General features: G+C 65.9%; 162 protein-coding genes, 1 tRNA gene and 2 riboswitches. Of the genes, 45 read left to right on the plus strand and 118 right to left on the minus strand.

The window, feature by feature from the left end:
- The 3 genes from NX780_RS15690 to NX780_RS15700 form a co-directional block, all read right to left on the minus strand.
- Positions 1 to 394: MerR family DNA-binding transcriptional regulator (locus tag NX780_RS15690; protein WP_258828812.1), on the minus strand; the 394-nt coding region annotated here is incomplete at its 3' end.
- Positions 395 to 672: 278 nt separating this feature from the next.
- Positions 673 to 1995 (minus strand): VWA domain-containing protein, encoded by a 1323-nt coding sequence (locus tag NX780_RS15695; RefSeq protein ID WP_258828813.1) that lies wholly within the window; start codon positions 1993 to 1995, stop codon positions 673 to 675.
- Positions 1996 to 2082: 87 nt separating this feature from the next.
- Positions 2083 to 2664 (minus strand): hypothetical protein, encoded by a 582-nt coding sequence (locus tag NX780_RS15700; RefSeq protein ID WP_258828814.1) that lies wholly within the window; start codon positions 2662 to 2664, stop codon positions 2083 to 2085.
- A gap of 749 nt (positions 2665 to 3413) precedes the next feature.
- Here NX780_RS15700 and NX780_RS15705 point away from each other — a divergent pair.
- From NX780_RS15705 to NX780_RS15715, 3 genes are all read left to right on the plus strand, one after another.
- Positions 3414 to 3953, plus strand: coding sequence for a twin-arginine translocation signal domain-containing protein (locus tag NX780_RS15705; RefSeq protein ID WP_258828815.1), 540 nt, complete (start codon positions 3414 to 3416; stop codon positions 3951 to 3953).
- Between the two features lie 71 nt (positions 3954 to 4024).
- Positions 4025 to 4168, plus strand: coding sequence for a hypothetical protein (locus NX780_RS15710; protein ID WP_258828816.1), 144 nt, complete (start codon positions 4025 to 4027; stop codon positions 4166 to 4168).
- Positions 4169 to 4223: 55 nt separating this feature from the next.
- Entirely contained in the window at positions 4224 to 4361 is a 138-nt protein-coding gene (locus NX780_RS15715; protein ID WP_258828817.1) for a hypothetical protein, read from the plus strand.
- Positions 4362 to 4385: 24 nt separating this feature from the next.
- On the opposite strand, the gene NX780_RS15720 is transcribed toward NX780_RS15715, so the two are convergent.
- The 3 genes from NX780_RS15720 to NX780_RS15730 form a co-directional block, all read right to left on the minus strand.
- Positions 4386 to 4730, minus strand: a complete 345-nt coding sequence (locus NX780_RS15720) for a hypothetical protein (RefSeq protein WP_258828818.1) — start codon at positions 4728 to 4730, stop codon at positions 4386 to 4388.
- Positions 4731 to 4737: 7 nt separating this feature from the next.
- Positions 4738 to 6075, minus strand: coding sequence for a hypothetical protein (locus NX780_RS15725; RefSeq protein ID WP_258828819.1), 1338 nt, complete (start codon positions 6073 to 6075; stop codon positions 4738 to 4740).
- A 125-nt stretch (positions 6076 to 6200) separates the two neighbouring features.
- Positions 6201 to 7115, minus strand: a complete 915-nt coding sequence (locus NX780_RS15730; protein WP_258828820.1) for an ADP-ribosylglycohydrolase family protein — start codon at positions 7113 to 7115, stop codon at positions 6201 to 6203.
- A gap of 300 nt (positions 7116 to 7415) precedes the next feature.
- Here NX780_RS15730 and NX780_RS15735 point away from each other — a divergent pair, with 300 nt between their 5' ends.
- A complete protein-coding gene (locus NX780_RS15735) occupies positions 7416 to 7658 on the plus strand; it encodes a hypothetical protein (RefSeq protein ID WP_258828821.1) in 243 nt (80 codons plus the stop codon).
- A 457-nt stretch (positions 7659 to 8115) separates the two neighbouring features.
- Here NX780_RS15735 and guaA read toward each other — a convergent pair whose 3' ends face one another.
- Positions 8116 to 9726, minus strand: coding sequence for a glutamine-hydrolyzing GMP synthase (gene guaA, locus NX780_RS15740; protein ID WP_258828822.1), 1611 nt, complete (start codon positions 9724 to 9726; stop codon positions 8116 to 8118).
- Positions 9727 to 9802: 76 nt separating this feature from the next.
- The gene (gene guaB / locus NX780_RS15745; protein WP_258828823.1) at positions 9803 to 11263 is read right to left on the minus strand and encodes an IMP dehydrogenase; all 1461 of its coding nucleotides are present in this window, start codon (positions 11261 to 11263) and stop codon (positions 9803 to 9805) included.
- Between the two features lie 148 nt (positions 11264 to 11411).
- Here guaB and NX780_RS15750 point away from each other — a divergent pair, with 148 nt between their 5' ends.
- The gene (locus NX780_RS15750) at positions 11412 to 11909 is read left to right on the plus strand and encodes a DUF4124 domain-containing protein (RefSeq protein ID WP_258828824.1); all 498 of its coding nucleotides are present in this window, start codon (positions 11412 to 11414) and stop codon (positions 11907 to 11909) included.
- 7 nt (positions 11910 to 11916) lie between these two features.
- Here NX780_RS15750 and NX780_RS15755 read toward each other — a convergent pair whose 3' ends face one another.
- From NX780_RS15755 to NX780_RS15765, 3 genes are all read right to left on the minus strand, one after another.
- Entirely contained in the window at positions 11917 to 13098 is a 1182-nt protein-coding gene (locus tag NX780_RS15755; RefSeq protein WP_258828825.1) for a GGDEF domain-containing protein, read from the minus strand.
- Between the two features lie 216 nt (positions 13099 to 13314).
- Positions 13315 to 13608, minus strand: a complete 294-nt coding sequence (locus NX780_RS15760) for an RnfH family protein (RefSeq protein WP_258828826.1) — start codon at positions 13606 to 13608, stop codon at positions 13315 to 13317.
- Positions 13601 to 14032: a type II toxin-antitoxin system RatA family toxin gene (locus tag NX780_RS15765; protein ID WP_258828827.1), complete on the minus strand. Its 432-nt coding sequence runs from the start codon at positions 14030 to 14032 to the stop codon at positions 13601 to 13603. Before NX780_RS15765 ends, NX780_RS15760 begins: the two co-directional genes overlap by 8 nt.
- 108 nt (positions 14033 to 14140) lie before the next feature.
- On the opposite strand from NX780_RS15765, the gene smpB reads away from it, so the two are divergent.
- A complete protein-coding gene (gene smpB, locus NX780_RS15770) occupies positions 14141 to 14590 on the plus strand; it encodes an SsrA-binding protein SmpB (RefSeq protein ID WP_258828828.1) in 450 nt (149 codons plus the stop codon).
- Here the strand turns inward: smpB and NX780_RS15775 are convergent.
- The 4 genes from NX780_RS15775 to lepB form a co-directional block, all read right to left on the minus strand.
- Positions 14587 to 15492 (minus strand): ABC transporter ATP-binding protein, encoded by a 906-nt coding sequence (locus tag NX780_RS15775; protein WP_258828829.1) that lies wholly within the window; start codon positions 15490 to 15492, stop codon positions 14587 to 14589. The two genes, smpB and NX780_RS15775, sit on opposite strands and share 4 nt — an antisense overlap.
- A 7-nt stretch (positions 15493 to 15499) precedes the next feature.
- Positions 15500 to 16690 carry a DUF6136 family protein gene (locus NX780_RS15780; RefSeq protein ID WP_258828830.1) on the minus strand — a complete coding sequence of 397 codons (1191 nt, stop codon included), beginning with the start codon at positions 16688 to 16690 and terminating at the stop codon, positions 15500 to 15502.
- Positions 16691 to 16717: 27 nt separating this feature from the next.
- A complete protein-coding gene (locus NX780_RS15785; protein WP_258828831.1) occupies positions 16718 to 17899 on the minus strand; it encodes a multidrug effflux MFS transporter in 1182 nt (393 codons plus the stop codon).
- Positions 17900 to 18008: 109 nt separating this feature from the next.
- Positions 18009 to 18674: a signal peptidase I gene (gene lepB / locus NX780_RS15790; RefSeq protein WP_258828832.1), complete on the minus strand. Its 666-nt coding sequence runs from the start codon at positions 18672 to 18674 to the stop codon at positions 18009 to 18011.
- A gap of 143 nt (positions 18675 to 18817) precedes the next feature.
- On the opposite strand from lepB, the gene ppk1 reads away from it, so the two are divergent.
- Together ppk1 and NX780_RS15800 are read left to right on the plus strand one after the other, a co-directional pair.
- Positions 18818 to 20974 carry a polyphosphate kinase 1 gene (gene ppk1, locus NX780_RS15795; protein ID WP_258828833.1) on the plus strand — a complete coding sequence of 719 codons (2157 nt, stop codon included), beginning with the start codon at positions 18818 to 18820 and terminating at the stop codon, positions 20972 to 20974.
- Complete coding sequence (locus tag NX780_RS15800) at positions 20940 to 21431, plus strand: SixA phosphatase family protein (RefSeq protein ID WP_258828834.1); 492 nt, start codon at positions 20940 to 20942, stop codon at positions 21429 to 21431. Before ppk1 ends, NX780_RS15800 begins: the two co-directional genes overlap by 35 nt.
- Position 21432: 1 nt before the next feature.
- On the opposite strand, the gene NX780_RS15805 is transcribed toward NX780_RS15800, so the two are convergent.
- The 3 genes from NX780_RS15805 to NX780_RS15815 all read right to left on the minus strand — a co-directional run bounded on the left by NX780_RS15805 (position 21433) and on the right by NX780_RS15815 (position 24317).
- Entirely contained in the window at positions 21433 to 22887 is a 1455-nt protein-coding gene (locus tag NX780_RS15805; RefSeq protein WP_258828835.1) for a Ppx/GppA phosphatase family protein, read from the minus strand.
- Positions 22888 to 22962: 75 nt separating this feature from the next.
- Positions 22963 to 23145, minus strand: a complete 183-nt coding sequence (locus tag NX780_RS15810; protein ID WP_258828836.1) for a hypothetical protein — start codon at positions 23143 to 23145, stop codon at positions 22963 to 22965.
- A complete protein-coding gene (locus NX780_RS15815) occupies positions 23142 to 24317 on the minus strand; it encodes a PepSY-associated TM helix domain-containing protein (protein WP_258828837.1) in 1176 nt (391 codons plus the stop codon). The genes NX780_RS15810 and NX780_RS15815 overlap by 4 nt, the downstream gene beginning before the upstream one ends.
- Before the next feature lie 109 nt (positions 24318 to 24426).
- On the opposite strand from NX780_RS15815, the gene NX780_RS15820 reads away from it, so the two are divergent.
- A complete protein-coding gene (locus NX780_RS15820) occupies positions 24427 to 26565 on the plus strand; it encodes a TonB-dependent receptor (protein ID WP_258828838.1) in 2139 nt (712 codons plus the stop codon).
- Between the two features lie 28 nt (positions 26566 to 26593).
- Here NX780_RS15820 and NX780_RS15825 read toward each other — a convergent pair whose 3' ends face one another.
- From NX780_RS15825 to ppsA, 4 genes are all read right to left on the minus strand, one after another.
- Complete coding sequence (locus NX780_RS15825) at positions 26594 to 27418, minus strand: SDR family oxidoreductase (RefSeq protein ID WP_258828839.1); 825 nt, start codon at positions 27416 to 27418, stop codon at positions 26594 to 26596.
- Entirely contained in the window at positions 27415 to 28335 is a 921-nt protein-coding gene (locus NX780_RS15830) for an SPFH domain-containing protein (RefSeq protein ID WP_258828840.1), read from the minus strand. The genes NX780_RS15825 and NX780_RS15830 overlap by 4 nt, the downstream gene beginning before the upstream one ends.
- A 39-nt stretch (positions 28336 to 28374) precedes the next feature.
- On the minus strand, positions 28375 to 28797 hold the full coding sequence (locus tag NX780_RS15835) for an NfeD family protein (protein WP_258828841.1): 423 nt from the start codon (positions 28795 to 28797) through the stop codon (positions 28375 to 28377).
- Between the two features lie 260 nt (positions 28798 to 29057).
- Positions 29058 to 31505: a phosphoenolpyruvate synthase gene (ppsA, locus tag NX780_RS15840; protein WP_258828842.1), complete on the minus strand. Its 2448-nt coding sequence runs from the start codon at positions 31503 to 31505 to the stop codon at positions 29058 to 29060.
- 181 nt (positions 31506 to 31686) lie between these two features.
- Here ppsA and ppsR point away from each other — a divergent pair, with 181 nt between their 5' ends.
- Positions 31687 to 32535 carry a posphoenolpyruvate synthetase regulatory kinase/phosphorylase PpsR gene (gene ppsR / locus NX780_RS15845; protein ID WP_258828843.1) on the plus strand — a complete coding sequence of 283 codons (849 nt, stop codon included), beginning with the start codon at positions 31687 to 31689 and terminating at the stop codon, positions 32533 to 32535.
- Between the two features lie 460 nt (positions 32536 to 32995).
- On the opposite strand, the gene NX780_RS15850 is transcribed toward ppsR, so the two are convergent.
- From NX780_RS15850 to rpsB, 17 genes are all read right to left on the minus strand, one after another.
- The gene (locus NX780_RS15850; RefSeq protein WP_258828844.1) at positions 32996 to 34192 is read right to left on the minus strand and encodes an EAL domain-containing response regulator; all 1197 of its coding nucleotides are present in this window, start codon (positions 34190 to 34192) and stop codon (positions 32996 to 32998) included.
- Between the two features lie 61 nt (positions 34193 to 34253).
- Positions 34254 to 35048, minus strand: coding sequence for a TrmH family RNA methyltransferase (locus NX780_RS15855; RefSeq protein ID WP_258828845.1), 795 nt, complete (start codon positions 35046 to 35048; stop codon positions 34254 to 34256).
- Between the two features lie 11 nt (positions 35049 to 35059).
- Positions 35060 to 35704, minus strand: a complete 645-nt coding sequence (rnhB, locus tag NX780_RS15860) for a ribonuclease HII (RefSeq protein ID WP_258828846.1) — start codon at positions 35702 to 35704, stop codon at positions 35060 to 35062.
- 6 nt (positions 35705 to 35710) lie between these two features.
- Complete coding sequence (gene lpxB / locus NX780_RS15865) at positions 35711 to 36841, minus strand: lipid-A-disaccharide synthase (RefSeq protein WP_258828961.1); 1131 nt, start codon at positions 36839 to 36841, stop codon at positions 35711 to 35713.
- Between the two features lie 40 nt (positions 36842 to 36881).
- Complete coding sequence (lpxA, locus tag NX780_RS15870; protein ID WP_258828847.1) at positions 36882 to 37670, minus strand: acyl-ACP--UDP-N-acetylglucosamine O-acyltransferase; 789 nt, start codon at positions 37668 to 37670, stop codon at positions 36882 to 36884.
- Positions 37670 to 38167 (minus strand): 3-hydroxyacyl-ACP dehydratase FabZ, encoded by a 498-nt coding sequence (gene fabZ / locus NX780_RS15875; RefSeq protein ID WP_258828848.1) that lies wholly within the window; start codon positions 38165 to 38167, stop codon positions 37670 to 37672. Before fabZ ends, lpxA begins: the two co-directional genes overlap by 1 nt.
- On the minus strand, positions 38164 to 39237 hold the full coding sequence (gene lpxD, locus NX780_RS15880; RefSeq protein ID WP_258828849.1) for a UDP-3-O-(3-hydroxymyristoyl)glucosamine N-acyltransferase: 1074 nt from the start codon (positions 39235 to 39237) through the stop codon (positions 38164 to 38166). Before lpxD ends, fabZ begins: the two co-directional genes overlap by 4 nt.
- Positions 39238 to 39296: 59 nt before the next feature.
- A complete protein-coding gene (locus tag NX780_RS15885) occupies positions 39297 to 39827 on the minus strand; it encodes an OmpH/Skp family outer membrane protein (RefSeq protein WP_258828850.1) in 531 nt (176 codons plus the stop codon).
- A gap of 34 nt (positions 39828 to 39861) precedes the next feature.
- The gene (gene bamA / locus NX780_RS15890) at positions 39862 to 42195 is read right to left on the minus strand and encodes an outer membrane protein assembly factor BamA (protein WP_370663618.1); all 2334 of its coding nucleotides are present in this window, start codon (positions 42193 to 42195) and stop codon (positions 39862 to 39864) included.
- Positions 42196 to 42282: 87 nt separating this feature from the next.
- Positions 42283 to 43620: an RIP metalloprotease RseP gene (gene rseP / locus NX780_RS15895; protein WP_258828852.1), complete on the minus strand. Its 1338-nt coding sequence runs from the start codon at positions 43618 to 43620 to the stop codon at positions 42283 to 42285.
- Positions 43621 to 43624: 4 nt separating this feature from the next.
- Entirely contained in the window at positions 43625 to 44800 is a 1176-nt protein-coding gene (ispC, locus tag NX780_RS15900; RefSeq protein ID WP_258828853.1) for a 1-deoxy-D-xylulose-5-phosphate reductoisomerase, read from the minus strand.
- Between the two features lie 22 nt (positions 44801 to 44822).
- Positions 44823 to 45653, minus strand: coding sequence for a phosphatidate cytidylyltransferase (locus NX780_RS15905; RefSeq protein WP_258828854.1), 831 nt, complete (start codon positions 45651 to 45653; stop codon positions 44823 to 44825).
- Between the two features lie 19 nt (positions 45654 to 45672).
- Complete coding sequence (gene uppS / locus NX780_RS15910; RefSeq protein WP_258828855.1) at positions 45673 to 46422, minus strand: polyprenyl diphosphate synthase; 750 nt, start codon at positions 46420 to 46422, stop codon at positions 45673 to 45675.
- Positions 46423 to 46563: 141 nt separating this feature from the next.
- On the minus strand, positions 46564 to 47124 hold the full coding sequence (gene frr, locus NX780_RS15915; RefSeq protein WP_258828856.1) for a ribosome recycling factor: 561 nt from the start codon (positions 47122 to 47124) through the stop codon (positions 46564 to 46566).
- A 52-nt stretch (positions 47125 to 47176) separates the two neighbouring features.
- Positions 47177 to 47893 carry a UMP kinase gene (gene pyrH, locus NX780_RS15920; protein ID WP_258828857.1) on the minus strand — a complete coding sequence of 239 codons (717 nt, stop codon included), beginning with the start codon at positions 47891 to 47893 and terminating at the stop codon, positions 47177 to 47179.
- Between the two features lie 160 nt (positions 47894 to 48053).
- Positions 48054 to 48962 (minus strand): translation elongation factor Ts, encoded by a 909-nt coding sequence (gene tsf / locus NX780_RS15925; RefSeq protein ID WP_258828858.1) that lies wholly within the window; start codon positions 48960 to 48962, stop codon positions 48054 to 48056.
- 154 nt (positions 48963 to 49116) lie between these two features.
- Positions 49117 to 49866, minus strand: coding sequence for a 30S ribosomal protein S2 (gene rpsB, locus NX780_RS15930; protein WP_258828859.1), 750 nt, complete (start codon positions 49864 to 49866; stop codon positions 49117 to 49119).
- A 343-nt stretch (positions 49867 to 50209) separates the two neighbouring features.
- Between rpsB and map the strand changes: the two genes are divergently transcribed.
- From map to NX780_RS15945, 3 genes are read left to right on the plus strand one after another with little or no spacing between them, the layout of a single operon-like run.
- Positions 50210 to 51046, plus strand: a complete 837-nt coding sequence (gene map / locus NX780_RS15935) for a type I methionyl aminopeptidase (protein ID WP_258828860.1) — start codon at positions 50210 to 50212, stop codon at positions 51044 to 51046.
- A gap of 10 nt (positions 51047 to 51056) precedes the next feature.
- Positions 51057 to 53639, plus strand: a complete 2583-nt coding sequence (locus NX780_RS15940) for a [protein-PII] uridylyltransferase (protein ID WP_258828861.1) — start codon at positions 51057 to 51059, stop codon at positions 53637 to 53639.
- Between the two features lie 20 nt (positions 53640 to 53659).
- Positions 53660 to 54406 (plus strand): pseudouridine synthase, encoded by a 747-nt coding sequence (locus NX780_RS15945; RefSeq protein ID WP_258828862.1) that lies wholly within the window; start codon positions 53660 to 53662, stop codon positions 54404 to 54406.
- A gap of 21 nt (positions 54407 to 54427) precedes the next feature.
- Here NX780_RS15945 and NX780_RS15950 read toward each other — a convergent pair whose 3' ends face one another.
- Positions 54428 to 54775: a GFA family protein gene (locus NX780_RS15950; protein WP_258828863.1), complete on the minus strand. Its 348-nt coding sequence runs from the start codon at positions 54773 to 54775 to the stop codon at positions 54428 to 54430.
- A 38-nt stretch (positions 54776 to 54813) separates the two neighbouring features.
- A complete protein-coding gene (locus tag NX780_RS15955) occupies positions 54814 to 55428 on the minus strand; it encodes a pyridoxamine 5'-phosphate oxidase family protein (protein WP_258828864.1) in 615 nt (204 codons plus the stop codon).
- 138 nt (positions 55429 to 55566) lie between these two features.
- Between NX780_RS15955 and NX780_RS15960 the strand changes: the two genes are divergently transcribed.
- Complete coding sequence (locus NX780_RS15960; RefSeq protein ID WP_258828865.1) at positions 55567 to 56124, plus strand: DUF488 domain-containing protein; 558 nt, start codon at positions 55567 to 55569, stop codon at positions 56122 to 56124.
- 242 nt (positions 56125 to 56366) lie between these two features.
- On the opposite strand, the gene NX780_RS15965 is transcribed toward NX780_RS15960, so the two are convergent.
- The 4 genes from NX780_RS15965 to NX780_RS15980 are packed head-to-tail and all read right to left on the minus strand — an operon-like array spanning position 56367 to position 59360.
- Entirely contained in the window at positions 56367 to 57095 is a 729-nt protein-coding gene (locus NX780_RS15965; protein WP_258828866.1) for an amino acid ABC transporter ATP-binding protein, read from the minus strand.
- A gap of 16 nt (positions 57096 to 57111) precedes the next feature.
- Positions 57112 to 57804, minus strand: a complete 693-nt coding sequence (locus NX780_RS15970; protein WP_258828867.1) for an amino acid ABC transporter permease — start codon at positions 57802 to 57804, stop codon at positions 57112 to 57114.
- A 10-nt stretch (positions 57805 to 57814) separates the two neighbouring features.
- Entirely contained in the window at positions 57815 to 58510 is a 696-nt protein-coding gene (locus NX780_RS15975; RefSeq protein ID WP_258828868.1) for an amino acid ABC transporter permease, read from the minus strand.
- Positions 58511 to 58529: 19 nt separating this feature from the next.
- Positions 58530 to 59360, minus strand: a complete 831-nt coding sequence (locus NX780_RS15980; protein ID WP_258828869.1) for an ABC transporter substrate-binding protein — start codon at positions 59358 to 59360, stop codon at positions 58530 to 58532.
- 184 nt (positions 59361 to 59544) lie between these two features.
- On the opposite strand from NX780_RS15980, the gene xth reads away from it, so the two are divergent.
- Together xth and NX780_RS15990 are read left to right on the plus strand one after the other, a co-directional pair.
- Positions 59545 to 60342, plus strand: a complete 798-nt coding sequence (xth, locus tag NX780_RS15985; protein WP_258828870.1) for an exodeoxyribonuclease III — start codon at positions 59545 to 59547, stop codon at positions 60340 to 60342.
- 51 nt (positions 60343 to 60393) lie between these two features.
- On the plus strand, positions 60394 to 61017 hold the full coding sequence (locus NX780_RS15990; protein ID WP_258828871.1) for a LysE family translocator: 624 nt from the start codon (positions 60394 to 60396) through the stop codon (positions 61015 to 61017).
- 101 nt (positions 61018 to 61118) lie between these two features.
- Here NX780_RS15990 and NX780_RS15995 read toward each other — a convergent pair whose 3' ends face one another.
- From NX780_RS15995 to NX780_RS16005, 3 genes are all read right to left on the minus strand, one after another.
- On the minus strand, positions 61119 to 63509 hold the full coding sequence (locus tag NX780_RS15995) for a TIM-barrel domain-containing protein (protein ID WP_258828872.1): 2391 nt from the start codon (positions 63507 to 63509) through the stop codon (positions 61119 to 61121).
- Between the two features lie 93 nt (positions 63510 to 63602).
- Entirely contained in the window at positions 63603 to 65030 is a 1428-nt protein-coding gene (locus tag NX780_RS16000) for a hydroxysqualene dehydroxylase (RefSeq protein WP_258828873.1), read from the minus strand.
- A gap of 97 nt (positions 65031 to 65127) precedes the next feature.
- On the minus strand, positions 65128 to 66105 hold the full coding sequence (locus NX780_RS16005; protein ID WP_258828874.1) for an amidohydrolase family protein: 978 nt from the start codon (positions 66103 to 66105) through the stop codon (positions 65128 to 65130).
- 160 nt (positions 66106 to 66265) lie between these two features.
- On the opposite strand from NX780_RS16005, the gene NX780_RS16010 reads away from it, so the two are divergent.
- On the plus strand, positions 66266 to 67780 hold the full coding sequence (locus NX780_RS16010) for a peptide MFS transporter (RefSeq protein WP_258828875.1): 1515 nt from the start codon (positions 66266 to 66268) through the stop codon (positions 67778 to 67780).
- A gap of 71 nt (positions 67781 to 67851) precedes the next feature.
- A complete protein-coding gene (locus tag NX780_RS16015; RefSeq protein ID WP_258828876.1) occupies positions 67852 to 69045 on the plus strand; it encodes a pyridoxal phosphate-dependent aminotransferase in 1194 nt (397 codons plus the stop codon).
- 4 nt (positions 69046 to 69049) lie between these two features.
- Here NX780_RS16015 and NX780_RS16020 read toward each other — a convergent pair whose 3' ends face one another.
- The 3 genes from NX780_RS16020 to NX780_RS16030 are packed head-to-tail and all read right to left on the minus strand — an operon-like array spanning position 69050 to position 72305.
- Positions 69050 to 70429: a hybrid sensor histidine kinase/response regulator gene (locus tag NX780_RS16020; RefSeq protein ID WP_258828877.1), complete on the minus strand. Its 1380-nt coding sequence runs from the start codon at positions 70427 to 70429 to the stop codon at positions 69050 to 69052.
- Between the two features lie 7 nt (positions 70430 to 70436).
- A complete protein-coding gene (locus tag NX780_RS16025; RefSeq protein WP_258828878.1) occupies positions 70437 to 71906 on the minus strand; it encodes an ATPase domain-containing protein in 1470 nt (489 codons plus the stop codon).
- Positions 71907 to 72305, minus strand: coding sequence for a hypothetical protein (locus tag NX780_RS16030; protein ID WP_258828879.1), 399 nt, complete (start codon positions 72303 to 72305; stop codon positions 71907 to 71909). It abuts the gene before it with no gap.
- A 240-nt stretch (positions 72306 to 72545) separates the two neighbouring features.
- Between NX780_RS16030 and NX780_RS16035 the strand changes: the two genes are divergently transcribed.
- A complete protein-coding gene (locus tag NX780_RS16035; RefSeq protein ID WP_258828880.1) occupies positions 72546 to 74294 on the plus strand; it encodes a DUF885 domain-containing protein in 1749 nt (582 codons plus the stop codon).
- 88 nt (positions 74295 to 74382) lie between these two features.
- Here the strand turns inward: NX780_RS16035 and NX780_RS16040 are convergent, their stop codons facing one another.
- The 7 genes from NX780_RS16040 to NX780_RS16070 form a co-directional block, all read right to left on the minus strand.
- Complete coding sequence (locus tag NX780_RS16040; protein WP_258828881.1) at positions 74383 to 74868, minus strand: hypothetical protein; 486 nt, start codon at positions 74866 to 74868, stop codon at positions 74383 to 74385.
- Positions 74868 to 75404: a peptide deformylase gene (gene def, locus NX780_RS16045; protein ID WP_258828882.1), complete on the minus strand. Its 537-nt coding sequence runs from the start codon at positions 75402 to 75404 to the stop codon at positions 74868 to 74870. Before def ends, NX780_RS16040 begins: the two co-directional genes overlap by 1 nt.
- Complete coding sequence (galU, locus tag NX780_RS16050; protein ID WP_258828883.1) at positions 75401 to 76294, minus strand: UTP--glucose-1-phosphate uridylyltransferase GalU; 894 nt, start codon at positions 76292 to 76294, stop codon at positions 75401 to 75403. The genes def and galU overlap by 4 nt, the downstream gene beginning before the upstream one ends.
- A gap of 17 nt (positions 76295 to 76311) precedes the next feature.
- On the minus strand, positions 76312 to 78651 hold the full coding sequence (ligA, locus tag NX780_RS16055; protein WP_258828884.1) for an NAD-dependent DNA ligase LigA: 2340 nt from the start codon (positions 78649 to 78651) through the stop codon (positions 76312 to 76314).
- Positions 78652 to 78660: 9 nt separating this feature from the next.
- Positions 78661 to 79854 carry a cell division protein ZipA C-terminal FtsZ-binding domain-containing protein gene (locus tag NX780_RS16060; RefSeq protein WP_258828885.1) on the minus strand — a complete coding sequence of 398 codons (1194 nt, stop codon included), beginning with the start codon at positions 79852 to 79854 and terminating at the stop codon, positions 78661 to 78663.
- Complete coding sequence (gene smc / locus NX780_RS16065) at positions 79851 to 83375, minus strand: chromosome segregation protein SMC (protein WP_258828886.1); 3525 nt, start codon at positions 83373 to 83375, stop codon at positions 79851 to 79853. Before smc ends, NX780_RS16060 begins: the two co-directional genes overlap by 4 nt.
- Before the next feature lie 93 nt (positions 83376 to 83468).
- On the minus strand, positions 83469 to 85754 hold the full coding sequence (locus NX780_RS16070; protein ID WP_258828887.1) for a DUF1631 family protein: 2286 nt from the start codon (positions 85752 to 85754) through the stop codon (positions 83469 to 83471).
- A gap of 259 nt (positions 85755 to 86013) precedes the next feature.
- On the opposite strand from NX780_RS16070, the gene NX780_RS16075 reads away from it, so the two are divergent.
- Entirely contained in the window at positions 86014 to 86211 is a 198-nt protein-coding gene (locus NX780_RS16075; RefSeq protein ID WP_258828888.1) for a hypothetical protein, read from the plus strand.
- A gap of 66 nt (positions 86212 to 86277) precedes the next feature.
- Here the strand turns inward: NX780_RS16075 and NX780_RS16080 are convergent, their stop codons facing one another.
- On the minus strand, positions 86278 to 86838 hold the full coding sequence (locus NX780_RS16080) for an ATP-dependent Clp protease proteolytic subunit (protein ID WP_258828889.1): 561 nt from the start codon (positions 86836 to 86838) through the stop codon (positions 86278 to 86280).
- Positions 86839 to 87017: 179 nt separating this feature from the next.
- A riboswitch (glycine riboswitch) is annotated at positions 87018 to 87103 on the plus strand.
- A gap of 19 nt (positions 87104 to 87122) precedes the next feature.
- Positions 87123 to 87221, plus strand: a riboswitch (glycine riboswitch).
- 50 nt (positions 87222 to 87271) lie between these two features.
- On the opposite strand from NX780_RS16080, the gene gcvT reads away from it, so the two are divergent.
- From gcvT to gcvP, 3 genes are all read left to right on the plus strand, one after another.
- Positions 87272 to 88390: a glycine cleavage system aminomethyltransferase GcvT gene (gcvT, locus tag NX780_RS16085; RefSeq protein ID WP_258828890.1), complete on the plus strand. Its 1119-nt coding sequence runs from the start codon at positions 87272 to 87274 to the stop codon at positions 88388 to 88390.
- A gap of 58 nt (positions 88391 to 88448) precedes the next feature.
- Complete coding sequence (gcvH, locus tag NX780_RS16090; RefSeq protein ID WP_258828891.1) at positions 88449 to 88829, plus strand: glycine cleavage system protein GcvH; 381 nt, start codon at positions 88449 to 88451, stop codon at positions 88827 to 88829.
- 106 nt (positions 88830 to 88935) lie between these two features.
- Positions 88936 to 91827 carry an aminomethyl-transferring glycine dehydrogenase gene (gcvP, locus tag NX780_RS16095; RefSeq protein WP_258828892.1) on the plus strand — a complete coding sequence of 964 codons (2892 nt, stop codon included), beginning with the start codon at positions 88936 to 88938 and terminating at the stop codon, positions 91825 to 91827.
- Between the two features lie 9 nt (positions 91828 to 91836).
- Here the strand turns inward: gcvP and NX780_RS16100 are convergent, their stop codons facing one another.
- Positions 91837 to 93504 (minus strand): methyl-accepting chemotaxis protein, encoded by a 1668-nt coding sequence (locus NX780_RS16100; RefSeq protein WP_258828893.1) that lies wholly within the window; start codon positions 93502 to 93504, stop codon positions 91837 to 91839.
- Between the two features lie 229 nt (positions 93505 to 93733).
- Between NX780_RS16100 and NX780_RS16105 the strand changes: the two genes are divergently transcribed.
- On the plus strand, positions 93734 to 94399 hold the full coding sequence (locus NX780_RS16105; protein WP_258828894.1) for an outer membrane beta-barrel protein: 666 nt from the start codon (positions 93734 to 93736) through the stop codon (positions 94397 to 94399).
- Positions 94400 to 94466: 67 nt separating this feature from the next.
- Positions 94467 to 95399: a DUF3108 domain-containing protein gene (locus tag NX780_RS16110; RefSeq protein ID WP_258828895.1), complete on the plus strand. Its 933-nt coding sequence runs from the start codon at positions 94467 to 94469 to the stop codon at positions 95397 to 95399.
- Between the two features lie 24 nt (positions 95400 to 95423).
- Here NX780_RS16110 and NX780_RS16115 read toward each other — a convergent pair whose 3' ends face one another.
- The 9 genes from NX780_RS16115 to NX780_RS16155 all read right to left on the minus strand — a co-directional run bounded on the left by NX780_RS16115 (position 95424) and on the right by NX780_RS16155 (position 107257).
- Positions 95424 to 97088 carry a peptide chain release factor 3 gene (locus tag NX780_RS16115; RefSeq protein ID WP_258828896.1) on the minus strand — a complete coding sequence of 555 codons (1665 nt, stop codon included), beginning with the start codon at positions 97086 to 97088 and terminating at the stop codon, positions 95424 to 95426.
- Between the two features lie 120 nt (positions 97089 to 97208).
- Positions 97209 to 101807 carry a pilus assembly protein gene (locus tag NX780_RS16120; protein ID WP_258828897.1) on the minus strand — a complete coding sequence of 1533 codons (4599 nt, stop codon included), beginning with the start codon at positions 101805 to 101807 and terminating at the stop codon, positions 97209 to 97211.
- A 36-nt stretch (positions 101808 to 101843) separates the two neighbouring features.
- A complete protein-coding gene (locus tag NX780_RS16125; protein ID WP_258828898.1) occupies positions 101844 to 102443 on the minus strand; it encodes a hypothetical protein in 600 nt (199 codons plus the stop codon).
- Complete coding sequence (locus tag NX780_RS16130) at positions 102440 to 103621, minus strand: PilW family protein (protein WP_258828899.1); 1182 nt, start codon at positions 103619 to 103621, stop codon at positions 102440 to 102442. Before NX780_RS16130 ends, NX780_RS16125 begins: the two co-directional genes overlap by 4 nt.
- Positions 103618 to 104067, minus strand: coding sequence for a type IV pilus modification PilV family protein (locus NX780_RS16135; protein WP_258828900.1), 450 nt, complete (start codon positions 104065 to 104067; stop codon positions 103618 to 103620). Before NX780_RS16135 ends, NX780_RS16130 begins: the two co-directional genes overlap by 4 nt.
- Positions 104064 to 104708 carry a pilus assembly FimT family protein gene (locus tag NX780_RS16140; RefSeq protein ID WP_258828901.1) on the minus strand — a complete coding sequence of 215 codons (645 nt, stop codon included), beginning with the start codon at positions 104706 to 104708 and terminating at the stop codon, positions 104064 to 104066. The genes NX780_RS16135 and NX780_RS16140 overlap by 4 nt, the downstream gene beginning before the upstream one ends.
- Positions 104696 to 105124 (minus strand): type IV pilin protein, encoded by a 429-nt coding sequence (locus tag NX780_RS16145; protein ID WP_258828902.1) that lies wholly within the window; start codon positions 105122 to 105124, stop codon positions 104696 to 104698. The genes NX780_RS16140 and NX780_RS16145 overlap by 13 nt, the downstream gene beginning before the upstream one ends.
- A 107-nt stretch (positions 105125 to 105231) precedes the next feature.
- Positions 105232 to 106572: a sensor histidine kinase gene (locus NX780_RS16150; protein ID WP_258828903.1), complete on the minus strand. Its 1341-nt coding sequence runs from the start codon at positions 106570 to 106572 to the stop codon at positions 105232 to 105234.
- Between the two features lies 1 nt (position 106573).
- A complete protein-coding gene (locus tag NX780_RS16155) occupies positions 106574 to 107257 on the minus strand; it encodes a response regulator transcription factor (protein WP_258828904.1) in 684 nt (227 codons plus the stop codon).
- Between the two features lie 257 nt (positions 107258 to 107514).
- Between NX780_RS16155 and NX780_RS16160 the strand changes: the two genes are divergently transcribed.
- Complete coding sequence (locus tag NX780_RS16160; protein WP_258828905.1) at positions 107515 to 108315, plus strand: Crp/Fnr family transcriptional regulator; 801 nt, start codon at positions 107515 to 107517, stop codon at positions 108313 to 108315.
- On the opposite strand, the gene NX780_RS16165 is transcribed toward NX780_RS16160, so the two are convergent.
- From NX780_RS16165 to rpmI, 8 genes are all read right to left on the minus strand, one after another.
- Positions 108296 to 109840 (minus strand): sensor histidine kinase, encoded by a 1545-nt coding sequence (locus tag NX780_RS16165; RefSeq protein WP_258828906.1) that lies wholly within the window; start codon positions 109838 to 109840, stop codon positions 108296 to 108298. The two genes, NX780_RS16160 and NX780_RS16165, sit on opposite strands and share 20 nt — an antisense overlap.
- 287 nt (positions 109841 to 110127) lie before the next feature.
- Positions 110128 to 110760 (minus strand): response regulator, encoded by a 633-nt coding sequence (locus NX780_RS16170; protein WP_027865355.1) that lies wholly within the window; start codon positions 110758 to 110760, stop codon positions 110128 to 110130.
- Positions 110761 to 111013: 253 nt separating this feature from the next.
- A complete protein-coding gene (locus NX780_RS16175) occupies positions 111014 to 111430 on the minus strand; it encodes a MerR family transcriptional regulator (RefSeq protein WP_258828907.1) in 417 nt (138 codons plus the stop codon).
- Between the two features lie 7 nt (positions 111431 to 111437).
- Positions 111438 to 111797, minus strand: coding sequence for an integration host factor subunit alpha (locus tag NX780_RS16180; RefSeq protein WP_258828962.1), 360 nt, complete (start codon positions 111795 to 111797; stop codon positions 111438 to 111440).
- 122 nt (positions 111798 to 111919) lie between these two features.
- Positions 111920 to 114346, minus strand: a complete 2427-nt coding sequence (gene pheT / locus NX780_RS16185) for a phenylalanine--tRNA ligase subunit beta (RefSeq protein WP_258828908.1) — start codon at positions 114344 to 114346, stop codon at positions 111920 to 111922.
- Between the two features lie 29 nt (positions 114347 to 114375).
- Positions 114376 to 115392, minus strand: coding sequence for a phenylalanine--tRNA ligase subunit alpha (gene pheS, locus NX780_RS16190; RefSeq protein WP_258828909.1), 1017 nt, complete (start codon positions 115390 to 115392; stop codon positions 114376 to 114378).
- Between the two features lie 135 nt (positions 115393 to 115527).
- Positions 115528 to 115887 carry a 50S ribosomal protein L20 gene (gene rplT, locus NX780_RS16195; protein ID WP_027865360.1) on the minus strand — a complete coding sequence of 120 codons (360 nt, stop codon included), beginning with the start codon at positions 115885 to 115887 and terminating at the stop codon, positions 115528 to 115530.
- Between the two features lie 30 nt (positions 115888 to 115917).
- On the minus strand, positions 115918 to 116115 hold the full coding sequence (gene rpmI / locus NX780_RS16200) for a 50S ribosomal protein L35 (protein ID WP_026354218.1): 198 nt from the start codon (positions 116113 to 116115) through the stop codon (positions 115918 to 115920).
- A 293-nt stretch (positions 116116 to 116408) separates the two neighbouring features.
- Here rpmI and NX780_RS16205 point away from each other — a divergent pair, with 293 nt between their 5' ends.
- Positions 116409 to 117410 (plus strand): DUF2971 domain-containing protein, encoded by a 1002-nt coding sequence (locus NX780_RS16205; protein WP_258828910.1) that lies wholly within the window; start codon positions 116409 to 116411, stop codon positions 117408 to 117410.
- A 90-nt stretch (positions 117411 to 117500) separates the two neighbouring features.
- Here NX780_RS16205 and infC read toward each other — a convergent pair whose 3' ends face one another.
- The 3 genes from infC to NX780_RS16220 all read right to left on the minus strand — a co-directional run bounded on the left by infC (position 117501) and on the right by NX780_RS16220 (position 120297).
- Positions 117501 to 118022, minus strand: coding sequence for a translation initiation factor IF-3 (gene infC / locus NX780_RS16210; RefSeq protein ID WP_258828963.1), 522 nt, complete (start codon positions 118020 to 118022; stop codon positions 117501 to 117503).
- Between the two features lie 54 nt (positions 118023 to 118076).
- Complete coding sequence (gene thrS, locus NX780_RS16215) at positions 118077 to 119987, minus strand: threonine--tRNA ligase (RefSeq protein WP_258828911.1); 1911 nt, start codon at positions 119985 to 119987, stop codon at positions 118077 to 118079.
- Positions 119988 to 120220: 233 nt separating this feature from the next.
- A tRNA-Val gene (locus NX780_RS16220) sits at positions 120221 to 120297 on the minus strand.
- 110 nt (positions 120298 to 120407) lie between these two features.
- Between NX780_RS16220 and NX780_RS16225 the strand changes: the two genes are divergently transcribed.
- From NX780_RS16225 to NX780_RS16235, 3 genes are all read left to right on the plus strand, one after another.
- Positions 120408 to 121337: a cation diffusion facilitator family transporter gene (locus tag NX780_RS16225; RefSeq protein ID WP_258828912.1), complete on the plus strand. Its 930-nt coding sequence runs from the start codon at positions 120408 to 120410 to the stop codon at positions 121335 to 121337.
- Between the two features lie 70 nt (positions 121338 to 121407).
- Entirely contained in the window at positions 121408 to 122367 is a 960-nt protein-coding gene (locus tag NX780_RS16230) for an NAD(P)/FAD-dependent oxidoreductase (RefSeq protein ID WP_258828913.1), read from the plus strand.
- Between the two features lie 80 nt (positions 122368 to 122447).
- Positions 122448 to 123755, plus strand: a complete 1308-nt coding sequence (locus tag NX780_RS16235) for a family 1 glycosylhydrolase (protein ID WP_258828914.1) — start codon at positions 122448 to 122450, stop codon at positions 123753 to 123755.
- A 9-nt stretch (positions 123756 to 123764) separates the two neighbouring features.
- Here the strand turns inward: NX780_RS16235 and aac(3) are convergent, their stop codons facing one another.
- The 7 genes from aac(3) to NX780_RS16270 form a co-directional block, all read right to left on the minus strand.
- The gene (aac(3), locus tag NX780_RS16240; RefSeq protein WP_258828915.1) at positions 123765 to 124577 is read right to left on the minus strand and encodes an aminoglycoside 3-N-acetyltransferase; all 813 of its coding nucleotides are present in this window, start codon (positions 124575 to 124577) and stop codon (positions 123765 to 123767) included.
- 16 nt (positions 124578 to 124593) lie between these two features.
- Positions 124594 to 125226: a hypothetical protein gene (locus NX780_RS16245; RefSeq protein WP_258828916.1), complete on the minus strand. Its 633-nt coding sequence runs from the start codon at positions 125224 to 125226 to the stop codon at positions 124594 to 124596.
- On the minus strand, positions 125223 to 126155 hold the full coding sequence (locus NX780_RS16250; protein ID WP_258828917.1) for an MlaD family protein: 933 nt from the start codon (positions 126153 to 126155) through the stop codon (positions 125223 to 125225). The genes NX780_RS16245 and NX780_RS16250 overlap by 4 nt, the downstream gene beginning before the upstream one ends.
- Before the next feature lie 15 nt (positions 126156 to 126170).
- Entirely contained in the window at positions 126171 to 126977 is an 807-nt protein-coding gene (locus NX780_RS16255; RefSeq protein ID WP_258828918.1) for an MlaE family ABC transporter permease, read from the minus strand.
- A 69-nt stretch (positions 126978 to 127046) separates the two neighbouring features.
- Positions 127047 to 129287: a RelA/SpoT family protein gene (locus NX780_RS16260; protein WP_258828919.1), complete on the minus strand. Its 2241-nt coding sequence runs from the start codon at positions 129285 to 129287 to the stop codon at positions 127047 to 127049.
- A gap of 13 nt (positions 129288 to 129300) precedes the next feature.
- Positions 129301 to 129651, minus strand: coding sequence for a RidA family protein (locus tag NX780_RS16265; protein ID WP_258828920.1), 351 nt, complete (start codon positions 129649 to 129651; stop codon positions 129301 to 129303).
- Between the two features lie 34 nt (positions 129652 to 129685).
- Positions 129686 to 130567, minus strand: coding sequence for an alpha/beta fold hydrolase (locus tag NX780_RS16270; protein WP_258828921.1), 882 nt, complete (start codon positions 130565 to 130567; stop codon positions 129686 to 129688).
- A 124-nt stretch (positions 130568 to 130691) separates the two neighbouring features.
- On the opposite strand from NX780_RS16270, the gene NX780_RS16275 reads away from it, so the two are divergent.
- From NX780_RS16275 to NX780_RS16310, 8 genes are all read left to right on the plus strand, one after another.
- Entirely contained in the window at positions 130692 to 131486 is a 795-nt protein-coding gene (locus NX780_RS16275) for a 3-hydroxybutyrate dehydrogenase (protein WP_258828922.1), read from the plus strand.
- A 7-nt stretch (positions 131487 to 131493) separates the two neighbouring features.
- Positions 131494 to 131874, plus strand: a complete 381-nt coding sequence (locus tag NX780_RS16280) for a hypothetical protein (RefSeq protein ID WP_258828923.1) — start codon at positions 131494 to 131496, stop codon at positions 131872 to 131874.
- 57 nt (positions 131875 to 131931) lie between these two features.
- Positions 131932 to 133218 (plus strand): metal-dependent hydrolase family protein, encoded by a 1287-nt coding sequence (locus tag NX780_RS16285; RefSeq protein ID WP_258828924.1) that lies wholly within the window; start codon positions 131932 to 131934, stop codon positions 133216 to 133218.
- A gap of 141 nt (positions 133219 to 133359) precedes the next feature.
- Positions 133360 to 134661: a dicarboxylate/amino acid:cation symporter gene (locus tag NX780_RS16290; protein ID WP_258828925.1), complete on the plus strand. Its 1302-nt coding sequence runs from the start codon at positions 133360 to 133362 to the stop codon at positions 134659 to 134661.
- 138 nt (positions 134662 to 134799) lie between these two features.
- A complete protein-coding gene (locus NX780_RS16295; RefSeq protein ID WP_258828926.1) occupies positions 134800 to 135801 on the plus strand; it encodes a S41 family peptidase in 1002 nt (333 codons plus the stop codon).
- 159 nt (positions 135802 to 135960) lie between these two features.
- A complete protein-coding gene (locus NX780_RS16300) occupies positions 135961 to 136356 on the plus strand; it encodes a BlaI/MecI/CopY family transcriptional regulator (RefSeq protein ID WP_258828927.1) in 396 nt (131 codons plus the stop codon).
- Positions 136353 to 137615 carry a M56 family metallopeptidase gene (locus tag NX780_RS16305; RefSeq protein ID WP_258828928.1) on the plus strand — a complete coding sequence of 421 codons (1263 nt, stop codon included), beginning with the start codon at positions 136353 to 136355 and terminating at the stop codon, positions 137613 to 137615. The genes NX780_RS16300 and NX780_RS16305 overlap by 4 nt, the downstream gene beginning before the upstream one ends.
- 78 nt (positions 137616 to 137693) lie before the next feature.
- Entirely contained in the window at positions 137694 to 138734 is a 1041-nt protein-coding gene (locus tag NX780_RS16310; protein WP_258828929.1) for a S41 family peptidase, read from the plus strand.
- A 73-nt stretch (positions 138735 to 138807) separates the two neighbouring features.
- Here NX780_RS16310 and NX780_RS16315 read toward each other — a convergent pair whose 3' ends face one another.
- Together NX780_RS16315 and NX780_RS16320 are read right to left on the minus strand one after the other, a co-directional pair.
- The gene (locus NX780_RS16315) at positions 138808 to 139458 is read right to left on the minus strand and encodes a 3-oxoacid CoA-transferase subunit B (protein WP_258828930.1); all 651 of its coding nucleotides are present in this window, start codon (positions 139456 to 139458) and stop codon (positions 138808 to 138810) included.
- Between the two features lie 21 nt (positions 139459 to 139479).
- Positions 139480 to 140178 (minus strand): CoA transferase subunit A, encoded by a 699-nt coding sequence (locus tag NX780_RS16320; RefSeq protein ID WP_027865383.1) that lies wholly within the window; start codon positions 140176 to 140178, stop codon positions 139480 to 139482.
- Between the two features lie 113 nt (positions 140179 to 140291).
- Here NX780_RS16320 and NX780_RS16325 point away from each other — a divergent pair, with 113 nt between their 5' ends.
- Positions 140292 to 140876: a LuxR C-terminal-related transcriptional regulator gene (locus NX780_RS16325; protein ID WP_370663619.1), complete on the plus strand. Its 585-nt coding sequence runs from the start codon at positions 140292 to 140294 to the stop codon at positions 140874 to 140876.
- A 5-nt stretch (positions 140877 to 140881) separates the two neighbouring features.
- On the opposite strand, the gene NX780_RS16330 is transcribed toward NX780_RS16325, so the two are convergent.
- The 22 genes from NX780_RS16330 to NX780_RS16435 form a co-directional block, all read right to left on the minus strand.
- Positions 140882 to 141493: a 4'-phosphopantetheinyl transferase family protein gene (locus tag NX780_RS16330; protein WP_258828965.1), complete on the minus strand. Its 612-nt coding sequence runs from the start codon at positions 141491 to 141493 to the stop codon at positions 140882 to 140884.
- Positions 141494 to 141506: 13 nt separating this feature from the next.
- Complete coding sequence (locus tag NX780_RS16335; RefSeq protein WP_258828931.1) at positions 141507 to 141950, minus strand: excinuclease ATPase subunit; 444 nt, start codon at positions 141948 to 141950, stop codon at positions 141507 to 141509.
- A 19-nt stretch (positions 141951 to 141969) separates the two neighbouring features.
- On the minus strand, positions 141970 to 143193 hold the full coding sequence (locus NX780_RS16340) for a beta-ketoacyl-ACP synthase (RefSeq protein ID WP_258828932.1): 1224 nt from the start codon (positions 143191 to 143193) through the stop codon (positions 141970 to 141972).
- Entirely contained in the window at positions 143190 to 143924 is a 735-nt protein-coding gene (gene fabG, locus NX780_RS16345; RefSeq protein ID WP_258828933.1) for a 3-oxoacyl-ACP reductase FabG, read from the minus strand. Before fabG ends, NX780_RS16340 begins: the two co-directional genes overlap by 4 nt.
- Positions 143921 to 144376: a hotdog family protein gene (locus tag NX780_RS16350; protein WP_258828934.1), complete on the minus strand. Its 456-nt coding sequence runs from the start codon at positions 144374 to 144376 to the stop codon at positions 143921 to 143923. The genes fabG and NX780_RS16350 overlap by 4 nt, the downstream gene beginning before the upstream one ends.
- Complete coding sequence (locus tag NX780_RS16355) at positions 144373 to 145554, minus strand: beta-ketoacyl-ACP synthase (RefSeq protein WP_258828935.1); 1182 nt, start codon at positions 145552 to 145554, stop codon at positions 144373 to 144375. The genes NX780_RS16350 and NX780_RS16355 overlap by 4 nt, the downstream gene beginning before the upstream one ends.
- 7 nt (positions 145555 to 145561) lie before the next feature.
- On the minus strand, positions 145562 to 146113 hold the full coding sequence (locus tag NX780_RS16360; RefSeq protein ID WP_258828936.1) for a DUF3261 domain-containing protein: 552 nt from the start codon (positions 146111 to 146113) through the stop codon (positions 145562 to 145564).
- Positions 146091 to 148457: an MMPL family transporter gene (locus NX780_RS16365; RefSeq protein ID WP_258828937.1), complete on the minus strand. Its 2367-nt coding sequence runs from the start codon at positions 148455 to 148457 to the stop codon at positions 146091 to 146093. Before NX780_RS16365 ends, NX780_RS16360 begins: the two co-directional genes overlap by 23 nt.
- Positions 148454 to 149056, minus strand: a complete 603-nt coding sequence (locus NX780_RS16370; protein WP_258828938.1) for an outer membrane lipoprotein carrier protein LolA — start codon at positions 149054 to 149056, stop codon at positions 148454 to 148456. Before NX780_RS16370 ends, NX780_RS16365 begins: the two co-directional genes overlap by 4 nt.
- On the minus strand, positions 149053 to 149487 hold the full coding sequence (locus tag NX780_RS16375) for an acyl-CoA thioesterase (protein ID WP_258828939.1): 435 nt from the start codon (positions 149485 to 149487) through the stop codon (positions 149053 to 149055). The genes NX780_RS16370 and NX780_RS16375 overlap by 4 nt, the downstream gene beginning before the upstream one ends.
- Positions 149480 to 151039 (minus strand): HAL/PAL/TAL family ammonia-lyase, encoded by a 1560-nt coding sequence (locus tag NX780_RS16380; protein WP_258828940.1) that lies wholly within the window; start codon positions 151037 to 151039, stop codon positions 149480 to 149482. Before NX780_RS16380 ends, NX780_RS16375 begins: the two co-directional genes overlap by 8 nt.
- Positions 151026 to 151967 (minus strand): lysophospholipid acyltransferase family protein, encoded by a 942-nt coding sequence (locus tag NX780_RS16385; protein WP_258828941.1) that lies wholly within the window; start codon positions 151965 to 151967, stop codon positions 151026 to 151028. Before NX780_RS16385 ends, NX780_RS16380 begins: the two co-directional genes overlap by 14 nt.
- A complete protein-coding gene (locus NX780_RS16390; protein WP_258828966.1) occupies positions 151964 to 152701 on the minus strand; it encodes a glycosyltransferase family 2 protein in 738 nt (245 codons plus the stop codon). The genes NX780_RS16385 and NX780_RS16390 overlap by 4 nt, the downstream gene beginning before the upstream one ends.
- Positions 152702 to 152707: 6 nt before the next feature.
- Positions 152708 to 153787, minus strand: a complete 1080-nt coding sequence (locus NX780_RS16395) for a class I SAM-dependent methyltransferase (protein ID WP_258828942.1) — start codon at positions 153785 to 153787, stop codon at positions 152708 to 152710.
- On the minus strand, positions 153784 to 155469 hold the full coding sequence (locus NX780_RS16400) for an ApeI family dehydratase (protein ID WP_258828943.1): 1686 nt from the start codon (positions 155467 to 155469) through the stop codon (positions 153784 to 153786). The genes NX780_RS16395 and NX780_RS16400 overlap by 4 nt, the downstream gene beginning before the upstream one ends.
- Positions 155462 to 156007, minus strand: coding sequence for a COG4648 family protein (locus NX780_RS16405; RefSeq protein ID WP_258828944.1), 546 nt, complete (start codon positions 156005 to 156007; stop codon positions 155462 to 155464). Before NX780_RS16405 ends, NX780_RS16400 begins: the two co-directional genes overlap by 8 nt.
- A gap of 7 nt (positions 156008 to 156014) precedes the next feature.
- On the minus strand, positions 156015 to 156275 hold the full coding sequence (locus NX780_RS16410; RefSeq protein ID WP_258828945.1) for an acyl carrier protein: 261 nt from the start codon (positions 156273 to 156275) through the stop codon (positions 156015 to 156017).
- A gap of 31 nt (positions 156276 to 156306) precedes the next feature.
- Positions 156307 to 156561 (minus strand): phosphopantetheine-binding protein, encoded by a 255-nt coding sequence (locus NX780_RS16415; RefSeq protein ID WP_258828946.1) that lies wholly within the window; start codon positions 156559 to 156561, stop codon positions 156307 to 156309.
- Positions 156554 to 157327 (minus strand): lysophospholipid acyltransferase family protein, encoded by a 774-nt coding sequence (locus NX780_RS16420; protein ID WP_258828947.1) that lies wholly within the window; start codon positions 157325 to 157327, stop codon positions 156554 to 156556. Before NX780_RS16420 ends, NX780_RS16415 begins: the two co-directional genes overlap by 8 nt.
- Entirely contained in the window at positions 157317 to 158051 is a 735-nt protein-coding gene (locus NX780_RS16425) for a beta-ketoacyl synthase chain length factor (RefSeq protein ID WP_258828948.1), read from the minus strand. The genes NX780_RS16420 and NX780_RS16425 overlap by 11 nt, the downstream gene beginning before the upstream one ends.
- Before the next feature lie 279 nt (positions 158052 to 158330).
- Positions 158331 to 158726, minus strand: coding sequence for an acyl-CoA thioesterase (locus NX780_RS16430; RefSeq protein ID WP_258828967.1), 396 nt, complete (start codon positions 158724 to 158726; stop codon positions 158331 to 158333).
- Between the two features lie 32 nt (positions 158727 to 158758).
- Positions 158759 to 159535, minus strand: coding sequence for an SDR family oxidoreductase (locus NX780_RS16435; protein ID WP_258828949.1), 777 nt, complete (start codon positions 159533 to 159535; stop codon positions 158759 to 158761).
- Between the two features lie 154 nt (positions 159536 to 159689).
- On the opposite strand from NX780_RS16435, the gene NX780_RS16440 reads away from it, so the two are divergent.
- The 4 genes from NX780_RS16440 (at position 159690) to NX780_RS16455 (ending at position 163265) form a co-directional block, all read left to right on the plus strand.
- On the plus strand, positions 159690 to 161366 hold the full coding sequence (locus NX780_RS16440; RefSeq protein WP_258828950.1) for an electron transfer flavoprotein-ubiquinone oxidoreductase: 1677 nt from the start codon (positions 159690 to 159692) through the stop codon (positions 161364 to 161366).
- Positions 161367 to 161374: 8 nt separating this feature from the next.
- On the plus strand, positions 161375 to 162337 hold the full coding sequence (locus NX780_RS16445) for an alpha/beta hydrolase (RefSeq protein ID WP_258828951.1): 963 nt from the start codon (positions 161375 to 161377) through the stop codon (positions 162335 to 162337).
- A 185-nt stretch (positions 162338 to 162522) separates the two neighbouring features.
- Entirely contained in the window at positions 162523 to 162876 is a 354-nt protein-coding gene (locus tag NX780_RS16450; RefSeq protein ID WP_258828952.1) for a hypothetical protein, read from the plus strand.
- A 179-nt stretch (positions 162877 to 163055) separates the two neighbouring features.
- Complete coding sequence (locus tag NX780_RS16455) at positions 163056 to 163265, plus strand: hypothetical protein (protein WP_258828953.1); 210 nt, start codon at positions 163056 to 163058, stop codon at positions 163263 to 163265.
- Positions 163266 to 163325: 60 nt separating this feature from the next.
- On the opposite strand, the gene NX780_RS16460 is transcribed toward NX780_RS16455, so the two are convergent.
- The 3 genes from NX780_RS16460 to NX780_RS16470 all read right to left on the minus strand — a co-directional run bounded on the left by NX780_RS16460 (position 163326) and on the right by NX780_RS16470 (position 165322).
- On the minus strand, positions 163326 to 163949 hold the full coding sequence (locus tag NX780_RS16460) for an amino acid ABC transporter permease (protein ID WP_258828968.1): 624 nt from the start codon (positions 163947 to 163949) through the stop codon (positions 163326 to 163328).
- 70 nt (positions 163950 to 164019) lie between these two features.
- Entirely contained in the window at positions 164020 to 164829 is an 810-nt protein-coding gene (locus tag NX780_RS16465; RefSeq protein ID WP_258828954.1) for a transporter substrate-binding domain-containing protein, read from the minus strand.
- A 79-nt stretch (positions 164830 to 164908) separates the two neighbouring features.
- Entirely contained in the window at positions 164909 to 165322 is a 414-nt protein-coding gene (locus NX780_RS16470) for a hypothetical protein (RefSeq protein ID WP_258828955.1), read from the minus strand.
- Positions 165323 to 165581: 259 nt separating this feature from the next.
- Here NX780_RS16470 and NX780_RS16475 point away from each other — a divergent pair, with 259 nt between their 5' ends.
- Positions 165582 to 167375 carry a glycoside hydrolase family 16 protein gene (locus NX780_RS16475; protein WP_258828956.1) on the plus strand — a complete coding sequence of 598 codons (1794 nt, stop codon included), beginning with the start codon at positions 165582 to 165584 and terminating at the stop codon, positions 167373 to 167375.
- A gap of 111 nt (positions 167376 to 167486) precedes the next feature.
- On the opposite strand, the gene NX780_RS16480 is transcribed toward NX780_RS16475, so the two are convergent.
- The 4 genes from NX780_RS16480 to NX780_RS16495 all read right to left on the minus strand — a co-directional run bounded on the left by NX780_RS16480 (position 167487) and on the right by NX780_RS16495 (position 169618).
- A complete protein-coding gene (locus tag NX780_RS16480; RefSeq protein ID WP_258828957.1) occupies positions 167487 to 167948 on the minus strand; it encodes a metallophosphoesterase family protein in 462 nt (153 codons plus the stop codon).
- A gap of 14 nt (positions 167949 to 167962) precedes the next feature.
- A complete protein-coding gene (locus tag NX780_RS16485; RefSeq protein ID WP_258828958.1) occupies positions 167963 to 168253 on the minus strand; it encodes a DUF378 domain-containing protein in 291 nt (96 codons plus the stop codon).
- Positions 168254 to 168365: 112 nt separating this feature from the next.
- The gene (locus tag NX780_RS16490) at positions 168366 to 168989 is read right to left on the minus strand and encodes a YcbK family protein (RefSeq protein WP_258828959.1); all 624 of its coding nucleotides are present in this window, start codon (positions 168987 to 168989) and stop codon (positions 168366 to 168368) included.
- A gap of 98 nt (positions 168990 to 169087) precedes the next feature.
- The gene (locus NX780_RS16495) at positions 169088 to 169618 is read right to left on the minus strand and encodes a GNAT family N-acetyltransferase (RefSeq protein ID WP_307732893.1); all 531 of its coding nucleotides are present in this window, start codon (positions 169616 to 169618) and stop codon (positions 169088 to 169090) included.
- 211 nt (positions 169619 to 169829) lie between these two features.
- Here NX780_RS16495 and NX780_RS16500 point away from each other — a divergent pair, with 211 nt between their 5' ends.
- Positions 169830 to 170855, plus strand: coding sequence for a sulfate ABC transporter substrate-binding protein (locus tag NX780_RS16500; protein ID WP_370663620.1), 1026 nt, complete (start codon positions 169830 to 169832; stop codon positions 170853 to 170855).
- The last annotated feature ends 34 nt before the right edge of the window (positions 170856 to 170889 follow it).

Below are 170889 nucleotides of genomic sequence, written 5' to 3' on the forward strand. Positions count from 1 at the left end.
GTGTCGCCACTTCGTCACGCCCGATCGCATCCATCAAGGCCACAAAGCGCTTGCGCCCGAAATTGAGGCCACCCCCAACTTCTTCGATAAATTCCACCCCAGCCAAGCCGCGCGCGGCCGTGAACTGCTCGAGCGTGCGGCGCTGGTTGGCCAGGTCGGGGCGCTGGGCGGCGCTCGACACCCGGCAGTAGGCCACGATACGCCGCGGCGCGCCCGGCGATGGCAGGTGCAGGAACGCGCGCAACTGGCTCTCGGTATAACGCCGGCGGTTGCTGGCGGTGCGCGCCGCCGGGACTAGCCGTCCCTCGCGCTCCCAGCGCTGCAGCGTCTTGACCGTGATTCCCAGCAGCCTGGCAGCGTGTCCGATTCCTAGAGTGCTTTCCATGGTCATCATTCGACACTTCTGCGCACATTAAGTTCTACTAGAGTCTAGCTCCGTCCCGACCTTGGCTGCATCGCGCGCCTCGCCGGGGCTCGGTGCTGGAAGCCTTGGTGGTTTTATGTTGTCTTTGCTGAAGTCCGTAGCGTTCCGAATTCAAGTTGTTGTGAAGTCTCTCGTTGGTTAGTTACATTTCTCGACGTTGTGGGAGTGGATCTGCTCGGCGCGTCATGAGGACATTTTCGGGAGCCTGTAGAAAAATATGAGAAAGCGCAGGCCGTGGAGACGCTTGCCTAGCGCAGTAGCCCGTTCTGGCGCGCCTGCCTTACCCAGCCCGGATACTCCGTCATCAACAGGTCATACAAGGCCGAATCCGTATGCTCGTCCGGACTGGACACCGAAAAGAAGTCCGCATTGTCGATCAGCCGTCCACCCAGGTCGTCGAGCTTTTCCAGGAAGGGAAAGTCGGAGTCGGCAAAGTCGGCCAGGCGCCTGGCCTTGGACTTCTTCCCTTTTCCGATGCCCATGAATTGCCAGAATATCGGTTCCCGGCTCGACCAGCGCAGCTGTCGCTCGGTCATGGGCTGGTCGGAGGTGGTGCCGTCGGTCACGAACATCACGTAGACCGGCAGTGGCGCGGCGTGCGGCGACGTGCGCTCGCCGCCGCCGGCATCCGGGAAATAGTGCCGGCGGACGGCCGCCATGGCCGCGCCGTAGCGGGTGTCGCCCTCGAGCGGATGGCGGTCGATGGCCTTCGCGATGTAGCCGGTCCAGTTCGACAGACCCATCGGCTCGGGCTGGTGCACGTTGCGCCCGAACAGGAAGACGTCGATGTCGCCGTCGTTGTCGAAGCGGCAGCCAAGCGCCAGGATGCGTTCGGCGAAACGCTGCACCAGGCCTTTGCGGTACAGCGCGCTCATCGAGCCGGAGATGTCGAGCACGAGGCAGACCCTGGCGCGGTGCGCATCCAGGCCGACCTTTGCAAGCGAGACGCCCGCCGACTTCACCAGGCTGACCAGCTGCGGCGCCTTCGCCTCGACGCGTTTCTCGAGGCTGATGCTCGAGGGTGGAGGCGCCGGCTGCGCCGGCGCGGCGTCCTGCGCGACGTCGGCGCCGAAATGCCGCACCAGGGCGGGCAAGCCGCCGTTGAAGCCCTGCCCCACCGCCATGAAGCGCCAGCCGCCTTCCCTGCGGTACAGTTCGCCGAGCATGAGCGCCTGTTCCTGGGAGAAGTCCGCGCCCGTGAACGCGAAGCGCGCGAACTCGCCGCCCGCGCCATGCAGCCCCACGTGGCCCTGCGTCAATTGCGACATGACGCCGCCACCATCGATACTGGCAGTGATGACGAGGCGCTCGACCTTCGCCGGCAGCATGGCGAGACGGAAGGAGAATCCATCGACCTCGTTCCCCTCACCCTTCAGCGTAACGCCGCCGCACGGCGTGGCCGGCTGGTTGAAGAAAATCATGTAGCGATCATCGACAAGCTTGCCGGCTGCATCGATGGCGAAGCAGGCGAAGTCGAGTTGCAGCCCCTGCCCTTTCAGCCTGACCTGCAGCTCGCCCTCCACCATATCGGGGGCGAATGCCAGACGCGCCCCTTTCGACAGTTCCTGCATACGCTTCCTCTCCTGTTTCCCGTGCGGTCGTCCCGCAATCTTCGCCCCGCTGGCCGAAGAAATCCGCCGCGGCCTCCCTGCCTCGCTTCAGGCTGCGCTGCCGAATTCAAGCTTCGCGGCCAATACGCGCCCAAGCGCCGTTTCAGGGTCCAGTCCGGCCATCATCTGGTTGATGATCTCCTGCTTGTCCTCCGGCGTGAGCTTGTCGCAAGCCGCCCGATGGGAACAGAAATAGGCGTACCAGGCCACGTCCGCCGGCCGTTCCTTGCGCGGCTTGAAGCGGGCCGGCACCTTGGCGCGCATCGCTTCCACGTATGCCGCCAGTTGCCCATCGACGCTGCCCCAGTCGAAGCCGGCAACGGCGCGCTTCTCGGCTTCCCAGTCACCCTGGTAAGCAGGGCCTGGCCGCAAGGTCTCCCTGTTCACCGCGAGGCAGGCCAGATTGGGCAAGCCATGCGTGGCGCAAAAGCTCTCCACGAACTGGAGCTTGGCGCCGATGCCCACCGGCACCGCACGGCCGAGTACCTCGTCCTTCGGATGCAGGGAGCGCGCCAGCGTCAGCAGGTCGCCGTAGGTGATCGGCATGCCGCGTAGCGATATGGCCTGGCGCGCGAGGGCTTCGAACAGGCGCGCGCCTGTCTCGATGTCGTTGAAGGTGAATGGAATCATTGCGGCTACAGCGTTGGAAGCGACGTTCATGATTAAGCGTGCCTGTCAGTGACGTGCTTGTCAACCTGTCAAATAGCTCCCGGGGCCTGCGTCCGAGCGTCTTGCCGGTAGTCCGGCCTTTCCCTGGACGCCTTGGTAATGTCTGGTTAGTGTATGTGTAGTCGCTAACGTCGAGGTATCGTATTGTGCGGAAAGCGGCTGTGGGTTAGTTACATTTTTAAGAAACGCGGCGAGCTATTCCTAGTTTCGACTCGCGTTCATGGCTGGCCCTGCAGAAAAAGCCGTTGAACGTTCATCTCGAACGATCAACGGCTCACCTGATCTTTTTAGAAATCAGGAGTGTGCTCTACTCACTCCCACTCGATGATCAATGGCTGAGATAAGTGGTTGAATACGCTTAGCTTTCTGCGCCCAACCCCATCAGTACCACGACAGAAACCATGAACTGATGAGCGTTATGCTATGTTCGGGCACGGCTGAGAGTCAAGTACGTTCTACCTCGGCGGCTGCATCTAGAGCCTTCTCCAGGCTCATTCATTAGCCTTGCTAATAGACCCATTCAGGATTGAGTACCTATTCAACGAGACGCGTGCGCGCGAGAATTCAGCGCAACAGTACATCGACTTCAAACAGGCCCAACGCTGGAGCCTTGCCGCTTCTGGATGACCCCAGGGAGGAAGAATTTGCTGCCAGCCGATTGCCCAATGGCGTGATCGGCTCCATTACTCAAGCATATGCAACGGAGCACCATGAACGAACATACCGACAAACCCTTCACTCGCCACGACGCGAGCGATACCGATATCGAACGCCGCCAGTTGCTGAAAATGACGGGGACCGGCGCCGCCGCGATGGGCCTTGCCATGGCTGTGCCAGGCCAGGCCTCGGCGCAGACGCGTGTCAAACTCGGCGACAAATGGGACAAGACCTTCCCCAGGAGCGACAAGCTCATCACAGGAAAGTCAGCTTCCGGAACCGTTATGGCATCACCCTGGCAGCGGACCTATACGTGCCCAAGAACGCCAGCGGCAAGCTGGCGGCGATCGTGGTCAGCGGCCTTCGGCGCAGTCAAGGAACAATCCTCGGGCCTCTACGCGCAGACCATGGCCGAGCACGGTTTGATCACCCTGCCCTTCGACCCCTCATACACCGGCGAAAGCGGCGCGAACCGCGCCACGTGGCTTCGCCCGACATCAACACTGAAGACTACAGCGCGGCTGTTGACTTCCTCGGCCTGCTGCCGAACGTCAACCGCAAGCGCATCGGCGCCATCGGTATTTGCGGCTTGAGCGGCATGGCCCTGACCGCCGCCACGAGCGATTCACGCATCAGGGCGGTTGCGACGGCGTCCATGTATGACATGTCGCTCAGTATGAGCCGCAGCCACCAGGACAGTTATACGCTCGAGCAGCGTCACAAGGTCATCGACTACCTCAGCCAGCAACGCTGGGCCGACGCGGAAAGCGGCAAGTCGGGCCGCGTGGCCACGCTGTCGCTGGCCTGAGATCGGGGCCGGCCTGAACATCCCGACCGTACGCCAGTTCGCCCAGCGGGTCGTATTGCGGCATGGCGGCTCGCTCATCCGGATCAATCCGCGCGAGGCTGACTCCGGCAGCGTGCACGGCATCGGCATTTCCGCCGGCGCACTGGAAACGCTCACCGCGCTCGATGCCCTGCTCGGGCAGGGACAGGCCTGAGCGCATCTCCACGGGTTTCGGCGATCAAGCAGGATGGGCGGCGCCGCACATCATGCAGATTTGCTCGGACAGCTCCTGAGCCTCATCGATTGCGCGATACATCGCAGGAGAGCCATGCCGGATGTAAAAGCGCAGCCTGCCGAATTTTTCCTTCACCTGGAAAGCGTCCGGCCACTGCTCGCTGTCGGGCAGACGCGCTTCCTCATGGGCGATTTGCTCAAGAGCTGCCGACAGATCCCGGATGAGCTCAAACCAGCCATCTCCGCATTCGAAACCACTGGACATGAGAGACTCGGTCAGGCGCTTGTCCCTTCCGCGATACAGGCGCGGAAAGGATCGGAAGAGCACTTGGGTGTTTTCAGGCGACATTGACCTGCTACTGTCCCTTGCCTGCCTTGCACAACATCTTTGTTTCATGTTCACACACGCCGGCCCAGACGAGAATATTTGCAATCGGACTAATCCTGCGGAATACAGCGTCCCCCTGTTTCCTGCCATAGATTTTTTCAGCGATTCGCCCTTCCACTGAATCGAATGGCAAAAGCGCATCGCCAAGTGTTCCTCCCATCGCATTGCCTCGCCTCGCGTTTCCAACATTCTCATCGAGTAGTCGCTCGACTTCATCGAAAACACGCCAGGGCAGCAAGCTATTGGGGCCCAGGCAATCGACGATCACTCCCTCTTCCGACCACTCGGCGTTGAACTGGCCTCCGTTCTGCTTTGGAATCGCCGCCCGAGATCGCTCACGCAATCTGGCGGAAATCTTGGCGGCAAAGCTGCAATTGTCGACAGGATCCGCTTCGAGTTCAAGGACGTCAAGCGCCGCCGCTTCGCCATATCGATCACGATGCTCGCGCACAGAATAGCCGATCATGAACAAGGCAGCTTCCAGCGCACGCAATGGATGTGCCGTTCGCATGAACTGGCTCGACGCGTTCGCTTCCAGAATCATCCTGAGCAAGCAGTTCAGCCGGAGATTCTGCTGGAACCTGTCAACGCCAGCGCCGAACATCGGGAACGTCCGTTTTTTTTCAACGTTCGGATTGCGCCGCGGCTCATACCCCCATGCAAACCGAAGGCGCTCCGGTACTTCTGCGAGCGCCATTTCCTCGGCCCAGCGACGTACCAGCCACCCCAGCGCCGCGCCAACCCGGCCGTCGTATATCGCCCAATCCGTACTGAGCAGGGAGTAGATCTTGGTGGTCCCAGAGTCGACTTCCAAGGCATGACGTTTGCCGTCAATCACGACAAAATTTGTCTGCGGCCCCTCGTTCAACATTGCCTCGACAGCCTTGAGATACCTGGGCAAGCCATCACCCAAGGACCGGATGAGCGAGGCCACTGGCCGATTCTGCACTCCCCCCCAACGCAGGATGTCTTCACATACCTGGAGGCACTGCTTGGCGTCGCCGTTTTCGATTGTTTCCCGCAGCTTCTCGCCAAGCTGGGCCAAGCATTCGGCGGACTCCGTATAGGAGAAAATGAATCCCTTTGTCAGCGGATTACGCGTTTTCCAGTAATAGTTCTGATAAGCGTCAAAAAGGGACTTGCAGGACCAGATCGCGCCCGCCTGCGGAGCAGCCCGATCGCTGCGCGCCGTCCATTGGTGCAAGACCTCATTGTTTGCCGCTGATTCAGCCCTGGACGTATCCAAATATCGAGCAAGCCAATTCACAAAATTCTCTGCATCGGCCCTGAATTCCTGCTCTTCCACCCCTGGTTCCCTCAATCGTAATTGCTTCTGTGAATTTATAGCTCGCCGGAATCCTACTTCCATCCTCCAAAAGCGACCGTGTGTGCAGCATTCCTTTACCCTCCAGGATGTGGTTGGCCGATCGTTCAAGAGCTTGCGCCGGGCGGCGCAGCGTGCAAACGGTCCGCCAAGGCGAGGATCCGGTCGGCCCAGGCCAGCCGCTCCTGCCAGCGTTGGGGAATACCGGCTTGGCCATAGAACGCACCCGCGAGCTGGCCGCAAATGGCGGCCGTCGTGTCGGCGTCGTCCCCGAGGTTCGCTGCGCACAGGACCGCTTCCTCGAACGTCGCCGTCCGCTCGAAGCACCAGAGCGCCGCTTCGAGGCTGTCCACGACGTAGCCGCTGCCGCGGATCTCCCCGGCATGCGCGCCCCGGTAGGCGCCGCGTGCGATCGAAACCAGGCGTGCGGAGCACAGGTCCGTCATGCCATGCCCGTGCAGGATCGCCTCTTTCGTGGCGCCCGCCAGCGCCAGCCACAGCATCGCGCCAAACAGGCGGCTGGCCTCGATGCATTCCTGCGCCCCATGCGTGGTGCGGGCGCTCTCGCCCGCATACGCGATCGCCAACGCGCGGTCCGAAAAGTAATACATCGGCACCGGAGCCAGGCGCATCAGGCATCCATTGCCCGCAGTGTCCGGGTCCGTGCTGCCGGCAAACGCTTCGTCTTCATCCAGGAAGCGCTGCAAGGCATCGCTGACGGTCATGCCAATGTCGAAGCATTCGCCGGTGCTGCTCAGATAGCCTTCTTCCATCCAGCGGCAATAACGTCGCATCTGGTCGGCCGGGTCGAAGCCGCCGGAATCGAGCAGACTGGTGGCTAGGCACAGGGCCATCGAGGTGTCGTCGGTCCAATGGCCTGCCTCCAGCGCAAACGGCCCGCCGCCGATCATGTCGGTCAGCGGCGCGAAGCTGCCGCGATCGAGGAACTCGACGGCCGTACCAACGGCATCTCCGCAGGCCAGCCCGAGCAGCGAACCGCGAAAGCGATCCCGTGTTTCCATGCTTGCCCTCCCATAAAAGGCAGTCAGGCAGTTCGTGCGCACACGCCCCGCTTGGTCGTTGAAAAAAAGCTTGTTGACGTGACGACATCAAATCCTTCCCGCAGCGTACAAGACAATGCGACAAATGACGTCGAATGCGCGAATCAGCCAGCTAGCCAATTGTATGACAATTTCCTCAAAACAACATCTCCGGACAGTCCGAACAGCCACGTCAAGATCGACATGGTCATGCACCAGCCGCTCCGGAAGCCCGTGCACCACGTTCGACGAGGTCCGTAAACTGTGGCACGAACTGCTTGAATGCAGTACGATGACACCTGCCTGCAATCCCCCGCGCTACCAGGACGCCCTGCTGTCCTTTCTCGGGACCAGCACGCTGCCGCCCAGCCTGAAGCTGCGGCCGTGCTCGCATGCGGCTCGGCATTCGATTTCGACTTGCACCTTGCCGTCGGGCTGCTGAAGGAGCAGGTCGACGAGCTCGACGCGGCCTGGACCCCAGCGGTCGCCAGCGTCGTTGGCGAGAACCGCCCCGCCGCTGCATGACCTCTTCGTACTGCAGGATCTTTCCCCTACCTGATCCGAATCAGCGGCAGCCATCGCTCACTCGAAAAATAAGGATGCCGGAGTACTGGCATCGCCCAGGTAGGCACATGCTGCTCAAGCCTGGGTGAAGGGTGTGCATCCTGAAACGCTCGGTCGAAAAGCGCTTCCGGGCCTTCGGTGCAATCTCTGGAACCGGCCGGTTACTGGCCGCTTTTCGCTTTGGAATCAAAAAGCTTGGCACAAGCCGATACCATGATTAATAGCGAGCGGCACGCTGGTATACACATACTTCGACGGTAGCGCCCCAGATTCAGTGCCATATTTAATACCATTGATTTTTTTGCCTAGCACTGCATGGACATGCCCGTCCGACAAAATAAAAAGCCGTTGATAATTCATACGAATGATCAACGGCTCTGCAATTTCCACTACAAAATCAGTTACTTAGCGACTCCGCTCACTCCCACTCGATCGTCGCCGGCGGCTTGCCCGAAATGTCATACACCACCCGGTTCAGCCCACGCACCTCATTGATGATGCGGTTCGATACCTTGCCCAGCAGCGAGTGCGGCAGATGCGCCCACTGCGCCGTCATGAAGTCCAGGGTCTGCACCGCGCGCAGCGCGACCACGTACTCATAGGTACGCCCGTCGCCCATCACGCCAACGGATTTCACCGGCAGGAACACCGCAAACGCCTGGCTGGTCGCCTCATACCAGTTCACCGGCGCCTTGCCCGGATCGATGCCCGCAACCGCCGGCAGCTCGAACGGCGTATTGCGCAGCTCTTCGATGAAGATCGCGTCCGCTTCCCGCAGCAGGTCGGCATATTCCTTCTTCACCTCGCCCAGGATACGCACACCCAGGCCCGGACCCGGGAAGGGGTGGCGATAGACCATGTCATGCGGCAGACCCAGCGCCACGCCGAGCTTGCGGACCTCGTCCTTGAACAGCTCGCGCAGCGGCTCGAGCAATTTGAGGTTCAGGGTTTCAGGCAGGCCGCCCACATTGTGGTGGCTCTTGATGGTCTGGCCCTTCTTGCCCTTGCCGGCCGATTCGATCACGTCCGGATAGATGGTGCCCTGCGCCAGCCACTTGGCATTGGTCAGCTTCTTCGCTTCCGCCTGGAACACCTCGACGAACTCGCGGCCGATGATCTTGCGCTTCTGTTCCGGGTCGGTCACGCCGGCCAGGTGGCCCATGAACTGGTCTTCGGCGTCGATGCGCAGCACCTTCACGCCGAGGTTCTTCGAGAACATGTCCATGACCATCTTGCCCTCGTCCTTGCGGAGCAGGCCGTGGTCCACGAAGACGCAGGTCAGCTGGTCGCCGATGGCGCGGTGGATCAGGGCTGCGGCGACGCTCGAGTCGACGCCGCCCGACAGGCCGAGGATGACTTCATCGCTACCCACCTGCTCGCGGATCTTTTGCACCGCTTCGCCAATGTAGTCCGGCATGTTCCAGTCCGACTTGCAGCCGCAGATCTCGTGCACGAAACGGCCGATGATGGCCTCGCCCTGCGTGGTGTGGGTCACTTCCGGGTGGAACTGCAGTGCGTAGAAGCGGCGGTCTTCGTCGGCCATCGCGGCGATCGGGCAGCTGTCGGTCGAACCCATCAGCTTGAAGCCCGGCGGCATGTCCAGCACCTTGTCGCCGTGGCTCATCCAGACGCGCAGCATACCGTGGCCTTCATCGGTGACGAAATCGTTGATGCCGTTCAGCAGGGCCGTGTGGTTGCGGGCGCGCACTTCGGCGTAGCCGAACTCGCGCACCTTGCCGTTCTCGACCTTGCCGCCGAGCTGGGCGGCCATGGTCTGCATGCCGTAGCAGATGCCCAGCACCGGCACGCCGGCTTCGAACACGGCTTGCGGGGCGCGCGGGGAATCGCCTTCGAGGGTCGAGTTGTGGCTGCCCGAGAGGATGATGCCCGAGGCGCCGTAGTTGCGGACGAACTCGTCGCTGACGTCGTAGGGATAGACCTCGGAAAACACGCCGGCATCGCGTACGCGGCGGGCGATCAGCTGGGTAACCTGGGAACCGAAGTCGAGAATGAGGATTTTGGAGTGCATGTAGAAGGCAACGATAGGAAATGAATCGGGTCATGCAAAAACGCGGCCACTGCCGGCCGCGTTTCATGAAATGAGCTTACTCGGAGCGGTAGTTCGGCGCTTCCTTCGTGATCTGGACGTCGTGCACGTGGGATTCGCGCATGCCGGCCGAGGTGATCTCGACGAACTCGGCTTTCTCGCGCAGTTCCTCGATGGTGGCGCAGCCGCAGTAGCCCATCGACTGGCGCACGCCGCCGACCAGCTGGAAGATGATCGCCAGCACGCTGCCTTTATAGGCGACGCGGCCTTCGATGCCTTCCGGGACGAATTTGTCGGCCTTGCTCGATGCTTCCTGGAAGTAGCGGTCGGCCGAGCCTTCGGCCATCGCGCCCAGGCTGCCCATGCCGCGGTAGGACTTGTAGCTGCGGCCCTGGTAGAGGATGGTCTCGCCCGGCGCTTCATCGGTGCCGGCGAACATGCTGCCCATCATGACAGTGTGCGCGCCTGCTGCCAGCGCTTTCGAGATGTCGCCCGAGAAGCGGATGCCGCCGTCGGCGATGCAGGGCACGCCGGTGCCTTCCAGGGCCTTGGCCACGTTCGAGATCGCGGTGATCTGCGGCACGCCCACGCCTGCGACGATACGGGTGGTGCAGATCGAACCGGGGCCGATGCCGACCTTGACCGCGTCCGCGCCGTGCTCGACCAGGGCCTTGGCGGCCGCTGCGGTGGCGATGTTGCCGCCGATGACGTCCACGTGCGGGTAACGTTCCTTGATCCACTTCACGCGGTCCAGGATGCCTTGCGAGTGGCCGTGGGCGGTGTCGACCACCAGCACGTCCACGCCGGCCGCGACCAGCAGCTCGATGCGCTCTTCGTCACGGGCGCCGACGCCGACGGCCGCGCCGACCAGCAGCTTGCCCTGCGAATCTTTCGAGGCCAGCGGGTGCTCGTGCGACTTCTGGATGTCCTTGACGGTGATCAGGCCGCGCAGTTCGAAGTCGTCGTTGACGACCAGCACGCGCTCGAGGCGGTGCTTGTTCATCAGGCGCTTGGCTTCCTCGGTATTGGCGTCTTCCTTCACATACACCAGCTTCTCGCGCGGGGTCATCTTGGCGCGCGCTTCCGCGTCCAGGTCTTCCTCGAAACGCAGGTCGCGGTTGGTGATGATGCCGACCACCTGCTTGCCCTCGACCACCGGGAAGCCGCTGATGCCGTGCTGTTGCGACAGCGCCAGCACTTCGCGGATCTTCATGGTGGGAGGAATGGTGATCGGGTCGCGCAGCACGCCGGATTCGTAGCGCTTGACGCGGGCCACTTCGCGTGCCTGGTCGCTCGGCCTCAGGTTCTTGTGGATGATGCCGATGCCCCCCTCCTGCGCCATCGCGATCGCGAGACGCGCTTCGGTCACGGTATCCATCGCAGCCGACAGCAGCGGAATGTTCAGCGTGATATTCCGGGTCAGTTTGGTGCGAAGGGAAGTTTCGGCCGGAAGAACGTTGGAGTAGGCCGGGACGAGCAGCACGTCATCGAAGGTGAGTGCTTTTTGGAGGAGACGCATAGTATTTTCCTATAGGCGCAAAAGTGAATTATACAGAAAGTACAAAAGACTGTCGCAGCCATGCCTAAAAATTGCCCTCGACGCGCATCCCTCATTGACAGCCGGGCCCTGGCGTGGCGAAATCCGTTTGTTACCTGAGGAAAACTCTATGCCACGCTCCACCACTCCCCTCCGCCTGCTCGCCGCCGGCGCGCTGCTCCTTGGCAGCAGCCTGGCCCAGGCCCAGTATTCCTGGATTGGCGAAAACGGCGTGCGCCATTTCTCCGACCGCCCACCGCCACCTTCGACCCCGGCGCACAAGATCCTGAAGACGCCCGGCCGCATGGCCACCACCCCGCCGGCGCCTGAAGCGTCCGCCGCCGCACCTGCCGCGCCCAAGACGGCACCAACCCTGGCCGAGCGCGAGGCCGACTACAAGGAGCGCAAGAAGAAGCGCGAGGAACAGGAAAAGAAGGACGCCCAGCAGGCCGAGCGTGAGCGGGATATTGCGCAGCGCTGCGCCATGGCGCGCAGTGCCAGGGCCCAGGTCGAATCGGGCGTACGCATCCGGGACTTCGACGCGGCCGGCCAGTCGCGCATCATGACGGACGAAGAACGCGCCGCGCAGTTCGCGCAGGCCAACAAGATCCTGGCCGAGTGCCGCTGAGCGCGCCTCAGGCGCGTCCGGCGGCCTTGACGCTATGGCGTGGCAGCGCCTGCGCGCACATCACCCGGTTGCGTCCGGCTTCCTTGGCCGCATACAGGGCCGCGTCCGCGCGTTGCATCAGGCTGTCGAACTCCTCGCCTGCTTCCAGCATGGCCAGGCCGATGCTGACGGTATAGGGCGCGCCTGCGCCGGTCGCCGGCGCAGGCCGGTCGAGCGCGGTGCGCAGGCGCTCGGCAGCGACCAGCGCGGCCTCCATGCTGGTATCGGGCAGCAGCACCGCGAATTCCTCGCCGCCGAGGCGGGCGCAAAAATCGTTCTTGCGGATCACGCCCATGATGCGCTGGACCAGGTCGCGCAGCACCTGGTCGCCAACCCCATGTCCATAGGTATCGTTGATGCGCTTGAAGTGGTCGGCGTCGACCAGCAGCAGGCCGACGCTGCCCGCCTGCCGGCGGGCGCGCGCCAGTTCGCGTCCGGCGACCTCGAAAAAGGCGCGGCGCGTGGGGGCGCCGGTCAGGTGGTCGTGCTCGGCCGCGTAGGCGGTCTCGGACAGCACCCGCGCATTGGCCATCATCACGGCGCCCAGGGTCAGGCCCGGCATGAACAGGGTGCCGATCGCGAAGAAGGCCAGGTTGATGGCGGCCGGGTCCAGCAGCGACACCGGCTCATAGGCGTCGACGAGATAGAACAGGCCGCGGAAGGTGTGGCCCACGCCGAGGGACAGCGCGGCGATGCGGGTGAAGGAGAAGGAATAGCGCAGGCGCCGCTCCCGGGTCGAGGGCACGCTGGCGAAGATGGCGTAGCAGACGCCCGCGTGGTAGACCGAGACCGAAGTGATCCGCATCGACAGGGACTCATGCCCGATGTGGAAGAAGACGACGCCGGCCAGCGAGGCGATGCCGCCCACCCATAGCAGGCGGCTCGGGATCGGCAAGCCCAGGTGGCGCCGGAAGCCCACGTACATCAGGGCCACCGTAACGAGGTAGAGCCCATTGGCCAGCTCGATGGACAGCACTTCGGGCAGGACGCCGCGGGACGCGAAGAACAGCAGCGCGACGATGGCCAGGCCATTGGCCTGCCCCCATTCGCGGATTCCAGCCACCTTGCTGCCGGACAGCGATGACAGGACCAGCAACATGACCACCGACAGCGCGGTGGTGACCAACAGGAGGCTCAGGGTACTCAGCATGGATGAAAGCGACAGCGGACGGTATGACGGCAATGCCGCGACCCGGAGTCATCCGGGCCGGCCGCGCTGCAGAAATCGAGCCCTGGGCCCGGCCGTCCGTTGCGGGCCGCAGGCTCATCCGTATGATAGCGCGAACCGGGCCCTTGCAACTTCCTTAGACGCAATTGTTTATGCTGATGTGCAAGGCAATATTGTCAGGTCGGCACGCCGGCAAGCCTAGGCGGCGCCTTCCCGCTTCGCCGCGCGCTTGCGGCGCGATTCCTTCGGGTCCGCCACCAGGGGGCGGTAGATCTCGATGCGGTCGCGTTCGCGCAGCACCGTATCGAGGGTCTTCTTTTTCGCGTAGATGCCGACCGGCTGGGTGCTCAGGTTGATGTCCGGGTAGGCCTGCAACACACCGCTCTGCTCGATTGCCTCGCCGATGGTGCTACCAATGCGTACCTGCATGGGGTGCAGGTATTCGAAGCCGGCGCCGGCGTAGCAGACCGTGACCTGCAACATCTCAGCCATAGATCGCCTCGGCGCGCTTGCAGAAAGAATCGACCATGCTGTTGGCGATCATGCCGAACACGGGGCCGATGATCTGTTCCAGGATGATGCTCGAGAATTCGTACTGCAGGTCGAAGTCGATCTTGCAGGCGTCCTCGCGCAGGGCCTTGAAGCTCCAGGTCCCTTCCATCATCTTGAAGGGGCCGTCGACGAGGTGCATCTTCATCTGCGTCGGGCGGTTGTTGTGGTTGGAGGTGGTGAAGCTCTGCTTGACGCCGTGGAAGTTAATTTGCAGGCAGGCGACCAGCTTGTCCTCGCTGCGTTCCAATACTTTCACACCGCCGCACCAGGGGAGGAATTTCGGATAATCTTCGACCTTGGCGACCAGGTCGAACATCTGCTCCGTGCTATAGCCGAGAAAAACTGATTTGTGTACTACTGCCATTGGTCAACCGTTTGTTATGATGTTGGACGAGTTGCATTTTGCGCCACGCGGTTTGGTCTGCGTGCGCCACAGCAGTAGTTTAACCGAGACGCGGATTTTCGCTATTTCATGAGTATTGTTGACAATAAAAAAGCTTTTTTCGACTACTTCATCGAGGACCGGTATGAGGCCGGCATCGTGCTGGAAGGGTGGGAAGTCAAGGCCATCCGCGAAGGCAAGGTTCAGATCAAGGAAGCCTATGTCGTCGTGCGTAACGGCGAACTGTTCCTGTTCGGCGCCCACGTCAGCGCGCTGACGACGGCGTCCGCATTCAGCCATCCGGAGGCGCTGCGTACCCGCAAGCTGCTCCTGCACCGCGCCGAGCTCGACAAGCTGGTCGGCAAGGTCGAGCGCGCCGGCTATACCCTGGTTCCGCTCAACCTGCACTTCAAGGGCGGCCGCGTGAAATGCGAGATCGGCCTGGCCAAGGGCAAGAAGCAGCACGACAAGCGGGCCACCGAGAAGGACCGCGACGCCAAGCGCGAAGTCGCCTCGGCGATGAAGCAGCACCGCCGCTAGGCTTCGCTTTCCCAGACGGTGCGCGTGGGTGCGCCGAAGCGCGGCGCCCCGGCGCCGTGATAGAAGTCAACGCAGACGATGGTTCCGCCCTGCGTGCGGACCCGCACCACCAGGTCGCCGGCCTCCCAGTCGTACATGACCCGTCCCAGGTCCCAATCGTCGTAGCCCGACCAGCGCCCCAGCGCCGCCTCGAGCTCCGGTATGCGCTTCCCGACGAAGTTCGAAGGTTCCTCGAAGAAGGCGGCAAGACGCGCAGCGCCCCGCTGCGCGCGCCGCGGGGTTTCGCTCGGATCCACCAGGCGCAGTACCTGCGCCCCGCTCTGTGCGACGGCTTCGCCGTCATGGGTGGAAAAGAAGAACAGCCGGGCGTCCCGACCCTGCCGGAATGTCTCCATGAGAAAGGCCTTGGCCTCGGCATCGATACCGTTGGTTGGCTCGTCCAACAGCACCACGGCCGCATCGCTCGCCAAGCCGCTGGCAAGCATGAACTTCTTGCGGGTACCGAGCGACATCTGGCCGAAACGCTTGCCAAGATGGGGCGTGAGCCCGAAGCCCTCGACTAATCCGGCCAGCGCGGGCGCCTCGCCCTGGGTGCGCAGCGCCAGCACCATGCGCAGGAACTCGTCGCCCGTCATGAACTCATAGGCCACCGACTCGTCGGGAACCCAGGCCAGATGGCGCCGCGCCTCCCGCGGCGACGTCGCCATGCCATGTCCCTTGATGACGATCCTGCCCTCTTGCAGCGGCTGCACACCGGCGAGCAGCGACAGCAGAGTCGATTTGCCGGCGCCGTTCTCGCCCATCAGGGCGACCACGCCAGGGCCAAAGGAGAAAGACAGGTCGCGGAACAGCGCCAGGCCTGAGAACTGGACGCCAAGGCCTTCGGCTTCGAGCAGGTTCATCGTGGTCTCACAGGAGTAGGAAGCTCGCGACCAGGACCGCGACCTTGATCAGCATGCCATCCTGGTGGCGCTGGATGAGGGGAAGCCCGAGCAGGGGCAGCACCGCGAGGGCCGCCGCCCCGTGGCGCAGGAGCTGCGCGGCGACCAGGTCGCCATGCGCGGGCTGCATCAGGCAGGCCGCCCAGGCGCCGGAGAACAGCAGACCGCTGGCCCCCAGCACCAGCAGGTGTTCGCTCAGCGCCATGCGCATGGCGCCGCGCGGCAGGCTGGCCAGGAATGGCTGGAGCGGCTGTCGCGTGGTCCAGAATAGGTAGTAAAAGCCGGACATCACGGCGATTGCGAGCCAGCAGCCGACCTTCACGAATGCGCTGGATTCGGCGAGCTTGCCGACGCCGAAGACCATCCACAGGCTGGCGGCGATGATCCCGACGGCCAGCGCCAGGCGCGGCAAGGTCGCGTGAAGGTGGCGGCGCGCCAGCACGATGCACTGCAGCCGCAGCAGAAAAAGGGCGCTTGCGCCGTTCGCGCTGCGGCCAGTCGCCTGTACCCTGCCGGCCCGGAGGACGGTGTGCGCACTGGCCAGCATCCGCGTCACCACTGCGCCGGTCACCACCGCCGCTATCGAAATACTGACCGGCCCGGAGCCGCAGCATAGCGCTGCGAAGCTGGCCCCATGCAGCACCCAGGCCAGGCGCCCTGCCCCACCCATCGCGAGCCTGGCCACGCCAAGCGTGAGCACGGCCAGCAACAGCGCCTGCGCAGCGAACAGGACATCGCCTCCGCCGCCGCGCGCAACGGTCCACGCGGCCAGCCCGACCGGCACCAGGAAGACCTGCAGGCTCACCAGCAGCATCGCCGCGTCGACCAAGGGCCCGGCGCGCACGGCGCCCGGCAGCGAACGGGCGAAGCCGGCCAGCGCCCCACCCGCCACGAAGGGACGGTGCACGCGCACCCACACGTACACGCAGGCCAGCCAGGCGAAGGCCCAGCCGGCATTGGCAACAGGATCGCCCGGCGCGCGCCAGAAATGCAGGATCGGCGCGGCCAGCACCTCGGGGCGTTCGGCAAGCGCGGGGCCGGTCAGCGCCAGCAGGACGGCCAGCACATGGGCATAGCGCAGGTAGAGCGCGAAGGACTGCCGGCGATACCAGGCGCGCCGGCTGCGCAGCAGCAGGAAGAAGGGATGCTCAGGCGCCAAGCGCGCCTCTCCAGTCGCGGGCCCGGCTCACGCCCCCGGCGCCGCGAAGCGCCTGGAGAGGCGCCACATCAGGAAGCTCAGCAACACGCCGACGGCCGCGCCGCACGCCAGCTTGAGCGCGCTGCCGAACAGCAGCGGCGCCACCAGGCCGGAGACCAGGGCAAAGGACATCATCTGGATGAAGCCGACCATCGACGCGGCCAGGCCGCGGTTGTCCGGGAACAGGCCCATGGCCGAGAGCTGGATGCCCGGCATGGCGACCGCCAGGCCGAAGGTGAACACGGCCAGCGGCAGCACCGCCCAGGGCACGCTGGCCGTGAACAGCGCGTTGTAGCCGACGTTCAGCACCGAGGCCACCGCCATCACGCCGTAGCCGATCCACAGCAGGCGTCCCGGCGGCGCCTTCGCCGCGCGCTTGCCGCCCCAGGCCGAGCCGACCACCATGCCCCCGATCAGGGGGATGAACATCCAGGCGAAGGCGGTCTCCGGCAGGCCCAGGATCTCCATCACGAAGTTGGCGGCCGAGCCGATGTAGAGCGAGAGGCCGCCGAACACCAGGCCGAGCGCGAGCGAGAGCATCACGAACTGGGGATTCCTGAGCACCATCAGGTAGTTGCGCGCGATCGTCACCGGGTGGAAGACCTGGCGCTTCTCGCGCGGCAGGCTTTCCGGCAGCATGCGCGATACCAGCACGATCATCGCGGCGCCGAAGATCGCCAGGAACACGAAGTTCGAACGCCAGCCGAAACTCACGTGCAGCCAGCCGCCCAGCACCGGGGCGATGGCGGGAGCCAGGCCGAACACCATCATGATGTGCGACATCATCTTCTGCGCCTGGGCGCCGGAAAAGCGATCCTGCACGATGGCCTGGCCGATCACCGAGCCGGCGCCGGCCGACAGGCCCTGCAGGGCGCGGAAGGCCAGCAGCCAGCCGAAGGTCGGGGCACAGGCCGCGCCGATCGAAGACAGGGTGTAGAGCACCAGCGCGCCCAGGATCACGGGGCGGCGGCCGAAGGAATCCGACAGCGTCCCATAGAACAGCATCATGAGGGCGAAGGTGAACAGGAAGACGCTGAGCGTCTGCTGCACCGCCACCGGCCCGACCCCGAACTCGACCCCGATGGCCGGCATGGATGGCAGGTAGGCGTCGATGGCGAGGGCCCCGGTCATGCCGAGGCAGGCGAGGATGGTGGTGAGGAGTCGTTGCATGGCAGTGCCCTAAACTAAGAACCGGCACCGCAAACCGCAGGAACCCGGGGGACGGGATTGTACTGGATTTCATGTAAAGCTTCCCGAGCCCCCCTCCAAACGGCAGAGCTCAGCGCAGCGAGCTGCCGAAACGGTCGAAACGCGGCATCCAGTTGCCCTGGTAATCGGCCGATACCAGGATGCGCTCGGCGCGTCCGATCAGGAGGTGGCGCGGCACGAAGCCGATGTAGCGCGAGTCCGCGCTGTTGTCGCGGCTGTCGCCCAGCATCAGGTAGGCGTCCGCCGGCACGGTCACGGGGCCGAAGTTGCGCGGCACGGCGCGCTGCGGCATCAGCTGGATGCGGTGCTGGCGGCCGTCGACCGTTTCGACGAAACGCACGGCCTCGAGCTCGCCTTCCGGCGCGATCTCGCGCGCGGTCTCCTGCGGCGTGTAGTTGGACAATACGCCATTGATGACCAGGCGTTCGTTGCGCATCTCGACCCGGTCGCCCGGCAGCGCCAGCACGCGCTTGATCAGGCGGGTGCCGTCCGCGGGCGAGGTGAAGGTGACGACGTCGCCCCGCCGCGGCTCGCCGGTGCGCGCCAGCACCACGTCGGTGAGCGGCAGCTTGACGTTGTAGGCCAGGCGGTTCACAAAAACCACGTCGCCCTCCAGCAGGTTGGGCCGCATCGAGCTCGACGGAATCGGGTTCCAGTCCGCCACGGCGGTGCGGAACAAGCCGAAGAGCAGCAGGAACGCCAGGAAACCTTTATTGGCACGCAGGAACGCTTTCATCGGACAACCCTCCTCTTGTTATGATGAGAACGTTATACGCGGCCATCCTTTAGCAATGCTTAAATGTTAATCACGGATGGCGTGTAACAAGGTTGTCATATTCGCCAACTACACTGCCTGCGCCGACACTACGACGCAGACCCATGGATATGAAACACAAGGCTTTGGAGAGCGAGGCCAAGCACCTTCCCGACGGGGGCGCCTTCCTGAACCGGGAATTGTCGCTGCTCGAATTCAACCGGCGGGTGCTGGCCCAGGCCGAGGACCCTTCCATCCCCCTGCTCGAGCGCCTGCGCTTCCTGACCATCGTGTCGGGCAACCTGGACGAGTTCTTCGAGGTGCGCGTGGCGAGCCTGCTGGCCCAGCACCAGATGGAGGCCGGCCACAACGGCATCCCCCACGCGCTGTACCACACTCTGGAGCGCGCCAGCACCGAGTGCCGCCACCTGATCGACCGCCAGTACAAGCTGTTCAACCAGGAGATCCTGCCGCGCCTGTCCGAGAACGGCATCCACATGCTGCGCCGCGGCGAGCGCAATGCCGCCCAGCGCGCCTGGGTCAAGGCCTTCTTCGACAAGGAAGTGCGCCCGCTCCTGACGCCCATCGGGCTCGATCCGGCCCACCCTTTCCCGCGCGTGGTCAACAAGAGCCTGAACTTCATCGTGGAGCTGGCGGGCAAGGACGCCTTCGGGCGCGGCACGGGCATCGCCATCATGAAGGCGCCGCGCGTGCTGCCGCGCGTGATCCGGCTGCCCAGCGAGCTCTCGGATAAAAAGGGCGAGTCCTACTGCCTGCTCTCCTCCGTGATCCAGGCCCACATGGCCGACCTGTTCACTGGCCGCGAAGTGGTGTCCTACTCGCAGTTCCGCGTCACCCGCAACAGCGACCTGTGGGTGGACGAGGACGAGGTCAAGAACCTGCGCCAGGCCCTGCAGAGCGAACTCCACGCCCGCAACTATGGCTTCGCCGTGCGCCTGGAGGTGGGCCGCGCCTGTCCGCCGCACCTGTCGAACTTCCTGCTCGACCAGTTCGGGATCGACCGCTCGCGCCTGTTCGCGGTGGACGGCCCCGTCAACCTGGGCCGCATGCTGGAGATCGTCAACACCCAGGACAAGTCGGAGCTGAAGTTCGCGCCCTTCACGCCGGGCTTCCCGGCGAAGCTGACGGGCCCCGACATCTTCGCCACCCTGCGCCGCCAGGACGTGCTGCTGCACCATCCCTTCGAGTCCTTCCAGCCGGTCATCGACTTCATCATGCAGGCAGCGAACGACCCCTGCGTGGCCGCGATCAAGCAGACCATCTACCGCGCCGGCATGAACTCCGACCTGATGGAAGCGCTGATCGCCGCGGCGCGGCGCGGCAAGGAAGTCACGGTCATCGTCGAACTGATGGCGCGCTTCGACGAGGAAGCCAACATCAACTGGGCCGAGCGCCTCGAACAGGCAGGCGCCCAGGTGGTGTACGGCGTGGTGGGCCTGAAGACCCACGCCAAGCTGGCGCTCGTCCTGCGCCGCGAGGAGAACGGCCTGCGCCGCTACGCCCACCTCGGCACCGGCAACTACAATTCGACCACGGCCAAGTTCTATACCGACTTCGGCCTGCTCACCTGCGACGACGAGATCACGGCCGACGTCAACGAAGTCTTCATCCACCTCACCAGCCTGACCCGCCCGAAGGCCATCACCAGCCTGTGGCTGGCGCCCTTCTCGCTGCAGAAGGAAGTCGTGCGCGCGATCCGCGAGGAGGCCGCCATCGCAAAAGCGGGCCGTCCGGCGCGCATCATCGCGAAGATGAACTCCCTCACCGACGATTCGGTCATCAAGGCGCTGTACGAGGCGTCGCAGGCGGGCGTGCGCATCGACCTGATCGTGCGCGGCGCCTGCTCGCTGCGCCCCGGTGTCGCCGGCCTGTCCGAGACTATCCGCGTCCGCTCGATCGTCGGGCGCTTCCTCGAACATTCGCGCATCTTCTACTTCCGCAACGGCCTGAAGCACGACATCTATCTGTCGAGTGCGGACTGGATGAACCGCAACCTGTTCCGGCGGGTCGAAGTCGCCTTCCCGGTCCGCTCGCCGGCGCTCAAGCGCCGCGTGCTGCGCGAAGGCCTGCACCCCTACCTGAAGGACAACGTCAACGCCTGGGAACTGGGCAGCGACGGGCATTACCGGCGCAAGAAGACGCGGGGCAGCCAGAAGGCCTTCAGCGCCCAACAAACCCTGATGGAGACGCTCGGCGCGGGCGTTCATTCGAACAAGGAGAACGAACATGGACCTGATCCTGTGGCGCCACGCCGAGGCTGAGCCGCACGTCGCGGAAGGCGACGAGGCAGGCGACCTGAAACGGGCGCTCACGCCCAAGGGCAAGCGCCATGCCGCCCGGGTCGGCGCCTGGCTGCACCGCCAGCTGCCGGACGACGTGCGGGTGCTGTGCAGCCCGGCCAAGCGCTGCGTGCAGACGGTGGAGGCGCTGGGGCGCAACTACAAGCTGGTGGAAGCGCTGGCGCCGTATTCGTCGGCCGAAGCCATCCTCGATGCCTGCGGCTGGCCGGATCACCGCCAGCCGGTGCTGGTCGTGGGGCACCAGCCCCTGCTGGGCGAAGTGGCCTCGCTGGTGCTGGCCGGCAGCAAGATGGACTGGCGCATCAAGAAGGCGGGGGTGTTCTGGATCAGCCAGAAGATGGGCGGCGACAAGGACGAGGGCAATGCGCCGTACGTGAAGCTGGTGGTCGGGCCGGATTTCGTCGGCCAGCTGCGCTGATTCAAATCTCCCTGGCCTGGAACGCGATCCCGATCTCGCTCCAGGCTTCTTCTTCCTTCATCAGCCACGGCCACAAGGTCGGATGTTTGCCCAGCAACTGCGCCGGCAGATCGAGCTCGATCCGCGTGGCCTTCATGCGCGCCTTCATCCCCGCCAGGTCGTCATCCGCACGCGCGTGCATGCACACCACCGCCATGCGCAGCGCCAGCACGGCCTTGGCCAGGTCGAGGTCGAACAGGGCGTCGCGGATCTTGCGCAGATTGCCCTTCTGGCCCAGCAACAGGGTGCCCATCAGGCGCTGCTCGCGCGTGGTGAAGCCGGCCAGGTCGGCGTGCTCGACGATGTAGGCGCCGTGCTTGTGCGCCCCGGTCATCGAGATGGCCAGGCCGACTTCGTGCAGCATCGCGCTCCAGCACAGGTAGGGGTGGCGCGAGTCGAGCGGCTCCAGCTGCTCGTAGACCTTCGAGGCGATGCCGGCGGTGCGCATGGCGCGCTGGCCGTCCACGCCGAAGCGGCGCATGCAGGCGCGGATCGCCGCGTCGCGCCGGTCGCGGCTGTTCGCGCGCAGCTCGAGGTCGGACAGCACGCCCAGGCGCAGGCCGGCGTTGATGGCGGTGAGGCGCGCGATGCCGAGTTCCTGCATCACGCCGATCAGCACCGTCAGGCCGCCCACCATCACAGGCACCCGCTCCTTCTTGATGCCCGGCATGCTGAAGGCATCGACGTGGCCGAGTTCCAGCAGGATGTCGCGCAGCGCGTGCAGGCTGGCCTGCGACATGCCGCCGTCGCCGATGCTGTTCTTCGCGATCACTTCGGCGATGGCGCGCATGGTGCCGGAGGAGCCGTAGGCCGCATCCCAGCCCTGGGCCCGGTACAGGTCCGCGGCGTCCTCGAAACGGGCGCGCGCCTCGGTGACGGCGGCGTCGAAGCGGCTTGCCGTGATGCGGCCGTCCGCGAAGAAGGCGGCGGTTTGCGGATGGGTGCCGATGCCGAAGGATTCGACCAGGGTGATCTCCGGCCCGATGGCGGCGATGACCTCGGTCGAGCCGCCGCCGATGTCGACCACGATGCGGCGCTCGTCCGGCTTGTCGATGGCGCGCGCCACGCCCATGTAGATCAGCCGGCCCTCTTCCTCGCCCGAGATGACTTCGATGGGATGGCCGATCGCCGCCTCCAGCTGCGGCAGCAGCTGGTCGGCATTGCGCGCCACGCGCAGGGTGTTGGTGGCGACCACGCGCACGGCGTCGAGCGTGTATTCGTCGAGGATGGCGCGGAAATCCTGCAAGGTGCGCACGGCCGTGCGCATGGCGGAGTCGCTCAGCAGATTGTCCTTGTCGAGGCCTGCCGCGAGGCGGATCGGATCGCGCGCGGTGCGCACGATGTGCATGCGGCCGCCCGCCGGCTCGCCGATGTGAAGCCGGAAGCTGTTGGACCCGAGGTCCACTGCTGCAAACATACGCGCTCTCGTCTGGTGGTGTCGTCGGGAGCAGTATACAGGCTCACGGCGCGCTTTTGCAGGGCCGCGCCTACCTTATCGCTTCGCCGGCTGGCGGCGCAGGCCGTACCAGGCGCCGGCCAGCACCGGGGCGCCCAGCGTCAGGCTCGATACCAGGTCCCAGACGCCGTCGCCCAGCAGGGCGGCGACGAGGCCGATGGTGGTGAGCACGCCCAGCAGGATGGGCGCACCCCAGATTTGGGATGGTGTGCGGATCATGATGCCTTGTTGGATGCGGCCAGCGCCGGCGCCTCGTGCGCCGCGCCCTGACCTTGCTTGAGGGGTTTGGGGGCGCGGTTGCGCTTGAGCCAGAGATACAGGCCGCTGCCCAGGAGGATGATGGTGCCGATGTCGAGCAGCGCCCACAGGAGCTTCATGGGCTGGCCGCCGTAGTCGCCGAAGTGCAGCGGCTGCGACAGCAGCAGCGCGGTCAGGTACCAGGGCAGCTCGCGCTGGTCCGTGATCTCGCCGGTGGCGGCATCGATCAAGACAGGCTTGTACAGGCGCGAGCTGAAGGCTTCGTCGCCGCGCATGAAGACGCCGTAGTGGTGGGGACTGGAGAACGGCGTGCCGGGGAAAGCCACGAAGCCGACCTTCATGCCCGGCTCCGCGCTTTCCGCGCGCACGATGGCTTCGTGCAGCGACGACATCCTGGTGACCTGCGGCTGGCCCTCGTAGGGCTTGAGCATGACGGCGAGCTCGTTGTTCTGCCAGTACTTGAGCAGCAGGTCGGCCCAGGTATTGACCATGCCGGTCGCGCCCACCACGAAGACCCAAACCAGGGTGACGATGCCGAGCAGGTTGTGCAGATCGAGCCATTTGATGACGCGGCTGCGCTCGTGGCGCACGGCGCCGAAATCGAGCTTGCGCATGAAGGGGGCGTACAGCACCACGCCGCTGACCACGGCGACGATGAGCAGCAGGCCCATGAAGCCCAGGAAGAGTTTGCCCGGCAGGCCCGCGAACAGGTCCACGTGCAGGCGGAACATGGTCGACATGAAGACGCCGCCCTCGAAGGCCGGCTCGGTGATGACCTTGGTGGTGCGGGAATCGACGGCGATCGGCTTGTAGTGCTCGTCGTTCGGATGGTCGCCCAGGGTCACGTTCCAGATCGCCGGCTCGTCGATCTCCATCGAGATGTACATCGGGATCTTGGTCGGATACAGGGCCTGGGCCGAGGCCAGCACGGCGTCGATATTGCCGCGCGGAGGATTCGTGCCCATCTCCGCCGGGAGGGCCGGGGCCTCGACGTCGGTGCCGAGCAGGTGGCCGATCTCATGGTGGTAGATCAGCGGCAGGCCGGTCAGGCACAGCAGCAGCATGAAGACGGTGCAGACCAGGCTGCTCCACTTGTGGATCCAGCTCCAGCGGCGGAGATTCGAGGGGGACATGAGGCGTCGGGGTTGCTTGAACAGGAGAATAATAATGGTTCTCATTTACAGAGGCAAGCCGAAACCGGTAAAATGACAATCATTCTCAATAAGAACACCGCTTACGCTCATGAAACTGCTTCGCCTCTCCCCGATCGCCCTCGCCGTCGCCGCCTTTGCCGTCCACGCCCAGGAAACCGCCACCGAGCCCGTCGCCACCGTCGTCGTGAGCGCCTCGGCCGACGCTTCCGCACAGGGCCTGCCCTCCGCCTACGCCGGCGGCCAGGTGGCCCGCGGCGGCCGCCTCGGCCTGCTGGGCAATGTGGACATCATGGACACGCCCTTCAACACCACCAACTACACCCTCGGCATCATCCAGGACCAGCAGGCGCGCAGCGTCGGCGACGTGGTCGCGAACGACCCGGCGGTGCGCTCGGCGCGCGGCTTCGGCAACTACCAGGAGCTGTACATGATCCGCGGCTTCCCGGTCTACTCGGACGACATGGCCTACAACGGCCTGTACGGCCTGCTGCCGCGCCAGTTCGTGGCCTCCGAGCTGCTCGAGCGCGTCGAAGTGCTGCGCGGCGCCAACAGCTTCGTCACCGGCGCGCCCCCGGGCAGCGGCGGCATCGGCGGCTCCATCAACCTGCTCCCGAAGCGTGCGGCCAACAAGCCGCTCACGCAGGTGACGGCCGGCGTGGAAACCGGCGGCCAGGGCTACCTCGCGACGGACGTCTCGCGCCGCTTCGGTGAAGAGAACCGCCTCGGCGTGCGCGTGAACGCCGTGCGCCGCGACGGCGACACCGCGGTGGACCGCGAGAGCCGCGAGCTGAGCGTGTACGCGGTGGGCATGGACTACCGCGGCCGCGGCTACCGCCTGTCGGCCGACATCGGCCACCAGGACCACCAGTTGCGCGGCGCGCGTCCGAGCGTCACCGTGAACGACGCGCTGCCGATCGTGGCCGCGCCCGACAGCGACAGCAATTACGCCCAGCCCTGGACCTTCTCAGGCGAGCGCGACACCTTCGGCACCCTGCGCGCGGAAGCCGACCTGCCTGGCGGCGCCACCGCCTGGGCGGCCCTGGGCATGCGCAAGGGCGATGAATTCAACATCATCTCGTCGCCAACGGTCACCGCCCTGAATGGCGCCACCACCATGACCCGCTTCGACAATGTGCGCGAAGACGATGTGCGCACCGGCGAGGTCGGTGTGCGCACGGAACTGAAGACCGGCGCGGTTTCGCACAAGCTGAGCGCCTCGGCGTCGACCTTCCACGCCGAGTCGAAGAACGCCTACGCGATGAGCGACTTCGCGGGCTTCCCCTCGAACCTGTATCGCCCGGTGGACGTGGCCGCGCCCTCCTCCGCCTTCTTCACGGGCGGGAACATGAACAACCCGCTGCTGACCCAGAAGACCATCGCCTCGAGCCTGGCGATCGCGGACACCCTCGGCTTCCTCGACGAGCGCGTGCTGGTGACGGTGGGCGCGCGCTACCAGAAGCTCAAGGACTACGGCTACGACTACGGCACGGGCGCGCCGAACGCCGCCTATGAAGAAGGCGAACTGACGCCGGTGGCCGGCATCGTCTACAAGCCCGTCAAGAGCGTGTCCGTGTACGCCAACTATGCGGAAGCACTGCAGAAAGGTCCGGTCGCTTCGGGCGTCAACATCGTCAACCAGGGCGAAGTCTTCGCACCCTACGTCTCGCGCCAGAAAGAAGTGGGCGCCAAATACGACAGCGGCAAGCTGGGCATGAGCGCGGCGGTATTCACCACCTCGCGTCCGAGCGGCGCCGTGGTCGACAACCGCTTCGGCATCTATGGCGCCCAGCGCAACCGCGGCGTGGAAATGAATGTGTTCGGCATGCCGATGCAGGGCCTGCGCCTGCTGGGCGGCCTGACCCTGCTGGACGCCGAACAGGAAAGCAGCGGCAAGGACGTGATCGGCGTGCCGAAGACCCAGCTGAACCTGGGCGCCGACTGGGACGTCCCGGGCGTGCAGGGCCTGGCGCTGAACGCGCGCGTGCTGTACACCAGCAAGCAGTACGCCAACGACGCGAACACCCAGCAGCTGCCCTCGTGGACCCGCCTGGACATCGGCGCGAACTACCTGCTGCGCTTCATGGACCGCGACGTGACGCTGCGCGCACGCATCGACAACGTCACCGACAAGCGCTACTGGGCATCGGCGGGTGGCTATCCGGGCTACGGCTACCTGGTGCAGGGCAACCCGCGCAGCGTCGTGGTCTCGGCGACCGTCGACTTCTGATGCAGCGAGCTCCCGCGCAGGCGGGAGCTCAGTGCGGGCGCACGTCCTGCTTCAGCGCCGCCAGGGCCATCTTCTCGACCAGCCCTGGCGCCAGCAGTTTCAGGAAGCGCCCCACCTTGCCCTTCGCCGTCATCACCACCTCGCGCTTGCGCCCGTCCATTCCGGCGATGATCAGGCGCGCGCACTCTTCCACGCTCATGGCGCCCTCTTCCTTCAGGGCGCTCGATCCCATCGCCGCTCCTTGCGCATTGAAGCCGCGGTAACGGATCTGCGTGGCCACCACGCCCGGATAGGCCGTGGTGACGCTCACGCCCGCACCCTTCACTTCCGCCCGCAAGGCCTCGAAGAAGCCCGTCATCGCGAACTTGCTCGCGCTGTAGGCGGTGCGGCCGGGCACGCCAACCAGGCCGGCCAGCGAAGACACGGCGACGATCTTGCCCTGTGAGGCCTTGAGGGCCGGCAGCGCTGCCTGGGTGCACCAGACACTGCCCCACAGGTTCACCCGCATCAGCTCCTCATACCAGGACAGGTCCTCGACTTCCTCGAACAGGGCGTGCGCCGAGCGGCCCGCGTTGTTGACCAGGACATCGATGCGGCCGAAGCGTTCGATCCCGCTGACGATCAGGCGCCGGCACTGGATCTGGATGCCGACGTCGGTCGGCACCGCGAGCGCCTGCGCACCAAACGCGGCGCACTCGCCGGCCACCGCATCGAGCTGCGCCGCATTGCGCGCGGCCAGCACCAGGGCGATGCCGGCGCCCTCTTTCGAGGCCAACTGGCGCGCCATCTCCGCGCCGATGCCGTCCGAGGCGCCGGTAATGACGACGACCCGTGGCTCTCGTGCCCCGTTCATTTTTGCGCCTTCACGATCTGCAGGGCGCTCGCGATCACGCTGCTCATGTCGCCCATGTTCGCGGGGACGATGAGCGAGTTGTTGGTCTTGGCGAGATTCGCGAAGGCGTCGACGTAGTGCTCGGCCACGCGCAGGTTGACGGCGTCCATGCCGCCCGGCTCGCGGATCGCGGCACCCACCTGGCGCAGCGCGGCGGCGCTCGCGTCGGCCAGCGCGACGATGGCGCTGGCCTCGCCCTGGGCGCGGTTGATGGCGGCCTGGCGTTCGCCTTCCGAGCGCAGGGTCGCGGCTTCGCGTTCGCCGCTGGCGATGTTGATCTGTTCCTGGCGGCGGCCTTCCGAGGCCGCGATCAGAGCGCGCTTTTCGCGCTCGGCCGTGATCTGGCGCTGCATCGCATGCAGGATCTCGGCTGGCGGCGTCAGGTCCTTGATCTCGTAGCGCAGCACCTTCACGCCCCAGTTGGCGGCCGATTCGTCGATGGCGTTGACGATGGTCGTGTTGATGTGGTCGCGCTCTTCGAAGGTTTTATCGAGCTCCATCTTGCCGATCACCGAACGCAAGGTGGTCTGGGCCAGCTGGGTGATGGCCTGGATGTAGTTCGACGACCCATAGGAGGCGCGCATGGCGTCGGTCACCTGGAAGTAGAGGATGCCGTCGACTTGCAGCTGGGTGTTGTCCTTGGTGATGCAGACCTGCGGCGGCACGTCGAGCGGAATCTCCTTCAGGCTGTGCTTGTAGGCGATGCGGTCGATGAAGGGCACGACGATGTTCAGGCCCGGGGCCAGCACGGCGTGGAACTTGCCGAGGCGTTCGACGACCCAGGCGTGCTGCTGGGGCACGACGTTGATCGTCTTGAAGATGAAGACCAGCGCGATGACGAAAAAGACCAAGGCGACAGTGCCGAACGTGAATTCCATGAGCATCCCTTATAAATGATAGTCAACTATTTGTTGAACTTATGAGTTGGTGACGATGAGGCGACTTCCCTGGACCTCGACGATGCGGAAGTTGCCCGCTTCCGGCCGGCTGCCTGCGCCGAGTTCGACGTCCCAGAGGGCGCCGCGGTACATGACGCGCGCGCGGCCGTCAGTCCATGCGTCGACCAGCACCCGCTGGCCGATGTCGAGGTTGACGTTGCTGTCGCGCGTGGCTTCCCGGCGCGCCGGGCGGCCGAAGCGGCTGCGGTGCAGGATGGCGGTGGCTGCCAGGCCCACGCTTGCTGCCACGAAGGTCTGCAGCGGCCCGCTCAGGCCGAGCCAGGCGGCGAGCGCGCCGGCCGAGAGGCCGACCGCGATCATCAGGAGATAGAAGGTGCCGGTGAACAGTTCGGCGATTACGAGGATACCCGCCGCTACCAGCCAGCTCATCCAGTCGGTCATCGGTTTGTCTCCTTTCGTGGGGTTTGAAAAAGTAAAAAACCCCCGCGGCCTGCAGGAGGCGGCGAGGGTTTCATGGTGTCGGTGCGCTTGATTATTGTGTGCTTTCTGGCAAAGAGTTGTCTATGTCAGTGTAGCAGGTATGGACGGTAAAGGAAGGGTTCCGTGCAAGGTTATCGTCAGCGCATAGATATCCGCCCGCGATGGTTTGACATGGGATTGACAGCGTGGGCGGGAAGAACCGCCCACGCTGCCATGACTACTTACTTCGATGCCAGCTTGTTCCAGGTATCGATCACCGAATCCGGATTGAGCGACATCGATTCGATGCCCTCACCCACCAGCCACTCGGCGAAGTCCGGATTGTCCGACGGCCCCTGGCCGCAGATGCCGATGTACTTGCCTTGCGCGCGGCAGGCCTTGATCGCCAGCGAGAGCATGGCTTTCACGGCCGGGTCGCGTTCGTCGAAGTCCTTGGCCAGCAGCTCCATGCCGGAGTCGCGGTCCAGGCCCAGGGTCAGCTGGGTCAGGTCGTTCGAGCCGATCGAGAAGCCGTCGAAATAATCGAGGAACTGCTCGGCCAGGATCGCGTTGGAGGGCACCTCGCACATCATGATGACGCGCAGGCCGTTCTCGCCGCGCTTCAGGCCATACTTGGCCAGCAGGCCGATGACCTTCTCGGCCTGGCCCAGGGTGCGGACAAACGGGATCATGATCTCGACGTTGGTGAGACCCATCTCTTCGCGCACCCGCTTCATGGCCATGCATTCCATCTCGAAGGCTTCGGCGAAGTCTTCGGCCAGGTAGCGGGCGGCGCCGCGGAAGCCCAGCATCGGATTCTCTTCGTCCGGCTCGTAGCGCGAGCCGCCGATCAGCTTCTTGTACTCGTTCGACTTGAAGTCGGACAGGCGCACGATCACCGGCTTCGGCCAGAAGGCCGCGGCGATGGTGGCCACGCCTTCGGCCAGCTTGTCGACGTAGAAGGCGCGCGGCGAGGCGTGGCCTCGAGCGACCGATTCGACCGCTTTCTTGAGGTCCGCATCGATGTTCGGGTACTCGAGGATGGCCTTCGGGTGCACGCCGATGTTGTTGTTGATGATGAACTCGAGGCGGGCGAGGCCCACGCCGCCGTTCGGCACCGACTGGAAGTCGAAGGCCAGCTGCGGGTTGCCGACGTTGAGCATGATCTTGGTCGGGATCGGCGGGAGTTCGCCACGCGAGACTTCGGTGACCTCGGTTTCCAGCAGGCCGTCGTAGATCTTGCCTTCGTCGCCTTCAGCGCAGGAGACGGTAACAAAAGTGCCGTCCTTCAGGGTCTCGGTCGCGTCGCCGCAGCCGACCACCGCCGGCACGCCCAGTTCACGGGCGATGATCGCCGCGTGGCAGGTGCGCCCGCCGCGGTTGGTGACGATGGCCGAGGCGCGCTTCATGACCGGCTCCCAGTTCGGGTCGGTCATGTCCGCGACCAGCACGTCGCCCGGCTGCACGCGTTCCATCTCGCTCGGATCGTGGATCACGCGCACGGGGCCGGCGCCGATCTTCTGGCCGATCGCGCGGCCCGAGGTGAGCACGGTGCCCGAACCCTTGAGGCTGAAGCGCTGCTGCGAATCGCTCGCCTTCTGCTGCGACTTCACGGTTTCCGGACGCGCCTGCAGGATGTAGAGCTTGCCGTCGCGGCCATCCTTGCCCCACTCGATGTCCATCGGACGGCCATAGTGGTTCTCGATGATGACGGCGTACTTGGCCAGTTCCACCACTTCCGCATCGGTGAGCGAATAGCGGTTGCGCAGTTCGATCGGCACGTCGACGGTCTTCACCGAGCGGCCGGGCTTGGCTTCGCTGGTGAACTCCATCTTGATCAGCTTCGAGCCGATGTTGCGGCGGATGACCGGCGATTTGCCCTGCGCGAGCATCGGCTTGTGCACGTAGAACTCGTCCGGGTTCACGGCGCCCTGCACCACGGTCTCGCCCAGGCCGTAGCTCGAGGTGATGAACACCACGTCCTTGAAGCCCGATTCGGTATCGATGGTGAACATGACGCCCGCCGCACCCGTATCGGAACGCACCATGCGCTGCACGCCGGCCGACAGCGCGACCTCGGCGTGGGTGAAGCCTTTGTGCACGCGGTAGGAAATCGCGCGGTCGTTGTAGAGCGAGGCGAAGACGTGCTTCATGGCTTCGAGCACGTTGTCGATGCCGACGACGTTCAGGAAGGTCTCCTGCTGGCCGGCGAAGGATGCGTCGGGCAGGTCTTCGGCGGTGGCCGAGGAGCGCACGGCGAAGGAGACTTCGGTACGGGAATCGGCCACGAGGCGCTCGTAGAAGTCGCGGATCTCGGCTTCCAGGCGCGGCTGGAAGGGTGTGTCCACGATCCACTGGCGGATCTCGGCGCCGGCCGCGGCCAGCGAACGGACATCGTCGATGTCCAGGTTCTCGAGGCGCGTGGCGATGCGCTGGGCCAGCGAATTTGCTCCCCCTTGGCCACCTTCGACCTTGTACTCGAGGAAGTCGCGGAAGGCGTCGGCCGTGGTGGCGAAGCCGGTCGGGACGCGCACGCCCGCGCTGGCCAGCTGCGAGATCATCTCGCCGAGCGAGGCATTCTTGCCGCCGACCGATTCGACGTCGCTCATGCGCAGGTTCTCGAACGACGCCACGTAGGTACGTGTCGCCTGATCAGGCTCCTTCAATGCTGCTACAGACAGGTTAGTCATGGTGATACACCCTTACTTGAGATAGAAACCTTTTGGCAGCGCTGGGCGACGGAGTGTTCTTGTTATTCTGGCCGTCGTGCAGCACAATGCAGACCCGTTGCCGAGCATTTTAACCCGTGCGCGGGCGATGCACACCGCACAATGCTGCAACTTTGTCACGACGACTTAGCAAGACGACACCATGACCATCGAAGCAACCGCCACACCTGCCCCTTCCTCGCGCACCGTGTTCTTCGTCTCCGACGGCACCGGCATCACGGCCGAGACCTTCGGCCATGCGGTGCTGAGCCAGTTCGAAATGCGCTTCCGCCAGATCCGCCTGCCCTTCATCGACTCGATCGAGAAGGCGCACGACGCGGCGCGCCGCATCAACGACAGCTTCGCACGCGACGGCCAGCGGCCGATCGTGTTCTCGACCCTGGTCAAGCACGACCTGTCGAGCGTGATCCGGGCGGCTCAGGGCATGCACATGGACCTGTTCCAGACTTTTGTTGCGCCGCTCGAGCAGGAACTGGAGATCAAGTCGACGCACACCATCGGGCGCATCCACAATGCGGTGGATACCGAGGAGTACAAGAACCGCATCGAGGCCATCAACTTCTCGCTGGCGCACGACGACGGGCAGTCGCACAAGAACCTGGCGGAGGCCGACGTGATCCTGGTCGGCGTCTCGCGTTCGGGCAAGACCCCGACCAGCCTCTACCTGGCAATGCAGTACGGCCTGAAGGCCGCGAACTACCCCTTGATTCCCGACGACTTCGAACGCGGCAAGCTGCCCTCGTCGCTGCCGCCCTTCAAATCCAAGTTGTTTGGCCTGACCATCACGCCCGAGCGCCTGTCCCAGATCCGGAACGAACGCCGCGCCGGCAGCAAGTATGCGTCGATCGAGAACTGCCGCTATGAGGTGAACGAGGCCGAAGCGATGATGAAACGCGAAGGCATCCGCTGGCTCTCGTCGACCACCAAGTCCATCGAAGAAATCGCCACCACCATCCTGCAAGAAATCAAACCAGACCGCCGCGAGTATTAACCCTGGGGTCAGAGTTGAATTGTTGGGAAACTTTCGAAAATTTCCTGCAATTCGACTCCGACCCTGATTCCGCAGCGGCACCTGGTCTTGCAAATTAATGAGGGTCAGAGCCGAATTATTCGGAAACTTTCAGGAGTTTCCCAACAATTTGACTCTGACCCTCACGGTTTTGATGCGCAATCGAATCGGTTTAGTATTAGCTTAGCAATTAATCCTATTGAACAATTGATCTGTAATATTTTTCGTCACAGATAACAAGATTTGACGTCAAACGAGCAAGGGTCGGAGTCGAATTACGGAGCAATTTCCGATAATTGCCCAATAATTTGACTCTGACCCTATTTAATTTCTGGGGCAAAGTCTGCCCAGCAATTAGGGTCGGAGTCGAATTCCAGGCAATTCTGGGGAATTGCTCAACAATTTGACTCTGACCCCGCAGTGCGACCCGCGGTGCGGGGGCTTAGAAGAAGTGGCGCCAGTCTTCGAGCCAGCCGGGGAAGGCGGCGGCTTCCATGGGGTTGGCGATGTGGTAGCCCTGGGCGTAGGTGCAGCCGAGGTTCTGGAGGAAGTCCCAGTCCTGGCGCGTCTCCACCCCCACGGCGACCGACATGCGGTCCAGGCTGTGGGCCAGGCCGAGGCAGGAGCGCAGGACCGTGCCGAGGGGGCGGCGCTTGGAGGCGCCGTCGACGAAGCTGCGGTCGATCTTGAGCTCGGTGAAGGGGATGCGGGCCAGGAGCTGCAGGTTCGAGCGGCCGGTGCCGTAGTCGTCGATGGCCAGGCCGAAGCCCATCATGCGCAGGCGGACCAGGCGTTCGATGAAGTTCGGGTCGGTGTTCAGCACCGAGGATTCCGGCATCTCGAAAGTCAGGTATTCCGGCATGATCCCGTGGCGCCCGATGCAGGCGGTGATCTGGCGGACGAAAGCCGGGTGCGCCAGGGTCTCGGGCGCCAGGTTCAGCGAGATCGGGACCGGAATGCCCTGGTCCTGGAACCAGCGGCAGCGTTCGGCCGACAGTTCGATCATGCTCCAGTCGAGGAAGTCGACCCGGTTGTTCTGCTCGAGCGCGTCGATGAAGGACGCGGGGCCGAGCACGCCGTGTTCCGGATGGCGCCAGCGCGCGAAGGCTTCCAGGCCTTTCACCTGGCCGGTGGCGAGTTCGATCTTGGGCTGGAAGAAGGGTTCGAACTGGCGCTTCTGCAGGCCGATGCCGATGTCCTGGAAGCCGAAGCGCGGGCCTGCGGGGCGATCCTCGAGACGCAACGCCGGGGTGTAGTTCTCGAGCAGGGGCTTGAGCTTCACGGCGGTGACCGGCTTGGAGATGGTGCCCAGCAGATCGACGCCGAGGGCCAGCGCCAGCGTCTCCACCGAGAACAGCAGGTTGGCCGGCTGGGCGCCGGTGACGATCAGGCGCGGGCCGCCCTGGAAGCCGCCCAGGTTGCGCAGCAGTTCCAGGCCGTCCATGCCGGGCAGCGCGAGGTCGACGATCGCGACGTCGATCCTGGGGCCGATGCCCGCGTCGAGACGCTGCAGGGCCAGGTGCCCGTCGGGTACGTCGGTGACCCGGCTGGCGCCCAACTGGCCGAGCAGCTCCACCAGCGCTCTGCGCTGGGCCGCGTCGGCTTCCGCCACCAGGAAATGCAAATGCGCGATGTCCATCTCTGCTCCACTCTACCAGGCCCTAGATTACCTTGAGCCCGGCTCGACGTCCATCCCGCGCTTAGTTGCCTGATCGCTGCTGCTGGCGCAGCTGTTCGAAAAAGCACACCGCCGCGCAGGCCGCCACGTTCAGGGACTCGACCTTGCCCGCATGCGGGACCGCGACCCGGTGGGTCGCGATCTCCAGCAGCGCGTTCGATACGCCCTGCCCTTCGTGGCCCAGCACCCAGGCCACCGGCGCGCGCAGGTCGAGGGAATACAGTTGCTCGCTGGCGTAGCCGCTGGTGGCCAGCACCGGCACCTTCGCCTCGCGTACCAGGGGCGCCAGCTCGACGTTCTCGAAGATGTCGAGGACGAAGTGGGCGCCCATCGCGGCGCGCAGCACCTTGGGCGACCAGCAGAAGGCGGTGCCGGGGCTGCAGTAGACCTGCTTGATGCCGCTCGCCGCCGCGCTGCGCAGGATCGAACCGACATTGCCGGGGTCCTGCACGCCGTCGAGCAGCACGGCCGACTCGATCAGTCCCGCAGGCCTGGAAGGCTTGGGCGACTCGACGACGAAGACGATGTTCACGCCGTTCTCGACCTGGCTGACGGCGCCGAACAACGCGTCCGGCAGCGCCGTCACGGGCGCGTGAACAGCCTCGCACTCGGCCACGATAGCGGCGACTTCGGGATTGCCCAGCGCCCCATCCGACACCACGCAATGCAGCGGCGCGCCGCGCAGGTCCAGCCAGGACTGGCACAGGTGCACGCCGTCCAGCAGGCTTTGTCCGGCCTTGCGGCGCGCCTGCGAGCTGGTGGCGAGCGCCTTGAGCTCTTTGTAGAACGCGTTGTCGCGCGAAGTGATGCTCTTCATTCAGCGCAACCTCATGCCGCGAACAGGTCGGTCTGCAGCAGCTCGCGCACCGGCGCAAAGGAGCGGCGGTGCACCGGAGACGGGCCGTGCAGGCGCAGGCGTTCCAGGTGCAGCGCGGTCGAGTAGCCCTTGTGCTGGTCGAAACAGTATTGCGGATACTGGGCGTGCAGCTGCACCAGCGCGGCGTCGCGCGCGGTCTTGGCCAGGATCGAGGCGGCCGAGATGGCGTGCACCTTGTCGTCGCCCTCGACCACGGCGTGGGCCTTGATTTCCATGGGCGGGCAGCGGTTACCGTCGATCAGGGCGATGGTGGGCAGCATCGAGAGCGCTTCCACCGCGCGGCGCATGGCCAGCATGGTCGCGTGCAGGATGTTCAGGGTGTCGATCTCTTCGCAGGAGCACTCGGCGATGGCCCAGGCCAGCGCATGCTCCTTGATCTGCGGCGCCAGCTCGTCGCGGCGTGCCTCCGTCAGCTTCTTCGAGTCGCGCAGGCCTTCGATCGGCTTCTTCGGGTCGAGGATGACGGCGGCGGCGAACACCGGCCCCGCCAGCGGACCCCGGCCGGCCTCGTCCACGCCGCAGACGATGTCGAGGTCGGTGAAAGGCCGCAGCCGTGGCGGCAGGCCGGGGTAGAAATTGAACTTCTTCTTGCTCATTTGCGCTTATTTCCGTTTCCCGATCACGCGGAGCACAGCGTCCGCGCTCGCCTCGGCGCTGTTGCGCAGCAGGCTGTGATGCATGTCCGTGAAGCGCCGCGCCAGAAGCTCGCTCCCGGCCGGATCGTCCAGCTGGCGCCACACGGCATCGGCCAGGGCCTGCGGCGTCGCCGCATGCTGAAGATACTCCGGAACGACGAACTCGCGCGCCAGGATGTTCGGCAGGCCGATCCATGGCTGGTAGCCCATGTGGCGCATGATCTGCCAGGAGGCTTCCATCACCTTGTAGGCGATCACCATCGGCTTCTTAAACAGCGCCACTTCCAGCGTCGCCGTGCCCGATGCCACCAGCACCGCGCTTGCTGCCGCGATGGCCGCATGCGATTGCCCGTCGAGCAGGCGAACAGGCACGTCCGCCAGCCCCGCCTTCTCCACGATCTGCGCATACAAGCCGCGCTGGCGCTCGCCCGCCATCGGCGCAATGAACACGAGATTCGGGTCGCGCTGCGCCAGCAGCTTCGCGGCCCGCACGAAAGGTTCGGCCAGGTACTTCAGCTCGCCCATGCGGCTGCCCGGCATGATGGTCACCACGCGCGCATCGGGCGCAATGCCGAGCGAGGCGCGCGCCGCCGCCACATCGGGCGCCAGCGGAATCATCTCGGCCAGCGGATGGCCGATATAGGTCACCGGCACGCCGGCCGCGCGGTAGATCGCTTCCTCGAAGGGGAAGATGACCAGCATGTGCGACACGGCGCGCTTGATCTTCTTGATGCGCCCGCCCCGCCAGGCCCAGATCTGCGGGCTGACGAAGTGCACGGTCGGAATCCCTTCGGCGCGCAGCTGCTCTTCGAGCCCCAGGTTGAACCCTGGGTAGTCGGCGCCGATGAAGGCTGCCGGGCGTTCCTTCAGGAGGCGGTCGCGCAGGGCGTTCTGGATGCCCTTGATCTCGCGGTAGCGCGGGATGATCTCGAACAGGCCGCGCACGGTGAGCGTCTCGTACGGCACGTCGGACACCATGCCCTGCTCGATCATGCGTGGCCCGCCAATGCCATGGAAGCGCACGTTCGGCAGATGCGGGGTCAAGCCCGCCATGAGGCGCGCGGCGAGCATGTCGCCGGACACCTCGCCGGCAACCATGGCCAGGCTCACGCCCGGGCGCTGCGGGTCGAAGGAGGAATCAGCGGACGATGCCACGGGTCGCCGTATCGAGGAAGTCGCGCAGCGCGCGGATGTCGCCGGCGGCTGCCTGCGAGCGGCCTTCTTCTTCGATCAACGCGGCCTTCGCCTCTTCCAGCGTCAGGCCGGAACGGTACAGCAGCTTGTAGGCGGCGCGGATGCCGTCGATCTGCTCGCGCGTGAAGCCGCGGCGGCGCAGCCCTTCGATATTGATGCCGCGCTGGCCGGCCGGATTGCCCGACACCAGCACGAAGGGCGGCACGTCCTGGGTCAGGCTCGTGTACATGCCGATGAAGGCATGCGCGCCGATCTTGCAGAACTGGTGCACGCCGCAGTAGCCGGACAGGATGGCGTGGTCGCCCACGTGCACGTGGCCGGCCAGCTGGGCATTGTTGGAGAAGATGGTGTGGCTGCCCACCCGGCAGTCGTGCGCCAGGTGCACGTAGGCCGAGATCCAGTTGTCGTCGCCCAGGCGGGTCACGCCTTCGTCCTGGGTCGTGCCCAGGTTCATGGTGACGAACTCGCGGATGGTGTTGCCGTCGCCGATCTCGAGGCGGGTCGGCTCGCCGGCCCACTTCTTGTCCTGGGGCGCGCCGCCGATCGAGCAGAACTGGAAAAACTTGTTGTCCTCGCCGATCGTCGTGTGGCCTTCGATGACCACATGCGGGCCCACCACGGTGCCCGCACCGATGCGCACGTCCGGGCCGATGACGGAATAGGGGCCGACCTCGACCGAGCTGTCCAGCTCCGCCTTGGGATCGACGATCGCGCTAGGATGAATCCTGCTCATTACTGCCCCGCTGCGGCTGCGTTGTCGTTCGCACGGATGGTGCACATCAGCTCACCCTCGACCGCCACCTTGCCGTCCACGCTGGCCACGGCCTTGTACTTCCAGATGCCGCGCGAGACGCGCAGGATCTCGATGTCCATCTTGAGCTGGTCGCCCGGCTCGACCGGGCGCTTGAAGCGCGCATTGTCGATGCCGACGAAGTAAACCACCGAATTCTCGTCCGGTTTCACGTTCATGGTCATGAAGGACAGGATGGCGGCGGTCTGCGCCATCGCTTCGATCATCAGGACGCCCGGCATCACCGGCTTGTGCGGGAAGTGGCCGTTGAAGAATTCTTCGTTGACGGTCACGTTCTTGATCGCGGTGATGCGCTTGCCCAGTTCGACGTCCAGCACGCGGTCGACCAGCAGCAGCGGGTAGCGGTGCGGCAGGTATTCCTTGATCGCGTTGATGTCGAGGGTCTTTACTTCATTCATGGTCTGAGCTTCGGTGGTCATTTTTCCTCTGTAATCGTTCGAATGGTTTTTTCAAGGGAGCGGATCTTCTCGCGCATCGAGGCCAGGTTGCGCACGATGGCGGCGCTGCGCTCCCACTCGGCGTTCTTGGCCAGCGGGTAGAAGCCGGTGTACTGGCCCGGTTCGAGGACCGAGCGCGACACCATGCTGCCGGACGAGATATGGACGTTGTCGGCGATCTCAAGGTGGCCCAGCACCATGGCCGCGCCACCGAAGGTGCAATGCTTGCCGATCTTCGCGCTGCCGGCCACGCCGACGCAGCCGGCCATGGCCGTGTGCGCGCCGATATGGCAGTTGTGGCCGATCTGGATCTGGTTGTCCAGCTTCACGCCGTCTTCGATGATGGTGTCCGCCAGGGCGCCGCGGTCGATGCAGGTGTTGGCGCCGATGTCGACGTCGTCGCCGATCACCACGCCGCCGGTCTGCGGAATCTTGATGTACTTGCCGCCTTCGACGGCAAAGCCGAAGCCGTCGGTGCCGATCACGGCGCCCGAGTGGACGATGCCGCGCGCGCCGATGCGGCAGCCGGCGTGGAAGGTCACGTTGGCGAACAGGTGGGTGCCCTCGCCGATGCGCGCCCCGCGGCCGATGAAGCAGCCGGCATCGATCACGACGTGCGCGCCGATCACGGCGCCCGCTTCGATGGTGACGTTCGGGCCGACGTGGGCGCTCGGGTCGACCAGCGCGTCCTTGTCGACCACCGCGCTCGGGTGGGTCCCCGGCTGGGCGGGAATCTCGCCCAGCGAGACGAAATACTGCGCGGTGCGGGCGAAATAGGCGTAGGGGTTGGTGGTGACGATGCGCGCGCCCTCGTAGGTCGCGGACACGGTCGGGTCGTCCAGCGGCGACAGGATCAGCGCCGCGGCCTGGCTTTGCGCGGCGAGCGCGCGCAGCTTGCTGTTGCTGAGGAAGCTGATGTGCGTGCTGCCTGCGCTGTCGAGCGGCGCGATCGCGGAAACGGTGAGCTCGGGGTCGCCCACCAGCTGTCCGCCGAAGCGCTCGACCAGGTCGGCCAGGCGAACGCCGGGCTGGGTGTGTCGGGTGTCAGTCAATGTCGTGAATCCAGGTGGCTGCAAGCCGCCGGCGCAGTCCGCGAACGAGTGTTCAGCGCTTACTTGTCCAGCTGCTTCAGGATCTTGTCGGTGATGTCGATGCGCGGGCTGAACCACGCTGCTTCGGCAAGCACGGCGTCGAGCTTTTCCTGCTCGGCGACCTGCTCGATGATCTTGTAGGCGCGGGTCGCGATGGCGGCGCGCTCCTCGTTCTTGCGCTGCATGAGGTCTTCCTGGAACTCGCGCTGCATGCGCTGGACGTCCTTGTCCATGTTGAACAGCTCGCGCGTGCGGCGGGTGCGCTCGACGTCGGTCAGGCCGGCCGCCTCGCTGTCGAACTTCTCCGACATCTGCTTGAGCTTCGCGACCGTCTCCTCGACCACCTTCTGGCGTTTCGAGAACTCGGCCTGGATGCGGGCGTCCGCCGTCTTGGCCATCTTCGATTCGGTCATCAGGCGTTCGGTCGCGACGAAGCCGATGCGGCTCGGTCCGGCCTGGCCCTGGGCCTGCGCCTGGCCGAGCGGCGCCAGGCACAGCGCAGCCAGCAGCAAAGTCCGGGGCAACGAGGCAGTCAGCTTATTCAAGGTCATTCTCCGCAATTCAGGTAGGCCGTACACGGCCCGATCAGAAGCCGGTGCCCATCTGGAACTGGAAGCGTTCGAGCTGGTCGCCCGGCTTGGCGTTCAGGGGCTTAGCATAACTCAACTTGAGCGGGCCCACCGGGGAAATCCACTGCAGGCCCAGGCCGGCCGAGTAGCGCATCCGGTCGAGCAGGATCTTCTCCTTCTCCTGGTAGACCTGGCCGCCGTCGACGAAAGCGAACCAGCGCAGGCTGCGGTCCTTGCCGCCGCCCGGGAAGGGGAACTGCAGCTCGGCATTGCCGATGATGCGCTTGGCGCCGCCGATCGCGTAGCCGTAGTTCTGGTCGACCACGCCCAGGGTCGAACTTTCGTAGCCGCGCACCGAACCGATGCCGCCGGCGTAGAAGTTCTTGAAGACCGGGTAGGCATTGCCGCCGAAGCCCTTGCCGTAGTCGAACTCGCCGCGCAGGGCCAGCGTCATCCAGGAGGTCAGCGGACGGTACCACTGCTGCTCGTAGACGACACGGGCGTACTTGACGTCGCCGATCGCGTCGATCTCGAGGTTGGCGCGCTGGAAGCGGCCGCGGGTCGGGGTCACCGCGCTGTCGCGGGTGTCGCGGCCCCAGGCCGCGGTCAGCGGGATCGCGGTGGTGCTGGCGCGGCCGATGCCGCTCGGATCGCCGCCGTTATCCTTCACGAACTGCAGGTACAGGAAGGGGCTGTTCGCATCGGTCTCGATCTCGGTGCGTTCCAGGCCGGCGCCGAAGAACACGGTATCGCTTTCCGAGAACGGCACGCCGAAGGTCAGGTTGCCGCCGGTCTGGCGCGTCGAATAGGTGCCGTAGCCGTACAGCGGACGCGAATTGCGGTGGTAGAGCTGGAAGGAACGCGAGATGCCGTCGTCCGTGAAGTACGGATTGGTCTGCGACACCGCGACCGTGCGGTTGTACTTGCTGGTGTTGACTTCGATGCCAACGGTGTTGCCGCTGCCCGCGAAGTTCGCCTGCGAGATCGAGGCCGTGAAGGTGAACTTCTCGGCTTGCGAGAAGGCGCCGCCGATCATGAAGTTACCGGTCGGTTTTTCTTCGACGATCACGTTGACGTCGACCTGGTCCGAGGTGCCCGGCGACTCCGGGGTCTCGATCTTGACGTCCTTGAAGTAGCCGAGGCGGTCGACGCGGTCGCGCGAGAGCTTGACGCGGTTGGCGTCGTACCAGGAGCTTTCGAACTGGCGGAACTCGCGGCGGATGACTTCGTCGCGGGTCACGGTATTGCCCTGGATGTTCATGTGGCGCACGTAGGCGCGCTTGCCCGGGTCGACGAAGAAGGTGAAGGCGACTTCGCGCTTCTCGCGGTTGATCTCCGGGTTGGCGGTCACGTTGGCGAAGGCGTAGCCGAAGGTGCCGAGGCGGTCGGCGATCAGCTTGTTGGTCGCTTCCTGCAGTTCGCCCGAATAGGTCTTGCCCGGCTTCAGGAGGATCAGGCGGCTCAGCTCTTCCTCGCGGCCGAAGGTCTCGCCTTCCAGCTTCACGCTCGAGACGGTGTACTTCTCCCCTTCGGTGATGTTGATGGTGAGGTAGATGTCCTTCTTGTCCGGGGTGATCGAGACCTGGGTCGATTCGACATTGGCTTCGAGGTAGCCGTTGGCCAGGTACCAGGACTTGATGGCCTCGAGATCGCCGGTGATCTTCTGCTTGGAATACTGGTCGGCCTTCGAATACCAGGTAAACCAGCCGGAATTGCGCAACTCCATCTGCTGGCGCAGTTCCTTGTCGCTGAAGGCCTTGTTGCCCACGAAGGTGATCTGGCGGATCTTCGCGATGTCGCCTTCGTCGACGTTGAACATGATCGTCACGCGGTTGCGCTCGATCGGGGTGACGGTGGTCGTGATCTTCACGCCATACAGGCCGTGCGACAGGTACTGGCGCTTGAGTTCCTGCTCGGCGCGGTCGACCGCCGCCTTGTCGAAGATCTTGGTCTCGCCCACGCCGATTTCGCGCAGGGCCTTGACCAGGTTGTCCTTCTCGAATTCCTTGGTGCCGGTGAAGTCCACCGAGGAGATCGCCGGGCGTTCCTCGACCAGCACGACCAGCACGCCGTTTTCTTCTTCCAGGCGGATGTCCTTGAAGAAGCCGGTGGCGAACAGCGCCTTGATCGCGGCGGTCGCCTTGTCGTCGTCGAAGGTCTCGCCCACACGCACCGGCAGATAGCTGAACACGGTGCCTGCTTCCGTACGCTGGATGCCTTCGACCCGGATGTCCTTGACCACGAACGGATTGACGGCGAGTGCATTACCGGCGCAGAAGGCCAGGACGGCTGCGCCAATCATGCTGCGACGGATGAACGGCAGGGCAAAACGATTCGGTTGTGAATTCATTGGCTGGATTTCTGGGTCAGTCATTGGACAACATACATATAGTTTGCCCGGCGTTCGGGTTGCTGCTCCGCCCTGCTTGGGGGAGCACTATAGCAACCGCACCAGGTCATTGAAGACGGCGAGCGCCATCAGCATGAACAGCAGGCCGACCCCGAAGCGCTGTGCGTATTCTCCAACGCGCGCAGGCAGGGGACGCCCGGTCAAAACTTCCAGCGAATAATACAGTAAATGGCCACCATCCAGAACCGGAATTGGTAACAAATTCATTACGCCTAAGCTAATACTAATAAATGCGATGAACTGCAAATAGGTGGCCAGGCCGACCCGCGCGCTTTGTCCCGCATAATCGGCGATGGTGATTGGGCCGGTCACATTCTTCCAGGATGCTTCCCCAGTGATCATCTTTCCGATCATCTTGAGCGTCATCACGCTGGTTTCCCAGGTGCGCTCCATACCCTTCGCCAGGGCGTCGACCGGGCCGGAACGCACGGTCACCATCTCGACCGGCTGGGCCAGCATGACCTTGGCCACGCCGCGGCCGTTCGCGTCACGCTCCGGCTCGACGACGATCGGCAAGGTACGGCCGCCACGCTGGACCTCGAGCTGGACCGGGCGTCCGGGCGAGGCCCGCATGGTCTCGGTAAAGCTCAAGCCATCGTCCACAAGCTTGCCGTCGGCGAGCAGGACCGTGTCGCCCGCCTGCAGGCCCGCGCGCTCCCCTGCCCCGCCCGGCAGCACCTTTTCGATGCGGGCCGGTTTGCGCCACAGGTCCAGGCCGAGCACCTTCATCACGTCGCCGTCCACGTCGAGCTTCGCCACCGCGTCGGCCGGGATCACGGCATCGTAGCCGCCGCCGTGCTGGCCGCGCAGCGACAGGCGCGCCTCAGTCTTGTCGACGGCCGCATGCAGGATCTGCCAGCGCAGCTCGGACCAGGACTGGACCGGATTGCCGTTCACGGCGACGACGGTATCGCCGCCTTGCACGCCGGCCAGCTGGGCCACGGAACCGGCGGGCACCGCGCGCAGGCGGGCCGATGGTTCGTCGACACCGTGCATGAACAGGATCGCCATCAGGCCGATCGCGACCAGGAAGTTGGCGATCGGGCCGGCGGCCACGATGGCGATGCGGCGCCACACGCTCTGGCGCGTGAACTCGCGGGCGAATTCGGATTCGTCCTTCGGCGCGGTCTCGGGGTCGCGGCTGTCGAGCATCTTGACGTAGCCGCCCAGCGGCAGGGCCGACAGGGCCCATTCGGTCTGGTCCTTGCCGAAACGGCGCGACCACACCACGCGGCCCATGCCGACCGAGAAACGCAGCACCTTCACGCCGCAGGCGCGCGCCACCAGGTAGTGGCCCAGCTCATGCAGGACGATCAGGGGCCCTAGCGCCAGCAGGAAGGCGAGGATCGTGTACAGCAGGCTCATAATCTTAGCCTCGCAGCGTGGAAATCGCGGAGCGCGCGGCTTCGCGGGCGCGCGCATCCTGCTCCAGCACCGCCTCGATCGACGGGGCCGGGCCGTGCGGCACGGCGTCCATCACGTTCGCGATGACGCGGTCGATGTCGCGGAAGCCGATCTCGCGGTCGAGGAAGGCCTGGACCGCGATTTCATTGGCCGCGTTCAGCAGGCTTGGGGCGGTGCCGCCCGCGCGCAGCGCGTCGAAGGCCAGCGCCAGGCAGGGGAAGCGGGCGAAGTCCGGCTTGTAGAACTGCAGCGCGGCCATCCCGGTCAGGTCGAGCTGGGCGACGCCCGAGGCGATCCGCTCGGGATAGGCCAGCGCATGGGCGATCGGGGTGCGCATGTCCGGGTTGCCGAGCTGGGCGAGCACCGAGCCGTCCACATACGACACCATCGAGTGGATCACGCTCTGCGGGTGGATCACCACCTCGATTCGTTCGGCCGGGGCGCCGAACAGCCAGTGGGCCTCGATCACTTCCAGGCCCTTGTTCATCATGGTGGCCGAGTCGACCGAGATCTTGCGGCCCATGATCCAGTTCGGGTGCTTGCAGGCTTCGTCGGGCGTCACGTCGCCGAGGGTCTCGACGGCGCGGTTCAGGAAAGGACCGCCCGATGCCGTCAGCAGGATCCTGGCCACGCCTGCCGCATCGGGATTGCGCCCATACGTGCCCGGCAGCGACTGGAAGATCGCATTGTGCTCGCTGTCGATCGGCAGCAGGGTCGCCTTGTGCTCGCGCACGGCGTCCATGAAGAGCTGGCCGGACATGACCAGCGCTTCCTTGTTGGCCAGCAGGACCTTCTTGCCGGCGCGCGCGGCGGCAAGGGTCGGCGCCAGGCCGGCTGCGCCGACGATCGCGGCCATCACGGTATCGGTGTCCGCGTGCGAAGCGACGTCGCACAGGGCCTGTTCGCCATGCTCCACCACGATGCCGAGGCCTTCGAGCAGCTGGGACAGGCGCCCTGCCGCTTCAGGCGTGCCCACCACCGCGCGTTTGGGACGATGGCGCCGGCAAGCCTCGGCCAGTTCCTCCACGCGGCCGTGGGCCGTCAGGGCATAGACGCTGTACAGGTCGGGATGGCGGGCAAGCACGTCGAGGGTCGAGGCGCCGATCGAGCCGGTGGCGCCCAGGATGGTGATGCGCTGCATTGTGGTATTCCTTAGTGTGATGCTATAGCCAGGCGCCGATCAGGGCGGCAAGTGGCAGGACCGGGACGAGTGCGTCGACGCGGTCCAGCACCCCGCCGTGGCCAGGCAGCAGGTTGCTGCTGTCCTTGAAGCCGGCGCGGCGCTTGAGCTGGGATTCGAACAGGTCGCCGACCACGCTGGCCGCGACGATGAGGACCAGGACCGCATACAGGGCGGCCCAGCCGAGGCTGGCCTGCACGCGCACCGGGAAGGTATCGGCGAGCGCGTCGCCCCACAGCACGATGCTGATCGTGGCGATCACGAGCACCGCGATGCAGCCGCCGATCGCGCCTTCCCAGGATTTGCCCGGCGAGATCGAGGGCGCCAGCTTGCGCTTGCCGAAGGCCTTGCCGGAGAAGTAGGCGAAGATGTCGGCGGCCCAGACGATGGCCATCACCGACAGCAGGTAGAGCGGCGAATGCGAGAACAGCGTGACGATGGCGGCGAAGCAGCCGACCACGGCGATCGCATAGACCAGGCTCAGGAAGGTATTGCCGCTGCTGGCCAGCGGCGGCAGGCCGAGCTTGAGCGAGGGCGCGAAGCGCAGCGCCCACAGCAGCACGCTGATGGCGAACCAGAAGGTCGGGTCGCCGCCCGGCTTGACGAAGAAGGCGTAGACGAAGGCGGCGGTCCAGAAGGCGGCAATCAGGGCCGCGCGATTGCTTTCGGGGTTGAACAGGCGGAAGCACTCCCAGATCGCAGCCCCGAAGAACACGGAAGCCACCACCGCGAACGCCATGTAGTTGTTGGAATACAGGATGGGCAGCAGGACTGCCAGCAGGACGAGCGCGGTAATGATCCGGGTCTTGAGCATACGTTGTCTTTGCCTTGGACTACTGGGACTTCTGGGCCACCTGGTCACCGGTCTGGCCGAAGCGGCGCTCGCGCTCCTGGTAGGAGGTGATCGCCTCGTCCAGCGAGGCCTTGGAGAAGTCCGGCCAGAAGGTCTTGGTGAAGTACAGCTCCGAATAGGCCAGCTGCCACAGCAGGAAATTCGAGATGCGCTCCTCGCCGCCGGTGCGGATGAACAGGTCGGGCTCGGGCGCATAGGCCATGGCCAGGTGCGGCGCCAGCATCTCTTCCGTGTATTCAAGGACGCCGGGGTTGGCCGCCACCATCTTGCCGGTTGCCTGCATGATATCCCAGCGGCCGCCATAGTTGGCGCACACGGTGACCGTCAGGCGGGTGTTGTTCGCGGTGCGGCGCTCGGCCGCGTTGATCATTTCCTGCAGCTTCGGGTCGAAGCGGCTCAGGTCGCCGACGACCTTCAGGCGGATGTTATTCGCGTGCATCTTCGACACTTCGCGCTCGAGGGCGGTGACGAAGAGCTTCATCAGGAGCGAGACTTCCTCGGCCGGGCGGCGCCAGTTTTCCGAGGAAAACGCGAACAGGGTGAGGTATTCCACGCCGCGTTCGACGCAGTGCTCGACGACGCCGCGTACCGCCTCCACGCCCTTGACGTGGCCGGCCACGCGCGGCAGCAGGCGCTTGGTCGCCCAGCGGCCGTTGCCGTCCATGATGATGGCGATGTGGCGCGGTACGGCATGCGCTTCAGGGATGGCAGTGGTCGAACTTTTGAACATCGTTGCTTCCAGCAGGGCTGCCGGCGACTTGGCCCTTTTGGGGGCGGCCGCGACAGCCGTTCTTAAAGGGAATCGGACCGGCCGCGGCTGCACGCCGGGGCCGGTCCGCCTGGGCCATTGCCGGCCCGGACATCATCCGCCTCAGACGGTCATGATGTCCTTTTCTTTCTCGGCCAGCAGCTTGTCGATCTCGGCGACGAACTTGTCGGTCAGCTTCTGGATTTCATCGTTCGAACGACGCTCTTCGTCTTCCGAGGCGGTCTTGTCCTTGACCATCTTCTTGGCTGCCTCGTTGGCATCGCGGCGGATGTTGCGCACGGCGATCTTGGCGTCTTCGCCTTCCGACTTGGTCAGCTTGACCATTTCCTTGCGGCGCTCTTCGGTCAGCGGCGGGGTCGGCACGCGGATCATATCGCCTTGCGCGGACGGGTTCAGGCCCAGGTCGGAGTCGCGGATCGCCTTCTCGATGGTGCTGGCCATCTTCTTTTCGAACGGGGCCACGCCGATGGTACGGGCATCGATCAGGGTCAGGTTCGCCACCTGCGACAGCGGGACCGGCGAACCGTAGTACTCGACCATCACGGAGTCGAGGATGCCGGCGTGGGCGCGGCCGGTGCGGACCTTCGCCAGGTTGGCCTTCAGGGTCTCGATCGACTTGGTCATGCGATCCTGGGCGTTCTTCTTCACATCAGCTAAGGACATGCTGCTCTCCTGTTCTTTTTTGGTTCAATTCAACTAATTGCAATTCTAAGGCTTAGACGTGCACCAGTGTACCTTCGTCTTCGCCCATGATCACGGCTTTCATGGCGCCCGGCTTGACGATCGAGAAGACCTTGATCGGCAGGCGCTGGTCGCGGCACAGGGCAAAAGCGGTGGCGTCCATCACCTGCAGGTTCTTGGCGATCGCCTCGTCGAAGGAAATCGACTCGTAGCGGGTGGCGTTCGGGTCCTTCTTGGGGTCGGCGGTGTAGACGCCGTCGACCTTGGTGGCCTTCAGGACGATCTCGGCCGAGATCTCGGCGCCGCGCAGGGCGGCCGCGGTATCGGTGGTGAAGAAGGGGTTGCCGGTGCCGGCGGCGAAGACGACGACCTTGCCCTCTTCCAGGTACTGCAGGGCCTTCGGGCGCACGTAAGGCTCGACCACCTGCTCGATGGCGATCGCCGACATCACGCGCGCGGTGATGCCCACGTGGCGCATCGCGTCGGCCAGGGCCAGGGCGTTCATGACGGTGGCGAGCATGCCCATGTAGTCCGCGGTGGCGCGGTCCATGCCCTGGGCGCCCGGGGCCACGCCGCGGAAGATGTTGCCGCCGCCGATCACGACCGCCACCTGGACCCCCAGCTTCGCCACTTCCGCCACGTCGGCCACCATGCGCTCGATGGTCGCGCGGTTGATGCCGAAGTTATCGTCACCCATCAGCGCTTCGCCAGACAGTTTGAGGAGGACTCGTTGGTAGGCTGGTTTTGTCATGATGAAGCGGCTCCTATGTTGTGTTTCGAATTCGGGTCTGACCGGCGCTTTTGGCGGCGGTCTCATCTGCAAGGAACAGATGGAGGCGAAGGTGGCGCCGGCCGCGGGTGCGATCGCACTGCGCCACCTTACAAAAACGGGCCTTACGGCCCGCTTTCAATTACTGCTTGTTGGCAGCCATCTGGGCTGCGACTTCAGCTGCGAAGTCGTCCACCTTCTTCTCGATGCCTTCGCCGACGACGTACATCGTGAACGATTTCACGGTGGCGTTCGAGGCCTTCAGGTACTGCTCGATCGACTGCTTGTCGTTCTTCACGAATGCCTGGTTCAGCAGCGAGACTTCCTTCAGGTACTTCTGCACCGAACCGTCGATACGCTTGGCGACGATCTCGGCCGATTGCGGCTGCTTGCCTTCGGCGACGGCCTTGTCGGCGTCTTCCTTGGCCTTCAGTTCTGCAACCGAACGCTCTTTCTCGATCATTTCGGCCGGGACCGATTCAGCCGACAGGGCGACCGGCTTCATCGCGGCGATGTGCATCGCGACGTCCTTGCCGACCTGCTCGTCCGCGCCTTCGAACTCGACCATCACGCCGATGCGGGCGCCGTGCAGGTAGGAAGCCAGCTTGCCGGTGGTTTCGAAACGCTGGAAGCGGCGAACGGTCATATTCTCGCCGATTTTACCGATCAGTGCCGTACGCACGTCGTCGAAGGTCTTGCCGTCGTGCGGCAGGGCTGCCAGGGCGGCCACGTCGGCCGGGTTGTTCTCGGCGATCAGCTTGGCCGCCAGGTTGGCCATGGCCAGGAAGTCGTCGTTCTTGGCGACGAAGTCGGTTTCGCTGTTGATTTCAACCAGCGCGCCGATGTTGCCCGAGATGTAAGCGGCGACCACGCCTTCGGCGGTGATACGCGATGCTGCCTTCGATGCCTTGCCGCCCAGCTTGACGCGCAGGATCTCTTCGGCACGGCCCATATCGCCTTCGGCTTCGGTCAGTGCTTTCTTGCATTCCATCATCGGCGCGTCGGTCTTCGCGCGCAGTTCACCCACCATCGCTGCGGTAATAGCTGCCATGTTGTTTTCTCCCAATGTTGATTTAGAGAGTGCGAATGTTCGTCGAACACCCACACGATAATTTATTGCTAAGCTCGATGCTTAAAAAAAGGGGGGCTCGTGCCACGGCTCGGCGCCCCCTTCTGATGCTCAGGCAGGTCGTCCCTGCCCTGTATTATGCCTGCTCGGAAACTTCGACGAAGTCGTCGCCACCGGCCTTGACCATCTCAACGACTTCGTTGGTGGCGTTGGCGCGGCCTTCCAGGATCGCATCGGCGACGCCGCGTGCGTACAGGGTGATGGCCTTCGACGAGTCGTCGTTACCCGGGATCACGTGGGTAACGCCTTCCGGCGAGTGGTTGGTATCGACCACGCCGATGACCGGGATGCCCAGCTTGCCGGCTTCGGTGATGGCGCCCTTGTGGTAGCCGACGTCGACGACGAAGATGGCGTCAGGGATGCCGCCCAGGTCCTTGATGCCGCCGATCGACTTCTGCAGCTTTTCCATTTCGCGCGAGAACATCAGCGCTTCTTTCTTCGACAGTTTCTCGACTTCGCCCGACTCGACTTGCGCTTCCATGTCCTTCAGGCGCTTGATCGAGGTCTTGATGGTCTTGAAGTTGGTCAGCATGCCGCCCAGCCAGCGCTGGTCGACGTAGGGGACACCAGCGCGCTGTGCTTCAGCGGCGATGATGTCGCGAGCCTGGCGCTTGGTGCCGACCATCAGGATCGTGCCGCGGTTGGCGGAGATCTGCTTGATGGTCTTCATTGCGTCCTGGTACATGGCCAGGGTCTTTTCCAGGTTGATGATGTGGATCTTGTTGCGGTGACCGAAGATGAACGGGGCCATTTTCGGGTTCCAGAAACGGGTCTGGTGGCCGAAGTGGATACCGGCTTCCAGCATTTCGCGCATAGTAACGGACATGTAATTCTCCAGGGTTGGGTCTTGAACGTAGCCAGTCACCTGATCGGCACCCTTTGGCGGCCACGTTCGCGATTTCATTTAAAAAGTCGTTTTCTACAACATTGCTCGATGCGAATACGAGCAACCCGAGATTCTAGCCGGGTTTGGCCGGTATTTCAAGTCGCTCGTTCTGTAGGGTGGACGGGGGAATCTAGTCCAGTGGACTAGATTCCCGTCCGCGCGTTCAGCTCGCGGATGCGCTGTGGCGGCGCCGTCCATGTCTGGACGCGTGGGCGGCGTAGCCGCCCACCCTACGAAACCCTTATAATCACGCAATATCGTTTATTAGCAGGACAAGCATTTTATGACCTCCATCCCGAAAACCCCCGAAGAAATCGAAGGCATGCGCGTGGCCTGCCGGCTCGGCTCGGAAGTGCTCGATTACATCACGCCCTTCGTGAAGCCGGGCGTGACCACCGGGGAACTCGACCGCCTGGCGCATGACTACATGGTCAATGTGCAGGGCACCGTCCCGGCGACGCTGAACTATGCGCCGCCAGGCTACCCGCCCTTCCCCGGCTCGATCTGCGCCTCGATCAACGACGTGATCTGCCACGGCATTCCGGGCGACAAGGTATTGAAGAGCGGCGACGCGCTGAACATCGACATCACCCCCATCACCAAGGAAGGCTTCCACGGCGACAACAGCCGCATGTTCCTGGTAGGCGAACCCAAGCTCCTGGCCAAGCGCCTGTCGGAAGTGACCTTCGAATGCATGTGGCTGGGCATCGCCAAGGTCAAGCCGGGCAACCGCCTGGGCGACATCGGCCATGCGATCCAGCAGCACGCCGAGAAGCACGGCTACAGCGTGGTGCGCGAGTTCTGCGGCCACGGCGTGGGCCGCAAGTTCCACGAAGAGCCGCAGGTGCTGCACTACGGCCGTCCGGGCACCGGCGAAGAGCTGGTCCCCGGCATGATCTTCACCATCGAGCCCATGATCAACGCCGGCCGCCGCGAGATCCGGGAAATGCCGGACGGCTGGACCATCAAAACCAAGGACCGCAGCCTGTCGGCCCAGTGGGAACACACCGTGCTCGTCACCGAGACCGGCGTCGAGGTGCTGACGATGTCGGCCGGCAGCCCGCCGCCGCCCGCCATCGTGCTGCCGCTGCTGCCCCAGTACGCCCCGGCCGAGGCATAAGGACGCCATCATGGGCCAGCCGGCGCTCCTCGACAGCTCACGCACCGAACTCCGCCAGCGGCTTAAACGCGAGCGCCAGGCCCTGATCGACGCCTTCCACCAGGACGGCAAGCCGGAAAAACTGCTGCGCGGCCTGCGCACCTGCGTCGACGGCATCCTCGGCGACGCCTGGCGCGCCGCCGGCCTGCCGGCCAACACGGCGCTGGTGGGCGTGGGCGGCTACGGGCGCGGCGAACTCTTTCCCTATTCCGACGTCGACCTCCTGATCCTGCTCGGCCAGCCGGCCGACGCCATCACCCAGGCGCGCCTGGAATCCCTGGTCCAGCTGTTCTGGGACCTGGGACTCGAGATCGGCCACAGCATCCGCACCGTGGACGAGTGCCTGGTCGAGTCCAGCGCCGACATCACGGTGCAAACCAGCCTGCTCGAGGCGCGCCTGGTCGCCGGCGACGGCCCGCTCTTCGACGAGCTGCGGCGGCGCTACCGCGCGGCCCTCGACCCGCAGGCCTTCTTCCAGGCCAAGACGGCCGAGATGCGCCTGCGCCATGCCAAGTACGAGTACACCGCCTTCGCGCTCGAACCCAACGTTAAGGAAAGCCCGGGGGCGCTACGCGACCTGCAGGTGATCATGTGGGTGGCCAAGGCGGCGGGCCTGGCCCAATCATGGAGCCAGATGGCGCGCGCCCGCCTGATTACGCGCACCGAGGCGCGCCAGCTGATGGAGAAGGAATACGCCTTCAAGGACATCCGCGTGCGCCTGCACCTGCAGACCAAGCGCCGCGAAGACCGCCTGGTGTTCGACGTCCAGACCGCGATCGCCAAGACCTTCGGGCTGGAGAACGCGGACGGGCGCCGCGCCAGCGAATTCCTGATGCAGCGCTACTACTGGGCGGCCAAGGTGGTCACCCAGCTCAACACCATCATGCTGCAGAATATCGAGGCCCAGCTCTTCCCGCGCCAGGCGGCCTGCGTGCCGATCGGCGGCGACTTCAACGAGCACTTCAACGAAGTCAACGGCTTCATCGACATGGCTAGCGACGACACCTTCGAGCGCTTCCCCTCGACCGTGCTGGGCGTGTTTGTCGCTATGACCGAGCGCCCCGACATCAAGGGCATGACCGCGCGCACCATGCGCGCCCTGTGGCATGCGCGGAACCTGATCGACGAGGACTTCCGCGCCAACCCGGCCAACAAGGCCCTGTTCCTGCGCGTGTTGAAGGCGCCGGTGGGCCTGCTGCACGCGCTGCGCCGCATGAACGACATGGGCGTGCTGGGCCGCTACCTGCCGGCCTTCCGCAGCATCACCGGCCAGATGCAGCACGACCTTTTCCACGTTTACACGGTGGACCAGCACATCATGATGGTGGTGCGTAACCTGCGCCGCTTCACGATGCCGGAGCACGCCCACGAATACCCCTTCTGCAGCCAGCTGATCGCCAATTTCCGCGACCGCTGGCTGCTGTATGTCGCCGCCCTGTTCCACGACATCGCCAAGGGGCGCGGGGGCGACCATTCCGAACTCGGGATGCAGGACGCGGAGGACTTCTGCCGCGGCCACGGGCTCTCGGAACAAGATACCGAGCTGGTCGTCTTCCTGGTCCAGCAGCATCTGAGCATGTCCACCGTCGCCCAGAAGCAGGACATGTCGGACCCCGACGTGATTTCGGCCTTTGCCGCCCTGGTCAAGGACGAGCGCCACCTGACCGCGCTCTACCTGCTGACGGTCGCCGACATCCGCGGCACCAGTCCCAAGGTCTGGAACGCCTGGAAGGCCAAGCTGCTGGAAGACCTCTACAAGGTCACCCTGCGCGTGCTGGGCGGCGAGCCGCACAGCGCCGACCGCGAACTGCGCGCGCGCCAGCGCGAGGCCCTGGCGACCCTGCGCCTGTTCGGTCTCGGCGCCGAAGACCACGAGGCGCTGTGGCGGCAGCTCGACGTGGCCTACTTCCTGCGCCACGACGCCTCCGACATCGCCTGGCAGACCCGCGCGCTGTACGAAAAGGTGGATAGCGAGAAGCCGGTGGTGAAGGCGCGCCTGGCGCCGATCGGCGAGGGCCTGCAGGTGGCCGTCTACATCAAGGACCAGCCCGACCTGTTCGCGCGCATCTGCAGCTACTTCGACCGCAAGAACTTCAGCATCCTGGACGCGAAGATCCACACGACGCGCCACGGCTATGCGCTGGACAGCTTCCTCGTCACCGACGAGAACTTCGCCGGCAGCTACCGCGACATCATCAGCCTGATCGAGCACGAACTATGCGCGCAGCTCGTGTCGCAGGAGCCGCTGGCGCCGCCCTCGCGCGGACGCCTGTCGCGCCTGTCGCGCACCTTCCCGATCCAGCCAACCGTCGACCTGCGCCCGGACGAACGCGGCCAGTTCCACGTGTTGTCGGTGGCCGCCAACGACCGCCCCGGCCTGCTGTATGCGATCGCGGGCGTGCTCACGCGCTACCGCATCAACCTGCACACCGCCAAGATCATGACGCTGGGCGAGCGCGTCGAGGATGTCTTCCTGATCGATGGCGCCGCCCTCAACAACCCGCGCGTGCAGGTGCAGCTCGAGACCGACCTGCTGGACGCCCTCAAGATTTAAACTTTTTTCGTATTTTCCCGATGACTGAACCGATCCGCCTTTCCAAACGCATGTCCGAACTCGGCCTCTCCTCGCGCCGCGAAGCCGATGAATGGATCGCCAAAGGCTGGGTGCGGGTGGACGGCAAGGTGGTGTCGGAACTGGGCAGCAAGGTGCTGCCGCACCAGAAGATCACCGTGGAGCGCCAGGCCGCCGCCGAGCAATCGAAGCGCGTGACGGTCCTGATCAACAAGCCGGTCGGCTACGTCAGCGGCCAGGCCGAGGATGGCTACAAGCCGGCCGTCACCCTGATCAAGCCCGAGAACCGCTGGGCGGATGATCCGTCAAGCGAACAGTTCCACCCGACGCAGCTGCGCAGCCTGGTGCCGGCCGGACGCCTCGACATCGACTCGGTGGGCCTCTTGGTGCTGACCCAGGACGGCCGTATCGCCAAGCAGCTCATCGGCGAGAACACCGACATCGAGAAAGAGTATCTCGTGCGGGTGCAGTACACCAAGCCGGGCAAGCTGCCGGACGCGGACCTCAGGAAGCTGAACCACGGCCTGTGGATGGACGGCAAGCCCCTGCTGCCGGCCAAGGTGCGCTGGCAGAACGAGGACCAGCTCAGCTTCACGCTGAAGGAAGGCCGCAAGCGCCAGATCCGCCGCATGTGCGATATGGTGGGCCTGAAGGTGATCGGGCTGAAGCGGGTCAGGATCGGCAAGGTCAAGCTGGGAGAGCTGCCGCCGGGGCAGTGGCGCTACCTGCTCCCGGACGAGAAGTTCTGATTCCCTGCCGGATGGCGCCGCTCAGTGCGAGCGGCCGTCGTAGTGGTGCACCGGGACGCTGTCCAGATCGACGTTCTCCACGCAGCGCAGATTGACCGCCGCCATGGCATTGCCCTTCGGGTCGACGCCCTCGCCGTAGGGATGGATGCCGCAGGTCGGGCAGAAGCGGTGCTTAATGACGTGCTTGTTGAAGGTGTAGGTGCTGGCGGCTTCCTCGGGCGTTTTCAGGCGCAGCTTGCCGCGCGGGATGAACCACAGCAGCGAACCCCTGCGCCGGCACATCGAGCAATTGCAGGCCAGTGCGCCGTCGATGTCCCCTTCCGCTTCGAACGCCACGGCGCCGCAGTGGCAGCTTCCTTCATAGATCATTCCGGTCTCCTCGTAGATTGTAGAAAAAAACCTTCCAGCTAGTAGAGCGTCTCGCGCTGGCGTTGCGGCAGCGCGCTGTCGTATGCTTCGCCGTCCATGCCGCCTTGCGTGAGCGCGGCCAGCATCGTTCCCGGTGTCGGCACGCCGGCGGTATCGTGTTCCTCGCGGTGCCACAGGCGCGAGCGCAGGATCGACCGTGCGCACTGGAAGAACACCTTCTCGACCGCGACGCGCAGCACGCAATGCGGCTGCTTGCCGTCCACCGCGAACGATTCCAGCAGCGCCTGGTCGATATCGATCTGCGCCCTGCCCCGCACCCGCACCGTTTCTCCGACGCCCGGGATCATGAAGATCAGCGCCATGCGCGGGTCGTGGATCAGGTTGCGCAGGCTGTCGATGCGGTTGTTCCCGCGCCGTTCAGGCAGCAGAAGCGTCCGCGCATCATGGATGCGCACCAGGGGACCGGCGTCGCCGCGCGGCGAGACGTCCACACCATCCGGGCCGGAGGTCGCCAGCAGCGCAAAGCGCGCGTTCTCGATCCAGCGTGCATAGATCGGGTGAAGATGATCGGTTTCCTTGGCGATGGATGGCGCTGCGACTTGTCCAAACAGGGCCTCGAGCGAGGCAAGATCGGTGATGAGGTGCTCTGGCATGTGGGTCGGGGGAAGCAAGATCCTTCAATCCTCATACGCTACCACAAGCCACGGACCACCTTCCACTTCTTCAAGCTGGCGACATCGCTCGCGGCGCGGGGCCACAATGGAGCCCTGACAAACGGAACTGCATCGAGCATGGAAACGGTCTACACCATCGGCCACTCCAACCGGCCGATCGAAGAATTCCTGGCCCTGCTGCGCGAGCACGGCATCGAACGCGTGCTCGACATCAGGACCGTTCCCAAATCGCGCCACAACCCGCAGTTCGGCCAGGACCAGCTGCCCGCCTCTCTCGAGGCGGCAGGCATCGGCTACGCCTACATCCGGGAACTGGGTGGGCTGCGGCGCGCGCACAAGGACACGCCGAACAGCGGCTGGCGCAACGCCTCCTTCCGCGGCTACGCGGACCACATGCAGACCCGGGACTTCAAGGAGCACGTCGAGGAAGTGGCGGGCATGGCGGAAGCAAGCCGGTGCGCCCTCATGTGCGCCGAAGCGGTGCCATGGCGCTGCCACCGCTCGATGGTGGCCGATGCGCTCACCGTGCGCGGCGTGGCGGTCGAACACATCATCAACAAGGGCAAGACCAAGCCGCATACGCTGACGCCGTTCGCGCACGTGATAGGCACGCGCATCACCTACCCGCCGCCAGACAGCGGTGAAGAAGCCCCCGCATCGGAGGGTCAGGTCTGACAATCAGACACGAGCTCTTCAGTAAGGCCTGTCAATGGTCGAGTTCGTGTCCGGATGTCAGACCTGACACCGAGATGTTGGGGCGGCTAGCCGCGGTTGCGGTCGGCCAGGAACTGCTGAGCGCGCGGGGTCTGCGCATCGGAGGGTCAGGTCTGACAATCAGACACGAGCTCTTCCGTAAGGCCTGTCAATGGTCGAGTTCGTGTCCGGATGTCAGACCTGACACCAAGATGTTGGGGCGGCTAGCCGCGGTTGCGGTCGGCCAGGAACTGCTGCGCGCGCGGGGTCTGGGGGTGGGTGAAGAAGTCGTCCGGCTTGCCGCGCTCCAGGATGCGGCCTTCGCTCATGAAGACGATGCGGTCGGCGACTTCGCGTGCGAAGCCCATCTCATGGGTCACGCAGACCATGGTCATGCCGTGGTGCGCCAGGGAGCGCATCACCTGCAGCACCTCGCCCACCATTTCCGGGTCGAGCGCGCTGGTCGGCTCGTCGAAGAGCATGATCGGCGGACGCATCGCCAGGGCCCTGGCGATGGCCACGCGCTGCTGCTGGCCGCCCGACAGGGCGTTCGGATAGGCGTCGCGCTTGTGTGCGAGGCCTACCTGCTCCAGTAGCGTCATGGCGTACTCGCGCGCTTCCTCCGGCGCGGCGCGTTTGAGGTTGACGGGCGCGAGCGTGCAGTTTTCCAGCACGGTCAGGTGCGGGAACAGGTTGAAGTGCTGGAAGACGAAGCCGATGCCGGCGCGGAGCTGGTCGACGTTCGTGCCCCTGGCGTGGATATCGCGGCCGTCGATGGCGATGGAACCGCCGTCGATTTCTTCCAGGCGGTTGAGGGTGCGGATCAGGGTCGACTTGCCCGAGCCGGAGGGGCCGCACACGACCACCACCTCGTTCTTTTCCACCCGTTCGCTGACATCCACCAGCGCGTGGTAGTCGCCGTAGAACTTGTTGACTTTATCGAGAACGATCATCGTTCAAACTTCCTTTTTACGACGCCTGCACGGCGCGCCCCTGCAGGCGGCGCTCGAGCAGGAAGGCCAGGCGTGACAGGCCGAAACAGAGGATGAAATAGCTCAGCGCGAGGATCAGGTAGACCTCGACCGCCTGGGTGAACACCAGGGTGTTGACCTGGGTGGCGACAAAGGACACTTCCGACAGGCCGATGATGTAGCCGAGCGAAGTCGCCTTGATGGTCGAGACCAGCTGGCTGACGATCGACGGCAGGCCGTTGCGCAGTGTCTGCGGCAGCACCACCAGGCGCAAGGCCTGCGGATAGGACAGGCCCAGCGAACGGGCGCTTTCCAGCTGTCCCTTCGGCAGTGCCCGGATGCCGCTTGCGACGATCTCGGCCAGGTAGACGCCGTCGAACAGCACCAGCACCATCAGCATGGTCGTGGCCTGGCCAGTCTTCACACCGGTCACGGCCGGCAGGAAGAAGTAGACCCAGAAGACCACCAGCAGCAGCGGCACGGCGCGCACCAGCTGCACCAGGGTCGCCACGGGCCAGCGGATCGCGCGGTGGCTGCTCACGCGCGCGACGCCGAGCAGGAGGCCCAGCGGCATCGCCAGCAGCAGCGCGCCGAAGGACAGCAGCACGGTCAGCGACAGGCCGCCAAGCGGGCCTTCGGGATATTGGCCGACCAGGAAGTACAGCCAGTAGGTATCGATCAGTTCGAGCATGTGAACAGCCTTATGCCGGACGGACCGGATAGCGTCGCTGGTACAGGTGGGCGGCGAAGGAAATCAGCAGCGAGACCGTCAGGTAAGCGAGGGTCGCAAACGTGAACGCTTCGACGCTGCGAAAGCTCGCGGTCTCCACGCGCGCGGCCTGGTACATCAACTCGGCGGCGCCGATGACGGTGGCCACGCTGGTGTCTTTCCACAGGTTGACGGTCTGCGACAGGAGCGGCGGCACCGAGGCGCGCAAGGCCTGCGGCAGCAGCACCTGGCGCACGGCCTTGAAGCGCCCCAGGCCGAGCGAACGGGCCGCCTCCAGCTGGGAGGCCGGCACCGCACGGATGCCGCTGCGGATGTCCTCGGCCATGTGCACGCCGCTGTACAGCGACATGGCGATCACGGCGCAGACGGCTTCAGGATTATTCGCATACAGGAATTCGCGCGCGCTGTCAGGCAGCAGCTCGGGGAAGGCGAAGTACCAGAACAGCAGGTGCGCCAGCAGCGGCACGTTGCGGATGCCTTCCACGATGGTGGCGCCGGCTGCACGCAGCGGCGCAAAGGTCGAGGTGCGCATCAGCGCCACGAGTGCGCCAAGCGGCAGCGCGATGACGAAGCTGGCAGCGGTCAGCTGCAGGGAAAGGATAAGGCCCTGCACCAGCCAGTCATGGTACTGGCCGGATTGCAGGATGCTGGGGTCGAAAAACTGCAAAACACTTGCCTTATGACGATCAGATCTTGTCGGTGCTGATCTTGAAGCTGCGCTTGGCGATGTTGGCGCGGGTGCCCGGGCCGTACCACTTGTTGAACAGCTGCTCGGCGGCGCCGCTGGCTTCCAGCTCGCGCAGGGTCTGGTCGACCACGGCCTTCAGGCTTTTCTCGCCCTTGCGCAGGCCGAGGGCGATCGACTCGTTGCCGATCGAGGTCGGCAGGATGGTGAAGCCCTTGGCGGCCGGGCCCAGCTTGCCGTAGTCGGCCAGCAGCGAGGACTCGTCGTTGACGTAGGCCACGCCCTTGCCCTGGCGCAGGGCCTGGAAGGCCTGCTGGGTGTTCTCGAAGGTCACCACCTCCGCGGTCGGCACCGCGGCGCGGATATTGGTTTCCTGGGTGCCGCCGCGCACGGTAACGACCTTCTTGCCGGCCAGCTGGGGCAGCGCGGTGATGCCGCTGCCGGCGCGCACCATGACCTTGGAGCCGGTCACGAAGTGGGTCAGCGCGAAGTCGACCTGCGATTCGCGTTCCTTGTTGTGCGTGAGGGTCGCGGCCAGCGCGTCGACACGGCCCTGCTGCAGCTCGGGGATGCGGCTCGAGACCGACATCTGCTTGAATACCGGCTTCACGCCGATCTTCTTCGCCACCGCGGTGGCGATGTCGATCTCGTAGCCGACCAGCTGGCGGGTCTTCGGGTCGATGAAGCTGTTCGGCTCGTCGGTGCCCAGCACGCCGAAGACGATCGTGCCCTTCTTCTTGATGTCGGCGAGCTGGTCGGCCTGTGCGGCGGTGGCCAGCAGGCTGGCGGACAGGGCGAACGCGCCGAGGATGAGGGAACGACGGGTGAACATATTCTTCTCCAGACTACAAAAATTCAATCGGAATAGTATACGGCATGATCTTGCATGGCTGAACGAACAATTAGCCATAAGAAAATGCGCTCTGGACTATAAAGGCCGCAAAATCTTCAGTCCGCCTCTTGGCATCCCGGCATGCTAAAGTGGCAATCAAGCCATGAACGCAAGCGGAGACACTATGCTGGTCGTAACCTATAACGTCAACGGCATCGGCGCACGCATCAGCGCCCTGCTCGAATACCTCGACGAACGCAAGCCGGACGTCGTCTGCCTGCAGGAACTCAAGGCGCCACAGGAAAAATTCCCGGAAAGCGCGATCCGTGACGCCGGCTACCACGCGATCTGGCACGGCCAGAAAAGCTGGAACGGCGTCGCCATCCTCACCCGCGACGGCCCGGCGCAGGAGTTGCAGCGCGGCCTGCCGGGCGACCCGACGGACGAACAAAGCCGCTATATCGAGGCGGTCTACCAGGGCCTGGTGGTTTGCGGCCTCTACCTGCCCAACGGGAATCCGGCGCCTGGGCCGAAGTTCGACTACAAGCTGGCCTGGATGGAGCGCCTGATCCAGCGCGGCGCCGAGCTGCTCGCCACCAAGGCGCCGGTCGTCATGTGCGGCGACTTCAATGTGATTCCGACGGATCTCGACGTCTACAAGCCGGAGCGCTGGGTCGACGACGCCCTGTTCCGTCCGGAGAGCCGGGCCGCCTTCGAGCGCCTGATGTCGCAAGGCTGGACCGATTCCCTGCGCACGATGTACCCGGACCAGGTGGTCTATACCTTCTGGGACTACTTCCGCAACGCCTTCGGGCGCGACGCGGGCATCCGCATTGACCACCTGCTGCTCAGCCCTGCGCTGGCGCCCGCCCTGCGCGGCGCCGGCGTCGACAAGTTCCAGCGTGCGAAGGAAAAGCCGAGCGACCACGCGCCGACCTGGGTCGAGCTGGACATGAGCGCGGCGCTGCAGCCCAAGGCTTGAACATGCGGGCTTTGCGGTAACATGCTGGTCCGTCCTTAGCCAGCCAGCGCCATGCTCACGCCCGAACAGTTCCTTGGATTCCTGACCGCCGCCATCCTGATCACCCTCTCGCCCGGCCCCGACAACATGATGGTGCTGGGCGCCGGCATCGCCAAGGGACGCGCGCGCGGGATCGCCTTCGGACTGGGCTGCGCGCTGGGCTGCCTGAACCACACCCTGCTCGCCGTGATCGGCGTGAGCGCGCTGATCGCGGCCTCGCCGGTCGCCTTCACGGCGCTCAAGGTCGTCGGCGGCCTCTACCTGATCTGGATGGGCCTCCAGGCCCTGCGCAGCCGCGGCGGCGCGACGGTCGCGGCCGGCGTGCCGGACGAATCGGCGCGCCAGCTCTTCTTCAAGGGGCTAGTGGCGAATGCGATCAATCCGAAGGTGGTGCTGTTCTTCCTGTCCTTCCTGCCGCAGTTCGTCGTCGCCTCGCGCGGGGATGCGAACTGGCAGATCGCCTGGCTGGGCCTGATCTTCACGGCCCAGGCGGCCGTGCTGTTTGGGCTGCTGGGATACTTTTCGGGCACGATCGGGCAGTGGCTGAATCGCACGCCGCGGGCGGGGATGTGGCTGGATCGTATTGCTGGTGCGATCTTCGTGGGACTAGGCCTGCGGTTGATCGTGTCTCGGTAGGGTGTTCGGCTCCGCCGAACGCGCGTTCAAACAGTCCGTGATTAGTCGATGCCTGACAGGTCACCGTGTGGTCGAACGCGCGGTCGGCAAAGCCGACCACCCTACAACGTCACAACAACCGTGCTCGATGGCTGCTTGCGCGCCGCCACCGGCACCTCCAGCAGCTTGTGCTTGTCGTTCCAGACAAAACGCACCGCCTTGCCATCCACCGTCACCCCTCGCGGCCTGGCCTGCACATTGTGCACCTTCAGCGCGAAGCCGCGTTCCTGCGGCGCCTGGGCCTTGCCGGTCTCGGTGCTGAAGCGGATCTCCAGCTTGCCGTCCGCATGGCGGCTGGCGAAGCGCACGATCTCGTACTTGCCCTTCCCATACGCGTCGGCGGTCTCGCCATCGTCGTCATACATCTTGCCCTCGCTGCCCGTCACGCCGGCATCGTGGTAGTAGTGCAGGTCGATGTGGCGGGTCGAGTAGTCGCGGGTGCTCTGCACCACCTTCGCCATCGGCACAAACGCGCCGGCGCGCACGTAGACCGGGATGTTGGCTTCTTCCGGCTTCACGACTTCCGTGATCCCGCCGTGGTGCTTCTCGCCCGTGTGGAAGTCGAACCAGCTTGATCCCTTGCCCGGGAAATGCACTTCCTTGCGGGTCGCGCCCGGTTCCACGATGGGCGCGACCAGGAAGTCGCGTCCCCACAAGTAAGTGGACGACATCGCGGTCGCCTCGTCTTCCTCGAACAGCACGGGGCGCATCAGCGGCATGCCGGTGCTGCTGTTGTCGAAAGCGAGCGTGTAGTTATACGGCAGCATGGCGTAGCGCAGCCACACGGCTTCGCGCGCCAGCACCTTGGTGCGCTCGGCGCGGAACACCGGTTCCGGCGCCACGTCGTCCTGGGCATGCGGGCGGAACACCGGCTGGAACACGCCGTACTGCAGCCAGCGCACATACAGTTCGTCGTCCAGCACGGCGCCTGCGAAACCGCCCAGGTCCGAGTGCATGTACGCCAGGCCCTGCATGCCCATCTGGAGCGAGATCTCCATCTGCGACTGCAGTCCGCCCCAGCCGCGGCTGACGTCGCCCGACCAGGGGATCATGCCGAAGCGCTGCGAGCCCGAGTAGCCGGCGCGCATCAGGATGAAGGGACGCTCGTTGGGGTAATCCTTCTTGTAGCCCTCGGCGATCAGGCGCGCCCAGTCGTGGCCATAGATGTTGTGGACCTGGTCGGCGCTCTTGTTCCCGCCGTGGCGCACCCAGAAGGGATGCACTTCCGGCTCGCCCAGGTCGCCCCACCAGCCGCTCACGCCGCCCTGCTTCAGGCCCTTGTAGATGTTCCAGAACCAGTCGCGGCCCTGGCTGGTGTAGAGGTCGACGAGGCCCGTGTTCCCGAAGTAGAAGTCAAAGGTGGCCGGCTTGCCGTCCTTGTCGGTCGCCAGCACGCCCGGCTGCTGCGACGCTTCCTGCCAGCGCCGGGAGGTGGTCAGGACGAAGGGCTCGGTGATGACGATGGTCTTCACGCCCTTCGCCTTCAGGTCCGCCATCATTTTCTCGGCGTTCGGGAAGGTGTCGCGGTCCCAGGCCAGGTTGCCCATGGTGTCCTTGACGGTCTTGCCGAACCAGTACAGGTCGAGCACCACCGCATCCAGGGGGATCTTCTCGGCGATGAAGCGGTCGACCACCTCGCGCGTCTGGGCCTCGCTCTTGTAGCCGAAGCGGCTCGCGAAGTTGCCGAAGGCCCAGCGCGGCGGCAGCGGCTGGCGGCCGGTCAGCGCCGTGTAGTTCGCCATCACGCCGTCCCAGCTGTCGCCGGCCACCACCTGGTAGGTCTTGCGCCCGCCGATCACCTCGTAGCGCAGGGTGCCGTCCTTGCGGCTGTCGAAATCGAGCCAGCCGGTCTGCGGATTGTCGAAGTGGATCGCGTACTTTTTCGAGGACAGGGCGAGCGGCATCGTGTAGTTCAACAACGTCGACGTCGCGCCATAGCCGTAGTCGGCCTTGTTATAGAGCTGGAAGCGCTTGCCGCGGCGGTTCATGCCGGTCGCGCGCGCGCCGGCGCCATACAGCGCCTCGCCATTCTCGAGCGCGAACTCGATGGTCTCCAGGTCCGCGCTGCGGCCGTAGCCGCGCTTTTCCGCGACCAGGGGCTTGCCCTTGTAGAGGTAGCTGATGCGGAAGGGCTGCTTGTCGACCACCACCGTGATGCCGCTAGTGGCGTACACCAGGCGCGCGCCCTCGTCCTTGAGCGTCGCGCCCACGTCTGCGGGTGCCAGCACCACGGCGTGCGAGGCCGCGTCGAACGATTCGCCGTTCGGGATGAAGGTGGTCTCGACCACGTCGGCCGAATAGGGTTTGATCAGGTAGCGGCCGTCGCTGGTCGCGAGTTCCAGCGTGTTCTGCTTCCGGGTGGCGCCCTGCAGCTGGCGGTCAGCGTTCTGGGCAAAGGCGAGCGGGCTGGCCAGCAGGCACAGCACGAGGCGGGCAATCGTCGTATGCGTCATGGAATCCGGTTGTCGTTTTAGCCAACCGAGAGCATGACAGATTTCTCGCCTGGGATACAGGGTTCCTGTAAGAAAATTACATGAGCTCGCCGCTCAAGGCAGCGTTCGGCCCGGCACCGCCGCCCGTGCGAGGCCCGCGAAGTCGTCGTACAGGCGCGCATCGATGGCGAGATTCGCCTGCAAGCCACGCTCCGCCAGCACCACTTCCGCCGCCATGAAGCCGGACTTGGCCGCCCCTTCCATCGTGCAGGGCATGTGGGTGCGGGTCCAGTCCCCGGCCAGGGTCAGGCCGGGTATCGGCGAGCGTGCCCGCGGGCGCATGCGTTCGAAGCCGACCAGCGGGCACGGGATCGCCATCGGCACCCGGTGCACGTCGGCGTGCAGCAGCCGCGCCCTGGCCGCGCGCGGCGCGATCTCGCCGAGCTCCATCACGGTGCGGCGCACGATCTCGGCGTCCGTGAGCCCATGGGCGCGGTGGCTATAGATGATGTTGCTGGCGATGACCGTGGGCCGCCCGCGCCAGCCCTGGCGAATCTGGCACAGGTCATAGAAATCGTAGTTCAGGCGATCCGGCGCGAACAGGTTGGAGGCGAAGCGCTCGGCCTTGATGTCGCGGTCGAACCAGAGGTAGCAGCAGACGTAGGGGCTCGGCTCCACGCGCGGCAGGGCATCGAAGGGGGCGCGGCCGCGCCAGGCACGCGGCAGGACCCCATCCAGGTCCTGCGGCGGCAGGGCCGAGACCACCTGCTCTGCGCGGATGTGGCTGCCGTCGGACAGCACCACCCCGTCGACGCGCTCCCTGCCCGACAGCCAGGCCACGCCGCGCCCCTTGAGCACGCGCCCGCCGGCGCGCTCGATCGCGCGCACCGCCTGCCGGGTGTACAGCTCGCCCAGGCCGACCCTGGCGAAGCCGAAGTGCAGGCCGCGGTAGCCGCTCAGCTGCGCGTGGATGCGCATCAGGGAGGCGGCCGAGCAGCGCTGCAGCGGCACATTGGTGACCACCATGGCCGCGAAGCGCCACCACCAGTCGATCATGCGCTCGCTGACGCCATGGCCGCGCAGGAAGTCGAGGGCGGAGATGCGGTCGAGTTCCGGCACCTGTTCTTCGCCGAAGCGCATGCCGCGCCAGCCGACACCCGCCATCGACAGGTAGTCGGCGGCGTCCAGGCCGGGCGCCTGCAGGATGCTGGGCATGAGGCTGAGCGGCGCCGGCAGCGGCCAGTGGCGAAGCACCGTAGGCCGGGGCTTGCTGGCCACGGTGAGCACCTTGCCCGGCTGCCAGCAGATCAGGTCTTTCGTCCCGAGCCGCGCGAGGAAGGCCAGCATATTGTGGTACTCGGAGTGGAAGATGTGGGGGCCGATGTCGACCACGTCGCCCGTGACCGGCTCGCGCCAGCTGCTGGCCCGGCCGCCCAGGCGCGTGTTGCGCTCGACGACGGTGACCGCAATCCCGTGGTCCGCGAGCGCGACCGCGCACGCCAGACCTGCCAGCCCTGCCCCGACCACCGTTACCTGAGTCATCCGTCCGCTTCCCCTCGCCGCACATCAGCCCAGTGTAGGGCAGCGGGCGCGGCTATCGGTTAGCACGCGCACATAGCGCGAGCTTTGCGCGCCGGGATCAGCGCAAATACGGCATCACATTGTTCGCCACCCGCGCCGCTTCCGCATCGGTCAGCGGCAGGCTGCGGAAAGCGGCCCAGGCGTCGCGCGGCGGCACCTCGAGGCCGACGGCGGTCTCGGAACCGTAGAGCACGCGCTCCATGCCGACCTGGCGCAGGCGCCGCACGACGCGGCGCGCATCGGCCGGCGACAGGCCCGGACGGGCGAAGGAAGAGGCATCGAGCCAGACCTGGCGCATGCGCGGGTCCTGGCGCGCGGCGGCTTCCGCCAGCACGGCCAGGGCGGCCAGCTGCGTGGCGCCCTCGCCCGCCCTGGCGCCGGCCGACGGCGCCTGGGCATACGCGACCTGCACCGGCACGTCGGGTGCGAACGGCAGCAGCTGGTCGATCAGCAGGCGCGCGCCTTCTGCGCTGGTGCCGCGCAGCTGCAGCACGATCGCCATGCCGCGGGCGTTCGCCGAGCGGAACACGCGCTGCACGCGCGCCATCTGGGCGGGATCGTCGAGGCGTACGCCGGCCGCGGGATGCAGCTTGATGCCGCGCCCGAATTCCGGACTGGCCGCGCAGCGCGCCAGCTCGGCCAGCGCATAGTCCTTCAGCGGGTCGACGCTGCACAGCGCCACCAGCCGCCCCGGATATTCGCCGGCCTGGCGCGCCGCCCAGTCGTTCTCGGCGCGCACCCGGTCGTATTCGTCGTCCGGCAGCTGGGCTGGACGGCCGTAGACCCAGGCCACCGACAGCACCGCCGCGCGCTCGATGCCGGCCGCATCGAGCTGGGCGATCAGGTCCTGGGCCGTCACCGGCTCCAGCTGCGCGCTGGAGGACAGGAAGGCCGCCGCGGCGGGGCTGTAGACGTACTGGTGATGATCGGCCACCGGGGCGCGCATCGGCGTCGAGGGTGCGGCGGGCGCCGCCTCGGCCAGGCTCGATACGGCCAGCATCACGGCAGCGGACAGCAGGACAGGAACACGCCTCATACATACACCTCGCACAAAAAACCACCCGGCCTGCATGACCGGGAACGGTATGTTATCGCATTGGCAGCAAGGACTGTCAAGATTGCACGTTCCATGCTCCTCGCGTAGCATCGCCGGATTGCCGCCCGAGGGCGCGCCGACCGTACTGACAAGGGAAAAGATGAAACACGAGATTCCACCGGGAGCGGCAGATGCCGTCAGCAAGAACCGCTCCTTCCTCACGGTGGCGCTGATCGAGCTGTGGGAACGCTTCGGCTACTACGGCATGCAGGCGCTGATCGTCTACTTCATGGTGCAGCGCCTCGGCTTCGAAGACAGCCGCGCCAACCTGGTCTGGGGCGCGGCCGCGGCCCTGATCTACGTGGCCCCGGCCATCGGCGGCTGGATCGGCGACCAGGTGCTCGGCACCCGCCGCTGCATGATCCTCGGCGGCATCATCCTCTCGCTCGGCTACGCCCTGATGGCGGTGCCCACCACGAATACCTGGATGACCTTCTCGGCGCTGGGCGTCATCGTGGTCGGCAATGGCCTGTTCAAGCCGAATACCGCCAACCTGGTGCGCAAGATCTACGAAGGCGACGATTCCAAGATCGATTCGGCCTTCACCCTGTATTACATGGCGGTGAACGTCGGCTCGACCTTCTCGATGCTGGCCACGCCCTGGATCAAGGACTACGTCAACGCCAGCTACGGCGGTGAGCTGGGCTGGCACGTCGCGTTTGCCGTGTGCAGCGTCGGCTTGTTCGTCGGCCTGCTGACCGTGGGCGTGCTGCGCGCGACCGTGTCGCACGTCGGTTCGCCGCCGGATGCGCGGCCGCTCGAGATGTCCAAACTGCTGGCCGTGCTGGGCGGCGGCCTGGTGGCGGTGGCGGCGTCGGCCGTCATCCTTGAATACCAGGGCCTGGCCCGCGCCTTCGTCTACGTGGCCGGCTTTGTCGTGCTCGGCATCTTCTTCCACCTGATCCGTTCCAGCGCGCCGAGCGAGCGCGCCGGCCTGATCGCCGCCCTCATACTGACCTTGCAGACGGTGTTCTTCTTCATCTTCTACCAGCAGATGTCGACCTCGCTGTCCCTGTTCGCGCTGCGTAACGTCGACCTCGGCTTCTACGTGTTCGGCAACCGCCTGTGGACCTGGTCGCCGGCCCAGTTCCAGGCCCTGAACGCGATCTGGATCATGGTGCTCAGCCCGGTGCTGGCCTTTGCCTATACCCGCGCCGGGGCGAGCGGGCGGGACATCTCGATCGCCGCCAAGTTCGCCCTCGGCTTCGCCGTGGTGGCGGCCGGCTTTTTCACCTACGGCGTGGCCGGCGCCTTTGCCGTCGATGGCCTGACCTCGTCCTGGATCATGATCGCGGGCTACGGTCTGTACTCGCTGGGCGAACTGCTGGTGAGCGGCCTGGGCCTGGCGATGATCGCGCGCTACGTGCCGGCCCGCATGGGCGGCTTCATGATGGGCGCCTACTACGTGGGCGTGGGCATTTCGCAGTACCTGGGCGGGGTGGTGGCGAACCTGGCCAGCGTGCCGCGCGACGTGGTGGACCCGGTGCAGACCCTGCCGATCTACACGAGCCTGTTCAACAAGCTGGGCCTGGCCGCAATCGCCTGCACGCTGATCGCGCTGGCCGCCCTGCCCCTGATGCGCAAGCTCACCGCGACGCACCACGCACATCAATGATCCGCACGGTGGGCGGCCACGCGGCCGCCCACGCTGCGGTAAGATGAGGGATCAGATTTTTTGGATCCGGCATGAGCATCAATCTTCCCAGCAATATCCAGGTCGCCCAGCGCGTCCACGCCATCGAGCCTTTCCGCGTCATGGAAATGGTGAAAGCCGCCGGCGAAATGCGCCGCAGCGGCATCGACGTCATCAGCATGAGCGTCGGCGAGCCCGACTTCACCGCACCCGACATCGTCGCCCACGCGGCGATGGAAGCCATCAAGGGCGGCATCACCCAGTACACCGATTCGCTCGGCCTGCGCGAATTGCGCGAAGCGATCTCCGGCCATTACGCGAGCGTGCACGGACTCGACATCGACCCGCGCCGCATCGTCGTCACCGCCGGCGCCTCGGCCGGGCTGCTGCTGGCCTGTGCGGCCCTGGTGGCGGAGGGCGACGAAGTCCTGATGCCCGACCCCTGCTACCCCTGCAACCGCCACTTCGTATCAAGCTTCGGGGGCAAGCCGGTGCTGGTGCCGGCGTCCGCCGAAGACCGTTACCAGCTGAGCGGCGCCCACGTCGCGGCCAACTGGAACGATCGTACCCGCGGCGTGCTGGTCGCCTCGCCCTCGAACCCGACCGGCACCTCGATGACGCCCGAACAGCTGCGCGCCATGCTGGCGGCGGTGCGCGAGCGCGGCGGCTTCGCCATCATCGACGAGATCTACCAGGGCCTGTCCTACGACCACCAGCCGGTCAGCGCGCTGGCCATCGACGAGGAAGTCATCACCGTCAACAGCTTCTCGAAGTATTTCAGCATGACCGGCTGGCGCCTCGGCTGGCTGGTGGTGCCGGAGCTTCTCGTGCCGACCTTCGAGAAGCTGGCCCAGAACCTCTTCATCTGCGCGCCGACCGTGGCCCAGCAGGCCGCCCTCGCCTGCTTCACGCCGGAAGCACTCGGCATCTACGAAGAACGCCGGCGCGAGTTCCAGCGCCGCCGCGACTTTCTTGTCCCGGCCCTGCGCGAGCTGGGCTTCAAGGTGCCGGTGATGCCGGATGGCGCCTTCTACGTGTACGCCGACATCTCCGCCCTGCCGCATGCCCAGGCGAACGACAGCACGGCCTTCTGCTGGTCGGTATTGAAGGAGGCCCACGTGGCGATCGTCCCGGGCGACGATTTCGGTTTCGCGGCGCCCAGCCGGCACGTGCGCTTTTCGTATGCGACGAAGCTGGAGCGTATCGAAGAGGCGCTCGGGCGCCTGCGGCGTTTGCTCGGGCGCTGAGAAGTCAGGCGAGCAGGCGCAGCTCGCGCGCCTCGCCCACCAGTTCCAGCAAGGTGTCCGGCGCGGCCGGCTTGACCAGGTAGCGGTCGAAGCCGGCGAGCAGGGCCCGTTCGCGGTCTTCGTGCTGGCCGTAGCCCGACAGGGCGATCGCGAAGGGACGGGCGCCCGCGCCGGGATGGCCGTCGCGCAGGCGGGCCAGCACTTCCATCCCGTTGATGCCGGGCAGGCCGATGTCGCAGACGACGATGTCGTAGTCCCGCGCCTGCGCCTCGGCCAGGCCCGCATGGCCGTCGTAGGCGACGGTGACCTCGTGCCCCGCCAGTTCGAGCAGGGTGCACAGGGTATCGCAGGCGTCGACATTGTCTTCGATGAGCAGGATGCGGCAGGCGCCCTCGGCCACACTGGGGCCGCGCGGCGTCTCGGCCAACGGCGCCTGCGCCCCGGACAGCGGCAGGCGCACCGTGAAGGTGCTGCCCCGCCCCTCGCCCGGACTGTCGGCCGACACCAATCCGCCATGCATGCCGACCAGGTTGCGCACCACGTTCAAGCCGATGCCCAGGCCGCCCTCGGAGCGCGCCAGCGAGCGCGGTCCCTGGATGAAGAGATCGAAGACCTGCGGCAGCATCTCGGCCGTGATGCCGCCGCCGTTGTCGCTGATCTCGACCACGACCTCCTCGAGCGAGCGCCAGGCGCGCAGGGCGATGCGCCCGCCGTTGCCGGTGTACTTGGAGGCGTTGCCGAGCAGGTTGGCGAAGACCTGGGTCAGGCGCACCGGGTCGCCCTCGATGTTCAGTGGCTCGTCGGGGAGCGAGACCTGGAGCTGCTGGTTGCGCTCGCGGATGCGCGGCGCCACGGTCTCGATGGCCTGGTCGATGGCGCCATTCAGGGCCAAGGGGCGCACCGACAGCGTGATCTTGCCGCTGCTGATGCGGGCCGCGTCCAGCAGGTCGTCGAGCAAGCGGGCCATGTGGTCGACCTGGCGCCGCACCACCCCGGACACGTGGGCCAGCTGGGGGTTGCTCCCACCCAGGCTCTGGAGCAGGCTGGCCGACATGCTCAGCGGCGCGAGCGGGTTGCGCAGCTCGTGCGCCAGCATGGCCAGGAATTCGGTCTGGCGGCGGTTGGTGGCTTCAGCCAGGTCGCGCAGCGACTGGGCGCTGACGGTGGCCATCACCAGGTGTTCGTTGGCCTCGCGCAGCTGCTCGACCTGTTCGACGAGGCGCGCATGGTCGCGGGCCAGGACGCGGCTTTCCGACAGCTCCGCCTCCAGTGCCAGGATGCGCCGCTGCAGCTGCTGTTCGCGCAGCAGGCCGGATGGAAGCGCGTCCTCGTCCATCAGGGAACGTTGCTCCGAGCCGCCGGCCGATTCGTCATACGTTCCCATGCCATCCTCATTTCCCCGAGTTCACGCTGTCCACGCGCCCGTACAGGACGCCGTTCACCAGGGCAGGCAAGGGATCGACCTCGATTCCCCCGTCGGTGATCCTGTATTCGCGCAGGTCGTGGCTATGGCTGCTACCGCGCACCTTGACGATCGACATATAGCGCTTGACCAGGCCGTCGACCTCGGCGTAGCGCATGGCCACGATGGCGTCGGTGAGGTAGGCGATGTCCGCACGCGCGAAGTTCATGTCGACGCTGCGGTCGTCCAGGCCGACCGTCACCAGCGCCGTGACGCCCTTCTTGGCCAGGCTGGTCAGGATGCGGAACACGCCTTCGCGCAGGTCGCGCCGGCATTCGGGGGCCAGATAAAGGCTGAATTCCGACAGCGAGTCGATCACCACGCGTCGCGCCCCGGTGCGCTCGATGGCAACCAGCAGGTCGTCCTCGAACTCTTCGGCCGTCATGTCGATGTGGCGGGTCTCGACGACCGCCACGCGGCCGGACTGCACCATCTCGGCCAGCTCGGCGTTGCGCAGGCGAGACGTGCCTTTCTCGAAGCACATGATGACGCCGTTCTCGCCCTGTTCGACGCCGGCGCGGAGAAACGCCGAACCCAGGATGGTCTTGCCGCATCCGGTCGGGCCGACCGCCAGCAGGGAGTGGCCCTGCGGCAGGCCGCCGTGCAGCAGCTCGTCGAGGCCCGGCACGCCGGTCGGGATGCGGCGCGGGTCGCGGTCGACCGTCACGCCCGGAGCGCGGTCCGAGGCGAGCGGCGGCAGCAGGCGCGGATAGATGCGCAGGCCGGCATCGGTGATGCGGAAGGTGTGGGACCCGGAAAGGTGGGCCTGGCCGCGCATCTTGACGACGCGGATCTTGCGCACCACGGCGTTCTGCTCGTGGTTCTGCGAGAGCGCCAGCATGCCGTCGGCCACGGTCATGATGGGGTTGGCCTCGATCTCGTTGTTCTGGTACTCGCCGATCAGGAAGGTGGTGGCCAGCCAGCTGGTCATGCGCGTGCCGAGTTCCTGCACGAAGTACTGCAGGTCGCTCATGCCCTCGATGCCCGGCTTGCCGGTCTGGATGACGGAGCGGAAGGAGTCGACGAAGACCAGGCTGGGCGCGAAGTCCTCGACCTCTTTCGTGATCCGCTCCAGCACGCCGTTGAAGTCGCCCGCGCGAAGATCGGTCGCCAGATTCACGTAGCGAACCGAGGTGCCGACCTTCTCCATGTCGAAGAAGCTGTACTGCTGCTGGTAGCGCAGCATCTTCAGCGGCGGTTCGCCGAGCACGGTGAAGAACAGCGCGCGGCGCTCGGGCGAGGCCAGCGAGAACATGATCTGGTGCGCCAGGGTGGTCTTGCCGCTGCCGGGAGCGCCAGTGATCAGGTTGAACGAGAACTCACTCAATCCTCCGCCCAGGAGAACATCGAGCCCCGGCACGCCGGTGGCCAATTTTCCCAAGCTTACTTTGTCGCTCATTTATTTCTGCTCCTGTGCATTCTTCTGCTGGCCTGGCGCCGCCTCCGCGGACCCCGTGGCCGACGCCAGCAGGCGCTGGGTCAGTTTTTCACCGATGAGTGCGGAAAGTAGTTGGGTAAAGGTCCGCAGCAACGCTTCGTTGGCGGCGGCGGCGCGCTGGGCGTCGACGCTGGCCAGGCGCTCCTCCAGGGAAGCGAACAGCTGTTCGGGCGAGCGGCAAGGCTGGTGCGGCGCCAGCCAGGCGTGCTCGGGGGCGACCACGTGGGTCGCCCGCCCGAACAATGCGCAGAAGCCGCTCTCCCCGATCAGCGGGCAGAGATGCTGTGCGATGCGCCGCCACGGCTGCAGCAAGTTGCCGCTGCCGGCCGCGGAATCCGGCGCGCCCGTACTTTTGGTCATGTCTTCGTCGTTGAGCAATGAATGCCGCTGATGGGTTTCTGGTTCAACTGGACTAGCGCCAGCACGCGGCAACAGACGCCGAGGCCGGCCCCCAGTGCATTCGGCATTATAACGTGTCATTCCGGCAAACTGATCAAACCGCCTACGTTGTTCCTGAAACATTTTGGTAGATGTCAAACAAACACTTGCCCGCTAAGATGGATATTGCCGAGTGATTTGCTCGATGAACGCGGGAAGAATATGAAATCGAAACTGAGCACTGCCATCCCTGTCGCCGCGCTCCTGCTGGGCCTTGCGCTTTCACCAGCCCAGGCCGCGCCAGGCGCCGATGCGCGCTTCAAGACAATCTACACGAAAGAATGGAAGTGGCGCGTCGCGGAGCAGCTCGCCCGCGGCGAAGAAGAGCGCGGCGTCAGCCCGTCCTTCGCGCGCGTCGATGCGCCGACCCAGGAAGCGCGCCGCGTCTACTGGGAGGGCATCCTGAAGGAGCTCGACGGTATCAAGCCAGGAGAACTGTCTCCGGGCGAGCGCGTCAACTTCGCCGTCTACCGCGCCCAGATCGCCGCCCTGCTGGACGCCCAGCGCTTCCGCGAATACGAGCAGCCGGTGAATGCCGACAGCGCCTTCTGGACCGACGTCACCTTCGGCGCCCGCCGGCCCTTCGCCAGGATCGAGGATTACCGCAACTACCTGAAGCAGCTGGCCGCCCTGCCCGGCTATTTTGCCCAGGAGACCGACAATATGCGGGCCGGCCTGGCGCGCGGCTTCACGCCGCCACGGGTGACGCTGCTTGGGCGCGACGTCGCCCTGGCCTCGATCGCCGAGGCGAAGACGCCGCAGGAAGTGGTGTTCTTCACGCCCTTCAAGACCATGCCCGCCTCGATTCCGGCGACCGAGCAGGAAGCCCTGCGCAGCCAGGCCGCCGCCGTGATCCGCGAGCAGGTGCAGCCGGCCTACGCCAGGGTGCTGGCCTTCTTCCGCAACGAATACGTGCCGAAGGCGCGCGCCACCCTGGCCGCCGAGAGCATGCCGGGCGGGAAAGCCTACTACCAGTCGAAGATCGTCGAGTACACGACCACCCACCTCACGGCCGAGCAGATCCACGCGATCGGCCTGGCCGAGATGGCCAAGATCCGCGCCGAGATGCTGGACACCATGAAGAAGGCCGGCTTCCAGGGCGACCTGCCGGCCTTCCTGCAATTCCTGCGCACCGATCCGCAGTTCTATGCGAAAACCCCGCAGGAACTCCTGATGCGGGCGGCCTGGATCGCCAAGAAGTTCGATGCCAAGGCCGACCAGTACTTCGGCTACCTGCCGCGCCGCCGCTTCGCCATCCTGCCGGTGCCCGACGACCAGGCGCCCTTCTACACGGCTGGGCGCGGCGGGCCGGGCGCCTACTGGGTCAACACCTGGAACCTGCCGGCGCGCGCGCTCTACAGCCTGCCGGCGCTCACCCTGCACGAGTCGGCCCCGGGCCACGCCTTCCAGATGCCGGTGGCGCAGGAACAGAAGGGCGTGCCGCACTTCCGCCGCGCCTATATCTCGGCCTTCGGCGAAGGCTGGGCGCTGTACTCGGAACGGCTGGGCACCGAGATGGGGATCTACGAGACGCCCTACGAACACTTCGGCATGCTGAGCTACCAGGCCTGGCGGGCCTCACGGCTGGTGGTCGATACCGGCATCCACGCGAAGGGCTGGACGCGCGAGCAGGCGCAGGCCTACCTGATGGAGAACACGGCGCTGGCCAGGCACGAAGTGGAGACCGAGGTCGACCGCTATATCTCGTGGCCGGGGCAGGCGCTCTCCTATTACCTGGGACAGATGGCGATCCAGGAGGGGCGTGCGAAGGCGGAGAAGGCGCTGGGAGCGAAGTTCGATATCCGGAACTTCCACGATACGGTGCTGCAGCTGGGATCGGTGCCGCTGCCGGTGCTGCAGCAGCGGATCGACCAGTTCATTGCGGAGGGCGGCAAGTCGCCGTATTTGTAGGGTGGACGGCTATGCCGTCCGCGCGTTCACATCACGCGAGCGGGCCTGCGGGCCATGTTTGGACGCGCGGTCGGCGAAACCGACCACCCTACTGGAACAGCTTCAGTTTGAGCTGCACCGAGATGCCGCCATATAAGCGGTCCTTGTACGACGGGATGATCCCCACATTCACGCCGACGCGCTGGTACTCGTAGGTCAGGGTCGGTATCGCCGCAGGGAACCAGCCGCCATCGCGCATGTTCGGATAGCCGTCGAAGGCCGCCAGCGCCAGGCCGACCCTCACCTGTCCAAGCGTATACGGCTGCCAGATCACGCCGGCATAGTTCGACCATTGCCGGTCGCTGTTGTAGAAGCGCCCGATCGTGGCCGAGGTGCTGCCGTTGAAGCGATACTCGGCGCCGAGGCCCTTGTTGGCGCCGTTCAGGTCCTTGTCGCTGTCGAAGTGGTACGTCGCGAAGCCGCTGTCGAGCCAGAGTTCGCTCTTCGGATCCGATTCGATCCTGGTGAACCAGCCGTCCTGCGCCATCGCGGAAACGGGAAGCAGCAAAGCCGCTGCAAGGAAGAATACACGCATCAGTCGTCGGCCTTGGGGTCGAGATCGGGGAACATGACTTCGGTGAAGCCGAAGCGGGAAAAATCGCGGATGCGCATCGGGTAGAGGATGCCGAGCAGGTGGTCGACCTCGTGCTGCACGACGCGGGCGTGGAAGCCCTCGGCATCGCGCTTGATGACGTTTCCGTACTGGTCGAAGCCTTCGTAATGCAATTTCGTATACCGGGGCACGCTGCCGCGCAGGCCCGGCACCGAAAGGCACCCCTCGAAGCCCTCTTCCATGTCTTCCGACAAGGGCTTCAGGACCGGATTGATCAGCACCGTCTCCGGCACCGGCGGCGCATCCGGGTAGCGCTCGTTCTTCGCAAAGCCGAAGATCACGAGCTGCAGGTTGACGCCGATCTGCGGCGCGGCCAGGCCGGCGCCGTTGGCGGCGTGCATGGTCTCGAACATGTCCGCAACCAGGGCATGCAGATCCGGCGTATCGAAGGCCTCGACCTTCCCGGCCACGCGCAGCAGGCGCGGATCGCCCATGCGCAGGATGTCGCGGACGGTCATGATGTCTTGCCTTCCTCGAGCAGGCTGGCCAGGCAGGCGCGGAAGCCTTCGGCCGTCTCGGGGTGCTTGAGGCCGACGGCCGCCGTGGCCTTCAGGTAGCCGAGCTTGGAGCCGCAGTCGTAGCGCTGGCCTGCGTAGCGATAGGCCAGCACGCGCTCGTGCTGCATCAGGGCGGCGATGCCGTCGGTGAGCTGGATCTCGCCGCCGGCGCCGGTGCCGAGGTTTTCCAGGTAGCCGAAGATGGAGCCGGACAGCACGTAGCGCCCCACCACCGCCAGGGTCGACGGCGCCACTTCGGGAGCCGGCTTCTCGACGATGTTCGAGACCAGCTCCAGGCCCGGACGGTAGGGCGAGGCGCTGACGATGCCGTACTGGCGCGTGTTCTCGCGCGGGACGTCCTGCACCGCGAGGATGCTGGAACGCTCGTAGGCGTAGAGCTCGGTCATCTGGGCCAGCACCGGCTTGGTGCCGCCTGGCGTGTCCATGAAGTCGTCGGCCAGCAGCACGGCGAAGGGTTCGTTGCCGACCACCGGGCGGGCGCACAGCACCGCGTGCCCCAGGCCCAGCGGCGCCGACTGGCGGATGTAGATGCAGTTGACGTGCTTCGGGATCACGCCGCGCACCACGTCGAGCAGGGCCTGCTTGCCATGCGCTTCCAGCTCGGCTTCGAGCTCGTAGGCCTTGTCGAAATGGTCCTCGATCGCGCGCTTGTTGCGGCCGGTGATGAAGACCAGTTCCGTCACGCCGGCGGCGACCGCCTCTTCCACCGCGTACTGGATCAGGGGCTTGTCGACGATCGGCAGCATCTCCTTCGGCTGCGCCTTGGTGGCCGGCAGGAAGCGGCTGCCGAGGCCGGCCACGGGGAATACGGCTTTGCGGATCAGGGTCATGCGCCCTCCTTCACATATTATTGTCCCAACAGCGCCATCAGGCCCGCTTCGTCGAGGACGGTGACGCCGAGTTCTTCGGCTTTCGCGAGCTTGCTGCCTGCTTCGGCGCCGGCGACCACGTAGGAGGTCTTCTTCGACACCGAGCCGGACACCTTGCCGCCGGCCGCCTCGATCAGGGCGCCCGCAGCGTCGCGGCTCATGGTCGGCAGTGTACCGGTCAGGACAAAAGTCTTGCCACTCAAATGACCTTCCGGAGCGGCAGCCGCTTCCGGCAGCTGGGACAGCAGCTCGGCGCGCAGCTTCGCCAGCGCCGCCAGCTTCTCCCGGTTGCCCGGGACGGCCAACCATTCTTCGAGCGCAGTGGCGACGTTGGCAGGCAGGCCGAACACGCCGAACACGTTCAGGTGGGCCAGCGACTCAAGGGTCTGGCCGGCTGCGATCAACTGGCGGGCGCGCGGCTCGGTCAGCTTCGGGATACCCAGCGCCGCCAGCAGGTTCACCTCGTCGAGCTTTTCGCGCAGCTGGGCCTTGGGCGCATGCTCGCCCTGCGGCGCCACTCCAGCCGCCAGCAGCGCATTGATCGCCCCCTGGTTCTTCTCTTCCGCAAAGAACTCGGCAATCGCTTCGGCCACGGTGCCGCCGATATCGGGCAGCACGCGCAGCAGCGCTTCCGGGGCCTGGCGGATCAGTTCGAAACGGCCCAGCCAGTCGGCCAGGGTCTTGGCGGTCGATTCGCCCACGTGGCGGATGCCCAGCGCGAACAGCAGGCGCTCCAGCGGCGGATTCCTGCTTGCCGCAATGGCCGCGAGCAGGTTGTCCGCCCATTTGGTGGCGACCTTGCCTTGCTTGACCGTCTCTGGAGTCGTCCCTTCGCGCTCGTCCGCGAGACGTTTCATCATCAAGAGATCGTCCAGCGTCAGCCTGTACAGATCGGCCACGCCGTGGATCAGGTTGCACTCGACCAGGCTGTCGATATAGCGGTCGCCCAGGCCCTCGATGTCCATCATGCGGCGGCCCGCGAAGTGGCGGATCGCTTCCTTGCGCTGCGCCGCACAGGTCAGGCCGCCGGAGCAGCGCGCCACTGCCTCGCCCTCCTCGCGCACGACGTGCGAGCCGCACACCGGGCAGGTCTTCGGCAGTTCGTAGCGCATCGGCGCGGGGCTCGGCCTGCGCTCGAGCACCACCGACAGCACTTCCGGAATCACGTCGCCGGCGCGCCGCACGATGACGGTGTCGCCCACGCGCACGTCCTTGCGCAGGACTTCGTCCTCGTTGTGCAGGGTCGCATTGGTGACGGTCACGCCGCCCACCGACACCGGCACGAGGCGCGCCACCGGCGTGATCGCGCCGGTACGGCCGACCTGCACGTCGATGGCCGAGACCACCGTCAGCGCCTCTTCGGCCGGGAATTTATGGGCCAGCGCGAAGCGCGGCGCGCGCGAGACGAAGCCGAGCGCCGCCTGGTCGGCCACGCGGTCGACCTTGTAGACCACGCCGTCGATCTCATAGGGAAGCGCGCTGCGCTTTTGTCCGATATCGCGGTAGTAGCCGAGCAGGCCCTGGCAACCGGTCACCACGGCGCGCTCCTTCGAGACCGGCAGGCCGAGGCGGTCGAACCAGTCCAGCACGCCGGAGTGGGTCTCGGGCAGTTCGGCGCCCTCGAGCAGGCCGATACCGTAGGCAAAGAAACGCAGCTTCCTTTGGGCCGTGATGCGCGCATCGAGCTGGCGCAGGCTGCCTGCCGCCGCGTTGCGCGGATTGGCGAATTCCTTCTGGCCGGCGTCGCGCTGGCGCTGGTTCAGGCGCGCGAAATCTTCCTTGAACATCAGGACTTCGCCGCGCACTTCCAGCACGGCGGGTACATGATCGCCATGCAGGCGCAGCGGGATCACCTTCACTGTGCGGATGTTGGCGGTGACGTCTTCGCCCGTGTAGCCGTCGCCGCGCGTTGCGGCCTGCACGAAGACGCCGTTCTCGTAGCGCAGGGTGATGGCCAGGCCATCGAATTTCAGCTCGGCCGAATAGTCGACGCTGTGGACGTCGAGGCCGTCGCGTACGCGGCGGTCGAAGTTGTCGACGTCTTCATCGGCAAAGCCGTTGTTCAGCGAGAGCATCGGCACGGAGTGCGTGACCTGCCTGAACTCGGGGATCGGCGCCGCACCCACGCGCGAGGTCGGCGAATCGTTCTTGACCGCCTGCGGGTGCGCGGATTCCAGGTCCTGCAGTTCCTTGAACAGGCGGTCGTACTCGGCGTCCGGAATGGTCGGCGCGTCGAGCACGTGGTAGTTGTAGATGTGGCGGTTCAGTTCCTCGACCAGCCACGCCATGCGCTGCTGTACCTCCTGGGGGACCGACACGGCGGCACCTTACACGAAGAGGCGCAGCGCGCGCGTGGAACCGGCCGGGATGTCCGAGGCGTCCATCTCCTGGTAGAACTCGGCCACCTGGCCCTTGATCTCTTCCAGGGCGGGATCAAGCAGCGGCTGCTCGAAATCGTCGACGATGGTCGCGTCCAGGCGCTGGGTCAGCTCTTTCGCGCACTTGACCATGGCGCCGAAGCCGTCGCGGCCTGGTGCCACGCAGGGCACGTCCAGCAGCAGGGTCAGGCGGTTGGTCGTGTCGGCGCCCAAGGTGACGTTGGTCGACAGGGTGAACAGCACGCCCCCCTCCTTGTCCGGCATCGAGAAGCGGCCGTCCGGACGCACGTCGAAGCCCTGGTTCTCCAGCGCCTGGATCAGTGTGGCGATGGCCCAGGGCGCGCCGTTGGCGGCCAGGTTGACGCCCAGCTGGGCGTCGTGGCCGGCGACGAAACGGTGCAGGGTGCGCGCTTCGCTCATCACCTCGATCATGTCCGGCACTTCCGGCACGGCGCCGATCTCGTCGGCGACCGCATGCAGGCGGGTGACCAGTTCCGAGTACTCGATCTCGTTCAGGGCCGTGGTGCGGGTGGCCAGTTGCACGCCCGCCTGCAGCTTGGTGTACACGCCGCCGTGGACGATCGGCTCCCACTCGCCGCTGACGGCGAAGCCGATGTAGTGGATCGGCTTGTTGCCGACGCGGCGCAGCTTCTGCAGGGCGGGCAGCAGCTTGTCGCCGCGCACCGCGCCTTCGATGTTCAGCGGGATGATGCAGTCAATCAGCGGGTCGACCAGGCTTTCGGCCAGTTCCGACGGCGTGGTGTCGGGCCTGGCGCCCGGCAGCGCGGCAGCAGGCGCCAGATTGGCCACCGTGGTCGGCGCGCGCGGTGCGGCGGGCGCGGCTGGTGCCGCCGGGGCCGGCGCATCGATGGGCGCGGCGGCGTCGAACTTCGACTCGCCCGGCTCCACGTCCAGCGGCGACAGCGGCGTCTCGGCGCCGAGGTCGAGCACCGGTTCCTGGCGCTCGACCGGGGTCTGCTCGAGCTCCGACTCGCCACTCTTCATCAGGACATCGTCATGGTCCGAGGCGAAGGCGCGTTCGACGCTCTTGCGGGCGCGGTACTCCTGCCACTTGTTGTAAACGACGACGCCGACGACGAATACGCCGCCCGCCGCGATCATGCTCATTTGGAGATCTGTCATGCTGCTTGTGCCTCAGTTGCGAAATTCGCGGCGGACTCCATGTCCACCGCCACGATGCGCGATACGCCCTGCTCCTGCATCGTCACACCGATGAGTTGATTGGCCATCTCCATCGCGATCTTGTTGTGCGAGATGAAGAGGAATTGGGTATGGTCCGACATCCGCTTGACCATGCGGCAGAAGCGCTCGGTATTGGCGTCGTCGAGCGGCGCGTCCACCTCGTCCAGCAGGCAGAACGGCGCCGGGTTCAGGCGGAACATCGAGAACACGAGGGCCGTCGCCGTCAGCGCCTTTTCGCCGCCCGACAGCAGGTGGATGGTCGCGTTCTTCTTGCCCGGCGGCTGGGCCATCACCTGCACGCCGGAGTCGAGGATCTCGTCGCCCGTCATCACCAGCTTGGCATTGCCGCCGCCGAAGAGGATGGGGAAGAGTTCCGAGAAATGGGTGTTGACCCGGTCGAAGGTGTCCTGCAGCAGGTCGCGGGTCTCGCGGTCGATGCGGTGGATCGCGTCTTCGAGCGTGTTGATGGCTTCCTGCAAATCGTTGTTCTGCGAATCGAGGTAGCGCTTGCGCTCTGTGGCCTGGGCCAGCTCCTCGACCGCCGCCAGGTTGACCGCGCCGAGGGCGCTGATGGCATTGGTCAGGCGCGTCACCTCGCCCTGCAGGTATTGCGGCTTCATGTCCGGGGTCAGCTTTTCCTCGAGCTCGGATTCGACGGCGCCGGTGGTCGCCAGCGCTTCGGCGAACTGCTCCTGGTTCAGGCGCGCGGCCTGCTCCTTGAGCTGCATTTCCGTGATGCGGTCGCGCTGCGGCTGCAGGCTGCGCTCGTTGCCCATGCGCGCTTCTTCCATCTGGCGCAGCTGCTGGGTGATCTGGTCGAGTTCGTGGCGGGCGTCGGCCAGGGCGCGCTCCTGCGCGCCCCGGCGGTCCAGCAGCTCCTGCAAGCCTTCGTGGGCGGTGCCGGATTCCAGTGCTTCCAGCTCCAGCCTGCCGGCCCCCAGGCTGGCGGAAACCTGCTCCGCCTGGCTGGTGGCGGTGGCGATGGAGCGGCGCAGTTCCTCGATGCGGGCGCGCTGGGCGCGTTCCGCAAACTGGGCTTCCTGGGCCCCGCGCTCGAGGTCGCGCAGTTTCTGGCGCGCGTCATTGAGAAGCTGCTCCTTTTCCAGGAAAGCGGTCTGGCCGTCTTCATGGGAACCCTGCAGCTCGGCCAGTTCCATGTCGAGCTGTTCGAATTCCATTTCGGCTTCCGCGGCGAGCTGGCGCTGCTCGGCTTCCTGGGCCGCGATCTCGGACAGGTCGGCCGCGATCTGGCCGCTGCGCTGGTTGAAGCGCGCCTCGATCTCGCTTTGCTTGAGCACCTCGATCTGCAGCGCATGCACTTCGCGCGTGAGCGTGGCGACGCGCTGGCGCGCATCCTGCAGGCGGCGCGTCAGCTCGCTCACCGCCGCATCGGCGCGGGTGGCGCGGCCCTTCGCTTCGTCCACCAGCAGGGCCTGTGCGCGCAGCTGCTTGCCGATATTGTCGATCTCGTGCTGCCGCGCCAGCATGCCGTCCTGCTCGGCATCCGGCGCATGGAAGCGCACGCTCGATGCGGTCACCAGGTGGCCCTGGCGGGTGACGAAGGCCCCGCCCTGCGGCAGGCGGCCGCGGTTGGCGAACGCTTCGGCAGCGTCCTGGGCCACGTAGGTATGGTGCAGCCAGTCGTTCAGCACGCCGCGCAGGCCAGGGTCGTTCAGGCGCAGCAGGCTGGCGAAGGGTTTCAGGCCGGGTGTATCCGGCACGGCGGGCGCGCCGGGCGCCGGCGAGTACAGCGACAGGCGCGCGGGCGGCGCGTCGCTGAAGAAGGCCTTGGCCCAATCCAGGTTCGACAGTTCCAGCGCGGCCGAGCGCTCGCGCAGCACGGCTTCCAGCGCGGTCTCCCAGCCCTCCTCGACATCGAGCTTCTGCCACAGGCGCGGCAAGGCGGCCAGTTCGTGTTTCTCCAGCCAGGGCTGGACCTTGCCCTGGGTCTGGACGCGGTCCTGCATCTGGCGCAGCGCACCCAGGCGCGCCTCGAGCTGGGCGCTTGCGGCGCTCTCGGTTGCAACGAGGGCGTGGGCATCCTTGCGCTCCTGCTCGACCGCCTCCTGGCGCCCGGTCGCCTCCTCGAGCAGCATGGTCTGCTCTTCCAGCGCCAGCTGCTTTTCTTCCAGTTGCATGCGCAGGTTGTCGAGGGTCGCGCTGTCGGGCAGGTTCAGGCCGTTCCTCTCCTGCTGCAGGCGCTCGCGCCGGCTGGCCAGGTTCGTCAGGATGTTCGCGGCATTGCGCTGGTGGGCGCTGGCCAGTTCGATGCGCTGCTGCACCTGCATGATGCGTTCGCGCGAGGCATTGGATTGCTCCTGGGCCTGGCGCCAGGCGGTCTCCAGTTCCGGCACGCGTTCGCCGGCCGCCTCCACGGCGATCTGGGCGCCTTCCGCGCGCGCGCCGAGTTCTTCCAGCGTCATCTCCGCCTCGCCCAGTTGTTCCTCGAGCTCCTGGCGCTGGGCGAGCCACTGGTCGCGCTGGGCGGCCAGGGTGCCGAGCTGGGTCTGCAGGCGGGTGCGCGACTCGACCACGAACTTGATCTGCGCTTCCAGGCTGCCGATTTCGGAATTGGTCTGGTACAGCGCGCCCTGCGCCGTGTGCAGGCGGTCGCCGATCGAGAAGTGGGCCTGGCGCATGTGCTCGAGTTCGAGCTCGACGTTGCGCAGCTTGGCGGTCTGGGCCTCCAGCGCCGTCTGCGCCTCCTCGACCTCGCGGAAGTAGCGCAGCTGCTCGGCCCTGGCCTCGTTCTTGCGCAGCAACCAGAGCAGCTTCTGCTTTTCTTCCTGGTCGGCCTGCAGCTGGTGGAAGCGGTTCGCCACCGCCGCCTGGGCTTCCAGCTTTTCCAGGTTGGCGTTCAGCTCGCGCAGGATGTCCTCGACCCGCAGCAGGTTCTCGCGCGTGTCCGACAGCCGGTTCTCGGTCTCGCGGCGGCGCTCCTTGTACTTCGAGACGCCGGCCGCTTCTTCGAGGAAGACGCGCAGCTCTTCCGGGCGCGATTCGATGATGCGGGCGATCATGCCCTGGCCGATGATGGCGTAGGCGCGCGGACCCAGGCCGGTGCCGAGGAAGATGTCCTGGATGTCGCGCCGGCGCACCGGCTGGCCGTTGATGTAGTAGGTCGAGGTGCCGTCGCGCGTCAGGGTGCGCTTGACCGCGATCTCGGCATACTGGCCCCACTGCCCGGCCGCCTTGCCGTCGCTGTTGTCGAACACCAGTTCGACCGAGGCGCGGCCCGAGGGCTTGCGGTAGGTCGAGCCGTTGAAGATGACGTCCTGCATCGACTCGCCGCGCAGCTCGGAAGCCTTGGATTCGCCCAGCACCCAGCGTACGGCGTCGATGATGTTCGACTTGCCGCAGCCGTTCGGGCCGACCACGCCCACGAGCTGGCCGGGCACCTGGAAATTGGTGGGATCGACGAAAGACTTAAATCCCGACAATTTGATGGAGGAGAGGCGCACGTGCTTCTGGCTGGTAAGGGAGTCGCAAAGGCCCCATCATACCATCTGTTGCGTAGCTTTAAGCCAAGAAGCAAGCTTGCGAACTCGACAATTTTAGCCGGCGGCGTGCAAGGCGTCGTGGTGGGCGTCGTTCATGGCGGCCTCGCCTGCCGCCTGGGTCAGCACGCGGCCGACCACGCCCTCCGGCGCCAGCACCCGGATGCTGCCGGTACGGAAGGCGTCCAGCAGGCGCTCGGCCGGCAGCGAAAAGGCTTCTTTCTTGCCGGCGCCGGAAAAGATGAACAGGGTGCGCAGGGGGCTGACCCAGGCCAGCTTGAGCTTGCGGATGCCTTCCTTGCCGGTGAACTCGACGCGCATGCCGCGCACCAGAGTGGCCAGCGAGGCCGCGGCCGGGTCCTTCACGTCGGGGACGTCCTCTTCCCCGGCAGCCGCCTGTTCCTGGGCGATGCGGCGCATGGCGTCCTGCTGGGCCGCCTCCACCGCCAGTTCCAGCTGGCGCTCGGGCGAGAGCTCGATCGGAGCGCGCACGATGGCGGCGTGGCATTCGGCCAGCTCGGCGAAGAACTGGAGGCGCTCGGCATCCTGCCACTTGACGGCATCGAGCCACTTGTTGAGGGTGGTGAGCAGGCCCGGCAAACGCGAGATCAGGGCCTTTCGTTCTTCCTGGGTGGCCTTGGGCTTGACGCTCCAGATCAGGTCGTCCATGGCGCGGGTGGCGTTGTCGATGGCGCCCGGCTTGCTGTCCTCGATCACGTAGGCCAGGGTGAGCACGGGCGTCCAGCGCTGTTCGAGGAAGGTGCCGACCAAAGCCACCAGCTGCTCTCCCGCCAGGCGCGTTGCAACCGCCTTCTTGGCCGAACGGGTCGCGGCCTGCTGCTTTTCCTGGCGCGTGGCCTGGGCGATCGGGCCGGCGATCGCCTGCGCCTCGACCTGCTCGCGTTCCAGGATGCTCGCCTCCACCTCGGCCACGGCGGCCGCGAAAGCGTCCGGCCGCCCCTCCTCGCGCACCTTTTCGACGCCGCGGCGCATCGCCCGGTAGACCGGATCATCCTGGCCCCCCGGCTGCTCCCAGCCGACGTTCGACAGCAGGTCGAGCATGCGCCGCGCCGGGTGCGCCTCTTCGAAGAAGAAGCTGCGGTCCTTCAGGGCGGCCTTCAGCACCGGCACCTGCAGGAAGGCGATCAGGTCGCGGGTTTCCTGGGGGATCGACTCGTCCAGCAGCACGGTTTCGAAGATCCGCGACAGCAGGTCGAGGGTGGTCTCGTCGCCGCGCGACAGGCTGCCCTGGGGCAGGCTTTGCTTCAGGCGCGGCAGGTAGAACACGTCCTGGGAGGGGACGCCTGCCGGCACGGCGCCGGCCGCGACGCCACCGGCGCTCAGCTTTTCCAGCATCTCGATCAGGGGCGCGGGAATCGCGGCCATGGCGACGCCCTGCCCTGCGGGCGCCGCGACGTGGGAGCCTGCGGGCTGGCCTGGCGCGGCGTGCGGCGCCGGCGCGTTCGCCACCCCGGCCACGGGCGCGGCGACGGCGAAGCCGGCGGCCCCGCTGGGACGCCAGCCGCCGCTGCCCTGCGGCAGGTTGGCGATCAGCGGAATGTCGAGGTCGGCGCCAAAAGCGGGTTCGGCCGCGCCGAAGAGCTGTTTCAGCCCCTGGGTGACGGCGGCATCGCGGCGCGCTTTCACGGCCCTGGCGGCGGCGCTGTCGTCGGTCTTGGCGAACCGTTCGCCGCGCGCGGGCTTGAGCTTGTCGGACAGAAGATCGAGCATCGGCCCGAAATCGAAGACGATCCCGGTGCGCAGCAGCGGCAGGATCAGGCCGTGCGAGTCGGCGTCGGGCTCGAACTCGCGCCAGGCTTCCTGCAGGGCGCGCAGGAAGACCTCGGGGCGGAAGGGGTTATGCGAGGCGCGCACCAGTTCGCGCCCCAGCAGCATGCCGAGCCGCACGCCCAGGCTGGCGAGGCGTTCGGAGCAGGCGATGTCGAAGGAACGGCTGATGCCGGCGAAGGCCAGCTGGTCGTCCATCTCTTCCATCGGGACCAGGCTGAGGGTGAGCGGCGCCTCCGTGGGCGGTTTGCTCAGGGCGGGCGCGAGGCGCGCGACTTCCTTGCGCAGGGCCAGCTCGATGCCGGTGGAGGCCAGGTGCACGAAGGCGTAGGGGTTGTCCTTGAGGAGGTTGCCCGAGCGGATGCGGCGCGCCGCCTGCTGGGGGTCCGGTCCGGCGGCGGTCATGTCGAGCAGCGCGGACGACATCCGCTGGGCCACGCCGGCCAGGGCGTCGAGCGCGTACGCGGCCGCCATGGCGACAAGCTCGTCCAGCGCTGCCTGCTGCGCAGCGGCGGCCTTGCGGACTGCGGGTGTCTGGGCGGTGGTGCTGGCCATGGGCGTGATCGAAGGGGTTTCTCCTATTGTGCCATATTATTTCCACATGGCAATAGGGATCATGCATATCGTCGCGTTTTTGCCTATCCGAGTCAGAAATTTTGCCTTGAGATTGTCGGTGGGCGTCCTACACTGGTTCACGCCGTGATCCGATAGCGAGGGATCAGGCCGGGCAGCATGATGGCTCGACCGGTAAGGCTGCGCTAACGAACGCAGCTCGGCAAGCAGGACATTTTTCCCACTTTGAAAGGAAATGCAGATGGCCTCGAATCAAGGTAAATCGAAGCAGGGCGGCAGCTCGCAACAGCACGCCGAAGCCGGCCGCCAGGGCGGCAGCAAGCAGTCGGGCTCCGGCTCGGGCTCGCGTTCGGGCGGCAGCGGCGGCACCCGCGGCGGCACCCCCGAACAGCACGCCGAAGCCGGCCGCCAGAGCCACAAGAACGACAAGAACCGCTGACAAGCCTGTCGCGGAAGAAGCGGGCCCACCGTCGTCCTGACGGTGGGCCCTTCTGTTTTTACAGGATCAGATATTGCGCAGCATTCCGCCCTTGGGCGGACGGAAGTCGCGCACGTCGTTGACCAGGCCAGCGATCTTCGCGTCGCGCGAATTCAGGTGCAGGTCGGAATACTGGTGGATGGCCCACTGTTCGGGCGTGAGCTCGACGCATTTGCGCAGGATCGATTCGGTGCGGGCGTCGTCCGCGCGCAGGCCTTCGACGATGATGTTCAGGGCGTCGGGGCGCGAGCCCGGGGACGCCGTCGCATGCGACTTGTGCACCATGAAGCGCGCGGTCTCGCTGCAGTATCGCTCGGTGCCGGACAGGTAGAGGATGACGGCGATCGAGGCCACCGCCCCGCCGTTGTACATCACGAACTTGATCGGCGAGTTCGACAGGAAGTTAAACAGGCACAGTCCATCGCTGACGTAGCCGCCGTTCGACTGCACCAGCACGTGCGCCGTCTCGATGCCGTCCTCGGTCATCATCGACACGGCTTCGAACACACGGTGCACCATGTCACTGTTGACATCGCCGGACAGCGTGAACCAGGCTTCCTTTACTCCTTGCGCTTTGTCTTCGCTCATAGTCTTTTCCCACTGCAAAGTGTGTGGGATAAGTGTAGCAAAACGCGCGGAAATGCCTTGCCGCCCCCGCCCCAATAGTGTGCAGCAATGCTTTTTGGCAACCATATGACATTGCCTGTTCTTCCCTCTGGCTGCCCTCCCCTTTGGTTGACATGGAGCCAATGCTGGCATATCCTCCGCAGTCTTGACCGGGAGAGCGCAGGAACTCCTGCCGCCGAAGGGGCACTACCCACAAACTCTCAGGCAAAAGGACTGGTCAAGGGGCATGTCGCGCACCGCGCGCAGGCTCACACTCTGGAGAGCGGCCCCGCCGACACGGGGCCCACCGAAGGGGCAGGCGGCCATGCCGCTATCTCTCAGGTACCAAGGACAGAGGGGATACAAGGCACCCGCAAGGGTGCGCACGCACCCCTATTCACTGCCCGAGGATTCCATGACGCTCAAAGCGACCCCGCTCAATTCCGCACACCGCTCCCTCGGAGCCAAGATGGTCGACTTCGGCGGTTGGGACATGCCGGTCAACTACGGCTCCCAGATCGAGGAACACAATGCCGTGCGCACCGACGCCGGCATGTTCGACGTGTCCCACATGTGCGTCGTCGACCTCAAGGGCGCGAACGTGCGCGCCTTCCTGCGTGGCCTGCTGGCCAACAACGTCGACAAGCTGCAGGTGCCCGGCAAGGCGCTCTACTCGGCCATGCTGAACCCCGAAGGCGGCGTGATCGACGACCTGATCGTGTATTACTTCAGCGAAGACTGGTTCCGCCTGGTCGTCAACGCCGGCACGGCCGAGAAGGACGTGGCCTGGATGACGCAGCAGAACGAAGCGACCAACTCCGGCATCACCATCACCCAGCGCCGTGACGGCAATGATCCGATCGCCCTGATCGCCGTGCAGGGCCCGAACGCCCGCGCCAAGGTCTGGCAGGTGCTGCCGAGCACGCAGGCCGCTTCCGAGCCGCTCAAGCCCTTCAACGTCGTGATCGTCCCGGATACGCAATTCGGCGAAGTGATGGTCGCGCGCACCGGCTACACCGGCGAAGACGGCTTCGAGATCGGTGTCTCGGCCTCCCAGGTCGAGGCCCTGTGGAACGCCTTTGCCGCGGCCGGCATCAAGCCCGCCGGCCTGGGCGCGCGCGACACCCTGCGCCTGGAAGCCGGCATGAACCTCTACGGCCAGGACATGGACGACAGCGTGAACCCGCTCGACGCGGGCCTGGGCTGGACCGTCGACCTGGTCTCGGAGCGCGACTTCATCGGCAAGGCCGCCCTGCAGGCCAACGGCCAGCAAGCCAACTTCGTCGGCCTGATCCTGCGTGAAAAAGGCGGCATCCTGCGCGCCCACCAGAAGGTCATCGCCGCCTCCGGCAACGTCGGCGAAATCACCAGCGGCACCTTCAGCCCGAGCATGCAGCAGGCGATCGCCCTGGCGCGCGTGCCGATGGACGTCGCCATCGGCGACACCGTGCACGTGGAAATCCGCGACAAGAAGCTGGCCGCCAGCGTGGTGAAACTGCCGTTCGTGCGCAACGGCAAGGTCCTTGCCGCCTGATACAGAATAACCAGAACAACCGTTTATACTACCGCCTCACCCAACCCGGAGCCTTACCATGAACATCCCAACCGACCTGAAATACACCGAGTCCCACGAGTGGGTCCGCCGCGAGGCTGACGGCACCCTGACCGTCGGCATCACCGAGTACGCGCAGGACGCGCTCGGCGACATCGTGTTCGTCGAACTGCCGCAGGTCGGCAAGGCATTCACGGCCGGCGACGACGCCGCCGTGGTCGAGTCGGTCAAGGCCGCCAGCGACATCTACGCGCCGGTCTCGGGCACCGTCACCGCCGTCAACCAGCCGGTCGCCGACGCCCCGGATTCGATCAACAGCGACGCCTACGGCGCCTGGCTGTTCAAGCTGGCCCCGAGCGACGCCGGCGCCTACGACAAGCTGATGGACGCCGACGCCTACGGCAAGTCCACCGGCAACTAAGCCGATATACGGGTGCGCTTTCGAAGCGCACCTTTTGTTTTGCGGTTCCGCCCCGATCTGGCGGACTCCCCGGATTTTTCTCGCCCCCTGCTCTCCTGAATTGACCATGACCCGCTCCAGCCTTACTCAACTCGAAGCGCGCGATTCCTTCATCCCGCGCCACATCGGCCCGTCCGAATCCGAACAGGCAGCGATGCTGTCGACCCTGGGCTACGCCTCGCGCGCCGCCCTGATCGATGCAGTCGTTCCTGCGAACATCCGCCGCAAGGACACGATGGACCTCGGCCAGTTCGTCGAACCTCGCAGCGAAGAAGAGGCGCTGGCGACATTGAGGTCGCTGGCATCGAAGAACAAGGTCATGAAGTCGATGATCGGCCAGGGCTACTACGGCACCCACACCCCGAAGGTCATCCTGCGCAACATCTTCGAAAACCCGGCCTGGTACACCGCCTACACGCCCTACCAGCCCGAGATCTCGCAAGGCCGCCTGGAAGCGATCCTGAACTTCCAGCAGATGATCACCGACCTCACCGGCATGGGCATCGCGAACTCCTCGATGCTGGACGAAGGCACCGCCGCCGCCGAAGCCATGACGCTGCTGCAGCGCGTGGGCAAGTCGGCCTCGAAGGTGTTCTACGTGGCCGACGACGTGCTGCCGCAGACCCTGGAAGTGGTGCGTACCCGCGCCGAGCCGATCGGCGTCGAAGTGCGCGTCATCCCGGCCGGCGAGATCGAAACCCTCAATGAAACCTGCTTCGGCGTGCTGCTGCAGTACCCGGGCGTGAACGGCGAAGTGCGCGACTACCGCGCCGCCGTGGAACACCTGCATGCCGCCGGCGCCATGGTAGTGGTCGCTGCCGACCTGCTGGCCCTGACCGTCCTGGAAGCACCGGGCACCTGGGGCGCCGACGTGGTCGTCGGCAACAGCCAGCGCTTCGGCGTGCCGCTCGGTTTCGGCGGCCCGCACGCCGGCTACCTGGCCACCCGCGACGAATACAAGCGCAGCATGGCCGGCCGCCTGGTCGGCGTGACGGTGGACGCCCAGGGCAACCAGGCCTACCGCCTGGCCCTGCAGACCCGCGAGCAGCACATCCGCCGCGAAAAGGCGACCTCGAACATCTGCACCGCCCAGGTGCTGCTGGCCGTCATGGCCGGCATGTACGCGGTCTACCACGGCCCGCAAGGCCTGAAGCAAATCGCCACCCGCGTGCACCGCCAGACCGCCATCCTGGCGCGCGGCCTGCAGCAGCTCGGCGCCGAAGTGCTGAACACCACCTACTTCGACACCCTGACGATCAAGGGCGACGCCGCCGCACTGCACGCGGCCGCCGCCAACGCCGGCATCAACCTGCGCCGCATCGACGACCAGCACGTCGGCGTGTCGCTGGACGAAACCACCACCCGCGAGGACCTGGCGGCCCTGTTCGCCGTCTTCGCAGGTGGTGAAGAAGCGGGCAAGGCGGTCGACATCGACGTCCTGGACGAAGACGTGTCGGACGCCTTCCCGGCCGCGCTGGCGCGCACCACCGCCTACCTGAGCCACCCGACCTTCAACCGCTACCACGCCGAGCACGAGATGCTGCGCTACCTGCGCAGTCTGGCGGACAAGGACCTGGCGCTGGACCGCACCATGATCCCGCTGGGCTCGTGCACGATGAAGCTGAACGCGACCTCGGAGATGATCCCGGTCACCTGGCCCGAATTCTCGAGCATCCACCCCTTCGCGCCGGAAGACCAGACCGTCGGCTACCGCGAGATGATCGCCCAGCTGGAAGCCATGCTGTGCGCCGCCACCGGCTACGCCGCGATCTCGCTGCAGCCGAACGCCGGTTCGCAGGGTGAATACGCGGGCCTGCTGGTGATCCAGAAGTACCACCAGTCGCGCGGCGAAGGCCACCGCAACATCTGCCTGATTCCTTCCTCGGCGCACGGCACCAACCCGGCATCGGCCAGCATGGTCGGCATGAAGGTCGTGGTCACCGCCTGCGACGAGAACGGCAACGTCGACCTGGCCGACCTGAAGGCCAAGGCCGAGCAGTACTCGAAGGACCTGGCCTGCGTCATGGTCACCTACCCGTCGACCCACGGCGTGTTCGAGGAAGGCATCCGCGAGCTGTGCGAGATCGTGCACCAGCACGGCGGCCAGGTCTATGTGGACGGCGCCAACATGAACGCGATGGTCGGCGTGGCGGCGCCTGGCGCCTTCGGCGGCGACGTCAGCCACCTGAACCTGCACAAGACCTTCTGCATCCCGCACGGCGGCGGCGGCCCCGGCGTCGGCCCGATCGGCGTGGGCGCCCACCTGGCTCCCTTCCTGCCGAACCAGCTGTCGACCGGCTACGTGCGTAACGAAGCGGGTATCGGGGCCGTGAGCGCGGCGGCCTACGGCTCGGCCTCGATCCTGCCGATCTCGTGGATGTACATCGCGATGATGGGCGCGGCGGGCCTGACCGCGGCGACCGAAGTGGCGATCCTGAACGCCAACTACATCGCCCGCCGCCTGGCGCCGCACTACCCGGTGCTGTACACCGGCCACGACGGCCTGGTCGCGCACGAGTGCATCATCGACCTGCGCCCGCTGCAGGACAAGACCGGCATCAGCAACGAAGACGTGGCCAAGCGCCTGATGGACTTCGGCTTCCACGCGCCGACCATGAGCTTCCCGGTGCCGGGCACCCTCATGATCGAGCCGACCGAGTCGGAGTCGAAGGCCGAGCTGGATCGCTTCATCGAAGCGATGATCACCATCCACGCCGAGATCGTGAAGGTCGAGCGCGGCGAGTACGACAAGATGGACAACCCGCTCAAGGGCGCCCCGCACACCGCTGAAGTGGTGACCGCCGACGACTGGCAGCACACCTACACCCGTGAGGTGGCGGCCTTCCCGGTGGCCTCGCTGCGCAAGAAGAAGTACTGGCCGCCGGTCGGCCGTGCGGACAACGTCTACGGCGACCGCAACCTGTTCTGCGGCTGCGCGCCGATCAGCGACTACGAGTAAACCGCTGGTTCATTTGCGGCTGGAGGCCAGCCGCAAGTGCGAACGCTCGTGACGGCGGCGTTCCCTGGGCAAGTCCCGGGGGACGCCGCTTTCTTTTTGCACCTCCGGCGCCGCAGGCGCCTCCGCTTCGTCCAGGCGGAAGGATGCGACCGTCCGCGACAGCGCCAGCGCATGGGTCTGCAGGGTGCGCGCGGCCGCCGCCGCTTCTTCCACCAGCGCGCAGTTGCGCTGGGTGACCTCGTCCATCCGCACGATCGCCTGGTCGACTTCGCGCAGGCGGCTGCCCTGCCCCAGGCTGTCGCCGCGGATGCGGCCGACGATGTCCTCCACGGCGCGCACCGAGCCCGCCACCTGGGCCAGGCTGCTGCCGGCGGCGCTCGCCGAGGCGGCGCAATCGTCGATCTCGGCTACCTGCCGCGTCGCCAGTTCGCGGACCTCGCGCGCGGCGCCGGCTGCGCGCCGGGCCAGCTGGCGCACCTGGGCGGCGGCGTCGGCGAACTCCTTGCCTTCCTCGCCGCCGCGCGCCGCTTCCAGGGCCGCGTTCAGCGCCAGGGCGCCCGCCTCGCAGGCAATCGCGTCGATGGCGGTCGCCACCTCGGCCGCGCGCAGCGCATCTTCCTTCACCGCGGCCATGGTGGCGGCGATGCGTTCGACGTTGCTTCTCCCGAAATGCGCGCTGCTCGCGGCGGTGCGCGCGAGGCCATCGGCGGTGTGCGCGCCGTCCAGGGTGGCCTGCGCGGCCTCGCAAAGCGCGCGCATCGAGGTCGCCGTCTCGCGCAGCTCGCGCTGCCGGTACAGGGTGCGGCCCTGCATGCCGAGGCTTCCCAGCGTGATGTCGCGCGAGGCGCTGCCGATGGTGCGCGCCGATTCGAGCACCGTGCGCAGGGTGCCGCTGAGATTACGGATGCCGGCGTCCAGCGCCCGCGAAGTCTCGCCGATCTCGTCCTTGCCGTAATCGCGCTCGCGGATCGTCAGGTCGCCGCTGGCCAGGCCCAGGGCAGCGGCGCCGATCCCCTGGATCTCGCGCAGCAGCACGCGGCGCACCGCCATCGTGATCGCCAGCGAGACGGCAACGGCCAGCAGGATCACGACCGGCATCAGCACCGCGCTGAGGCGGAAATCGGCGGCGGCGCTGTTCGAGGCCTGCTCGGACAGCTCGCGCTCCAGCGCCGCCAGCATGGCCATGCGCCGGGTCATGAGGGCGAATGCGGCCTCCGGCTTGATCATGGCCGCCGCGCCGATGGTCTCGTCGGAATGCGCCAGCTCGACCACCTCGCGCGCGGCCGCGACGTAGGCCCGGTGGGCCGCTGCCGCCTGATCGACATGGCGGCGTTCCTCGCTGCCCGGCGGGGTCAGGCGCGCCAGCTCCGCGAAAGAACGCTCGATCGCCTCGTGCTGGCGCTTCACGCCGGCAACCAGGCCGTCGATCCGCGGGCGCGAGAAACTGCTGCCGAGCCAGGTGAGGAGTTTGTAGGTGTCCGCATGGACGCGCTGGGCCTGCTCCGCGAGCCCGGCCGCGCTGCGCATCTGGTCAGCGCGCGGGCCGACGATGTCCTGCAGCGAGGCGTGCTGGCGCACCATCGCATAATAGGCCCCGCTCGACAGCAGGACCAGGAGCAGCAGGACGACGCCAGGCGCGAGCAGGAGCTTGGGACCGATCTTCAGGCGCGACAGCATGATGCCTCCCCGATGTTGAACGCGCTCTATTTCCACAGCGCATTCAAACAATCTACGCGGTTCAATTGTGGGAGGATTTGCGGTGGCGCAGACCGGGGCGCGCCGCTTGCGGCAGCGCCCGCCAACATATGCATTTGTGAAACAGTCGCTTACCAATTTGCCATGATTGACAGACCGGCATCCTGTATCCTGTCGCCCGACCGACTTCACCACCACGATGAGGATGCACATGCACGTCAAGGCCTATGTTTTTGTCGCGGGACTGTTTGCCATCGGCGCCCAGGCACAACAGCTCGAGAGCGAGCCGATCGAGACAGCGCGCCTGAGCACCGATGCCAAAGGGCGCTTTGGGCCGCTCGCCGAAGGCTTCAAGCGCTATGAGCCGCTGTACGGCGGGAACGAGGCGGGCAACCCGAATGACCGGCAGTTCACCGGTTTTCGCACCGATCCGCGCCTGGTGCTCGGCTATGCCTTCACCAGGAATTTCGCGATCGAGGCCGGCTATTCCCACCTGCGCGACCGGGGCTTCCACAAGATCGAGCCGGGCCCGGTGGACCAGGCGCTGGCGGCTGGCGCCCTTGGGGTCAAGAGCAATACGACCTATGTCGCGGCCAAGCTCACGGTGCCGCTGAGCGAGCGCCTGAACGCCTATGGCAAGTTCGGCATCGCCCACAGCCAGGTCAAGAACGATGGCCTGCTGCCCCCGGGCGCCACCATGGGCGGCGAACCGCTCGGCACTTCCGGCAAGGGCGCCTATGGGGCGATCGGCGCGCAGTTCAAGGTGAACGAACGCACCACGATCAAGGCCGAAGCCCGCAGCAACGGCAGCGCCAGCAAGTTCGACAGCGTGTCGAATGCCAGCGGCCTGCGGGGCAGCGTCGGCATCGGGTTCTGAGGCACTTCTGATCCGGACGCGCCCCGGTTACACTGGCGGCATGAGAATCGGGAACACTGCAGCCGCCATGCTTGGCCGGCACGCTCGCCTGCTGGCCCTGTGCGGCCTGTCCCTGCTGCTGCACCTGATCGTCATCGCCTGGCTGGAAACCCGGATCTCGGCGCCGCTGCCCCTCATCGGCAACCCGGCGCTGGCCGTGCGCCTGACCGACGTGACACCTGTGGCGCCGGCACCTGCCGCCCCCGCCGCCGCACTTCCCTCCCCCATGCCGGCCTTGCCCGCTCCCGCACCGGTACAGGCCAGCGTCGAAGCGGCGCCTGCCCCTGCCCGCCCGGCACCTCCGCAGCCGGCAGGCGGCGTCGCCGCGGCCGAAATGCCGAGCCGCTATCGTGTCACGGTGCCGCCCAGCGCGACGCTCCGCTACGCGCTGCGTAGCGCCGACGGCAGCGACGGCGAAGCCCTGCTCGACTGGCAGACCGATGGCGTGAACTACCGCCTCGCCCTCGACGGCATCACAGGGGCGATCGAGAGCGAAGGCGGCACCGACGACGCCGGCATCGCACCGCTGCGCGCCCGCTACCGCCTCGGCGCCGGCAGCGCCGCCATTGCCTTCGAGCGCGAGCGCGGCGCCATCGTGCTCGAGAGCCTGGGCCGCAGCGTGCAGGACACGCCGGGCAGCCAGGACGGCGCCAGCGTGCTGATGCAGCTGGCCGGCATCGGACTGGCCGACCCCGACCAGCTGCAGGACATGGTCGACATCTACGTGGGAAGGCTGGACGGCGCCGCGGTGGAGCGCTTCCAGGTGCTGGGGAAGGAAACGGTGGAGACGCCGCTGGGCGCGATGGAGACGCTGCACCTGGCGCGCGCAGGCGCGGCGCGCCTGGAAGTGTGGCTGGCCCCGGAACAGGGCTGGCTGCCGGTGCAGCTGCGTGCGACCGCGCCGGACGGCAGCGTGCGCACGCAGGTGGTGAAGGAGATCAGGCGGGCGCCGGCGCCATAGCCCGCTGCCGCCGGCCGGGCGCGATCACGCCAGCTTGGCGGCGTGCTCGCGGGTGGCGTGGAAGGTCAGCTTCGGCCAGCGTTCCTGGGTCAGGCGCAGGTTGACGCCTGAGGTGGCCAGGAAGGCCAGGTTGCCCGCCGCGTCGTAGGCGACCTGGTGGCCGAGCTGGTTCTCGAAGTCCGACAGCGATTTCTTGTCCTCGCTCGAGACCCAGCGCGCGCTGCTGATGCTGCTGCTCTCGAAGACCGCGTCGACGCCGTACTCGTTGAGCAGGCGACTGGCGACGACTTCGAACTGCAGCACGCCGACCGCGCCGAGGATCAGGTCGGAGCCAAGCACCGGCTTGAAGACCTGGACCGCGCCTTCTTCGCCCAGCTGCTGCAGGCCCTTGTGGAGCTGCTTGACCTTCAGCGGGTTGCGGATGCGCACCGTGCGGAACAGGTCAGGCGCGAAGTACGGGATGCCGGTGAACGTCAGGAGCTCGCCTTCCGAGAAGCTGTCGCCGATCTGCATATTGCCGTGGTTCGGCAGGCCGATGATGTCGCCCGCGTAGGCTTCCTCGACCTGTTCGCGGCTCGATGCCATGAAGGTCACCACAGACGAGAGCTTCACTTCGCGCCCGAGGCGCAGGTGCTTGACCTTCATGCCCTTCTCGAAACGGCCCGAGCACACGCGCAGGAAAGCGATGCGGTCGCGGTGGGCCGGGTCCATATTGGCCTGGATCTTGAAGACGAAGCCCGAGAACTTCGGCTCGGTCGGCTCGACCGCGCGCACGGTGGCGTCGCGTTCGCGCGGGGCCGGGGCCCAGTCGACCAGGGCCGAGAGGATCTCGCGCACGCCGAAATTGTTGATCGCCGAACCGAAGAAGACCGGCGTCTGCACGCCCGACAGGAAGCGCTCCAGGTCGAACACGTGCGAGGCCCCGTGCACCAGCTCCACTTCCATCTTGAGCTGCTCGATCTCGAGCGGGAACATCTCGGCCAGCTTCGGGTTGTCGATGCCCTTGACGATCTCGAAGGCGCCGTCGGCCTTCTCTTCGCCGGCCTTGAACAGCATGATCTCGTCCTTCAGCAGGTGGTAGACACCGCGGAAGTTCTTGCCCATGCCGATCGGCCAGGTGACCGGGGCGCACTCGATCTTCAGCACCGACTCGACCTCGTCCAGCAGTTCGAGCGGATCGCGGGTCTCGCGGTCGAGCTTGTTCATGAAGGTGACGATCGGGGTATCGCGCATGCGGCAGACGTCGAGCAGCTTGATGGTCTGCTCTTCCACGCCCTTGGCCGCGTCGATCACCATCAGGGCCGAGTCGACCGCCGTCAGCACCCGGTAGGTGTCTTCCGAGAAGTCCTGGTGGCCCGGGGTGTCGAGCAGGTTGATCACGTGGTCGCGGAATTCGAACTGCATCACCGAGGACGCGACCGAGATGCCGCGCTGCTTCTCGATGTCCATCCAGTCCGAGGTCGCGTGGCGGCCGCTCTTGCGGCCCTTGACGGTGCCGGCGAGCTGGATCGCGCCCGAGAACAGCAGCAGCTTCTCGGTCAGCGTGGTCTTGCCCGCGTCGGGGTGGGAAATGATGCCGAAGGTGCGGCGGCGCTGTACTTCGCGCCCAATCTGGCCGGCCTGGCGGCTGGTGGTGCTGTCGGCGCCGGCGGCGCTGTCGTCGGCGGTGAAATCGGTGTCGTTGGCCATAGTCGAGCCTTGCAAAGCGGCCCTGGTAAGAAAACCCTCGATTTTACCGATTCCGGCGCATGCCGTGTGAGTTTTCGCCCCCCGGTCGTGCGGGCCGGGGCGCGAAACCTTGTCAGTTCCTCATTCGTGCACCCGGCGCACGCCCGAGCGGCGGGTCGGCACCTTCTTCGGCGGCGGATTGCCCGCCCGGATGAAGCCGCCGGTGGCCGGCGTGGCGATCGTGTGGGTCGACCCGTCCGACAGCCCGATGGTGATGAAGCCCACCACGCCGGCATTGTTCGACAGGGTCTTGCCGGCGTACTCATCGACCGCCTTGCCCGTGCACAGGTCGAGGCCGTAGATATTGGCCGTGCCGCCCACCGAGCAGGACGAAGACGAGCTCGGGATGTTGGTGACGACCGTGAGCGTGCCCTGCACGATGGCGGGATCCAGGTTGACGCGCTCGCCCGCGTTGCGGTCAAAGTCCACGTACCAGCCGGCGTGCTTGCTCAGGTCGACGTCGCCGCCGCTGATCGTGTACAGGTCGCCCGCCGCGCCGCTGGTCTTGGCCAGGGTCTGCTTGACCATGCTCGAGGAGGTCCGCCATTGGGCGGCGCTGATCGGCACCCCGGTGTCACTCAGCACATAGGCCGACTGCACCGCGGTGTTGGCGATGTCGCCGATGTCGAGCAGGCGGCCGGTGCCGAAGGTCACCACGCGCTGGGTGTCGGGCGTGGTGGAGCCGTCGCTCCCCACGCGGTCGACGCGGCACAGCGCCACGTCCGGACGGGTGGTGATCGGCTGGTTGGTGCCGGCGTCGCCCATCTTGATCATGCGTACCGTGCCGGGGCTGGTGAAATCGAAGCGCCACATCTGGCCCAGGTTGTCGCCGCCGTAGACGTAGGTGACCAGCGGGTCCATGACCGGGTTGTCGGTGATCGCGGTAATCTTGGCGAAGCCGGACGGGGTCGCGGTGCTGCCGGAGCCGGTGGTGATGCGGTCCAGGACCTTGCCGTTGGCGACGTCGACCACGAGCAGGTATCCCTTGCCGGTGCCGGTATTGACGCCGTCCGTGCCCGGGATGTTGTTGTAGCCCGAGGTCAGGAACACCACCCAGGTCTCCTCTCCGCTGGCGTTCTTCCAGGTGCCGAACTGCGGATTGCCGAAGGACAGGCCGATCTCCTCCTCGAGATTGATGCCGCTGCAGACACTGGCGTCCGCGCACAGTTCCCACAGCCCCTTCGGGTCCGCCGGATCGGTGATGTCGATCGCGTAGTAGCCGCGTCCGCCCGCGTTCAGGCCGCCGACCAGCACGGTACGCCAGACGCCGTTGATCTGCACGTCCGCCGCTTCCGGCGAGCCGTCCACCGTGTACTGGTGGTTGACGCCATAGTTGACGCTGGCCTGCAGGTGCAGCTTCTTCATCGTGATGCGCGGCACATAGGCCCACAGCTCTTCGCCGTCCTCGGCCGCGAAGGCGTGCAGCATGCCGTCGTTGGCCGCGACGTAGACCATGCCCGGACGGTCGGCGTTGTCGACCTTGAAGGCTTCGTAGCCTGGGCGCGAATACAGTTTGCGCGGGTCGCGCACGAAGGCCGGCTTGGCCGAGGCGATGTCGCCCAGCACCACCGGCACCGTCGTGCTCATGCCCTGCGGGATGGTCTCCGAACGCGCATAGGCGCGCAGGATGGTGTCGTCGGCATACTGCTGCTGGCCGCGCAGCCAGTCGATGATGGTGGCGCCGCTGTTGACGAGGGCCCGGTTGGCGCTCGACAGGTTGGCGCACTGCGACAGTGCGGCGCACTTGTTGTCGAACCAGCTCTTCTCGGTCGGTCCCATATTGCCGTAGTCGAAGTCCTTCAGGGTCTTCGTGCCCACGTCGAGCATCAGGATGCGGCGCGAGTCCGACTCCTCGCCCACCTTGCGGCCGACGATGTTCGACGAGTTCCACACCTCGGTCGTGCCGACGTCGCCGGTGACCGGATCGATCTTGCGCTTGGCGAGCTGGCCGAACCATTTCACCGTGGTGAAGGTCGCCGAATAGATGTCGTTGTCGTACTGCGAGACGTTCGGGGTCGAGGTTGCCGAGGCCGCCGCGGCGCCGGATTTCACTTCGATGTTCGACAACGCCGAGCGCAGCCCGTCGACCACCTGCAGCGGGTCGGACGCCGAGAAGTACTTGCCGTGGCCGTTGATGGCCGCGTGCCACAGGTCGTCCACGCGCGACTGGTAGGCGGCCGAGCCGCTGTTGTCGCCGGTCTTCGGATCCGGCCACACGTAGGCGCCGCCGCCGTTCCACGGGCAACCGCTGGTCACGCCCGTGATCAGCTTGTGGAAGTCGCCGCCGGGCGTCGCCGCGGTGTCGTAGTTCGGCTCGTAGTTCATGATGCCGTCCACGCCCAGGCCGAGGGTATAGGTCTTCATGTGCAGGCGGGTGTTCTCGCCCGGGGCGGCCGGCACCAGGCCCGGCTTGGACCAGTCTTCCATGGCCGGGCGCAGCGAGGTCGTGCCGTCGTTGGAGCCGCCGTTGTACCAGTACAGGGCGACGTCGGCCAGGGAATTGGCGGTCTGGGAGCTGGCGTCCACGCAGCCTTTCGAGCGCAGGCAGAAGCGGCTGGCGCTTTCCTCTTCGTCGTTGCTGACGACCGTGGCCGCGGCATTGCCGTTCCAGTAGCCGTCGGTGGTCACGATGGTGAAGTTCTGCTGGCAGGGGAACTTCACGACCTGGTTGTCGGCATCGAAGTTGTAGGGCGCCTGGTTGGCGTACAGCTTGCCGATCGCATGCAGGGCCTGGCGGATCGGGGTCGACTGGCTGCCGTTCATCGCATACAGCTTCTCATACCAGAGGCCACGATGGGTGCCCGAAAAACGGTCCGGCTTCATCATCGTGCCTTCGGCCGCCGCGCTCGACAGCGACACCAGGCCGACGTTGTAGTTGTCGCCGATCGGCTGGAAGGCCTGGCCCACCGTGGTCTTCATCATCTGGTTGCGCGTCTTGTAGTAGGCATACCAGTTGGCGAAGTTGGTCATTTCCTCGTCGTAGGTGCAGGTGTCGCCCGCGCAGTCCGTGCGGTTCACGCTCTTCGGATAGCTGTTGCGGGTCGGGACGATGTCGGTGCGCACGAAGACGGAGGCGCCCAGTTCCGTGGTCGATGTCGGAATACCGTCGCTGACGGCGGCGCTGACGGAAAAACGCAGATAGGTCGTCCTGCCACTCGTGTTATTGCTCGGCAGGTTGACGCCGATGTTCTTGCCATCGGCGTCGGCGGCGCTGTCGACCAGGCACAGCGTGGTACTCGGCTGGGCCATGCAGACCGCGCCGCTGCCGCTCTGGCCGCCGACCCAGGCGCGGACCGTGCCCCTGGTGCCGATCTTGTCGCGGATCGCGGCCGCCACGCTGGCCGCGCCGATGCCGCGGTTGAAGGTGAGGCTGGTGCTGAACATGTTCACGCCGCCATAGGTCAGCTGCGACAGCACCTGGTTCCTGGTCGGGTTGGTGCTCCCGCTGATGGCCAGCAGCGCGGTGGCCGCCGTGCCTGACGAAACCTGCAGCGAGGTGCCGGCGCGGCTGCCGTCCTTCACCAGCGTGCAGGGGCCGACCGACTTGCCGACCGTCCCGGCCGGGCAGCTGATCGGCACCACGGCCACGATGTTGTTGCTTTCGAGGTTGATGCCGAAGCTCGAGCAGGCCGGCACCCCGCCGGACGGAGTCTTCACACAGGCCGTGAAAGGCTGGGCCAGGCCGGACTTGGCGATGATCGAGGCCGCCAGGGCGTTGGCCACGGTCTGCTGCTTGGTCGTCGTATTGGTGCCGCTCGAGGCGGTGACGGCGGTATTCGTGATCACCACCGAGCCGCTGGCGCTGGTCGCGGTGACGCTGTTCAGGGTCACCGAGGCGGTGCCGCTGGAGGCGCCGATGGTGATGGTGCCGTACCACTCGGCCGGACGGTTCGGGTCCGAGAAGCGCGGATACTTGAAATTGCCGACGTACTTGGCCTGGCAGTTGCCGAGGGCGCGGGTGTCGCACCAGCGCACCCGCGCCGGATAGGGATAGCCGCTTGGTGCGGCCGCGTTCACGGCGGTGACGCGGCAGTTGGTCAGCGCCTGGTCGCTGCAGTATTCGGCGACGTTGATCAGGTAGTAATAGGGGTTGGCGGTGAAGCTCTGGGCGGTGTAGCGCTCGTCGTTCGGGTAGACGTAGCCGCTGACGTTGGCGCTGCAGTTGCCGTCACCGTCGCACCAGCGCAGGTCGGGGAAGCCCGTCGCCAGGTTGGTGTTGGACACGCCGGCGCCGGTCAGGTCGGTCCGGTTGACGCCGAAACCGTCGGTGGTGACCGAGGCCCAGCCATTGGTGGCGCTCCGGTTCTGGCTCTGGTAACTGCTGCCGTCGGCGCGGACGGGCGGTGCGAAGCGCACCCGCGGGTCGTAGTACTGGCGGTTGAAGTCGGGGCTGGCGAATGGCGGGTCGCCGATGCGGCAGCCGCGGGTGCCGCCGGACATGGTCTCGCGCGAGCGGCAGGTGGTGCTGTCGTCGACGTAGTCGGGCGTGAAGGCGCTGCTCATCGAACCCGAGTTATCGTAGAGGAGCATCAGGTTCGGTTTCACCGTGCCGCTGCCGGTCATGTTCAGCAGCGGAAGGTTGGCGATCTCGGTCGGCCCGGCGCCCGCAGGCGCGATGGGGCCGGAAAGCAGCAGGGACGCCGCCAGCGCGGACAGGATGCGGGAAGAGATGCGGTTCATGCGCGCTCCGTTCTTGATGTTCTGTAGGGGCCCAGGCTAGATCGCCATCAGGACCACCATCTGGGTGATCACATTGCCGCCACGCGGCCCGTCGATCCGGGCCGTGATCACGAAGTGGGTCTGCGGCACGCCGTTGAACAGGGCGCCGTCGGTCTTCATGCTGTCGCCGATGCGCACCGCGTTCCCCAGTTCGGCGGTGTTGGCGGTGGTCCGGACGCAGTAGTTATTGGGCGCATTGGTGGGCGACGCCAGGGTGCACATGCGGTGGATCACGTAGCGGATCGTGTTGCCCTTGCCATCGTCCACCAGGCGCGAGCCGTCCCAGAATTCGCCCGAACGCACGCTCAGCCGCGGGTTCATGGTGGCGCGGTAGCCCTGGCCCGCCACGTTGGCGTTGAGCGTCGCACGGTTCGCCGATGCGGTCTGGCTCAGCCACTGGAAGCCGGTGTGCAGGCCGAAGTCCGTGGCGCGCGCCAGCTGGGCGTCATAGGCCAGGTTGGCGGCCGTCAGCGTGGTCGAATTGCTGGAGCGGAGCAGGTAGATGCTCGAGACCAGCAGGATCAGGAGCATGATCAGCATCACGGGCAGCGCGATCCCGCGCTGGCCTGGCCGTGGGAATGGACGTAGCGGTTTCATGAGGAGGTCGGCCTCCAGCCCGCGTTGCGCAAGGGGACGATGGTCTCGAAGACCCGGTAGCGGTAGCAGCGCCAGTCCACCGTATCGCCGGCGACGGCGACCTCCACCTGGACCGGCGCGGTATTGCCATTGTCCGCGCCGAGGGTCGCGAACACGGTCGGCAGCGCCGGGGTGGCGGTGCACTGGCCGGTCGCGGCATTCGGGCGTTCCGGATTCTTCGAGCGCGCCACCACGGCGATGCGCAGCGCGGCGATACGGGTGTAGTCGCCGGCGCCGGCGGCCACGCCGTCACCGTCGGCATCGATCATGTCGGTCGACCAGGTGCTCACGCGCATGCCGGTCTCCGGCTCGAAGGCGGTGCCGAGGCGGGTGTCGAGCCCATACTGCGCCTTGAGCGCGACGATGTTGTCGGCCACCGCCTGCGAGGCCTGGCCGGAACCCGCCAGGTCGGTGGCGGAGAGGCGCAGGAAGCCGCGCTCCACCGACCAGGTGCGCAGCGCCAGGCTGGCGGCCGGACCGAGGTTGAAGACGCGCGCCGCTCCCGCCCTGTACTGGTCGCCGAGCGCGCCGCTGTTGAAGCGGTAGCCCGCGCCGCCGATCATCACGAACTGGTCGGCGGGAGGCGCCGGGACCAGGTCGATGTCGTTCGAGATCTGGGCGATCGAGCACTTGCCGCCCTTCTTTTCCGGCGCCACCAGGATCACGTCCCCCTGGGTGAAGCCGTAGGGCCGGCGGTCGACGGTGAGCTGGGTGCCGCCGAGATAGTCCTGCAGGAGACGCATGATGCCGGTGCCGGAGGGCGAGCTGCCGGCATACAGGCTGAGGCGGTCGGAGCCGGCGCCGCCGTTCTCGATGACGGCGGCGGCCAGCGGCCGCACGGTCACGCCGCCGCGCTGGACCGGGGCCAGCTGGAACTCCTCGCTGTCGGTCAGCACGGTGTCGCAGCCGGCGATCAGCGGCTCGTTGATGCCGAAGCCGGCATATTCGGCGTCGCCGCTGATCGAGAACATCGCCAGCATCCCGTTCTGCATCGAATCCGAGCCGCCCAGCGCGGCTTCCTTGTTCTTCTGCGAGTCGGTCATCAGGCGGGTGGCGAAGATCACGGCCAGCAGGCCGATGACGACGCTCACCATCAACTCGACGAGGGAAAAGCCCTTGTCCTTGCGCTGGATGCTCATTCGGCCCCCGCCACGTAGGAAACGATGCGGTGGGTATTCAGGGGCGTGTCGGCCTTGCGGCGCCAGCTGATCCTGATGTCGACCACCGAGGGCGCGGCCACCGCGACCGGAGCGGCAACGCCGACCGTGATCGAAGCGCCCGGGATCAGGCGCGTGGTCTCGGCATGCCAGGCCGCCAGGCGCGCCGGCGGCACGGCGCCGGCGGCGACCTTGTATTCGCCGATGTTGGCGATATCGGTGTTCATCACGCCGAGCAGCTTGTTGGCGGCGATCGCCGCCTCTGCGCGCAGGCCGGCGTCGGCCAGCGCCGACACCGAGCGCGCCTGCAGGCCCACGGTGCCGATCACGCCGATGGCGAGGATGACGATGGCCAGCAGCGCTTCGAGCATGGCGATGCCCCGCTGGGCGCGGGCACGCATGGGAAATGGCGAACGTGGATGCGTCATTCGGGGCACCTGCGCGAATCGTTGTCGGCGGCGTTCGGTTCGCACTTGGCGGCGACGCCGGCCAGGGTCAGCACCACGCTGGTGGCGCGGAAGTCGTTGCTGCCGGCGTTGGCGGGCGCCGTCAGGTCGATGCGCATCATGCGGCTGGCGCTGCGGGTATCGACCCAGCCCAGCGGCGTGAAGTAGACGGCGGTGTCGCCGTCCGGGCCCGGGGTCACGAGCACGCGGGAGCGCGGAGGCAGCGCATCGGCGTTGCGGGCGATCGATTTCACCCCTGCTCCGGCATCCTGCGCGGCCTTGACGGCGGCCGTGGTCGTGGACCAGTTGCCGGTGGCGTCGCTGCAGGGCGCATCCGGGGTCGGGAAGCAGACGTCGACCTGCCAGTCGTACTGGCCGCTCGCCGCGTTCGGGCTCAGGACCAGGCGGCTGGCGCTGTTGTTGGCCAGGGCCTGGGCGCGCGCCAGCGTAAAGCCTTCGGCGTAGAAGCCGCCGGCGGCGTTGGCCTTGGCGGCGGCCAGCCAGTCGCTCATGCGCGGCACGCCGATGGCCAGCATGATGGCCATGACGGCCAGCACCACCATCGCCTCGACCAGGGTGAAGCCGAGGGCGCGCATGGCCTGCGTCCGCATCACTGCGCGCATGTGCCTTCCTTGCGGTCGACCCAGCATCCGGCGTTGGCCGTCCAGCCGCTCGGGACGGCGGTGGTGGCGCGGTTGCCGTTCTGGTCGAGGGTAAAGGTGAAGCCGGCGGCGCCGTTACGACCGGTGGCGGTGAGCAGATAGGCGCTGGCGGAGGACGTCGTCAGGGCGAAGGTGAAGTTCTGGGAAGCCGGCGGCATCTGCCCGGCGGCAGTGTCGAACCCGGCGTAGGTCCGCTCGTTCGACCAGTGCTGCTCGAGCTTCGGCTGGGCGCCGGACAGGCCAGTGAAGGCCTCGGACAGGCGCGCACGCATCATGTAGCCGTTGTAGGACGGCAGGGCGATGGCCGTCAGGATGCCGATCACGACCACCGCGATCATGATCTCGATGAGGGTGAAGCCGGCCTGGCGCTTGTGCATGCTGTTCTCCTGAGGGAATGTTTCCATGCGGCATCATACCGCAGCAAGCTTGCATTTCCCTGAGGAAAAGCTGACAAATTCCTGACAGGCGCACAGGCGCCGTCTTCTCAGGCCGGCGGAAAACGGACGGTGAAGCGCGCGCCGCGTCCCTCCAGCCCGCTGCCCAGCTGCACGGCGCCACCATGCAGGGCGGCGATATCGCGCACGATGGCCAGGCCCAGGCCGCTGCCGCTGCTGTGCTCGTCCAGGCGGACGAAGCGCTCGAACACCCGGGCCCGCTTTTCCGGCGCAATACCGGGTCCGGAATCCTCGACCTCGAACAGCGCGGCATCAGGCGTGGCGCCGCAGCGCACGGTGACAATGCCCCCTTCCGGCGTGTAGCGCAGCGCATTGTCGACCAGGTTGTCGACCAGGTCGCGCAGCATGTGGCGGTCGCCTGCAAGCGGGCACGGGGCCAGTTCGAAGCCGAGGTCGATGTCCTTGCGTGCGGCCTGCTCGACGAAAGGCTGGACGGCTTCGGCGACGATGTCGGCCAGGTCGAGGGGGGCGAGCCGGGCGCGCGCCAGGCGGTCCGGCCCCGCGCGCTCGAGAGAAAGGAGCTGGTTGGCCTGGCGGATCATGCGTTCGTTGGCGGCCAGCAGCAGCTCGACCACCTTGATGCTCTCCGGATCGTCCCGGTGCCGGCCGGCCAGCCATTCGAGCTGCAGGCGCAGGCCGGCCAGCGGCGTGCGCAGCTGGTGGGCGACGTTCGCGCGGAAGTCGTCCTGGGCGCGGCTGCCGGCGGCGATCCGCTCGAGCAGGGCATTGAAGGCGTTGACCAGGGGAGCCAGTTCGCGCGGCATGCCGGCATCGTCGAGCGGGGCCAGGTCGCCGCTCCCGCGCGCATCGAGGCGGGCGCGCAGGCGCGCCAGCGGCGCCAGGCCATTGCCGACCGAGAACCACACGAGGCCAATCAGCGCCAGGCTGAACAGCACTTCGAGCAGCACCAGGGCCCGCAGGATGGCCGAGCGCACCTGCTGCCGCTGCACCAGGGTGCGGGCGACGCCGACCTCGACCGGGCCTTGCGGACTGGCCACCAGCACCGTGGCCGCACGTACCGGCTGGCCGTCGATGCTGGCGTCACGCACGGAGCCGGCCGCGCCCAGCTGCGGAAAGGCCGGATCGCCGGCGAGCACGCGGCCGCCCTTCAGGCGCACCACGAACCAGCTGGCGTCAGGCGCGCCCGCGCCGAGCAGGCGGCCGGCCGCGGCCGGCGCGTCGACCTCTACCCTGCCGCCGTCGATGCGCAGGCGGGCGGCCAGGCCGGTGGCGGCGTCGAGCAGGCCCTGGTCGAAGGCCAGCTGGGCCGGGGTCCAGGCCAGCAGGTAAGTCAGGCTGGCGGCGAGCAGGTTGAAGACCAGGATGGGGAGCACCAGCCACTTCAGCAGGCGCAGGCGGATGCTGCCCACCCTAGGTGCTCGCCGCTTCGAGCAGGTAGCCGAAGCCGCGGATGGTGCGGATCGCGACCCCGGCGCCTTCCAGCTTGAGGCGCAGGCGCGAGACGTAGACCTCGACCGCGTTCAGGGTCAGGTCTTCGCCCCAGGGCGCGATGGTGTCGATGATCTGCTGCTTGGAGACCACCCGCCCGGCCTGCTGCAGCAGGTATTCGAGCACGGCCCATTCGCGCGCCGACAGTTCCAGGACGCGCTCCTTGACGCGCGCGCGCCGGGCGGCGCTGTCGAGCACGAGGTGGCCGAGCCCGAGCTGGGCGGGCGGCGGGGCGTGGCGCCGCGCCAGGGCGCGGATGCGCGCCACCAGTTCCACGGTGGCGAAGGGCTTGACCAGGTAGTCGTCGGCGCCGGATTCGAGCCCCCGCACCCGATCCTCGACGGCGTCGCGGGCGGTCAGCAGGAGGACCGGCAGCCGGCTGCCGCGGGCACGCAGGCGGCGCAGCACCTCGAAGCCGTCGATGCCGGGCAGGCCGATGTCGAGGACGAGGACGGCGTGTACGCCGGGGTTTGCCGCCTGCAGGCGCGCGTCGGCGGCGAGGCCGTCGCGCAGCAGCTCGACCTGCATGTCCTGCACCTGCAGGGCGCGGACCAGCCCATCGGCCAGCACGGCATCGTCTTCGACCAGCAGGAGCGGCAGGGGCATCGGCGCAAGGGGGAAAGTGAAAGGCCCATTATGCGCGATTTAATTGCCTGAGCCAAACAAAAAGAGATATCAGAACGACATCTCTCCAGTAGGACTGGGCTGACAAGAGACCATGGGGCAAGCCTACACAGGGGCGACTGCCAGTCTTATGTTCGGCAACGGACTATAGCTTTAATGTACACACATCGCGATGAGGCAAAGAAAAACAGCCGCATGGATCGCCCCCCGATGCACGTTAGAGATAAAGAGGACAACAAATGAACAACACTCAACTTGGTGGTACGCAGAAACTGCAACACAAGATTCCAGCCACGAGTGAGACTGTGAAATCCGCGTCCCGCCCCGTTGTCAGCTATAGCGGCACCCAGCAGAACGAACTGCTCGGCGCCCTCCCCCGCCAAGACCTGGAAACCCTGTTCGAGCACCTGGAACTCGTCCCTCTGCCATTCGGCAAGGAGTTGTTCGAGTATGGCAGCAAATTGGAATACGTGTATTTTCCGACCACGGCAATCGTGTCGCTGCTGTATGTGATGGAAGACGGCGCCACCACCGAGATCGCGGTGGTCGGCCACGAAGGCGCGGTCGGCGTGTCGCTGTTCATGGGCGAACGCGCCACCTGCAGCGCCGTGGTGCAGAGCGCCGGCTACGGCTACCGCCTGAAAACCCAGTACCTGCGTGACGCCTTCAACCGCGGCGGCGCCCTGCCCCAGCTCTTGATGCGCTACACCAACGCCCTGTTCGCCCAGATGGCGCAGAACGCCGTCGGCGGCCGCCACAGCTCGATCGAGCAGAAACTGTGCCGCTGGCTGCTGGACCGCCTGGACCGCTCGGCCAGCAACGAGCTGAAAGTGACCCAGGAACTCATCTCGATCATGCTGGGTGTGCGCCGTGAAAGCATCACCGCCGCCGCCGGCAAGCTGCAGGATGAAGGCCTGATCCAGTACCGCCGCGGCAATATCACCGTGCTGGACCGTGCGGGCCTGGAAGAATACGCCGGAGAATGCTACAAGGTCGCGAAGTCGGAATACGACCGCCTGCTCATGGATGTGGCGCGTTGATCGGCGACTCGCCGGCCACCATCGGGTTGGCCGGCGGTTTTGCTGAAAGGCCGCTCGACGCCGTCCCCGGCAAACCCGGTGGCGGCGTTGTCGTTTCAAGGCCAGGCGCGATGGACGGAGCGCTCGCCGCCCCCTCGCCTCCCGGCGCCGCCTTCGGCAGCCAGGCGCGCACGCAGGTGCCGACATTGTTCACGCCGCGCGTCACGCTGAGCGTACCGCCCAGCAGCAGCGCACGTTCGCGCATGCCCAGCAGGCCATGCGACTTCGACTTGGCCATGGCGTCCGGCGGGATGCCGATGCCGTCGTCCGTGATTTCGAGGTCCCAGCCGTCCGGCTCGCGGGTCAGGTTGACGATCACGGAGCGCGCCTTCGCATACTTGGCGATATTGTTCAGGGCTTCCTGGGTGACACGGAACAGCGCGATCGCCTGCATGGGGCCGGCCGCATCGGCCTCGTGGTCGATCAGGGCGTCGCAGTCGAGGGCCGTGACGCGCGCGTAATCGGCGCAATAACTCTGCAAGGCGGCCGACAGGCCCATATTGTCGAGCAGACTCGGACGCAGGTTCTCGATGATGCGGCGCTTGAGCTGGACCGTGTCGACCAGGGTCCTGCGGGCGCGGCCCAGCATCGTGACCAGTTCCGGGTGGCTGCCCTTCAGTCGTTCGCTGACCGAGCTCATGTCCATGCCGATCGCGGTGAGGTTCGCCCCCATCTCGTCGTGCAGTTCGCGCGCCAGGCGCGACTTCTCTTCTTCCGAGACGCGGATCAGGTGGCGCGACAGCACCGACAGCTGCTCGGTACGCTCGGCCACGATGGCTTCCAGGCTGTCGTTGGTCTGCTGCAGCGCGCGCTCGGCTTCGAGGCGCAGGCCGAAGCTGCGCTGCACCAGGTTATAGAAGAGCAGGATGACGAGGATGGCGGCGGCATTGATGCCCACGCCCGACAGCACGGTACGGCGCGACTGCTCATAGAAGGCGGCGGTGCGCGCGGCCAGCAGTTCGTTCTGCTCGCGTGTCATGATCACGACCTGCAGGCGGATCTCGTCCATCTCGCCGCGCGCATCGGCCGCCGCCGAGATGGCGACGATGTCGACCAGGCCGCCCTGGCGGTAAACTTCGAGCGACTGGTGCATGAGGCCGAGCTTCTTCTGCACGAGCGAGCGCAGCTGGGCCAGGTTGCGGGTCTGCGAGGGGCTGTCGGCCAGCAGCACGCTCAGTGCGCGCAGCTGGTTGTCGATCTGCTGGGGCGCTTCGCGCAGTGCGCCGAGGTTGACTTCCGAACCCGACAGAAAATAGCCGCGCAAGCCGCTTTCGGCATCGGTCACGAGCAGGTTCAGGTACTGGAGTTCGTCGGAAACCCGCGCGGTCTGGGCCTGCAGGGCATTCGCCGAGCGCAGGTCGTCGAGGTTCCGGATGAGGAAGACGCCATTGATGACGAGGATGATCACGCACGCCACGCACAGCAAGGTCTTGGAGAGCGGCAAACCGCGCAACCGCTTGCCGTCGAAGGCAGTGGAAAAGTACATGGGCTTCCTTTCGCGCAACTGATGCCGTCCGGGGGATTATAGTCGCGTTAGCGAAATGTTGCACCGCCGCGAAGGTGGAATTCACGGTTGGGTTGCATACAGGTCACAGCGCTTTCCCGCGGAAAAGCAAGAGCATTGCACTGGCGCCTCGCCTGCACAGCAGGCATCGAGGGCAGTATGCACCTGTTGCGCCGTCAATACAAGCGGCAGTGCAGGCGGCAGGACGAAAGGAAGAGGAAAAGGCACAGGCGCGTCCGCGGCGAAGGCGGCGGACGCGATGGGACAGCTCAGTCGAGCAGGTTGTTCTTCATGGCGTAATAGGTCAGGTCGCTGTTCGACTGCAGGCCCATTTTTTCCATGATGCGGGTACGGTAGGTGGACACCGTCTTGATCGACAGCGACAGCGCATTGCCGATGTCGGACACGGTCGCGCCCTTGGCCAGGCGCAGGAAGACCTGGAACTCGCGGTCCGACAGCTCGGTGTGCAATGCGGTATTCGGATCGCGGTCGAAGCTCTGGGCAAGCAGTTCGCCCACAGTCGAGCTCACGTAACGGCGGCCCTGGTACACGGTGCGCACGGCGGTCTTGAGCTCATCCGCTTCGCATTCCTTGTTGAGGTAGCCGTTCGCGCCCATCTTGAAGAGATTGAGCGCGTACTGCTGCGCCGGATAACCGGACAGGATCAGCACCGGCAGATTGGGCTGGCCCTGGCGGATGGTGCGCAGGATGTCGATGCCGCTCTGGTCCGGCATCGCGATGTCGAGCAGGAGCACGTCGCAAATCTCGCGGCGCGCGATGTCGAGGGCTTCCCGCCCGGTGGCGCCTTCGGCGACGACTTCGAATTCGCCCGACGACGAGAAAATCTGCTTGAACCCTGCTCGAACTATTTGGTGATCGTCACAAATGGCAACGCGTATCATTGTCTTCCCTTAAATTTTCCTGTGCAGGAAAGTGCCAGGTCCGTCTCCACGCCCCGGCTTGCATGCGTTGATGTCAGCATGACCGCAGGTGACATTCTAACACTACGGCGCAGCGCATCAAGGCGCACACTTGCTGAGTTTGCATTACATGCAGCGGAGGTAGTCGTCCCGCGCGCAAGGCGCCGCGTGACGGACCCGAATCAATGGAGGTGATGAAGCTGCGAGTGCTTGTCCGCCCTGGCCGGGCAGCCCCTCAGGCGACGCTGGCGCCCTGTCGCAGCAGCGCCAGGATGTCCAGCAACTCGGCCCGCACCTGCTCGACGTCGATGCTTGGCGCGGCGGGCGCCGGCGCCGGGATGTGCGTGAGCTCGTCCGGTTCCGGGATCTCGTGGCCGCGGCCGTCGAGACGATTACGGGCGCCGCTGATGGTGAAGCCCTGCTCGTAGAGCAGCTCGCGGATACGCCGTATCAGCAGCACTTCATGGTGCTGGTAGTAGCGGCGGTTGCCGCGGCGCTTGACCGGCTTAAGCTGGGTAAATTCCTGCTCCCAATAGCGCAGCACGTGCGGTTTCACACCGCACAGCTCGCTTACTTCGCCGATCGTGAAATAACGCTTGGCCGGGATCGGCGGCAGCACGGCCGGCTCAGGTTTGTTCGGTCGATCAGTCATCTAGCACTCAGGCAGCACGTGCCAGCGAGTTACCTGGTGGATTGGTTTCCTCAACCATTCCCTTGAGTTTCTGGCTGGCGTGGAAAGTCACGACGCGGCGCGCCGTGATGGGGATCTCTTCCCCGGTTTTCGGGTTGCGACCCGGCCGCTGCGGCTTGTCGCGCAACTGGAAGTTGCCGAAGCCCGACAGCTTGACCGCTTCGCCGCGTTCGAGCGCGTTGCGGATCTCGTCGAAGAAGGTTTCGACCATGTCCTTGGCTTCGCGCTTGTTCAGGCCGACCTGCTCGAACAGCAGCTCGGCCAGCTCGGCCTTGGTCAGGGTCGGCAGTTCCTTTTCCGCTTCCTTCCGCACCCGCGCGACCTGCATCGCGCGGTGCAGATCGGCCGCCAGCGCTTCCTGGAACACGGCCGAATCAACGTCGTTGTTATTAATTTTGAAGCCCTACCTTCAAGTGAAACGATGTTTTGGAACGCGATGCCGAGGCATCGCTATGCACGCAGCTTGGCGCCGACTTTTTGTTCCGCCGCACGGGCAATCGCAGCCATGATGGCGTCGACCGCATCGTCCTGCAGCGTCGATTGAGTATCTTGCAAGGTGAAGCGGAAAGCAAGGCTTTTTTCATCCGTCTCCAGTCCTTTGCCGCGATATTCATCAAACAAAACAACGGCTTGCACGATCTTGCCCGCCGGATTCGAAGCGAGCTCGGCATGGAAGGTGTCCAGCACATCCTGGGCGGCGACGCCCTGCTTCACCACCAGCGCCAGGTCACGTGTGGCGCCCGGGAACTTCGAGATCTCGGCATAGCTCGGCACGGCGCGAAGGCAGAGGGCCTCGGCGTCGACTTCGAACAGCACCGGCGCCTGCGGCAGGTCGTACTTCTGCAGCCAGCGCGGGTGCAGTTCGCCGATGAAGCCGATGCGCTTGCCGTCCAGCTCGACGAAGGCGCTGCGGCCCGGGTGCAGTGCCGGGTGCTCGCCCTTCACGAAGCGCAGGGTGGCGGGTGCGAACAGCGCCTCCAGGTCGGCCTTGACGTCGAAGAAGTCGACCGCGCGGGTCTTCTCGCCCCACTGCTCGTCAAGCGCCGGTCCGTAGGCGATGGCGGCGACGCGTTTCGGCTGGTCGTAGCCGGCGATGGCCAGCGGACCGTCCTGGGTGTCCGGGTTGCGGTGGAAGACCGCGCCGATCTCGAACACGCGGACGCGGCCGGCCTTGCGGTTGACGTTGTAGCGCACATTGGCCAGCAGGCTGCCCACCAGGTTCGAGCGCATCACGCTCAGCTGGCTGGCGATCGGGTTCTGCAGGCGGATCGGGGCGTCGTTGCCGGCGAAGTCCTGCTCCCACACGGCTTCCACGAAGCTCATGTTGACCACTTCCTGGTAGCCGATGTCGGCCAGCTGGTGGCGGATCGCGAACAGGGAGCGGGTGTTTTCCGGCTCGATCAGCATGGCGCTCGGGGCCACCGGCGGATTGGCCGGAATGTTCTCGAAGCCGTAGACACGCGCGACTTCCTCGATCAGGTCTTCCTCGATCTCGATGTCGAAGCGGTACGATGGCGAGGTCACATGGAACACGCCATTCGCGTGGGTGAACGGCAGCTGCAGGCGGGTGAAGATGTCGGCCACGATTTCGTCGGTCAGCGGCACGCCGATCACCTTGGCGGCGCGCGCGGTGCGCATGGCAACCGGTTTCGGCTGCGGCAGGTTCACCGACTGATCGTCCACCGGGCCCACTTTCGTCTCCGGCGTGCCGCAGATCTCGACGATCAGGGAGGTGATGCGCTCGATGTGCTCGACCGTGGTCGCATAGTCGACGCCGCGCTCGAAGCGGTGCGCCGCGTCGGTCGAGAAGTTGTACTTGCGGGCGCGGCCCTGGATGGCGCTCGGCCACCAGAATGCGGCTTCCAGGTAGATGTCGGTGGTGTCGAGCGTCACGGCGGTCGAGTCGCCGCCCATGATGCCGGCCAGCGATTCGATTTCCTTGTCGTCGGCGATCACGCCGACCCACTCGTCGACCTCGATGGTGTTGCCGTTCAGGAGCTTCAAGGTTTCGCCCTTCTTGCCCCAGCGGACATCCAGCCCCCCGTGGATCTTGGCCAGGTCGAAGACGTGCGAAGGACGGCCGACTTCGAGCATCACGTAGTTCGAGATGTCGACCAGGGCCGACACCGAACGCTGGCCGCTGCGCTCGAGGCGGCGCTTCATCCACTCGGGCGTGGCGGCGCGCGCGTTCAGGCCACGGATGACGCGGCCCGAGAAGCGGCCGCACAGGCTAGGGGCCGAGATCTTCACCGGCAGGATTTCGTCCGTCGTCACCGGCACGAGGCGGGTGGTGGGCACGTGCAGCGGCGTGCCGGTCAGGGCCGAGACTTCACGCGCCACGCCCAGCACCGACAGGCAGTCCGCCTTGTTCGGGGTCAGCTTGATGGTGAACTTCAGGTCGTTCAGGCCGAGGTAATCACGGATGTTCGTGCCGACCGGCGCGTCTTCCGGCAGCTCCATCAGGCCGCTGCTCTCTTCCGAGATCTTCAGTTCCTTGGCCGAGCACATCATGCCTTGCGACTCGACGCCGCGCAGCTTGCCGACCTTGATTTCAAACGGTTTGCCATCGGCGCCCGGCGGCAGCACGGCGCCCGCCTTGGCGCAGATCGCCTTCATCCCCGCGCGCACGTTCGGCGCGCCGCAGACGATGTTCAGCAGCGTGCCGGTGCCCACGTCGACCTGGCAGACGTTCAGGCGGTCGGCGTCCGGGTGCTTGGCCACTTCCTTGACTTCGGCGACCACCACGTTCGAGAACGGCGGGGCGACGGGCTCGACTTCCTCGACTTCGAGGCCGGACATGGTAAGCAGGTGGGAGAGCTCGTCCGAAGTCATCTTCGGATCGACCATGGAACGGAGCCAGTTTTCAGAGAATTGCATATTCTTTGCCTTCTTCTAACGTCGAGGTATCAGTTGAACTGCTTCAGGAAACGCAGGTCGCCTTCATAGAAGAGACGCAGGTCGTTGATCCCGTAGCGCAGCATGGTCAGGCGCTCAAGGCCGGAGCCGAACGCGAAGCCGATGAACTTTTCCGGATCCAGGCCGAAGTTGCGCACGACAGTCGGGTGGACCTGGCCGGCGCCCGACACTTCCAGCCAACGGCCCTTGAGCGGACCGGAGCCGAAGGCGATGTCGATCTCGGCCGACGGTTCGGTGAAGGGGAAGTAGGACGGACGGAAGCGCACCTGCAGGTCGTCGGTCTCGAAGAAGGCCTTCACGAAGTTCAGGTAGACGCCCTTGAGGTCGGCGAAACTGATGTCCTCGCCGATCCACAGGCCTTCGACCTGGTGGAACATCGGCGAGTGGGTGGCGTCGCTGTCGACACGGTAGGTGCGGCCCGGCGCGATCACCTTGATCGGCGGCGTGTGGGTACGCGCATAGCGCACCTGCATCGGGCTGGTGTGGGTGCGCAGCAGCAGCGGCTTGCCGGTGCTGTCATTGCCCTCGATGTAGAAGGTGTCCTGCATCGAACGGGCCGGGTGGTTTTCCGGGCTGTTCAGTGCGGTGAAGTTGGTCCAGTCGGTTTCGATCTCGGGACCATCGGCCACGTCGAAGCCGATCGAGCGGAAGATCTGTTCGACGCGCTCCCAGGTGCGCATCACCGGGTGGATGCCGCCCTTGGCGCGGCCGCGGCCGGGCAGGGTCACGTCGATCGATTCGGCGTTCAGGCGCGCTTCCAGCTGGGCATTGGCCAGGGCATCGCGGCGGGCGGTCAAGGCCTGTTCGATTTTTTCTTTGGCGGCATTGATGAGGGCGCCCTGCGCCTTGCGCTGTTCCGGGTCGAGCTTGCCCAGACCCTTCATGAGGTCGGTGATTTGCCCGGTCTTGCCCAGGTATTTGGCTTTTGCATTTTCGAGCGCGGCGGCATCCGGAGCGGCGATGAAATCAGCCTGGGCCGAGACGACGAGATCTTCCAGCGTTTGCATGCTTGTTCTTTTCCTGTTTGGGTGGTGGCAGGAGCCACAATCAAAAACGGGGCACAGGTTGAAAACCGTGCCCCGCTCTTTTTGCGCCAGGCCCGGTGAAGAGCCCAGCGCTGGTCTTGCTAGCTAACTGACTGATTAGGCAGCCAGCTTGGCCTTGGCGGCGGTGACAATCGCGGCAAATGCCGGCTTGTCGTGCACAGCCATGTCGGCCAGGACTTTACGGTCCAGTTCAATTCCGGACTTCTTCAGGCCGTTCATGAAGGCGCTGTAGGTCATACCGTGCGAACGCGATGCTGCGTTGATACGGGTGATCCACAGGGCGCGGAAGACGCGCTTCTTGTTACGACGGTCGCGGTAGGCGTACTGGCCAGCGCGCATGACTGCTTGCTTGGCAATACGGAATACCTTGCTGCGACGGCCGCGGTAGCCTTTAGCAAGTTCAAGGACCTTCTTGTGACGGGCACGTGCAGTAACCCCACGTTTTACTCGAGGCATGGTAGCTCCCTTTGTAGATGATTAGTGAGATTAAGCGGAAGGCATCATGCGGTAGACGCTCGTCACGTCCGATGCATTGATGTTACGGGTGCCGCGCAGTTGACGCTTGTTTTTGGTGGTCTTCTTGGTCAGGATGTGACGCTTGAACGCCATACCCGACTTGACGGTACCACCCGGACGCACGCGAAAACGCTTCTTCGCGGAGCTTTTGGTTTTCATTTTTGGCATAGTATTCTGCCCTTTTATAGGCAGCCTCTATACGACAGGATTGCAGGTGGCGGCAACGCCGCTCTTGGATGCCTGCTTTCACTTGTCTTGCAGCCGGCGCCACTACCATGCCGACTACAACCTGCTTTTAAAAAACAGGAATCGCAGATGATAGCACAGTTTTCGCCGCAGCATGCAAGCTCAGTGGCGAACAACTCGACGCACAAGGTGACCGCGAGTCTTGTCTTCACACGGTCATGGACGAGAAGCAACGGCGGGTGTAACTTGCTCTCTTTCGCGCCAAAGCACTTGCCATGACCTCACACATCGTAGAAATTGACGAACAACTAAAACCTGAAACGCAACTCTATCGAACCCTTGATTTTTACGGAGCCGCAAGCATCGTAAAAGAACGTCAACTTATGTTTACGCGCGCGGACAATTTTGACGACCGCAACGAGGGAGTTGACCGACTACTTGGCCAGCTCGAAACGAGATCGTTGAATGGGATGGGTTGGAACGATCTGGAGAGCGCCAGACTGCATCACGAACGCTTTAAGCGCAGCCATTACATTAGCTGCTGGACAACACGCCGCGAATCGGTGGCAATGTGGTCCCTCTACTCTCCTGATCATTGCTCGGTAAGAGTTGAAACAACTGTGGCAGATCTTGCCGCAACCCTTACGCAGCTAGCCGAGAAATACAGTGTTACGCGCGTATCTAGCGAGAAACTAAATCAGCTGGTGACTGTAGCGACTCACGCACGCATGCAGAAAGTACTGTATCGCCCACTTGTAACGCTTTCGGATCGAATACAAAGACGCGTACGGGCGTATCGAAAAATTAAGGCGCAGCAAAAGCCAAGAGAAACACTCGCTGAAATTTTTAGCGCAGCAAATCTTCGCTACTTTCAACGCGAAGAGAAACGCAGAATATTTCTACAGCGCTCGCCGTTTTTGTTTAAGGACGAGAGCTTTCAGCATGAAGAAGAAGTGAGACTTGTTGTAAAAATTGGCGAAACAGTCTGGACCAAAGAACTACAGGAAGAACAAACATGTTTCAGCCCTGGGCATGAGTACTTCGACGCAGCCAAAATGTCGCTCACGTTTTGGGGTGAGGTTCGGTCGACTCCCCTACCTAGTCGTGAGTACGCTTCGTGCGGAAACTTGGTGAAGTCTGTCGCTATTGACCCCCGCTGCCCGCCCCACAAAGCGAAATTCATGCGCCAGTGGTTCCTCGAAAATGGAATCCCAGTCGCAGAGTCAACTTGCTTTGGATATCTACCTTCACGCTTTGAGGAATTTCCTGAAAGCTAATACAACCCACTCTGACAGACGTACACAAGCCGGACAACCCAATAAGCACACCTATTGAGTTATCCGGCTCGGCAATCTGACGTCGAAGAATTACTTCTTCTTCTTCGGTGCAACCACCATGATCATCTGGCGACCCTCGAGCTTCGGGAACTGCTCGACCTGGCCGTATTCTTCCAGATCGCCACGCAGGCGCTCGAGCATGCGCATACCGATGTCCTGGTGCGCCATTTCGCGGCCGCGGAAACGCAGCGTGATCTTGGTCTTGTCGCCGTCTTCCAGGAACTTGATGAGGTTGCGCAGCTTGATGCTGTAGTCGCCTTCATCGGTACCCGGGCGGAACTTGACTTCCTTGACCTGGATGATCTTCTGCTTCAGCTTGGCTTCGTGCGCCTTCTTCTGCTCCGAGTACTTGAACTTGCCGTAGTCCATCAGGCGGCAGACCGGCGGGCTCGCGTTCGGCGCGATCTCGACCAGGTCGACGTTCTTTTCCTCGGCCAGGCGGAACGCTTCCGCCAGGCTTACGATGCCCAGCGGTTCGTTTTCCACACCGTTCAGGCGCATTTCGGGATAGGTGATCTCGCCGTTGATGCGATGCTGTTTGTCAGTAGCTATTTTGTTTCCTTTGAAAGTATTGAATTTGGCCGGCGCTATTGTCGCAGATTTTGCTTACTTCGCCTTGGCGGCGACCTCGCCCACCAGGCGCTCCACGAGCGCGTCGACGGGCATGACACCCAGGTCGACATTGCCGCGGGCACGCACGGCCACCGTATTCGCTTCGCGTTCCTTGTCGCCAACAACCAGAATGTACGGCAGTTTTTGGACGGAATGCTCGCGAATTTTATAAGTAATCTTCTCGTTCCGCAAATCAGCGTGAACGCGCAGGCCTGCCGCGCGCAGCTTGGCCTCGACCTCCTTCACATAATCTGCTTGCGCATCCGAGATATTCAAGACCGCCACCTGCACCGGCGCCAGCCACAGCGGCAGCGCGCCGGCGTAGTTCTCGATCAGGATGCCGATGAAGCGCTCCATTGAGCCGACGATCGCACGGTGCAGCATGACTGGAACCTTGCGGGTATTGTCTTCCGCGACATACTCGGCGCCGAGGCGGCCTGGCATCGAGAAGTCGACCTGCATGGTGCCGACCTGCCATGGACGGCCGAGGCTGTCCTTCAGGTGGTACTCGATCTTCGGACCGTAGAAGGCGCCCTCGCCCGGCAACTCGGTCCATTCCACGCCGCAGCCGCGCAGGGCCGAACGCAGGGCCTCTTCGGCCTGGTCCCACACTTCGTCGGAGCCGATGCGGTTTTCCGGACGCAGCGCGATCTTGACGTCGATGTTCTCGAAGCCGAAGTCCTCGTAGACCTTCATCGCCTGGGCGTGGAAGGCCACGACTTCCGGCGCGATCTGCTCTTCGGTGCAGAACACGTGGCCATCGTCCTGGGTGAAGCCGCGCACGCGCATCAGGCCGTGCAGCGCGCCCGAGGACTCGTTGCGGTGGCACTGGCCGAACTCGCCGTAGCGCAGCGGCAGGTCGCGGTAGGAACGCAGGCCGGCGTTGTAGATCTGCACGTGGCCCGGGCAGTTCATCGGCTTCAGCGCATAGGTGCGGCTCTCCGACTCGGTCGTGAACATGTTTTCACGGTAGTTGTCCCAGTGGCCGGTCTTCTGCCACAGGGTGACGTCGATGATCTGCGGCGCCTTGACCTCGTTGTAGCCGGTGGTCTGGTAGGTCTTGCGCATGTACTGCTCGACCTGCTGCCAGATGGTCCAGCCCTTCGGATGCCAGAAGATCAGGCCCGGGGCCTCGTCCTGGAAGTGGAAGAAGTCCAGCTGCTTGCCGAGCTTGCGGTGGTCGCGCTTTTCGGCCTCTTCCAGCATGTGCAGGTACTGCTCCTGGTCTTCCTTTTTGGTCCAGGCGGTGCCGTAGACGCGCTGCAGCATCTCGTTCTTCGAGTCGCCGCGCCAGTAGGCGCCGGCCAGCTTCATCAGCTTGAAGACCTTCAGCTTGCCGGTCGACGGCACGTGGGGACCGCGGCACAGGTCGGTGAAATTGCCTTCCGAATACAGCGACACGTCCTCGTTCGCCGGGATCGAGGCGATGATCTCGGCCTTGTAGGCTTCGCCGATGGACTTGAAGTAGGCCACGGCCTCGTCGCGCGGCAGCACCTTGCGGGTGACCGGCTCGTCCTTCTTGGCAAGTTCAGCCATCTTCTTCTCGATCGCCACCAGGTCTTCCGGGGTGAAGGGACGCTTGTACGAGAAGTCATAGTAGAAGCCGTTCTCGATCACCGGGCCGATGGTGACCTGCGCCTCGGGGAACAGTTCCTTGACGGCGTAGGCCAGCAGGTGGGCGGTCGAGTGGCGGATGACATCCAGGCCTTCCGGATCCTTGTCGGTCACGATGGCGAGGTCGGCGTCGGACTCGATCAGGAAGGAAGTGTCGACCACCTTGCCGTTGACCTTCCCGGCGAGTGCGGCCTTGGCCAGGCTCGGCGCGATGTTCTGGGCCACCTGGGCGACCGTGACGGGACCGTCGAACTGACGGCTGGAACCATCTGGAAGTCGAACGTTAAGCATTGCTGTTCTCCAATGTGGCGCAGCGCGCCGTTAAATATTGAAACTATTGAAAGCCGAATTCTCGAGACGAAAAAAAACGCGCACCAGGCGCGTTTTCTTCAGTGTTGTCGAGCTTCTTTGGACAAAAGACCACCGTACCGCGTCTAGCGATTCCCCCACAACATAGTCGTAGTTCGCGGTGTCATAACCGTCGGTGCCTTTCTCGCTCTTACCTGGGTACTGCTTGTGTGATCTGGTGGGCGGTGCAGAATTCGAATCTGCGACCCCTTGGATGTCGACCAAGTATTCTAACCAGCTGAACTAACCGCCCGATTCCCGCATTATAAGGAGCGCACCGCGCTTAAGCAAGGCTTGTCCCGGAAAAAGTTTCCTGGCGAGCCTGCCAGGATCGCTTCGACGGCTTTGATTTACACTATCGGCATGTCAAGCCAACAAGCCGAACCCACCACCGAACACCTGCACGCCCACCTCGACGGCGATGCGCAACATGCCCACACCATCGAGGGGCGCAGCCAATTGGCGCTCGGCGTGGCGCTCGGCATGACCCTGCTGTTCGCCGTCATCGAAGTCGTCACCGGCTTCATCTCGAACTCGCTGGCCCTGATCTCCGACGCCGGGCACATGGTGACCGACGCCGCCGCCCTGGGCCTGGCCCTGATGGCCCAGGCCATCGCCAGCCGCCCGCCTTCGCACCGCCACTCCTTCGGCTTCGTGCGCGCCGAGGCCCTGGCCGCCTTCGTCAACAGCCTGGCCATGCTGGCGCTGGTCGCCTGGATCGTGTGGGAAGCCGTGCAGCGCCTGATGCACCCCGAAGCGGTGCAGGGTGGCGTGGTGCTGGTGGTCGCCGCGATCGGCGCCTGCATCAACCTGCTGGTCGCCTGGGTGCTGTCGCGCGACAACGCCAGCATCAACACCCGGGCCGCCCTGGTGAACGTGATGGGCGACCTGCTCGGCTCCCTGGCGGCGATCGCCTCCGGCGCCATCATCTATTTCACCGGCTGGGTACGGGTCGACCCGATCCTGTCGATCTTCGTGGCGCTGCTGATCCTGCGCTCGACCAGCGGCATCCTGCGCGAGTCCTACCACTTCCTGATGGAAGGCGTGCCGGCCGGGATCGACTACCTGGAGGTCGGCGCCAGCCTGAAGGCCGTGGACGGCGTGCTCGACGTGCACGACCTGCACGTGTGGGACATGTCGCCCGGCCACCCTGCCCTGATCGGCCACCTCGAGATCGCCAGCCTGGAACAGTGGCCGGCCGTGCTCGCCGCGGTGCGCGCCATGCTGCGCGAGAAGCATGGCATCGACCACGTGACCCTGCAGCCGGAAGCCGCCGGCGGCAAGTCCCTGTAAGCGGCGTCTTACCCGGCGCGAGCCCGCACGCCGATAGCGCAGGCTTGTTCCGCTCTCGCATAATCCACCCATGGATTGCGCACGCACCGTTTTCGACACCCTCATCATCGGCGGCGGCCCGGCCGGCCTCACGGCCGGGGTCTACCTGCGCCGCTTCACGCGCCACATCGCCCTGGTCGACAAGGGCAACAGCCGCCTGTCCTGGATTCCCGTCTCGCACAACTACCCCGGCTTCCCGGACGGGGTCAATGGCGTGCAGCTGCTGGAAAACCTGCGCGCCCAGCTGGCCAACTACGGCGGCAGCGTGATGCCGGGCGAAATCACCAGCCTGCGCCTGGAGGACGGCATCTTCGTGGGCGACTACGCGCCCATGGACGGCGGCGAGCCCTGCCAGATCCGCGCCCACACCGTCCTGCTGGCGACCGGCGTGGCCGACGCCGGCATGCCGGTCGAGCGCTGGGACGAGGCGGTGCGCTGCGGCGCCGTGCGCCTGTGCCCGGTGTGCGACGGCTGGGACGTGATCGACAAGCGCATCGGCGTGGTGACTTCCGACATCAACCCGGTCGGCCACGCCCTCTTCATGCGCACCTTCAGCGCCGACGTGCTGCTGTTCGAGCGCGGCCCGGTCTCCACGCTCAACGACGAGGAGCGCCAGCAGCTGGCCGCAGCCCAGGTCCGCCTCATCGAGTCGCCCCTCGTGGGCGTGACGATGAGCGACGACATGAAGCCGATCCTGCACACCAAGGATGGCGAAGACTACCCTTGCGACGTGTTCTACCCCATGCTGGGCGAGAACGCGCGCTCGGACCTGGCAAGCAGCCTGGGCGCCGAGACCGTCGAGTGCAGCAAGCTGCTGGTGGACGACCACTGCCGCACGCAGGTGCCGGGCCTGTTCGCCGTCGGCGACGTCACGCGCGGCCTGAACCAGATCGCGGTGGCCACCGGCCAGGCGGCGCTGGCCGCAACGACCATCCACAACACCCTGCCCTGGGCGCTGCGGCCGGCGAAGGAATCGGCGGCCGGGGCGTAGCAGGCATGCGCCGCGCGGCGCGGCCGTCGCCCCAAGGGTATGATCGGGACAAGGCAAACCCGGCATGCACAGGAGACGACATGGCTCCCAGCCACCCCGGCTTCATCTTCGCCACCGGCATCGAAAGCAGCATCCCGACCATCGAGGGCGGCCGGGTGCGCATGGACGAGATGGAAAAATGCGGCCACTACCGTCACTGGCGCCGTGACTTCGACCTGGTGCAGGAGATCGGCATCCGTTTTCTGCGCTATGGCCCGCCCCTGCACACGACGCTCGTCGGCGCTGGGCGCTACGACTGGTCCTTCGCCGACGAGACTTTTCCGGAGCTGCGCCGGCGCGGCCTGGTCGCCATCGTCGACCTCTGCCATTTTGGCCTGCCCGACTTCCTCGGCGACTTCCAGAACCCCGACTTCCCCGCCCTGTTCGCCGACTATGCGCGCGCCTTTGCGCTGCGCTATCCCTGGATCCAGCTCTATACCCCGGTCAACGAGATGTCGATCTGCGCGCTGTTTTCTAGCCTGTACGGCTGGTGGAACGAACAGCAGCGCAGCGACCGTGCCTTCGTCACGGCACTCAAGCACCTGGTCAAGGCCAACCTGCTCGCGATGCGCGCCATCCTCGAAATACGGCCGGACGCCCTGTTCATCCAGAGCGAATCGACGGAGTACTTTCATGCCACCACGCCGGAAGCGATCGGGCCGGCCGAAATGATGAAGGCGCGACGTTTCCTGTCGCTCGATCTGAACTATGGCCGCCGCGTGGACTCGACCATGTACGAATACCTGATGGATAACGGCATGCAGCGGGAGGAATACCACTTTTTCCTGGACAACAACCTGAAGCACCGATGCATCATGGGGAACGACTATTACCAGACCAACGAGCACCTGGTCGAGGCGAGCGGGGAGACCACGGAATCCGGCGAAATTTTTGGTTACGCAGTCATTACCCACCAGTACTACAATCGCTATCTCCTCCCGGTGATGCACACGGAGACCAATCTGTGCCAGGGCCCCATGGGGGACGAAGCCGTCAAATGGCTGCGCAAGGAATGGGCCAACGTCTTGCGGGTACGGAACAACGGCGTGCCCCTGGTCGGCTTCACCTGGTACTCGCTCACCGACCAGGTCGACTGGGATACCGCCCTACGCGAGAACAAGGGAACCGTGAATGCATTGGGATTGGCCGACCTGGACCGCAATATCCGGCCTGTGGGGCACGCCTACCGCGACCTGATCCGCGACTGGACCGAAGTGTTGCCGACCCAGAGCATGTGCCTGCAGGTACCACTGGCGCTGGACAAGGACTACCCCGACTATTCCGCCCCTATCCCGCCGTGGCGATCCGATGCGGGGGACGCCTCGGGCGCGACACGCAACATCGAGTAGGACGGCAGTTCAGGCCGGGCCACCACCATGACGTCCTTCCAGCCAGGCCTGGCCGAAGCGAACGATGTCGTTCGCGTCGATCAGGCGCGCCGCGGCGCGGCCCACCATCCCCTCCCGGTGCCGGCCCAGCGCGAGATAGTCGCGCGCAGCCCGTTCGACCGCGTCCGGCCCCTCTGGCCCGGCATACTCGTCCAGGATGCCGTTCGAGTCCCAATCGCTTGCCGTCACCCAGCGGCGCTCGCCGTCGACCAGCAAGGGCATGGAATACACCACCCGGCGTTTGCCGGGAATGCGCGCGACGGCTTCGGCATAGTGCAGCACCGTGACCGCGTCAGGACCGGCACCGATCGACAGGACCTTGCCGCCCTTGTGCAGCAGGCGTTCGAGCGGCGAACCCGGCCCGTATGCGCTGCCCATGCGATGGGGTGCGACCAGCCAGGCCGCATCGGGCCCGATAGCGGCCATCGACGCATCGGGGTGCGGGCTGCGCCGGCAGTCCGGGTGCTTGCGGATGAATTCATTGAATGCGCCGAAACCGGGATAGGACGGGGCGTGTTCCGGGTCGAAGGCCGGCCAGGAATCGCGCACGGCATCCGGCACCGTGGCCCATCCCAGTGTCTCCTCGTAGGGAGAGTCGCGCCAGGAAACGAAGGCCATCAGGTTGCCGGCCGCGCCAATGCAGGCGAGGATGGCCTCGAGGAGGCTTGCAGGGCCGTCCCCCAGCGGGCCCACGGCGCGCAGGGAAACGTGCGTCATGACCGTGTCCCCGGACGCCAGCCCAAGCTCGCTCAGCTGCCGCTCCAGGTCCCGGGAGCCCGACATGGGCGCGTCCGCCAGCTCAGCCCTGTCCGGACGCCAGTGCGATGCGGCGGCGGATGCGCTGTGCTTCCTGCGCGTCGCCCGCCGCCTCGGCGCGCCTGGCCTGCACGCCCAGCCAGGCCAGCAGCGGACGGCGCCAGCCCTGGTTCGAGGCCGTCTCGATGGCCCGGGTGATGTCCTCGGGCGTGATGCGTCCGGCCTTGAAGGCGGCGCCGGCCGCCACCAGGCGCGCCAGCGGATCCGTCACGGCCGCGACCTGGGCGCCGGCCAGCACGGGGCGGTGCTGCTCCGGCAGCTGCGCCGCGTTCACGTTCTGCCAGCGGCCATAGAGATACTCGGCGTAGGCCCGCTGTTCCGGCGTGGCTTCCTGCGCCAGCGCCGCATAGCCCGGGCAGTCGTCGAAATCGAGGCTGGCCACGCGCGCGGCGCAGCGCACCAGCTCGACCTGGGCCACGTAGTCGGGGCGGCCGGTGGCCGTGGTGGCCTGGCGCGCACTGCGGAAACCCGCGTCGGCGGCCGCCGTGTGGCCTTTCAGGTAGTCGTCGACCGACCCGTCGAGAGACCCCTTGGCATCGAGCTGCCAGTCGGGCGGGAGCGGCTTGCTGGAACAGGCGGCGAGCAAGGCAAGCGCGAGGATGGCGACGATTCTCATGGCAGCTTGATCTCCTGGTTGCTGCGGGCGAAGGGCCACTTGCGGTTGATCTCGTCGACCAGGCGGTTCACCTTGCGCAGGCTGGCGTCGACTTCACCGCGCAGCGCGCCCAGGTCTTGCGTGGCGACGCGCGCATTGGCGCCGACGGCCTGGGCCTCGACCAGCACGGCGTCGACCTTCTTGAGCGTATTGCTGGCGTCCTGCAGCACGGTGTTGAGCTGGCGGACCGCGGCCTGGGCGTCGTCCATCACCCCCTCCTTGCCGTAGACGCGCCGCTCGGTCTTGTCGAGCAGCGAATTGATGCGGTCGAGCGCCTCGCGCAGCTTGCGCGCCTCCACGTCGCTGCCCATTATGCCGCCCAGCACGCCGGCCGGGCCGGACATGCGGCCGGTCACGGCGTTGATGTTGGCCAGGCTGGCGTTGATGTCCGAGTCGGTCGCCGTCATGGTCTCGAGGTTTTCCAGCAGCGAGCGGGCGGTGGCGACGATGCGCGGGATCTCGGCGGTGGCGTCGCCGCGCAGCACGGAGCGCACGGCGCCCGCCGGCAGCGGCGGATCGTTGAGCAGGCCAGTGAAGGCGCGCAGGCGGGTCTCGCCGACGATGCTCGATTCCAAGGTGAACACGCTCGAGGTGCGCAGCCATTTCGCATCCTTGCTCTGCACGTCGACCAGGATGCGCACCTTGCCTTCGGGCGAGAGCTCAACCTGGCTCACGCGCCCGATCGGGAAACCGGCGAAGGTCATGTCCATGCCGGGAATGACGCCGGAGGAGTCGTCGGTCTCCAGCACCAGGCGCTGGGTCGGCTCGAACACGCCGCGCGCATGCATCACGTAGCCGATGAAGGAGACGACCAGGATGCCGATCGCCACCAGGAGGATCATCGCTTTGAGTTCGACGTGTTTCGGTTCGTCCGGCAAGGGTTCGGTCATGACTTCCTGTTCTTCTTAGATGTATTTGAGGGCGAGCGAGGCCGCTTCGATCACGAGCAGCACGAACAGCAGGCGCAGCGCGCCCGGCTGGACGGTGACATTCACGCGGCGCGGATAGCGCTGCAGTTCGAGGATGGCGGCAGTCGGGATCAGGGCCACGGCCAGGCCGAAGAAGACGGTCTTGAGCACGAAGCCGGCTGTCACCGTGGGCGAGAAGACGCGGCCGACGGTGCGGGTGTAGTCGGACAAGCCCCAGGGCAGGAGGCCATAGACGTTCACGTAGGCCAGCACCAGCACGATGGTGCTCGTCACCATCGCCATGCTCAGCACGCCGAAGGCATTGGCCAGCAGCTGCGGCACCATGTCGCGCCGCAGCCGGCGCAGGGCCTCGTCGTTGGCGGCCTGCGGCGACATGCCGGCGCGCGCCAGGCCCAGGGCCGAGGCGTCGAAGGCCATGCTGGCGCGCAGGGCCACGAACATCGCGGCGGACAGGGGAATCAACTCCAGCACCAGCACCCGCACCACCATCTCCAGCGCGAAGTGCGACAGGCCGTAGCTCTTGGCCGTGACCAGCACGATGCGGATGATGACGAGGCTGATGAGGGCGGACGCCAGCGCGAACCAGGGCAGCACCTGCCAGGTGCTGGCATAGATATAGCGCGCGGCCGACAGGCGGTTCTCGCGGTTGTAGGTCGAGGGCGACAGGGCCATCACGATGGCCACCGCGCCCAGGTGCACCATATACCACCAGCTGCGCAGGTAGCGCAGGAAGGCGAGGCCCCACAGGCTGGGGCGGGCGTAGAGGTCGAGGGTTCGGCGCATGATGTCAATATGATACAAATAGTGGCAGCTGTGCCGGATTTTTGTATCGAATTGCTACGTCCAGCTCCCTCATTGGCGCCGCGCCTCCATCACTCCCTTCACCTCGCCGATCGCGCCCAGCGCCTTGTTCAGCTGCGCCGTCGATCCGATCTCCGCGGTGAACACCATGCGCGCCTGTCCCTTGCTGCTCTGGGTATTCACGCCGATGACGTTGATCTTCTCGCGCATGAACACGTCCGAGATGTCGCGCAGCAGGCCCTGCCTGTCCATCGCGAGGATGAACAGGTCGACCGGGTAGACGGTCTCCAGGCCGGCCGCGCCCCATTCGGTCTGGATCACGCGCTCGGGCGACTTGGCGCGCATCTCGGCGAAGTTCTTGCAGCTCAGGCGGTGGATGGAGACGCCCTTGCCGCGCGTAACAAAACCGCAGATCGGGTCCGGCGGCGCCGGCTTGCAGCACTTGGCCAGCATCGTCATCAGGCCCTCGGTGCCGACCACCAGCACGCCCGACTTGGCGCCCTGCTCCACGCTCGAGGCGCGGCTCTTGTTGACGACCGCCTCATCGACCTGGGGCGGCGCTTCCACCGTGTCGTGCAGGGCCGCTTCCACGTGGCGCAGGCTGAACTTCTCCTTGCCGACCTGGATGAACAGCTCGTCGACCTTCGCAAAGCCCAGCTTGTGCGCCAGGGCTTCCAGGTTGACGGCGGTCTTGCCCTCGCGCTGCAGGGACTTTTCGACCAGCGCGCGGCCGGTGGCCAGGGTCTCTTCCTGTTCCATCGCATGGAACCAGGCGCGGATCTTCGAACGCGTGCGGCTGCTGACGGCGTAGCCGGGGCTGAGCCAGTCGCGCGAGGGTCCCGCGGTCCCGAGCGGGCCCTTGGCCGTGATGATCTCGCAGGTCTGGCCATTCCTCAGCGGCGTGTTCAGGGGCACCATCACGCCGTCGATCTTGGCGCCGCGGCAGCGGTGTCCGACTTCGCTGTGCAGGTGGTAGGCGAAGTCGATCGGGGTCGCGCCCTGCGGCAGTTCCAGCACCCGCGCCTGCGGCGTCAGCACGAAGATGCGGTCGTCCAGCGTTGTCGCCTTGAGCTTCTCGACCCATTCCTTCTGCAGGTCTTCCTGTCCCGCGACCACGTCGGCCACGTCGCTCTTCCAGGCCAGCAGCTGGCGCAGCCAGGCGATCTTCTCGTCGTACTTCTGGCTCTTGAAGTTGGAGCCGCCCTCTTCCTTGTAGCGCCAGTGGGCGGCGATGCCGTATTCGGCGAGGTTGTGCATCTCCTGGGTGCGGATCTGCACTTCCAGCGGCCGCCCGTCTTCGGCGGTGACCACCGTGTGCAGCGACTGGTAGCCGTTCGGCTTGGGCCGCGAGATGTAGTCGTCGAATTCCTTCGGGATCGGGGTCCAGATGTTGTGCACGATGCCGAGCACCGTGTAGCAGGTCTTCACGTCCGGGACGATCACGCGGAAGGCGCGCACGTCGTAGAGCGAGGAGAAATCGAGCTCCTTTCCCCGCATCTTGTTATAGATGCTGTAGATGTGCTTGGGCCGGCCCGAGACCTCGGCCTTGATGCCGGCCGCCGCCAGCTCGCCCTGCAGGCGCGCGATCGAGGACTCGACGAAGCCCTCGCGCTGCATGCGCTTTTCTTCCAGCATCCTGGCGATGCGTTTATAGGTGTCCGGCTCGATGAAGCGGAAGGACAGGTCTTCCAGCTCCCACTTCAGCTGCCAGATCCCGAGCCGGTTCGCCAGCGGCGCGTAGAAGTCCAGCACCTCGCGGCCATAGGCGCGGGTGACGTCGTCGAAACGCTTCTGCTCGGCGAAATAGCGCAGGGTGGTGGCGCAGGAGGCCAGGCGCATCAGGACCACGCGCATGTCGGAGGCCATCGCCAGCAGCATCTTGCGCAGGGTTTCGACCTGGGCGGCGGCCTGCTGGGCGGCGTTCTTGCCGCTGCCGATGTTTTCCTTGCCGGCCGTGAGGTCGCGCAGCTTGATCAGCTGGTAGACGCCCTGTACCAGGTCCGACACTTCCTTGCCGAAGCGCTCCTCGAGCGAACCGGCGACTTGCGGATCCATCATCGCCAGCTCGAACAGCAGGCCGGCGATGCGGGTCTCGGCATCGGTGCTGAGGTAGGAGAGCGTGCCGGCCACGCCGAGCGAGAACTCGAAGGCGTTCTGGCCGGTGCCGGCATTGCGCTCGCCGTAGGCGGCGTTGGCATAGTCAAGCGCGGTCTGGACGCGCGCGCAATCCTCGACGCTCAGGCCCTGCACCAGCTGGGTACTGGCGTCACCCAGTAAAACGGTTGATACCATTAATACGGTTTTCTTAACGCAGTGCGGCGGTGACGCAGACCTCGACCAGGCATGCGGGATTGGCCAGCTTGGCCTCGACGGTGGCGCGCGGCGGGGTGTGGCCCTGCGGGACCCACTCGTCCCAGACCGCGTTCATGCCGGCGAAGTGCGCCATGTCGGCGATGAAGATCTGGCACATCAGGATGCAGGACTTGTCGCTGCCGGCCTCGTTCAGCAGGCGGTCGACATGGCCCAGCACTTCGCGCATCTGGCCCTCGATGTCCTGGGTGGTGTCTTCGGCGATCTGGCCGGCCAGGTAGACGGTCTCGTTGTGGATGGCGGTTTCGGAGAGGCGCTTGCCTACGTGGAGTCGTTTGATTTCCATAATTGCTTTCTTCTGGTTGAATATGGCGCGCGTTCTAGGGCGCGCCGAGGAGGAATTCACGTGCGATCGCGATCTGTTCCGGACGCACGAAGGTCGGCGCATGGCCGACGCCGGGAATCTCGACCAGGCGCGGCCTGGGTCCGCGTGCGCACATTTCCAGGGCGGTCGCGTGCGACAGCAGGTCGGACAGTTCGCCGCGCACCAGCAGGGTCGGGCAGCGGATCGCATCCCATGCCGCCCACAGCGCCGCCTCGTCGCTCGCCGCGCTTTCCGGCGTAATGGCGCGGAAAGGCTGGGCCAGGCCCAGGTCGTAGTGGCGCACCCACTGGCCGTCCTGGTCCTGGCGCAGCACGTCGCTGGCCAGCTTGAACCATTCTTCCTCGGTGTGCGGCCCGAAGGACATCGACACCGTCTTGACGTAGGCCGCGCCGGTGTCGAAGTCCGGGAAGCGGATGTCCTGGCCGATGTACTCGCCGATGCGGGCGATCGCCGCACCGTCCAGCACCGGGCCGATGTCGTTCAGGACCAGCTTGCGGATCGGCGTCTCGTGGAGCGAGGCCAGGATCATGCCGATCAGGCCGCCCATCGAGGTGCCGAACCAGTGCACCCCGAGTGCGTCGTCCCGCGTCACGCGGGCGATCAGCGTGACCATGTCGGCCACGTACTGCGGCACGGTGTAGTACTGCGGGTCGCGCAGGCGGCCGGAGCGTCCGCGGCCGACCACGTCCGGGCAGACCACGCGGTAGTGGCTGCTCAGCTCGCGCGCCAGGTGATCGAAATCGTCGGCCACGCGGGTGACGCCATGCACGCAGACCAGCACCTTCGGGTTGTCGGGGTCGCCCCACTCCTTGTAGGCCATGCGGTGCAGGCCGGCGGGCGAACTGCACTGCACGCTGTTTAATCTGGCTTCGCTCATCCCCTGTCCCGTCATGGCAATATTGTCGACTCGATCACTGCAATGCACCATTTTATATGGCGTTGCGATTAGAATTCTACCAATTCTGAGGAAGCAACCCGATTACTCCCACCTTGAGGACACAATGAAATCCAGTATGCTCAGCGGTAAAACCGCCCTCGTCACCGGCTCGACCTCCGGCATCGGCCTCGGGATCGCCCGTTCCCTCGCCGAACAGGGCGCCAATATCGTCTTCAACGGCTTCGGCGACGCCCAGCAGATCGAGAAGCTGTACACCGACGTGGGCAGCGAATTCGGCGTCCAGACCGCCTACCACAACGCCGACATGAGCAAGCCTGCCGAGATCGAAGCCATGATGAAGTTCGCGGCCGAGAAATTCGGCGGCGTCGACATCCTGGTCAACAATGCCGGCATCCAGCACGTGGCCAATGTGGACGAGTTCCCGGTCGAGAAATGGGACGCGATCCTCGCCATCAACCTGACCTCGGCCTTCCACACCACCCGCCTGGCCCTGCCCGGCATGAAGCAGAAGAACTGGGGACGCATCATCAACCTGGCCTCGGTCCACGGCCTGGTGGGGTCAAGCGGCAAGTCGGCCTATGTCGCGGCCAAGCACGGCCTGGTGGGCTTCACCAAGGTCACCGCGCTGGAGAACGCCCACACGGGCGTGACCTGCAATGCGATCTGCCCGGGCTGGGTCCTGACCCCGCTGGTGCAGAAGCAGGTCGACGACCGCGCCGCCCGCGACGGCCTCTCCAACGAAGACGCGAAAAAGGCCCTGCTGAGCGAGAAGCAGCCTTCCGGCGAATTCGTCACGCCGGAAGAACTGGGCGCCCTGGCCGTGTTCTTCTGCTCGCCGGCCGGCGACCAGGTGCGCGGCGTGGCCTGGAACATGGACGGCGGCTGGGCCGCGCAGTGAGCCGCTGGTGACCGACCGCCTCGACGAAGAACAGCTGCGCGACGCCTGCCTGGACCTGGCGCGGGTGGTGCTCGCCGCCGGCCAGCCCCAGGTCTCGAACGACATCCTCGAGACCCTGGCCGACCGCTTCTACCGCGAAGTCGTCGATTTCGCGCCCGGCATCGCCCGCGCCGGGCGCGATCCCAACCTGCTGGCGCGTGCGGTGTACTACCTCAACGATGCCCACGCCCTGCCCCTCATGGGCACCGACATGGAATGGTTCCGCCAGGCCCTCGTCTGCCTGGTCGAGCTGGCGGCACCTAGCATCGCGCTGTCCGACAAGGGCGGCGCATTCCTGCGCGACGTGCAGTTCGGTGTCGAGCAGTCGCTGGGGGACCTGGAGGGCTGAACACGGGTCCGTTATGATGGCGTCTTTCCAATCCATCAAGACACGAGGAAGACGTCCATGCCGATCCGCGCCAAGCAGCTCGCCCTTTCCCTGTTCGCGGCGCTGGCCGCCCATGCACAGGCAGCGCCACCAGGGCCGGTCCTGATCACGGCGGACAAGGTCTGGACCGGCGAAGGCGCGCCGCACGCCGGCTGGGGCGTGCTGGTCGCCCGGGGCCGCATCCAGGCGGTCGGCCCGCTTGAGAAGATGACGGTGCCGCCTGACGCCGACCGCATCACCCTGCCCGGCAAGACGCTCATACCCGGCATGATCGACCTGCACTCCCACGTGCTGCTCCACCCCTATAACGAAACCAGCTGGGACGACCAGGTGATCAAGGAGCCGGTCGCCTACCGCATCATGCTGGCCGGCCGCCATGCGGCAGCTACCTTGCAGGCCGGCTTCACCACCTTGCGCGACCTCGGCACCGAAGGCGCGGACTATGCCGACGCCGGCATCAAGCGCGCCATCGACGAGGGCGTGGCGCCCGGGCCGCGCCTGTTCATCGCCACGAAGGCGATCGTCGCCAGCTACAGCTACGGGCCGGCCGAACGCAGCTACCGTCCCGACATGGAGATTCCCTACGGAGCACAGCCCGCGACCGGCATCGACGAGGTCACCAAGGCGGTGCGCGAACAGTCGGCGCGCGGCGCGGACTGGATCAAGATCTACGGCGACTACCGCACCGGCATCGACGGCACGGCGCGCCCGACCTTCACCATGGAAGAGTTGAAGGCCATGGTCGCCGCCACCCGCATCACCGGCCGCAAGGTTGCCGTGCACGCCAGCAGCGACGAGGCAATCCGCATGGCGGTGCTGGCCGGCGCCGACACCATCGAGCACGGCTACGGCGCTTCCGAAGCTACCTTCAGGTTGATGAAGGAGCGCGGCGTCGCCTACATCCCGACCTTGAGCGCGCCGGAAGCCACGGGCGAATACTTCCAGAAGCACGTGCGCGGCGGCGCGCCCACGCCCGCCATGCAGCAGGCGGCGCGCGCCTTCGCGCTGGCGCGGAGAATCGGCGTCACCATCGGCAACGGCAGCGACGTCGGCGTCTTCGCGCACGGGACCAATGCACGCGAATTGGCCTGGATGGTCAAGCTGGGCATGTCGCCGATGGAGGCGATGCGCGCGGCTACCGTGGTCGCGGCCGATATCCTGGGCAAGTCGAAGGACCTGGGCCAGCTCAAGGCCGGCCTGCTGGCGGACGTGGTGGCGGTCGACGGCGACCCAACCCAGGACATCGCCGCGGCAGGCAAGGTGGGCTTCGTCATGAAGGGTGGCGAGGTGGTCCGCCGCCCCTGATGCCTCGATCAGGCTATACCTCGGAATAAGGGAAAGGCATATCTGAGAGCAAGATATAAGGCCTGCGGATATCCACAATAGATAAAGCAGGCCGCTTCCGACAAGATGGCAACACCACAAACTTCTCTGAGAAGAGTTGCCATGAAAAAGCCTTTTTATAAAATCCTGTACGTCCAGGTGCTGTTCGCCATCGTTCTCGGCGTGCTGCTCGGGGTGTTCCACCCCGAACTGGGCGCCAAGATGAAGCCTTTGGGAGACGGCTTCATCAAACTGATCAAGATGATCATCGCCCCCGTGATCTTCTGCACCGTCGTCGCCGGCATCGCCGGGATGCAGGACATGAAGAAGATCGGCCGCGTCGGCGGCAAGGCCCTGCTCTATTTCGAAATCGTCTCGACCTTCGCCCTGGCCATCGGCCTGGTGGTGGCCAACCTGCTCAAGCCGGGCGCCGGCTTCAACGTCGACGTCGCCCACCTCGACACCAAGGCGATCGCCCAGTACACCGAGAAGGCGTCGCACCAGTCCACCACGGACTTCGTCATGAACATCATCCCGAACACCTTCGTGGATGCCTTCGCCAAGGGTGACATCCTGCAGGTCCTGCTCATCGCCATCCTGTTCGGCTTCGCGCTGTCGATGATGGGCGAACGCGGCCGTCCGGTGACGAAGATGATCGAGGACTTCTCGCACGTGATCTTCGGCGTCGTGAACATCGTCATGAAGGCCGCCCCGGTCGGCGCCTTCGGCGCAATGGCCTTCACCATCGGCAAATACGGCCTCGACGCCCTGCTGCCGCTGGCCAAGCTCATGGGTTCCTTCTACCTGACCTGCTTCCTGTTCGTGGTCGTCGTGCTGGGCCTGATCGCCAGGTTCACCGGCTTCTCGATCTTCAAGTTCATCGCCTACATCAAGGAAGAACTGCTGATCGTGCTCGGCACCAGCTCCTCGGAGAGCGCCCTGCCGGCCCTGATGCGCAAGCTCGAACGCCTCGGCTGCTCCAAGCCGGTGGTCGGCCTGGTGGTCCCGACCGGCTACTCTTTCAACCTCGACGGCACCAACATCTACATGACGATGGCGGCCCTGTTCGTGGCCCAGGCGACCAATACCGACCTGACCCTGACGCAGGAACTGACCATCCTGGCGGTGGCCATGCTGACCTCGAAAGGCGCATCGGGCATCACCGGCGCCGGCTTCATCACCCTGGCCGCGACCCTGGCCGTGGTCCCGACCATCCCGGTGGCCGGCATGGCCCTGATCCTCGGCATCGACCGCTTCATGAGCGAAGCGCGTGCCCTGACCAACTTCGTCGGCAACGGCGTGGCCACCGTGGTCGTGTCGAAATGGGAGAAGGAACTCGACAGCGAGCGCATGGACGACGTCCTGCACGGCCGCGTGCCCCTCGAAGGCGACAAGGAGCTGGAGCCGGTGCGCGCCGCCGCCTGATTTCCGTCGCGACCCCACGAAGCCGCATCCGAAACGATGCGGCTTTTTTTCGTCCGCGCCCAGCCACCTATGCAGCACGCATTGCCGAGCGCAGTATTCATTGCTACGCTAGAGCAATCACTACTTCCCAGGCAAAGCATGAAGAAAGTAATCGCGCTGGCAGCAGCTTTTCTCCTGATGGTTTCGCTGGCGACGCACGCCTCGCCCGAGGCGCCGCTGACAGCCCAGGAGCGCACCAAAGCGATCGAGGACATCGCCAGGGAATTCGAACGCATCTACTTCCTTCCCGGCGTCGGCGAGCTCGTTGCCAAGGACCTGCGCGCCCGCCAGCAGCGCGGCGACTACGACCGCATCACGGCCTCGCGCAAGCTGGCCGAAGTGCTGAGCAGGCACATCGACGCCATCTGCAAGGACGCGCACACGGAAGTCGCCTATTTCGAGGACGACCAGCTGGCCGACATGCCATCAAGCGATCCCGCCGCCGCGAAGAAACGGGAGGAACGGCGCCGCGCGCGCATGGCCGCCGCCAACTTCGGCTTCGCGGCCCCGCAGCGCCTGCCGGGAAACGTCGCGCTGATCCGCTTCACCGGATTCGAACGCGCGGTCGACGCGGCGCCCTTCGTCCGGCAGCTGATGAGCGATGCGGCCGACGCCGCCGCGATCGTGTTCGACCTGCGGGAAAACACGGGCGGGTCGACCGACCTGATTCCGGTCATTGCAAGCTACCTGTTCGACGAGCGGCCCGTCCATCTGTTCGACCAGTCGAATCGGCACCTGGGCACCTATGAGGAGAGCTGGACCACGCCGCAATCGACGGGCAAGCGCTTCGGCAGCCGCAAGCCGGTCTATATCCTGACCAGCCGGGAGACCTTCTCGGCCGCCGAGAATTTCGCCTATACCCTGCAGCAGCTGAAGCGCGCCAGGGTCGTCGGCGAGCGCACGCCAGGCGGCGCCCATGGCGCTTTCGGGCGGCCGGTGACAAGTCACCTGGTGCCGATGATCGCCACCAAGCGCACCATCCACGCCGTCACGAAGAGCGACTGGAGCGGCGGCGTGGTGCCGGATGTGCCGGTTCCGGCTGCCGAGGCCCTCGACGCCGCGCTTGCCGCGGTCCGGGTGGAGCTCGGCGCCGGCCGCTGATGTTGCCGGGCCTCCGTGCCCACGGTAAAGGCGGAGGGCGGGCAGATCCAACGTAAACAAGTTTGTCTACATTCCGCACGCAGTATGCAAAAACGATAGACAGACCTGTCTAGACCGACTATTCTGAAGCTGGAATTCCAGAACATTATGAGGACGCTCATGCCACGCAAACCCGATACCCCCAAGCCGACGCCGGCCGAACTCGAACTGCTGCAGGTGCTTTGGCCCATGGCCTCCGGCACCGCCAAGCAGGTGCACCAGGAAATGCAGAGGACGAAGCCGGACGTCACCTATGCCACCGTGCTGCGCCTGATGCAGGTCATGCACGGCAAGGGGCTGCTGGTGCGCGACGAGAGCGAACGCTCGCACGTTTACGCGCCGGCCCACGCCCAGGATTCGGTCGAGACCAATCTGCTCAAGGACCTGATGCAGCGCGCCTTCGCCGGATCGGCCAAGGCCCTGGTGCTGGCCGCGCTCAAGACCGGCATCTCGAAGAAGGAGCGCGACGAGATCGAGAAGCTGCTCAAGGATGACGATACGGGGAACGAGAAATGAGCGCCGCTGACATCGTCGGCAGCATCGGCTGGACCCTGGTCCACTTCCTCTGGCAGGGCGCGCTGATCGGCTGCGCCACGGCGGCCGGCCTCACCGCGCTGCGCAATGCCAGGCCCGAGTCGCGCTACCTGGTGGCCTGCACCGGCCTCTTTCTCTGCCTGGCCTGGCCCGCGCTCGAGCTGGCGCTGCGCCTGAATGGCGACTCCGGTACGGGCGGCGACGCTGCCGTGCTGGCGGCCGCCGGCCTGGTCGCCGGTTCGCCGATCGACGAAAGCTGGAGCATCCTGCTCGCGGACCACCTGGGCTGGATCGTCGGCACCTGGGCGCTGTGCGCCGTGGTGCTGGCGGGACGGATGGTGCTGGGCCTGTTCTGGATCGAACGGGCGGCGAAGCAGGAGCAGGCCGACCCCGCCTGGCAGGCGCGCCTGGAGCGGCTCGCAGCAGGGTTCGGCGTGGACCGCGCCGTGCGCCTGCGCGTAGTCGCGTCGCTCGCCAGTCCGATTACCGCCGGCTGGTGGCGCCCGGTGGTGCTGGTCCCGGCCTCCCTCGTGTCCGGCATGCCCGCCCACCTGCTTGAAGCCCTGCTGGCCCACGAGATGGCCCACATCAAGCGCCACGACTACCTGGTCAACCTGGGACAGAACGTGGTTGAAACCCTGCTCTTCTACCACCCGGCGGTCTGGTGGATCTCGAACCGCATCCGCAGCGAGCGGGAGCAGATCGCCGACGATCACGCGGCACGGATACTGGGCGAACCGCGGCGCCTGGCCCTTGCCCTCTCCGAGCTGGAGAAACTCCAGTTTTCCACCCACCACCTGGCCCAGGCGGCCAACGGAGGAGATCTCATGTCACGCATCAAACGCTTGATCCGTCCCGATGTACAAGCGCTGAACTGGAAGGCGGCCATTCCCGTCCTCGGCCTCGCGGCCCTGAGCGTCACGGCTTTCGCCCACGCCGCCCCGGCTGCCGCCACCAGGAACCCGGACACGTCCGCGGTTGCGGACTTCAACAGCTGCAAGCGTCCCGAGTATCCGGCCGAATCGATCAAGCAGCATCATACCGGCACGGTCACCCTGGGCTTCCTGGTCGCGAAGAATGGCGGCGTGAAGGAGTCGAAGATCACGCGGTCGTCCGGTCACCCGCTGCTCGACGACGCGGCGCAGAGCGCCCTCGTGAAGTGCAGGTTCAAGCCGGCCATTACCAAGGGCAAGCCGGTGGAAGCCTGGACGGCGGTGCAGTACGTCTGGACGCTGGAGTAAGACCGGCAAGCCTCGATCCCGGACGGCGGACGGGGACGCCCATCCGCCGCCCTTCCCTTTAACCTTGCTTCGACAACGATGACAACTCTCCGGACACTCCTCTTCACACCGATCTTCCTCACCGCATTCTGCCTCGACGCCCGCGCCGGCGTCGACGATGCAACCCGCAAGCAAATCATCGCTGAACTCAGCAGCAAGGTCAGCGAAGTGTATGTCTTCCCCGACAAGGCCGGACAGATCGTCGCGCGCCTCGAGGCCCGCGAGCAGAGCGGCGCCTACCGTGCGGCCAAGGACATCAAGCAGTTGTCGAGCATGCTCACCGATGACCTGCGCCATCCGACCCGCGACAAGCACCTGGGCGTACGCTACGCCGCCAAGCCCATCCCGAAAGACGAAAACCGTCCCGATCCGACGCCGGAGATGGACCGCCAGTTCGCCGACTACCTCAAGTCGCAGAACTACGGTATCCGCAAGGTGGAAACCCTGCCCGGCAACATCGGCTACATCGACCTGCGCGAATTCTCATCGGTCCGCTTTGCCAAGCCCGCGCTCAGTGCGATGATGACGCTGGTCGCCGATACCGACGCCCTGATCGTCGACCTGCGCAACAACGGCGGCGGCGACCCCTACGCCGTCGCCTGGATGCAGAGCTACCTGTTCGACGACCGCACCCATCTGAACGATATGTACTGGCGCGAGGGCGACCGTACCCAGGCCTTCTGGACCGAGGCCGACGTGCCCGGCCAGAAGTTCGGCGGCGCGAAGAAGGTCTATGTGCTGACCAGCAAGGACACTTTTTCCGGCGCCGAGGAATTCAGCTACAACCTGCAACAATTGCGCCGCGGCGTGATCATCGGCGAGACCACGGGCGGCGGGGCCCATCCGGGTCGGAGTTACCGGATCCATCCGCACCTGTCGGTCTTCATCCCCGGCGGCCGCGCGATCAATCCGGTCAGCAAGACCAACTGGGAAGGCACGGGCGTGGTGCCGGACGTGAAGGTCAAGGCGGCGGAGACGCTGCGTACCGCGCAGCGCCTCGCCCTTGCCGATCTCTTGAAGTCGCCGGTCGACGAGGAGCGCGCTCGGGAATTACGCAAGCACCTGCGCAGCCTGAACTAAAAAAACAGCCCGCAGGGAAGCTGCGGGCTGCGATGCACGAGCGCCGGGCCGGAAACCGCCCCCGGCGCTTTTTTCATACGCTGGAAACGTCCAGCTCGCAGCCGGTCGCCTCGACCACCTGCTGGGTGCTGACGCCGGGCGCCAGTTCCACCAGCTTCAAACCCGTCTCGGTGACGTCGATGACGCCCAGGTCGGTAATGATGCGGTCCACCACGCCCACGCCGGTCAGCGGCAGGTCGCACTTCTCGAGGATCTTGTGCGAGGTCGAGCCGTCCTTGGCGGTGGCTACGTGTTCCATCACCACGACCACGCGCTTGACGCCGGCCACCAGGTCCATCGCGCCGCCCATGCCCTTGACCATCTTGCCAGGAATCATCCAGTTGGCCAGGTCGCCCTGCCGGGACACCTGCATCGCGCCCAGGATCGCCAGGTTGATCTTGCCGCCGCGGATCATGCCGAAGGAGTCGGCCGAGCTGAAGTAGGCCGCGCCCGGCAGCGCCGTCACGGTCTGCTTGCCGGCGTTGATCAGGTCGGCGTCGACCTCATCCTCCGTCGGGAAGGGGCCGATGCCCAGCAGGCCGTTCTCCGACTGCAGGAAGACCTCGATATCGTTGGGGACGTAGTTGGCCACCAGGGTCGGCAGGCCGATGCCCAGGTTCACATAGAAACCGTCCTGCAGTTCCTTCGCCGCGCGCGCGGCCATTTCATCACGAGTCCATGCCATGTTCTTGTCTCCGGTCTGATCTTAATTGGCGCGCACGGTGCGCTGCTCGATGCGCTTTTCCGGCGTCGGGTTGTGGACGATGCGGTGCACGAAGATGCTCGGGGTGTGCACCTGGTCCGGATCGATCTCGCCGATCTCGACCAGCTCTTCGACTTCCACGATGCAGATTTTGCCCGCCGTGGCGACGTTCGGGTTGAAGTTGCGCGCGGTCTTGCGGTACAGGAGGTTGCCGGCCTTGTCGGCCTTCCACGCCTTGACCAGGGAGACGTCCGGCAGCAGCGCACGTTCCATCACGTAGTGCTCGCCGTCGAATTCGCGGGTTTCCTTGCCTTCGGCGACGATGGTGCCGTAGCCGGTCTTGGTGTAGAAGGCCGGGATGCCGGCGCCGCCGGCGCGCAGCTTTTCGGCCAGGGTGCCCTGCGGGGTGAATTCGAGCTCGAGTTCGCCGGCCAGGAACTGGCGTGCGAACTCCTTGTTTTCGCCGACGTAGGACGAAATCATCTTCTTGATCTGGCGCGTCTCCAGCAACTGGCCCAGGCCGAAGCCGTCCACGCCCGCATTATTGGAAATGGCGGTGAGGTTCTTGACGCCGGAATCGCGCAGCGCCGCGATCAGCGCCTCCGGAATGCCGCACAGGCCGAAGCCGCCGACGGCGATGGTCTGGCCATCTGCCACGATGCCGGCCAGCGCCGACTTCGCATCAGGATACACTTTGTTCATACTCGTCCCTTTAATGGATTAAGCGAAAGCTCTTCTGTGATGCAGAGTAGAGTCTCAGCATAAAATACGCTGTACCGAATAACAATACCGTAGAACTACGGGCGAGACGTCCCATGAACCGAGCAGTCGACCCAGATCACATGAGCCAGGCTGGCTCCATCGATTACGAGATGATATTCCAGCATGCGCCGGTGGGCATGTGCGTGTCACAGGATCGCGTGATCCGCTCGTGTAACCAGGCGCTGGCGGCCATGTTCGGCTATTCCCCGGACAAGCTCCGTAATCAGTCGTTCAGCGTGCTCTACCCGACAATGGACGAGTTCCTGCGTACTGGCGACCGCATCGTGCCGATCATGAACGCCAAGGGCCGGTATTCGGACGAGCGCATCATGCGCCGCGCGAATGGCGAACTGTTCTGGTGCCACGTGACCGGACGCGCGCTCGACCCGGCCCAGCCGCTGGGCGCGGGCGTATGGACCTTCGAGGACGTGAGCGAGAAGCGGCCGGTATCGGCCGAACTGACCCCGCGCGAGCGCGAGATCGCGGCGCTGCTGGTCGAGGGCAAGACCAGCAAGATCATCGCGCGCGAGACCGACCTCAGCCCGCGTACGGTGGAGATGCACCGGGCCAGCCTGATGCGCAAGTTCTCGGCATCGACTTCATCCGAGCTGGTGCACAAGCTGGTCGGAGCGCGTTGAGGACGTCAAGCAAAGCTTGCGAACTCGACGACAGGGTCTGCCGCCAGGGGCGTAGCGCATGCCAGCGCGCCGCACAGTCCGGGACGTCCGACGCCATACATTTTTCCAACGGGCGATGCCAGCTTGATGCTGGCCTCGTGTTCGCACCACAGCCGGTAGAACAGATCGATCCGCTCCGCACCCTCGCAGGCTGCCAGCCGCGCGGTTTGTTCCGGCGTGAACGCCTGCTCCGCCAGGCGCACCACATCGCGTCCAGGATCGATGCGCTCGATATCGAGGCCGAGCGCCGTTTCCGTGCTGGCCGCGCAGGCGATCCAGTTGCCGCTGTGGGAGATGCTGAAGCCGACGGCGGGCGCCGCCGGGAGGAGCAGCGCCGGGCCGAGGCCGGGCCGCTCCTGCAGTTCAATGGCGCGAGGCGGCACGCCAAGCAGTTCGCTCAGGGCACGGCGCAGAAGCACTCTCCCCCCGAGGAACTGGGTACGCCGCTCGGCGCGCACGAAGCGCGCAAGGCGCTGGCGCTCGTCCGGGCCGAGCCAGCCGGCGCAGGCGGCCAGCGTGTCCGCGCTCAAAGTGGCGGCCTCCGCCAGCCAGACGAGCGTGCGTCGCGGCGCCGCCATCGTCACGACTTGCTTATTTCAGCTTGACGAAGTCACCCTTCAGGGCGACGCCGGTCATCATCGTGCCGTCATGGCATTCGAACTCGGTGTCGCTCGAATTCTCGACGTTCTTGTAGTTGCTGACGATGTTCACCACCGCGTCCGCATTCAGTTCCTTGGCGCGCGCCTGCAGGCGCAGCATGGCCGACAGGAAGGCCCAGTTGCAGGCCTTTTCCGGGGTCTTGCCGAAGGAGTTGGTCTTCTGGCTGGTCTGGTCGGTGCTGAGTTTCTGGGCGATGGCCGGGGTCTTCTGCTTGCCGAAGTAGAACTTGACGCTGTCGCCGAGGCGGTTACGGGCGTCGTTGTCGTTCATCGCGTTTTCGATCGACATCATCATCTTGTTGTCGCGTGCCTGGGCAGGTGCGACTGCGGCGATGGCGGCGGCGGTGATGGCGATGGACAGTGCAAGTTTTTTCATCTTCTTTTCCTCGGTTGGACTACTTCTTAAAAATCAGCGACGTGTTAATGCCGCCGAACGCAAAATTGTTGGTCATGACGTACTCGCAGTCGATCCGGCGGCCTTCGCCGCGGATGTAATCGAGTTCGCCGCAGGCCGGGTCGACCTCGTTCAGGTTCAGGGTCGGCGCGAACCAGCCTTCGCGCATCATCTGGATGCTGATCCAGGCTTCCAGCGCGCCGCAGGCGCCCAGGGTGTGGCCCATATAGCTCTTCAGGGAGCTGATCGGCATGCGGCTGCCGAACACCGCATTGGTCGCCTGCGACTCGGCCAGGTCGCCCTGGGCGGTCGCGGTGCCGTGCGCGTTGACGTAGCCGATCGCCTCGGGCGCCAGGCCGGCGTCGTCCAGCGCCAGCTCCATGGCCTGCTGCATGGTCGCCGCGTTCGGCTGGGTCACATGGGTGCCGTCGCTGTTGGTGCCGAAGCCCACCAGTTCCGCGTAGATGGTGGCGCCGCGAGCCAGGGCGTGCTCGCGTTCTTCCAGGATCAGGCAGCCGGCGCCCTCGCCGATCACCAGACCGTCGCGTCCCTTGTCGAAAGGCGATGGCGTGGTCTCGGGGGCGGTGTTGCGGGTGCTGGTGGCGAACAGGGTGTCGAACACCGCCGCCTCGGTGGCGTCGAGTTCCTCGGCGCCGCCGGCGATCATGGCGATCTGCTTGCCGCTCTGGATCGCTTCGAAAGCGTAGCCGATGCCCTGGCTACCCGAGGTGCAGGCCGACGAGGTGGTGACGACGCGTCCGGTGACGCCGAAGAACACGCCGATGTTCACCGGCGCGGTGTGCGCCATCATCTTGATGTAGGTGGTGGCGTTGATGCCGCGCGTGGTGCGCTCCTCCATCATGCGGCCGAAGTCGCCGATCGCGCTCGGGGTGCCGGCCGACGAGCCGAAGGAAATGCCCATCTGCCCGCTCTTCAGGAGCGGGTGGTCGAGCAGGCCGGCATCCGCCAATGCCAGCTCGGTGGCGCGGGTCGCCAGCAGGGCCACGCGGCCCATGCTGCGGATCGACTTGCGGTCGTAGCGCTTGCCCAGCTCGAAAGGCGCTGCCGGCGCGCCCAGCTGGGTGTTCAGGCCCTCGTAGGCGACCCAGTCTTCCATGTGTACGATGGCGTTACGGTACTCGCCCAGGCGTGCCCGGATCGTGGGCCAGTCGTTGCCCAGAGGGCTGATACCGGCCATGCCGGTGACGACGACGCGCTTCTTCATGCGAGACCTCCGTTCACCGACAGCACCTGGCGGGTGACGTAGCCGGCATCCTCGGACATCAGGTAGCTGACGGCGGCCGCCACCTCTTCGGGACGGCCGACGCGGCGCGCCGGCACCAGTTTCAGGGCTTCGTCCATTGGCACATCGGCGATCATGTCGGTCTCGATCAGGCCGGGCGCCACGCAATTGACCGTGATGTCGCGCTTGGCCAGTTCGAGCGCCAGCGCCTTGGTGGCGCCGATGATGCCGGCCTTGGCCGCGCTGTAGTTGACCTGGCCGCGGTTGCCGATCAGGCCCGAGACCGACGCCATGGTGACGATGCGGCCGGGCTTGCGGCGCTGGACCATGGGCATGACGAGGGGATTCAACACATTGAAGAAACCGTCCAGGTTGGTGCCCAGTACCTGGTCCCACTCCTCGCCCGTCATCGCCGGGAAGGCGGTGTCGCGCGCCACGCCGGCGTTGCAGACCACGCCGTAGTAGCAGCCATGTTCTTCGATGTCGGCGGCCAGGGCACTGGCCGTGGCCTCGCGCTCGCCGATGTCGAACTGCAGCACGCGCGCCGCGCCGCCGCCCGCCACGATCTGGCTTGCCACCGCATCGGCTTCTTCGCGCCGGCTGCGGCAATGCACGACCACCTGGTAGCCGTCGCGCGCGAGACGCAGCGCGATGGCCTTGCCGATGCCGCGCGACGATCCCGTCACCAGCACGCTTTTCTGGATACTACTCATACGGAACTCCGTTGCAAAAACTCTTCAACATTATGTGGCTGGAAGACGGTGATGGTGGCGGTCGCCAACTCGGCGCCCGTCCCGTCCTCGATGCGGCAATCGAATGCGCCCAGGCCGTTCTCGCCCTGCAGCGCACGCCGCACCTCGATCTTCAATACGCTGCCCACCGGGAAGCATGCCACGCTGCAGGCGTACTTGCGGCTGCCCAGCAGGAAGCCGACGCGCACCGGTTCGCCGCGCAAACGCGCGCACCAGCCGGCGTGGGCCGCCACGGCCTGCGCCATGTACTCGACCCCGACCCAGGCGCCGACTTCGCCGCCGGTGCAGAACATGGTCTCTTCGTTGACGACCACCTCGGCGCGCAGGCTCTCGTCGTCGGCGTCGAGGAAGCGGCCCAGCAGGGACATGGCGCCGCTATGCGGGACCAGGCTGTGGATGTCGATCTCGCTCATCGCGTTCTCCCGAAGACCAGGCTGGCGTTGGAGCCGCCGAAGGCGAAGGAATTGCTGAGCGCATAGCGGATCGGACGACCGAGGCGCGCGCCCTTCCCCGCCACCCTCAAGCCCGGCAGCGCCGGATCGGGTGCGCCGTTCCACAGGTGGGGCGGCAGCAGGCCCTCCGGGTTATCGTCCTGCATCGCCAGCCAGCAGAAGGCTGCCTCGATCGCGCCGGCGGCGCCCAGCGTGTGGCCGGTGAACGGCTTGGTCGAGCTGACCGCGACGTCCAGGCCGAACAGGACCTCGACGGCGCGCGACTCCATCGCATCGTTCTGCTGCGTCGCAGTGCCGTGCAGGTTGATGTAGTCGACGTCGCCCGGCTTGATGCCCGCGCGCTTCAAGGCTTCCGCCATGGCGATGCGGGCGCCGCCGCCTTCCGGGTCAGGGGCCGACATATGGTGCCCGTCGGACGATTCGCCCCAGCCACACAGGGCGACCGCGGACGGTTCCCGGCTCATGAGGAAGAGCGCCGCGCCTTCGCCGATATTGATGCCCTTGCGGCCTTCGCCCAGCGGATGGCAGCGCGTGTCGCTGACCGACTCCAGCGCACTGAAGCCGGCCACGGTGAAGCCGCACAGGGTGTCGACGCCGCCCGTCAGGACAGCGTCGACCAGGCCCATGCGGATCAGGCGCGCGGCGCTGGCCAGCGCCTTGGCGCTCGAGGAGCAGGCGCTCGAATGGACATAGGCCGGACCGGTCACGCCCAGTTCGCGCGCCAGCAGCTCGGCGCAGGACGCCATCTCCTGCTGGCCGTAGTGGAAGCCTTGCGGCAGTTCGCCCGTGTTCACATGCGCCGCGATGGCGTCTTCCGTTTCGCCGACACCGGAGGTGCTGGTGCCGAGGATGACGGCGACGCGGTGGGCGCCGTGGCGGGCGACGGCGGCATCGACCGCCGGGCGGATCTGCGCCAGCGCGGCCAGGGCCAGCTGGTTGTTGCGGCTGCGCAGGGGAAGCGGCAGGTAGTCCACCGGGGGCAGTGCGGCCTTCACGCGGCCGAGCGGCAGCATGCGGCCAGGCGAGCAGGCGCTACTTTCCTCGAGGCCGCTCTCGGCCTCGACCAGCAGGCGGCGGCGGATCGTCGCCACGTCGCTTCCAAGCGCGCACAGCAGCGCGCATTCGTTCAGGTACAGCATGGGTTCCTCATTCGGCCGACACCACGGTCAGCCGGTATTTGTAGCGCACATTGTCCAGCACGGCCTTGCCCTGCCAGCGCGGCATGCCGCTGTAATCGATGGTCGCGACCACTTCGCCGTCGCGGCGCAGGGTGCGGCGCAGGCCCTGCTCCTCGATCGTCCAGCCCGTGGGCAGCGCCTTCGCGATCGCCTCGACCGGCCACAGGGTCAGCTGCAGGTCTTCCAGCACGTCGGCGGCCTTCACCTGGCTGGGCAGCATCGGATGGCGCCATTCGGTGATCTCGCGGCCGTCGTAGTCCAGGCTCAGCACGCGCATGCCAAGGGCCAGGCCGACCAGGTTGATGTTCTTCCCGTCCACCTCCAGTGCGGCGTCGAGGTCGTTGGTCTTGCCGTCGCGCTCGACGGTCAGGTGCTGCTGCACGCTGATCGTTTCGCCCAGGGCGGCAGGCGCCAGGCGCAGGCCGAGGCGCGCGGGCGTTGGCGCCGTCGCGGTGCAGGCGGCCAGCAGCAGCGCGCTGGCGAAGGGAATGGCGCGTTCAAGCCAGGACAGGCGTCGCATGGACTTCCTCCTTGTTGACAATGAAGCAGGGAGCGATCAGCCAGACCAGGGCCGTCCCGGCCAGCATGGTCAGGCCGAAGGCCCGCAGCGCCGGCGTGCCGCTCAGGGCCAGGAGGCCAAAGGACAGGATGGTGCTGGCGGCCGACAGGCCCACGGCGAGCCAGGGCGCGTCGTCGCCATGGCCGGAATCCTCCTGCAGGAAGATGCCGTAGTCGACGCCCACGCCCAGCAGCAGCATCAGGGCGAGCACGTGGAACAGTTGCAGGTGCTGGCCGGTGAGGCCAAGCAGCGCCAGCGCCAGGATGCTGGCGGCAAGCGTGGGCGCCAGCACGCGCCAGGTGCGGCCGCGGTAGCGCGGCAGCAGCACCGCGAACACGATCGCGTAGGCGCCCAGCACGACCCAGCCCATGTAGGCGCGGTACTTGCCGAGCACCGAGGAGATGCCGCCGACCTTGTCGACCCACTGCACGCCCGCCAGGCCTTCGGCCGCCTGGGCCAGCTGGGGAATGGCGACGTAGCGCATGCCGCGCAGGGCGACGATGCTGGCGTGGACGCCCTCCGTCTCGCCGATCCACAGGTGGCGCCATGGTTCGGCGGCCGGCGTCTTGAGGAAGGCGTCGACCTGCATCGGCGCGGCGGTGCTGCGCAGGTGCGCGGCAGTCTCCGCGGCCCAGCCGGCGTCCTCGCCGATCTCCTGTCCCAGGACGGCCAGCGGGCCCTTGGCGCCCAGCAGCTTGTCCTCGACCAGCTTCATTCTCGCGGCCTGGGCCTGCTGCGACGGGACCCAGTTCGACAGCGCCTGGTAACCGGCGATATCGCCTTCTGCAACCAGCGAGTCCAGGCGGCGCTTGAGCGCTTCTTCGCGCTGGAGTACCTGTTCGCTCGTGGCTCCGCGCACCAGGTAATACTGCACCGGGCTCGGGGCGTCGAGCAGCTTGCCCAGCTTGATCTGGTCACGCACCAGTTCAGGCGGCGAGGATTGCAGCGAGCGGATGTCGTCGTTCACGTCCAGGCGCGACAGGCCCAGCGCGGCGAAGCCAGCCAGCACCGCCACCACCAGCATCGGCAGCAGGCCGCCGGACAGGCGCGGCCAGCGCTTCACAAAGGCGCCGTAGCCGCGCGCCAGCGGGCCGGCGCGCAAGGAGTGGCCGTGGATCAGCGCCGGGAACCAGCACACCACGGTCAGCCAGGCGAACACCAGGCCGAGGCCCGAGAACACGGCCATGTGGCGCAGGCCCGGGAACGGGGTCAGGGCCAGGCCCATGTAGCCGATCACGGCCGCCAGCAGCGTCAGGCCGAGGCCGGGCAGCAGGCGGCGCAGCAGGCGCGGCGAATCGAGCGCCGGGTCGGCCCCGAGACGATGGCAGAGGAAGTAGATGCCATAGTCCTGCGCCACGCCGATCAGGCTCGCGCCGAACACCAAGGTGAGCAGGTGGATGCGGCCGAACAGCAGCCAGCACAGCGAGAGCGCGCCCAGGAAGCCGACGCCGACCGCCAGCACGGTGAGCGTCACCGGCTTGATCGAGCGGAAGGTCAGCCAGGTGAGCAGCACGATGCCGAGCATGGAGCCCACGCCGATGGTGTGGATTTCGCGACTCGCCTGGCGGCCAGCCGCCGCCGCGTGCAGGATCACGCCGGCCTTGATCACTTCGGCGGTCGGCACCGCGGCCTGCGCCGCCTGGCTCGCCTTGTCCAGCAGCGGCGCCACGGCCTCCTGGTTCGACAGCGAGAAGGCCGACTGGGCCAGGGTGAAGGTCAGCAGGACGTATTCGCGGCCCTCGCCGGCCACGAACAGCTCGCCGTCGCGCGGACGCACCGGCGTCTCGCCGGCGCGTTCCTGGGCCCAGCCTGCGAACAGGCCGAAGGGGTCGTCGCGGAAGCTGCCCAGCTTCGGGCCGGAGAAGGCGCTGTACAGGCGCGCCAGGGCGGAGTCGACCCAGAAGCGCTGCGGCTGCTCGCGCAGCTGCTTTTCCTGTTCGGCGGCGACGAGCAGGGTCGCATGCGGCTGCAGGCTGGCCAGCCAGTTGGCCTGGGCTTCGCCGCTCGCCGCGTCGGGCGCGAGGAGGGCCGTGTGCGGGGCCAGGGTCGTACGGAAAGCCTGCGCGGCGCGCACCGCCTCATCCCACTCCCCTGCCCCGACCAGCACCACCACCCGCTGCTGGGCGCTGTCCACCATATGGGAGAAGGACTGCTGCAGCACCGGGTCGCGCTGCTCCGCCGGCAGTAGCGCCAGGATGTCGGTGTCGGGCGTGATGCGCCGGTCCAGCCAGAGCCAGGCGTTATGGCCCAGCAGCAGGCAGACGACCAGGGCCCAGGCCAGGGCGAGGCGGCGTTGCAGGTTCACAACTGGGCCGCCTCTTCAGGCAGGAGGGCTTGCGGGCCGGTCTTGATGTCGCTGAAGACGATGTCGGTCTTGTCACCGCCGGCATCGACCATGTGGATGCTGTGCACATAGGCGCCGCCTTCCAGCGAGATCGCGCCGACCGCCTTCGCCACCGCCGGGTTGCGGGCCTTGAGCGCGACGCGCCAGGCATCGCCGGTGACCGCGCCGTCCACCTCGAACAGGTTCTCCAGCTGGCCCAGGTCGCCGCCCAGCAGCGAGAACAGCACGCCGTTGATCATGCGCACGGTCGGTTCCTGGCTGGCGTCCAGGCGCATGGCGACACGGTCGCCCTGCATGTGGATGATCTCGTCGCGCTTCAGGCGCAGCGTGTTCGGGAAGGGCTTCAGGGTGCGCCACAGCACGCCCTTGCCGGCGACCACGCAGAAGCGGCCGCTTGACGCCAGCGGTTTCTTCATGCCCGCCAGCTGCTTGGTCTGCTCGAAGCGGCCGCACAGCTGCTCCGGCTTGGCGAGCATGGACTGGATTTTCGCCACGGGCGCGGCGGCGCCGGCCACCGAGGCGGCGCAGGCCAGCGCGAGCGTGAGGACGAAGTGTTTCATGGTGCGGGTACTCCCAGCTTTTCGAACAGGATGGGCGGCGAGGCGAAGCACATCTCGCGGGTCTCGAGGTCGACCGCCACCTGGGTGGTGGTGGCGCGGTTCAGGCGTTTTCCCGTGGCGGCGTCGCTCACGGTGTAATCGATGCGCAGGCGGCTTTCCCACTCGACGATCTCGGCGCGCAGCAGCAGGCGCTGGCCGAAACTGGCCGAGGCAGCGTAGCGCAGGTTCATCTCGATGATCGGCCACATATAGCCGGAGTCGCGCATCTGGCCGTAGTTGTAGTCGATCTTGTCCAGCAGCGCGCAGCGCACCACCTCGAGGTACTTGACGTAGTTGCCGTGCCAGACGATCTCCATCGGGTCGAGGTCGAAGAACTGCACCTGCACCTCGGCCTCGGCACTCCAAAGGCTCGGCTCCTTCTTCTTACGCATACAGGCTCCAGGCCTGGTCGCGGATGCGGCCCAGCAAGAGCTTGAGGTCCGGGTCGAGGCGGCGGTCTTCCGTGACCGGCTTGACGTCCTCGCCCAGCAGGTCGAGCATGCGCGCCAGCGGGCTGGGGAGCTGCTTCGCCGGGTCGACGCGCTGGCGCAGCCACACGCCCTGGCGCACGGTGATGAGCAAGGCCGCCGCGACCTGCTCGGTCAGTTCCAGCACGCGCAGGCAGTCGCGCGCGGCGATGGTGCCCATGCTGACCTTGTCCTGGTTGTGGCACTCGGTCGAGCGCGAGAACACCGAAGCCGGCATGGTGAGTTTAAGCGCTTCGGCGGTCCAGGCGGACGCGCTGATCTGCAGGGCCTTGAGACCGTGGTTGATCGGCGCCTGCTCACCCTGCATGCCCGACAAATTGGCCGGCAGTCCGGCGTTGTAGCGGGCGTCGACCAGCAGGGCCATCTGGCGGTCCAGCAGGTCCGCCAGGTTCGCCACCGCGTTCTTCATGCCGTCCATGGCGAAGGCGATGTGGCCGCCGTAGAAGTGGCCGCCGTGCAGCACGCGCTCGCCTTCGGCGTCGATGATGGGGTTGTCGTTGGCGCTGTTCAGCTCATTCTCGATGCAGTCGCGGAAGAAGGGCAAGGCATCGGCCAGCACGCCGATCACGTGCGGGGCGCAGCGGATCGAATAGCGGTCCTGCAGGCGCTTGCCGTTGCGTTCCAGCTGGTCGGCGTATTCCAGGTCCTGGCGCAGCCAGGCGGCCACGCCCTGCATGCCGGCGTGCGGCTTCACCGAGAACAGGGTCTCGTCGAAGTGGTGGTCGTTGCCGTCCAGGGCGAAGGACGCCAGCGCCGTGATGCGGGTGACGAGCTGCGCGAGGTACTGGGCGCGGTCGTAGGCGATGCAGGCCAGGCCGGTCATGACGGCGGTGCCGTTCATGATCGCCAGGCCCTCTTTCGGGCGCAGGCGCAAGGGGGTGATGCCGGCTTCCTGCAGGGCCTGGGCGCTAGGGACCTGCACGCCGTCACGCAGCACCTCGCGTTCGCCGCACAGCACGGCGGCGAGATACGACAGCGGCGTCAGGTCGCCGCTGGCGCCCACCGAGCCCTCGCTCGGGATCAGGGGCAGCAGGCCCGCGTCGAACAGGCGCACGATCTGTTCCAGCAGGCCCACGCTCACGCCCGAAAAACCTTTCGAGAGCGAGGCCAGGCGCGCCGCCATCACGGCGCGGGTCTGGCCAGCATCCAGATAGGCGCCCAGGCCGCAACCGTGGTAGGTGTAGAGGTGGTGCGGCAGCTCCGGCACCAGGTTCAGGGGCACCTCGACCGTGCAGGAGTCGCCGTAGCCGGTGGTCACGCCGTAGATGGTGCCGTCCTCGCGCAGCAGGCGGTCGAGGAAGTCGGCGCCCCTGGCGATCGCGGCGCGGAACACCGGGTCGTCGGACAGCACTGGTTTGGCGGTGCCGCGGGCGATGGCATTGATGTCTTCCAGCGTCAGGCGTTCGCGGTCGAAGCGCACGGTGCGCTGGGGAGTGTTCAGGTCAGTGAGCTGCATGGGCAAGGTCCGGATCGGGTAAGTGCCAAAAATCGTAGAAGTTGAACCACTCAAGCGGCGCGCGCCGGACGTGGTGTTCGAGACGGCGCGCGTAGTCGGCCGCCAGTTCCGCCAGCGCTTCCTCGCGCCCGCGGCGCGGCAGGCGCACCTCCTCGCGCAGGCGCTCGAAGTGCAATTCGTGGCCGCCCTGCCGGCGGGTGGCGAACAGCGTGTACAGGGGGCAGCCGAGCACCGACGCCATCACGTAGGGGCCGACCGGGAAGGCGGCCGTTTGCCCGAGGAATGGTGCGAGTGCGACGCGCGGATTGTTCGACACCGGCACGCGGTCGCCGGCGATGACGATGAACTCGCCCTGTTCGATGCGCTCGGACAGCTGCATCGCCATGGCCGGCGTCATCTCGGTCACCTGCATCAGGTTCAGCTGGCTGCGCGGGTCGAGCTTGCCCAGCATCGCGTTGAAGGCCTCGGCATGGCGGGTGTGCACCAGCACGGTGAGCCTCAGGCCGGGCGTGCGCAGCGACAGCGCGCGGCAGAGGTCGAGGTTGCCGAGGTGGGCGCACATCAGCATGGCGCCCTTGCGCTCGCGGATGCGCTGCAGCAAAGGCTCCGCGCCGAACATGCGCACGCCGGAGGTGTCGAACAGGCCGCCCCACAGCAGCATCTTGTCCAGGATGGATTCCGCGAACGAAGCGAAGTGGCGCAGCACGCCAAGCAGGCCTGCCGGCTGCCCGACGCGGCGCAGGTAGTCCTGCGAGACTCGGCGCGCACGGCCCTGGGTCGCGACGTACCACAGCAGCACCGGGTACAGGAACACGCGGAAGGGCCAGCGGCCGAACACCCGGCAGACCCAGAACAGCAGGCGCATGCCGGCCACGAAGCTTGCTTCGTTGATGGCGGCCCAGTGGCGCGTGTCCGTCGCGGTGTTCATGCGCGCCATGTGCGGACCAGCAGCGAGGGAATGCGCGGCAGCATCCCGAAGAACAGGGCCACGTGCAGGCGCGTGATCAGGACGTTGTCGGTCCAGGCCTTGAAGTGGGACACACCGTCTTCCGGGTAGCCGACTTTCGTGGGCAGGTTCACGACCGCGACGCCGTCCCAGTACAGGCGCACCAGGATCTCGATGTCGAAGTTCATGCGCAGGCCGAGCTTGCGGCGCGAGGCCAGGGCCAGCACGGGCGCGACCGGGTAGACGCGGAAGCCGCACATCGAGTCACGGATCGCCAGCGACAGCGTGTTGATCCAGACCCAGACGTGGGTCAGGTAGCGTGCGTACAGGCGCAGGGCCGGCACCGATTCGTCATAGACCGGGCAACCGGCAACCACCGCTTGCGGGCGCGCGCGCGCCGCATCGAGGAAACGCGGGATGTCGGCCACGCTGTGCTGGCCATCGGCATCGACCTGCAGCACGTGGCTGTAGCCGTCCTGCTCGGCGCGGCGGAAACCCGTGAGCACCGCCCCGCCCTTGCCCTGGTTGACGGCGTGGCGCTCCAGCACCACGCGTCCCGGGTACCTGACGGCGAGCGCATCGAGCACCGCGGCGCAGCCCGGGGAGCTGCCGTCGTCCACGAGGATGCAGGGCAGATCGTGGGCCAGCACCTGGTCCACCACCTTGCCGATCGCGTGCTCGTGGTTATAGACGGGGATGACGACGCAAGGCTTCAGCACGGCTCAGGCCTTTTCGAAACGCAGCAGCGAGTGGCAATAGCCGATGTTGTCGCGCGTGGTGACCAGCTTCAGGCCGGCCGCTTCGGCCAGGCGCACGTAGTCGGCGCTCTCGTAGACCTTGCTGTTGCCGCTCGCGACCGCCGTGAAGTAAGGCGAGGTGTTGATCAGGCAGTAGGCGGCGATATCGTAGCGCTGGCGGTCCCAGAAGGTGTCGAGCACCAGCACCTGGCCGCGCGGGCCGAGTGCATCGGCGACGCGCCGGAAGATGCTGGCGATCGCCTCTTCCGAGAAGCAGCTCAGGAACTGGCTCATCCAGATCAGGTCCATGTCGCCAGGCAGCGGCGCCTCGAAATCCAGCAGATTGGTCGGGTGCAGGCTGGCGCGCTCGCGCAGGCCGGCGGCCTCCAGGTTTTTCTCGGCCACGGCCAGCTGGCCCGGCAGGTCGACCAGGTGCAGGGCCACGCGCTCATTGGCAGCCAGTGCCGCCAGCGTGAACTTGCCGGTGTTGGCGCCGATGTCCATCAGGCGGCGCGGGCTTGTCGCGAAGACGTCGGGCAGGATGTCCGGGAAGGAGGTGTCCGAATAGTAGTGATCGAAGGCGAACCAGCTGGTGCGCGCCGCTTCCGGCAGCCGGGACAGGCCCTCGTACACCGTCGGCCAGTCGCCGAAGACCTTCAGGCCGACCGGCTTTTCCTGGTCGAGCGACTCCTCGAGCGAGAACAGGGCCTGGTAGCAGACGTCGTGGTTGAAGTCGATGTTCACCTGGGTGATCGGATCGGTCAGGATCACGAAGCCGGCCTTGTCGAGCACGTAGCGGCCCTCGTCGAGATAGACCACGCCGGCGGACAGGCAGGTCTCGAGCACCAGCTTCAGGGCGTAGGCAGTCCAGCGCCCGGTCGCGGCCATCTGGTCCACCGACAGGCCGGTGTCGCCGGCGTCGGCGATCGCCTGCAGCATGCCGCGCTTCCAGGCGAAGCGCACGCACTGGAAGACGACCGGGGCGAAAGCGATCTTCTGGGCTTCGAAACGGGCCTCGAAGGCGCTCTGGCGGCTAGGTGAAAATTTCTTGTTCAGGGTGCTCATGGGGTCTTCAACAAAATGCGGCCACTGGCGTGGGCGCCAACGTCCGAGAAATAACGGAAGTGCAGCTGGGCCTTCGCCACCTCGTGCACGAGTTCGAGTTGCACCGGTTGCTCCGGGCGGATCATCTGCTGGAATTTCAGGGCGTTGATGCCTTTGAACCCGGGTTCCAGGCCGAAATGCCGGCGGCCATAATGGATCGCCCAATCGACCTGCACCACGCCCGGCAGCACGGGCGCGATGCTGAAGTGGCCGTCGAAATACAGCAGGTTCGCGGGCACGGTCAACTCGAGGAGCATGCGCGTCGCTTCCTGCTCCAGGATGCGCACGGCGGGCAGGCGCGGACGCTCTTCCAGCAGTGCCAGCAGCAGGGCCTGGGTAGTCTTGCCCTGGGCGTTCACCGGCAGGCGGGGAACAATGCGCCAGCGACGCGGCAGCGCCACGGCTTCCAGCCCGCCCGCCAGCACGGTGCGCAGGCGAGCGCTCAATGCCGGACGCCCTTCCCGCTCGAGCACGGCCTGTCCTTCAGGCGTCGGCACGACGAAGGCGGCCAGCACCTGGCGGCCGGGGCCTGGGACGGCCAGCACCTTCGCTTCGCGCACCAGGCCGCTCGCGCACAGGGCCGCCTCGATGGCGTCCAGCGAGATGCGCTTTTCTTCGATCTTGACGATGCGGTCGGCGCGGCCACGCAGCACGAAGCCCGCGCCGCTGGCTTCGACGCGGTCGGCCAGGCGCTGCCAGCCGCCAGGGCCGGCGAATTCGGATCGCACTTCGAGCAGGCCGCCGGCATCCTGACGCCACTGCACGCCTGGCAACGGCGTCCAGGTCGCGTTCACGCCACGCTGGCGCCAGGCCACGCCGCCCGTCTCCGAGCTGCCGTAGACCTCGACCGGGGCCTGGCCCAGCAGCGTGGCCGCGTGCTGCGCCGCCGCCTCTTCCAGCATGCCGCCGGAGGAGAATACGGCGCGCAGCTGCCTGCCGCCTGCGCGCCAGTCGAGATGCTCGGGCAGGCGCTTCAGGTGGGCCGGGCTGGCCAGCAGCACGCAGGGCGCCTGCGCCAGCGCGGGCGCCAGGGTTTCCGGGAACTCGTGGCGCTCGGCGTGGACCGGACGGCCCTCGGCCAGCGGCCACAGGACCCGGAACAGCAGGCCGTAGATGTGCTGGTGCGAGACGGTTGCCAGGATGGTGGCCTCGCCCAGACGCGCACCGAACTGGCTCTCCAGCGCGGCGACTTCGCTGCTCAGCTGGGACAGCTGCTTCGGGATCGGCGTCGGGGCGCCCGTGCTGCCGGACGTGAACACGACGAGGGCCGGGAAACCGGCGGCCGGCACGGCCCATTCGCCCCGCCAGTCGTCGTCGACCGCCGGTGCGGCGGGCGAGCGCTCGACGGGGAAGGCGCCCCAGAAGGCATCCACCTCGCTTGCCAGCGCCACGCAGGTCGCGGGCAGCACGTCGGCGCCGAGCCAGACGGTCTTCCCGGACAACCAGGCGCCCAGCAATGCCGCGGCAAATTCCAGGCTGTCTTCGTGGTAAAGCGCGACCCGGGTCGCTGCGCTGCGCCGGCCGAGCGCGCTCCAGGCGCGCACGCGGGCCAGGAAGTCGCCGTGGCGCACGGGCGTGCCCGCGCGCCAGCCGGCGGTGGCTTGCGGCGAACGGGTGGCGATGCGATAAAACAGATCAGGCATGGTGCAGACGCTTGAACCTCATGCGCAGCAGGTACTCGCCGCCGAACATCAGGCCCATCAAAATATAGGCGATCACGCCGTTGTAGAGCGACCAGGCGGCCTCGCTGGCGAACAGCGCGGTGCCGAGCGCGATCGTGCCGTTGGCGGCGAAGAACAGGCACCAGGCCTGGGTCACGCGGCGCGTATAGGCGACGGCCGCCGGCGGCAGATCGGGCTCGCGCAGGCGCGCCAGGCGCTCGACCATCGGCATGCCCGCAAGCAGGCTGGCGCCGAATGCGGCCAGCATGGCGACGTTGACCAGCACCGGATAAAGCTTCAGGGGCAGCACGGCGTTCGACCCGACGGCAACGGCGACCAGCAGCAGCGCGCCGCCCGCCGTCCAGCGCGCGGCCTGGCTGACCTTCAGCGCCGGCAGGCGCGTGGCGGCCGCCAGCAGCAGCAGGCCGGCCAGCCAGCGCGGCTCGATGCTGCCGTGGCCGAACCAGATCGCCAGCGGATACAGCAGCGTCAGCGCCGCCGCCAGGACGTTCCAGATCACGTGAAAATCAGGCCGCGGCCGTCTGCTCTTCGGCCAGGCCGGCGAGCGCTTCCACCACGTCTTCGATCGTGCGGATGGTCTTGAACACTTCCGGCTGCAGGCGCTTGCCGGTCATCTGCTTGAGCTTGACCGCGAGGTCGACGGCGTCGATGCTGTCGATGTCGAGGTCGGCGTACAGATTCGATGCCGGGGTCAGGGACGCGCGGTCCAGTTCGAACATCTCAGCCAGCAGGTCGGCGACCCAGGTGAACAGTTCGTCTCGGTTCATGTCGTGAATGCTTACCATGGCGATTCCTTCCTTACTTCTTGCGGTTCGTTTCGATCATTGCGGCCAGCGCACGCACCGAGGCGAAATGGCGGCGGGTTTCCTGCGACTCCGCCGACAGGGTGATGCCATAGCGCTTCTGCAGCGCCACGCCGATTTCCAGCGCGTCGATCGAGTCCAGACCCAGGCCCTCGACGAACAGCGGCGCTTCGCTGTCGATGTCGCCCGGGGTGATGTCTTCGAGTTGCAGGACGTCGATGATCAACGTCTTCACTTCCTGTTCAAGCATGGTGCTGGCCTTCTTTCATAAAAAACTGTTGCAGGTATTCGGTGAGGCGGCGCGCCGCCACCACGTCGCTGGTGTCGTCCGCGCGAAAATGCTCCACGCCGATATCGTCCTTGACCTCGATGCGGAAGTGCGCCTGGCGCGGCGGCACGTGCCACCACTTGTCGCCCTTGCCGAGTGTCGGCGGTTCGCACGTGATCACCACCGGGGTGATCGCGCGTTCGCCACGCACGGCGACGTTGGCCGCGCCGCGCTTGAGTTCCGCCACCGCGCCGCGCGGGGTGCGGGTCCCTTCCGGGAAGATGATCAGGTTGCCGCCCGCGCGCAGCGAGGCGATGCAGTCGTCGATCAGCTCGGGGCCGCGGTCATTGCAGATATAGCGCGCCGCGCGCACCGGACCGCGTGTGAACGGGTTGTTGACCAGCGCACCCTTGACGATGCAGTCGGCGTTGGGCACGAAGGCGATCAGGAACACGGTGTCGATCAGGGTCGGGTGGTTCGCCAGGATCAGCTGCCCTTCCCGCCCGAGCTTGTCCAGGCCCCGCACCTCGTAGCGCAGCACGCCGAGGCCGCGCATGATGCCGACAAAAGCGCGAAAGCTCGCGCTGATGGTGGCGCGCGCGGCGCGCTGGCGGGCGCCCGGCTCGCGCACGAACAGGGCAAGCAAGGGAAACACGATCACGCGCAGCATCAGGCCGCCCAGGCCGAACAGCGCGAAACTCAGGCCTGTCGCGAACACGCGCCAGGCATGGCCGAGCTTAGCCAGCATGGCGGCTCCAGGTCCAGCGCTTGCCGCCGGCGTCGCGCACCAGTTGGGAGTGGGCGCCGTGCTGGAAACGCAGCACCTCCAGGCCGCCCGGCATGCGCGCAGCGATGCCTGCGTCCTGGGCACGCCACGACAGGCGGATGGCATCAAGGTCTGCCGGGACCATGGTCCAGGCAAAGGCCCAGGGTTGTTCTTCGCAGTCCTCGAATGCACGCAGCGGATCGGGCAGCGTGGTGTCGCAGGCGACCAGCAGCACCTTCGGCGCGCCGTCGGCGAGCTGGCCACAGGCTTCGATCACCGCGTGCTCGATGGTGGAACTACCGCCGGCGAGCGCCACATGGTTGGCGCGGTCGGCGCGTGCGATCGAGAACAGGCCGGCGCTGGCGTTGTGCACGGCGAGGCCGAAGGCGGTCGGCGACAGCGGCTCGCCGCGTGCCAGGTCACCCAGCAGTTCCACGGCGCGCGCGACTTCGCCATGGCGCGAGCAGAACACGGTCGGGACGTCCCTCTCCCCGCCCAGGCATTCGTAGGCGACCTCGAGGGCCATGCGGCCCAGGAAGCCGGCGCGGCGGCGCAGCATGGCGGGCATGGCGGCGACCTTCGGCTCCTCCCCGTCTTCGATGGCCCATGGCTCGCGCGCCCACTCCGCCCAGCGCTCCTGCGTCGTCAGGCGAGGCGCCCACGCGGCGTGCCGCGCAATGGAAAAGACAACCTCGGAATCAAGCATGGTTCGCTACGTGGAAAGGTGAAATGCGCAATGGTGCGGCGCGACAGATTGAACGGAATTATAATCGTTCGACTTGCCTTGTAGGAACTGTCTGACAGGGCCGCAACCGTTTTGCAACAGTTGAACAGGCTGCGCTGGGGGCGAAATCGAGGAGGCGCGATCTTGCCACAGCAATACGGCGGACAATCTCTCCGATTGTCACGAAAGCTGGAAGAATTACTCAGAAGTTAGCAAAGTGCAAGCAGCCTTGAAAACAAGGCAAGTATGCATGCAGATAGGCTAGGCCGGCAGCAGCGCGCGCAGGCGTTCCGGCAGGGGCCGCGACTTCTCGGCCTTGAAGTCGATCCATACCACCTTCGCGCCGCCTTCGGCGTGCAGCGCTCCCGCCTGCCCGTCCGGGCCGACGAGGCGGATCTCGTGCGTCACCTCGATGCTGGAACGTCCTGGCGGCGCCACGAACGTGGCGACCTCGATCTCGCCCGGATAGGTGAGCTGTTTCAGGAAGCTGCAGTAGGCGTTGACGATCACCGGCCCTTCGCCGGACGCTGCCGGGTCCGGCAGCGCGCCGACCTCGCCGAGCCAGGCGATGCGCGCCGATTCGATATAGCGGAAATAGACGGTGTTGTTGACGTGGCCCATCGCATCCATGTCGCCCCAGCGGATCGGGATGCGCATGGTGTGGACGTGGGCCCGTGTCGCAGGCAGGTTCACTGGGCCGTCATCCCGTCGTCGGCCGTGATGATGGCGCCGTTGATGAAGTGGGCCTCTTCCGCCGCCAGCAGGAGCAGCAGGCCGTCGAGGTCTTCCGGCCGGCCCGGTCGCTTGCGGGGCAGCATGTCGATCAGCTTGCGTCCCTGCTCGGTGTCGAAGTAGTCCTCGTTCATCTCGGTGGCGATGTAGCCAGGGCAGATGGCGTTGACGTTGATGCCGTACTTGCCCCACTCGACCGCCATCGCCTTGGTCATCTGCACCACGCCCGCCTTGCTCATGCAGTAGACGCCGATCTGCGGCAGCACCCGCAGGCCCGCCACCGAGGCGATGTTGACGATGCGGTGCTGCTTGCGCGGGTCGCCCTTGGCGCGCTGGATCATGCGCTTGGCGGTCTGCTGCGCCACGAAGAAGGCGCCGCGCAGGTTGGTGTCCATGATGTAGTTGTAGTCGTCCTCGGTGACGTCCAGCAGGCGCTGGGTGCTCGAGACGCCCGAGTTGTTCACCAGGATGTCGATCGGCCCCGCCTCGGTCTCGGCATGCGCGATGGCCGCCTTGATCGAGCCGAGATCGGTCACGTCCAGGCGCACCACGTGCGCGGCGCCGCCGTCGGCCTCGATCTCGGCGCGCAGCTCCTTGAGGCGCTCGACCCGGCGCGAGGCCAGCACCACCTGGGCGCCGGCGCCGGCCAGCGCTTTCGCGAAGCGCGCCCCCAGGCCGCTCGAGGCGCCGGTGACCATGGCGATCTTTCCTTCGTAATTGACTTCGATACCCACGCTCGCCCCTCCTTCACAGAAGGCACCATCTTACACAAATCATCAGTATTAGATTGCCGCATCTAATAATGTCCGTAAAATGGCGGCCAAAGTTGCAAACGTCGATAAAAACCCGCACACTCGTGCTTAAATTTTTTCTACCCCTATAAAAAACATGACTGAGCCAACCAATATCCTCGAACAATACGGACCGCGTGAAGCAATGGAGTACGACGTGGTCATCGTCGGCGGCGGCCCCGCGGGCCTGTCCGCGGCGATCCGCCTGAAGCAGCTGGCGGCAGAAAAAGGGCAGGAGGTTTCGGTCTGCGTGCTGGAAAAAGGCGGCGAGCTGGGCGCCCACATCCTGTCGGGCGCGGTGATGGACCCGATCGCCCTGAACGAGCTGATCCCCGACTGGAAAGAGAAAGGCGCACCGCTCAACACTCCGGTGACGGAAGACCAGGTGCTGTTCCTCACGGAGACGAAGGCGATCGCGACCCCGCACTTCATGGTCCCGAAGATGCTGACCAACCACGGCAACTATGTGATCTCGCTCGCCAACGTGGTGCGCTGGCTGGGCCAGCAGGCGGAAAGCCTGGGCGTCGAGATCTTCCCCGGCTTCCCGGCGGCCGAGATCCTGTACAACGAGGACGGCTCGGTCAGAGGTGTCGCCACCGGCAATATGGGCGTCAAGCGCGACGGCGAACCGGGTTCGGACTTCCAGCTCGGCATGGAGCTGCACGCCAAGTACACCTTCTTCGCCGAAGGCTCGCGCGGCCACCTGGGCCGCCAGCTGATGGCCAAGTATGACCTGAACAAGGGCCGTGACCCGCAAGTCTACGGCATCGGCATCAAGGAGCTGTGGGAAATCGACCCGGCCAAGCACAAGCCGGGGCTGGTGGTGCACACCGCCGGCTGGCCGCTCGACAACGACACCTACGGCGGCTCCTTCCTCTACCACCTGGAAAACAACCAGGTGGCGGTCGGCTTCGTGGTGGGCCTGGCCTACCAGAACCCCTACCTGTCGCCCTATGAGGAATTCCAGCGCTATAAGACCCACCCGGCGATCCGCCACTACTTCGAGGGCGGCAAGCGCATCTCGTATGGCGCGCGTGCGATTACCGCGGGCGGCCTGCAGTCGCTGCCGAAAACCGTCTTCCCGGGCGGCGTTCTCGTCGGCTGCGACGCCGGCTTCCTGAACACCAGCCGCATCAAGGGCAGCCACGCCGCGATCAAGACCGGCATGCTGGCCGCGGATGCCGCGTTCGCGGCCCTGATTGAGGGCCGCCAGCACGACGAGCTGTCCGCCTACCCGGCCGCTTTCGAGCAGTCCTGGCTGAAGGAAGAGCTGCACGTGGCGCGCAACTTCAAGCCGTGGATGAGCAAGGGCCTGTACGTCGGCACCATCATGACCGGCATCGACCAGCTGATCTTCCGCGGCAAGGCGCCCTGGACCCTGCACCACAAGCATGCGGACCACGAATGCCTGAAACCCGCGTCGCAGTTCAAGCCGATCGTGTATCCGAAGCCGGACGGCAAGCTGACTTTCGACCGCCTGTCCTCGGTGTTCATCTCGAACACCAACCACAGCGAAGACCAGCCGGTGCACCTCACCCTGAAGAACCCGAGCGTGCCGGTCGAAGTCAACCTGGCCAAGTACGCGGGGCCCGAGCAGCGCTACTGCCCGGCCGGCGTCTACGAATTCGTCAAGACCGACGAAGGCAAGGATCGCCTGCAGATCAATGCCCAGAACTGCGTGCACTGCAAGACCTGCGACATCAAGGACCCGACCCAGAACATCGTCTGGGTGACGCCGGAAGGCGGCGGCGGGCCGAACTACCCGAACATGTAAGGGTGGCCATGCGCGCCTTTTCCACACGGCCGGCGGCGCTGCTGCTGGCCATGCTGGCCGGATTCTCCGGCGCCCCGGCGGCGCTGGCCTTCGACGCCAAAGCGGAGAACCCGCGCTTCAAACTGCTGCGCGACCAGGGTTTCCGCATCCAGCCGGACATCGATTACCTGACCGCCAGCGGCAAGGAGCTCAAGCTCGACATCTACCGTCCGGCCGGCAGCGAAGCGAAAGCGCTGCCCGTGGTGCTCTACTTCCACGGCGGCGGCTGGGTCGCCGGTTCGCGCGAACGCGCGGCATGGTCCGCCCTGCCCTTCCTGCACATGGGCTTCGCGGTGGTGAACGTCAGCTACCGCCTGGCCAATGTGGCGCTGGCCCCGGCGGCCGTCGAGGACACCCTGTGCGCGCTGCAGTGGGTCGGCATCAATGCGAAGAAGTACGGCTTCGACGTGAACAAGGTGGTGACCTCGGGCGACTCGGCGGGCGGCCACCTGGCGCTCGCCACCGCGATGATTCCCTCGGATTCGCCCTTCACCAACCAGTGCGCGGCCAACGAACCCACCTGGAGCGGCCCGTACACGAACGCGGCGCCGAAGGTGGCGGCGGTGGTCAACTGGTACGGCATCACCGATGTTGCCGACATGCTGCAGGGGCCGAACATCCGTTCCTATGCGGTGGCCTGGTTCGGCAGCATGCCGGGACGCGAGGCGCTGGCGAAGTCGCTCTCGCCCTTGAGCCATGTGCGGCCCGACGGCCCGGCGGTCTACACGATCCATGGCGACGCCGATCCCCTGGTGCCCTATGCCCACGGCGTGCGCCTGAAGGCGGCGCTCGACAAGGCCGGCGTGAAGAATGTGCTGCACACCATTCCCGGCGGCGGGCACGGCGGCTTCAAGCTCGAGCAGGTCAAGGGCGCCTACAAGGGCATGCAAGGTTTCCTGCACGAATTGGGGCTTGCACCGAAAGCACCTTGAAACGCTGCCGCAGCCGCGTTATGGGCGGCTGAGTATGTACTCCCAGTCCTACGGGCACCCCTCACCGATTCCGATTGCCCCTGCCCTTCAGGGGTTTAAGATGGACTCCTCAACCATCGATCAAGGAGACTGGCATGGGTGAAAACAAAGGACATGGAGTCAAGGGACCGCGTCACGATAATGACATGGACGACCTCAGCATGAACCAGGGCGGCCAGCAACAGTCGGGTAACCAGCAGTCGGGACGCCAATCGGGGAATCTGCAGTCGGGCCAGCAACAGGGCAGCCAGCAGTCCGGTCAGCAGCAGGGCAGCCAGCAATCGGGGCAGCGCCAGCAGGGAAGCCAGCAGTCCGGCCAGCAACAGCAAGGCAGCCAGCAATCCGGCCGCCAGGGCAGCCAGCAATCGGGCGGCCAGCACGCCTCCGGCGGCACGCCGGCACTGGATGACCTGGGTTCGCGCCAGGGCGAATCCGCCAAGGATGCGTCCCAGGCCTGGAGCCAGGACAACAGCATCGACAAGCGGCGCGGCAACCGCTAGACGGCACCCTCAAGGCAGGGGCGACACCGCGGACCGGCCTTCGGGCCGCCGCGGTGTTTTTGTATCTGCGTACTGCCGGCCTTGTGCGAACCCTCCGACAAGCAGACCTGAAGCTGTCTGATTGCCGCCTCGCGTGGAAGGCCTATGATGGAGTCATCGCAGCAAGCATGGAGCCGAGTATGGGTGAAAACCAGAGCAACCAGCAGAAGCAATCGCGTCCCGATCCTGCTGTCGCGGATCCCGACAAGGACTTGGTCAGCACCGCCGGCCAGGGCCAGGGACTGGGCAATCAACAGTCCGACAGCCAGCAAACCGGCAACCAGCAGTCTGGCCAGCAAGGTAGTCAGCAGCAAGGCGGCCAGGCCGACCAGCAGCGCGCCAATCGTTGAACGGGCACGCTCGCTGTCCAACGCGCACCGAGGCGAGTCCCGGTGCGCGTTTCCATTTGCTCAGCGCGTCATGTGGGCGCGGTTCAGGCGCCGCTCGGCGCGCCGCTGCAGCGCCTCGAAGAACAGGCTCAGCACCCAGTAGATGCAGGCCGCCGCGATGTAGAGCGGCAGCGGCTGGAAGGTCGTGGCGATCACTTCTTTTGTGGCCAGCATCAGTTCCGTCAGGGCGATCACCGAGACCAGCGAGGTGTCCTTGATCAGGCTGATCAGGGTATTGCTCATCGAGGGCACGGCGATGCGCAGGGCCTGGGGCATGACGATGTGGTGCAGGGTCTGCCAGTAGCCCAGGCCCAGGCTGAACGCCGCCCGCCACTGCCCTTCGCTGACCGCGCGGATGGCCCCGCGCAGGCTCTCGGACAGGTAGGCGCCGCTGTTGAGCGAGAGCGCCAGCACGCCCGCCGCCACCGGGGTGAACTCGATGCCCACGCTCGGCAAGCCGTAATAGATCACGAAAATCTGCACCAGGAGCGGCGTGCCGCGCATCGCGCTCACGTACAGGCTAGAGGGCAGGCGCAGCGCGGCCCAGGGCGAGATGCGCATCAGGGCGACGGGCAGGCCGATCGCCAGGCCGCCGATCATGGAGGCGACGGCGAACAGCAGCGTGTAGCCGGCGCCCGTGAGCATCACCGGCGCCGCCTCGCGCAGCAGCGCGATCAGGTCCGTCACGCTTGCACGCGCATGATGCCGGGGGCGCTCATGGCGCGCGGGTGGCGTCGATGCCGAACCACTTGAGCGAGAGCGCCTTCAGCGTGCCGTCGTTGGCGGCATCGAGCAGGATCTTGTCGACCGCCGCCTTGAACTGCGGGCTGCCCTTGCGGAAGGGGATGCCCATGCGCTCGACCGCGCCGACCTTGGCGCCGGCCTTGATCGGCAGCTGGGAATTCTTCAGCAGGTAGGCCACCATCAGGCTGTCGTTCAGGGCCGCGTCGATGCGCCCGAAGGCCAGGTCCTGCAGGTTTTCCGGAGCCGCCGGATAGCTCTTGACCTCGATCCCCGGCACCGCCTTGGCCTGCTGCTCGAACACGCTGCCCTGCCCCACGCCCAGGCGCTTGCCCTTCAGTTCGGCCAGGTTCGTGTACGTCGCGCGGTCGTTCTTGCGCACGATGAGCTGGGGTTGCGAATAGGTGTAGGGACGCGAGAAATCGAAGGCCTGTTCGCGCTTGGGAGTGATGCCGACCTGGCTGACGATCACGTCGTACTTGCCGGCGGCCAGTCCCGCGAGGATGGCGGCCCATTCGGTGGCGACGAATTCCGGGCGCAAGCCCAGCCTGTTCGCCACCAGCTTGGCGACGTCGACGTCGTAGCCGGTGAGCTGGCCGGTCTTCGGGTCCTTGTAGTTGAAGGGCGGGTAGGTCCCTTCCATCGCGATGCGCAGCACGCCGCGCTTCTTCGCCTCCTGCAGCAGGTCGGCCGCCTGCGCAGGGCTTTGCACGGCCAGGAAAGCCAGGGCCAGGCCGGCGCCCAGGACGGCGCGGCGCGAAAACAGGTTCGAGTGCTTGACCATCAATCCTCGCTCAATCGACAGGAGAACTGACTTTATAACCGAAAAATGACAGCCGCGGCTAGGGCCGGCCTTCCCTGCCCTAGTAAGCGCCGCGGCGGGCGCGTGCGCCGAAAGGATGGCCGACCACCAGCGTGGTGCTCAGGACCAGGGTCGACAGGCCGAGGATCAGCTGCACCAGGCGGTCGCTCGGCAGGACCCAGACCTGGCCACGCGGCGGCTCCGCGCCGGTCGCGGCGGTGATGAGGGGCGCGATCCAGCCGGCGTCCGGCTCGACGTCCAGCACCACGGCGTCGTCCGTGGTCTGCATGTACACGTCGCCGCCTTCGGCCAGGGTGAAGAGAATCCCGACACCGGTCTCGGTGGGCTTCACCAGTTCCTGCAGCGCGCGGTTGTGCTCGTCGATCCAGAGCTCGACGTCCTGCGGCGTCTCGAGATGGGTCCAGGGGCGGGGACGGAAGCGCGGCTGCGGCGCGGTATCGGATGGCGAAGTCATGTGATGCAGTGAAAGCGGGAGGAGCAGTATCTTAAGGCATTTTGACATCACAGAGTCGTGTGCGTTGATCCACATCAAACCCATCCGCACGATTGGATTTGACGCGCTCGTCAATACGGCATATATTTTCTAACACGAAATGGAAAGGTTTCCATTCACAGCCTCAGCAGGTTCATTCGAGACCAACGACCAAGTTGGCAAACCGTGGAAGGCCGTCCTGGCGCTTCCTATATTTCACGGAGTTACATGAGGAGCCGAAGTGAATAACCAGAACCAGAATCGTCACTCGAATCGTAACGTAGTTTGGAAACCTTTCCAGAACCTGTCCGCCGCTGTCCTGCTCGCCTGTAGCGCGCAGGCCGGCGCCGGCGTCACCAATCCCGTCATCGGCCAGCTGCTGTGGTCCGAGGAATTCAACGGGACGAGCCTGAACACCGCCGTCTGGACGCCCTCGGACGGCAACGGCTGCCAGATCAATCTGTGCGGCTATGGCAACGCCGAACTGCAGTACTACAGTCCCAACAACCTCTCGATCGTCAACGTGCCCTTCGAATCCGGCACCCGCGCGCTGGCGATCCAGGCACGCTCGCAGACCGTGGGCAGCAATGTCTTCACCTCCGGGAAGATCGACACCAAGGGCAAGGTCCAGGTCCAGTACGGCATGATCGAGGTGCGCATGGCCACGCCGAACATCGCCACCGGCCTGTGGCCGGCCGCCTGGATGCTGGGCGTGAGCCCGCAGACCTGGCCGCGCAACGGCGAGATCGACATCATGGAGATGGGGCATAAAGCCTCGGTGCGCGCAGCGGCCGGCAACCCCTCGGCCAACAACTTCGTCGGCTCCAACGTCATCACCTGGCAGCAGGCCGCCTGCGTGCCCGGCAACGAGAGCTGCGCCGCCTCCACCGCCTGGCAGACCAAGAACTGGTACGTGCCCGCCACCTCGCTCGCCAACCGCTTCGTCACCTACCGCCTGTACTGGGACGAGAGCCAGATGCGCTTCACCGTGGTCGACAATGGCGTCGAGCGCAATATGTACGACGCGCCGCTGCCGGTGAACTCCACGGCCATGCAGGCGCCCTTCTACCTGCTGCTCAACCTGGCCGTCGGCGGCAACTTCACCGATGCGGCCAATCCAAGCCAGGTGACGGCGCCGCTGCCCGGCACCATGTACGTCGACTACGTGCGGGTCTACCAGATGGACGGCAAGGGCCAGGTCAAGCTGGGCAACCAGACCGTGCCCGAAGCGGCCGGCAAGTTCGGCGTCTTCACCGACACCACGGCCGTGAACGGCAAGCTGGTGGCCGGCACCAGTTCCGACATCTTCCTGTGGAATGGCGCCTCGAGCGGGGCCGGCTCTACGCCTCCGTATGAAGGCGGCAACGTCATCGCCTGGGCCTACACGGCGCCCGGCCAGTGGTTCGGCGGCGGCGTGCAGGCGCGCCAGGCAAGGGACCTGACGAACTACCGCAACGGCACGATGCGCTTCCGCATCAAGATCCCGGCCAACGTCTCCTTCAACATCGGCGTGGGCGACACCTACACGAACCAGAACTGGGTCAACTTCCCGGCCAACACCACGACCCACGGCCTGGTGCGCAACGGCGAGTGGGCGCAGGGCAGCATCCCGGTCTCGACCCTGCTCGGCACCAAGGTGGCGGCGCAGTCCCTGCTCGACGTCTTCATGATCTCGAGCGACGCCAACCGCCTGCCGGCCTCGACCTTCCAGTTCGCGATCGACGACATCGTCTGGGATTCGGGCAGCGGCGGCACCACCACCCCGACGCCGACGCCGACCGGCCCGACCTGGGTCACCCAGACTTCGGCCACCGCGCTGCAGTTCAGCACCAATACCGGCAGCTGGGCCGACGTGCACTATACGGTCAACAACGGTCCGCAGCAGAACCTGCGCATGCGCCTGGACGGCACGACCAACACGTATACCGCCGGCGGCCTGAAGATCGGGGACGTGGTGCGCTACAGCTTCACCTACTGGGATACCACGCGCAACTTCGCGGTGGATACCGCGTGGGCAAGCTACACGATGAAATAGTAGTGTGGTCGGCTCTGCCGACCGCGCGTTCAACTCCCGTTTGAATGGATGCGGCACGATTGTTCATCCGCTGGTTGAACGCGCGGACGGCGAAGCCGTCCACCCTACGGGTCAATCGATGGCCAGCGTTACCAGTCTGGCCGTCACTTGACCACCGTCTATCAACAGTTCACCAACCGAAATCGGCAAGGTAAAGCGGCGGCGCCCTGCACTTCCGGGATTTACAAACAGCACCCCGTCGCGCTCGCTGCTGGCGGGATTGTGCGAATGCCCGGACACGACCACGCGCATGCCGGCCGCGCGTGGATCGAGCGGGAGGTCCTTGATGTCGTGGATGACGTAGATGGCGATGCTGCCCAGCTGCAGCGTTGCGGTATGCGGCAGTCCGGATGCCCAGGCGCCGCGGTCGTTGTTGCCGCGCACGACGGTGAGGGGCGCAAGCGCCGCCAGGGGCGCGAGGATCTCGGGCCCGGTGATGTCGCCGGCGTGGATGATATGGTCGCTGCCCCGCAGGAAATCCAGCGCCTGCGGGCGCAGCAACCCGTGCGTATCGGAAATCAACCCGACCCGCATCCCGCGCGCGCCGTTCAGTGACGTTTGCTGCCCGCCATCTTGGCGGTGGTATAGATCGAATACAGCGCCGCCAGGCCGACCACGACATAGACGATGCGGGTCGCCGGGGTGCCCGGACCGAAGATGGTGGCGACCATGTCGACATCGAACAGGCCGACCATCGCCCAGTTCAGGCCGCCGATGATCAGGAGCGCCATCGCCAGGTAGTCGAGGGCGGACATCGCCGAGCGCTGTGTTGCGTGCGATGCGACGCGCCGTTCGCCGGTGGTCCTGCGGTCCATCGTTGGAGCATTCATCGTTGCCATGCTTGCCTCCTTGGGAAAGGTGAGATGGAAGCCGGGACGCCCCGCCCCGGCCCTGACCACTTCATATTAGCCCAAGTCCGATGGTCCGCTCGCACGGGTCGCCCGCGCCGGATCAGCCCTTCCAGGTACGGTTCAGGCCCGTGTCCGCATGGATCCAGCCGCCCTTGGGGCCGGAGCGGTAGTAGTAGCCGACCCCGCCCTGGCGGAAGCTGCGGATCAGGCCGCCGAGCACCTCCTCGTTCAGGCTGGCGATGCGGATGTCGGCCGCCTTGCCGACCATGTGCAGGGACTTGCGCGCGGCCGGCACGCCCTCCTCGACCAGGCGCTTGTTGGACGCTTCGGTGCGGTAGCCGGACAGGATCTCGAGCGGCTGGTTCATGCCGTAGCGGGCGATGAAGGCCTGGGTGCCCCACAGCACTTCGAAGAGCTTGGGATCGATCGGCGCGGTCTCGCGGCCGTTGACGTCGCGCAGGATGTGGCACAGTTCCTGGTAGGCCGAGTCGATGACTTCACCGTCCTTCCAGTACAGCACCTTGGCGCGTTCGCCGCTCTGCGGCCTGACCACGGACAGGGTGCGCGGCTTGACCCAGAAATCGATATCGAGCAGCTGGGCGTCGAACAGGTCGGGCGGCGGCGCCATGTCGGTGGTCCCGGCCGCCACATTCAGGGGAGCACCGATGGCCCCCAGGGCGCCGAGAACGGCGCCCCCTTGCAGGAAATCTCTACGTGAAACCATAAGACACTCTTCTGGATGAGATGGTTACTATAACGTAAGCTTCTCAATCGACAAAGATGTGATCGTGCATGTGTTGCCAACCGCGAACGCCGACTGATTCAGCCGTTGCAGTTGCAGAAGCGCTTGCGGGCCGCGCCCGGGGCCAGCTCGCAACTTTCTTCCAGGCTCTTCCACAGCAGGTCGCTTTCCATGCCGAAGCAGGAGGTGTCCTTGCCGGCGTTGATGTAGCCCTGGCGCTCGAAGAAGGCGCTGGCGCTCGGCGGGCTGTACAGGTGCAGCTTCTTGATGTTCCAGGTGCGCGCATGCTGTTCCGCGGCGTCGAGCAGCGCACGGCCGACGCCAAGGCGCAACGCCTCCGGCAGCACGTAGCACAGAGCGATCTTGCCGGCCTGGGTCAGCAGGCACAGGCCCAGCAGGCTGCCGTCCTCGCCCTCGGCGACGACGGCAAAATTGCTGGGCGAAGCGAACCAGGTCGCGACATTGGCGGAGGTCTTGTTGCCCAGCCATGCTTCGAGCACGGCCGGCTTGCCCTCGTGGTCGGCCTTGCCTCCGATCTCGATGGAACGGCGCAGCAGCGCGCAGGCAGCGGATGCGTCAATGGGCGCCGCCTGTCGGATTTCAAAACGCATGGACATCTGGCATCAATCTGGTTCGTTCAAATACGGTCAATACTGGCGCCGCCGGCGCACTGAAGGGCCCGACTATACACCGAAACCGGCGGGACCTGCTGCGGGCGGCCGTGCGGGCGGGCGCTGCGCTCATCCGTACTAAGCATATGACAAAACTATTGTTCCGTAATTTGACGAATGTACGGATGATTCAGCTTGTACAAACAAGTTCATGAAAAGAGCACACGACATGACCCCGACCTCCCCCGTTCGTCGCATCCTCCTGTCCCTCGCACTGTTCTCCGCCCTGCCCCTGAGTGCGAGCGCAGCCAACACCGAGCTGCTCAACGTCTCCTACGACGTCGCGCGCGAGCTGTACAAGGACATCAACCCGGCCTTCATCGCCGCCTGGAAGCAGCAGACCGGACAAACCATCAGCATCAAGCAGTCGCACGGCGGCTCCAGCAAGCAGGCACGCGCGGTGGCCGACGGCCTGGAAGCCTCGATCGTCACCATGAACCAGGCGAACGACATCGACATGCTGGCCGAGCGCGGCCTGGTGGCGAAGGACTGGGCCAGGAAGTTCCCGAACAATGCGGCGCCCTACTACTCGACCATGGTCTACCTGGTGCGCAAGGGCAACCCGAAAGGCATCCGCAACTGGGAAGACCTGGCGCGTCCGGGCGTGCAGGTCATCATCCCGAATCCCAAGACCGCCGGCAACGGCCGCTATACCTACCTGGCGGCCTGGGGCTCGGTGCTGAAGAAGGGCGGCAACGACGCCCAGGCGCGCGCGCTGGTGGGCCGCATCTTCAAGAACGTGCCGATCCTCGACGCAGGCGGCCGCGCCGCCACCACCACCTTCACCCAGCGCCAGATCGGCGACGTGCTGGTGACCTTCGAGAACGAAGTGAGCATGGTGCGCAAGGAATTCGGTGACAACTTCGAGGTGGTCTACCCGACCGTCTCGATCCTGGCCGAGTCGCCGGTCGCCGTGGTCGACAAGGTGGTCGACCGCCGCAAGCAGCGCAAGGAAGCGACGGCCTACCTGAACTTCCTGTACTCGCCGCAGGGGCAGGAAATCGGCGCCAAGCACTTCCTGCGTGTACGCTCCGATGCGGTCATGAAGAAGTATGCGGCGAACTACAAGCCGATCCAGCTCTTCACTGTGGACGAGCTGTTCGGCGGCTGGAGCAAGGCCCAGGATCGCCACTTCGACGATGGCGGAGAATTCGACAAGATTTATCAGTCGAAATAAGCTGAATGAACAAGCCCTGCCTTTGCGCAGGGCT

The sequence above is a fragment of the Massilia agri genome (genome assembly GCF_024753255.1).
Taxonomy (GTDB): Bacteria; Pseudomonadota; Gammaproteobacteria; order Burkholderiales; family Burkholderiaceae_D; genus Telluria; species Telluria agri.

Bases quoted from the DNA above. Each gene is read 5' to 3' on its own strand.
- NX780_RS15695 (WP_258828813.1), bottom strand. From the start codon at position 1,995: ATGCAGGAACTGTCGAAAGGGGCGCGTCTGGCATTCGCCCCCGATATG.
- NX780_RS15700 (WP_258828814.1), bottom strand. From the start codon at position 2,664: ATGATTCCATTCACCTTCAACGACATCGAGACAGGCGCGCGCCTGTTC.
- NX780_RS15705 (WP_258828815.1), top strand. From the start codon at position 3,414: ATGAACGAACATACCGACAAACCCTTCACTCGCCACGACGCGAGCGAT.
- NX780_RS15710 (WP_258828816.1), top strand. From the start codon at position 4,025: ATGTCGCTCAGTATGAGCCGCAGCCACCAGGACAGTTATACGCTCGAG.
- NX780_RS15720 (WP_258828818.1), bottom strand. From the start codon at position 4,730: ATGTCGCCTGAAAACACCCAAGTGCTCTTCCGATCCTTTCCGCGCCTG.
- NX780_RS15730 (WP_258828820.1), bottom strand. From the start codon at position 7,115: ATGGAAACACGGGATCGCTTTCGCGGTTCGCTGCTCGGGCTGGCCTGC.
- NX780_RS15735 (WP_258828821.1), top strand. From the start codon at position 7,416: ATGCAGTACGATGACACCTGCCTGCAATCCCCCGCGCTACCAGGACGC.
- guaA (WP_258828822.1), bottom strand. From the start codon at position 9,726: ATGCACTCCAAAATCCTCATTCTCGACTTCGGTTCCCAGGTTACCCAG.
- guaB (WP_258828823.1), bottom strand. From the start codon at position 11,263: ATGCGTCTCCTCCAAAAAGCACTCACCTTCGATGACGTGCTGCTCGTC.
- NX780_RS15750 (WP_258828824.1), top strand. From the start codon at position 11,412: ATGCCACGCTCCACCACTCCCCTCCGCCTGCTCGCCGCCGGCGCGCTG.
- NX780_RS15755 (WP_258828825.1), bottom strand. From the start codon at position 13,098: ATGCTGAGTACCCTGAGCCTCCTGTTGGTCACCACCGCGCTGTCGGTG.
- NX780_RS15760 (WP_258828826.1), bottom strand. From the start codon at position 13,608: ATGGCTGAGATGTTGCAGGTCACGGTCTGCTACGCCGGCGCCGGCTTC.
- NX780_RS15765 (WP_258828827.1), bottom strand. From the start codon at position 14,032: ATGGCAGTAGTACACAAATCAGTTTTTCTCGGCTATAGCACGGAGCAG.
- smpB (WP_258828828.1), top strand. From the start codon at position 14,141: ATGAGTATTGTTGACAATAAAAAAGCTTTTTTCGACTACTTCATCGAG.
- NX780_RS15775 (WP_258828829.1), bottom strand. From the start codon at position 15,492: ATGAACCTGCTCGAAGCCGAAGGCCTTGGCGTCCAGTTCTCAGGCCTG.
- NX780_RS15785 (WP_258828831.1), bottom strand. From the start codon at position 17,899: ATGCAACGACTCCTCACCACCATCCTCGCCTGCCTCGGCATGACCGGG.
- lepB (WP_258828832.1), bottom strand. From the start codon at position 18,674: ATGAAAGCGTTCCTGCGTGCCAATAAAGGTTTCCTGGCGTTCCTGCTG.
- ppk1 (WP_258828833.1), top strand. From the start codon at position 18,818: ATGGATATGAAACACAAGGCTTTGGAGAGCGAGGCCAAGCACCTTCCC.
- NX780_RS15800 (WP_258828834.1), top strand. From the start codon at position 20,940: ATGGACCTGATCCTGTGGCGCCACGCCGAGGCTGAGCCGCACGTCGCG.
- NX780_RS15805 (WP_258828835.1), bottom strand. From the start codon at position 22,887: ATGTTTGCAGCAGTGGACCTCGGGTCCAACAGCTTCCGGCTTCACATC.
- NX780_RS15810 (WP_258828836.1), bottom strand. From the start codon at position 23,145: ATGATCCGCACACCATCCCAAATCTGGGGTGCGCCCATCCTGCTGGGC.
- NX780_RS15815 (WP_258828837.1), bottom strand. From the start codon at position 24,317: ATGTCCCCCTCGAATCTCCGCCGCTGGAGCTGGATCCACAAGTGGAGC.
- NX780_RS15820 (WP_258828838.1), top strand. From the start codon at position 24,427: ATGAAACTGCTTCGCCTCTCCCCGATCGCCCTCGCCGTCGCCGCCTTT.
- NX780_RS15825 (WP_258828839.1), bottom strand. From the start codon at position 27,418: ATGAACGGGGCACGAGAGCCACGGGTCGTCGTCATTACCGGCGCCTCG.
- NX780_RS15830 (WP_258828840.1), bottom strand. From the start codon at position 28,335: ATGGAATTCACGTTCGGCACTGTCGCCTTGGTCTTTTTCGTCATCGCG.
- NX780_RS15835 (WP_258828841.1), bottom strand. From the start codon at position 28,797: ATGACCGACTGGATGAGCTGGCTGGTAGCGGCGGGTATCCTCGTAATC.
- ppsA (WP_258828842.1), bottom strand. From the start codon at position 31,505: ATGACTAACCTGTCTGTAGCAGCATTGAAGGAGCCTGATCAGGCGACA.
- ppsR (WP_258828843.1), top strand. From the start codon at position 31,687: ATGACCATCGAAGCAACCGCCACACCTGCCCCTTCCTCGCGCACCGTG.
- NX780_RS15850 (WP_258828844.1), bottom strand. From the start codon at position 34,192: ATGGACATCGCGCATTTGCATTTCCTGGTGGCGGAAGCCGACGCGGCC.
- NX780_RS15855 (WP_258828845.1), bottom strand. From the start codon at position 35,048: ATGAAGAGCATCACTTCGCGCGACAACGCGTTCTACAAAGAGCTCAAG.
- rnhB (WP_258828846.1), bottom strand. From the start codon at position 35,704: ATGAGCAAGAAGAAGTTCAATTTCTACCCCGGCCTGCCGCCACGGCTG.
- lpxB (WP_258828961.1), bottom strand. From the start codon at position 36,841: ATGGTTGCCGGCGAGGTGTCCGGCGACATGCTCGCCGCGCGCCTCATG.
- lpxA (WP_258828847.1), bottom strand. From the start codon at position 37,670: ATGAGCAGGATTCATCCTAGCGCGATCGTCGATCCCAAGGCGGAGCTG.
- fabZ (WP_258828848.1), bottom strand. From the start codon at position 38,167: ATGACCACCGAAGCTCAGACCATGAATGAAGTAAAGACCCTCGACATC.
- NX780_RS15885 (WP_258828850.1), bottom strand. From the start codon at position 39,827: ATGACCTTGAATAAGCTGACTGCCTCGTTGCCCCGGACTTTGCTGCTG.
- bamA (WP_370663618.1), bottom strand. From the start codon at position 42,195: ATGAATTCACAACCGAATCGTTTTGCCCTGCCGTTCATCCGTCGCAGC.
- rseP (WP_258828852.1), bottom strand. From the start codon at position 43,620: ATGAGCCTGCTGTACACGATCCTCGCCTTCCTGCTGGCGCTAGGGCCC.
- ispC (WP_258828853.1), bottom strand. From the start codon at position 44,800: ATGCAGCGCATCACCATCCTGGGCGCCACCGGCTCGATCGGCGCCTCG.
- NX780_RS15905 (WP_258828854.1), bottom strand. From the start codon at position 45,653: ATGCTCAAGACCCGGATCATTACCGCGCTCGTCCTGCTGGCAGTCCTG.
- uppS (WP_258828855.1), bottom strand. From the start codon at position 46,422: ATGTTCAAAAGTTCGACCACTGCCATCCCTGAAGCGCATGCCGTACCG.
- frr (WP_258828856.1), bottom strand. From the start codon at position 47,124: ATGTCCTTAGCTGATGTGAAGAAGAACGCCCAGGATCGCATGACCAAG.
- pyrH (WP_258828857.1), bottom strand. From the start codon at position 47,893: ATGACAAAACCAGCCTACCAACGAGTCCTCCTCAAACTGTCTGGCGAA.
- tsf (WP_258828858.1), bottom strand. From the start codon at position 48,962: ATGGCAGCTATTACCGCAGCGATGGTGGGTGAACTGCGCGCGAAGACC.
- rpsB (WP_258828859.1), bottom strand. From the start codon at position 49,866: ATGTCCGTTACTATGCGCGAAATGCTGGAAGCCGGTATCCACTTCGGC.
- map (WP_258828860.1), top strand. From the start codon at position 50,210: ATGACCTCCATCCCGAAAACCCCCGAAGAAATCGAAGGCATGCGCGTG.
- NX780_RS15940 (WP_258828861.1), top strand. From the start codon at position 51,057: ATGGGCCAGCCGGCGCTCCTCGACAGCTCACGCACCGAACTCCGCCAG.
- NX780_RS15945 (WP_258828862.1), top strand. From the start codon at position 53,660: ATGACTGAACCGATCCGCCTTTCCAAACGCATGTCCGAACTCGGCCTC.
- NX780_RS15950 (WP_258828863.1), bottom strand. From the start codon at position 54,775: ATGATCTATGAAGGAAGCTGCCACTGCGGCGCCGTGGCGTTCGAAGCG.
- NX780_RS15955 (WP_258828864.1), bottom strand. From the start codon at position 55,428: ATGCCAGAGCACCTCATCACCGATCTTGCCTCGCTCGAGGCCCTGTTT.
- NX780_RS15960 (WP_258828865.1), top strand. From the start codon at position 55,567: ATGGAAACGGTCTACACCATCGGCCACTCCAACCGGCCGATCGAAGAA.
- NX780_RS15965 (WP_258828866.1), bottom strand. From the start codon at position 57,095: ATGATCGTTCTCGATAAAGTCAACAAGTTCTACGGCGACTACCACGCG.
- NX780_RS15970 (WP_258828867.1), bottom strand. From the start codon at position 57,804: ATGCTCGAACTGATCGATACCTACTGGCTGTACTTCCTGGTCGGCCAA.
- NX780_RS15980 (WP_258828869.1), bottom strand. From the start codon at position 59,360: ATGTTCACCCGTCGTTCCCTCATCCTCGGCGCGTTCGCCCTGTCCGCC.
- xth (WP_258828870.1), top strand. From the start codon at position 59,545: ATGCTGGTCGTAACCTATAACGTCAACGGCATCGGCGCACGCATCAGC.
- NX780_RS15990 (WP_258828871.1), top strand. From the start codon at position 60,394: ATGCTCACGCCCGAACAGTTCCTTGGATTCCTGACCGCCGCCATCCTG.
- NX780_RS15995 (WP_258828872.1), bottom strand. From the start codon at position 63,509: ATGACGCATACGACGATTGCCCGCCTCGTGCTGTGCCTGCTGGCCAGC.
- NX780_RS16000 (WP_258828873.1), bottom strand. From the start codon at position 65,030: ATGACTCAGGTAACGGTGGTCGGGGCAGGGCTGGCAGGTCTGGCGTGC.
- NX780_RS16005 (WP_258828874.1), bottom strand. From the start codon at position 66,105: ATGAGGCGTGTTCCTGTCCTGCTGTCCGCTGCCGTGATGCTGGCCGTA.
- NX780_RS16010 (WP_258828875.1), top strand. From the start codon at position 66,266: ATGAAACACGAGATTCCACCGGGAGCGGCAGATGCCGTCAGCAAGAAC.
- NX780_RS16015 (WP_258828876.1), top strand. From the start codon at position 67,852: ATGAGCATCAATCTTCCCAGCAATATCCAGGTCGCCCAGCGCGTCCAC.
- NX780_RS16020 (WP_258828877.1), bottom strand. From the start codon at position 70,429: ATGGGAACGTATGACGAATCGGCCGGCGGCTCGGAGCAACGTTCCCTG.
- NX780_RS16025 (WP_258828878.1), bottom strand. From the start codon at position 71,906: ATGAGCGACAAAGTAAGCTTGGGAAAATTGGCCACCGGCGTGCCGGGG.
- NX780_RS16030 (WP_258828879.1), bottom strand. From the start codon at position 72,305: ATGACCAAAAGTACGGGCGCGCCGGATTCCGCGGCCGGCAGCGGCAAC.
- NX780_RS16035 (WP_258828880.1), top strand. From the start codon at position 72,546: ATGAAATCGAAACTGAGCACTGCCATCCCTGTCGCCGCGCTCCTGCTG.
- NX780_RS16040 (WP_258828881.1), bottom strand. From the start codon at position 74,868: ATGCGTGTATTCTTCCTTGCAGCGGCTTTGCTGCTTCCCGTTTCCGCG.
- def (WP_258828882.1), bottom strand. From the start codon at position 75,404: ATGACCGTCCGCGACATCCTGCGCATGGGCGATCCGCGCCTGCTGCGC.
- galU (WP_258828883.1), bottom strand. From the start codon at position 76,294: ATGACCCTGATCCGCAAAGCCGTATTCCCCGTGGCCGGCCTCGGCAGC.
- NX780_RS16060 (WP_258828885.1), bottom strand. From the start codon at position 79,854: ATGACAGATCTCCAAATGAGCATGATCGCGGCGGGCGGCGTATTCGTC.
- NX780_RS16070 (WP_258828887.1), bottom strand. From the start codon at position 85,754: ATGGCCAGCACCACCGCCCAGACACCCGCAGTCCGCAAGGCCGCCGCT.
- NX780_RS16075 (WP_258828888.1), top strand. From the start codon at position 86,014: ATGGCCTCGAATCAAGGTAAATCGAAGCAGGGCGGCAGCTCGCAACAG.
- NX780_RS16080 (WP_258828889.1), bottom strand. From the start codon at position 86,838: ATGAGCGAAGACAAAGCGCAAGGAGTAAAGGAAGCCTGGTTCACGCTG.
- gcvT (WP_258828890.1), top strand. From the start codon at position 87,272: ATGACGCTCAAAGCGACCCCGCTCAATTCCGCACACCGCTCCCTCGGA.
- gcvH (WP_258828891.1), top strand. From the start codon at position 88,449: ATGAACATCCCAACCGACCTGAAATACACCGAGTCCCACGAGTGGGTC.
- gcvP (WP_258828892.1), top strand. From the start codon at position 88,936: ATGACCCGCTCCAGCCTTACTCAACTCGAAGCGCGCGATTCCTTCATC.
- NX780_RS16100 (WP_258828893.1), bottom strand. From the start codon at position 93,504: ATGCTGTCGCGCCTGAAGATCGGTCCCAAGCTCCTGCTCGCGCCTGGC.
- NX780_RS16105 (WP_258828894.1), top strand. From the start codon at position 93,734: ATGCACGTCAAGGCCTATGTTTTTGTCGCGGGACTGTTTGCCATCGGC.
- NX780_RS16110 (WP_258828895.1), top strand. From the start codon at position 94,467: ATGCTTGGCCGGCACGCTCGCCTGCTGGCCCTGTGCGGCCTGTCCCTG.
- NX780_RS16115 (WP_258828896.1), bottom strand. From the start codon at position 97,088: ATGGCCAACGACACCGATTTCACCGCCGACGACAGCGCCGCCGGCGCC.
- NX780_RS16120 (WP_258828897.1), bottom strand. From the start codon at position 101,807: ATGAACCGCATCTCTTCCCGCATCCTGTCCGCGCTGGCGGCGTCCCTG.
- NX780_RS16125 (WP_258828898.1), bottom strand. From the start codon at position 102,443: ATGAAACCGCTACGTCCATTCCCACGGCCAGGCCAGCGCGGGATCGCG.
- NX780_RS16130 (WP_258828899.1), bottom strand. From the start codon at position 103,621: ATGAGCATCCAGCGCAAGGACAAGGGCTTTTCCCTCGTCGAGTTGATG.
- NX780_RS16135 (WP_258828900.1), bottom strand. From the start codon at position 104,067: ATGACGCATCCACGTTCGCCATTTCCCATGCGTGCCCGCGCCCAGCGG.
- NX780_RS16140 (WP_258828901.1), bottom strand. From the start codon at position 104,708: ATGCGCGCAGTGATGCGGACGCAGGCCATGCGCGCCCTCGGCTTCACC.
- NX780_RS16145 (WP_258828902.1), bottom strand. From the start codon at position 105,124: ATGCACAAGCGCCAGGCCGGCTTCACCCTCATCGAGATCATGATCGCG.
- NX780_RS16155 (WP_258828904.1), bottom strand. From the start codon at position 107,257: ATGCCCCTGCCGCTCCTGCTGGTCGAAGACGATGCCGTGCTGGCCGAT.
- NX780_RS16160 (WP_258828905.1), top strand. From the start codon at position 107,515: ATGAACAACACTCAACTTGGTGGTACGCAGAAACTGCAACACAAGATT.
- NX780_RS16165 (WP_258828906.1), bottom strand. From the start codon at position 109,840: ATGTACTTTTCCACTGCCTTCGACGGCAAGCGGTTGCGCGGTTTGCCG.
- NX780_RS16170 (WP_027865355.1), bottom strand. From the start codon at position 110,760: ATGATACGCGTTGCCATTTGTGACGATCACCAAATAGTTCGAGCAGGG.
- NX780_RS16175 (WP_258828907.1), bottom strand. From the start codon at position 111,430: ATGACTGATCGACCGAACAAACCTGAGCCGGCCGTGCTGCCGCCGATC.
- NX780_RS16180 (WP_258828962.1), bottom strand. From the start codon at position 111,797: ATGCAGGTCGCGCGGGTGCGGAAGGAAGCGGAAAAGGAACTGCCGACC.
- pheT (WP_258828908.1), bottom strand. From the start codon at position 114,346: ATGCAATTCTCTGAAAACTGGCTCCGTTCCATGGTCGATCCGAAGATG.
- pheS (WP_258828909.1), bottom strand. From the start codon at position 115,392: ATGCAAACGCTGGAAGATCTCGTCGTCTCGGCCCAGGCTGATTTCATC.
- rplT (WP_027865360.1), bottom strand. From the start codon at position 115,887: ATGCCTCGAGTAAAACGTGGGGTTACTGCACGTGCCCGTCACAAGAAG.
- rpmI (WP_026354218.1), bottom strand. From the start codon at position 116,115: ATGCCAAAAATGAAAACCAAAAGCTCCGCGAAGAAGCGTTTTCGCGTG.
- NX780_RS16205 (WP_258828910.1), top strand. From the start codon at position 116,409: ATGACCTCACACATCGTAGAAATTGACGAACAACTAAAACCTGAAACG.
- thrS (WP_258828911.1), bottom strand. From the start codon at position 119,987: ATGCTTAACGTTCGACTTCCAGATGGTTCCAGCCGTCAGTTCGACGGT.
- NX780_RS16225 (WP_258828912.1), top strand. From the start codon at position 120,408: ATGTCAAGCCAACAAGCCGAACCCACCACCGAACACCTGCACGCCCAC.
- NX780_RS16230 (WP_258828913.1), top strand. From the start codon at position 121,408: ATGGATTGCGCACGCACCGTTTTCGACACCCTCATCATCGGCGGCGGC.
- NX780_RS16235 (WP_258828914.1), top strand. From the start codon at position 122,448: ATGGCTCCCAGCCACCCCGGCTTCATCTTCGCCACCGGCATCGAAAGC.
- NX780_RS16245 (WP_258828916.1), bottom strand. From the start codon at position 125,226: ATGAGAATCGTCGCCATCCTCGCGCTTGCCTTGCTCGCCGCCTGTTCC.
- NX780_RS16250 (WP_258828917.1), bottom strand. From the start codon at position 126,155: ATGACCGAACCCTTGCCGGACGAACCGAAACACGTCGAACTCAAAGCG.
- NX780_RS16255 (WP_258828918.1), bottom strand. From the start codon at position 126,977: ATGCGCCGAACCCTCGACCTCTACGCCCGCCCCAGCCTGTGGGGCCTC.
- NX780_RS16260 (WP_258828919.1), bottom strand. From the start codon at position 129,287: ATGGTATCAACCGTTTTACTGGGTGACGCCAGTACCCAGCTGGTGCAG.
- NX780_RS16265 (WP_258828920.1), bottom strand. From the start codon at position 129,651: ATGGAAATCAAACGACTCCACGTAGGCAAGCGCCTCTCCGAAACCGCC.
- NX780_RS16270 (WP_258828921.1), bottom strand. From the start codon at position 130,567: ATGAGCGAAGCCAGATTAAACAGCGTGCAGTGCAGTTCGCCCGCCGGC.
- NX780_RS16275 (WP_258828922.1), top strand. From the start codon at position 130,692: ATGAAATCCAGTATGCTCAGCGGTAAAACCGCCCTCGTCACCGGCTCG.
- NX780_RS16285 (WP_258828924.1), top strand. From the start codon at position 131,932: ATGCCGATCCGCGCCAAGCAGCTCGCCCTTTCCCTGTTCGCGGCGCTG.
- NX780_RS16290 (WP_258828925.1), top strand. From the start codon at position 133,360: ATGAAAAAGCCTTTTTATAAAATCCTGTACGTCCAGGTGCTGTTCGCC.
- NX780_RS16295 (WP_258828926.1), top strand. From the start codon at position 134,800: ATGAAGAAAGTAATCGCGCTGGCAGCAGCTTTTCTCCTGATGGTTTCG.
- NX780_RS16300 (WP_258828927.1), top strand. From the start codon at position 135,961: ATGCCACGCAAACCCGATACCCCCAAGCCGACGCCGGCCGAACTCGAA.
- NX780_RS16305 (WP_258828928.1), top strand. From the start codon at position 136,353: ATGAGCGCCGCTGACATCGTCGGCAGCATCGGCTGGACCCTGGTCCAC.
- NX780_RS16310 (WP_258828929.1), top strand. From the start codon at position 137,694: ATGACAACTCTCCGGACACTCCTCTTCACACCGATCTTCCTCACCGCA.
- NX780_RS16315 (WP_258828930.1), bottom strand. From the start codon at position 139,458: ATGGCATGGACTCGTGATGAAATGGCCGCGCGCGCGGCGAAGGAACTG.
- NX780_RS16320 (WP_027865383.1), bottom strand. From the start codon at position 140,178: ATGAACAAAGTGTATCCTGATGCGAAGTCGGCGCTGGCCGGCATCGTG.
- NX780_RS16325 (WP_370663619.1), top strand. From the start codon at position 140,292: ATGAACCGAGCAGTCGACCCAGATCACATGAGCCAGGCTGGCTCCATC.
- NX780_RS16330 (WP_258828965.1), bottom strand. From the start codon at position 141,493: ATGGCGGCGCCGCGACGCACGCTCGTCTGGCTGGCGGAGGCCGCCACT.
- NX780_RS16335 (WP_258828931.1), bottom strand. From the start codon at position 141,950: ATGAAAAAACTTGCACTGTCCATCGCCATCACCGCCGCCGCCATCGCC.
- NX780_RS16340 (WP_258828932.1), bottom strand. From the start codon at position 143,193: ATGAAGAAGCGCGTCGTCGTCACCGGCATGGCCGGTATCAGCCCTCTG.
- fabG (WP_258828933.1), bottom strand. From the start codon at position 143,924: ATGAGTAGTATCCAGAAAAGCGTGCTGGTGACGGGATCGTCGCGCGGC.
- NX780_RS16350 (WP_258828934.1), bottom strand. From the start codon at position 144,376: ATGAGCGAGATCGACATCCACAGCCTGGTCCCGCATAGCGGCGCCATG.
- NX780_RS16355 (WP_258828935.1), bottom strand. From the start codon at position 145,554: ATGCTGTACCTGAACGAATGCGCGCTGCTGTGCGCGCTTGGAAGCGAC.
- NX780_RS16360 (WP_258828936.1), bottom strand. From the start codon at position 146,113: ATGCGACGCCTGTCCTGGCTTGAACGCGCCATTCCCTTCGCCAGCGCG.
- NX780_RS16370 (WP_258828938.1), bottom strand. From the start codon at position 149,056: ATGAAACACTTCGTCCTCACGCTCGCGCTGGCCTGCGCCGCCTCGGTG.
- NX780_RS16375 (WP_258828939.1), bottom strand. From the start codon at position 149,487: ATGCGTAAGAAGAAGGAGCCGAGCCTTTGGAGTGCCGAGGCCGAGGTG.
- NX780_RS16380 (WP_258828940.1), bottom strand. From the start codon at position 151,039: ATGCAGCTCACTGACCTGAACACTCCCCAGCGCACCGTGCGCTTCGAC.
- NX780_RS16385 (WP_258828941.1), bottom strand. From the start codon at position 151,967: ATGAACACCGCGACGGACACGCGCCACTGGGCCGCCATCAACGAAGCA.
- NX780_RS16395 (WP_258828942.1), bottom strand. From the start codon at position 153,787: ATGAGCACCCTGAACAAGAAATTTTCACCTAGCCGCCAGAGCGCCTTC.
- NX780_RS16400 (WP_258828943.1), bottom strand. From the start codon at position 155,469: ATGCCTGATCTGTTTTATCGCATCGCCACCCGTTCGCCGCAAGCCACC.
- NX780_RS16410 (WP_258828945.1), bottom strand. From the start codon at position 156,275: ATGAACCGAGACGAACTGTTCACCTGGGTCGCCGACCTGCTGGCTGAG.
- NX780_RS16415 (WP_258828946.1), bottom strand. From the start codon at position 156,561: ATGCTTGAACAGGAAGTGAAGACGTTGATCATCGACGTCCTGCAACTC.
- NX780_RS16420 (WP_258828947.1), bottom strand. From the start codon at position 157,327: ATGCTGGCTAAGCTCGGCCATGCCTGGCGCGTGTTCGCGACAGGCCTG.
- NX780_RS16425 (WP_258828948.1), bottom strand. From the start codon at position 158,051: ATGCTTGATTCCGAGGTTGTCTTTTCCATTGCGCGGCACGCCGCGTGG.
- NX780_RS16430 (WP_258828967.1), bottom strand. From the start codon at position 158,726: ATGCGCATCCCGATCCGCTGGGGCGACATGGATGCGATGGGCCACGTC.
- NX780_RS16440 (WP_258828950.1), top strand. From the start codon at position 159,690: ATGACTGAGCCAACCAATATCCTCGAACAATACGGACCGCGTGAAGCA.
- NX780_RS16445 (WP_258828951.1), top strand. From the start codon at position 161,375: ATGCGCGCCTTTTCCACACGGCCGGCGGCGCTGCTGCTGGCCATGCTG.
- NX780_RS16450 (WP_258828952.1), top strand. From the start codon at position 162,523: ATGGACGACCTCAGCATGAACCAGGGCGGCCAGCAACAGTCGGGTAAC.
- NX780_RS16455 (WP_258828953.1), top strand. From the start codon at position 163,056: ATGGGTGAAAACCAGAGCAACCAGCAGAAGCAATCGCGTCCCGATCCT.
- NX780_RS16460 (WP_258828968.1), bottom strand. From the start codon at position 163,949: ATGCTCACGGGCGCCGGCTACACGCTGCTGTTCGCCGTCGCCTCCATG.
- NX780_RS16465 (WP_258828954.1), bottom strand. From the start codon at position 164,829: ATGGTCAAGCACTCGAACCTGTTTTCGCGCCGCGCCGTCCTGGGCGCC.
- NX780_RS16470 (WP_258828955.1), bottom strand. From the start codon at position 165,322: ATGACTTCGCCATCCGATACCGCGCCGCAGCCGCGCTTCCGTCCCCGC.
- NX780_RS16480 (WP_258828957.1), bottom strand. From the start codon at position 167,948: ATGCGGGTCGGGTTGATTTCCGATACGCACGGGTTGCTGCGCCCGCAG.
- NX780_RS16485 (WP_258828958.1), bottom strand. From the start codon at position 168,253: ATGGCAACGATGAATGCTCCAACGATGGACCGCAGGACCACCGGCGAA.
- NX780_RS16490 (WP_258828959.1), bottom strand. From the start codon at position 168,989: ATGGTTTCACGTAGAGATTTCCTGCAAGGGGGCGCCGTTCTCGGCGCC.
- NX780_RS16495 (WP_307732893.1), bottom strand. From the start codon at position 169,618: ATGCGTTTTGAAATCCGACAGGCGGCGCCCATTGACGCATCCGCTGCC.
- NX780_RS16500 (WP_370663620.1), top strand. From the start codon at position 169,830: ATGAAAAGAGCACACGACATGACCCCGACCTCCCCCGTTCGTCGCATC.